The organism is Luxibacter massiliensis (assembly GCF_900604355.1).
GTDB lineage: Bacteria > Bacillota > Clostridia > Lachnospirales > Lachnospiraceae > Luxibacter > Luxibacter massiliensis.
The window spans coordinates 1610860-1841545 of sequence record NZ_UWOE01000001.1 but is presented as its reverse complement, the minus strand read 5'-3'; the positions used below and the strand labels follow the sequence as shown (position 1 = coordinate 1841545).

Below are 230686 nucleotides of genomic sequence, written 5' to 3'. Positions count from 1 at the left end.
TGAATGCACTGGTTGTGGCCCTCTGTATGAAGAAGCAGAAAGAAGTCATAAGGACTCTTGAGACTTTGGAGGAAATTTGGGGGGAGTACCAAGTATACAGTGGGGACGAACTGAATCATGTAAGTGAGGCAATGCCCATAACATCAGGAAAGGCAGAAGGAGTTAGTGATGAGTAAAGTAGCCATAATAGGCGGCGGCGCCGCAGGGATGATGGCCGGGATTTTTGCAGCCAGAAAGGGCCACGAGGTGCACATATATGAAAAGAACGAAAAACTAGGAAAAAAGCTGTTTATTACCGGGAAGGGGCGATGCAACCTGACAAATGCAGGGGATATGGATACTTTGTTCCTAGCTGTTGCAAGCAATCCTAAGTTTTTGTACAGCGGCTTTTACAGTTTCACAAATGAGCAGGCAATTGCTTTTTTTGAAGAGCTGGGGGTTAAAACAAAAATAGAAAGAGGGAACAGGGTGTTTCCGGCCTCGGATCACTCCTCGGATATTATTTCTGCTATGAAAGCTGAACTGAAAAGGCTGCATGTGGAGGTACATTTACATATGGAGGCCGTTTCAGTTGAGGCAAAGGATGGGGAGTTTTGCTGTATCCGGCTGAAAGACGGGAGAAGGATTAAGGCCCAGGCATGTATTGTGGCCACAGGAGGCATCTCTTATCCTTCCACAGGCTCCACTGGGGATGGCTACCGTTTTGCCCAGTCGTGCGGCCACCATGTGACAGAGCTTCGCCCGTCTCTGGTGCCTATGGAAGTGAAAGAGAAGTTTGTCAAGGAGCTGCAGGGGTTGTCCCTCAAAAATACAAATGTATGTATTTACGATGGCAATAAAAAGATATATGAAGAATTTGGTGAAATGTTGTTTACACATTATGGAGTAAGCGGTCCTGTGATTCTCAGTGCCAGCAGCCAGGTGGGGCCCTTGCTGGAAGAGAGGGAGCTGACTCTGTCCATAGACTTAAAGCCGGCCCTGTCCTTAGATCAGCTTGACCAGAGGATTTTAAGAGAATTTGAGGAGAATAAAAACCGGCAGTTTAAAAATGCCGTGGACAGGCTGTTTCCGGCAAAGCTTAGGCCGGTTATGGTTGAGCGCAGCGGAATCTCGCCGGATAAAAAAGTGAATGAAGTCAGCCGCAAAGAGCGGATTAAGTTTGCTGGGGCCATAAAAAAATTTGATATGACCCTCATTGGACTGAGAGGCTTTCAAGAAGCGATTATTACAAAAGGGGGCGTTGATGTCAGGCAGATAGATCCTGGCACGATGGAGTCAAAACTTGTGAAAGGACTTTATTTTGCGGGGGAGGTGCTGGACTTGGATGCCCTCACCGGAGGTTTTAATTTACAGATTGCATGGTCCACCGCATATTTGGCAGGCAATTCTATTGTTTAGGGAGGAGCTTGCCAATACAAATGAAGGGGATTTTAGAGAATTCTGGAAAGAAGGTATAGCATATGAAATTCAAAGAGTTTATAAACAGCAGAAGACTCTCATGGGTTATTACAGGGGCAGGGATGATACTTACATTGATAGTATTTTTCTTTCTGCCCGCCCAAATTCCTATGCATTTTACTGCCAGTGGAATAGCGGACGACCATTCAGGAAGAATACAAATATTTTTGTTTCCCATACTGCAGCTTTTGATTATGCTTCTTACAGGGGGTAAAAAGATAAAATACTGCCTTACGCATTCAAAGATGTTTTTAAGTGACATACAATATAATTGGATTGTAAGCGGCCTCTGCTTATTTATAATTCTAGGGGAGGCGTTGGTATTGTCCGTTGTTTTTTAACCCCTGGCCATAGTTAAAAAGCCGCCGGCTGGGGTTGGCTAAGTCAAAAAGTGAGAATTATAAGAGAGTTTTCAAATTCAGATAAAAGGAGATAGAAATGGGATATAATGTTGCGATAGATGGGCCGGCAGGCGCCGGAAAGAGTACCATAGCAAAGCTGGTTGCAAAGAAAAAGGGATATATTTATGTGGACACAGGTGCCATGTACCGTGCCATGGCACTTTACTTCCTGGACTGCGGCATTGACCCCAAAGATATAGAAAGGATTGGGGATGCCTGTAAAAAAGCGGATATCAGCATCAAGTATGAGGGAGAGAGCCAGCAGGTGTTTTTAAACGGTGAGAATGTGACTTCCCGGCTCAGAGATGAGGCTGTTGGAAATATGGCTTCAGTCACTTCGGCTATTCCCAGTGTAAGGGAAGCGCTGCTGGAGCTTCAGAGGAATCTGGCACAGACAGAGGATGTAATTATGGATGGCAGGGATATTGGCACACATATCCTTCCCAATGCGGATGTGAAAATTTACCTCACTGCAAGCATTGCCACAAGGGCCAGGAGACGTTATGAAGAGCTGTCAGAAAAAGGGGAGTCCTGCAATTATGAGGCCATAGAGAAAGATATTGAGGCACGTGATATGCGTGATATGACCAGGGATATAGCCCCCCTTAAACAGGCAGAGGACGCACATCTGATAGACAGCTCAGACATGGCCATTGAGGAGGTTGTGGAGGCAATTATCAAGTTTTGTAAATGAGGAGTATAAATTATGCATGTAGTTAGGGCTAAGACAGCTGGTTTTTGTTTTGGAGTCAGGAGGGCGGTAGAAACTGTGTACGGCCAGCTTGGCAGTGGAAAAGAGCAGGGCAGGGAAATCTACACATATGGCCCCATCATCCATAATGAAGAGGTTGTGAAAGATATGGAAAAGCAGGGCGTCCAGGTCTTAAGAACAGAGGAAGAGTTAGAGAGCCTTGCAGGAGGGACTGTGATTATCCGGTCTCATGGCGTACCAGAGCGCATTTATAAGAAAATGGAGGCCAGGGGACTTGAAATTGTTGACGCCACATGCCCTTTTGTCAAAAAGATACACAATATTGTCCGCAGAGAGAGCCAGTCAGGGAAACATATCGTGATTATCGGCGATCCATGCCATCCCGAGGTGGAGGGGATCAGGGGGTGGTCTGCTGACCGGGCGGCAGTAGTCCAAGACGCCGAAGATGCCAAAAGGCTTCCGTTAAATAAGGAGGATGCTGTCTGTATTGTCTCCCAGACGACATTTAATTACAATAAATTTAAAGAATTAGTTGAAATTATTTCTGAAAAGAGTTATGATGTAAGTGTTTTAAATACAATCTGTGGTGCCACAAAAGAGCGTCAGACTGAAGCACAGAGCATTGCAGAAGAGGTGGATGCTATGATAGTGATTGGCGACAAACATAGTTCCAACACCCAGAAGTTATTTGAAATATGCCAGAAAGCATGTAAGGATACGTACTATATACAGACACTTGACGATTTGGATTTGAATCAATTAGGGTCAGTGGAAACAGTAGGTATTACAGCAGGGGCATCCACGCCCAACAATATAATTGAGGAGGTTCAAAATAATGTCAGAATTATCTTTTGAACAAATGTTAGACGAGTCATTCAAAACTATTCATAACGGAGAGGTAGTCGAGGGGACTGTTATTGATGTGAAGCCGGATGAGATTATCCTGAATATTGGATATAAGGCAGACGGAATTGTTACAAAAAGTGAATATTCCAATGACCAGTCTGTAGATTTGACCACTGTTGTTTCCGTGGGCGATCCGATGACTGTGAAGGTTCTGAAAGTAAATGATGGAGAGGGCCAGGTGCTGCTCACATATAAGAGGCTCGCAGCAGAGAAAGGGAATGAAAGACTCAGAGAAGCTTTTGAAAATAAAGAAGTATTAAAGGCTACTGTCACACAGATTCTGGGGGGCGGCTTATGTGCCACAGTTGAAGAGGCTCGTGTATTTATTCCGGCAAGTCTTGTGTCAGACTCCTATGAGAAGGATTTAAGTAAATATGAAGGGCAGGAGATTGAGTTTGTAATCAGTGAGTTCAACCCAAGAAGGAACCGTGTGATCGGCGACAGGAGGCAGCTCCTCGTAGCGGAGAGGGCCGAAAGGCAGAAAGAGTTATTTGCGAAACTGCAGGTTGGGGATACAATTGAAGGCACTGTTAAAAACGTAACAGATTTCGGCGCTTTTGTAGACCTTGGCGGCGTAGACGGACTGCTGCATATATCTGAGATGTCCTGGGGCAGGGTTGAGAACCCGAAGAAGGTATTCCAGGTAGGGGATTCCCTGAAAGTACTTGTGAAGGACATCAATGATACAAAGGTTGCTCTTAGCCTCAAATTCCCTGAGACGAACCCATGGGCACATGCAGCAGAAGATTTTGCTGTGGGCAATGTTATAACAGGAAGAGTCGCACGTATGACAGACTTTGGCGCTTTTGTAGAGCTTGCGCCTGGAGTGGATGCACTGCTCCATGTATCCCAGATATCCAAAGCACATGTGGAGAAACCTTCTGATGTCCTCTCAATCGGCCAGGAGATTACAGCTAAGATTGTGGATCTGAACGAGGCAGACAAGAAGATCAGCCTGAGCATGAAAGCGTTGGAGCCGGAAGTACAGGATCAGGCAGATACAGAATAATCGTACTAAATAGGTTTTTAAAGAGAGGTTTTTGATTCTCTGTTATAGAATTTTGAGGCACAGGAATAATATTCCAGTGTCTCTTTTTCTCGTACCGGAAATTTAGTGTCCCAAGGACGGCGTGGCTGTGTTAAATATTCGACAAGATGTACCGATTTATATGCAAGAAAATGTTTATATTTACTAGATTTTGCATACAATTTTTAGTACAATATTAGAGTATGTTTGAGGCTGATACATGTGCCATATATGTCCTGTTTGCCGGCATTTTTCTTGTCTGTATAGAGGCCTGGCAGGCTGGGGCACTTATTTTGGCGGAAGTAATAATCAAACATATTCTAGTATTGCATAAAGAGAAAGGAAGGTAATTGAGAATGGGGCTTTTGACTTTTAAAGGCGGAATTCATCCCAATGACGGAAAAAGTCTGGCAAAAGACCAGGCCATTACTGCTATACTGCCTGAAGGCAGTCTGGTGTATCCTCTTTCGCAGCATATAGGCGCTCCTGCAAATCCTATGGTAAAAAAGGGCGACCATGTGTTAAAAGGCCAGAAGATTGCTGAGGCGGGAGGCTTTGTGTCAGCTCCTGTTTATGCGTCAGTGTCAGGTACTGTAAAGGGTTTGGAAAAGCATTTTAACCCTTCGGGGAGCAAGGTAGAATGTATAGTAGTAGAAAATGACGGGGAGTACCAGGAGGTCGCGTATGAACCGGCCAAACCTTTAGAGGAGATGACAGAGGAGGAAATTATAAATAAAATCGGGGAGGCTGGCATCGTAGGTATGGGAGGCGCCGGGTTCCCTACAAAGGTAAAACTCTCTCCTAAAGAGCCAGATAAAATAGAGTATATTATTGCAAACTGTGCGGAATGTGAGCCTTACATAACTGCAGACTACCGCAGGATGCTGGAGAATACGGAAGAACTCGTGAGTGGAATGCGGGTTGTATTATCCTTGTTCAAGAATGCCAAAGGTATCTTTGCAGTGGAGGATAATAAAAAGGATTGCATTGAAAAGCTTAAAGAGGCCGTAAAAGGGGAAACCCGCATGGAGGTTAAAGCGCTTCAGACGAAGTATCCCCAGGGTGCGGAGCGTCAGCTGATCTATGCGGTGACCAGGCGCGCCATACACGCCGCCATGCTGCCGGCTGATGCAGGATGCATTGTGGATAATGTAGAAACCCTGATAGGCATTGACCAGGCGGTGGTCAAGGGAAAGCCTTTGATGGAAAGAGTCGTGACTGTCAGCGGGGATGCTGTAGCAAAGCCTGGAAATTTCCGGGTTCTTTTAGGCACAAGCCACCAGGAGCTTATTCAGGCTGCAGGAGGCTTTAAGACAGAGCCTGAAAAGTTGATTTCGGGCGGTCCCATGATGGGGTTTGCCATGGTGGCCCTGGATGCGCCGGTTACGAAAACCTCTTCCTCCATCCTTGCGTTTAAGGAGGATATAGTGGCAAAGTCAAAACCCACCCCATGTATAAACTGCGGCCGCTGTGTGGAAGTGTGCCCCAGCCGTATTATTCCTTCTAGGCTGGCGGATTATGCAGAAAGACATGACGAAGAGACCTTTACGGCACAAAACGGCCTGGAGTGCGTGGAATGTGGTTCCTGCAGCTATGTCTGTCCTGCAAAGAGGCCGCTCAAGCAGTCCATAGGGTCAATGAGGAAAATCGCCCTGGCAAACAGAAAGAAAAAATAACAAAAGAGGTGAATTAAAAGTGAACGAGAAATTAAACATATCATCCTCACCGCACATACGGGACAAAGTAACCAGCGGCAATATTATGCTGATGGTAACTATTGCACTGCTTCCGGCCACTATTTTTGGGATTTATAATTTCAGGCATGAGAATGCATGGCTATTGGTAGTTGTTACTACTGCCTCTGCGGTGCTGGCTGAGTACATATATGAGAGGCTGATGCATAAAACCGTCACAATCAAGGATTTCAGCGCAGTTGTGACGGGACTTCTGCTTGCGCTGAACCTGCCGCCCACACTGCCTTTGTGGATGGGGGCGCTGGGTTCTGTGTTTGCCATTATTGTTGTAAAGCAGCTTTTCGGCGGACTGGGGCAGAATTTTATGAACCCAGCGCTGGGAGCAAGATGTTTTCTGTTGATTTCCTTCACAGGCCGCATGACATATTTTGTATATGACGGCGTGACAGGAGCCACCCCCCTGGCAGAAATGAGGGCGGGCAATGCCGTAAATACGATGGATATGCTGCTTGGAAATATCCGTGGTACAATCGGGGAGACATCAGTGATTGCGATTATGATAGGCGCTATGTTCCTGCTGCTGATGGGAGTGATTGATTTAAGAATCCCAGGTACATATATTGTGACATTTGTTATTTTCATCTCCATTTTTGGCGGCCATGGGTTTGACCCCTATTTTATAACAGCACACTTGTGCGGCGGCGGCCTGATGCTGGGCGCATGGTTTATGGCAACGGATTATGTCACATCGCCAATCACAAAGAGCGGCCAGATTGTTTATGGAATCTGCCTCGGACTTCTGACCGGACTTTTCAGGCTCTTTGGGGGTTCGGCAGAAGGGGTTTCCTATGCGATTATCATCAGTAACCTTTTAGTCCCACTGATTGAGAAGGTTACTCTTCCAAAACCATTTGGTAAAGGAGGAGAGAAATAATGAATAAAATAGCAAAAAACACGTTTATACTTACGGCAATCACTTTAATTGCGGGAGTTTTATTGGGGTTGGTTTATGAGGTGACGAAAAACCCTATAGCAGTGGCCAAAGAAAATACTAAGCAGGAGGCATACAGAACGGTTTTGCCAGATGCGGCATCTTTTGAAAGCTATACGGATTTCGATGGCTCAAAAGCATCCGAAGTGCTGCAAGGCGCCGGATATACAGGTGAAGATATCACGGAGGTGGCCCAGGCGGAGGATAAAAATGGCGAGCTGATCGGATATGTTATTACGGCCACTTCCCATGAGGGATATGCTGGGGATATCCAGATCTCCGTAGGGATCTTAAATGACGGGACCGTAAAGGGGATTGATATGCTTTCTATCAATGAGACAGCGGGATTAGGCATGAAAGCAGATGAACCAGAATTTAAAAATCAGTTTAAGGATAAGCAGGTAGAAAAATTCTCCTATACAAAAAGTGGAGAAGAGGGCGATGATAAGATTGACGCACTCAGCGGGGCAACAATCACTACAAGTGCGGTGACAAACGCAGTGGATTCTGCCCTTGTATATTTCCAGAACGTGTTAGGAGGTAGTGTTGATGAATAAGTACGGAGAAAGACTGTTTAACGGCCTGATTAAAGAAAACCCTACTTTTGTACTGATGCTGGGAATGTGCCCTACACTGGCAGTCACCACGTCAGCAGTCAATGGCATAGGCATGGGACTTTCCACCACAGTGGTGCTTGTACTGTCAAATATGCTGATTTCCATGCTCAGGAAGATTATCCCGGATTCAGTCAGAATGCCGGCATTTATTGTAGTAGTGGCCTCATTTGTTACTATCGTGCAGTTTCTGTTGGAAGGTTTTGTCCCAAGCTTATATGCTTCTCTGGGACTGTATATCCCTCTCATTGTGGTAAACTGCATTATTTTGGGAAGGGCAGAGAGCTATGCCTCTAAAAACCCCATACTTCCATCCATGTTTGACGGAATAGGGATGGGACTTGGATTTACGGTGGGACTTACAGCTATCGGCGTGGTCAGAGAATTGATTGGCGCCGGAAAGATATTTGACATACAAGTACTGCCTTCCTCCTATGAGCCTGTGACAATTTTTATACTGGCTCCTGGCGCATTCTTTGTTCTCGCCTGTCTGACTGCCCTGCAGAATAAGGTTAAAAACCGCTTGGCAAGAAGAGGGGATCCGGCGGCAGAGAAAATCGGATGTGGAACGGGATGTGAATCCTGTGGCCGGAAAGACTCCTGCGGAGGCGGTATTTTTCCAGCAGAAGCAGAGATTATAAAAGCAGAAGCAAAAGAGAAGGAATAGGAGGAGAGCGGGATGAAAGAATTATTTTTAATTGCAGTAGGCTCTGCCTTTGTAAACAACGTCGTGCTGAGCCAGTTCTTGGGAATCTGCCCGTTTCTCGGCGTGTCTAAAAATGTTAAGACGGCCGGGGGCATGGGCGGCGCTGTTGTATTTGTCATTACGATAGCTTCTCTTGTCACAAGCCTGATTTACCAATTTATCCTGGTGCCTGCGGGGTTTGAATATTTACAGACAATTGTATTTATTCTTGTCATTGCTGCCCTTGTACAGTTTGTGGAGATGTTCCTAAAGAAAGCCATGCCTCCTTTGTATAATGCCCTAGGGGTGTATCTGCCGCTGATCACAACAAACTGTGCTGTGCTTGGCGTGGCGCTGACCAATGTCCAGAAGTCTTATAATATTCTGGAGGGTGTGGTAAATGGCATTGCCACAGCATCTGGATTCTTGGTGGCGATTGTCTTGATGGCCGGCATCCGGGAAAAGATCGAGTATAACGATGTGACAGAGTCTTTCAAAGGAACACCTATTGTCCTGGTTACAGCTGGGTTAATGGCAATTGCATTTTTCGGATTTTCAGGATTGATTTAGGAGGAAAGAGACATGAGTATATCAGCAATTTTAATAGCTGCGGCAATCGTCGGCGGAACTGGATTATTCATCGGTATCTTCCTTGGGATATCTGGAAAGAAGTTTGCCGTGGAGGTAGATGAGAGGGAGGAGGCTATCCTTGGCGTCCTTCCGGGAAATAACTGCGGCGGCTGCGGCTACGCAGGATGTTCAGGCCTTGCAGCGGCCATTGTGGAGGGAAGCGCAGAGGTAGGGGCCTGCCCCGTGGGAGGAGCCCCTGTCGCAGCTCAGATCGGTGAGATTATGGGAATTTCGGCTGGGGAGCAAGTACGCCAGACTGCATTTGTGAAGTGTGGTGGGACCTGCGAGAAGGCCCAGGACCAATATGAATATTATGGGATCGAGGATTGTGTTATGGCAAGCATGATGCAGGATGCAGGCCCCAAAGGCTGTTCATATGGGTGCATGGGTTTCGGTACTTGTGTAAAGGCGTGCCCTTTTGACGCAATACATATTTTGGATGGAATCGCCGTTGTGGACAAGGAAAAATGTAAGGCCTGCGGAAAATGTATCGCAGCATGTCCAAAACATTTGATTGAAATGGTGCCATATAACCAGAAAACGTTTGTACAGTGTAATTCCAATGATAAGGGCAAGGCCCTCATGGATGTCTGTCTGGTGGGCTGTATCGGCTGCAGGCTGTGTGAGAAAAACTGCGAGGCGAAGGCTGTGACAGTGACAAACAGCCTGGCCCATATTGATGCTTCCAAATGTACGAACTGTGGGATATGTGCAAAGAAGTGCCCGAGGAAGATTATTATACCTAGGGAAATACCAGTAGAATAAAAAAGAATATAGAAAGCTAAACCGGGGCAGCCAATAGATTTGTGTCTGCTCCGGTTTATTTCTGTGGGCAAAGGGCCAAGGGGACAGGTTTACATGGCCATTTGGCGGCTAATGCGGGGGTATGATAAAATACACTGATGGCCCCATAGCTGCCAGTTTGACGTCCTGTTTGCATTGGGGGAATTGGCTTACCCTACATAGTGAAGCTCAAAATCATCTGTAACATAAATAGCCTGCACATGGTCGAGAGATTCTATCAGGCGGCTGCCCTCCTCCAGTCCCAGTGCGAAGCAGGAAGTGCTCAGTGCATCCCCGTCTGTAGAAGAATCTGAGATAATAGTGACCTGTAAGATATTGCTTTCATAAGGGTACCCTGTCTCAGGGTTCAGGATGTGGTGGTAAATATGCCCGTCCTTTTCAAAATATCTCTCGTAGGTTCCAGAAGATACTACAGACTTGCCGCGGATATCTACATCTGTTATGACCATATTTCTTTCTTCAAAAGGCATTTGGATCCCTATGTGGAAATCTTCTCCGTTCATCTTTCCGCCTATGGCAAGCACATTCCCGCCCAGATTAATCAGGCCGTGGCTGACCCCTTCTTTCTCCAGAAACTCTTTCAGCTTATCGGCAATGTACCCTTTCGCGATTCCGCCAAGGTCAATGGAGGCCTGGGGATCCTTAAGCTGGATTGAATTTCCTTTTACCAGGATATTCTCATATCCTACATGGCTGACCGCCTCAGAGATGGCGCTCTCATCGGGTATATTCCCTGGGTTATGGCTGATATCCCACAATTCTGTCAGGGGTGCGATTGTAATGTCAAAAAGTCCGTCTGTAAGCCTGCTATATTCCAGTGATTTCTCAATCAGCGCCGCTGTTTCCCAGGAGACGGTGACAGGATTCCCGCCTGCTGTATTGATTTTTGCCACATCGCTTGTTTCCACAGTTCTGCTTAGGAGCTGTTCATAATATTCACACAGGTCTTTACACTGGGTCAATAAGGTTTCGTCAGTGGTTCCCCATATTTCGATTGTAACTACTGTGTCAAAATACATATCTGTCATTTTCAGAGGTTCTTCAGATTGAGCAGAAGAGGCGCTGCAGCCGCTGAGTAAGAAAAGCGCAGATAACAGGATATATAAAAGAGTATGTTTCATAATGTAACCCTTTCTTTATGTAATGCCTATATTCAGCCGTATATTTATTGAACGTTAGGAGTTCAAGAAATATAATGTTTTGAATTATTATAAACACTTTCAGCCTAAATTACAATCGAACATGTGATTGCATTCTAAAGGCCTGTATGCTATGATAATGGCTGGAGGACTGTATGAGGAAAAATGATTTTGTTTTATTAGGCTTTTTTCTGGCAATTGCGCTGTTGGGAACCGTATATATTTTTATTGCGGGCAAGGAAAGCGGAGGAACTGTAAAGATCAGTGTAGATGGCAGGGCGTGGGGGAATTATGATTTGTCAGCGGACCAGACTGTGGATATAAAAGGGACAAATATATTGGAAATCCGGGATGGCAAGGCATCTATGAAGACGGCTGGCTGCCCTGACCAGATATGTGTCCACCAAAAGCCTATATCCAAAAATGGGGAGAGTATTATCTGCCTCCCAAACCGTGTGGTGGTGACAATAGATAGTGAAAATGAAGCTTCATTGGATGCCGTGAGCGGATAACAGTGGGCGGAGTTAAAAAGGAGGGTTCTGTGAAGGGCAGAGCAGCATATTTTGGAGTATTTACGGCACTGGCTCTTATTTTCAGCTATGTGGAGATGCTGATTCCGATTCAGCTCGGGGTGCCGGGCATTAAACTGGGACTTGCCAATTTGCTAGTTGTAATCATGCTTTATAGGTGCGGGGTTAAAGACGCATTTCTTCTCTCGGCAGTCAGGGTTGTGCTGTCCGGTTTTATATTTGGCAGCATGTTCAGCATTCTGTACAGCCTGGCAGGCGGGATTTTAAGCCTGGCAGCTATGGGACTTTTAAGAAAGACAGATTCTTTTAGTGTCATAGGGGTTAGTATGGCAGGCGGAGTTTTTCACAATATGGGACAGCTGCTTATGGCTATGGCGGTCACAAAAACAATAAAGATTGGCTATTATTTTCCCGTGCTTTTAGTTGCAGGGGTGGTGACAGGCATATTAATTGGGGTGGTATCGGCTGAGGTTTTAAAGAGGGTCCAAAACCTTCCGTTAAAAAGTTGAAGGAAAAGGCCCCATGCAGGCATACGGGGCATCAAAAGGGCGGCCATGCAGGCAGCGGGGCCTTAGACGCTGGCGGCAGCCATTAATTGGCCATGTGAGCATGTCAGCCTGGCTCGTTGCCGCGGGAATAAAAAGGATTGTGGGGGATAGGTATGATTTCATATGTTCGAGGTGAACTGGCCTATATTGAAAAGGAAAAGGTGATTATAGATGTGGGGGGAGTAGGGTATGGTATTTATATGCCAGGCCAGGCAATGAGCCTTCTTCCCCAGCCGGGAAATGAAGTTAAAATACATACATATTTGAATGTCCGCGAGGACGCCATGCAGCTGTTTGGCTTCCTGACACGGGATGACCTGGAAGTTTTTAAGCTTGTGATAGGGGTCAGTGGGATTGGGCCCAAAGGAGGCCTCAGTATTTTATCCCAGCTTACTCCGGATGAGCTTAGGTTTGCAGTGCTGTCGGGCGATGTGAAAGCTATCAGCGCATCTCCCGGGATTGGTAAGAAAACGGCAGAAAAGCTGATCATTGAACTGAAGGATAAGCTGGATATTGAAGATGCCCTGCACAGGGTATCCGGGGGCGGCGCTGATGAACCGGCCTATGAGCTGTCTGGAAGCGTTCAGTCTGAGGCAGTACAGGCATTGACGGCGCTGGGGTATTCCAGCGCCGACAGCCTGCGGGCCGTAAAGCAGGTAAGCCTTGAGAATCCTACAGTCGAGGATGTATTGAAAGAAGCGCTCAAAAAGATGCTTTAGCAGTATAGAGGGGACATATGGGAAAGCGAATTATAACTACAGAAAATTTAGAAGAAGATGTGAAGATCGAGAGCAGTTTGAGGCCTCAGTTTCTGGAAGATTATATTGGCCAGGAAAAGGCAAAGGAGACACTCCATATATATATCAGGGCTGCGAAAGAGCGGCAGGAAGCCCTGGACCATGTGTTGTTTTACGGCCCTCCTGGACTTGGCAAGACAACCCTGGCTGGGATCATTGCAAATGAGATGGGGGTGAATATAAAGATTACCTCTGGGCCGGCCATAGAAAAACCAGGAGAGATGGCTGCGATTCTGAATAACCTGCAGGAAAATGATGTTTTATTTGTAGATGAAATACACCGCCTCAACCGGCAGGTGGAGGAGGTCCTGTATCCGGCCATGGAGGATTACGCCATTGACATTATGATCGGTAAAGGGGCCACGGCCCGGTCTATACGCCTGGACCTGCCTAAATTTACCCTGGTGGGCGCAACCACCCGCGCAGGGATGCTGACAGCCCCCCTGCGTGACAGATTCGGCGTGGTGAACCATCTGGAGTTTTATACAGAGCATGAATTAAAAACCATTATTCTGCGTTCTGCCGCAGTCCTGGGGGTAGAGATAGACGAAAGAGGAGCCTTAGAGCTTGCAAAGCGTTCCAGGGGTACTCCCAGGCTTGCAAACCGGCTGTTGAAGAGAGTCCGGGACTTTGCACAGGTCAAATATGACGGGGTGATTTCAGAGGCTGTTGCAAATTATGCGCTGGATTTACTGGATGTGGACAGATATGGACTGGACCATATAGACAGAAATATTTTGCTCACAATGATCCAAAAGTTCCAGGGAGGCCCTGTGGGCCTTGATACGCTGGCTGCCTCTGTCTCTGAGGATGCAGGTACACTGGAAGATGTCTATGAGCCATATCTCTTGAAAAGCGGCTTTATCCAGAGAACCCCCAGAGGCCGGATCGCCACAGAGCTTGCCTATGGACATCTGGGAATCCCTAGGGAAATTACTTGAAAAAATAGTTGGTTTTTGATTTCATATAGTTTATAATAACAGGTAAGAAACGCGAGGAGGATGCTATGAGTTCAGCAAAACATTTCACGGAAGTTTTAATCGGAGGAAAAGTCTATACACTGAGCGGATTTGAGGGTGAAGAGTATCTTCAAAAAGTTTCTTCCTATCTGAACCATAAAATTACAGAATGTACCAACAGTGAAGGGTACCGAAAACAGAGTGCCGATACCCGTAATGTGCTCCTTGCTCTGAACATTGCAGACGACTATTTTAAGGCAAAAAAACAGGGTGATTCCCTGGAAAATGATATCGAACTGAAAGATAAAGAGATGTATGATCTGAAGCACGAGCTGATATCTGTGCAGATTAAGCTGGAGAATGCAGAGAAAGAACTGGCGAAGATGAAGGAAGAGAATAACGATCTTCAGATGCAGATTGTAAAACTGGAGACTGAGATGAAGAATCGCAGAAAGTAAGGACGCGCTGCCTGCAGACAGCTTTATAGCATAGAGAGGCCTTATGGCCCCTGTGCTGTAATGTGCTTTATGTGGTGGCAGCCGGGTTGCAGCAGAATAATTTTTCATACAGGATAAGGGGAGGGATAGGCTTGACTGTATTGCAGGCAGCAACATAGGGCCTGCAGATGCGCTTTGGCGCCGGCTTTAAGAGACGTATGGAGGAGCAAGGTTGATTAGGGGTAAGGCAGGAAAAAGGAAAATAGAAATATTGGCGCCGGCGGGTTCATATGAGAGCTTTAAGGCAGCCATTGCAGCAGGGGCGGATGCAGTGTATGCAGGCGGCCCTTATTTTGGTGCGAGGGCCTTTGCAGATAATTTTACAGAAGGTCAGCTCCTGGAGGCAATTGATTATGCCCACCTGCACGGCAGGAGGTTTTATCTGACAGTAAACACACTTTTAAAAGACAGGGAGCTGGATATGCTTTATGGATATCTGGAACCTTTATACCGGCAGGGCCTGGATGCCGCCATTGTGCAGGATATAGGTGTACTTGCCTATATCAGGAAGCATTTCCCAGGACTTTCCCTACATGCCAGTACCCAGATGACAATCACAAATGCAGTAGGAGCTGAGTTTTTGGAGCAGCAGGGCGTCGAGAGGGTGGTGCCGGCCAGAGAGCTTTCCCTGGGGGAGGTCCGTGAGATCTCAGAGAATACAGGACTGGAAGTTGAATGCTTCGTCCATGGGGCGCTTTGCTATTGTTATTCTGGACAGTGTCTGATGAGCAGCTTAATCGGCGGCAGGAGCGGGAACAGAGGCCAGTGTGCCCAGACATGCCGTCTGCCCTTTAAGGCGGGAGGCAGGACATCCTACTTAATGAGCCTGAAGGATATTTGTACGCTGGATATCATACCTGAGATGGCTGAGGCTGGGATTGACTCATTCAAGATTGAGGGACGCATGAAGAAGCCAGAATATGTGGCCCTTGTCACATATATGTACCGGAAATATACAGATCTGTACGTGAATGGAACAAAAGAATCTTTTTATGTAGATAGGCAGGACAGGGAGATGCTGATGGATATTTACAACCGCGGCGGGTTTAGCAGCGGGTACTACCTACAGCATAACGGGCCGGATATGATATCTTTAAAACAGCCAGGACATGCCGGGACGGCCCTTATAAAAGTGCTCTCCCAAAATGGCCGTGAAATGACAGGCATGGCCCTTAAGGAGATTCACAAAGGGGATGTAATAAACCTGGCCCTTCCCGGTTCAAAAGATCAGTCCAGGGACAATTATACTTTTGGAAAGGGCGTGCCGTCAGGCAGCCAGGTGAGGATACTCCTCCCCAAAGGGAAGATATTAAAAAAGGGCAGTGTCCTTTTCCGCATCCGCAGCCAGTATTTGTTAGACTATATAGAAAAAAGGCTTCTCGGCAAACCAATCCAGGAGCCTATAACCGGCAGGTTTACTATGGCAGTGGGAGAACCGGCCAGCCTGTCTGTCAGTACGGATACAGTGTCTGTGTCTGTCACTGCAGGGGAAGTACAGCAGGCGAAAAACAGGCCCCTGGATGAGGAGAGTATCCGCCGTGGGCTCATGAAAACTGGAAATACAGATTTTACATTTTGTGATTTAGAGATTGTGGCAGTGGGAAAGGGGTTTCTCCCTATGCAGCAGGTGAATGAGATGAGGCGGCTTGCACTGGTACGTTTGTCCGAGAAAATACAGGCACAGTTCAGAAGGGAAAAGGGAGCCATGCCTGAAGGGGAAAAGATATTCTCACCAGGGGTCATCCCAGGCATAAGCCGTGCAGAGGGCCCGGCCTATCTTTCTGTCCTTGCGGAAACCATGGACCAGCTTCTGGAGGCCGGCAAATTTCCTGCAGTCAGGAGAGTGTATGTGGACAGCAGTATGACTGAGAATTTCCTTTCAGATAAAAGCCTCAGGCACATATGCAGGGAACTGCGCGGCCAGGGCAAAGAAATTTTTTTGGCCATGCCCCATATTTTCAGGCAGGATGCAGTATCTTATTTTTCTGCGCAGTACCAGGCCCTTCTGGACTTTGGATTGGATGGGGCGTTGGTTAGAAATTATGAAAGCCTACATTTTTTGACAAAACATCGGTTTGACAAGAAACTCATATTGGACCATAATCTATATGTATTTAATAAATATGCCAAACAGTTCTGGCTTGGGCAGGGGATCACAGCTTTTACAGCTCCTGCGGAGCTGAATATGCAGGAGCTTGGAAATCTGGATATCAGCTGTGCAGAGCTGACGGTTTACGGCAGGCAGCCTGTGATGGTGTCTGCACAGTGCATTGTAAAAACAACAGAGGGATGCCGGGGAAAAACGAAAGTGACAGAGATACAGGACAGGTACCAAAAAACTTTTCCTGTACGCAGTTACTGCAGCTTTTGCTATAATGTCGTATATAATACAGTACCTTTATTCCTTCTGGATGAGAGGGAGGCTTTGACAGGACTTACGCCGGCAGGGTTCAGGATCCATCTGACTGTGGAGGACAGGCAGGAGGCAGGCCGTATCCTCGCTCTATATGAGAATATGTGGGAAGGCAAAGGTGGCACTGGCGGGCAAGACTATGGCATGGAATTTACCAGAGGGCATTTTAAACGTGGTATAACTTAGAGGCAGGTGAAGAAGTGGTTAATATAGTAGTAGAATTATCAAAATATGTTATGATTATACTGATGGCAGTATATACATTCTCATGTTTTTCCATATTTGCCCGGACTTATGAGGAGGATAAGAAATGGATCCTGATCCGGCAGAATGTGCTGATGTTCTTAATCCAGTTCACTGCATATCTTGTCATGTACCTGCAGGTGAAGGAGAAGAAGCTGATGCTGTTCTATCTGGCCCAGGTCATTCTGCTTGTTGCAGTCCTTGTTCTTTACCGGATTATATATCCGAAAGTGTCACGGCTGATTGTGAATAATATGTGCATGCTGCTGAGCATTGGTTTTATTATTATCACGAGGCTGACATATACAAAGGCTGTGAAACAATTTATTTTTGCAGTCCTGGGGACTGCCGTTGGGCTTGTGGTCCCTGTGGTCATCCGTAAGCTGCGGTGCCTGAAAGACTGGACATATATCTATGCAGGGATCGGAGTGGCGGCCCTGGGGGCCGTGGCAGTTCTGGGACAGTTTTCAGACGGGGCAAAACTGGGGTTTACTATCGCAGGATTTGGCATACAGCCATCGGAGTTTGTAAAAATTCTTTTTGTATTTTATGTGGCCGCGAGCCTGAATAAATCCACCTCGTTTAAGAATGTGGTTATTACCACGGCAGTCGCCGCACTTCATGTGCTGATTCTTGTTATTTCAACAGACCTGGGCGCGGCATTGATTATGTTTGTAGTTTATCTTGTTATGCTTTATGTGGCAACAAGGCAGCCTTTATATGCCCTGGCAGGAATTGGGGGAGGCAGTGTGGCAGCCGTGATTGCCTATCATCTGTTTTATCATATTAAAGTCAGGGTCTCAGCCTGGCAGGATCCTTTTGCATCCTACAGCGAGGGCGGATATCAGGTAGCCCAGTCCCTCTTTGCAATAGGGACAGGCAGCTGGTTTGGGATGGGACTTTATCAGGGACTGCCAGACAGTATTCCGGTGGCAGAGGAGGATTTTATTTTTTCTGCCATATCTGAAGAAATGGGACTAATTTTTGCCCTTTGCCTGATATTGGTATGTGTAAGCTGCTATGTCATGTTTCTGAATATTGCCATGGCAATCAGGAACCAGTTTTATAAGTTAATTGCCCTTGGCCTTGGGACTTGCTATATTTTCCAGGTGTTCCTTACAATCGGCGGAGTTACAAAATTCATCCCCTCCACGGGAGTGACATTGCCCCTGGTAAGCTATGGGGGCAGTTCTATGCTCAGCACGATGATTATGTTCGGGATTATACAGGGCCTGTATATTTTAAGGGAAGACGAGGAAGAAATTATTGAGAAGAGAAGAGAGAGAGAATTTCGAAGAAGTGAGCCGGCAGGGAGGCCGTCCGGCCAGCGCAGGCAAAAGAAAAAGCCAGCGTTCGAAGAAGTTCCGAAACAAAGAGTTCGCTAGGGTGACATACCTATTTGTCACACTGTTTCTTGCTTTGATGTCTTATATTGTATATTTCAACATTGTGCGGGCAAAGACTATTGTAAATAGTCCTTACAATGAACGGCAGGATGCATTTGCGGACCGGGTCATCCGGGGCAGCATTGTGGACAGAAATGGAAATGTGCTGGCCCAGACAAGCGTAGGGGAAGATGGAAGCGAGACACGCAGCTATCCGTACGGGGCAGCCTTTGCCCATGTTGTTGGCTATAGTTACCCATCTACAGGAAAAAGTGGGTTAGAATCCGTGGAAAACTTTGAACTGCTGACTTCTAATGCCTTTTTTGTGGAAAAGCTGATGAATGAGTTTAAAGATGAAAAAAATATGGGGGATACAGTGGTCACCACATTGGATGCGGATCTTCAGCAGGCTGCTTATAATGCGCTGGGAGCCAACAAAGGGGCCGTTGTTGTGATGGAAGCAGGCACTGGGAAAATCTTATCTATGGTGTCAAATCCCACCTTTGACCCTAATACTGTGGAGGCGGACTGGGCGGCCCTGAATGCTGACGATACAAACAGCCCAATGCTGAATCGGGCGACCCAGGGCCAATATGCGCCTGGGTCTACCTTTAAGGTGGTGACTGCCCTTGAATATATGAGAGAACACAGCGATTACTCAAGCTATAATTATGAATGTTTTGGTGAAATAACTGTGGATGGCACAACAATACGCTGCTTTGACAACACAGTCCACGGACTGGAAGATCTGAGAAGTTCCATGGCAAATTCATGTAATGCCTCCTTCGCGAATATAGGGCTGTCACTGAACAAAACTTCCTATAGAGAGACTGCAGAAGAGCTCCTTTTTAACAAAAAGCTTCCTTCTGTGCTGGATTATTCTAAAAGCTCGTTTAGGGTTCAGGAGGATTCCACCAGCGCAGAGATGATGATGACAGCAATGGGACAGGGGGAGACCTTGGTGAGTCCGTACCATATGGCCCTGATCACATCCGCCATTGCGAATGGGGGAACCTTGATGGAACCTTACCTGGTGGAAAAAGTGACAAATTATACGGGTTCAGAAATACGGACCAATGTACCGAAAAGTTATAGGAAACTTATGTCCTCAGATGAGGCCGCACAGCTCAAAGAATATATGAGAGCCGTAGTGGACGAGGGGACGGCCACTATGATGAGCGGCCAGTCATATACTGTGGCCGGCAAGACGGGAACCGCTGAGTATAGCTTGGATGACGGTGAAAAGACACATTCCTGGTTTATGGGATTTACAAATGTGGATAACCCTGAACTGGTTATCAGTGTAATCATAGAAGGCTATGATGGAGATGCAGGTGCAAAGTCTGTGCCTATCGCCAAACAGATATTGGATTCTTATTATTATTAATTTTGGCTGATGGTGAAAATCATGCAGATTACTTACTACTGTGATATATATATCAGTGAAGCATTGGAAAAGAAAAAAAAGAAAATTATGAAGAAACTGGCATCAAACAGCCTGCAGCCTTTTGTCTATATTATTACGCTGGCCCAGGGAGAACAGAATCATTTGGAATTTTATTCCTCGGTTCTTTTAAGACAGCATGTATATGAGAATACACCATTGTTTGTAGTAGGGATAGCAGATGGATACGATGGGGCTGTGGGCCTGGTGGAGCACATCGCAGAAGATGTCTACAGCGAAACCGGGGAAACAGATATACGGGAGTATATTCTAAAGCGCCAGAGAGAATATGAGGAAGGCAGAGTGTAAAACGGATGTTACATATAATCCTGCTAATTCTGAAAATTATAGGTTGGATGCTGCTTGCAATACTTGGCTTAATCGTATTGCTGGTTTGTGTTGTGGTTTTTGTGCCCCTCAGATATAAGGCGGAAGCCTCCTGCAAAGGGACTGTGGATTCCGTGTGCGCAGCATTTCATTTTTCCTGGCTGTTCCATCTGGTAGGCGGGCATATCCTATACAAAGAGCAAAAGACCTACTGGAATATCCGCATTGCCTGGAAAAGCTACGGTTCGGGAATGGAACAGGGAAAGAGGGCAAAGAGCGCATCAAAAGAGGATCCTGGGGAAGCAAAGGAAGAAACGGATATCTCCAGTATGCAGGAAAAAAAGGCCTCCGCTATAAAGGAGGATATTGATAGCGTAAATAGGGAGAGACAGGCCCCCGCAGCCATAGAGAGGCAGCCAGAGGCTGCAGAGGAATCCGGTGGGGGGCGGATGAACAGCCAAAAACAAGAGAGGGCAGATAGAAAAGAAAAGCCCTCCCCTGATAAAGGAAAGCCATGTGCAGCACAAAAAGGCCAGAAAGAAAAAAATGGGAACAGCCGGGACACAGGGCAGGGACGGCCTCATGGGATAAAGGCCAGGATCCGGCAGATATTTAGAAAGATAAAATATACTTTTCAAAAATTGTGTGATAATATAAAATCATTGTCCGGGAAAAAAGATAAAATAAAAGAATTCATAACTGACGAGGCGCACAGAACCGCATTTGGGGCAGTACTCATAGAACTAAAACGAATTTTGGCTTTCTTAAAACCGCGGAAATTACAGGCAAATCTCCTGTTTGGGTTTGAAGATCCCTGCCTTACCGGCAGGGTACTCGCCTTTCTCAGTATATTATACCCTTATCTAGGAGGCCGCACAGAGATCCGGCCAGATTTTGAACATAGAGTTCTCAAAGGGGAGATTCAGATATGCGGCCACATACGGGGCCTCTATGCAGTGGTTATTATATGGAATCTGGTATGGAACAGGCACGTAAGGACAACCTTTGCCCATATCAGGGCGTTCCAATGGTAAGAGTTTTATTTAGATAAATTGTACTGCCAGCAGGGCAGAGAAGCAGAGCAAAATTATACAGATGTGATATAAGGAGGATTCAGTTATGGCAGAAGCAAACAATTTTAAGTCAACCGTGGAAGCGCTCTTTCAGGGGATGGATGGTATTATTTCTTCGAAAACTGTGGTGGGGGAGGCCATCCATATTGATGATACAATTATTCTCCCCCTGGTAGATGTTTCCTTTGGGATTGGGGCAGGATCTGCATCTGCTGATAAAAAGGAAAAAGGCATGGGAGGACTTGGCGGAAAGGTGACGCCCAGTGCGGTTCTTGTTATTAAGAATGGGTCAACGAAACTAGTTAATATTAAAAACCAGGATACAATCACAAAAATCCTGGATCTGGTACCAGATATGGTTGACAAGTTCACAACAAAAAAAGAGGATAAGATAACAGAGGATGATGTCATGGATATTTTAAATTCTGAAGATTCGGAAAAAGAAAATGACGCACAGATATAAATCTTCTGCATATACTGATATAAAACCACCTGCTAAAAGAGAGAGAACATGAAAAAAGTAATAGGCTTTGCGCTGCTTTGGTTTGCAATCGGAATGTTTTTTATGTTGATACTGCCTAATGCCATGGGACTTATCATCACCCTGGTCTGCCTGGCTGTGGGTTATAAACTCTTCTGTGGGTGAAATGCAGGGGGATTTCTGGACTTCCTGAGTCCCCCAAAGCAATCCATAGGGGGATTTTCTGTTTTCAAGCACGTAGTTCTATGCCCGGGGATACCCTATAACATGAAGTGCAGGGAGGACAAGCCTGTAATCCGGCTCCCTGGTGGATGGCTGGAACCCTTTATCTTTGTGCAAATTCGTATTGGCACAGGGAGTACTTTTTTTATTCCTGCGAGCAACGAGCCAAGCGGACATATTTACATGTCCATTTGGCGACTGCCGCGAGGGTCTTTGGCCACATAGGAAATTCCGTTGAATTTACTATGTAATAAAAAAAGTACCCACTTAAGTGAGTACTCCCGTGTCAACTAAATTTTAATTAAGCACGTTCTACGCGCCCTGATTTCAAGCAAGAAGTACACACGTACATCTTTTTTGAACCACCTTCTGTTTTCACTCTAACAGACTTTATATTAGATTTCCACATTCTTGGTGTTTTTCTATGAGAGTGACTTACACTGTTGCCGAAGTGAGCACCCTTATCACAAATAGCACATTTAGCCATCACTGCACCTCCTAACGATCTGAACTAGTCCATACAGACTCACAACACTGTTATTTTAGCAGAAAGCTTTCTTTTATGCAAGTGTTTTTTGTTATTTATTTCGTGGACCTAACTTTATGTAAAGTCCGCGCCCCATTGGGGAGGGGATGGATCTGCCCCCGTACAAAATCCATGCGTGATGTATTTGGCTGGCGTGTCCAGGGAATAAAAAAAGCTATGTTGCAGGTTAGTGGTTCACAGAAACTGGAAATCATGATAAAATCAATTTAAATGGAAGTTATGTAAAAACAGTCTGTAAAACAGGCAGAAAGTGGGGAATACTATGGGCAGGCGGGTGATTACGATCGGCAGGCAGTATGGAAGCAACGGTCATAATATTGCAAAAAAACTATCTGAGAGGCTTGGAATTCATTATTATGATAAGGAATTAATAAAAATAGCCGGAGAAATGCAGAATATTTCTTATGAGGAGCTTTTAAAGGTAGATGAAAAAAGAGCGAATCCCTGGAGATATCCTGTGGAGGATGATGCCCAGATGGGCAGGCAGTTCAGATTTGAACCCATGAATGACGTGCTGTTTTATACACAGGCGGAAATTATCAGGAAGCTGGCTGATAAAGAGGATTGTATCATTGTGGGCAGGTGTGCCAATGATATTCTGCGTGGCCATGAAGGATGCCGCAGTGTATTCATACATGCGCCTTTTGAAAAACGAGTATCCGTGATTATGGAGAGGGCATCAATAGATGAAAGAGAAGCAGGGGCCCTGGTCAAAAAGATTGATAAACAGCGCAGATATTACTATAACTATTTTACAGACCAGAAGTGGGAAGACATGGACCAGTATGACATATGCCTTGACAGCAGCACTCTCTGTGAAGGGCAGATACTGGATGTTTTGGCGGCACTTTATGAATCTGTATTGTAAATTTCAGGCAAAGAGAGTATAATACGTGTGTTATTGTGCGAAAATCCATTAAGAATTGGAGGGAATATATGATGAAGGGTAGCATGAGTACAGACCTTGGGATTATAACCATTAATCCAGATGTGATTGGCAAATATGCAGGTTCTGTGGCCGTAGAATGTTTTGGGATCGTAGGGATGGCTGCGGTGAATATGAAGGACGGACTTGTACGGCTTTTGAAGAAGGAGAGCCTGACCCACGGAATACATGTGGATATTTCTGAGGATAATGTCCTGGTTTTGGATTTTCATGTGATTGTTGCATATGGGGTAAATATTCTTTCAGTTTCTGACAATCTGATGAATAATGTAAAGTATAAGGTAGAAGAATTTACGGGAATGTCTGTAGATAAAATAAACATCTTCGTCGAAGGTGTCAGAGTGATTGATTAAGGAGGATACTTGTCGTGGCAACAAAAACGATAAATACAGAGCTGCTCACAAAGATGTTTTTAGCAGGGGCGGCCAATCTGGAGGCAAAAAAGGAATTTATAAATGAGCTGAATGTATTTCCAGTCCCGGACGGTGACACAGGCACCAATATGACGCTGACAATTATGTCTGCGGCAAAGGAGGTAAGCTCCCTTGACAAACCGGATATGAAAGCCCTGGCTAAGGCAGTATCTTCCGGGTCACTGCGGGGGGCAAGGGGAAACTCCGGTGTAATCCTCTCGCAGCTTCTCAGAGGGTTCACAAAGGAAATCAGGGATTTCAAAGAAGTCGATGTGCAGGTGCTGTCCCGGGCCTGCGAGAGGGCGCGCTCAACGGCATACAAGGCAGTCATGAAACCTAAAGAAGGGACCATTTTAACAGTGGCTAAAGGCATTTCACAGAAAGCAGCAGAGATGGCGGAGATAACTGACGACTTAGAAGTATTTCTCCCCGATGTTCTGAAACATGCTGAACATGTACTTTCCAAGACGCCGGAGATGCTGCCTGTTTTGAAAGAGGCTGGAGTGGTAGATTCCGGCGGACAGGGGCTGCTGGAAGTTTTAAAGGGCGCTTATGACGCATTTCTGGGCAAGGAGATTGATTACAGCGCCATAGAGGCAAGCTCAGGCACAGTGATGGTAAAACCAGGGGCGCAGGCAGAGGCAGATATTAAATTTGGGTACTGCACGGAATTTATCATTATGGCTGAGAAAGAGTTTTCAGAAAAGGATGAGACAGAATTTAAATCTTATTTGGAATCTATCGGAGATTCCATTGTCTGCGTGGCGGACGAGGATATCGTAAAAGTGCATGTACACACCAATGACCCGGGGTTGGCTATCCAGAAAGCGCTTACTTTCGGGCAGTTGTCCAGGATGAAGATTGACAATATGCGGGAGGAGCATCAGGAGAAGCTGATCCGGGAGGCGGAGAAGCAGGCAGCGGAGGAAAAAAAAGCTAAACCTAGAAAAAGCGTAGGTTTTATCGCTGTTTCCATTGGCGAGGGGATGAATGAGATTTTCAGGGAACTGGGTGCAGATTATATTATTGAAGGCGGCCAGACTATGAACCCAAGCACCGAGGATATGCTGACGGCAATAGATGCTGTCAATGCCGACCATATTTTTATTCTTCCCAATAACAAGAATATCATATTAGCCGCGAACCAGGCCCAGTCATTGACGAAAGATAAAGATATACTTGTGATTCCAACCAGGACAGTCCCACAGGGAATCACGGCAATTATTAATTATATGCCTGAGGCCGATGTGGATACCAATGAGGAAGCCATGAATGAGGGGATTAAGCATGTCAGGACAGGACAGGTAACGTATGCTGTGAGAGATACCCACATTGATGATAAAGAGATCCACGAGGGTGATATTATGGGAATCGGCGATGCCGGGATCCTGGCCGTAGGACAGTCGGTAGAGGGAACTGCCAAAGAGATGCTGTCCCAGCTTACTGACGAGGATACGGAACTGATCAGCCTGTATTACGGCCAGGATGTCCTGGAGGAGGATGCATTGAGGTTTGCAAAGGAAGTGGAAGAACTTTATCCAGATGCAGATGTAGATACACATTTTGGAGGACAGCCGATTTACTATTACGTGTTGTCTGTCGAATAAGAAAGAAGCGGTACCCTCAGCAGTGAAAGGGACAGAAGAGATCGTTCGGGATCTACTCTGTCTGCTGAGGGTAAATTTATGTGACAGGACAGGTGTGTGGGTGGAAAATGATAGATGAGTATTCTAAAATCAGTACATTAAAAGGAATTGGGGAGAAGACGGAATCCTTGTTCCATAAGGCCGGGATACGCACAGTGGGGGAACTGCTGCGCTATTATCCGCGAGGGTATGATGTGTATGAGGATCCAGTTCCCATAAGTGAGGCGCAGGAGGGACGGACTGTCACAGTTACCGGAGCCATTTTCGGAAGAGTGCAGGTAAGCGGGAGCAGGAATATGCAGATTACAGCTATGCATATACGTGATCTGACAGGGACGCTGAAAGTGATTTGGTTTAGGATGCCCTTTTTAAGGAATACTCTGGCAAAGGGAGGCGTGATCACTCTCAGGGGCAGGATCGTCTGCAAGAGGGACGGCCTAGTAATGGAACACCCGGAAATATTTTATCCAAGCTCTAAATATGAAGAGAAACGGCATACTCTGCAGCCTGTCTACCCATTGACCGCGGGCCTGACGAATAACGCTGTGAAGAAGGCCGTCATGCAGTCTTTAGAATATTTGGACCTGAGACAGGATTTTCTTCCTCAGAGTATTCGGCTTAAGTATCATCTGGCCGAATACAATTATGCTGTCAAGGGCATTCATTTTCCTGAGAATAAAGAAGAGTTTTATAAAGCCAGGCAGAGGCTGGTGTTTGAGGAATTTCTTGTTTTTATTTTATCCATCAGAAGTTTGAAAACAAGGGAGGGCAAGGCGGCAAACCATTTTACGTTCCAGAGGCAGCCGGCTATTGGCCAGTTTTTAGAGTCCCTTCCCTATGAATTGACTGGCGCACAGAAAAGGGTATGGGATGATATAAAGAAAGATATGCTGGGCCCCCACGCCATGTCCCGGCTTGTCCAGGGGGATGTAGGCTCTGGGAAAACAATTGTGGCCCTGTTAGGCCTTATGTTTGCCGGTTTGAATGGTTTCCAGGGAGCGCTGATGGCCCCCACAGAAGTTTTGGCCAGGCAGCATTACGAGAATATACAGTCTATGCTCTCGCAATATGGGATTCCCCTTAAGGTGGAATTGCTGACTGGATCTATGGCCGCAAAAGAAAAACGCAGCGCCTACACACGTATTTCCTCGGGGGAAGTGCAGATCATTGTAGGCACTCATGCCCTGATACAGGAAAGGGTACAGTACCAAAACCTGGCTCTTGTAGTGACAGATGAGCAGCACCGTTTTGGAGTAAAGCAGAGAGAAAAACTGGCGGGAAAGGGCACGGCTCCCCATATTCTTGTCATGAGTGCCACTCCCATCCCGCGCACACTGGCAATCATCCTCTATGGGGACCTGGACATATCAGTGATTGATGAGCTTCCGCAAAATAGGCTTCCTATTAAAAATTGTGTGGTGGATACCGGATATAGAAATACAGCATATAAGTTTATGAAAAAACAGGCGGCCGCAGGCAGGCAGTGTTATGTTATCTGCCCTATGGTGGAGGACAGCGAACATCTGGAGGCGGAAAATGTCATTGGATATACAGAGTCCCTCCGGGAGGCGCTGGGAGAAGGGATTCAGGTATCCTATCTCCATGGCAGGATGAAGCAGGCTGAAAAAGACAGGATTATGGAAGCTTTCAGCCAGAATGAGATACAAGTACTTGTGTCCACTACTGTCATAGAGGTAGGTATTGATGTCCCCAACGCCACGGTTATGCTGATTGAAAATGCAGAGCGCTTTGGCCTGGCGCAGCTTCACCAGCTCAGAGGCCGTGTGGGAAGAGGAGGGCATCAGTCCTACTGTATATTTATGAGCGCCTCAAAGGCAGAAGAGACAAAAGAAAGGCTGGACATACTGAACCGCTCCAACGATGGCTTTTTTATTGCGTCGGAGGACCTGCGCCTGCGGGGACCGGGAGATCTATTTGGGATCCGGCAGAGCGGGCTTCTGGACTTCAAACTGGGGGATGTATTTCAGGATGCGAAAATATTACAGATGGCAAATGAAGCTGCAGAGCATCTGTTAGGGCATGACCCGGACATGCTTTTAGAAGAAAATAAAAAGTTAAAACAGCAGCTTGACTGTTATATATCTGAAATTATGCTGGAATCTACCCTTTAGGAATTTCCCTCTTATTTTGTTTACAAAAACCGCTAAAGGAGGCAGGAACTTCCAGTTTAAAAGATGAATTCCTCCATATACTATGGTTGTAACACGAAAGCAGTGTTGCAAAAAAATATGAAAACAAGTTACAAAAAGGAGGAAATTTATCATGGCAAATCGTTCATCTAATCGTGCAGCCGTACCAGAGGCTAAGAGTGCCCTGGACAAATTTAAATATGAGGTAGCAAGCGAGCTCGGTGTTCCGCTTACAGACGGATACAACGGTGACTTAACTTCTAAGCAGAATGGTTCTGTTGGTGGTTATATGGTTAAGAAAATGATCGAACAGCAGGAAAGACAGATGGCTGGTAAATAAGCAATTTTTGTTAGAAAAAGCACTTGGGATTGACCTGAGTGCTTTTTTCTGCTAAAATTCAGCATAGTTAGAAAATGGAAGGTGCAGCAGATGCGGGTAATTGCAGGAAGTGCAAAAAGATTACAACTAAAGACACCAGACGGCCTTGATACCAGGCCCACCACAGACCGGATCAAAGAAACATTATTCAATATGATCGCGCCGGGGATCTATGGCAGTATATTTTTAGATTTGTTCTGCGGAAGCGGCGGTATCGGTATAGAAGCGCTGAGCAGAGGTGCAAAAGAGGCTGTATTTGTAGAGAACAGTCCCAGAGTCATGGACTATGTAAGAGAAAATTTAAAATTTACGAAACTGGAACGCAAGGCCCTTACCGTGACTAAGGATGCCATGGCAGCATTGTACCATCTGGAGGGGGAGAAGGTATTCGACTTTATTTTTATGGATCCGCCCTATGGCAGGGAGCTGGAGAGAAAGGTGCTGGAATACCTGTCAGGTTCCAAAATGGTGTATGAAGATACAGTTATCATTGTGGAGGCATCCAGGGATACAGACTTTTCTTATCTGGATGATATGGGGTTCATTTTAGTAAAAGAGAAAATATACAAGACGAATAAGCATGTGTTTATTGAGAAAGCCGGAAAGGAAGAAATATGTTAAGAGCTATCTACCCGGGAAGCTTTGACCCGGTTACATACGGGCACCTTGATATTATCAGAAGATCCTGCAAAATTGTGGATGAGTTAATTGTAGGGGTGCTGAATAATAATGCGAAAATGCCGTTGTTTTCTGTAGAAGAACGTGTTAAAATGTTAAAGGAAGTGACAAAAGACTTGACAAATGTCAAAATAGTTCTTTTTAAAGGACTTTTGATTGACTTTGCCCGGCAGCAAGAAGCAGATGTGGTAATCCGGGGACTGAGGGCCATTACTGACTTTGAATATGAGCTGCAGATGTCGCAGACAAACCATAAGCTTGAACCGAGTGTTGAGACGATGTTCTTGACAACGAGTATTGAATATTCCTACTTAAGTTCCACGACCGTCAAGGAGATAGCAGCTTTTGGGGGAGATATTTCACAGTTTGTGCCGGAGGCTGTAGCGGTGGAATTGGAGAAAAAGACGAAAGCAAAAGGAGAGTGTAACTATGAGCAGCCGCATTGAGCAGATTATCGAAGAGATCGAAGAGTACATTGACAGGGACTGTAAGTTCCAGCCGCTGTCAACTACGAAGATCATCGTTAATAAAGAACATTTGGACGAGTTACTGCGTGAACTCAGGATGAAAACCCCAGATGAAATTAAAAGATACCAGAAAATTATTAATAACCGGGATGCTATTTTAGCAGATGCTCAGGCAAAGGCAGATGCCATGATCGAGGAGGCCCAGGTGCAGACAACAGAGCTGGTCAGTGAGCATGAGATTATGCAGCAGGCGTACGCCCAGGCCAATGAGATTGTGACACAGGCTACGGCCCAGGCTCAGGAGATCCTTGATAACGCCACAGAAGATGCGAATGCAATCCGCATCGGCGCTATTCAGTACACAGACGATCTTCTTGCCAATGCCGAGAGTATTATCGGGCATACTCTTGACAGCTATACGACAAAGTACGATGGATTAATCAATTCCCTGGAGGAATGTTTCAATACGGTCCGTACCAACCGTGCGGAGCTGTCTGTCACAGAGGAGGGCAGTGCAGATTATCCCTCCCAGGAAGGGTCAGAGGAAATATAAATAAAGACTGGATATCAGGCTGGCTACTGTTGCAGTAGCCAGTTTTTGTATTATGTAATGCATAAGTGGCAGGCCCGTTCCCTGTATCATGCACTGTGTCTGTGCCGCGGCACAAAATCCCCCAAAAGCTGTCAGTCCGATTATGGCGGGATACTGTATGGAAAAAGGCAGCGTGGATTTTCCCAGGATCGCAATGCCGTTGGTGACTTCCAGGGAAGGAAGCATATATGCCAGAGGCTTTGGCAGAAATGTGACAGACTGAAACAGAGTCAGTATAACGGAAAAAAGAATAATATATCCCCCCACTTTTGTGATAGTTTCAAAGCCGCCCATGATACACTTGTCAATCATCTGGAAGTTCCAGGCTTTTTTCCCATCAGCCGCTTTTTTTAAAGTGGGAAACGCATGTTCCTTTTTTAAATATAACCTTCTGAATATAAAACTCATGAGCACAGGGGTGCCCAGTAGGATTAGAAGGGAAGGCAGAAGGAGTTCCTCTTTGCCCAGGGTTTTCCACACAATAAAATTCAATATGAATACAGGACTGGTGTTATTACAGAAAGAGAGCAGATAACGTCCCTCTGACTGGGTGATGTAGCCAGAGGCAATCAGATCTGCCGTCACCTTGGCCCCCATAGGGTAGCCGCATAAGAAACCAGTGATAACTGCGAAGCTCCCGTTTTCGGAGACCCTGAATATTCTGCACAGTATTTTCCCGAAAGCGCTGGATATATAGTGGATGCTGTCTGTACATATGAGAAGATTTGTGACAAGGATGAAGGGGAAAAGAGTAGGCAGGATAATTTGGAACCAGAGGAGGAGGCCTTCGCTGGCCCCGTTGAAAACAGCTTTCGGAAAAACCAGCATGAGGGCAAAAAGTATGACAATACCGACTCCAGCCAGGGTATGTTTCATAGATAAGCTCTCCTTTGGATTTGGCCGAATAAATGTTAATAAAGATATATGAAACAGGTTGATTTTTTATGCCCGCTGTGACAAAATGATAGCAATAACTGATATAAGGAAGGGGAATGAAAGATGCCGATTTTAGAAGAGCTGGAACCAAAGGAAGTGTTTCACTATTTTGAGGAACTGACCCGGATTCCAAGGGGGACATTCAACACAAAGGCAGTCAGCGATTACTGTGTTAAATTTGCTGAGGAGAGGGGCCTAGAGGCCATCCAGGATACCCTGAATAATGTAATCATTAAAAAGCCGGGGACAGAAGGGTACGAAGAGAGTGAGCCGATTATCATTCAGGGGCATTTAGATATGGTATGCGAGAAAACCCCGGAGTCTGTACATGATTTTACAAAAGACCCTCTAAAGCTGTATATTGAAGATGGGTTTGTGAAGGCCAGGGATACCACTCTGGGGGCAGATGACGGCATCGCCGTGGCCATGGCCATGGCACTTTTGGACAGCCAGGATATCCCCCACCCCCCATTGGAAGCTATATTTACGGTGGATGAAGAAGTTGGCATGGGAGGGGCCGAGGGGATCGATTTGTCACCTCTAAACGGCAGGATGCTTTTAAACCTGGATTCAGATTGTGAGGACACAATTATTGCAGGATGCGCAGGCGGCCTGAGTTTTCGTATGAATCTGCCCGTGGGCAGAAAGACCGTGGCGGGAAGCTGCCTGGACGTAAGGATCCATGGCCTCAAGGGCGGCCACTCCGGCATTGAGATTGACCAGCAGAGAGGGAATGCCAATAAGCTGGCAGGACGGCTTTTGAACCGCCTGAACCAGAATATGGATATATTCCTCGCTGACATCAAGGGCGGGGCTAAGGACAATGTTATCCCTTCATCCTGCAGCTTTACGATTATTGTACATGACAGCATAAAAGCAGAGATGATCATCGAGAACATGCTGAATACGTGGAAAATGGAATTTGGTGCAGATGAACCCGAGTTGGATATTACAGTGGAGAAAACGGAGAATGTTGAAAAGAGTGTCCTGTCTGATGCAGATATGAGAAAGGTTGTCTTTTTTATTGCAAATTGCCCTGACGGAGTCAATGGCTTCAGCCGTTCCCTGAAGGGACTGGTGGAATCCTCAGATAATCTTGGGGTTATTACATCTGAGGAGAATATGGTTTCCTTTGTATTGCTGATCCGTAGTTCTGTGTCATCTAAGCTGGAAGAGATTAAGGAGGCTCTGAACAGCTGGACAGAATTCCTTGGGGGGACTTGTGAGCTTTCCGGAGCTTATCCGGCGTGGATGTATAAAGAAAATTCTAAAATCCGCCCTATTGTGGCAGAAGTTTTTGAAAAAGTATATGGCAAAGAGCCAAAAATCTCCACTGTACATGCAGGGTTGGAATGTGGGCTGCTTTCGGGCAAGAAGCCGGAGCTGGACTGTGTTTCCTTTGGCCCCAATATGTACGATATCCATTCAGTGAATGAGCGGCTGGATATTGCGTCTACATGGAGAACCTGGAATATGCTCAAGGAAATTCTGAAGGAATGCAAATAGGACATCCATACCGGCATATATTGTAAAAAATATTGCAGTGAAAAGGGTGTTGTCAATTTTTGAAACTAAAACAAAAGTTCTGTTATCAGAGAGGAGCCAGGCATACTTTTAGGTATAAGGCAAGAAGAGGCAGTAATAAGATACAACATTACATAGTTTTTAATCTGCTTGCAGCATTTTTCCTCACTATAGGCATACAGAATCTCCTTACAGCCGGCGGATATGCCAGGCTGAATGAGGGAACTGCCGCCACGGATGCTTTTCGCAGGCAGGCCATGGATGAGGGAATACTTAGCAGCATACAGGCGACAAAAGACCCAGGGAAAATCCTGGGTCTTTATTGGCTGGACACAGACTTCCACAGAAAAGGCCTTTCTGTCAATCTGGATGAAGAGGGGATTGAAAAGCTGGAACATAAATGGGTTTCCCGGGATGGCTGGGAATCTTATGTCTCTGCATGCAGGGGAATATGGAATGATGTCCGGTATTTTCCTGTACCCCAGTCATCAGGCCGTGAGGAAAAAGGCGTGTCCTTTGTGGACTCCTGGATGTATGAGCGGAATTATGGCGGAAAAAGAGGACATGAGGGGACAGACATCATGGCGGACAAAAATGAGAGGGGCCTGTACCCTGTTGTCAGTATGACAGACGGTGTTGTACGGCATAAAGGCTGGCTGGAGCAGGGTGGCTGGAGACTGGGCATTGTGGCGCCGGGAGGGGCGTATTTTTACTATGCCCACATGGATTCCTACGCCGATATTCAGGAAGGAGATACAGTCAGTGCAGGGGACATCCTTGGATATATGGGGGATACCGGCTATAGTAAGACCGAAGGGACCACAGGCAATTTCCCAGTGCATCTCCATGTAGGTATATATATTTTTCACAATGACCAAGAGGTCAGTGTGAATCCCTACTGGGTTCTAAAATACCTGGAAAGCAGAAAATTAAAATGTGCTTACTGATTCTACAGTGCGCTGGTCTTTTGGCGGGAATTATGCTATAATCACTTTCGTGTGGAGGAAATGAAATGAATTTACCAAAAGCATTTGAAGAGAAAATGATCGGCCTGTTGGAAGAAGAATACAAGGAATACCTCCAGTGCTTTGATGAGGCGAGGCACTATGGGCTACGCGTCAATACAAATAAAATTACAGTAGAAGACTTCTTAAAAATTGCACCCTGGCCTCTTACGCCCATTCCCTGGATTAAGAATGGATTTTATTATGACGGGGAGACGGTTCAGCCTGCAAAACATCCGTATTATTTTGCAGGATTATACTATCTTCAGGAACCAAGCGCCATGACCCCGGCTGACCGGCTTCCTGTTGAGCCGGGGGACAGGGTACTGGATGTCTGCGCGGCTCCCGGCGGGAAGGCCACGGAACTGGGCGCAAGGCTGAAGGGCCAGGGCGTGTTGGTTGCAAATGACATCAGCAATTCCAGGGCAAAAGGCTTGCTGAAAAACCTGGAATTATTTGGAATTAGCAATATGCTGGTGCTCAGTGAAGAGCCGGGGAAACTCACTGGATTTTTCCGGGAATATTTTGATAAGATATTGATAGACGCCCCCTGTTCCGGGGAAGGCATGTTCCGCAAGGACAAAAAAATGATAAGGGCCTGGGAAGAGCATGGACCTGATTTCTTTTCAAAGATACAGCAGAGTATTATCATCCAGGCAGGAGAGATGCTGAAGCCTGGAGGCATGCTTTTATATTCAACCTGTACCTTTGACCCTCTGGAAAATGAAAGGACTGTGGAATACCTTTTGTCCAAGTGCCCTTCATTTGAAATCTGCCCTATGACTCCTTTCGAAGGGTTTTCACCTGGACTGCCAGCCTGTTCTGAGGGGGGCCTAAAGGAGCTGAATCAGACTGTGCGCATATTTCCCCATAAGATGAAAGGGGAGGGACATTATCTGGCGCTGCTTAAAAAAGCTGCCGGTGAAGGCCAGGATAGCGGGGAAGGTAGAGCTGCCATCCAGGCGTCCCGGCCGGAAACTCTGGCTGGAAGGGGACACAGGAAAGGCACCCCCTGGGGCGGGGGATATAATGTAAGAAATCTCCCAGATAGCCTGAACGAATTTTTTGAAGATGTGGCCAGGATTTTTGAGGGGACACAGCTGTCTATCCAGGGGGAAAGAGTCTATTATATGCCGGAAGGACTTCCGGCGCTCAGAGGACTTAGGTTTCTTAGGTCAGGTCTTTTGATGGGGGAATTGAAAAAGAACCGTTTCGAGCCAAGCCAGGCTTTGGCCATGTGTCTGAAAAAGCAGGAGTATAAAAAAGTGTTAGACTTTCCCCTGACAGATGTAAGAGTAAAGAAATACTTAAAAGGGGAAACATTGGACGTGGGGGATCTGGTTTCTGATAAAGAAAAGGGTTGGTATCTTGTGTGTGTGGATGGATACTCCCTGGGATTCGGAAAAGTATCGGGCCAGACCTTGAAAAACAAATATCTGCCTGGCTGGCGCTGGCAGTCTTAAGAAGGCAGGGAACAGCCGCCTGAACTGACTTTTTTTGCCGGAGACACCTGTTTGCGGTAAGGGTATGTTTGCTGGGAGGCCGGGAGGTTATATGGGGAAATTAAGATTAGATAAGTGGCTGGCGGATATGGGGGTTGGTACCCGCAGCGAAGTAAAGAGGGCCATTATAAAAGGGCAGGTTTCTGTAGACGGAGTTATCATAAAACGCCCTGAAACTAAAATAGATACTGCCCAAAGTAAGGTGGAATTTATGGGGCAGGATGTGGGTTACGTCCGGTATGAGTATTATATGCTGTATAAGCCTGCCGGTGTTGTTTCCGCCACAAAAGACAAGAAGGATAAGTGTGTGGTGGAATTCATCGAGAGTCCCAGGCGCAAAGACTTATTCCCAGTGGGGAGGCTTGACAAAGATACAGAAGGCCTGCTTTTGGTCACCAATGACGGCGCCCTTGCACACAAGCTTTTAGCCCCCTCGCGGCATGTGGATAAAGTATATCATGCACAGGTATCCGGAAAGCTGACAGAAGCAGATGTAAATAGATTTGAGGAAGGCCTGGATATCGGTGATGAGAAAAGAACTATGCCAGCCAGGCTGGTTATCATAAAATCTGGTGAATTGTCGGAGGCAGAGGTGACTATCCAGGAAGGGCGGTTCCATCAAGTCAAACGGATGTTCCGCGCCGTGGGTAAGGAAGTGGTCTATCTGAAGCGTTTAAGCATGGGCAGACTTACCTTGGATCCTTCTCTTGAACCAGGATCTTACAGAGAATTGACAAAGGAAGAGATTGATAAATTATGTTAGAAAATAAGAAAGCTGTGATATTTGATTTGGACGGTTCCCTGGTGGATTCTATGTGGATTTGGCCAGAGGTGGATGTACAGTATATGGAAAAATATAATCTTACGGCGCCTGTGGATTTCCATAAGGCGATTGAAGGGATGAGCTATACGGAGACAGCACAATATTTCTTGGATACCTTTCCCACCCTTCCTTGTACATTGGATGATGTACGCAGGGAATGGCGGGATATGACTTATGAATTATATACTACCCGTGTTCCCCTAAAGCCGGGGGCCCTTGGGTTTTTAGAAGATATGCGGAAGAGGGGAATTGCCCTGGGAATTGCCACCAGCAATGCCAGGGAGCTGGTTGACGCGGCCCTGAAGGCTCTGGGGGTGGATACGTTTTTTAAATCTGTGAGGACATCCTGCGAGGTGTCAGCAGGCAAACCTGCCCCGGACGTATACCTAAAGGTTGCAAAAGATCTTCAGGTGCGCCCACAGGAATGTCTTGTATTCGAGGATGTACCCCGGGGTATTGAGGCAGGTAAAAACGCAGGCATGGAAGTATGTGCTGTGGATGACCTGTTTTCCAGGCCGGATGAGGCTGAAAAGAAAAAGTTAGCCGATTATTTTATATATGATTATTATGATATACCAAACCATACTTATGAAATTTGCAGATAGGGGGAGTGCCCCTGTCTTCTGGGAGGTAAAGGATGAATCAGGGGTTTTTGCCGTTATGTAAACAGGATATGCTCGACAGGGGATGGGACAGTGTAGACTTTGTTTACGTCATAGGAGACGCCTACGTAGACCATCCATCCTTTGGACATGCTGTTATCAGCAGGGTCCTGGAGGCACACGGCTACCGGGTGGGCATTATATCACAGCCAGACTGGAAGCAGTCTGTAAGTATTGCCGAGTACGGCGAACCCCGCCTTGCTTTTCTGGTCAGCGCGGGCAATATGGATTCTATGGTAAACCATTATTCTGTCTCTAAAAAGCGGCGCAGGCAGGATGCCTATACACCAGGAGGCGTGACTGGGAAACGTCCTGACTATGCGGCTGTTGTATATAGCAACCTGATCCGGCAGACATATAAAGAAACCCCTATTATACTGGGAGGGATTGAGGCAAGCTTAAGGCGGCTTGCACATTATGATTACTGGTCAGATAAGGTGAAACGTTCCATTCTCCTGGATGCTGGAGCTGATATGATTTCCTATGGGATGGGGGAGCGCACAATTGTGGAGATTGCCGAGGCGCTGGACGCGGGCATGGCTATAGAAGACTTGACTTATTTAGATGGGACTGTAGTAAAAACCAAAAGTCTGGACTTTGTGTATGACGCCTGTGTCCTTCCCTCCTTTGAGGAGGTAAAGGGAAGCACAAAAGCTTATGCTGAGAGCTTTTATACCCAATATAAAAATACAGACCCATTTTCAGGAAAACGTCTGGCAGAACCCTACAGCAGCCATCTTTATGTTGTGCAGAACCCTCCGGCCAAACCTTTGGACACGGTTGATATGGATGACATCTATGGACTTCCCTATATGCGTGCCTGCCATCCTTCCTATGAGAAGGCAGGAGGGGTGCCGGCAGTACAGGAAATCCAATTCAGCCTGACAAGCAGCCGGGGATGTTTTGGAGGCTGCAGCTTCTGTGCGCTGACCTTCCATCAGGGCAGGATTATCCAGTCCAGAAGCCACGAATCCCTGCAGAGGGAGGCTCAGATCCTCACCCAGGACCCGGGGTTCAAGGGGTATATCCACGATGTAGGCGGGCCTACTGCGAATTTCAGGCAGCCTTCCTGTAAAAAACAGCGTACACATGGCGCCTGTCCGGACAGGCAGTGCCTATTTCCAAAACCCTGCCCAAGCCTAAGGGCAGACCACAGGGATTATGTGGAGCTTTTGAGGAAGCTGCGCAAAATCCCAAAGGTAAAAAAAGTCTTTATCCGTTCCGGCATACGGTTTGATTATCTGCTTGCTGACCCTGACCGGACATTTTTAAGAGAGCTATGTGAATATCATGTAAGCGGGCAGCTTAAGGTGGCTCCTGAGCATGTGGCAGATGAGGTGCTGCAGATGATGGGGAAGCCTGCGCACAATGTATATAAAGAATTTGCGGGGCAGTTTAAGCACATAAATGAAAAGCTGTGCAAAAAGCAGTTTCTGATTCCGTACCTGATGTCCTCCCACCCAGGGTCAGATATGAAGGCTGCCGTTAAGCTGGCAGAATACTGCCGTGATTTGGGATATATGCCGGAACAGGTACAGGATTTTTACCCCACCCCATCCACCATTTCAACCTGTATGTATTTTACAGGACTGGATCCAAGGACAATGAAAAGGGTCTATGTGCCCAAAGATCCCCATGAGAAAGCCATGCAGAGGGCTTTGATCCAATACCGCAATCCAAAGAATTATGATTTGGTCATGGAAGCCTTAAAAAAGGCGGGCAGGATGGATCTTGTGGGATTTGACAGAAAATGTCTCATAAAGCCGCGCAAGCTTGCAGCAGAAAAAGGCGGAGGCAGAGGGACACATACAAAAACAAATACTAGTAAAAGGAAGTATGGCAAAGAAGGGCATAAGGGGCAGGGAAAGAAGAGAACAATACGGAATAATCGCGGCCGGACTGAAAAATATGCCGGGACGTATGCTGGAAAGAAGGGAATAAGATGAAAATTGCAGTTGTAACCGGCGCCTCATCAGGGTTAGGCAGAGAATTTGTAAAACAGCTTCCTTATTTTTACCACGGATTGGACCAAATATGGGTCACAGCAAGAAGAGGGAAACGCCTTACGGCGCTGGCAAAAGATGTACGCGTCCCCCTTAGGATTTTTGAAGGGGATCTTCTCAGGGAAGAAGTATTCAGTGAGCTTGAGGGAACCCTCCGCACAGAGAAGCCGGATATCCGCATACTGGTCAATGCTGCAGGATTTGGCAAGACAGGGGCCCTTACAGATATCTCTGGCCGGGAACCAAAAGCACAGTCAGAAATGATAAGCTTAAACTGTACGGCTTTGACACGAATCACAGAGATCTGTATTCCCAGGATGTCCCATGGGAGCCGGATTGTGAACCTGGCCTCGGCGGCAGCTTTTTGCCCTCAGCCATTTTTCAGCGTCTATGCAGCTACAAAAGCCTATGTGCTGAGCTTTTCCCAGGCGCTGGGGGCGGAATTAAAAAGAAGAGGAATTTTTGTGACAGCAGTCTGCCCGGGACCAGTCAATACAGAATTTTTTACTGTTTCGGGCCGCCTTACAAATCCATGGAAGAAGCTGGTTATGGCTGATCCTGTCCTGGTTGTAAAAAAGGCGCTGAAAGACGTGAGAAAAAGAAAGCCGGTATCGGTCTATGGCTGTTCCATAAAAGCAGCCAGGCTGGCCGCTGGCCTTCTGCCTGAGCAGCTCTTAGTAAAAATAGAAATGATGGGAAAAAACTGAGGAGAAAGGCAGAATGAAAAAAGTAGATAAAGGAAAGTTTGGCTATCTGGATTATAAAAAAAGAATAGAGATCATCCGCACGGCTGTTTATTTTGCGCTGGTGGCAGCTATTTTCTTCATTGGCTACAGCCAGACACATACAAGGCTGAACCTGCTGACAGTGGTGGCAGTCCTTGGCTGCCTCCCTGCATCCAAGGCGCTGGTAGGCGTGATCACACGTTTTCCATACCCGTCCATTCCTGCAGTCAGAGCAGAGGAGATCCTCTTAAGGACAGGGCATATTACGGTTATTTTTGATATGATACTCACAAGCAGGGAAAAAATTATGCCCATAGAGTGTTTTGTAATATCAGGGAAGAATGTTTTCGGGTATACAGGCAGCGACAAGGTGGACCTCAAATATGCGGCAGGGCATGTAAAAAATATATTGGGCCAGAACCAGATTGGGGATGTGTCTGTAAAACTTTTAAATAATTATACTGCATTTTTGGCAAGAGTGGAGGGACTTGACTCTATTGCCGCTGTGGAAAAAGCAGATACCCGCAGGCAGGAAGAAGAAATTGCACATATAATACTAAATATCTCTATGTGACTGAATCTGTAAATTGAAAGTTGTTTTAGAAAGGTACCCAACCATACTGGCCCTGCCAGGCAAAGGGGCGGCAGGTATGCGGGGAATGAAACGTTTAGAAAGGATGTTTCCATGCAGCAGATTACGATTGCTGAAAATGAAGCCGGGCAGCGGCTGGATAAATTGTTGGCTAAATATATGGACAAGGCTCCCAAGAGTTTTCTGTATAAGATGTTGCGGAAAAAGAATATTACCCTGAACAATAAGAAAGCAACGGGCAATGAGAGGCTTAAGAGCCAGGATGTGGTAAAACTATTCTTATCAGATGAAACCATTGCCGGGTTTTCTGGTCCTGGGATCTGCCTCACAGAGGAGAAATTGGATATTATTTATGAAGACAAAAATATCCTCCTGATCAACAAGCCAGCCGGTATGCTGTCACAAAAGGCTGCTCCGTCAGATGTATCTGTGGTGGAACACCTCATTACATATCTGGTCAAGTCAGGGCAGTTATGCGGGCAGGACCTTAAAACCTTTAAACCCTCAGTCTGTAACCGGCTGGACAGGAATACAAGCGGCCTGATTGCGGCAGGGAAGAGCCTGGACGGCCTGCGGGAGCTCAGCCGCTGTTTTAAGGAGCGGAGGCTGGAAAAGTATTACTTATGCTTAACCGCAGGGCAGGTAAAGAAACCGGCACACATCCGGGGATTTTTAGCAAAGGATCCTGGGGCAAACAAGGTACATATTACAGAGGATGGGACAGATAAATCCTCTTTTATAGAGACAAAATACAGGCCCTTGTATGCCAGGGGGGACGCCACACTTTTGGAGGTTCAGTTACTTACGGGGAAACCCCACCAGATCCGGGCCCATCTGGCCTCCCACGGACATCCGATAATCGGAGATTATAAATATGGGGAGAGGGAGCTAAATGATATGTATAAAGCTGCCTATGGGCTTAAGCACCAGCTTCTTCATGCATACCGCATAGTATTTCCAGTATCCGAAGGAATATTGTCCGGCCTTTCAGGAAAAGAATTTTGTGCAGAACCTCCCTTCATTTTCCAGAAAATTGCAGAGGACAAAGGAGTTTGGAAGAATGGCAACATGGAATTCAAGGGGCCTTAGAGGTTCTACGCTGGAAGATCTGATTAACCGCACAAATGAGAGATATGAACAAATGGGGCTGGCTCTGATACAGAAGATCCCTACCCCTATCACGCCTGTGAGGATTGATAAAGAGAGGCGGCATATTACACTGGCTTATTTTGACAAGATCAGCACAGTTGATTACATTGGGGCAGTACAGGGGATCCCAGTCTGTTTCGATGCAAAAGAGTGCAGCACCAGGACCTTCCCGCTGCAGAATATCCATGAACACCAGATGATATTTATGGAGAAATTTGAGCGCCAGAAGGGCATCTCTTTTCTGCTTATTTATTATAGCAGCAGCAACGAATTATATTATATGCGTTTTGAGGAAATACAGCATTTCTGGAAACGTGCACAGGATGGAGGCCGTAAAAGCTTTCGATATGAAGAATTAACCCCCGGTTACTTTATGGGACTTAAGAATGGCTGCTTTGTCCCATACTTGGATTATATCCAGAAGGATTTGGATGCCAGGGATTGACATTTACTGATAAACTGCGTATAATTACTGGAGAATTTAACGTATTAGCACGATAAAGTGAAAGGGTAGTAATATGGAACAGAAATTACATACTCCCGAGGGAGTCAGAGACATTTATAATACAGAGTGCAGAAGGAAAATAGCTGTCCAGGAGGGACTTCACCAGATTCTGCACACATATGGGTATCAGGATATCCAGACTCCTACTTTCGAATATTTTGATGTATTCAGGAAGGAAATTGGTACAATCTCCTCCCGGGAATTATACAAATTTTTTGACCGGGATGGAGATACTATGGCGCTCCGGCCAGACATAACACCATCCATTGCCAGGGCGGCAGCCACGCTGTTTGAGACAGAGGAATTCCCTGTACGGCTCTGCTATATTGGGAATACTTTTATAAACCATTCTAGCTACCAGGGCCGTTTAAAAGAAAATACCCAGATGGGGGCGGAGCTCATAGGCATTGACTCTGCCGAGGCCGATGCAGAGATATTGGCCATGGTTGTGGATGGCTTAAGGAAGGTTGGGTTAAAAGAGTTCCAGGTGAATATAGGACATGTGGATTTTATCAGGAGCCTGATGGAGGCGGCCGGGTTAGATGATGATTCCCGTGCAGAGATCCATGAACTCATAGCAAACCGGAATTATTTCGGCGCCCAGGAGATTTTGGACAATAAAGATGCAGAACCCAGTGTAAAAAAGGCATTTCAGATTCTGCCGGAACTGGTGGGGGATGTGGAAGTGCTTGGGCGCGCCATGGAGATAGCGCCAACGAAGGAAGCAAAGCTGGCTGTCACGCACCTTAAGCAGATATATGAACTCCTCAAGCTATATGGAGCCAGCGATTATGTGACCTTTGACTTAAGCATGAGCGGAAGCTATGGTTATTATACAGGTATTATTTTCCGGGCCTATACATATGGGACTGGGGATGCGGTTGTAAGAGGGGGACGTTATGACCATCTTTTAGAAAAGTTCGGTAAACAGACCCCGTCAGTGGGTTTTGCAGTTCTTGTGGATGAATTGCTCAGTGCGCTGGGGAGGCAGAAGATTCAGATAGAAACGAACCACACAAATATTATAGCATATACAGAAAAAACACAGAAATGGGCCATCGCCCTGGCAAAAAATTTCCGCGCAAAAGGGAAGTGGGTGGAGATGCACAGGCGCACTGGAAAGGACAGCAAAAAAGAGTATATAGATTATGGAAAACGCATTCAGTCAGTCAGTCTGCTTTATCTTCAGGATAACCTGACCATTGAGATGGTCAATCTGATAACAGGTGAAGAAAAGCTGATCAATGCGGCGAAAAAAAAATAAAGGAGCTGACATGAGATATTTGACCTTTGCCCTGACAAAAGGGCGTTTAGCGAGTGAGACACTGAATATGCTGGAAAGGCTGGGCATCCGCTGTGATGAAATGAAGGATAAGGACTCCAGGAAGCTGATATTTGTTAATGAGGACCTGAAGCTGAAGTTCTTTCTTGCCAAGGGGCCTGATGTACCTACCTATGTGGAATACGGTGCAGCTGATATTGGCGTAGCCGGACGGGATACGGTCATAGAAGAGGGGAGAAAAGTGCATGAGGTGCTGGATCTGGGATTTGGAAAGTGCAGAATGTGCGTGTGCGGCCAGGAGAAAGCAGGAGAGCTTTTAAAACACCATGAACTGATCAGGGTAGCCACTAAATATCCCAATATTGCAAAGGATTATTTCTATAATAAGAAGCATCAGACTGTTGAAATCATTAAGATGAATGGATCCATTGAGCTGGCGCCTATAGTCGGACTCTCAGAAGTGATTGTTGATATTGTGGAGACAGGTTCCACCCTGAAGGAGAATGGACTTGTTGTATTGGAGGAAGTCTGCCCGTTATCTGCGCGTATGATTGTAAATCCAGTGAGCATGAGGATGGAAAACAGCAGGATTAAGGAGCTGATTATGAATCTGAGAAAATTGTTACAGGAGGAAGCATAATGCGCATTGAAATTTTAGATGAAAGTACAAAGCAAAATCTGCTGAACGACTTGTTAAAGCGAAGTCCTAATCATTATGGTAAATATGAAGAAAGTGTACGGGTGATTCTGGATACTGTACGGGAAAAAGGGGATGAGGCGCTTTTTTCCTATACCAGGGAGTTTGACGGTGCAGAAATCAATGCCCAGAATGTCCGTGTGACAGAAGAGGAGATACAAAAGGCTTACAGCCAGGTGGATCCCTCACTTTTGTCTATTATAAGAAAGTCTCTGTATAATATTGAAGCTTACCATGCAAAGCAGAAGCAGTATAGCTGGTTTGACAGCAGGCCTGACGGGAGCCTCCTGGGCCAGAAGGTGACCCCTTTACAGAGGGTGGGCGTATATGTGCCTGGAGGAAAGGCAGTTTATCCCTCGTCAGTCTTGATGAATATTGTGCCTGCAAAGGTAGCAGGCGTAGATGAAATTATCATGGTGACTCCGCCAGGAAAGGATGGCCAGGTGAATCCTGCTACACTTGTGGCAGCCAAGGAGGCAGGGGCCTCTGCTGTGTATAAGGCGGGCGGGGCGCAGGCGGTGGCCGCTTTGGCTTTTGGGACTAGGAGCATCCCCAAGGTAGATAAAATCGTTGGTCCTGGAAATATATATGTGGCTCTGGCCAAAAAAGCTGTCTATGGCCATGTAAGCATTGATTCCATTGCCGGGCCTAGTGAAATACTGGTTTTGGCAGATGAGACGGCCAATCCCAGGTACGCGGCGGCTGACCTGCTCTCACAGGCAGAACACGATGAGCTGGCCTCCGCTATTTTAATTACAACAAGCAGGGAACTGGCGGAGAAGGTATCTGCTGAGGCAGATGTTTTTGTCAAGAGTTTGCCGAGAGGCGGGATCATTCAGAAATCTCTGGATAATTATGGCCATATTCTTGTGGCTGAAACTATGGAAGAGGCCATTGGGGCGGCCAATGAGATTGCATCAGAACATCTGGAAATTATGACAGCGGATCCTTATGCTGTTATGACTAAAATACGTAATGCCGGCGCCATATTTATTGGGGAATACAGCAGTGAGCCGTTAGGGGATTACTTCGCCGGGCCAAACCATGTGCTGCCCACAAATGGGACTGCAAAGTTCTTTTCCCCTCTCTCTGTAGATGATTTTATTAAAAAGTCAAGTATTATCTCTTACTCTAGGGAAGCCCTTGAGTCTGTACATACGGACATAGAAACGTTTGCTGAGGCGGAACAGCTTACGGCCCATGCAAATTCTATCAAGGTGCGTTTTGAGGATTGACTGCAGGCGAACTATGGGAGGTAAATTATGGCGGACAGGACAGGCAGCTGTACAAGGAAAACAAAAGAAACAGATATTACACTGACCCTTTGCCTGGATGGCAGAGGCAACAATAAAATAGACACAGGAATCCCTTTTTTTGACCATATGCTGGACGGTTTTGCCAGGCACGGCCTGTTTGACCTGGAGGTAAAGGCAAAAGGGGACCTGGAGGTGGACTGCCACCATACAGTGGAGGATACGGGGATCGTGCTTGGCCATGCCCTTGCCGACGCTTTGGGCGATAAAGCAGGTATACGCCGTTATGGGAGTTTTATGCTCCCCATGGATGAGACGCTGGCTCTGTGCGCTGTAGATTTATCCGGCCGTCCCTACTTAAATTTTTCTGCACAATTTCCCTCCCAAAGACTGGGCGGGTTGGATACAGAGATGATAAGGGAGTTCTTTTATGCAGTATCTTACAGTGCAGCCATAAACCTGCACTTAAAAATACTGGACGGCGGCAACAGCCACCACATGGCGGAGGCCCTGTTCAAGGCATTTGGGAAAGCACTGGATATGGCTGTCATGGAGGAACCCAGGATAAAAGAGGCCTGGTCCACAAAGGGCAGTTTGTAAAAGGAGAGAAAGAATGAGTTATAAAAGATTGACCCCCTGTATATTTATTGATGGGGGAAAGGCCGTCAGATGGTTTGACGACAGCACAATAATAAGTGATGATGTAGTGTCTCTGGCAAAGCATTACAGCGGGATGGGGGCTGACGAACTGATCGTCTTTGACCTTTCTAATTCAGATGAAGACCATGAAGAGTCAGTGGGCCTGATGAAGCAGATTAACCGGGTCATCAACATCCCTATGGTGGCAGGAGGCAATATCCGCAGGCAGGAGGATGTCAAAAAAGTACTCTATGCAGGGGCCAAGCGGGCAATGCTGAACTTTTCTAAGTCACTGTCTGTGGAATTGATAGAAGAAGTTTCAAGGCGGTTTGGGAAGGAGCGAATTGCTGTTTCCCTGAATGATTTTGATTCTCTGTTCAAGCATCAGCATCTGCTGGAGGAATACAGCACAGAACTTATTTTTATGCACAGGCTGGATTTGAATTCTGTCATGAATGTAACGCAGATCCCCTGTGTTGTGGTGACAGATACTTTGGAGCAGGAAGAAATATTGAAAATATTAAAGAGTGATGGCATTAAAGGTGTCTCTGGATTGTTTATCAGCCAGCAGGATATGGACTTCAATGCCTTTAAGGATATTTGCGCGCGGGAAGGGATCCGCATGACATCCTTTGAAAGTATGATGGAATTTACGGAGTTTAAACTAAATGCAGACGGACTCCTTCCGGTGATTGTCCAGGATTATAAAACTAACGAGGTCCTTATGATGGCTTACATGGATGAAGAGGCCTTTGAGCATACTGTAAAGTCTGGGCGTATGACATATTACAGCAGAAGCAGGAAGGAGCAGTGGGTAAAAGGAGAGACATCCGGGCACTATCAGTATGTCAAAACTTTGACTGCCGATTGTGATAAGGATACATTGCTTGCCAAAGTCGAACAGATAGGGGCAGCCTGCCATACAGGGAACCATACTTGTTTCTTTCAGTCTGTGGCAGGGACTGATTATAATACAAATAATCCCCTTCAGATTTTTGAATCCGTATATGCTACGATTATGGATAGAAAACAGAATCCAAGGGAGGGTTCTTATACGAACTATCTGTTTGATAAGGGGATTGACAAAATTTTAAAAAAGGTAGGGGAGGAGGCGGCAGAAATTATTATTGCTGCAAAAAATCCAAATCCTGAGGAAATCAAATATGAGTTATCAGATTTCTTGTACCATGCAATGGTATTGATGGTAGAGCGGGGAGTTACCTGGGAAGATATCACAAATGAGCTGGCGGACAGATAGCCGGGAAGTCGCCAAACGGACACGTAAACATGTCCGCTTGGCTCGTTGCTTGCGGGAATAAAGTGTTTTAAACAGGAGGCAAAGGGCCCGAAGCAGGGAATTGTCCTTCATGGTTCTAACCCATTTAGACAGGGCATATGATATGTTAGACGTATCATATGCCCTGTTCTTGCCATATTTAAAATATTGGAGGTACACAAATTATGAATGAATCGGAGGAAAGACGACGCCAGCTTCTCAGACAGACCAGAATGCTTTATGACGAGGACCGCACGCCGGCAGTACATCCGCGTTACGGACATATCTACCATGATTTATATGGAAACGACAATACGCAGCCTTCCCAAAACAGCTTTTTCTTCCGGCTGTCCATCGGTATCTTATGCTTTATCTGCTATGTATGGATGGATTATGGGAAAATTGACGTGGCTAATGTGAGCAGCAGCCAAATTGTAAATCAGATCGAAAAACAGATGAACTTAGAAGAGCTAAAAGCTGTATGGAAAAATTTATAAAACTAAGTATGGCAATAATGTAGGGGCAGGCCGGCATCTGGCAGGGGAAATGATCCAGGCATAAGAAGTTATGCCTGGCCCTGTTTTTGCCCTTTACCCCTGCTTTTATGTATGTTATACTTTGAAACAGGCCATAAGCCGATAATTACACAAATGTATGCCCCAGAGTATACATGAGAATATATTGGGAGCCATTCGTTATGAAAGTACATATGCATACATTATTTAGCGGTAATTTCCGGAAGCCTGTGAACAAAAGGCGCAATAGCAGGAGGTCCGCTGAATATCATTTGCCAGGCAGGCATAGCTGGGGAAAAACCCCCGGGCATCTGAAATATTTTTTTGGGGAGGGAAAAGCCGCCCAAGCCATACGTAAAGGCCTGATTTTTATGACACCTCTTGTTATTCTGTCTTCTATGGCCCTTGTCCTCCTTAACTTTCCTGTCAGTACCTACCAGAACTGGCTGTATAGTATACATGCCAGGCCTTATTTATCGGTCCTGAATCTGATTTATGACGCAACGATTGATTATTTTTCCCTAATCCTTTCATTTGCAGTGGCATGGTGCTATGCTGAGCAGCTGCAGATCAAAAATGGGAAAAGCTTTGTATCTTTTGGCGCAACTGCCAGTTTCCTCATACTGATCAATGCGCCCTATGGGGATTTTAATACATTATATTTAAGTACAGCCGGCATTAGTTCATCGCTGCTTGCTTCCCTGATTACAACAAGGCTCTTTTACCAGCTTAGCAGCTTTCGGTTTTTCAGGAGCAGGGATGAAGACATGGATTCTTTTCTCGGTAAAATGACCGCCTCCATATTGCCGCTGGCCTGTATCCTGATTGCGTTTGCCGTGGCCACATATGTGATTGAGGCGTCCACAGGTACTTGCTTACAGGAGCTGATTGAAGATTTTTTTACGTTTATTTTTACAAAAATACAATTTCACCGCCTGTTCACAGGGATTTACTATGTTTTGACTTTGCATTTGCTCTGGTTTTTTGGGATTCAGGGTTCACATATTTATTACGAAATTAATGAGGTCTTTCTGGCAAATTATCTGCGCAATAATATTATGGATGCGGCTATGGGGAACCAGCCAGCGGAAATTATTAACACAGTATTCATAAACAGTGTATCCGACATAGGGGGCGCAGGTTCTACCCTGGCTTTAGTACTGGCGATTTTGTTAGTAAGCAGGAATAAAAATACAAGAAGAGTTGCAAAATTTGGTTTGCTCCCTTCCTTTATGAATGTAAATGAAATTATTTTGTTCGGCCTCCCTATTGTGTTTAACCCAGTATTTTTTATCCCTTTCTTAATTGCGCCATTTGTGAATCTGTGTATCGGATATCTTGCCACATCCATTGGACTGATCCCTGTGGTGATCCAGGACATTAACTGGACAACTCCTCCTGTTCTCAGTGGTTTCCTTGCTACTGGGTCTTTGCGCGGCGCAGTCCTGCAAGTTTTGCTGCTGGCAATTGATGTGGGGATTTATATCCCCTTTGTACGCAAAATGGATAAAAAGACACTGCCGATCCCAGATCTCTACGAAGATAACTTTGAGAAAATCAAGACAATGGAGGAAAAAGATATTGAGAACAGACGGCTGATATATTCTCTTACAAACGTTTTCTCAGATGTCTATGAGCTGGATATAGAATCTGAAATGCTGCGGGTTATACGGTCCTCCAGAAAGGATCCTCTTTTTAGCGGTGGGCAGGAAATACGTTTTCAGGCATTTTGGAAGTATTTTATACAAAAAATGCCTGCCGATAAGCGTATGGAACAAGAGAATATGTTGGAGTTAGGGCACCTTTCCGCGTACATCCTGGAGGCAAAAATCATGGAGCGTGAATTCCAGCTGATGGAGGACGACGGCCAGCACTGGTTCAGAATGCAGGTTATTTTATCATATGCCCGGAGGAACAGGCCGCCCATAGTTACAATAACCATCATGAATATAGATGATTTGAAGCTTTTGCAGGCAGAACAGAATATGGCCTTGCTGGCCGCATATGAATCAGCGCGCCGGGCCAACCAGGCAAAATCGGATTTTCTTTCTAATATGTCCCATGATATACGTACGCCTATGAACGCTGTCATTGGCATGAGTACAATTGCCAGGCGCTACATCCATGATCCGGAAAGGCTTTTGGACTGTCTTGATAAGATTGATTCTTCTTCCGCCCATCTTTTAAACCTGATTAATTCTGTCCTTGACATGAGCAAAATAGAGAGCGGAAAGCTGACCCTGGCAGAACAATCGTTCCCGCTGGATGGCATGTTGGGGGATATTATAGTGATTATCCAGCCACAGGCCCAAAAAAAGCAAATTAACTTTATCTTTGGATTTGAAAATATAGAGGGGATTACAGTAATTGGGGATTCCCTGAGGATACGTCAGGTTTTGCTCAATATTTTAGGCAATGCGGTTAAATTTACACCTGAAAAGGGGACAATTACTTTTACGGGGGTTCGCCGCCCTTCCTCCTATGAGGGGTACAGCACATTTGAATTTATCTGTTCTGATACAGGGATTGGCATGAGCAGTGAATTCATTGATAAATTGTTTAAGCCGTTTGAGCGGGCATCGGATTCTGCTGTAAATAAGATTGAGGGCAGCGGCCTGGGAATGTCCATAACCAAAAGTATTATTGAAATGATGAACGGTGAAATTTATGTGGAGAGCGAGAAGAACCAGGGAAGTAAATTTACAGTTATCCTTCATTTAAAAGAAGCTGCCAGACAAGCTGTACCAAAAGAGCCTGTACTAAGTCCTGCTTCAGGGGGAGACCTGGAGGGAAGGCGGGTACTGCTTGTAGAGGATAACGACCTAAACAGGGAGATAGCCTGTGAATTTCTAAAGCCTTGTAAAGTGGAGATAGAGACTGCCGTAAATGGAAGGGAGGCTGTTGAGCTTATGAGTTCTTCTCACCCAGGCTATTATAATCTTATATTTATGGACATTCAGATGCCCAAGATGAATGGCTATGAAGCCGCTGCAGCAATACGGAAAATGGACAGGCCGGATTGTAACATTCCCATTGTCGCCATGACGGCAAATGCCTTTTCTGATGATATCCGAAATGCCATGGAAGCGGGGATGAACGAACATGTATCTAAGCCTGTCTCGGCAGACAGACTCACGGAGGTGCTTAAAAAGTGGCTGCCTGCGGATAAAGAGTAGCTGTGCAACATTCTATGGCCCGGTGAGGCCAAAGGAATAAAACAGGAAAAAACTTACACCGGTGCCTTTTATCTGACTACGGTGGATGCGGAACATATTTATAGATTACAATGGGAAACTGTGTATGAGAGAATGTGCTGTCTGCTGTCACAGTTAAAAGCGGAGAGAGGAGCCTTTGTGTTTAGAATAGACACGAAGGCTCCTTGCATGTATTCTTTTTATCAAATTTGACTGTAAAAGTGGCTCCCCCGCCGGGAGTATCTTTGACGCTTATGCCGCCTCCTAACATCTGTGCTAATTCTTTAGCAATGCTTAATCCTAATCCAAAATTAGATTTATTTGTATGGGATTTGTCGCCGCTGTAAAAGCGGTCAAAAATGTAATGTTTATCCGTATCAGAAATACCCTGGCCGTGATCTGCAACAGAAAATGCAATGCTCCTTCCGTTATACGTAAGGAGTATCTCTATCAAAGCGTTGTTCTTCGCATGTTGAATGGCATTATCCATAAATATGCATAAAATTTGAAATAACCGGTCTTTGTCAGTGAACATGGCGGGATAACTTTCATCTGATAAATTCAGCTTGAGATCAATTTTATTTTTTAAACATGTGGTTTCGTATGTTTCATACAAAGTGATAAGCAAGGTGTCTATATTTATTTCAGATGGATATAATGTCCATGATTTTGCATCAGAAGAAGCAAGAAGCAGCATATCCTTGACCAGACGGGATAACCGCATACATTCAATATCGATTGCCCAAACAGATTGTCTTGAGTGTTCGTTTAAGGAATAATCTGCCAAGAGAAGATCCGTATGTGAAATCATTACAGCAAGAGGGGATTTTAATTCATGGGAGGCCGTTGCGACAAACTCCTTTTGACTTTTCCATATCCGTTCTGTTGGAACCAATACTTTTTTAATTAAGAAGCGGGCAAAAAAAAGAACCACAATAAATGCAAAAAACCATATAAGGAGATATAGAGGTAATACCCTTTGTAAAATAGTGTTTAAGCTGTCGATTTGATAAAGGAACAGTGCCTCATATGTTGTATCGTTGGAAGTGACAATTGTAGCAGGTATTCCTAAATAAGTATCTTTCCCGGCTCCCTTTAATTCAAAGATTCCACTTTGTGAGGTGGTTCCTGTATCTGAGGGGAACAATGTGTTTTGAGCCATTTGTTTTTGTACCTTCATGAACAGTAGATCTGCAGAAGATGGCAATGAAAAATTACTCTGATAAATAGTTTCCCCGTCCATATCAGTGAGCAATGAAAAAATATGATAGCTGTCTTCATAGTTTTTAAGGGATGTATCCACAGTAGAGGAATCTCTTTCTATTTGATAAATCAGTAAGGTTGACATACGTTGAAAAAATGTACTTTCATTTATCCTCTCTGTATAGACAGTATTTACAATCACAATTAAAAGTACAAAGGTAATAATCAACATAACAGAACCCGTAAATAAAATATGAAGTTTGCGGTATAAGTTATTTAGCATCGTCTTTCTCCAATTTATATCCGGCGCCATAGACCGTTGTTATTTTACATGAACTTCTTAACTCTTTGAAGCGTTTTCGCAGAAAAGAAATGTAATTATCTACATTGCCAGTTTCTATTTCGGAAGAGCTGCCCCAGATTTTTAGTATAAGCTGTTCGCGGGAGAAAAGTGTTTCCGGGTTCTGCATAAATACAAATGTCAGTTCGCTTTCCTTCGAGGTCAGTAAAAGAGAATGGGCTGATGTGGATAATGTTCGGCTGTCCTTATCAAAGGTTAAATCACCATATTGTAATTTGGGGGACAACTGCATATGGGCAGGCCGCCTTGTTAATGCCCGGATCCGTGCCTGTAGTTCCTCTATATGAAATGGTTTTACCAAGTAATCATCGGCACCGCCGTCTAATCCTTCAACCCGGTTATCGAGGGTACTCATGGCCGTAATGATAATGATAGGAATCGATATTCCTTTTTTCCTCATGGACTTGATAATGGTTAAGCCGTCGATGATGGGCAGCATACGGTCTACAATCGCAATATCATAAGCAAAGTCTGTATTTAAAGCATACAGCATGGCAGTTTCTCCGTCCTTACAACAATCGACAGCATGATTTTCTTTTTCCAGTGAAATTTTTATATTTTTACACAGCTCTAAATCATCCTCCAGAAGAAGTATTTTCATAATGTATCAATCCCTTTCGATTAAATTATTAGATATTATAGCAGAAAAGTCTGTAAAAATCCTCTAAAAACCCATTATGATTTTCTGGCTTTCTTACAGGATTTTTAGAATAGTTTGATTCTAAAATAATGGCATATCAAAAATGGAAGGTGGAATTCAAAATGACAAAAACGGACTTGAGGAAATTAGCAGCAGCTGGATTGTGTATCTGTATATTAACGGGATGTGGTTCAAATTCAGATGTAAAACCAGAAACATCTAAGCCAGCCGTGAGTTCCGGCGCCAACGCTGAGAATACAAAGGATTCGTCCGAAACTGGAACAAATGATTTGCTGGATTTTGCACAGATGTTGGGAACTGTTTTGGAATTTACAGACAGCGGCTGTTCTGTGAGCCAGGCAAAGGAGTACGACGGCGGAGCTGGACTTATAGAGGACGCAGCGGGAGCAGAAAATAAAGACAATGGGGTGTCTGTAACATATAACTCCGGTTGTGAATTTGTCATAGCAACAGTAAATGCACAGTATGGAGTTACTAATGTAACAGCCGGTTCCATATCCGATGTGAAAAAGCAGTCAAAAGTATATCTCTATGGGGAGTTTGCAGATACACTTCATTTTAATGCATCAAAAGTTGTAATCGCTCATTGGGAATAGAGGTGTGAACTATGAAGCCTCATCAACTTGCTTTTAAAAATCTATATAGAAAAAAGGGAAAGACCATTTTGCTATGGATTGTCCTGATACTTGTAAACAGTATGATTTTAGTCACAAATATGATTTTAAGAACAACAAATGAATCTCTACAAACTATGCAGGAAAAAACAAATTCTAAAATTGTGGCTGAAATTACAAGTAAAGATAAAAAAATAACCGACAGCCAGGTACATACAATTGAAACATTGGAAGATGTTTCAGCTATAAACCGTATAGGCAGGCAAGAAGCATTTCCTGCAAACTTTGTTCCTGTTACTTCCAGTACTTCTGCCGGCGAAGATAATTTGAAAATTGCGCTGCTTTCCTATGATGATTTGGAACAGGACAGTCCTTTTTCAGAAATGCAGTACCGGTTATCTTCTGGCAATTATATCAGACAAGGGGAAAAAGGCGCTGTTATCCATACTAGCCTTGCAGATCAGAACGGACTAAAAATAGGAAATTCGATTGAATTAAGCACAAAAGATGAAACCATGGTGTCAGTAGAGATAACTGGAATTTTTAAATCTGCAGGAAATGCCGAAAAAGAGCAGCCAGCCGAAACTACGGCGGTTAATCGAATAGAAAATCAAATCTTTATTGATAACGATACCTATAAAGAACTGGTAAAAGGAACTGGGTTTGATAAACTGAGCATTTACTCAAAAAGACCGGAAAGCCTGGATGTGTTGGAAACGAGCCTGCAAAAAATATTCGGAGATGACATTGCACTTAGCACGTCTGATACACTTTATCAGCAGATGTCCGCTCCTTTGGAGCAGATCAGCAGAGCTGCATATCTTGTGCTGATACTTACTTTAATAGCCGGCACGGCTGTTGTTTCTTTATTATTGTGTATGTGGATGGGGACAAGACAAAAAGAGATGGCAGTCTTTATGAGCCTCGGAAAGAAAAAAATAGAGATTTTTACGCAGTTCTTGTTAGAAGCAGGCAGCGTATTTGCGTTTTCTGTTTTAGGAACAGCAGTAATTGGAAAGCTGTTTTCTGGTATTTTGCAAAACAGTATTAGCAGTTCTGAAGCGGCAGAAGTAAACCTTGAGGTGGCTTTACAATTACAAGATATTGGAGTTTTGTTTCTTTTAGGCGCTGTGGTTATTTTGACAGCACTGTGCTGCTCTGTTATTCCGTTATTAAGAGCAAACCCAAAGGATATATTAGTGAAAATGGAGGGATAATGTATGAACTTTTTAGGACTGGCAAGGCGTTCAGTTTTGAGAAAGCCAATAAAGAGTATTCTTTTACTCATGATTGTGTTTGTTATCAGTACCTTACTTTTAGCCGGCATGGCTGGTAAAAATGCCAGTATTCAAGTGCAGGATAAAGCAAGGCAGGCAATCGGGGCAGGATTTCTTTTGGAAAAAAATGATGTATATAGAAGTAAACGTATTGAAGAATTATCTAAAAAAATTGGTGAAAGAGAGGGGGCACTCAATGGCTACTTCCAAAAGAAAATGGTGATTAATGGTGAAGAAACATGGCAATGCTGGACAACAAATGAATTTGAAACCTTAGATATAAGGGATATTGAAAAGTTGTCAAAAACAAAAGGAGTGGCTGATTATAATGTCACAACGGCGGCAACAGCCGTAAACCCTGTGAATTTCAAAAGAATTGAAGAGAAAGATGTAGACCAGAGTGCAGATGTTGGCGGTGTATGCATGATTGGAAACAAAGATATGAAACTGGATGGAAATGTTCTATCTGGAAACCTGCATATCAAAGAGGGACGAATGATAAGGCCAGACGATAAAGATATGTGCGTGATTTCAGAAGAGCTTGCAAAGGAAAACAATCTGAAAACCGGTGATAAGATTTCTTTTAATGATTATCACGATACTGAAAATTCAAACATTTTAGAAGCCGAGGTTGTCGGAATTTACCAAGTGGATCAAAAGATGTCCCCTTTTATGCAAGGGGATACGTACCGATCAGAAAATGTGATATTTACAGATTTGGATTTTCCAGAAAAAGTGGAAGGTGAGACAAGTCCCTTATATGAGAGAGCATATTTCAAAGTTGAAGATGTAGATACCTATGATGAAGTAAAAGAAAGCCTGCAAAATACGGATATCAATTGGGAACAGTATGATTTGATTGACAATAACGGAAATTCTGAAACTATGTCCTCGAATTTTAATGATTTGGCAAAAGTTAGTGAAATACTGATGCTGGTAATTTTCATTGCAGGTTTCATTATTCTTGTTTTAGTATTTTTATTCTGGCTGAAAAACCGTGTGCAGGAAGTAGGTATTTTCTTATCCCTTGGTATCGGGAAATTTAGAATCATCGGGCAGATTTGGAGTGAAGCGGTAATGCTTGCTGTTATTTCTCTTATGCTCTCCTTTGCAGCCGCTCCCTTTGTTTCCAAAGTAACTGCAGATTATCTGGTATCACAGCAGGCCCGGCAGGTGCAGGAGAAAGAAGAAAAGAATGGGGATAAAATATCTACAGAATATGCCCCGCCGAAGCAGGACGTACAGAGTATCTGTGTAAAGGTGACTCCGGGAATGTATTTATTTGATGGGGCAAGTGTTATGTTGCTGATAACGGCTTCAGTTCTGGTTTCGTCTATTGTAATACTAAAGAGAAACCCAAAAGATATTTTAACAGAATTGAGTTAGGAGGACAGCAAAGATGTTAGAAGTAAAGAATGTGAGCTATGCTTACAAAACGAAAAAAGATAAGATGATTTTGAAAAATGTATCAGCTGCTTTCAGGAAAAGTGTCTTTTATGCAATTATGGGCCCCAGCGGCGCAGGAAAAACAACGCTGTTATCTCTCCTAGCTGGCCTAGATACAGCGGGAAGGGGCGCTGTCCTTTTCAATGGCGAGGATATCACGAAAAAAGGATTGAATGACTATAGAAAGCATACTGTCTCGCTGGTATTTCAAAATTATAATCTAATTGATTATTTAACGGTGGTTGAGAATGTTAAATTAGGTGGAAGTGTAAATGCAGAAAAACTACTAGAAGAAGTGGGGATTGGCAGGGAATATAGGAAAAGGAATGTGCTTCAGTTATCCGGCGGACAGCAACAACGTGTAGCCATTGCAAGGGCCTTGGCAAGTAACGCTCATGTGCTTTTGGCTGATGAACCGACAGGAAATCTTGACGAAACGACTGCTGATGAAATCATTACTTTACTGAAAAAAACTGCCCATGAGCATGGAAAGTGCGTCATTGTTGTTACTCACAGCAAACGGCTGGCACAAGAAGCTGATGAAATAATAGAAATAAAGGAGGGGATATTACATTACCGTCAACAATAAAGTGTACCAGCGGATGGCCAGCACCCTTTCAGGTACCAGTGCAGATGAAAAAGGTATTAATTTGGCAAAAGTGGGGATGATTTATAGTAATACTATAATAAGGAGCAAAAAAACGATGATTGAACCAGATACAATTAAACTACTCCGGGAATGTGATGCGGGAATTAAGATGGGGGTCGTATCTATTGATGAGGTATTGGACTATGTACAGGATGAAAGGCTTTGCAAGAATCTTATGGAGTGTAAGGACAAGCATGAGAAGATGAAAGATGAGATTCAGGTTCTTTTAGATCAATACCATGATGATGGGAAAGAGCCAAATCCAATGGCAAAAAGTATGTCCTGGGTCAAAACGAATATAAAATTGGTCATGGATGAGTCGGATGCGACTATTGCCAATTTGATGACAGACGGCTGTAATATGGGGGTTAAGTCTCTTAATAAATACTTGAATCAGTACGAGGCAGCGGATAAAAAGACCAAGGACATTGCCAGGAGGCTGATCAAGCTGGAAGAGACACTTGTTACTGATATCCGGGAGTTTTTGTAAGAATAGCTGCAGGGAAATTTTCCTTCCTCTCAATAAGGTAAAGTATCTGAATGAGGCATGTAACTGTGCTGATCCATATGCTGGAAGAAGTAATACGGATCACTGGGGGAGTTTATGTGTTGAACTATAGAATAGATATGGTATTAAAAAGGCGAAGGAGCAATCATCCAGGTGATCCTGGAGCCTAAGTACGGAAAAAAGAATTTGTAAACCACCCCCAATACATACAAGGGTAATATTAAAAAAATAAATGAGCAAAGTGCTGCCGTGTATCCTAAAAGATACCCGGCAGCATTTTCAATTATTACATTTTTGAAAGAAAATCATGCAGACTTTGGCCGTGAAAAGGCAGACTGGATGTTGGAATACCGGATCAGATTGCTTGAAGAAATATGGAAAGACATTTATCATGGATAGAAAAGACAATTAATATAACTGAAACAAAAGTCAAACAAATCACAAACAGTAAGATAGTATTCTTTTACCATCAAGAGAACATAAAAACAAAGTAAAGGAAAGGATGGAAAGAATATGAAAAAAAGTAGTTTTGTAGCAATGATTTTGGGGACAATCGGGGGAATCTTATTTGCACTGGGAATGTGCATGTGCCTGATACCGGAATGGAATGCAGCCCACCAGGGTATTGTGATGGGAGCATTGGGAGCAGTGGTACTGCTGATTATGGCTATTGTATGGAGAAAAATGGAGCATAAGGCGCCGATCAAGGTGTCAGGAAAAACAATCGCTGCAGCCTTAATCGGAATCATCGGAGCGCTGTTACTTGGAGTAGGCATGTGTATGACAATGGTGTGGAGTAACATGGTACCGGGAATCGGAATTGGACTTGTAGGAATTGTAGTGCTTCTTTGTCTGATTCCATTTGTTAAAGGACTGAGATAGCATGAGATCGCAATAAGGAACAGATGGAATGTGGCAGATGAGAAAAGTCTGCCGCATTTTTTGTATAGATAGGAAACTGTGTTTTCCATTACGTGAAAACGCTCTGCGGGGATATGCGCACTTGCGATAAGAGGGAGCGCAAGTGGCCGCTTTTTGCACATTCTTTCTATAGATAATCATCTGTTCACAGAAAAAACACAATTTATAAATAAAACAAAAACAAATATAGATTACACTCTCTGTATTGTGTACAATGGTAGAAAAGGCGGTGTACAGCAGATGGGCCGCAAATGGAGTATAGGATATGCAGACGCCTGTGTTTCCATCTTATCGCTGCAGACGGCCATGTTTCCATCTTTCGGAGATATAGAAATAAATAAGATGCAGACAATGATGAACAAAATTACGGGAGTGATTCTCTGTATGTTGGTGCTGGAAATGGGTATTTACGGCGTTCATAAAGCAAATAAGATGAAAACAAATTAGGGAGGAATAGAAGATGATTAAAATATTAGTGGTGGAAGACGATGTGCAGTTAAACCAGATGGTATGTACCTATCTGAATGACAGTGGGTTTGAGGCAAAAGGATGTCTGCATGTAAACGATGCCTACGATGAAATGTACAACAATATGTACCAGCTAATTATCTCTGATATTATGATGCCGGAGATCGATGGGTTTGAATTTGCACGGACAGTAAGAGATGTCAACAAAACGATTCCAATTCTGTTTATGTCCGCAAAGGACGACCTGCCGTCCAAAACAAAGGGATTCCAGATCGGAATTGATGATTATATGGTAAAGCCTGTGGAACTAAGTGAGCTTCTGCTCCGTGTAAGAGCATTGCTGCGTAGGGCAAATATCGAGATGGAACAAAAAATCACAGTGGGGAATCTGGAACTAGACGGGGACGGTATGAGCGCCACAGTGGATGGTGAGGAAGTCAGCCTTACGACAAGGGAATTTAATATTATATATAAATTGCTTTCCTATCCGAAGAAAACATTTTCCAGGGCCCAGCTTATGGATGAATTCTGGGGTGTTGACAGTAATACCAGTCTGCGTGCGGTGGACGTGTATGTGACGAAACTGCGGGATAAGCTGTCGGAGTGCGACGGTTTTCAGATTGTGACGGTCAGGGGACTTGGGTATAAGGCGGTGTTAAAATGAAATCCAATGCAGAGACAAATGAAAGCAGCATCAAACAATCTCGTTTTCCCATATCGCTTTTCTGGATGTATCTGGGTGTCTGTGCTTTGATGTCTGGAATTCATCAGGGATTGATTGTTTTTATGATGCGTTTTTATGTACCAAGCATTTTACAGACCCATATAATGATTCTTTATTGGTGTCTGATTGCGGCCGGACTTGTGCTGTACACCAGAAAAAGGATAGAAAAAACGTACGAAATTCCCCTGCAGAGGATTTCAGAGGCAACAAAGAAGGTGGCACACGGAGATTTTTCAGTGTATATTCCTACCACCAACACACCGGATAAGCTGGACTATCTGGATGTGATGATTATGGACTTAAATAAGATGATCGAGGAACTGGGAAGCATAGAGACACTGAAAACAGATTTTGTTTCCAATGTATCCCACGAAATGAAAACTCCCATAGCGGTGATTAAAAATTCGGCGCAGTTACTGCAGATGAATGGAATGTCTGAGGGGCAAAGGCTGGAATATGCCAAAAATATTGACGGCGCAGCGGGAAGGCTGTCCAATCTGATTACAAATATTTTGAAGCTGAACAAGCTGGAACATCAGAATATTGTTCCGGATGCAGAGGCTTATGATGTGTGTCGGCAGCTCTGCGACTGCGTGATCCAGTTTGAGGAACAATGGGAAGAAAAGGAAATAGAGCTGGATATAGAACTGGAAGAGAAAGCATTTGTGTGGGCGGATGAAGAGCTGATGGCGCTGGTATGGAACAATTTGCTCTCCAATGCAGTAAAATTTACGGAACCTGGAGGACGGATTGCCATTCGGCAGATATCGGGGCAGGACTGGGTGGAGGTATCTGTTTCTGATACCGGATGCGGAATGGGACAGGATACAGTGAAACGTATCTTCGACAAGTTTTATCAGGGGGATACGTCTCATTCTAAGGAGGGAAATGGTCTTGGAATGGCGTTGGTTCACCGGGTGATACAGCTTTTGGACGGGAAAATACAGGTGACAAGCGAAGTGGGAAAGGGCAGTACCTTTACCGTAAAACTGCCGCCAGGTGAAGCAGAATATGTAAAAGGAGAGTGAGAAGCATGTCAGACGAGAAAAAGTTTATGTCCTATGATTATAAAGAAGTAGAGGCAGAGCAAAACATGATCCCGTTTTTAAGGGACGGATATGAGAATTTTGGATGGGAAATACAAGAAAAATCAGTGGAGAGTAAAAACCATCCGAAACAAAGCCATAAATCCATTCTGCTGATGAGAAGAAACCGGAAGATTATGAACAAGCCGGAACTGCAGCGGCTTCAGAGCCATTATGAAGCGTGTGTGGAGGATGTAAAAGCGCTGGAGAAGTCGAAGGAAAGCAAGGCAACGATGATCTCTTTAATTGTTGGGATTTTCGGAACTGCCTTTATGGCCGGATCGGTCTTTGCCGTAACTGCAGAAGAGCCCCTCATTGCGCTATGCATCATTCTGGCAATTCCCGGATTTATGGGATGGATACTTCCGTATTTTCTTTATAAAGGAATTCGGGAAAAGCAGACACAGACCATCAAACCTCTGATCGAGAAGAAATATGATGAGATTTATGAGATCTGTGAAAAAGGGAATAAGCTTTTAAATATATAGAATTCATGCTGCCAGCCTCCGAAAAAGTGAGGACTGGCGTTCTTAAAAGGAGTTTCCCGGGTCATTTCAGGGGATATTCCTCGTAAGCAGGTGTAACAGCAGAAATACAATGAGCAGAATAAAACAAGGAGAGTGTGCATATGAAAACAATCAGACTATTATATCCAGATTATTTAAGCGGAGGGTTGGAAACCTATTATTTTGGAGCAAATCTGCTGACTCATATTCTTCCAGAGAATGAAAACCAGCCTTTGATAAAAGTAGAACTTACACCGCCGGACAACAAGGAACGTAATATTACCGAGGGGATTTACGCAAGAGGCGAGGTGATAGAAAGCATACATCTGGCAAGGCAGGCAGTCGAAAAGGCGAATCCCGGAAGAATCATTACCATAGGGGGAAATTGTATGGTTTCCCTTGTGCCGTTTGATTATCTCCATGGAATTTACGAAAATACTGGTATCGTCTGGATTGACGCTCACCCGGATGTATCTTCCCCCCAGAATCAATATCCAAATGCCCATGCCATGGTGCTTGCCTCTTTGATGGGAGACGGAGATCACGAGCTGTCAGCCCAGATGAAAAACGCTGTGTTTCAGGCAGATGAGATTTTATATGTAGGACTGCAGGAATTGCATGATTATCAGGAGGAGTTTCTAAAGAATAAGGGCGTTGATTATCAGGTACAGTCGGAGACGTTCTTGTCCAATGATAGAATTAAGAATTTTTTGCGGCAGTTTGAACATATACTGGTTCATCTTGATATTGATGTATTAGATGCAAATTATTTTCACTCTACTTATTTTGCTAATAGAGATCTGGTGGGTGACGGGAGCGGCAGCGGAAAGATGACAATGGACAAATTGTCTGACGTACTAAAGTGCATTACAGAAAATTCTGATGTAGTGGGATTTACGATTGCAGAATATCTTCCGTTTGATGAATACAATCTGCACAATTTGTTTTCCAATATTAAAATTTTTCGGGAATAAATATAATTCAAACTAAAAGAAGGCAAAAAAGCAATAATCGGATGTTAGAGTTTAAGGGACATTGCAAAAATCAGGTATGCTTTTCATGTATAAGAATGGATTCGTTTTAAGCATTTGCAATTATTCTGACATTGTGTCAGAATGTAATTGTAAAGAAAATGACACGACAGGAAAAACTGATGGCTTAAGCGATAGAAGGAGGAAGCGGCTATGAAATATACGAAACTTGGAAATTCAGAGCTGAATGTTTCCCGTATCTGCATGGGGTGCATGGGATTTGGAGACGCTGCTAATGGACAGCATACATGGACGGTGGATGAGGCACATTCCAGGGAAATTATCCGTCAGGGACTGGAGGCTGGGATTAATTTTTTCGATACAGCCATTGCATATCAGAGCGGAACAAGCGAACAGTATCTGGGAAGGGCATTGAGAGACTATGGCAGACGTGAGGATGTGGTGGTCGCTACCAAATTCCTGCCCCGCACACAGGAGGAAATTATTTCTGGAATCACTGGTCAGCAGCATATTGAAAAGATGATGGATAAAAGCCTTTCCAACCTGGGAATGGAGTATGTGGATCTGTATATTTACCACATGTGGGATTATGAAACGCCTCTCTACGATATTATGGAGGGCCTAAACCGGATTGTAAAGGCGGGAAAAGCAAGGTATATTGGGATCTCAAACTGCTATGCCTATCAGCTTGCAAAAGCAAATGCACTTGCTGAAAAGGAAGGATTTGCAAAATTTATCAGCATACAGGGACATTATAACTTGATTTTCCGGGAAGAGGAACGGGAAATGGCAGGACTTTGCAGTGAGGATCAGATTGCAATGACTCCATACAGCGCGCTTGCAGGCGGAAGGCTGTCAAAAAGATCAGGAGAACATTCCAAACGTATGGAAGAGGACAGCTATGCGAAATTAAAGTATGATGCCTCCGCCCGGCAGGACGGTGAGATTATACGTAGGGTGGCAGGACTGGCGGATCAGTACGGAGTGTCTATGACGGAGGTTTCTCTGGCATGGCTGCTTACGAAAGTGTCTGCTCCAGTAGTTGGAGCAACTAAGCCTTATCAAGTGGAGGGCGCCGTCAAGGCAGTAGATTTATGCCTGACAGAGCAGGATCTTGCTTATCTGGAGGAGCCATATGTTCCCCATAGGCTTGTGGGTGTTATGGCTCAGAATACGGTACAGGCGGCAAAAGAAAAGCACGTCTGGTCAACGGGAAATCAGACCATATAAGGGGAGGAGAAGGCTATGCCGAAAGGTTCGGAAGAATTGACGAGCGCCCGTAAAGAAGAGATTATCAATGCATGTGCAAAGCTCTATGAAACAATGAATTTTAAAGATGTCACGATAAAGGAAATCGGAAAGGCGACTTCCTTTACCAGAACATCTATTTATAACTATTTCCAGACAAAGGAAGAGATATTTTTAGCATATATGCAGCGGGAATACGAAGTATGGATCGCAGCGCTTCGGCAAATGCGGACGGCACATGAAACGATGGGCCGGAAAGAATTTGCCGAAGTGCTGGCGCATTCACTGGAAGAGCGGGGAAATCTTCTGAAATTGATGGCCATGAACCATTATGATATGGAGGAAAACAGCCGGATGGAGCGGCTGGTAGAATTTAAGGTGATATATGGAAGGGCTTTGGCTGAAATGCAGAACTGTTTGGAATATTTTTTCCCGGAAATGACAGTGCAAAAACGGCAGGAGTTTCTTTTCTCTTTCTTTCCGTTTATGTTTGGGATTTATCCGTATACCGTAGTGACAGAAAAGCAGAGGGAGGCAATGAAGCTGGCGAAGGTGGATTATATATATCGTTCTGTTTATGAACTTGTACTGGCAGAAGTGAAAAAATTATTAGATGTGTAAAATCAAAAAAGAGCGATAGGAATGAAAAAGGAAAAGTTGTTGTTTCTTGGGTTTTTCATCCATGCGATAGTTTGGTTGTTGTAATATGCTTAAAAAGCATATAAATCAATTCTATATAGGTATTAGACATTTTTCTTTCCCAGGAATAAAATAAGGTGAAAGAAAAGTGTTTCGGCATATGAAAAAGGGGATTCCCGCTGCTGAACACGTAAAGAAATAAGAGGTGATTTCATGAGACAGATGATCAGCAGGGTGATAGAGCCGAAACAGATACTGCCAAAAGAGCAGCAGATATTTACAAATCTGGATTTAAGAAAGCTGATTATCCCCTTATTTTGGGAGCAGCTTTTGGAGGTCTTTGTAGGAGTTGCGGATACGTTTATGGTCAGTCACGCCGGAGAGGCAGCCGTCTCCGGTGTTTCTCTTGTAAATATGTTTAATACCGTATTTCTCTTTTTGTTCGCAGCGCTGGCATCTGGCGGGGCAGTTGTTGTCAGTCAGTATATTGGAAATAAGGACAGAAAAAATGGAAATTTTTCGGCGGGACAGCTTGTGGCGATTTCTGCCGTTTTTTCGGTGGTGATCATGCTAATTGTCCTGCTCCTTAACCGGCAGTTGCTAAGGCTTTTGTTTGGAGAGGTGGAAAACAACGTCATGAATGCCTGCATTACTTATCTGCGGATTTCTGCGTATTCGTATCCAGCTATTGCCATTTATAATGCGGGTGCTGCCATTTACCGGAGTATGGGAAAAACCAACGTGACGATGTATCTTTCTGTGATATCCAATGTGATTAACATTGTGGGAAATGCCATCGGTGTGTTTGTGCTGCGCCAAGGAGTGGCAGGCGTAGCCTATCCATCTTTAATTGCCAGAAGTTTTTCTGCTGTTGCTATCATGAGTCTGTGTTTCCGTAAAAAGAATGAGGTGTTTCTGGAAATAAAAAATCTGATAGGATGGAATCCAACGATGATTCGTAGAATATTGGGAATCGCAGTGCCGAATGGAATTGAAAACGGACTGTTCCAGTTGGTAAAGGTGGCTTTAAGCAGCATCACTGCACTGTTTGGTACTGTTCAGATTGCGGCAAACGGCGTGGCCCAGAGTTTCTGGTCTCTGGCGGCATTGATGGGAACTGCAATGGGTCTTGCCTTTGTGACGGTTGTCGGACAGTGTATGGGAGCTGGAGATATAAAAGCGGCAGAATATTATACAAAAAAATTACTGAGAATCACTTTTTTTGCTTCGATTTTATGGAATGCCTTGATTTTGATAGCGGCGCCCATTGTTTTGAGGAGATATGCCATCTCAGATGAGGCGGCGAGGCTGGTGATCATCCTGATCTTAATTCATAACCTTTTTAACGCTTTGTTTTATCCGCTTTCCGGGGCGCTGTCTAACGGTCTGCGGGCAGCGGGAGATGTGAAGTTTACCATGTATGTCAGTATTTCTTCCACAATAGGGTGCAGGGTTATATTTTCTGTCCTATTTGCCATCTGTCTGCAAATGGGGGTTATCGGTGTGGCGCTTGCTATGTGCTTAGACTGGGGAATCAGAGCAGCTTTGTTTTGGAAACGGTTCAGAGGTGGAAAATGGAAATCTTTTCAGGTGATTTGAGGGAAGAGCTATAGTTTATACATAAAGTTTACATTCATAAAGTTTTTGAAATGGTTCTTGCGGGAAATGCAGGTATTGATTACACTAAATATTAGAACTTTAGGAGTCGTTTACGTTTTACGCATAAAGGAGGAGCAGGAATGGAAATCAGGGTGCTTCGTTACTTTTTAACGGTGGTAAGAGAAGAGAGTATTACAAAGGCCGCGGATGTACTGCACATTACCCAGCCCACACTCAGCCGACAGCTTGCACAGATGGAGGAAGGACTTGGGGTTCAGTTATTCATCCGGGGAACGAGGAAGATTGTCCTTACAAATGAAGGAATGTTGATGCGCCGCAGGGCAGAGGAGATTTTGGAGTTAGTGGACAAGACAGAGCGGGAACTGGTGGAGCAGGAAGAAGAACTGGAAGGAATTGTGGCCATTGGATGTGGCGATTTGAAGGCAGTACAGCTTCTGCCGGAACTGATCCGCAGTTTTCGTCAGCTATATCCGAAAGTAACCTTTGAATTATATACGGCAACCGCAGACCATGTGAAGGACAGAATAGACAGGGGACTTACGGATATCGGACTGCTTTTAGAACCCATTAATATGGATAAATATGATTTTATCCGACTAAAGCAAAAGGAGACATGGGTTGTGTCCATGCATCCAGACGCTCCTCTTGCCAAAAAAGACTATGTGACAGCAAAGGACTTGGAGGGACTGCCGCTGATAATGCCCCACAGGTTAAATGTACAGAGCGAATTGGCAAGCTGGTTTGGGGAGTCTTACGAAAAATTAAATGTTGTATTTAAAAGTAACCTTCCCGCAAATGGTTCCATTATGGTATATAACCGTCTGGCATATGCATTAATAGTTACGGGGTCCATTGATTTGTGGGATAAGGATAAGCTTATATACCGCCCGCTTTATCCGGAACTGACGGCGACCAGTGCGCTGGCATGGAAACGGCACCAGCCTTTTGGGAAAGCCGCAGAAAAATTTATCGAACATATCAAGTCAAATTTGTGATTCAGAAAGAAGTGATGGAAGATGGAACTGCGAGTATTGAAATATTTTCTGATTGTCGCCAGGGAGGAAAATATAACGAGAGCTGCAAATCTGCTTCATGTGACGCAGCCGACTCTCTCCAGGCAGTTAATGCAGTTGGAAGAGGAACTGGAAGTAAAATTGTTTCAAAGAGGGAAACACAGTATTAGCCTTACCGAAGATGGGCTGCGCCTGAAAAGGAGAGCACAGGAAATCATAGCATTGGCGGATAAGACAAAAGCAGAATTTTACGGCAAAGCAGAAGCGCTGTCCGGGGAGGTTGCGATTGGCTGCGGGGAAACTCAGAATATGTCTTTCCTTTCAGAGAGAATGCGTAGATTCCGAACAGTACATCCACTGGTGAGCTTTCAAATCTATAGTGCGACGGCGGACGATATAAAAGATCGAATCGAACAAGGATTGCTTGACATCGGACTTCTTATGGAACCAGTGAATATTTCTAAATATGAGTTTATCCGTATGGAAAAGAAAGAACGATGGGGAGTTTTAGTGCCAGTAAATTCACCGCTTTCTGAAAAAGAATGTGTGACGGCAATGGATTTGAAAGAGATCCCACTGTTGATACCGGGGCGCCAGAGCGTACAGCATGAACTGTCTTCCTGGTTTGGGCTGAACTTTGAAAATATAGAGATAGCGGCTGCCTATAATTTAATCGGCAATGCTGCTAATATGGTTCGCCATCAAGTAGGAACCGCACTCTGCTTTGATTTGGATTTTCGGTATGATGATTTGAAATTTATTCCGCTTTCTCCGTCTATTGAGACGGGGGCAGTTTTAGTGTGGAAGAAAAATCAGATGTTTACGAATACAGTGCATGAGTTTGTTCATTTTTTAAGAAATACAAAATAGGAGTTTATCATTATGGAAAGAAGAAAATTAAGAGATTTGGAAGTGTCCCCAATCGGCATGGGATGTATGGGATTTTCTCATGGCTACGGAAAGGTTCCGGAAAGAACATACAGCATGGAAGCGATTCACAAAGCCTTTGCGTTTGGCTGTACCTTTTTCGATACAGCTGAGAGTTACGGAACAGAAATGTTTTATCCGGGACACAATGAAGAATTGGTGGGCGAGGCCATCCGTCCGTTTCGGAAGGACGTGGTGCTTGCCACGAAGCTGCACCTAAACGTAGAGGAAGTTTCAAAGGGATATAATCTATACGATATTATGCTCCGTCATCTAAAAGCATCAATGAAAAGACTGAACACAGATTATATTGACCTTTACTATCTTCACCGGGTGAATGAACTTGTACCGGTGGAGGATATTGCAGAAGTGATGGGCAGATTTATAAAAGAAGGGTTCGTCCGCGGCTGGGGACTTTCACAGGTATCTGTAGAAACCCTTGACCGTGCCAACACGGTAACTCCAGTCTCAGCGGTACAAAGTATTTATTCTATGGTAGAGCGGGCGCTGGAAAAAGATATTTTCCCCTATTGTCTGGAACATAACATCGGAGTCGTTCCGTTTTCCCCTATTGCCAGTGGTTTTCTTTCAGGAAAGGTAACGGCGGAGACAAAATTTGAAGGAGATGATGTGCGCAAATTTGTGCCTCAGCTTGCAGAAGAGAACTTGAAAGCAAATCAGCCTATTATAGATGTGCTTTCCAGATTCTCAGAAGAAAAACAGGCGGCAAATGCACAGATTTCGCTTGCGTGGATGCTGCATAAATATCCCAATGCTGTGCCAATTCCAGGATCCAAGAATCAGGAGAGAATCCTTGAAAACCTGGGCAGTTGGAATGTACAATTAAGTGGGGATGAGTTTCAGACATTAGAAACAGCGCTGAACCAGTGTAAGGTATATGGCCACAGAGGATATGTGGAGTCAGAACAAGCCAGTTTTTCTGCAAATTGGAGAGAAAATAAGTAAATTCATGCTCAGAAGGCATTTATTAATATGAAATCCAAGTATTAGACATGACAAGGATCGAGATTTATACTGTAGGTGTAAACCCCAAAAGCAAAGCAGCAGGGATTACACCTACATTTTTTAAGGAGGATTTCTATGACAGTAATGGAAGCCAACAGTCGGTATGATATCAGTGAGCAGTTTCTTTTTCTGGCAGAAGCCGGGATGGATATGGATTCCTTGGAAAAACTGACAGCCCTGCAGCGGCAGGGAGATTCAGAAGAAAATCAGATTCGGATTTTGCGGAAGTTCCGGTTTGAAATGCTGGATGATATTCACAAGAAACAACAGTGCCTGGATTCAGTAGATTTTTTGATCCGCCGGATCAAGCAGGAGGAAGGAGGCAAACATAAATGAAAAAATTAGGCATTTCTATTTTAGCATTGTTGCTTGGAGGCGTATTGAGCGCTTGTCAGGGGCAGGCATCCGGGCAGGATACGGAAAAAAATGAAACAGCAGTACAGGAAAATACACAGACAAAGGATTTGGCACAGGAGAATCATGTGTTGATTGCGTATTTTACATTGGGCAAGAATGCAGAATATCCGGAGAATATAGATGCAACCACTTCTGCAAGTCTGGTGGAAGAGGGAACAGAGCTTTACGGGACTACAGAGTATGTGGGAAGAATGATTCAGTCTGGAGTAGGAGGAGATATGCATCTGATCGAAACGACGGAGCCGTATTCCACAGATTTTGATGCTGTAGTAGATCAGAATCATGAGGAGATGGATGCGGGGACTCTGCCGGAGCTCAAAAGCAGCGATGTTGACATTTCACAGTATGACACTGTATTTATCGGATATCCAATCTGGGCAACCAATGCCCCACAGGCGATTTTCTCTTTTTTAGAAGAATACGATCTGTCAGGGAAAACAGTCATTCCGTTCTGTACACATGACGGTTATGGCGCAGGAGGCAGCTACAGCGACATTGCGGAGACAGTACCAGGAGCAGAAGTTCTCTCAGGCCTTGCCATAGAAGCGGAGAATGTGCCGGGAGCAGAGGACACCGTTGTACAGTGGCTGAATGAAATCGGAATCAGTGGTTCTTCCGGTAATGTAAGTGAAGGCCAGAGTGGAACACCGATTCAGATTACCATCGGGGATGAGGTGTTGGAGGGCGTCATTTACGATACGGCTCTTGCACAGGAAGTCAGCGAACAGTTCCCGCTGACTGTATCTATGGGGAATTTCGGTGGCAGGGAATATTACGGGGGGATCGACTTTACACCGGAAAATGCGGGAGAAGGACAGCTCTTTTTTGAAAACGGAGACATTACCTACTGCAGCCGGAATAATACGTTGGCAATCTTTTATGCACAGACCGATAACCCGGATCTGACAATGGAAGTCATTCCCATTGGAAAAGTAACATCTGACCTGGGGGTATTTGATGAACTGTCCCAAGATGTGGAAATTACATTTGAACCAGTACAATAAGAGTTGGAGGTATAAGACCATGAAAAAAAGAAGCGTTTCTATATTACTTGCAGCAATGCTTGCACTTTCTATGACAGCATGTGGAAATGACAAAAATCAGGAAGAGGAAACAAATGTGGCAGCACAGGAAAATCAACAGGCGGAAACACGGGAAGAAGCGAATCCGACGGACGATTCTTCTGTAAGCGGTTCTTCTAATATGCTGGTAGCATACTTTACCTATGCAGAGAATGCGGACCTGCCAGAAGGGGTTGACGCATCTTCCAGTGCAAGCATTCAGACATGGAATAGTGAAATGACGGGAAATACAGGCGCGGTGGCCCACATGATCAGTGAGGCGACGGGGGCAGAATTGTTCTCTATTCAGACAACAGAGAAATACCCCTCAGACTATAATGAAACGGTAGATCAGGGGCAGGAAGAGCAGAGTGCGGATTTAAGACCTGAACTCTCTGCTCATATTGAGAATCTGGACAGCTACGACACGATCTTTTTCGGATTCCCGAATTGGTGGGGCGATATGCCAATGGCAATGTACAGCTTTCTGGATGAATATGATCTGGCAGGCAAGACCATCGTTCCGTTTGTTACATCCGGAGGAAGTGGTTTTTCTGGAAGTATCCGTGCAATTGAAAGTGCAGAACCGGGGGCAGCGGTACAGGAAGGGCTGGCGCTCAGCGACTCCAGTGCGATGGAGGCACAAAGTGATGTGGAAGAATGGCTGGCAGGACTGGGGTATCTGCAGTAGAAAGGAAGAGAAAATATTATGGCAGAGATGATGAAAGCGGGAGTACTGGTGGCTCCCAAAACAATAGAAATGAGAGAGGTTCCGGTTCCGCAGATGGAGCCGGGAATGATTGAAATAAAGGTATCCGCCTGCGGCGTCTGCGGAAGCGACATCCACATGTGGAAGTCAGGAAGCGGCTGGGGCGCAAAGGCGGGAAAGGAATTGATTATGGGCCATGAGTTCTGCGGGGGTGTGACGGACCCGGGAGACAGCCAGTTTCAAATTGGGGACAGAGTAGTCTTTTGGGCGAACCTGTACTGCGGGAAATGTGATATGTGTATGTCAGGTCATGAGCAATTATGCCGGGATGTGAACGGAACCAATTACATCGGCTTTGTTTGTAACGGCGGCTATGCAGAGAAATTTGTGGGAAAAGCATCCAACGCCTACAAGCTGCCGGACGCTGTTTCCGATGTGGCGGCGGGACTGATTGATCCCCTCATGGTGGCATACCACGCAGTGAAGCATTCTGGTATCAAACTACATGATAAGGTTCTCGTTGCAGGAAGCGGTATTATCGGACATATGATTGGAAATCTGGCGAAAAAAGCAGGGGCTTCTTATGTGGCAATGTCTAAAATTAATGATTTAAAAATTCAGAAAGCGAAAGTATCCGGTGATTTTGAAGCCTTTTATGACGGGAATGATTCTGCGCAGGTTGCAAAAATGGTGCAGGATACCAACGGTGGGTTCGATATCGCCTTTGAAGTGGTAGGGGCAGAGAGCGCTTTAAGTACTTGTGTCAATGCGGTCAGACCAGGCGGCAAAGTAGTCATGATTGGAAATTCCATACCAGATACCGTTGCATTTGAAATGAATAAAGCGGTACTGAGGGAGATCACATTAAAGGGGAGCGTTTCTTGTACTAGACAGGAATTTGAAGAAACCATTGATCTGATTGCGGCGGGTATGATTGATCCGGAACAGTATGTGACAGATATTCTGCCTTTAGAAGAACTGCAGCAGACTTTCGAGCGGCTGACAGACGAAAATGATCCAATCTTAAAAGCGGTCATAAAACCCTAAAGCATATTTTCCAGATTCATTTTGGGGCAGATTACCAGGGCGGAGACTGTATCGACTGTGGGCATTGGGATACACGTTGCCCATTCCATGTAGTACAGACAGAACGTATGCAGAAAATTCAGGCATATTTTGGACGATGAAGCGGAGAATGTGCCAAGGCACATTCTTTGTTCTATGCGCATCAAGTGGTGAAATGCCGTGATTTATACCTAATAAGCATGTAAATGGATTCAACATAAGCATTAGACATGGATAAGGGAATGGAATATACTATGGGTGTAAACAAAAGGGAAGTTTTCTGAGGAAGGAGAGATGATATAGTTGAAACCCAAAATGATACTGAAAATGTCCATAGACCTGGTGATGACGATCCTGCTGTTATTCCAAATGGCATATATGCTGGTCGGAAATACGGCGCATGAATGGATTGGATCCATCATGTTCGTACTATTTATTCTTCATCATGTTTTAAATATCAGATGGTACCGCAATCTGTTCAAAGGGAGGTATTCCGGTTTTCGTGTTCTTCAGACAGTCGTTAATTTTTCTGTACTGTTCTGTATGCTTGGATTGATGGTAAGCGGAATCATTATGTCAAGGACTGTATTTTCCTTCCTTCCCATTGACGGCGGTATGGGCTTTGCCCGGATGCTTCATATGGTAACTGCTTATTGGGGATTTCTTTTGATGAGTGTCCACCTTGGACTGCACTGGGGAATGATACTGGGGATGGTACGAAAGATCAGGAAGCAGAAGGAACCGTCAAAACCGCAGACATGGGCATTACGTGTTCTGGCGCTTCTGATCAGCGGATTCGGGGTATATGCGTTCTTAAAACATAATCTACTCTCTTATATGCTTTTAAAAAACCAGTTTGTCTTCTTTGATATGCAGCAGACTTTGATTTCATTTTTAGCGGAGTATCTTGCGATGATGGGATTGTGGGCATGTCTTTCCTACTATCTGTCGCGTGGGATACAAAGATTGTCAGCAAAGAAGAAAAAACAAGGAGAGTAGAACCGTGGTGTTTATGAGGATATGAAAACATTTGAGAAACCGGTCCTTATTTTGCATGGTGATGGGGATGGGATAGTCGTTATGTCGTACTCTGAACGTGCGTCTGAAACTTATCCAGATGCCGGATTCCATATTCTTTCCGACGGAGGCCATGCTTTCCATGGGGAGAGTTTTCAAGAGGCGGTTCATTATATTACAGCGTATTTGCAAGGATTACAATGTATAAAATAAACAAGATTCAAAAAGGAGGATTATTATTATGAGTTTTCAGATGTATGTACCAACAAGAATTTTATTTGGAGAGGGACAGCTTTCCAATCTCCATGAGCAGAAACTGCCGGGAACAAAGGCGATGATTGTGATTTCCGATGGAAAATCAACGAAAGAAAACGGAGCGCTTGACAAGACGCAGCAGGAACTAAAAATGGCAGGTGTGGAAACCGTTTTGTTTGATAAGATTATGGCAAATCCGCTGAAGTCAACTGTGATGGAAGGCGCTGCATTTGCAAGGGAGAATGGGTGTGATTTCATTATTGCCCTCGGTGGAGGCAGTGTTATAGACGCATCTAAGGCAATTGCGGCCATGGCAACAAATGGCGGAGATTTATGGGATTATATCGGTGGGGGAACTGGAAAAGGACTGACCCTTACGAAAGAACCGCTTCCCCTTGTGGCGATTACCACGACGGCGGGAACGGGAAGTGAGGTAGACCAGTGGGGTGTGGTTTCCAATGAAGAGACAAATGAAAAAATTGGATTTGGAGGATATGATTCTTTGTTCCCGCAGATTGCAGTGGTAGATCCAGGACTTATGAAATCTGTTCCGGCGAAATTTACGGCATATCAGGGGTTTGACGCTTTGTTCCACAGTGTAGAGTGTTATATTTCAGCAGCGGCAAACCTGATGTCCGATATGTATGCCCTGACTGCAATCGAAAATATCGGTGCTTATCTGGCGCGGGCCGTAAAAGACGGTTCTGATATGGAAGCAAGGGAACATGTGGCATTCGCAAACACCTTGTCCGGTGTAGTGATGACGCTCAGCGGCTGTACCAGTGAGCATTCTATGGAACACGCCATGAGTGCCTATCACCATGAACTTCCTCATGGAGCGGGGTTGATTATGATTTCCAAAGAATATTTTACGCATTTTGTTAAAAATCACGCCTGCGATGAGCGTTTTGTCCGCATGGCTCACGCTTTGGGGATGAAAGAGGCGAAAGAACCGATGGATTTTATTACAGCATTGGTGAAATTACAGGAAGAATGTGGCGTGGCAGACTTAAAAATGTCGGATTACGGAATCATGCCAGAGGAATTTATGACATTGGCAAAGAATGCGAGGACTACCATGGGCGGCCTGTTCTTCTGTGACCGGGTTCCGATGTCAGATGAAGAATGTGCAGCCATTTTTGAAAAAGCATATCGGTAAGGTAAAGAATGTTTCAGATATGAAATCAAGAAAGAGAGGGTGATTATAATGAGTAAAACGGAATTTAAGCCAGTATTTGAACTGGGAGAAGAAAATCCATTTGGACAGTTTTTTATCGGACAGAGTTATCTGAAAATGCTCTGTATGGAAGGGGTGGGCGTTGCAAACGTCACTTTTGAGCCAAGATGCCGTAACAACTGGCATATTCATCATGCGACAAGCGGAGGAGGGCAGATTTTATTGTGTACAGACGGAAAGGGCTGGTATCAGGAGTGGGGGAAACCGGCAAGAGAACTGAATCCGGGCGATGTGGTGATTATCCCACCGGAAGTCAAACACTGGCATGGAGCGGCCAAAGACAGTTGGTTTACACATCTGGCGATTGAGGTGCCGGGGGAAGAGACATCTAATGAATGGTGTGAACCGGTAGATAATGATGCATATGGAGATTTATAGACATGGAGGGATGCGGATGAAAAAAGAATCGTACCAGTTATTGTAACCTTGCTGCTGGCACTAGGGCTGACTGCATGCGGTGAATCATCTTCTGATACAAAAGAGGAAGCGCAAAATGTAGCTGTGAATCAGAACGAGAATGATACCTCAGCGGATACAGACACAACAGAACCATTGGAGGCAGATAAGGTATTAATTGTGTATTATTCCAATACAGGTACAACAGAATCCGCCGCAGAACAGATTGCAGCACTCACCGGAGGTACGCTTTCTAAGATTGAGCGTGCAGAAGAATACGGGGATCTGGAAGCAGAAGCAGAGGCAGAGATTCAGGAAGGCGAACAGCCGGAAATTATAACCGATATTGAGAATCTTGAAGCTTATGATACCATTTTTGTCGGTTATCCAATCTGGTGGGATGAAGCGCCGGCGATGATATCGACCTTCCTTGCGAACAATGATTTTGCAGGAAAGACAATCATTCCGTTTTGTACCAGCGCCAGCGATGATATTGGAAACAGCCTGCATATCTTTGAGGAACTCTGTCCGGATGCAGTGATTGCGGATGGACTTACGGTAAATGATGCGACAGATATCGAGCCTTGGCTTCAAGACCTTGGTATACTTTAAAAGAAATACGCAAAAGACAGCAGTGGAAGGAGAAGAATTTCGCTGCTGTCTGCCTTTTATATATAAAAATACAAGAAATATGAAAAAACATATAGACACTATATCAAAATAGAAAAGGGGATGCGTACTTATGAAGAAAAATATAGGTTTACTTATTGCTTTTTTAGTATCGGCTGTTATGCTTTTTTCTCTGACAGCCTGTGGGCAAAGAGAGGAGATGGAAGAAGCTGAAACTTCCGGTATTGTGGAGGAAACGGAAATGGAAGAAAACAACACAGCTTCCTTGCCTAGCGAGGCGGAGATTCCGGAAGACTTCGTCTTTGTGGAAGGTGGAACTTTCCAAATGGGAAGTCCGGAAGATGAGGCATGGCGCAGTGAGGATGAAATACAACACACGGTGACGGTCAGCGATTTTTATATGAGCCGGTACGAGTTGACACAGGCAGAATACGAAGCCGTTACCGGGAACAATCCCAGCAATTTTTCCGGGGCAGACCTGCCGGTTGAAAATATCTCCTGGCTGGATGCGGTGTCTTATTGTAACGCCAGAAGCGGGCAGGAAGGCTTAACAGAGGTTTATACTATTGATGGCGGGAATGTGAGCTGGGATCGCAGTGCAAATGGTTATCGTCTGCCTACGGAGGCTGAATGGGAATATGCCTGCCGCGCGGGAACTACAACCCCTTTTTATATGGAGATTTCTCCCAGTGCAGAGGACGCTAATTATTACGGACATTATCCTTATATGATTGAGGAAAATTATTTTTCTCAGGGGAATCTGGAGGTGCAGCCGGGTGAATACCGGCAGACCACAGTAGCGGTAGGAAGTTTTGAAGCCAATCCGCTGGGACTCTATGATATGCACGGCAATGTAGGCGAATGGACATGGGATGCCTATGGTGCTTACGAAACAGACAATCAGACGGATCCAGCCGGTTCTGAAACGGGAACCAGACGGATATATCGTGGCGGCGGCTGGAATGATTTTGCGAAAAATATGCGTTCTGCTTATCGTGCTACCATGGATCAGGAAAAAGGCAGCTTTAATATCGGCATCCGTCTGGTACGAAATGCAGTAGCCGGAAGTGGAACCGTGGCTGGTTCCAATGCACAGACAGATGAAAATACAGGTAACGGTAATGTACTGATCGCTTACTTTTCATGGGGCGGTAATACACAGGGCGTTGCCGAAGAAATTCAAGGTCAGACCGGAGCTGATTTGTTCGAGATTACGCTGGTGAACCCTTATTCCAGTGACTACAACACTGTGCTGGACGAGGCTCAGAGAGACCAAAATGAACAGGCACGACCGGAATTGGCTTCTCATGTGGAGAATATGGAGCAATACGATACGATTTTGCTTGGGTATCCGAACTGGTGGGCTTCAATTCCCATGCCCATTGCATCGTTCCTTGAAGAATACGACTTTTCCGGCAAGACGATTGTTCCATTTTGCAGTCATGGTGGTGGGCGTTTTGGCCAGAGTCTGACAGCAATTGCAAAATTGGTTCCTGATGCAACAATGGGTGAAGGACTTTCTATCCACTATTCCGGAGGAGACTCACTAGATAATGATGTGGCGGAATGGTTGGAAACAAACGGAATTGCTGTAAACTAATATAAAAGTTTGTAAATGAAATAGATGAGCCTTGAAAATATTCATAATGTAAGTCCATGTAATGCGCAAAAGACAGCAGCCGAAAGGGAAAGAGTTTCGCTACTCTCCGTCAGTCAGAGGGATAAGGATACGAATGCTGTACCGATTCCGGGATCGAAGAATCAGGAAAGAATTTTTGAGAATTTGGGCGGCTGGAATGTGCGGTTAAATAAGGAAGAATTCCGGACTCTGGAATCAGCACTCGATATAGATTCAGAACCGGAGGGCGAGGAATGAAACGATACAAAATCTTCTTGGCAGTAATGTTCTCTGCAGTGATATTTTTATTGACTGCCTGTACAGGTGTGAAGCAGAAAACAGAAGAACAAAAGGCCGAGAATAGTATGTTCGCCATGAATACATTTATGACGTTTCAGGCATACGGCGAGAATGCTAAGTCTGCGTTAGAGGAAACAAAGGATTATATAATTGATTTGGAAAATATGCGGTCTGTGACCAGAGAAGAAAGTGACATTTATACTGCAAATCACAGTAATGGTGCAGAAATTGTAATTCAGAAAGAAACAGCGGACTTGTTTCCTTTGCGCTTCAAATGGCAGAACAGACGAACGGTGCTCTCTCGACATCCTTGTATGTTATGGGAAGAAAAGAAGCTGAAAATTATTGGAGAAATCATGGCGGATTTGATATGCTGCTGATTACCAATGAAAACGAGGTTATTGTGACAGCGGCCATTGCGGAGCAGTTCGCTTTAAGTAAAGGGCGGACAGAAAAGGTAACAGTGCTGGAAAAATGAAAAAACAAAAATGGATTTTAGCTGTTTGTATTTGTATTTTTTTAACCGGAATTATAGGAACCATATGGACATTTGGAAAATCTGAACTAGACCAGATTGAAATTGTACGGGATGGGAAAGTCGTATTTCAGGCGAATCTGGCAGAGGAAGAAGATAAGGTAATGGAGTTTGCCTATGAGGGGAGCCATAACACAGTGGAAATTAAAAATCATAGAATGAGGGTAAAATCTGCGGAGTGTGCGGCTCAGACCTGACAGTTTACACTGTTTACCACTATTTGGTGAAAGAAACGGGAATGATTGCCGGAGCATTTACTGATTTATTCGCACAGCAGTTCATACAAAAGAAAGGACGGGAAAATGCAAAAGAAGAAGGAAAGAAATTTCAAAAAAATAGTAGATATTGTGGTAAGTCTGGCAGTGTTTGGGATACTTACCGGAATGTCAGGAAAGGCGGTGGAAAGTAAAACGTGTTTACAGAAGGAAGTAAAGCAGACGGCAGAATGCAAAACTAAAACAAACAATATAAACACACAGAAAAAGGCAGTGGATGCAGGGCAAGTACAAGAGACCAATCCTAAAGAAACAGAAAGAAATCCTTCGGAGACGGAAGAGGCAGCGCCAGCAGAATATTCTATCCAAGAATTTCCGGTTACACTGCAAATGCCGGAGCTGCCCACCGGATGTGAGATTACTGCACTTACGATGGCGTTAAATTATTACGGGTTTCCTGTAGATAAAACAACAATGGCATCTGAATTCTTGCCGAAGTCGGGAGCGGATTTGTACTATGGAGAAGATGGAAAGCTATATGGTGCAGATATGAATGCATTTTTTGTAGGCGATCCATTTTCTGAAAATGGGATGATATGCGGAACCCAGGCAATTATAACAGCGGCGAATACTTATCTTCAGTCACAGGGAAGCCAGCTTACAGCAAAAGATATTACGGGAAGTAAAAGTGAAGAGTTATATAGAAGAATCAGCAAAGACCAACCCGTAGTTGTATGGGTAACAATTGAGATGGAAGATCGCAGAGATGCACAAGGGTGGTATACGGAAACAGGGGAGTATGTGGACTGGAGTATTAATGACCATGGTGCAGTTCTAATCGGTTATACAGACGCAACAGTTACCATTGCGGATCCCATTTCGGGAGAAATACAATACAGCAGGGAGCAGTTTGAAAGTGTGTTTATGACGCGTGGCTCTCAATGCGTAGTAATAGAATGATTTTTAATGAAAGTGAGGGTTTTTAAAATGGACAGACCTTATATTTTATGTAATATGCTTACGGCTTTGGATGGGAAAATAACCGGACCGTATATGTTTGATGAGTATGCAAGAAAGACGATGGATGCCTATGACAGAATCCATGAGTCCTTTGGCGCAAATGCATGGATGTGCGGAAGAAAAACGATGGAAGAAAATTTTACGTTGGGAAAGGAACCGGATTTACAGAAAGTGGATTATGAAATTCCGAGAACTGATTTTCTTGCCAGGACAGATGCCAAGGTTTATTGCCTGTCCGTAGATACAAGGGGAAAATTAGGCTGGCCGGCAAATACGATTGATCCATATAACGGCAGGTCAGAGGCACATATTGTGGAGATTCTGACAGAACAAGTTTCCAATGAGTTCCTTGCATTTTTGCAGCGGATGGAGATTTCCTATCTGTTTGCGGGAAAGATGGAGCTGGATATGGAGCTTCTCCTAAAAAAAGTAAAAAATGTATTAGCGGTTGATTTGCTGCTCCTGGAGGGCGGCGGAAGCCTGAACGGTTCTTTTATGGAGAAAGGGCTGATTGATGAATTAAGTCTTGTACTTACGCCGATTGCAGACGGAGCAGTCCACACACCGACACTCTTTGAGACAAAAGCAGATCTAACTGAGTATCCAGCAATGAAATTTGAACTGAAAGCTATAGAAAGGCTGGATGGAAATGGACTTTGGATTCAGTATAAAGTCATACCTTAAAAGCATATAAAAAGATTTACTAAGATTATGATATAGCAAAAGGGGGCGTTGCAAAATAGGTGAGTAATCACCTATGGAGCAGCGCTCCTTTTTTGTACCCTAAAATAGAAAACGGACTCCGAAGAGTCCGCAATCCATGGTATAATAAGATATGTCAAGTAAATTAAAATACCATAAAAATTATACCGGATTTGGCGAACCTTATCAACTGGTTTTGCCATTAAATTTGGAAGGTTTGGTTCCTGATGATGATTCTGTTCGGTTGTTGAGCCACGAATTGGAGGATCTGGATTACAGCTTGCTGTATCAGGCTTACTCTGCCAAAGGCAGAAATCCCGCAGTCGATCCAAAGACCATGTTCAAGATCCTGACCTACGCTTATTCTCAAAATATTTATTCTTCAAGAAAAATCGAAACGGCTTGCAGGAGGGACATCAACTTTATGTGGCTGCTGGCTGGACAAAAAACTCCGGATCACAGCACCATTGCCCGCTTTCGTACCGGATTTTTGGCAGATGCCTGTGAAAACCTCTTTTATCAAATCATAAAACGATTGAAAGATTCCGGAGAACTGTCAGCGGAAACTGTGTTTATTGACGGAACAAAGTTAGAAGCCTGTGCAAACAAATATACGTTTGTCTGGAAAAAATCAGTAGGAAAATGGGAAGAAAAAATGTTTCGGAAGATACAGGAAACCATACAGCTTCTGAACAAGGAATATATACAAGATTTTTCTGTTACTTCAGAAACAAGGACGCAGGATTTAGAGAAAACAGTGCGTTTTTTAGAAGAACAGTGCCGGATAGATCATACTGTTTTTGTCCAAGGACGAGGAAAAAGGAAAAGTAAAAACCAACGATATTTAGAACTTTTCCGAAGATTTCTTGAACGACAGGGTATCTATGATTGGCATACGGCAAGTTTTCAAGGCAGAAATAATTATTGTAAGACAGATCCGGATGCGGCCTTTATGCACATGAAAGATGACCATATGAGAAATGCACAGTTAAAGCCCGGATATAATGTCCAGATTGCAGTAGACAGTGGATATATCGCATCAGCAGATATTTTTCAGGATCGGAATGACGTCTGGACCCTGGTTCCTTTTTTAAAAACAATGGAAACGAATCTGGGGTTCCGTTATCGGAGCGTGACAGCTGATTCAGGCTATGAAAGTGAAGAAGCGTATACTTATCTGAGAAGCACAAAGCAAAAACCGTACATAAAACCACAGACTTATGAGAAATGGAAGAAACGGAGCTTCAAGCAAGATATCAGCAAACGTGAAAATATGGGATATGACGAAGAAGCAGACACATACATTTGCCATGCCGGGAAATCCCTGTCTCCCCTTTTTATCAGAAAGCAAAAAAGCAAGAGCGGCTATGAATCAGAAGTAACTGTTTACGAATGCGAAAACTGTAACGGCTGCCCTTATAAAGAGAAATGTACCAAAGCAAAGGGCAATAAACGGTTATATATTTCAAAAAGCTTTCTGGAAAAGCGGCAGGAATCCTATGAAAATATCCTAAGTGAAACAGGAATCAAATATAGAAGGAACCGTTCCATCCAGGTAGAAGGAGCCTTTGGTGTATTGAAAAATGATTATGAATTTCAAAGATTTCTGCTGCGAGGGATAAGCAAGGTAAAACTGGAGATATTTTTGCTGTGTATGGGATACAACATCAATAAACTACACGCAAAAATCCAGAAGGAACGCACGGGAAGTCATCTTTATCCGGTAAAAGAATCCGCTTAAGAACAAGAAAAATAAAAAGATTATTAAAGTACGCCAAAAATCCGGAAGGATTCCCAAAACAAAAGGATTCCATCCGGATTTTTCATATATAGAGCGAGGGTGCCGCTCAATCATCTAATTTGATGATTTTGCGACACCCTCTTTTATTAACTTTGGAACGTCTTTAAAATCATAAACCTGCCAGTTCCCCCACAATTTCCAAAAAACGCAGGGTGTCCACATTAGCTTTGCAGGAATAGATGATCCCATAGGGAATGGACTCCTGCACATCTAAGGGAACCGTTACCAGGGACGGATGGATGTCCTGCCATTCACCAACTGTCAGCAAAAGCCATCCCAGTTCCTCGCAGCGGTTAAATGTCTCTACATCATAGTGGGGCGGAGCGTCTTCCAGAAGGATACTGGCGTTTTGCTCCAGCCAGATGCGGACACGGTCATTAGAAGGACTGCTGCCCCGGGCATAATCAGAAGATGCCGGCCAGATAAATCGCCGATGGACAGATGTTTCCGCTCTGCCAGCGGATGCCGGCGTGACATGGCCAGACCAAAATAATCCTGCCCAAGAGGAAGGAAGCGGCACAAATGCCTGGCCAAGTCAGAGTCATAGATACCACAGAATAAATCATAGCGCCGCCCCAGATCTGAAAACATGAGAGTAGGATCGTCCGGAAAAGGAACCATCTTTAAACGGAACATCGGCCAGGAATCACTTACCTTTCCCCACAGTTCCATCAGACGCATGCCCGGATATAAGGTTGAAGTGCCGATCCGAACCGTGCGCTGCTCAATTCCCTGAGCCTGGCGGACTCTTTGAATCGCTTCATCGGACCACTGAAAGAGAGCTTTTGCATCCTGATAAATAGAACTTCCGGCGGCAGTCAGTGAGACTCCCTGCCGTGTACGCTCCAGCAGAGGAAGACCGATGTGACTTTCCAGAAGGTTCATCTGTTTCATAACGGCAGTGGGAGAAAGATACAAACGTTCCGCTGCCTGTGTAAAGCTCCCGCAGTCTGCTACTTCGATAAAAACCTTTAGCTTTGGGTCATACATGACTTGCTCTCCTTTATATAAACTGTTAATTAATAGAATTATAAAATAACGGGAGATTCCATGTCAAGCGACAATCGGATGGAATGAAATCAGAACTGTAGGATTACAATACATGTGTTACAACTGAATAAATAAAAAGCGAGGATAGCCTCTTTGTGTTATATTTGAATCACCACAAAACAAAAAACATAAGGAGCTTCCCCGCATGGCTAGTATAACACAAGATATGAGATACCGTCTATCCTTAATCAAGTATGCTGAAAAATTTGGCGTCACCAAAGCCGCTGTCAAATATAAAACCAACAGACAGTATATCTACCGGTGGAAACGACGTTATGACGGCTCCTGGGACTCCCTCCGGGACCGGTCTCGACGCCCCCTGCACCATCCTAACCAGCATACAGAGGCTGAGATTAAGATGGTCCTCTCCATACGACGCAGAAACTCTCACGACGGACTCGTCGTCTTCTGGGTTAAGCTCCGCCAGCGCGGCTATTCCCGTTCCATTCCGGGCCTTTACCGCTTCCTTAAAAAGCAGGGCATCATGGCCGTACACCCACCGAACCCAAAGTATATTCCCAAACCTTATGAAAAGATGGACTATCCTGGACAGCGCATTCAGGTGGATGTGAAATTTGTCCCTTCCGCCTGCCTGAAAAACAGCAAGGTAATCGGAAAACATTCTTTCAGTACACCGCTATTGAGGAGTATTCCAGATGGCGTTTTGTGGAAGCTTTCGAGGAGCACAGCACCTATTCTTCCGCACAGTTTGTGGATCACCTTGTGGGGGCCTTTCCTTGTCCTATTGCGTGTATTCAGACAGACAATGGCACGGAATTTACCAATCGTTTTACTACTCACCGGGACAAATCCACGCTCTTCCAGAAACACCTGGAAATGCACGGCATTCACCACAAAGTCATCCGGCCCTTTACTCCCCGCCACAATGGGAAGGTGGAACGCAGCCACAGGAAGGACAATGAGCAGTTTTATGCAACCCACCTGTTTTATTCCTTTGAGGACTTCGCAAAACAGTTGAAGGTGTATAACCGTAAAGATTACAACAAGTTCCCCATGCGCCCCTTGGGATGGAAATCGCCGAATGAAGTGCTTCAGGATTATTTGCGGTCAGTGTAACAAATGTTTGACAAACCTACAATAATTGAAAAAAGTAAAAAGAAATTTTCTGGTAAAAAGGGTACGACAATAAGGCCCGCTAACATGCAGACCGGAACTTGGATGTAAGGAGTTACGCTTTTGGAATATAAGGCTCATTATTTTTTAGAACAGCATAGATAATGTTGCACATTTTTCTGGCAACAGCCCCCACACAAGTTAAATGATGTTTTCCTTCACTCCGTTTTTTCTGGTAATAGCCACTGAGTACAGGATCTTTGAAAGAGGCAATCAGGGCAGCCTGGAAAATTGCTTTTCTAAGATATGGTGAACCACGTTTGCTCATAACATTGTGGGTGGCTTCAAATTCACCAGATTGCGTCACAGAAGCATCAATACCCGCAAACGCTACCAGCTTTCTGGGATTGTCAAACTTTGAAATATCACCAATTTCGCTGATAATGGCAGCTCCTGTGACATTCCCGATTCCAGTAATTGTTGTAATGGGAGATTCCAACTTCCCCATGATGCCGGAGATTTCTGCTTCGGTTTCCTTCACTTGGTTCTCAATAAAGGAAATTTGTTCAACCAGCGTTTTCAGTTGAAAAGTAAAACTGTTTTTGGCAAAGGTGATCCCAAAGGAAGAAGAAGCGGCTGCCTTCAACTGCTCAGCTTTTTGGGAGCCAATTTTCTGCCTGCTGAGCTGTGCAAGCAGTTCTGCCAGGGTTTCGGATGAAACATTTTCAAAGTCGATTGGGGAAGAAAACTGAAGGAGGATTTCTTTTGAGGTTTTACCAAAAATGTTGGAAAAAATGGACTGGTATTCAGGGAAGACCTGGTCTAACACGCAGACGACCTTTCGTTTTAAATCGCTGATGGATTCCACCAAATAAGTGCGGAAACGTGTCAGGGTGCGCAGGGAGAACAAATTTTCATCTGCAGGCCGTGTTTCTATGAACTGTCCATAGCGGATCAGATCGGCAATAAGAACCGAATCAATGGCATCATTTTTCCGCTTACGGATTTCCGTCCCCCTGCGCCAGCCATCGGTTTGGATGGGATTAATGACATGGAGAAGGAACCCTTTCTCAAAGAGGAAGGAATAGACAGAGAGCCAGTAATGGCCGGTAGCCTCCATGCCAATTTCAAAACCGGAGGGGTCGGAAGAATAGGCGGAAAGTTTGGAAAACAGAGCATTTCCGCCATCCGTTGTATTAGAAAAAGAGAAAGCTTTAAATACAACTTTACCGTTTTCATCCATCATGGAAGCAACATGATTATTTTTGCCAACATCAATACCAACAAATAACATAAAGAACACCTCAAGGGAAAGATTTCAGGTTGGGAGACCACTCATCTAATAAGCGCCACTACCTTGTGCTAAATACGGAGAGAAGCCAAAGGGCAACCAACATCCAACTCATACGCGGAAAGCTTATTAGAGAGGGGGATCAGTCTTTCAAGTACGAGCAGAGGCGCTCAAGGAGCAAACGATCATCCTCTCAATCTAATAAAACAATTATCTCCTATCAGACTAGAGATGTAAAGAAGTAGGTCTAAGGGTTTATAGGTATCCCTTGGACAACCTAAATACATTATACAAGGAGCGTGATTTTATGTCGAAAATAACAAAAATCCAATCGGCGATTCCGCAGATAAAAAAACGGAAAAGGGTGGCCGGATACGCAAGGGTTTCAATGGAAACGGAGCGTATGAACCATTCCCTTTCCGCACAGATCAGCTACTACAGCAGCCTTATACAAAAGAATCCCGAGTGGGAATATGCCGGAGTGTATTCGGATGATTTTGTATCCGGCACGACCAAGACTAAAAGAGAAGGCTTCCAGAATCTCATTGCCGATTGCGATGCCGGGAAGATAGACATTGTAATCACAAAGAGCATTTCCCGATTTGCCAGAAATACAGTAGACCTTCTCGAAACGGTAAGGCACCTTAAGGAGCTGGGCATCGAGGTATGGTTCGAAAAGGAAAATATCCATTCACTTTCAACGGACGGTGAACTGATGCTGACTATCCTTGCATCTTACGCACAGGAAGAGGCAATCAGCATCTCGCAGAATGTGCAGTGGATACGGCAGAAGAATTTTGAAAAGGGAATTCCGCAAGCCAGATACCGGGTGCTGGGTTACCGCTGGGATGGCTGGAACATGATGTTCGGCTTTAAGGACGGAACAGAAATGGTTCAGAAACCGGAGTACAGCCCACAGGATCTGGACTGGGACAGGAGAAGGGAGACGGACAGGAATGCCAAAGAGAGTTAGGACGATACCGGCGACAATCAGCAAGACAACGCGGCCCCCATCAATTCTCCGGCAAAGAGGAAGGTGGCAGCATATGCCAGGGTGTCGACCGACCATGAGGAACAGCTGACAAGCTACGAGGCGCAGATCGATTACTACACCAATTACATCAAGCAGCGTGAGGACTGGGAATTTGCAGGGTTGTACGATGATGAGGGCATTACTGCTTGTAATACAAAGCGGCGTTCAGGTAAACGAAGAGGAAGCAAAGACGGTTAGGCTGATTTACGAGCTTTTCCTTGAAGGGCATACGCCTTTTTCCATAGCGAAGGAGCTGACGAAACAGGGCATCAAGACGCCGATGGGTAAAGATAAATGGGTGCAGAGCACGGTGCAGTCGATTTTACAAAATGAAAAATATCGCAGCGATGCTTTGCTCCAGAAAACCTTCACGGTGGACTTCCTGAGCAAGAAGCACAAGAAGAACGAGGGCGAGGTGCCGCAGTACTATGTTGAAGGAAGCCATGAAGCCATCGTTTCACCGCACATCTTCGAGATCGTTCAGGCGGAGATGAAGAGGCGGCTCTCCAGCAACAGCAAGTACAGCGGAGTGAACATCTTCTCCTCGAAAATCTGCTGCGGCGAGTGCGGCGGCTGGTACGGAGCCAAGGTCTGGCATTCCAATGACAAGTACCGCCGGGTGGTGTACCAGTGCAACAACAAATACAAGAACAAGAGCGGGAATCCATGTCGGACTCCCCATCTGACCGAGGCTCAGATTAGGGAAATGTTCATAAAGGCTGTCAATGAGCTTATTACGGAGAAGGACGAGCTTATCGGCAATCTTCGGATGACGCTATCAGTCATCTGCGATAACACGGAACTTGAGAAGGAGCAGAGGGAGCTTGAGGAAGAGATGACCGTTGTGGCCGAACTTACCGAGAAGTGCGTGGAGGAGAACGCCCACGTGGCCTTGGATCAGGAAGAGTACCGGAAGCGTTACAACGGGTTGGTAGCCCGATACGACAAGGCGAAGGCGAACTACGAGGCTGTCAGCGACAAAATCCGGGGCAACATGGCACGACAGCTGGAGCTGGAGCGGTTCATTGAGATTCTTGCCGAGCAGGAGCCTGTAACAGAATTTGACGGAGCCTTGTGGGCGATCCTGGTAGACCACGTGACCGTGAACAAGCCTGATGACATCGCGGTGGTCTTTCGGGATGGGACGGAGATAAAAGAATATATTGGGACAAAATAAGGGAGAGGCCACAACGGTCTCTCCCATTTTCAACTTGTACATAATTCGTAGAGTGCTTTACTCTGCGAACACTATAATTTGCAAAACTAAGGTAACAATTAATTTAATATTTTACAGTATGTCGAAAAATCTGTCAATATGTAAATCGACATTTGGGCAAAAAACTTTATAGATAACAAGAATTTTTTTCAAAAAGCCCCTACAAAAAGCCGAAGAGCATTTGTTAAGGGGTCATACCATGGGTCAAAAGGAGGAAAGCATCATGGCAAAAAGAGGCGAAAACATCAGGAAGCGAAAGGATGGACGATGGGAAGGGCGTTATCCTAAAGGTAAGAAGGATGGGCGAACAGTCATGGGTTCAGTTTTCGGAAAAACCTACCAAGAAGCCAAGGAAAAATTGATATTCGCTAAGGCGAGTCTTTCAGAGACTCTTCCTAATACTCAGACGGCAGCTGTAGTGATGGACACCTTTTCCAAAACAGCGGAGGAATGGCTGGTGGCAACAAAACCGGGATTGAAAAAGTCCAGTATATGCAAATATCGTAATGTGCTTGACAAACACCTGCTTCCCGAATTTGGAGATAATCAAGTCTCCGCTATTACAAGAGATGATGTTTCAGTATTCTCTGCAAAGCTCCTTTCCAGCAAGGAAGACGGCGGGAAAGGTCTTGCTCCAAAAACCGTGTCCAGCATAATCTCAGTAATGAAGAATGTAATGGACTACGCTAAGCATGTGAAAGGTGCGAATATAATCGATTTTGATGGACTCAGCATTAAGCAACCACTAAAACAGCTTCGTGTTTTTAGCACCTATGAGCAGGATACACTTGTAACGAAGCTTTTGGAGAATCTTGACTTTATTAGCCTTGGCATACTGCTTTGTCTATTTACCGGCTTGCGTATCGGAGAAGTCTGCGCCCTGATGTGGAGTGACATTTCTTTCGATGAACAAAAGCTGAGAGTTACACGGACGATGCAGCGTATCCAAGAGTCAGATGGCAAGGGGCATAAGACTAAAATAGAGATTGATTGTCCAAAAAGTGACTGTTCTATCAGGGACATTCCGTTACCTGACGAAGTATTCAGCATACTGGTTGAGATGAGGCAGCCGGATGGCTGCTTCTTTTTAACCGGTCTCGAAGGAACTTTCGTTGAACCCAGGCAGATGGAGAAATGTTTTTCTCGTATTGTGAAATCCTGCGGTATAGAAAAGGCTACTGTCCATACTTGCCGCCATTCCTTTGCTACCCGCTGCGTGGAAGTGGGATTTGATATCAAGACTCTATCAGAAATTCTAGGACATGCCAGTGTAGCAATCACCATGAACCGTTATGTTCACCCTTCTATGGAGCTTAAAGCCCAGAATATGAACAAGCTTTGCGGACTGCTTTCAGGGGTCAAAAACAGGGTCAACAAGAATGAAGAGTCCGCATAAATAGGGTTTTTTACTGTACAAGGCCGCAGAGTAAAGCACTCTGAGAGTAGTTCGAAACGAAAGAAGGGCAGTGGATGGGGAATAGTACAAATAATGAAATTCTAAATATTGACAAAGAGAAACTGATTGACATCCTGACGGAAGATTTGCCTGTTCTCAGAGCGAAGATTGGCCTATCGCAAGATGAACTTGCAGAATTGATAGGTGTGTCCAGGCAGACATATTCTGCTATCGAAACGAGAAAGAGAAGGATGACATGGAATACATTTCTATCGATATTGCTTGTATTCGACAATAACGAGAAAACAAATGAGATGTTGGTAGGGATGGGAGTTTTCCCAAAGGAATTGAGAGAGACATTAAATATTGACAATAGAAAGGTGTGAATTTATGAGTCAGACTATCGTTGAACTTAATTGTCCGGGGTGCGGGGCAAGGGTAAATACTGGACAAAAGGAATGTGACTGGTGTCACAAGCCAATTGTGATATCTACATTCAATAGCGTTTATTCCATGCCAATGCCAGAGGTCAACAAATATGCCAGTGCTTACAGGAAGGCACTAAGTGAGAACCCGGAGAATGGGGATATTAACAAATCCATCGCCATGTGTTACTTAAAGCTGAAAATGGTGGATAAGGCACTTCCAGCTTTTGAGAAAGCTATAGAAGAAAATTTTGATGACTCAGAATCGTACTTCTATGCTGCTGTATGTGCGTTGGGCGGGAAGAAAGCTTTTTTGAATCAGCGGCCAACCATCGACAAAGCTCTCGAATATATTGATGCTGCCTTGATGATAGAACCGAAAGGAATTTATTACTATCTGATGGCGTACATAAAATATGACTATTTTGAACGAAAGCACTTTAAAACATCTCCAGATTACCAGGAGTGCCTGCTTATGGCCAACAATGCAGGTCTTTCTGATTACGATATAGAGCAAATGTATGCGATATTAAATGTCGCTCGTCCCGAAGCAATATAGTGCAACTTTCATAGCATGCAACGCCAGCATGCCGTTAATAAAATCAAATCACCTAAAGGAGGAGAAAAATCATGGGCGTATTATTAATTATCATTATCATTGTGGCTGCCATCGTTTGGTATTCAAAGGTGTACAATTCTCCGAATGCGAGAGCAGTCCGTCAGCTGACACAAGGCAAGAACGAGGAACAGACAAAGACCATTGAGTATTTCTGCAAGGAAGGTTGTATGACTAAGACCATCACTGATGAGGAATATCTGGAGATGGTTCGCAGAAAAAGAGACTCCATGAACTTCAAGCAGAAAGCTCTTGATAAAATCGGTCTTGATGAGGAAGAAGTCAGAGAGATATCTCCTGCTATGTTTGAAGGCTTCGTTTACAAGAATGCATATGCAAAACAGAATGCTTCCGGCAAGTGGGTAAGCTCTGCGTACCAGGTTTCCTGGATTTTCTTCAGCTCTACTCAGGTATACCTTTACAGTTATACCTTTAACATGGATGAAGACAAGAAGAACGAACGTACAGATGAATTCTTCTATAAGGATGTCACATCGTTCTCCACTCTTTCCGAATCCGATACAGCGCATGGCCTTAGCGGCAATACGTTTGAGGTTACATCTGAGCAGTTTGCAATGGTCGTTCCCGGAGACAAGCTCTTCATGGCTATGGGGGACATTCAGAATGCCGACGCAATCATTCAGGGCATGAAGCAGAAATTGCGCGAAAAGAAAATGTGATGCTTAGAATAGCTTCATAAATAAAAGGAGGTTTTACAATGGCACAAGCTAATGTACAACTACTTGAACAGTACAAGCGTGGTAAAAACGCAGAACAGCAGAAGGTTATTGATTACTTCTGCAAGGAAGAAGGCTAGAAGGCTGTATGTCCAAAAACATGACCGATGATGAGTATTCGCAGATGGTCATCAGGAGACGCGACTCTCTCAATCTTAGGGCAAAAGCTCTGAGTAAGATTGGTCTTGACGAGGACGAGGTCAGCGAGATTCCACCTGCAGTATTCGAGGGTTATGTTTTCAAAAATGCCTTTGCGAAGAAACGTGCAAATGGAAACTGGGTAAGCTCTGCCTACCAGGTTGCATGGCTGTTCTTTAGCTCTACCCAGATTTATGTCTATCGTTATACGTTCAATATGGACGAAGACAAGAAGTAGGAAAGCACGGATGAATTCTTCTATAAGGATGTTACTTCCTTTTCGACCAGTTCTGAGACTGAAACTGCGCACGGACTGGGTGATGAGAAGTTTGAGGTTGAGTCCAACAAGTTCAAGATGGTTGTTCCTGGAGACAAGATTTTCGTTTTTATGGATGGTGTGGCTGATTCGGAATCGATCATTCAAGCTATGAAGCAGAAACTGCGCGAGAAGAAAATGTAAGGCTGCAAGCAGACGGTATTGCGGCATGGAATGCAGCAAAGCGACCTCTGTTTGCGTATGTGTAAGCAGAGGTCGCTCTTTTCATTATTTGTGGATGGGATTTGATGGTGAATGGAAGAGAAGAAAATACCTCACTATATAAATGACCCTGTGATAAATAGGCTTACCGCTCCTGAAAATAAATTATATCGACCGAAGATAAGTTTTATAAAAGCGGCATTGGTAGTAGTCGGAACAGTGATTGCAACATTAGGCATTTCATTCCTTTTGGCTTTGCTGTTCAGGAAAATAGGATGGTTCGAATTTGAAAACAAGAGTCAGCCACAGGCATTTTTAAGTGTTTACTGGATTGTACAACTTCTGGTGTTTGTTCTGACTTTGAAATACATAATGATTTGGTTTATTAGAGTGTATCAGCGATATGCAAAATCAGAAACACGTTTAAGATGCTGTTATACGCCGAGCTGCTCAGAATACGCTATTCTGGCGCTTAAAAAATACGGTGCGCTGATTGGTGGAATCAAAGCTGTGAAAAGGCTGTTGAGATGTGGTCCCCCAGGCGGCATAGACTACCCGTAATAAAGCAGGAGGACTCGGATGGATATTAAAACACTGGAATTGAATGATGGCGAGTTTGTAGGGATAGGAGCGATTGAAATCACCTCGATTCCTACCATGATCATCTTAAAGGATAACTATCCCCAAGGGACAGATATTGAAAACGAATATAAGCAGGGATTCAGCAACTTGCTGACAGAACTGTATCAAAGCTACAGAACGTTTACTTCTCACAACGGAAACGCCGAAGCATCCTTTGAATTTTTGTGGCTTACAGAATCAGTCGATAACCAGCCGTTTAAGGCAAAAATCAACCTGTTTATGGTATTGCGTGCTATTGCGGAAGATGAACAGACTGCTATTTCTAGGGTTGAGCGTCTGATTAACTCCTGCAGTTCGATGCTTAAGATGTATCAATATGGTGCAAGACAAGCTGATCCTGACGCCCTTGGAACACAAGTTAACAGTTTACCGATTCAGACTATAGAGGCATTGGTTAAGGACGAACGCATTGAGAATCTCCAGAATCAGATGCTTCCGAATTGTTATGCTTTCGATAGGTTTAATGGATATGCGCATGACCTTGGCGCTGTGGTAAACAGTCTGATTGACCATCCTCACAGTGCGTTCTCCGTCCAATTGATACCGACAAGACTGTCTCCGGAAGAAAACTCTGCCATTACGCAAATAACACCAATGCTGGATACTCTAAGCAAAGGCGTTATGACACAGGGTGTGGGTAATGTTAGCTTTTCCAATGCAGATACATTATCCGAGACATACAGATACTACCAGGGAAGCAAAAATAATGCGCTGTTCTCCTATAACTTTACTGTGTTTGGTAACAGATCAGCTGTCGACGATATCACATCAAAACTACACGGAACTCTGGCATATGACTCAACCAAGCCCACAGCGTTGAAACATGTGCATTTTTCAAACAACGATATCCAGCTTGCTGATAGCTTTATTCCGTTACCGTGGATAATAAACGAGCTACTTATACAGACAGATAGAAGTCCATATATCTGGTCTCAAAATACTGGATTTCAAAACTTTTACAGGATGCCGTATGTTATTACGGCAGAGGAAGCTGCAGGTGTATTTCGCCTTCCCATAGGAACTCAGCGAATCTCCGCAGGCCTTCCTATTAACGAAACGGAAAGTTCCAGTAAGACTTATGCCGGAAATCTTATTAATGCCGGCGATATTGAAATCGGTCTTTTGAAATCATCCGGCAACCGCGATACCATTGGTATTTCACTGAAAGACTTGACCAAGCATATGCTTGTCGTTGGAACACCGGGTTCCGGTAAAACAACATTTTCTGTTAGTCTTCTGGACAGACTTTGGAAGGAACATCATATTCCCTTCCTTGTTATTGAACCGGCGAAAAACGAATATAGGGCACTTATACAAAGCATTCCAGAACTGCAAGTGTTCACACCGGGAAAAAACTTTATTTCCCCGTTTGTATTTAATCCGTTTGTGCCGCCCAAGAATGTTAAGTTGGAAACTTATAAATCAACACTGAAAACTGCATTTGCTGCAGCAGTGTCAATGTCGACTCCTCTTGATAAGATTTTCGAAGAGTCAATTAATAACTGCTACTCGGATTTTAGGTGGCTCGATACATATACCGTGGATGACAAAGGGCAAACCTTCAACATCGCCGATTTCATTAAATGTTTCCAAAATACATTTGACGAAATAGGCTATACGGGAGATGCAAAGAATATAGGGCGTGCGGGTGTTGTTCGGCTAAACAGCTTAAGCAATCTGTTTGACAACTACTTCTCCATCCCCATTCAGGATTTACTGGAGAAACCGACAATCATTGAGCTTGCGGCAATAGAAAATAGTGATCAGAAAGCCTTGATTATTTCATTACTCTTGCTGTCTATCCTTGCATATGTGAATTCCAATTATGTCGGGGAAGGTGGACTAAAAAATGTAATCCTTCTGGAAGAAGCTCATGTTCTGTTAGATGCTGAATCCAATGCAAGCCAAGGAGATGCGAATCCAAGTGCCATAGCGCAAGGATTGGTAAAAAGAATGCTTGCGGAAATTCGCTCATATGGGGTTGGTATTGTCATTGCCGACCAGTCCCCGCGTAAAGTATCTACGGATGTAGTTGCGCTTACGGACATGAAGATGGTATTCCGTCTCGTTGAGGCAACAGATAAGCAGATTGTTTCTGACAGCATGAACATGAGCGAGGCGCAGGTTCAACGGATGTCCAGGTTAAAGCCCGGTGAAGCATTCTTGTTTTTTAACAGGCTTGATGAGCCGGAAGAAGTAATCACGCCGGATTATCGTTTGGAAAATAATATTAGTATTACTCTCTCGGATGAGGGAATACGTGAATTGACCACCTATTGGAACGATAAACAGGAGGCACTAAGCCCCTATCCCGAATGCGCAAGGACGAAGTATTGTACGCATTCCTGCGATTATGCCAGAAGAATTCTTGCAAGAGAAATTGCAAGGAGAATATTTGTTAAAAACTTTAGGCCGGAAACCAAGGACTTTGAACCTGTTAAAAAGGTCTTTGGACAAATAACAAACCTGGTGAAAGCAGAGCTTAACGATGAACCATTCTCAAAGGAACTACTCTCCTGTGTAAAGGTTCATCTGTGGAGAAGAATACGTTATAGCACAAAAATCCCTGTGAGAGATGTACAGATAATGAATTCACTCGAAAAATCATAAAAGGAGTAAGTGTGCCACATGGATGAAGAATACAGCGAAAGCGTAGACACTTCCTCCGATATGGATGTTTCCGATGTAGATGTATCGGACAATATACCTGCTGACATTCCAGACGATATCCCAGAGGATGATTATGCTGAAACAGATGTCTCGGACGACGTTTCTGATGATGTGATTGATGAAGCAGTGGATGATGCTGAATATGATGAAGCCGATGAATCTATCGAAGAGGATTCCATAGAGCCAGAGGTGGATGAAATGGATGAATCTATGGATGATATCGAAGAAGATACTCTTGACGAATCAGAGGATTCATCCGAGGACTACGAGGAACTTGATGATATCCCTGAAGATACGGATGGTTTTGACGAAGAACAAAGTGTCGAATTCGATGATTCTGGGGAAATTCCAGAGGACACGGATGATTCTGAGGTGACCGAACAAGAAGAAACCCTTGATGAAGATATCCCAGAGGATGTGACCGATACAGAGGCTATGGATGAAGCCTCTGATGTTGAGACCACTGATTCTTTCGACCAGCCAGAGGACGTATATGATACCGAAATTGCGGATGAAGCCTCCGATGCTGAGGGTATTGATACTTCCGACCAGCCAGAGGATGTGACCGATACTGAAACTACAGATGAAACCTCCGATGTTGAGGATGCTGATACCACAGAGCAACTGGAGGACAGATCCGATGCCGAAGCTATGGATGAATCCTCTGACGTTGAGGATATCGACACGGTGGAAAAGCCAGAAGACTTATACGATACCGAAACTACGGATGAGACCTCCGATGTCGAGGATTATGACACGGTTGACCAGCCGGAGGATATGACCGACACAGAAGCCACGGACGAAACCTCTGATGTTGAGAATAATGACATAACAGAGCAACCGGATGACGTATCCGATACCAAAATCGCAGATAAAACCTCTGACGTTGAGAATACCGACATGGGCGAACTGCCGGAAGATGTGGCCGATGCCGAGTCAACGGATGAGACTTCTGATGTCGAGGATACTGACACGGTTGAACAGGCAGAGGATATGACTGACACCGAGGCGACGGATGAAACCTCCGATGTTGCAGAAGCTGATACCTCTGACCGGTCGGAGGACGTGTCTAATACCGAAACCACAGATGAAGCACCCGATGTTGAAGCCTCTGATATTGAAGAAACCGATACTTCTGAACAGCCGGAGGACGTGTCGGATGCCATAGATGAGAATCATAGTGAGTTGGAAACCTATAATTATGAAACATCTCCTGAAACATCCGGGGAATATGTTTCTGCCGATAATCCGTATCGTGAACAGTGGGAGAAGTTTGCGGATGAGTTTTCGGACGGCAAAGACGAGTCTGAAGGTTGGGATTCGTTAAAGGATGTTCCATTCGCTGATAACGATCAGACAGATGCAGATGAAGCCACCGGCATGACTCCGACATCTGAAACAACGGAAATATCTGAGATTAACAGCATCTCGGATTACATGAATGCGCATAACTATGGACCGGATGATTTTGCAACATATTCGCAAGATCCACAATGGAAACAGTTGATGCGACAAGAGTATCCTGATTATGAATTGCCTGAGTTGACACAGGAGAATGCCAATTCGCAGCTTGTGCAGTACATGAATGATCATAATTACGGTCAGGATGATTATGCTGAGTATTCACAGGATCCGACATGGAGAGAATTGCACTCAGCTGCATATCCTGATGATGAGCTTCCACCGTTAGACAATGTTGAACAGCAGGTCATAGAAACGGAATATAATGATGAACCTCCAGTAGAAAGTCAGGAGTATGGAGAGTATAAGAAAGGATTCTTTTCAAGGAACAATATAGAAAAGGATTATCAAAACTATTGTAATGCAGATGCTTCGAACTTAGGTGAAAAGGATATTAGTGCGATAGAACATTATACAGGTAATGGGTACAGCGAAATTAATCGAAGTCTGTATGACCCTGAATTTAAACCATTCGATGATCAGGAGGGAGAACGGTTGGGAGATGAAATAGATACGCTGACTGATTGTATTGATAACAAGGAACTAGCAAGAAATGCAGAATTATATAGGGGAATTGGAAGTATTGAGGACATAGTAGGAGACGATGTGAACAATTTGACACCTGACCAGATAATTGAGAAATATACGGGAACTGAATATAGAAATCCGGCGTTTACATCAGCATCTTGTAGAAAAGATATTGCTGAGAGTTTTGCGGATAGTAGCTGGGGAGATAATTCTGGATTACTGACAATTCATGCACCAAAAGGAACTAAGGCAATGTGCGTTGGTGGCGTTGGAACCTATGGAACATCGGAGGGAGAGGTTCTGATGCAGCGAGGAACCATTTATAAAATTGATAAGATGACTTACAATAACGGAAGATACGATGTCGTGATGACGGCGAAGGGAAATGCGAGGTGATTGTTATGGCGAGAGATATGAAAGATAAGGCGTTACAGGACCAGAAAGCACGGGATAAATTCAAGACGCATAAGGGAGAGTTTATGCCTGTCACAGAGGAAAATTTAAGAGGAATGAAGATCGAGCAATATACCGAATATAAGGATGATGAGGAGACCTCTGAGGGAAGAAAAGATGAATGATGAATTTAAGGAAGAGCTTTCTGATGAAGATGAATTCTTTGAATCTGCATCTTTAGAGGGTTCGATTTTAGATAACGACTCAGATATAGATGATATCCCAGAAGATATAGAGGATGATATACCTCAAGGCGAAGTTGATGCCACGATGGATGAGATTAAAGAAGATGTTATTGAAAAAAATGAAGACGAACTGGATGTAGAAGAACGATCTGAAACAGAGGACGTTATCGAATATCAGAGCACATACGAGGAGAGGAAACAGCAGACACCAAAGGAATTTGATGAGAATGGGTTAGAAAGATGGAGTGGCGAGCGAGGGGAGTCAATGTGCCGTCTGGATGATTCTGAAGTGAATGAAATTTTAGAAAAGTGTAACATTGATGGTATAGAGTATCGTGACTGTGTACCTGATTTTACCCCTGTTTCTAAGGGGAATGTAGAAATACAATCTATGTCAGATGATAGAAACGGAAAGGATGGGAACTTTAATCAGGCCGACACTTTATTGGCTCAAGAAAAAGGTTGCGATCCCCGAGATGTACGAGATTGGCGTCGAGAGAATGGATATACATGGCACGAATGCAATGATATGAAAACGTGTCAAAAGATCCCGTCAATTATTAATTCTAAATTCGGACACTTAGGTGGTGTAAGCGAATGCCGGAAATTCAGGGAGTCCGAAGAAAATTGGGAGGATGAATTTGATGAGATATCTTGAACCAGAAAAAAATGAAATAATGGACATATGGGGTAGACAAGTACAAATTAAAGTAATTTTCGACTTATTCCAAGGTGAGGATATTTCTGAACAACAAGGTGTTGCTTATGATAAATTCTATGAAAATAAGGAAAAGATATTTGAAACTTCATATGCAAAATTAAAGGAGTATTGTCTCGAAAATTATTCGGATAAAGTAGATAAGAATTTTATTAATATTTATTCGTATGTAATTCCTAAATCTCTCTATATTAAGCGTGAAAAAAACGACAAAAGAACAATTGGCTTTTTTTGTAAGTTTCGATTTGATAAAGAAAATGATTTGGTAGTTTTGATAGAAAATGAAGAGATTGTAAAAATAGGTACTCAAGATATTATTTTATAATCTGAGCCATAGGAAAAGGAGGAAATAATAATGGCACTTTTCGGAAAAAATCCAAATGAAGTTGCTTACACAGGTGGAAAGAAGCACTGGGCTGATGTCATAAAGAATACAGGTCCGGGAGAACTTTTGATATGGAGACAGCCGGAGGAGGATTTTAATACCAACTCTACTCTTGTCGTTATGCCGGGAGAGGAAGCAATCTTTATCAAAGGAGGCAACATTGAGCAGGTCTTTGATAATGGTACCTATAAGTTGTCAACGGAGAATTATCCATTTATCAGCAGGCTTCGTAATGCATTTACAGGGGGAGTGAGCACGTTCAACTGTGTTGTCTATTTTGTTCGGAAAGCAGACAGCCAGGAAATTAGATGGGGAACAGAGACACCTATCCAAGTGCGTGACAAGGTATGGGGAATTCGAACCGATGCACGAGTACGCGGAGCATACAAGGTAAGGATTGAGAATCCGGCAAAGCTCCTCGAAAAACTCATCGGCAATAATGTGCCGTACCAATTTCAGGAAGAACTGAACAAATATTTTGAGAGTGAATTCCAGGGTAAGATAAAATCTGCAATTTCGAAGTTCCTGAATGGATTGGAACAGGAACTTATAGGAATTGATGCCTATATGGACGAACTCTCAGAACAGATTGAACCATACATCGATGAGGTTGTACAGGACTATGGCCTGAAATGCGTTAAGTTCTCCCTTGCGGGGTTTGATATCGACAACAGCAAGTACGATGCGATTGATGAGTCGCAGATTGCTTCAATCAGCAAAGTTAAGCTGGCACAGGGTGATAAAGGCGTTATGGATGTCCTCGGTGAAGATTGGGGACGCCAGCAGGCTGCTAGTATTCTTGGCGATCTGGCAAGAAACCCCGGTGCCGGTGGTGTCGGTGCTATGGGCGCAGGAATGGGCATGGGAGTTGCCGCTGGAAGTGTATTCGGAAATATGGCGAATCAAATGTTTGCACCTATGAGCCAGCAAACGCCACAGCAGCCAGCACAGCCGAGTCAGCCCACACCTTCTGGCAGATTTGCACCTAAAGGTGCAGGAACAGCTCAGGGCGGGACTCAGGCACCTGCGGAGGATCCTATGGAAACGCTCGGCAAACTCAAAAAAATGCTTGATGCAGGATTGATTGAGCAGGCAGAATACGATGCAAAGAAGGCAGAAGTTCTGGGCAGAATGTAGGAGGCGATACCAATGAATAAAAAACGTGTACTGTGGATACTCATAGATTTGATTTTCCTGATAGTATTCAATGTAGTCTTTTTCGTTGCAGGTGGAACCAATCATCCCGCATCAGTTTGGATTTCATACGGATTTATCCATTTTGCTTACATTATGCTATTGGTTACGCCGTTGTTAGTGAGAAAATCCACGAATACAGCTGTACTTGGTTTTTCACTGTACTCTATCTCATCCACATACTTTATTGTGGCATTTGTTGTGGGCTTGATTTTTGTATTTACAAAACCAGAGTCTTATAAGCTGGCTTTGATTATACAGGTGATTATTGCGGGTATTTATGCTATTATGCTGATATCTCATATGATTGCCAATGAAAGCACTGCTGATAGTGTGGCACGCCACGAGATGGAATTAAGGTATGTAAAAGATGCCTCTGCACATTTAAAAGGAATTATGGATTCTATTCCTGAAAAGAAACTCAGAAAAAAAGTGGAGAGTCTTTATGACCTTTTACATTCGAGTCCTGCGAAATCTAATAATTCAGTTCGTGAATATGAACTTTCCGTGCTGGATCTGATAGATACTCTGGAAGGTAATCTTGATAAAAATGACATTGCTGCAGCGGAAGAAACCATAAAGAAAATAGAGCGTGCCGCAAGTGAGAGAAACAGGAGATTGATGTATTGAGATAGTTTTTGGAGGTGACGATATGTATGGAGCGATAATTGGCGACATGGTTGGAGCTCCTTATGAGTTTGACAGGGGGAATAAAACAAAGGATTTCCCAATGTTTATTGAGGAGTCACAGTTCACAGATGATTCAGTTATGTCCATAGCAGTGGCAGAGGCATTATTGGATTCTATTGGTAAGTCTGAAGAAGTGACAAAAGCCAATATTATTTGTTCTATGCAAAAGTGGGGAAGGCGTTATCCCGACGCAGGTTACGGAGGAATGTTCTCGTCTTGGCTTGTTGAAAAGAATCCAGAACCATATGGTAGTTTCGGTAACGGAGCAGCTATGAGGGTTTCAGCTGTAGGATGGTTGTATGACTCTATAGAAAAAACAAGAGATGTAGCCAGATGGACAGCCGAGGTATCACATAATCATCCAGAAGGGGTAAAAGGTGCTGAAGCGGTAGCAAGTGCTATATTTTTAGCAAGGACAGGAGCAGATAAAAAATTCATTAAAAACTATGTGGTGGATGAGTTCGGATATGATCTTTCCAGATCGTGTGATGAAATTAGACCATTATATTTTCATGATGAAACTTGTCAAAAGACTGTTCCGGAAGCAATTACATCTTTTCTGGAGGCACAGGATTTTGAAGATGTAATTCGTACAGCAGTTTCTCTCGGTGGAGATTGCGACACATTGACATGTATAGCTGGGAGTATAGGCGAAGCCTATTATGACATACCGAAACATTGCTTGAAAGAATGCCGCAAAAGACTAAATGATGACTTGTTGATTGTCTTAGATCAATTCCTGGGGTGTATCAGGAAGTTATGAGCCTTTAACTATGAACAATGTGACGAGGTGGGGGGCGTTGCAAAATAGGTGAGTAATCACCTATGGAGCAGCGCTCCTTTTTTGTACCCTAAAATAGAAAACGGACTCCGAAGAGTCCGCAATCCATGGTATAATAAGATATGTCAAGTAAATTAAAATACCATAAAAATTATACCGAATTTGGCGAACCTTATCAACTGGTTTTGCCATTAAATTTGGAAGGTTTGGTTCCTGATGATGATTCTGTTCGACTGCTCAGCCACGAATTGGAGGATTTAGATTACAGCTTGCTGTATCAGGCTTACTCTGCAAAAGGCAGAAATCCCGCAGTCGACCCAAAGACCATGTTCAAGATCCTGACCTACGCTTATTCTCAAAACATTTATTCTTCAAGAAAAATGGAAACAGCTTGCAAAAGGGATATCAACTTTATGTGGCTGTTAGCTGGACAAAAGGCTCCTGATCACAGCACGATTGCCCGCTTTCGTACCGGATTTTTGGCAGATGCCTGTGAAAATCTCTTTTACCAGATGGTAAAACGTTTGGGGGATTCCGGGGAACTGTTAAAGGAGACTGTATTTATTGACGGGACAAAGTTAGAGGCCTGTGCAAACAAATATACGTTTGTCTGGAAAAAATCCGTAGGAAAGTGGGAAGAAAAAATGTTTCGGAAGATACAGGAAACCATACAGCTTCTGAACAAGGAATACCTGCAGGATTTTTCTGTCACTTCAGAATCAAGGACCCAGGATTTACAGAACATAGTCCGGTTTTTAGAAAACCGATGCCAGAGAGACAACACCGTTTTTGTCCACGGACGAGGAAAAAAGAAAAGCAAAAACCAACGGTATTTAGAGCTTTTTCGCAGATTTCTTGAACGACAAAGCGTTTATGACTGGCATACGGCAAGTTTTCAGGGAAGAAATAATTATTGTAAAACAGATCCGGATGCAGCCTTTATGCATATGGAAGATGACCATATGAGAAATGCACAGTTAAAGCCCGGGTATAATGTACAGATTGCAGTAGACAGTGAATATATCGTAGCAGCAGATATTTTTCAGGATCGAAATGATGTCTGGACATTGGTTCCTTTTTTAAAGACAATGGAAACGAATCTGGGTTTCCGTTATCCGAGTGTAACGGCTGATTCAGGATATGAAAGTGAAGAAGCGTATACTTATCTGAGAAGTGCAGAGCAAAAACCATACATAAAACCACAGACTTATGAGAAATGGAAGAAACGGAGCTTCAAGCAGGATATCAGCAAACGTGAAAATATGGGATATGACCAAGAAGCAGATATATACATTTGTCATGCAGGGAAATCCCTGTCCCCACTTTTTATCAAAAAGCAGAAAAGCAAGAGCGGGTATGAATCGGAAGTAACCGTTTACGAATGTGAAGACTGCAACGGATGTGCTTATAAAGAAAAATGTACTAAAGCAAAAGGAAATAAGCGGTTATACATTTCAAAAAGCTTTCTGGAAAAACGACAGGAATCCTATGAAAATATCCTAAGTGAAACGGGAATCAAATATCGGATGAACCGTTCCGTCCAGGCAGAGGGAGCCTTTGGTGTTTTGAAAAATGATTACGAATTTCAAAGATTTCTGCTGCGAGGGAAAACCAAGGTAAAACTGGAGATTATTTTGCTGTGTATGGGATACAACATCAATAAACTGCATGCAAAAATCCAGAGGGAACGCACTGGAAGTCATCTTTTTCCAGTAAAAGAGACCGCTTAAAAAACAAGAAAAACAAAGCATTATTAAAGTACGCCAAAAATCCGGAAGGATTCCTGAAACAAAAGGATTCCATCCGGATTTTTCCTATATAGAGCGAGGGTGCCGCTCAATCATCTAATTTGATGATTTTGCGACACCCTCTTCCCATGTATTTCTCTATTACAACGTCTGACAAGCCTTTTTACTTTCCAAATTTTCCTGTTTTTCAGAATATCGTTTCTTTGCCCCGGCAATCCCTTTTGCGACATACCCTTTCCGCATAATTACGCTTAAAATAGAGCAGAAAGAGGTTTGTACCCGGTGTGTTCATCGTTAACAGGGTATCGAGAATGTACCGTTAGATTGTATCAAGATAGTCGTGCAGGGGGATACGGCCCAGGCTTACGGGAATGAAGAAGCTGTAGGTGCGGCAATTCGAAACTGCGGTGTACCAAGGGAAGAGCTGTTTATTACCACCAAGGTCTGGTTCCATAATTATGAAAGTGGGGACTGCCGTCAGAGTGTGTTGGACTCCATGGAAAAGCTGGGCATAAATTATCTGGATATGGTGCTGCTGCATTGGCTATACGGAAATACCTATACAGCATGGAGAGATTTGGAGGCCTTGTATCAGGAAGGGATAATCAGGGCAATCGGCGTATCTAATTTTGAACCAGACCGTCTGATAGACCTGATTCATTTTCACAATATCTGCCCTGCAGTCAACCAGATTGAAACCCACCTCTACTGTCAGAGAAAGGCGGAGTATGAGTGGCTGGGAAAATACGGCGTCGCGCATCAGGCATATGCACCGCTGGGTCAGGGAAAGGCAAATGAAATGTTTGCAGAAGAAACTGTACAAAAGATTGCAAAAACCCATGGAAAGACTCCCGCACAGACGGTTCTTCGTTTCTTAATCCAAAGCGGTGTAGCAGTAATTCCGAAATCTGTTCACGTGGAGAGGATTTGTGAAAATTTCAACTTATTTAATTTTACGCTGGCGCAGGAGGAGATGGAGCAGTTGAAGGCCTTGGATACGGCAAAGACTATGATTAGCAATGCCTCAGATCCAAAACTGGCGGAATTTGCCATGACCTGGTAAGGTTCTCTCAGATAAAACGCCAATGAGATGGCAGCGGAAAATCAGGTAAACCGGATTATTCTTGGAAAGGAATCAGTTGTAGAAAAGGTGCTTCTGGCTTTTCTGGTGAATGGCCACGTGTTATTAGAAGATATTCCGGGAGTTGGAAAAATAACACTGGCTTTAGCTTTTGCGAAAACGATGGGATTAGAAAGCAAACGGGTACAGTTTACACTGGATATTATGCCGACGGATCTGACTGGATTTTCCATTTATAGCAGGAAAAGAGAAAAAATAGATTTTCATAACCTCCTAGCTGCTGTGCAGCTTATCAGGCGGAGCCTGAACTCCGAGAGAGTTTCAAATTTTGTGTAAACAGAAAAAACTGATATAAGATATGTTATTAGTTTCTAAGGGGCAAAGCCATTTCTTAGGCTTTGTCCCTTTCCTGTATTATAATCCAGATTACATGCATGTCAAGCAGGGCTGCCGCAGCAGCCCTATGATATTAAGACTCTGGTTATAATCCTGACAGGCGTTCTTCAAAGAAGATCTCCAACTGGGAGTGGATCTGGCCCCAGTCCTGGCGGTGCCCTGTCCATTTTTTCGTGATATCCATCATTGCCAGATACAGCATTTTTAGAAGGCTGTCATCTGATGGAAAGATCGTCTTGGATTTTGTGACTTTCCGAAGTTGGCGGTTGAAACCTTCGATAGCATTTGTAGTATAAATAAGGCGTCTGACTGCTTCCGGGTACTTGAAATAAGTCGACAGGTTCGCCCAGTTATCCCTCCAGGATTTCGCTATCTTAGGCTATTTCCCACTCCATTTCTCATCAAAACTGTCCAGTTCAGATAAAGCGATTTCTTCCGTTGGTGCAGCGTATACGCGTTTCAAGTCAGCCATTAATGGTTTGATTTCCTTGTAAGAGACAAACTTTGTGGTATTCCGGATCTGATGAATGATACACTGCTGAACCTCTGTTTCCGGGTAGACAGCTTCGATTGCCTGTGGAAATCCGGTAAGACCATCTACGCAGGCGATCAGGATATCCTGTACGCCACGGTTTTTTAAACCGTTTAAAATTGACAGCCAGAATTTCGCGCTTTCATTCTGCCCCACATACATACCAAGCACATCCTTATGTCCGTCCATATCAATCCCTATCGCGATATAGACCGCTCTTTTTACGATCCGTCCCTCATTTCGTACATGATAATGGACCGCATCCATAAAGACAACGGCATAAATATCTTCCAGTGGACGTTCCTGCCACTCCTTTACGATAGGAAGTATCTTATCTGTGATCCGGCTGATGGTACTGTCTGAGATACCGATATCGTATAAGCCCTTCATATGACTTTCTATATCCGCAGTGGTCATTCCCTTTGCATACATAGAGATGATCTTTTCCTCCATGTACTGCGTCACTGTATTCTGGTATTTCTTGATTGCCTGTGGTTCAAAATCCCCTTTACGGTCACGGGGAATATCTAACTCCATGTCTCCGTAACTGGTGTGAACCGTCTTCTGGGAGTATCCATTCCGGCTGTTATCCGTCTCTTTATTTCTGTAGTCATATTTGGAATAGCCGAGTTCTTCATTCAGTTCTTCATCCAGGGCACCTTCAAAAATGACAGACATCATATCCCGCATGATGGAATTTACATCCGTACCATCTTTGACTTTTACATTGTTTTCCTTTAGGTAAGCTCCCATCACCTCTCTGAGTGTTGCCTTTTGTGGTGAATCTTTTTTTCTTGCCATAAAATAAACCTCCAAACTGAGTAATTTTATCTTACATCAGTTTGAAGGTTTACACAATCTTTGGGATACTCTCCTTGATCAAGCGAGTCCCCGCCCACTGCTTATGTCTCTTAGACATCGAAGCAGGGTGCTTTCTTGATGAGGTTAAATTGGAAGTGAAATTTCAAAAACCGTACCATTCCCGCTGCCTTCCGCAAGTTGTATATTACCATGGTGTAATTCCACAATGCGTTTTACGATTGCAAGACCTAAGCCGTTTCCTTTTTCCGTGTGTGAAGTATCTCCCTGATAGAATTTATCAAAAATGTGGGCAGAAAGATTTTCACTGATGGGGGAACCGTCATTCCCTATGGTTACGGTTGTGGAGTGTACTCTCTGAATAATGGATATCTTAACAGTGGAGTGATTCGGAGAGAATTTCACTGCATTATCCAGCATATTCATCCAGATTTGTTTTAAAAGCTCCTCATTCCCGTTTACATACCGTTCCCCGCATTCGAAATCGAAAGTAATATCTTTCTGTGACCATTTACTGTACATCATTGCAATCACAAGCCGAATCTGTTCGGCAATATTACACTGTCTGGTATCTGTCAAAATAGACTGCTGCTCCAGTTTTGTCAGGCTCAGTACATTAGAGGCTAATTCAGTCAGGCGTTCTGATTCTTCTATAATAATGTTTAGATATTCATTTCGTTCATCTGCTGTCAAATCTTCTCTTTTGAGCATTTTTGCAAATCCACGGATAGATACAATGGGCGTTTTAAACTCATGGGAGAAGTTATTGACAAAATCCGTGCGGAGCATTTCCACACTGTTTAGTTCTTCTGCCATATGGTTAAAGCTATTGCTCAGTTGTGTAAATTCATCCGGCCCCTTCAGATGGATTCTTACCTTATAGTTGCCTCTAGCAATCTCATCCGCCGCCTGCCCCACGATTCGTATGGGTTTTAAAGGATATTTGCTTGATAATAGTGCCAGGATTGTTCCTACACCAAGACTGACAATGGCAAACAGAAATAGAGGAATACGGGAAGATTTATCAACCATATGAATACCGAATTTTTGCAAAATAAAAATTCCGGTAAATATAAGAAACATGGTCAGCAATAAAATAAAAAATACAATACCGGCAAATAAGAGGGTAAGCTGAAATTTTTTTGCCTTTTGTTTCAAATTAATCATGGCATATCACCGCCTTATATCCGATTCCTCTGATTGCAACCAGCTCAAATTCTGGCCAAGCTTCAAAACGCTTCCGAAGCCGGTTTATATGAACAGTTACAGTGACATCGGAACTTTCTGATTCCATTCCCCAGATTTCATCCATAAGCTGCAGCCGGGTAAAAATCTTGTCCGGGCAGGAGAGCAGCTTGTATAAAAGATAAAATTCCTTTTGGGGAAGTGTCTGGCTGGTTTTACAGCGGGTAACAGTGAGGGCATCGTAATCAAGCGTGACCTTTCCAATCTGCAGCTTATGTTCATTGGCGATTTTGGAACGGCGAAGCAGAGCTTTTATGCGCAAAAGCATTTCTTCTTCATTGACAGGTTTCACCATATAATCATCCGTTCCCACCAAAAAACCTTTGCACTTCTCCTCCGGCAGTTGTTTGGCAGTTACCATTAAAATTGGTGTGGTGTCACCGGCATCCCGTAAATATTCTGTGAATTCATAGCCATTCATTTTGGGGAGCATAATATCAAGCACGATCAGGTCAATATGCTGTTTATCAGTCAGTGCAAGGGCGTCTTCCCCGTTTTGTGCAGAATGGACTACATATCCGGCATGTTCTAATACTGCCTTCATCAGTTTCAATGTGTGATTGTCATCTTCTAACACCATAATCTGAAACATAGGATGAGCCTCCTTTTTTCTATTTTTTTTATTATACCATGGAAGATAAACTGAAAATAAACAGGATATGGTTTTTATAAAAAGTTTATCAAATCAGCAGTTATTGTTTATTTTCGGTTTTTCAAATTCTTGTATAGTAGCTTATGAAAAAATGAAAGAAAAATAGCTACAAGGAGGATTGCAAATGCTTCAGCTAAAGCAGTTAAGGAAACGATATAAAACAGGAGATTTGATACAGACAGCGCTGGATGATGTCAGTCTGAATCTGAGAGATAATGAATTTGTTGCTATTTTAGGGCCAAGTGGTTCTGGAAAAACAACGCTTTTAAATATTATTGGTGGCCTGGACCGCTATGACAGCGGAGACTTGATTATCAATTCTATCTCTACCAAAAAGTATAGGGACAGAGATTGGGATTCCTATCGGAACCATACGATTGGATTTGTATTTCAAAGCTATAACCTGATTCCCCACCAAACGGTGCTGTCCAACGTAGAACTGGCGCTGACTATCTCAGGAATCTCAAGGGAAGAACGGCGCAGGCGTGCCAGACAGGCGTTGGATGAGGTGGGACTTGGAGAGCAGCTTCATAAGAAACCAAACCAGATGTCAGGCGGGCAGATGCAGCGTGTTGCCATTGCAAGGGCCCTTGTGAACAACCCAGATATTTTACTGGCGGATGAGCCAACCGGGGCGCTGGATACAGAAACAAGCGTACAGGTCATGGAACTTTTAAAAGAAGTGGCAAAGGACCGTCTGGTTGTGATGGTCACACACAACCCGGAATTGGCTGAGGAATATGCGACCCGTATCGTAAAGCTAAAAGACGGAAGAATTGTGGATGACTCAGACCCATATGAGATTGATGCTTGTGAAGTCAGGGAGCCGGAACATAAAAATATGGGTAAATCATCCATGTCTTTTTGGACTGCATTGTCTTTATCATTCAATAACCTGCGGACAAAAAGGGCGAGGACACTGCTGACTTCCTTTGCAGGTTCTATAGGAATCATAGGGATTGCATTAATTCTGTCATTATCCACCGGAATTAATACTTATATAGAAAATCTTCAGAAAAGTACTATGACATCTTATCCAATTAGCATAGAAGCGCAGTCCATGGATTTATCTAGTATGCTTGCTGCAGGAAAGGAGAGTACGGACAGCGCTTCCGATGAGGCGGATCACAAACTGGACGGTGTATATTCAGATTCAACCAGTCTGGAAATGGCCTCCAGTATGAGCACCAGTATCACGGAGAACAATCTGACGGAATTTAAAAAATATCTGGAAGATTCAGACAGTGAAATTCATAACTATATTGGGGAAAATGGTATCACATATACCTATGACACCATATTTTCTGTTTACACCCATGATTCGGAAGGGACGCTGGTGAATACAGATGGCAGTACTCTGGAGGAGGACGGCTCCTCTGAAAGCGGCGGTATGATGTCAGGCATGAGTGGTATGGTGGAAACAGGTTCCACTAATTTTGAAGAATTAATGCCTGGAACAGAGGGGCAGACAATCAGTCCCGCGCTTTCAGACAGCTATGAGGTTCTGTATGGTGCGTGGCCGGAAGCATATGATGAGGTCGTACTTATCCTTGATAAAAACAATGAAATTTCTGCCAGCACTTTATATGAACTTGGCGCGCTCCCTTCCTCAGAGTACAAGGAATTGATGGAACAGATAGAAGAAGGAGAGGAGGTAGCACTAAAAACCCAGAAGTGGAGCTATGAGGAAATCTGCAACCAGGATTTTTATCTGATTCCGGCCTGTGACATGTATGAAGAAAACGAACATGGATTATTTGATTATATCGGCGACAGTGATACCAAGATAGAAGGCCTTATGGACAATGCCGTTCATTTGAAGGTGACGGGAGTAGTACGGCCGGCAGAAGACGCGGATAATGCGTCTGTCAGTGGGACGGTCGGTTATACCAGCGCGTTAACAGAATATTTGATTGATTATACGAATGAAAGTCCGGTTGTACAGGCACAGCAGGCATCTGAAAATAAAAATGTGTTAAACGGTGCAGAGTTTTCTCCGGCAGATGACGCTGCAAAGGCTGCAGATGCCAAAGCATATATTTCAAATATGAATGAGTCAGAAAAAGCAGAAATGTGTCGGGAGATTCTGGAATCTGTCTATTCAGATGACCCGGATATGGCGCAGACAATGCTGGACATGACGGACGAAGAATTGGCAGCAACACTGGACCAATATGTTTTAGGAGCCGGGGATGGCGAGGATGAAAAACTGCTGATGATTTATGACACCTATATTTCTGCAGGTTCTTATGAGGATAATATGGCTGCTTTTGGATATGTAAATCCAGATGCACCATCCGGTATCAATATCTATGCAGATAGTTTTGAGGATAAAGAAGCCATTACAGACAGTATTGACACATATAACAAAACTGTGGATGAGGAAGATCAGATTAGCTATACGGATTATGTAGGCCTTTTGATGTCCTCTGTTACAACGATAGTAAATGTAATTTCCTATGTATTGATTGCATTCGTAGCGGTATCCTTGATTGTGTCTTCCATTATGATTGGGATTATTACTTATATCTCTGTTTTGGAGCGGACAAAAGAAATCGGTATTCTTCGGGCAATGGGAGCGTCAAAACGGAATGTTTCCCAGGTATTTAATGCAGAAACCTTCATTATCGGACTTTGCTCCGGATTAATTGGTATCGGGATTACTCTGCTTCTTTTGATTCCTGGAAATGTGGCCATCCATAGGCTGACCGGTTCGGCAGATATAAATGCTTCGCTTTCGGCAGTCAGCGCTGTACTGTTAGTAGCGCTCAGTGTGATACTTACGTTGCTTGGCGGCCTGATTCCTTCGAAAAAAGCGGCGAAAAAAGATCCGGTGACTGCATTGCGGACAGAGTAGGATATGATGGTACGCAGATATGATGTTTCTTTCAACTCAGTAATTCACCCAGCAATTTGAATTGTTTTTAGATTTACCGGGAAAATGCAAAAGAGATTTTAGCAAATCTGGGGCAGAGATTATCTCTGCTCCTTTTTGTATTGCAAGGGTGTTATGCCGGCTTGCTTTTTGAAAATTTTCTGAAAATATTGCTGACTGGAAAATGCTAGTTTTTCAGAAATTTCAGAAAGTGAAAGGTTGGTAGATTCTAATAAATGTTTTGCTTCTTTTACTTTTTGTATATTGATATAGTCAGAAATTGAACATCCAGTTTTTTCTTTAAAATGATGACTGATATAGGAAGCGTTCAAGGAGACAGCGCCGCTGATTTCGGCTACCGTTATTTTATTGGAAATATGAGCGTTGATGTAACGGCAAATAGAATTCACTGTAGCTGAATCGGAATGAAACGATTGTATAATGGAAACCCGTTTGGCATAGTCAAGGAGCATATTTTCAATCGTTTGTTTGATATCTGTATAAATCGATAGTTTTTCGGCCTGAGCAATATAATAGTCGGACAGGGAGATTGCAGTATCATAAGAGAGTCCGCCCTGAATTGCATTCCGGCATGCAACGGCAGTGGCGCTGATTAATGCATTTTTTAAAGAACGGATAGCAGAAGGGGCGAGTTCTGGAGAAATAACTTCATTAAAATCTTTGCGGATCATGGACTCTAATTTGTCGTAAAGGCCATGCCTGATGCATGAAGCGGACAAGTTCTCCAGATTATGAAAGGAGTGGCCTGTTATTGAAAAATCTTCTGCATGAAAAACAGTAGTCATTTTAGTGGCGTGATAGGAAATTCTTAGAGGTTCTTCTGAGTTCCCGGTTAAAATATAGTATAAGAATTCTAAGAGATTGCGAAATCTGGGCGTATCCATAACAAGAATATGGTGAAACCAACCTGCTGCATCAGCGCCATTCTGTCTGGGAATTTTATAAGTGGACAAAAAGGTGTTTATCTGATTTAATGTTGGTTCATATGGGGAGGCGGGACCTAAAACTAGGAAACTGTTGTTTTCTTCCAGACGAATAAATCCAAATTGCAGGTATTCCGGAGTAATGAGAAAGCGAAGATTGTTTCCATCAGGAGGATACTCTTTTGCAATCTGTTCTGAAAGTATGTTTGAAAGAGCCTGCCCGTTGTGGATTTTTTTCAGCCTGCCTTCTTGGTAAAAGGCACTCGTCAGGGGGACAGATTTTACGAATTTTTCCAACATCAATTCTATATCCATATTTTTTCCAGTCCTTTCGTATAAATATTTCTAAGTGATATAAAATTTACATAATAAAGATAAGAATATTATAATACATTATTGTGGACAAGTGTTATAAATTAAGAAAAGTTATAAAAAATCTTAAGGAACAGAGGAGAAAAGCTATGAAACAAAAGAAAAGAAAAATCCTGCAAGTGGGGGTTGCATGGTTTGCAGCCATTATAACGATAGTGGCACTTGTAGCAGGGAACATCTATGCAGATCGTTATTCCAACCTCATTTCAGTTTACTTGAATATGTCCAACCAAAAGGTTATTTCTTCTGAGGATGAGGTGACAGAGCATTTCTCATCTGATTATGACGATGATCAGGAAAGGGAAAACTATCTGCGTTCTGTCAGTACACAGATTGAAGCAGAAGGGGCGGTTCTCTTGGAAAATGACGGGACACTGCCTTTAAAAACAGGCTCGCATATCTCGGTATTCGGACAGGACAGCGTGGATCCGGTTTACGGGGGGAGCGGTGCAGGATCGGTAGACACATCGAAAGCGAAAGATTTATATACCGGACTAAAAGAGGCTGGATTTGCCACAAATGAAACACTGCAGAATTTTTATACAGAAGGGGACGGGGCTAAATACAGAAAAACAGTGCCGGATGCTATGGGAAACGGTGAGTTTGCCGTCAATGAAGCCCCAGTTTCCAACTTTACGGACGAGGTGAAAAACAGTCTTACAGAATATCAGGATGCGGCAATTGTTGTAATTGGGAGAAGCGGCGGTGAGAGTTCAGATATACAGAGCACACCACTTGAAAACGGCAGCTATTATCTTCAGATTGATGAGCAGGAGAGAGAGGTATTGAATTACGCATGCCAGAATTTTGAAAAAGTGGTTGTACTTTTGAATACACAGAATCCAATGGAACTTGGCGTGTTAAAGTCTATGGGAATTAATGCGGTACTGTGGATTGGGGGACTTGGAGAAAACGGGGCGTCTGCAGTGGGGGAACTTCTGAACGGAGAAGTCTCTCCTTCCGGAAGACTGACAGACACCTATGCGTATGACAGTCAAAGTGCACCTGCGATGCAGAACCTGGGAGCCTATCACATTGTGAATAGTCAGGAAAGTTTCGGGAATACTTATATGGTTTACAGTGAAGGTATCTATGTGGGATACCGGTATTATGAGACGCGATATGAAGACGTTGTATTGGGGAACGAAAAGGCGGAAAATTATAACTATACGGAAGAGGTGCAATATCCCTTTGGCTACGGTCTGTCTTACTCGGAATTCACCTATTCTGACTTTATATTAGAGGAAGCAGAAGAGCAGTATCTTGCGAAACTGACGGTAAAGAATACAGGAGATGTGGAGGCAAAACATACAGTAGAAGTCTATATGCAGTCTCCTTACACAGAATATGACAGACAGAACCAGATTGAAAAATCTGCAGTGGAATTGGCCGGTTATACAAAAACAGGAATGCTGAAACCGGGAGCATCGGAGACAGTAACTGTAGAGATCCCAAAAGAAATTATGAAAACCTATGATGCGAAGGGATATAGTACTTATATTATGGAGGCAGGGGATTATTATTTTGCAGTAGGCACAGATGTCCATAATGCCCTGAATAACATTCTTGCGAAAAAAGGATATACGACAACAAACCAGATGGATGCCGAAGGAAATATGGAGTTGGCGGCACAAGTAACAATAGAAAGTCTGGACAGTACAACTTATGCGGTATCGAAAGAAACGGAATCTGCCATTGGCAATCAGTTTAAAGATGCGGATATCGCCAGGTATGATGAAAATTTCCGATACTTAAGCAGAAGTGACTGGGAAGGGACATGGCCATCTACCTATGCTGGCGGGAATTTCACAGCTCCGGAGACATTTGTGGAAGCATTGAAGATACCAGTAGTGGAAGATACAGTTGAGGAAAAGGCAGTCACAGAGACGTATGATGAAGAGTTTGGAAAACTGACAACCGCTATGTTGATGGAAACAGAGTACGATGATCCGCTATGGGATTCATTGATTTCACAGATGAGCGCAGAAGAACTGGATAAGCTTGTACGTGTCGGAGGATATGCGACCATGGGAATTGATTCCACACAGCTTCCGTCCACACAGGATAAAGACGGCCCAGCAGGAATCTCCAGCACTCTGGTAGGCGGCGAGAACGGCACATCCTATCCGCCGGAAATCGTACTAGGCTCCACATGGAATGACAAACTGGCGGAAGAGTTTGGTAAATGTATCGGTGAAGACAGCCTTGAACTTGAGGTGACCGGATGGTATGCTCCTGCAATGAATATTCACCGGACACCATACAGCGGAAGGAATTTTGAGTACTTTTCAGAAGACAACTATCTGTCCGGGAAAATGGGAGCTTCGGTTGTAAAAGGCGCACAGAGTAAAGGTGTGCTTGTCTATATGAAGCATTTTGCATTGAACGATCAGGAAACTAACCGGATGGGTGTCTCGATTATGGCAAATGAGCAGAGTATCCGGGAATTATATCTTGAACCTTTTGAGATAACGGTCCGTGAAGGAAATGCACATGGAGTGATGGTCGGCATGAACCGGGTTGGAACAAAATGGGCGGGCGCTCATTACGGGCTCATGACAGAAATACTTCGGAACGAATGGGGATTTGAGGGAGTGGCAATCACTGACCAGGCCTCTTTCGAAGTATTTGCATATGAAGATTTGAGGGCCGGACTGGCTGCGGGTACAGATTTGTGGCTGAACACCGACTCAGAACTGTGGGTTCTCTCCGATGAGGATATGAACAATACGGTGATTACATCTATGCAGCGGGCAGCAAAAAATATTACATTTGCAATCTCAAGATCGAACACAATGAATGGGTTGTCCAGCAGCAGCCAAATAGTCAAGATTATACCATTATGGCAGAAGGGTTTGTATGTACTAGACGTAGTTTTTGCGGGGATAGCAGTCCTTGCAGCGGTTTTGGCGACATGGAATTTAAAGAACGATACAGAGAAGCGCAGGAAACTCAGTTCTATTCTATCTGGAATATGCGGTGTACTTATCTTTGGTGCAGGAATGGCGGTATGTATTCTTGCCGGAGATGATTACATAAAACAGGGATTGGCTCTAGGAATTACTGGTGCGATTGCTTGTGTGTTAAATATAGTGGTTAATGGGAAGCGTACAATGAGAAAAGAAAAAGTTCAGGGGGAACAGTAGGAAAGGAAGAGTTTCGTGAAATATCAAGCATTAATCAATCAGATGACACTGGAGGAAAAGGCAGCTTTTTTAAGTGGAAAAAACACATGGCAGACGAGGGATTTTTCACGTCTGGAAATTCCATCTGTTTTTTGTTCTGACGGTCCTCATGGATTACGGAAACAGGCGGGGGCAGGAGATCATCTTGGCCTTAATGCCTCTCTTCCTGCGACCTGCTTTCCAACAGCGGCGACCATAGCAAACAGTTGGGACTGTTATCTTGGGGAAGAAATTGGCAGAGCTCTTGGGACAGAAGCAGTGTTCCAGAAGGTACATATTTTATTGGGACCCGGATTGAATATCAAGCGGAGTCCACTGTGCGGACGCAATTTTGAATATTTTTCAGAGGATCCTTATTTGTCAGGGAAAATGGCGGCTGCCTATGTAAGAGGAATACAAAGTGAGGGAGTATATGCTTGCCCGAAGCATTTTGCAGTGAATAGTCAGGAACTCCGAAGAATGGCGATGAATGCGGTAGTGGATGAGCGGACACTGCGGGAAATCTACCTGACAGGATTTGAGATTGCCATAAAAGAGGGACAAGCAAAGGCAATCATGTCAAGCTACAATGAGGTCAATGGTGTATATGCAAATGAGAACAAACATCTTCTTCAGGATATTCTCCGTAAAGATTGGAAGTTTGACGGAATTGTGATTACTGACTGGGGCGCGTCCAATGACCATGCTGCCGGAGTTGCAGCAGGCTCAAATCTGGAGATGCCGGCTCCCGGATTTGATTCTGCGCGGGAAATTATTTCTGCGGTGCAAACCGGAAAATTAAGTATGAAAGAATTGGACTGCTGTGTCGGGCCGCTTCTTGATGCGGTGATGGAACTGTCTGAGGCGGAAAAAACATGGGAAGAGAAACAGGCTGGTAAGGAACTGGCTGATGAACACCATGTGCTTGCAAGGAAAGCGTCTGTGGAAAGCACGGTATTGTTAAAAAATGAAGACTACATATTGCCGCTTCCCAGAAAATGCCGGGTGGGGATTGTCGGAGACTTTGCCGGAGAGCCAAGATATCAGGGGGCCGGCTCTTCGATGGTAAATCCCACAAAGATAGAAAATATAAAGGACATGGCAGAAACGTACTTCCCGGATTTTACCGGTTACGCAAAAGGTTACAGAAGAGATGGCAAGAAAGACAACGGCCTCCAATCTGCAGCAATTACACTTGCAAAGTGTTCTGATGTGATTATTTATTGTTTTGGTTTGGATGAAATCAGTGAATCGGAGGGAATGGACCGGGAACATATGAGGATTCCTGATAACCAGATTGAGTTGTTAAAGGAACTAAAAGAGGTAAACCCCAATATCATTGGTGTGCTGAGTGCAGGATCAGTGATAGAAATGTCATGGGAAATGTACTGTAAAGGAATTCTTCATGGTTATCTGGGAGGTCAGGCAGGTGCAGGAGCAATGTTAGAGCTGATTTCAGGAGAGAAAAATCCTTCCGGGAAATTAGCCGAAACCTATCCACTTTGCTATAAAGATACCCCGGCATTTCAGTTCTTTCCAAGCAAGGAGCGAAATTCTGAATATAGGGAAAGTATCTTTGTGGGCTACCGCTATTATGACACGTGTAGAATCCAGGTGCAATATCCGTTCGGCTTTGGGTTGTCCTATACAACATTTTCTTATTCTGAGCTAGCTGTGAAAGAAAACGGTGTAAGTTTTACTTTGACGAATACAGGAAAAAAGGACGGGGCAGAAATCGCACAATTATATGTGGGACTTTTGGAGGCGGAAATTTTTCGTCCCGCGAAAGAACTAAAAGGATTTACAAAAGTGTTTTTGAAAACAGGAGAAAGCAGAAGAGTAGAATTGCCTTTCGATGATAAAACGTTCCGGTACTGGAATGTCAGTACAAATGATTGGGAGACTGAAGGGGGAACCTATCAGATTATGATTGGGGCCAGCAGCGCTGACATCAGACTGTCAGGAATATTAGAGGTTACAGGAACAACGGAAAAACAGCCGTATAAGAAAGAGGAAATGCCCGCTTATTATTCCGGACAGATACAAAATGTAAGTAAGGAAGAGTTTGAACGGCTTCTCGGGGAAGAAATACCAGATGGAGTATGGTCAGGGGAACTGCAATTAAATGATGCGGTCTGCCAGCTTTATTACGCAAAAAGCAGGATTGGCAGAACTATCTATAAAATACTGACTCATATGAAGGAAAAAAGTGAAAAGAAAGGCAGACCAAATTTGAATATACTTTTTATCTATAATATGCCGTTTCGGGGAATTGCAAAAATGACAGGCGGGATGGTCAGTATGGAGATGGCAGACGGGTTGGTAACGATGGTAAACGGATATTTTTTCAAAGGATTGAAAAAACTGATCGCTGGATATTTTCGAAATTTGCGGGAGAACAAAAAATATAGGAAGAAACTGGAGGGCGAATAGATAAAATGGCAGTGCTAAAGAAATGGATTTATAAACATCCGGATCTATGGGAATTTATTTTATTCAATATTCTGTCAAACTGTGCAACAGTTGTCAATTTTATCGTAATGTGGATATGTACCGGATTTATATTTACAAAATATTCTAGTACACCATTTCAGTTTCTTTTTTTTAACTATACAAATGTAGAAAGTGATTTGGGGTTAGGAGGTTTTCTCAGCTTCCTTGCCGCAACAGCAGTAGCCCAGACGGTCAATTTCTTCGTGCAGAAGAATTTAGTATTTCGCTCCAATGCCGCATTCGGGAAGGCGGTGCCAAAGTACATTATCCTAGCCGTAGTGCTGGTCATAATATCTGCTGCACTTCCGGCCTACAGTCAGGCTTTTTTGGTGAATTTGGGTGTGACGCAGGGGGCGGCGCCTACACTTGCAAATATTATAAATATTATTGTTCAAGTTGTAGTGAGTTATCCCGCTATGAAATTCTGGATAATGCCGGCTGGACATACAGAAGTATAAGGTGATTTAAAGTTTGAAAATAAAATTATGAGGGATAAGTGCTGTCAGGTATCAGAGAGATATCCGGCAGCATTTTTAATCATACAGAAATAGGAAACAAACAGAACAGAAACAATCGTATGGGATAATCACATCAGAAAGTGAGGAGACCATAGATGAATGAGTCTGTAATTATAGTGATTGCTATTGTAGGCGCAGTTTTTGCCCAGATACAACGAAATAAGATTGAGAGGAAGAGAAGATGCTGCAAGTAATAAAAGGTGAGGGAAAAGGAGCATGGAGAACATTAAAACGCCATTACTTTGTTTTGGTGTGCATTATCGGGACTCATTACCGGTTCTGCGCAGGAGTAAATTTATAACGGAAATGAAATTAACATTTCAGAAACAAGATACAAACGGTTCATAAATACAGTCACTGTAAGATACAGACATAAGATAAATCAAAAATATTTATGTTATAAACTGCTATACAGAAAGCAGAAACAACAAAACACAATTAGGAATGGTCCGAATATTGAGGACAGAAAGTGAGGAAATGTATGAAAACATTTTTAAAGGCAGTGGCAGGAATTTCTATAATAGGATTGGTAATCTTCGGGATTAAGGCGCTGTGGGACAGACAACAGGAGTCCTATTAAGAAAAAATTCTAATTAGAAACAGCCGGAATTAATAATTCAGAAACAAAAGTCAAACAAAACACAAACAGTAAGGGTGTATGCTTTTACTATCAACAGAAAACAAACAATAAAACTAAAGGCAATGAGAGGATGTCTTGTATGGTGAAAGATGGAGCATAAGGCACCGATTAAAATATCCAGGAAGACAATCGGGGCATTCCTGATTGGAATTATCGGTGCGCTGCTGCTTGGCGTAGGGATGTGTCTGACGATGGTATGGAGCAATATGGTGCTGGGGATTGTCATTGGACTGATTGATTGGTATCGTTGTATTTCTCTGTCTGATACCTTTCGCAAAAGGGCTGAAATAAAACAACCGGAAATAGACAGTATCAATCAGGAGATGCGGCAGATAAAAAAGGTCTGCTGCATTTTTAGCAAAGCGAAGATAACTTATATCTTATAAGCACCTTATTGAGGAAAATTGTGTAAAAGGCGGTGACAAAACGGATGTGGGATAAATTAAAAAACAGAAAATGGAGGCCGCCCGTCTTAAAGGCATGGATTCGGATGCTTCTATATATTGCAGCCATTCTATTTGCGGCACTTTCATTTTGGCAGATAGAAACAGGGCGGTTTTCAAAAGAGGAGGAATTTGTCCTCTACGTGTGCACTGCCGGAACCACGTTTCCTTCATGTCTGTATATTGTGATGGATATGAAGGCAGTAAGAAACATGCTTACTTATATAGTTGATCGGCTGGCTAAGAGATACAAAGGGATAAAATATTTTTTGGAGGATTACCGTTTCCGCACCTTTACAACGGCAGCGGCAGGCCTGCTTCTGAACATCGCCTTTGCTGCGTTTCATGGAATCATCGGGTTTATGAGCCGTTCACCCTGGTACATTACTCTTGCTGTCTATTATCTTTTTCTAAGTATTATGAGGGCATGGACCGTTCGTAATGAACGAAAACTGCCAGGAAGTAGAAGCCATCCGTTATCGCGGCAAAAAGAAATTCAGATTTATAAGGTTTGTAGTATAAATATTATTCTGTTGACAGTTGTACTTGGCGGAATGGTAATCCTGATGGTACACTCGGAAGGAGGCAGGAGTTATCCTGGGATGACGATTTACATGATAGCGCTTTACACCTTTATCAAAGTACCTTTAGCAGTGCGAAATTTGATGAAGACAAGAAAGATGAATACACCGCTTTTAGTTGCAGTCCGAAGTATCGGCTATGCAGATGCCTGTGTGTCTGTACTGTCGCTTCAGACGGCAATGTTTGCCTCCTTTGGAAATATGGAGGTTCAGGGAAGTAAGGCGCTTATGAATGGAATTACAGGCGTCATCGTCTGCCTGATGGTGTCGGGCATGGGAATCTATGGTGTATGTATGGCGAACAAAATGAAAATGCAAAACAGGAAGGCGTAATAAAGATGATTAAGATATTAGTAGTAGGAGGAGAGAATAGAAAATACATGAAAATAGCAATGAAAAATAAACAGATTCAAGGCAATTAAGATTAAAAAATTAAGGAGGATAACAATTCAATTATGAAGATTATAATCCAGAAGTAACATTGGCAGATGAAGCTTCCGTATATGATCTGCAGACCGGGAAACATTACCCGGAAGGGCAGATGACAATCACCCATGAGGACTGGTCGTTTATGAGAGAGTTAGACGGATTTATTCCTACGCTGTACCGGATAAGAATCGAGGTGGAGGACGGCGTTTATGAAATCAAAACCCATGTGGGAAATGCCACTATATGGGGCGTCACATTCCAAGTCCCAGACAATCCGGTGGCAACACTGATTTTTGATAACGTGGAAGGGATATTTACGTTTGCTGATGGAACGGTAAAGGAACTGACCGGAGGCAGCGATGCGCTGTCAATCCGGCAGTGGCACGCATATCCCAATATCCTGCCGCGGGAATTGTATATAGATGAACAGAAGCATGGTGAGAAATTCGATACCTTGTAGAGAGCAGAACCGGCTTTTAGCGGAGCTGCTTAAAATATTTACGCCGCTTTTTTAAAAACAGTAGAGAGGATAACTGTCAGTGACCTGAAAATGGATACTGGCAGTTTTTTTACGTTATAGCCATAGATACAGGAAAATTAATCATACAAAAACAATTCTCCAACAATATGGAAATAAAGAAAAGGTATCATACTATCATCAAATCAATGAAGAATACAAAAGAAAGAGGTAAAAACATATGACATTCAAAGAAAATATAAGCGCGTTTGCAATCAGACAGGCACTTTCATACATGGACAAAAAGCCGGAGAAGAATCTCCCGAAACTGTTAGACTGGTTTGACAGATTTGACCGGAAAAATACATTAAAGACACAAAGGGATGCCATCCGCCAGGTTGCCATGGACAAGGACAACAACTGGCACCAGCTTGTCATAAGCCTGTGGACGGATATTGATCCAGGTGTAAGGAACCGTCTGTTTGAAAATCTGATCATCAACGGCTGTCTGCTCGGGTATCAGCGGCAGAAAGAAAATAAGGCAAAATATAATTGTAACGTACCCTGGGCAATTCTCTTAGATCCCACCAGCGTCTGCAACTTAAAATGTACCGGATGCTGGGCTGCGGAATACGGTAATCAAATGAATTTAAGCTACGAGGAGATGGATTCTATTGTCACCCAGGGCGTGGAGCTTGGAACGTATGTATATCTCTTTACCGGCGGGGAGCCACTTGTGAGAAAGAAGGATATCATCCGGCTGTGTGACGCCCATCCAGACTGCGTATTCTCTGCCTTTACAAACGGAACCCTGATTGATGAGGCGTTTGCCAAGGAAATACTCCGGGTTCAGAATTTTGTTCCGGCCATCAGCATTGAGGGCTTTGAGGAGGCAACCGATTCCAGGAGAGGCGAGGGAACCTATCAGAAGATTGTACGGGCGATGAGTATCTTGAGAGAAAAGAAACTGCCTTTTGGTATTTCATGCTGTTATACATCCGCAAATGCAAAAATCATTGGCAGCGAGGCGTACTTTGACCAGATGATTGACATGGGAGCGAAGTTTGCATGGTTCTTTACTTATATGCCGGTTGGAAAAGGCGCGGTCAAGGAATTGATCGCCACTGCCAAGCAGAGAGAGATGATGTACCATAAAATCCGGGAATACCGTCAGACAAAACCACTGTTTACCGTAGACTTTTGGAATGACGGAGAGTATGTGGGCGGCTGCATTGCAGGAGGACGCTGTTACTGCCATATCAATGCCAACGGCGACATTGAGCCATGTGCATTTATCCATTATTCTGACTCCAATATCCGGGAAAAAACCTTGCTGGAGTCGTACCGCTCCCCGTTATTTATGGGTTACCATGATAACCAGCCATGGAATGATAATATGCTCCGTCCATGCCCGGTACTGGATAATCCGGGAAGACTGACAGAACTGGTGGAGAAGAGTCAGGCGAAAAGTACAGACTATCAGAATCTGGAAACAGCAAAAGAATTTTCTGATAAATGCGTGGAGGCGGCAGAAAAATGGGCGCCGGTGGCTGACAGACTGTGGGTTAAGTCTCACAGTGGCTGTGCTTCCTGCGGCAGATGTAAGAGGGCAGTGAACGAGTAAATAACAGGGTATGTCGCAAAAGGGATTGCCGGGGCAAAGAAACGATATTCTGAAAAACAGGAAAATTTGGAAAGTAAAAAGGCTTGTCAGACGTTGTAATAGAGAAATACATGGGAAGAGGGTGTCGCAAAATCATCAAATTAGATGATTGAGCGGCACCCTCGCTCTATATAGGAAAAATCCGGATGGAATCCTTTTGTTTCAGGAATCCTTCCGGATTTTTGGCGTACTTTAATAATGCTTTGTTTTTCTTGTTTTTTAAGCGGTCTCTTTTACTGGAAAAAGATGACTTCCAGTGCGTTCCCTCTGGATTTTTGCATGCAGTTTATTGATGTTGTATCCCATACACAGCAAAATAATCTCCAGTTTTACCTTGGTTTTCCCTCGCAGCAGAAATCTTTGAAATTCGTAATCATTTTTCAAAACACCAAAGGCTCCCTCTGCCTGGACGGAACGGTTCATCCGATATTTGATTCCCGTTTCACTTAGGATATTTTCATAGGATTCCTGTCGTTTTTCCAGAAAGCTTTTTGAAATGTATAACCGCTTATTTCCTTTTGCTTTAGTACATTTTTCTTTATAAGCACATCCGTTGCAGTCTTCACATTCGTAAACGGTTACTTCCGATTCATACCCGCTCTTGCTTTTCTGCTTTTTGATAAAAAGTGGGGACAGGGATTTCCCTGCATGACAAATGTATATATCTGCTTCTTGGTCATATCCCATATTTTCACGTTTGCTGATATCCTGCTTGAAGCTCCGTTTCTTCCATTTCTCATAAGTCTGTGGTTTTATGTATGGTTTTTGCTCTGCACTTCTCAGATAAGTATACGCTTCTTCACTTTCATATCCTGAATCAGCCGTTACACTCGGATAACGGAAACCCAGATTCGTTTCCATTGTCTTTAAAAAAGGAACCAATGTCCAGACATCATTTCGATCCTGAAAAATATCTGCTGCTACGATATATTCACTGTCTACTGCAATCTGTACATTATACCCGGGCTTTAACTGTGCATTTCTCATATGGTCATCTTCCATATGCATAAAGGCTGCATCCGGATCTGTTTTACAATAATTATTTCTTCCCTGAAAACTTGCCGTATGCCAGTCATAAACGCTTTGTCGTTCAAGAAATCTGCGAAAAAGCTCTAAATACCGTTGGTTTTTGCTTTTCTTTTTTCCTCGTCCGTGGACAAAAACGGTGTTGTCTCTCTGGCATCGGTTTTCTAAAAACCGGACTATGTTCTGTAAATCCTGGGTCCTTGATTCTGAAGTGACAGAAAAATCCTGCAGGTATTCCTTGTTCAGAAGCTGTATGGTTTCCTGTATCTTCCGAAACATTTTTTCTTCCCACTTTCCTACGGATTTTTTCCAGACAAACGTATATTTGTTTGCACAGGCCTCTAACTTTGTCCCGTCAATAAATACAGTCTCCTTTAACAGTTCCCCGGAATCCCCCAAACGTTTTACCATCTGGTAAAAGAGATTTTCACAGGCATCTGCCAAAAATCCGGTACGAAAGCGGGCAATCGTGCTGTGATCAGGAGCCTTTTGTCCAGCTAACAGCCACATAAAGTTGATATCCCTTTTGCAAGCTGTTTCCATTTTTCTTGAAGAATAAATGTTTTGAGAATAAGCGTAGGTCAGGATCTTGAACATGGTCTTTGGGTCGACTGCGGGATTTCTGCCTTTTGCAGAGTAAGCCTGATACAGCAAGCTGTAATCTAAATCCTCCAATTCGTGGCTGAGCAGTCGAACAGAATCATCATCAGGAACCAAACCTTCCAAATTTAATGGCAAAACCAGTTGATAAGGTTCGCCAAATTCGGTATAATTTTTATGGTATTTTAATTTACTTGACATATCTTATTATACCATGGATTGCGGACTCTTCGGAGTCCGTTTTCTATTTTAGGGTACAAAAAAGGAGCGCTGCTCCATAGGTGATTACTCACCTATTTTGCAACGCCCCCTTTCTAATAAACCATTTATTCAGTTGTGACAGCAGAAAGGGAGGATTCACGTATGGGAAATATTTTGTCTTATTTAAAATGGCGGGGAGATCTGGATTTTACGGAGCGCAGCTTTTGTGATGCGGATAATCTGGTGCTTTCCTGCCTTGTTTATCTGGATTTTAAAGGGATTGTAACAGAAAACCAGGACGGAATCACCGTCAGAGAGGCCTCTGAAATCTATTTTGCTATGAAAGCGGCCGGGAAACGCCAGGACAGGGCAGACGACCAGATTCTATATGCCATGGCAGGCTCGAAGAGATATGGAAACGGGGTGCTGCGTGGTTATGTGGAAAAGTGGGAAACAGAGGAAGAGGTACAGTTTGCAGCCATGCAGATTGCCTTGGATGACGGAACCTGTTATCTGGCATTTCGTGGAACGGATGAGTCAATTGTGGGTTGGCGGGAAGATTTCTCTATCAGCTATAAAGTCGTTTTGGCACAGCAGATGGCAGTGGAATATTTGGAGAAAAGAATGGAAGAAAAAGGTCAGATTTATCGTGTGGGCGGTCATTCCAAAGGAGGGAATCTGGCGGTCTATGCGGCAATGAGGTGCGGAAAGGACCTTCAGGAGCGGCTTATTCAAATCTACAACAATGACGGTCCGGGAATCTGCAAAGAGATGATAGATGAGGAGGGGTATGAGAATATCCGCAATAAAATCACGAGAATCATTCCCGGATTCAGTGTCATTGGGATGCTGTTTGCGCCAAAGGAGGAACCAATCATTGTAAAAAGCAGCGGACATGGGTTGATGCAGCACGACCTGATGACATGGGGCGTAGAGGGGGACAAACTCTGCACCCTTGCCAGTCTGGAAGAAAAAAGCCGCTTTTATAACCAGATTTTTGATACATGGATTGAATCTGCAGATATGGAGCAGAGGGAGATTTTCACGAAGGATTTTTTTGACGCATTACAGGCCAACGGGGCAAAAACAATTTCCGAAATCGCGGAGGGAGGGTTGGACGGCTTTGGTACCATTCTTATTTCCATTGCGGAATCCGAGAGCAGGACGAAAATTGTCATGGGAAAATTGATCAAGTCCTTTTGGGCGAATGTAAAAAGAACCAACATCAGAGAAAGCCTCAAATCCAAAGAAGGCATCCGGGGCGGTCTGATCATCTTAGCAGGTTTGATTTTCCTGCTTGCTCCCAGACTTGCAATTCAAAGTATAGGAACCGTACTTTCTCTGGCAGGATTGGTGTGGAGTGTCAAAAAGACGGTGGACTGTGCCATGGCAGAGAACCACGACAGGAGAATAAAACAAAAAAAGCTGATGACTTACATGGGAACCTTCGCGTTGACCGTATTTTTTGTCACGCACCACAGTGTCCTTCTCGTTTCGGGGAGCCTTCTGCTTGGTCTGTTATTTCTGTTTTTCTCTCTGTATCTTTTAAAGAGAGCAGTCCAGTGGCAGAGTGGAAGGATAAGAAAGTATGGGGCGGCAGTCATAAGTGTACTAATATTTTTCATGGGATGTGTATCACTGGTGACGCCGGAGGCGGCATCCTGGCAGAAAATGATGAGTATGGGCTCGGTTCTGATTCTCTATGGGTTTGGAACGGTGGTTGTAAAAATCTATCACAGCGGAAAGGAAATCTGAAAAGACCTTTTTTGTAAAAAAGGTGATGGACAGACAGGGTGCAGAAGCTGCTGGGATGGATTGTTGCGGAACCGGAGATGAATCTGAGACGATTCCCGGAACATTTGAAACAATATACGGTGTTTTAATATTTCAAAAACAAAAGGGAAACGAAAGAGAAACAATCTTACGATAAGATTTAGACATACAAAAGAAAACAGAGAGGAGAAGAGATATGTTGGTAAAAGTCATTATTGTAGCTGTAGTTGTAGTAATTGTGGGTATCGCGGCCAAAATTGTGAAGAAAAACAAATAGGGAAAAGGAAGGGATTTTTATGGCAAAATCAAAATTAGTAAAAGCAAATGAAAAAATTGCAAAAGAGGTAGTAGGCGGATACAAAAAGATCGAACATGGTGTTGTTGGAGGCTATAAGAAGATTGAAGAAGGCGCAGTAGGCGGGTTCAATAAGATGGTAGATACCTTCGTCGACCAGTTCCTTACAAAAGACGGTGAGACCGTTGAAGAGGCGAGAAAAAGGCTTGCCGAGGAAAGTGCTGCCAGAGAGAATGGAAAGAAACATTAACATAATTAAGAAATATCACCAGATAAAGGAGGATGTACATATGTTAGCAAAAGTAGTTATTGTCGTATTAGTAGTCGTGGTTGTTGGAGTAATTGCTGTAGCTGTAAAAAGAAAAAAATAAGAAAAATGCAGCTAGAAACAGCAGCAGCACATGGGCAGTCCTATCCGAGAAGATAGGCTGCTTTTTTTAATAGAATTCAAACAAAAAGCAGACAAAAGTCAAATAATACAGTGGTAAAGTTCTTTCATGTAAATCAGAGAGGAGCATCCTGTATGGGTAAAAAATCAAAAAACGGCGAAAGAAATGCAGTCTACATTTTACTGACAAAGTATTCCGATTGTATATCCTCTTTTCTCTATTATATAGGTGGAAGGGGATATACGCACGCTTCCATATCTTTAGATGGAGGGAAAACCTATTACAGCTTTAATTACAGAGGATTCTGTACGGAAACACTTGAAAAGCACAGACACCGGGGAGTGGTGAAAAGTGTATCCTATGAAATCAATGTTTCAGAATCAGACTATGAACGGATGAGAGAGCAGCTTATTTATTTTATAGAACATAAAGAGCAGTTTCATTATACAAGACTGGGCGTGGCGTTCTGCCTACTGCATATTCCGTTCAACTGGAAAAATCATTTTTTCTGTTCCCAGTTTGTGGCGTATCTTTTGACAGTGACAGAAGAGATTACAATTTGCAGACCGGCAGTACTGTGTCTGCCAAACCATTTTCAAAGGGAGCTGGAAAAGAGTCCATTTTTAAAAGAAATCAGATATAGCGTGGTCTGAAGGCTGTGAATTAATAAATTGTAAATGGAACTCTGATAAAATAGCAATAGTAGTGGGATATATTAAGGCAAGATAAAAATTTGATTTGGAACAAGGAGGCATAGTGTGGAGGCGGCATATCAGATGAGAAGAGCGGAACAATCTTTTATTTCCGCATTATATCAGGGACTTGCCCGTATCAGGATGGAAGTAAAAGGACAAAAGATTCGGACCCTTGTAGTCTCAGTGAGGGAAAAGAAGTGTGTTCAGGTGAACAAGAGCCGATGTATTGTTGAGATTCGGGATGGATTCAACGAAAACCTGATTGTGCAGTATTATGGTGGAAAGAAAGTGGTTATTTATATTCCTGCAAAGTGGGAGGAGGAAATAGAGGTTAAGATAAACAAAGGCATGATTTATTGTCTTCAAAAGAATCAGCACAAGAAACTAAAATTAACGGTAAGAAACGGAAAGATATTTGCTTGAAGTTCTTCCTTAAAATGTATATAATAGTGTAGATTGAAAAATATCAATCGCATATCAGGCGGTGATATAGTTTTAAACATATTTAGTAAATATATACAAAATCAGGAGAGGAAGTTGTGGAACGGTTACGCTATAACAAAGTAAATAATCAGGTTTCGTTTCATACAGCAGATGCCTTAAAATATTTAACCCTTGCGAATCGGAAGGGGGTAGGCTGATGCTTACAGGAAAATATTTTTTCAATGGTAAGGATATTACTATGAATATGTGTATTCAGATTAGGGATGTGATAGATATTATTAAAGAAAAGAAAAATTTGTCTTTTCAGGATGCAGCCTGGGAATTTTATCATTCACAAACTTATGAAGTACTGCAAAATACAGAAAATGCTTTTTGGGCAGAGTCTGCGGGATATATAGCAGACCGCTTTTTTGAAGAGAAGGTAGAAAGTGTGCCGGTTCTTCCATAGAAAACCATTTGGCATATTTTATTGAAAGCATTAGACAAAAGTCTGTCGGAAATTTTACCGGCAGACTTTTGTGCGTTTTCTATGGATGTTCAATATTGATGATTCGCTGTACCCAGTTCCGGTAAAAAGCCTCCTCATGGGAGACGAGTAAGACGGTTCCCGGAAATTCGGATAATGCAGTTTTTAAAGCCTCCTTTGCCTGAACATCTAAGTGATTGGTCGGTTCATCCATGATCAGGAAATTACAGGGCTTTTGTGTCAGCAGGCATATTTTTACTTTTGCCTGTTCACCTCCGCTTAAGGTGCCGATTGCCTGCATGGCATGTTTACTTGATACGCCACATTGTGCCAGATGCTTACGGATTTCCTTTGTGACAAGTTCCGGAAAGGCATCTGACATGATTTGAATTGACGTAAGTTTTGGGGCATCCCAGTTCAGGTCCTGCTGGAAATATCCGATGCTTACTTGGTCTGACAGCTTGAAATATCCATGGATAGCCGGCAGTGCTCCGGTCAGAGTCTTTAACAAGGTAGATTTGCCGATGCCGTTGAAGCCGGTTATGACAACCTTCTGTCCGCCCTGAATATGAAAATCCAGATTGGACAACAGTGGATAGTGATATCCGATGGCTAACTGCTTTACGATTAAATGCATGGTATTTGTCAGCGGAAGTGAGGGAAAATGGAAGGCTGGCTTGATTTCTTTTAAGTCTAAAGCCTCCATCTTTTCCATACGGTCAAGCTGCTTTTGACGGCCGCGGGCCATGCGTGACTTTCTGCCGGCGATATTTTTTCGGATAAATTCTTCTGTTTTCCTGATTTCTTTCTGCTGTGCGGCGTACTGGCGTACATAATCTTCACGCAGAAGTGTCTTTTTCCTCAAAAATTCCTTATAGTTTCCGTAATATTTGGTAATGGTTTTATTGTCAATATCAAAAATACGGTTTGTAACCTTGCTTAGAAATTCATAGTCATGAGACACGACCATAAATGCATGATCCAGCGTGGACAAATAGTCAGACAGCCATGTTACATGGTTTTTGTCTAAAAAATTGGTGGGTTCGTCAAGAAGCAGTACATCCGGTTTTTCTAAAAGCAGCTTGGCTAAAATCACCTTGGCACGTTGTCCGCCGCTCATTTCGCTGATCGGGCGATGAAGTCCAATGGCAGATAAGCCTAGTCCCACTGCTACCCGGTCAATCATCGTGTCAATGGAATAAAAGTCGGCCTGTTCAAGCTGTTCCTGATATCGGGCAGCAAGATTCAAAGCGGCGGAATCCCCGGCGGCAGCCAGACAGTAAAGTCGTTCCATTTTAGATTCTATTTCATAGAGATTGGAAAATGCTGATTTCAGGAACTGTCCCATAGTCATGTTGTAATCAATTTCCGCATATTGATCCAGATAACCGGTATGGATGCCGGTCTGCCATACGAGCCGCCCTTCATCCGGTATCAGATGTCCGGTACAGATTTTAATGAATGTGGATTTCCCGGTTCCGTTTTGACCTACAATACCGATGTGTTCTCCTTTGTTCAGGAAGAGTGAAACATTTTGGTAAAGCAGATTCTCTCCAAAAGAGTGTGTTAAATGTTCGATTTCTAATAAGCTCATTTTTGATTCATCCTTTCTTAAAGTTGTTTTCGACAAGAACAAAGAATGTGCCTTGGCACATTCTCCGCGCGAGCGTTGCTGAGCGCCTGTGACGCTCGTTTAGCAACGACGGAAGTGGAACGTAGACGCGTGAACCGCTAAATTCCACTCCGCGAGCTGCGCATCGTCACACGAAGTGTGTTTTTATGATATAGGAAGTTCGGAGAACTTTCCTATATCATAAAAAACGGCAGAAGACCAATACATTTGACATGTATCCGCCTTCTGCCGTTTCGAGTAGCTATGTAAAACAAAAGGCTATGGACAAAACATTGCCCATAGCCTCATCACACATCCTGTTTCATACGGAAAACCAGAGAGTCGTTCCCGAAAAAAGGCAGACTCCCCCTTTGGCTTTCCGATGAAATCAAAATGCGTTTTTATACGCTATACTCTGTACAATGTTTCATCGGTATGAATTGTACAGAGATGGTTTTCCTTTTCAATTGACTTGTAAAAAAGTAATTCATGGTCATTCTCCTCGTGGTAAAATTCCTCAGAGCTATGATACTACAGAATGGAACACCTGTCAATTCTGCAAATAGTTCCCTACAGCCTCCATACAGTTGTCGTATGGATTCAGAGTTGCTTTGAATGTCTGTCATATTTAAGATATACCAATAGAAGAAGGGAGCTTATACATTACTCGCCATCATCCTATTGAGAAAAGGATCAAAAGAATGTATAATGAGATAGCCGTTTGGAAGCGAGGTGACCGGCGATGTATAGAATACTGATTGTTGAAGATGATCTGGAAATCAATGGGTTACTGGCAGAGTTCTTAAAGGATAATGGATATGAAGTTTTTTGCCAATATGATGGACTTCATGTATTAGACTGTTTGCAAGAGAAGAAAATTGATTTGCTTTTGTTGGATATTATGATCCCCTATCGGAGCGGTGATATTGTCCTTTCAGATCTACGCAGGCATTTCACCATTCCAGTGATCATTATTTCCGCTAAGGAAACAACACAGAATAAGATTGATTTATTGCGTTTAGGAGCAGATGATTATATTACCAAGCCATTTGATATGGAAGAAGTTCTTGCCAGGATCGAAAGCAATCTTCGCAGAGTGAAATTTCAAAGCGGCACACAAGAGATTTTGCAGTATGAAGATTTGATTTTAGATTATGAGAAAAATGTGGCTTCCGTACAGGGAATGGAGCTTTCTTTAACTGCAAAAGAATTTGCTATATTGGAGTTATTGATGAAATATCCTGATAAGATTTTCTCCAAGTCCAATCTGTTTCAAAGTGTTTGGGGAACGGAGTATATCAACGAAGATAATACGCTGAATGTCCACATCAGTAATCTGCGGAATAAATTGAAAACTATCTGCCCTGAGAAAGAGTTTATAGATACTGTTTGGGGGATTGGTTATCGTTTGCATAGAGCTAAGGGGTAATCCCTTGGCTTTATGCTTTCTTTATGCTTTTTTGCTGCTATTTAAGAAATTCTTTAGGAATAGATTTTATACTGTTTAAAATAAAGGAGGTCTGACACATGGGATCCATTATTTTAGAAGCACAGTCATTAACAAAAGAATACAAGCACACAATGGCATTAGATCACATTCACTTACAGATCGAAAAGGGAAAAATCTATGGTTTTATCGGCAAAAACGGGGCAGGCAAGACCACATTTTTAAGGTTAATTACCGGTCTTGCGTTTCCAACGAGCGGTACACTGACGATGTGGGGAAAATCAGGAACAACAGCGCTGCAAGAACAGCGGAAGCGAATTGGGTGCATGATCGAGACACCGGCGCTATTCCCTACAATGACCGCATATCAAAATATGGAGGTACAGCGTATCCAACGTGGTATTCCTGATAAAGCTGTTATCGGAAAAACATTAGAGGCGGTAGGCTTAAAGGATACCGGACGAAAAATTGTCCGTAACTTTTCTTTGGGTATGCGGCAGCGTCTAGGCATTGCAATCGCACTTTTGAATACGCCGGAATTTTTGATTTTGGATGAACCGATCAATGGGCTTGATCCTGCTGGTATTGTAGAGATTAGAAATTTGTTGAAATCTTTGAACAGAGACTATGGGATGACAATTTTGGTTTCCAGCCATATTTTAGAGGAATTATATCAGACAGCAACAGAATTTATCCTGATTGATAACGGAAAAATCATAGAAGAAATTTCCGAGAATGAGTTGAATGAGCGATGCAAGCGGCATATTGCAATTCAAACAACAGATGTGCAGAAAGCGCTGTTGGTTTTGGAAGAAAAACTCCATACAGATAATTTTAAGCTGATGCCTGATCATACCATTCGGTTATATACTTACCTGAACGATATGGAAAAGGTTGCCACTGTTTTAGCGGATGCTCATATTCTTGTCACAGGATTCTCCATATCCGGTGATACCTTGGAAGATTACTTTTTAGGAAAAATAGGAGGGGCAAAAAATGTCAAATCTCCTCAGAGCTGAATTTTATAAGTTATCCCATAGCTGGTACTTTTGGGGGATCGGGTTATTCAATTTATTTTTGAGCAGCCTATTGCTGCTGGACAGCAACGGAAAGACTCCGAATTTGTTCTTTGCCTCATTATATAATACGCCATTACTTTATTTTTTGATGATTGTTTTTGCGGTACTGTTTGCAGGGAACGATTTCGAACAAAAGACTATGTACTTATCGATCAGTGCCGGTCACAAAAGAAGTTCTGTAATTTTGGCGAAAACCATTGTATATGAGACTGCTTGTGCTGCAATATTATTTTTTCCACTTTTTATTCATGGATTGGCAGGCACCTTGTTTCACCAAACACTTTTTACAACGATTGACAGTGTATTTATTACAATGGCTGCCATTCTGTTTTCCACATTGGCAATGTGCATGTTACCATTATTCTTTTCTCTTATCTTTCGTGATATAGGAAAAACATTAGCAGTTCCAATGATTCTATTTTTCTTGATGATTTTTTTAATGAACGGAGACCAGGAGCAGGTCATTACAGGCATATTACCAATGGGGCAGCTTCGCCTTATATCCTTACAGCAGCTGTCCTTAACCAATCCTTGCCCTATCCTAATAGATTTTCTTTGGATTTTTGTGTTATATTTCGGTGCATCCATGACCTTTGCCCGTTCGGATTTGAAATAGTGAGGGAGGTGTTGAAATGAGTAATTTACTGAAAATGGAACGCTACCAGTTGTTCCACAATTTCTTCTATTGGTGTGGGTTGCTCCTGGTATTTTCTATGGGATTTTTGACAGCAGATACTTATATTTTGGAAGTCCTGGGGCCGGATGGCGGCGCAGCGGCTTCCCTTGCAGATATTTTCAATGGAATGGTATATGACAGCACATTCCTTCTTGTCATTATCTCCAGTATACTGGCTTTGGTTTTAGGACAAGAATTTTCTTGCCGGACACTTGATTTGGAAGTCAGTGCGGGGCATCCCCGAAAAGAAATCTTTGCAAGTCAACTAATCGTATATTTGCTTGCGTTTAATATCATAGCCTTAGCCTATCCAATCGCAGGATGCATCAGAGAATTTGGAAGATTTGGGATGGAAGATATTGGCGCATTTTTTAATAATATATTGAAAGCATCTGTGTACTCTTTTCTTATGAACAGCGCAATGTTCTTATTGGCAATGCTTATTTGTTATTGTCTGCAACATGCATTAAAGTCTGTTGCTGCTACGGCAGTTCTTATGTTTGTGCTTAGTTTGTATTTGGGTTATGGTATGATGTTACATTTTCCGGTGGCTTTTTTGCCTACCTATCAAATAAGAGAATCTGTCAGTTCCGGTGGATTTTTTCATTCAGCAGCTCTTTTGGTTGGTGTAATATGGGTGATCCTATTGATATGTTTATCTTGGATGAGGTTTCGTAAATGTGACTTGAAATAGAAAACAGGGAGGTGTCCAATATAAAATCATTGTTATTCATTGTGTCAGGGCTTTTTCTGATAGTATTATTTAAACATATACAGTTAAAAAAGCAAATTCGTAATCTTTCCGAACAAATGAAAAGATTAACTTGTGGTGATACAGAAAAGATGTTGGATATTTCCCTTATCGACCAGGATTTGGAACGGTTGGCTGGAACGCTGAATCAGTATCATGATAAGCAGAGACAGTCCGTTTCAAGTGCATTACTGCACGAAGAACGTCTGAAAGAATCCATTGCTAATATCTCACACGATTTACGCACTCCGTTAACCGTCATATTGGGGCACCTACAATTATTAAAAAAAGAAAAGATGCAAATGGAGCAGAAAAGACGGATAGAAACGGTTCTGAACAAAGCCGAAAGAATGAAAGATCTGGTAGAAACTTTTTATGATCTTTCCGTATTAGATGCAGAGCAGACAACGCCGCAAAAAGAGAATTTCAATTTTTCAAATCTGTTGATGAATCTTATCACAGAAAATTCTCCGGCTTTAGAGCATGAAAAGATTCATCTTGAAATAAGTCTTCCTGACCATTCTGTTTTTCTATGCTCTGACCAAAGTATGATTGAGCGAATTTTGCAAAATTTGTTAACAAATGCTATACGCTATTCGACCGGAACAATAGAAATTGTCTTAGTACAGGAAACAAAGAACAACATAATGTTCTCTATCAAAAATTCAGTCCAAAATGCGGCAGAAATAGATGCTTCCCGGCTATTTGAACGCTTTTATACAGCGGACAAATCAAGGCATAATGGCGGAACCGGGTTAGGACTTGCAGTCGTAAAACTACTTACTGAAAAATTAGATGGGAGTATCAGCGCTAATTTGCAAAACGACACACTGATTGTCACATTTGAACTCTGAAATAAGCGGCAAACAGTTATTTTTCTCTGCAACGCTTCTTTCTTAAAATCAGCAAAGGCAGCCTGTATTTTCTCCAGCTGGTCAGTCGGAAAGCCGGTGTTATTCTTTGCCCGGTTAATTTTGAGCTTGTGCTACATAAGGATGGGAATCGGAAAATTGTAGGTTAAATGGTGATAAGCGTGTATTTCTGCACAGATTTACACGCTTTCCTGTAAGGCGTAAATATAAGTTCCACACAAAAAGTAAGAATTTTGTATGGACTTTTTAGTTCCAGAAATAAGTTCTGCCTCATTTTTTTCAATTCTCACATTCATACTTTTACTCCGAACTATCGCAAAAGCGGTATATTGCCTGTAAGTTTATTTACTTTCTTTTTTGCTCCGCAAATGGCAATTCCAAAATAGTTTAAATCAGTTTCTGCAGCAGTCCCCATTTTCCCGATGAATTCATCATAGGTTTTGCAGCTCTGTGCCAAATCAGAAAAATCGACAACGGTCAGATCGGAAAAGTCCGGCTCATATAATTTCTCTCTGATTGCCTTAATGCTATCCATGCTTCCTTTCAAAATTGGAACGGGAAATTCAATAATACCTAAATGTTCGTTTCCTGTTTTGTCAACTACATCACTACCGACAACTCCCGGCATTTTCTTCCCCAGTGTAATTCCCATAATAGCTGCTGTATTTGCAATAATTCCTAATGGTAAATTTTCGTCAATTACCATTACACATTTTTTATTTTGTAAATCCATTGCGATCTCCACCTTTCTTTCCGATTTTGCTTTCTGACAGAAATAATCCTATCAATGTTAAAAATGCTCCTACGCCGGATAATACGGTTATCTGTTCATGTAAAATAACAACCGAAGTTACAACGGTAATTACGGGAACCATATAAATATAAACGCTTGTCTTGACTGCCCCTAAAACCTTTACGGCAAAATTCCATGTTACAAAGCACAGTGCGGACGCTCCCAATCCCAAATAAAGAATATTCAACAGGTATGTGATATTTGTAAAGCGTGAGAGTTCCATATGAAAGTCAAAGAAAAACAGTGTCGGTATCATAAACAGAATCCCGTAGAAAAAAGTCCTGCGTGTTGTCAGGATAATGGAATAGCCGTAGCTGCTGATTTTCTTTGTCAAAATGGAATAGTACGCCCACACAAAAGCAGCAATGACAGCAAGTATATCGCCTTTGGGATTCAGTTCCAACTTTGAACCACTAAAGCTGATAAAAATAATTCCTGCCATAGCAACAGCAAATCCGATGAAAAAATTTAACCGCAGTTTTTCTTCTGACTTCATAGACAAATGCGTCAGTATTGCGGTAAGGAATGGAGCAACCGATATAATCACCCCCACATTGGAAGCCATTGTATAAGTCAAGGCAATATTCTCTAATAAATAATACAGGCATATCCCACATAATCCGGCAGCCATAAAGGTAACTTCCTGTTTCCGTTCTACACCTTTCAAGCGTCGGGGGCAGATCATCAGCAATGCCGCATATCCCATGATAAAGCGAAAGAACAGGATTTCGACAGGCTTAAAATCTACTAACAAAACCTTGGTTGAAATAAAGGTTGTTCCCCATATGATAATTGTAAGTAACGCCGCTAAATGTCCGATTGATTTTTTGTTTTTCATAGTCTTATTCATTGTCCTTCTCTCTCAAAAAATATTTCCCGATACACCCCCGGAGCAAGCCCGATAAAACTGCTGAAATAATTTGTAAAATGGCTTTGGTCGGAAAAGCCTGTCTGTATGGCGGCTTCTAACGGCGGCACACCCTGTTGCAGTAACTTTTTTGCTTCATTGATACGGACGGTTTCTAAATAGCGATATGGTGTCACACCCTTTGCTTTTGTAAATGCCCGAAGCAAGGTAGATTTACTAAGTCCTGCGTGGCGGCAGATTTGGTCTAAGTAAATTCGTTCTGTAAAGTGTTTCGCTATAAATTCACACGCTTTTTCAATCTCTTGTCTGCACTCTGGTATACAATTTTCAAATGGCTGCCCGTAGTTTTGAATAAGCGCAGAAATTAAAAACAGCAAGCTTTCTTCTTTTCCAAATTCTCCGACACCGTTCATAACCATTTCATGCAGAGGACGAAGATAACAGATTGCTTCTTCATCATAAACAACATTTCTCGAAAATCCCGGAAGCTGTCTTTTTCCCGTCACTTCCGCTGATAAATCTAACATGACTTCCTTTGAGATATTAAGACCACGATAATCCAGAGTGCCATTGTCACTCTGCACACAGGCGTGATTATCACCCGGATTGAACAAAAGTACGCTTCCTTGTTCAATTGTATATTCTTTATTCCGGCATGATAAGCAGCGTTCCCCATTTTCAACAAATCCGATTACATAATGTTCATGAAAATGGTTGGGAAAAGGCTGCACAATGCCTTCAAAACGATAGGCTTCTATTCTTAATTCATCGTCATAGACAACGGTTCGTATTTCTTTTTTCATGTGTCTGCCCTCCTTGCTTTAACTATTGTACTTCCTGATTTTCAAAAAGTCTTGTAAAATATCTTCATTTTCACGAAATAGCAGCGTTGGACTTGCATGGAAAGACCGTATTAAAGAGACTGAAACAATAGAATATATGCCCGCAGATAGATTTATGCTATGGATTTACACATCACATAAAAATTTGCTTGAACTAATGTCCCAAAAAATATATAATATTGTGGGTTAACATAACATTTAAAAATATATAGTGCTGTTGTGTATCGATTCATATCATAGAATGATACACTCTGTTCAATGGTACAAAAAACAGTGCTAAATTTGAGAGATTTTGAGCAGAAAACCAGTGTTTTTGAGTATCAGATTGTGATATTCATTGTTATGTATTTTTATACAGCACCGCGAAATGGTGTATAATTATGCAAAATATCGCACAGTCGAAAAAAGGGCAATTTGTTACGCAAGGGCAAAAATGAAGAAAAAAGTGCTCATTTTACACCCGAAAGCGCAGCGAAAAATCAACAAAAAAGCAGCCGTTTTTTTCAAAAACACAGGAAAATAGGAAAGCACATTTTTGGTTAATATTAGACAAAAATGAAAGGAAAATTATGAGAAAACTCGCTTTAAACGATGAAATATTACTAAAAATCGAGAAACCAGCCCGGTACATCGGGAATGAGGTCAACTCGGTGATGAAAGACAAGGAAAAGGTGGCTATCCGATTTGCAATGTGCTTCCCGGACGTATACGAAATTGGCATGTCCCATCTTGGAATTCAAATACTTTATGATATGTTCAACCGCCGGAAAGATGTATGGTGTGAACGTGTATATTCTCCCTGGATTGATTTAGACAAGGTAATGAGGGACAGGCATATTCCGCTGTTTGCACTGGAATCCCAAGATCCGGTCAGAGATTTTGATTTCCTCGGAATCACACTTCAATATGAAATGTGCTATACAAATATTCTGCAGGTTCTCGATCTAAGCCAGATTCCCCTGCACAGCCAGGAACGCTCCTGGGAACATCCCATTGTAATCGGGGGAGGCCCCTGTGCCTATAACCCGGAGCCTCTTGCAGAATTCTTTGATTTATTTTATATCGGCGAGGGGGAAACAGTGTATGATGAGCTCTTGGATCTTTATAAAGCCTGCCGTGGATCTGATGTATCCAGGGAAGAATTTCTGGAAAAAGCCGCCTGCATAGAAGGGATTTATGTGCCCTCCCTTTATGATGTTTCATACGATGAGCAGGGTTTGTTGGCAGCTTTTGTGCCGAACCGTCCAGGTATCCCGGCTACTATAAAGAAGCAGCTTGTCAGGGATGTCACAGAAGCGCCTTACCCAGAGGCGCCTGTAGTGCCATTTATTAAAGCCACACAGGACAGAGTTGTACTGGAAATCCAACGGGGGTGTATCCGTGGCTGCCGTTTCTGCCAGGCGGGAATGCTCTATCGGCCTACAAGGGAGAGAGATGTTGATACTCTCAAAGAATATGCCCGGACTTTATTAAGAAACACAGGGCATGAAGAAATTTCCCTGAGTTCTTTAAGTTCCAGTGATTATTCACAATTAAAAGAATTGGTGAGTTTTTTAATAGAAGAATTCAAGGATCAAGGCATCAACATTTCCCTTCCTTCTCTGAGAATTGACGCTTTTTCACTGGATGTCATGAGTCAGGTGCAGGATATCCGCAAGAGCAGCCTGACTTTTGCCCCAGAGGCAGGATCCCAGAGGCTTCGAGACGTGATCAACAAAGGACTCACAGAAGAAATGATATTAGATGGGGCCGGACAGGCCTTTGAGGGCGGCTGGACAAAGGTAAAGCTGTATTTTATGCTGGGACTGCCAACAGAGACAGAAGAAGATATGAAGGAGATTGCCAGCCTTTCAGACAGAATCGCAAGAAGGTACTACGAGATCCCAAAAGAAAACCGTCATGGGAAATGCCAGATAACAGCCAGCTCCTCTTTTTTTGTGCCCAAACCCTTCACGCCCTTTCAATGGGCGCCTATGTGTACAGGCGAAGAATATGTCCGGCGGGCCTCAATTGTCAAACATGCTTTCCAAGAACAGCTAAACAAGAAAAGTTTGAAATATAATTGGCATGAAGCAGATGTCACAGTACTGGAGGGGGTATTTGCCAGAGGAGACCGCAGGGTTGGCAGGGTGATAGAAGAGGCATACCGTCTTGGGTGCCTGTATGATTCCTGGACAGAGACTTTCCGCAATGACCTATGGATGAAGGCTTTCGACAATACAGACACAGATATTGCTTTTTATACTACCCGTATCCGGGAGGCCCAGGAACTGCTCCCCTGGGATTTCATAGACATTGGAGTGAGCAAGGATTTTCTTTTGAGAGAGTGGGAGAGGGCAGCGTGCGGGACAATCACCCCAAATTGCAGGGCACAGTGCTCTGGCTGCGGGGCATCAATATTTGGAGGAGGTGTCTGTTATGAAAGCAAGAATTAAATTCAGAAAATATGGCGCCCTTAAATTTATTGGGCATCTGGATGTTATGCGATTCTTCCAGAAAGCTATGCGCCGCGCGCAGATCCCCATCGCATTTACAGGGGGGTATAGCCCCCATATGATTATGTCCTTTGCAAGCCCTCTGGGGATAGGACTTACCAGCGAGGGAGAATATTTTGACATTGAATTAAAAGAGCCTGTCTCAGGGACTAAAGCCGTGGAGCAGCTAAACCGGGTTATGATAGAAGGTATAGACGTACTGAGTTTCCGCAGAATTCCTGATGAGAAAAAAATGACGGCCATGGCAATTGTGGCTGCTGCTGATTACCGCAGTTATCCGGTAAAGGGCCCATTTGACATAAATTTAAAAGAAAAAACAACAGCTTTTATGGCGCAGCCGGAAATACGTATCCTCAAAGCCACTAAGCGCAGTGAGAGAGAAGTAGATATACGCCCCTTGATTTACCATTTTGCTCCAGATGGAGATGGGGTTATTATGCAGGTTGCAGCCGGAAGCGTTGAGAATTTAAAGCCTGGCCTTGTCATGGAAGCTTTTTTAGCTTTTTTAGGCAGAAGTAAGGAGAAGATTGAATTTGCCCATCAGCGTCTGGAAATGTATGCAGATATGGGGACGAAAGAGGAGCCATGCCTGGTAACGCTGGAGTCGCTGGGAGAAGAAATGGAGATTGATAAATGACGATATCACGGAAAATTCTCATGGAGGAATCGGAAAATAAAATATGGATGTTCCTGCTGGAGAACGAAGAGATTGTTGAGATACACTGCGACCAGAAAGGCGACAGTGTAAGGTGCAGGCATACTCTGGGCAATATTTATGTGGGAAAAGTGAAGAACATCGTTTCAAATATAGGGGCAGCTTTTATTGAAATCGAAAGCAGCATAGAATGTTATTATGACATGAGCCAGGCGGAAAATGCATTTTTCTTAAAAAAGTCTGGGAAAAAGCCGCTTTGCATAGGAGACGAGCTTGTTGTCCAAATCAGCAGGGAGGCAATGAAGACAAAGGTACCTACAGTCAGCAGCAACATTAATTTTACGGGGAAATATGCCATATTGACATCTGGGAATACCCGGATTGGCATATCAGGCAAGCTGCCAAAAACTCTGCGGGAGGAATTAAAGGAAAAGCTTGGCCCCCTGAAAAATGAAGAGTATGGATTAATTATCCGCACCAATGCCAAAGACGTAGAATTCTCTGCTATCTTGGAAGAAGTTAAAAAGCTTAGAGATAATTTCTATAAATTAAAACAAACTGCCGCCATGCGCACCTGCTTTTCATGTCTTGTACAGGCACCTCCTTCTTATATTACTGATTTGAAGAATGTCTACACAGAAGGACTGACTGAAATTGTGATCCAGGGGGAGGGACTGTATAGGCAGGTCAGGGAGTATTATGAAAAAGAGTATCCAGATGAACTTGGCAAGCTCAGGCTTTATGAAGATCCTAAATTGCCTCTGTCCAGCTTGTACAATACCAGATCCGCTGTGGAAAAAGCGTTAGGGCAGCGCGTCTGGTTAAAAGACGGGGCCTATCTTGTGATCCAATATACAGAAGCTCTTACTGTGATAGATGTAAACTCCGGGAAATATATATCCCGCAAAAATCCAGCCGAGAGTTATCTGAAGATCAATCTTGCCGCTGCAAAAGAGACTGCCAGGCAGCTAAGGCTGCGTAATCTGTCAGGTATTGTTATTGTTGATTTTATTAATTTAGATAATAAAAATGACGAGCAGGAGCTTTTAAAAGCACTTAGACAGTATTTATCCCAGGATCCCATCCAAAGTACTGTTGTAGATGTGACGGAGCTGCAGCTTGTAGAGATCACAAGAAAAAAGGTACGCCGTCCCCTCCATGAAAGTATTCGTACCTAATGCTTATAGAGTATTTTATGCATTGGCCAGAAAATTCTAAATTTCAAATAGACTTATTATATCAGTAGGCGTTTTTACTGGGTTTACTGATATAATTTTGTCTGCTTTTTAGATTGTATAATTGTATACTATAATTTTTGCATTTATATATACTTTTGGCCATGACGGAGAGCTGGACTTATTTTATGGTATACTTGTATACAACCAGGTTTTGCTGAGAAAGAGAGGCTGCAATGAGCAAAAAGGAATTAAAGACAAACGCTATGCGTATTTTGGATAGAAAACATATCTCTTATGAATACCAAATTTATGAATGTGAGCATTTTATAGATGGGATCAGTACGGCTAATAAAGCCGGACTTCCACATGAATGCGTATATAAGACACTGGTTACTTTAGGAAAAACAGGGAATTATTATGTATTTGTAATTCCTGTGGCAGCAGAGTTGGATTTAAAGAAAGCAGCCCGGGCAGTGCACGAAAAGTCTATTGAGATGCTCCCGGTTAAAGACATTACTTCTGTTACGGGATATGTCAGGGGCGGCTGTACTGCTGTGGGAATGAAAAAGTCCTTCCCTACTATCATTGATGAAAGAGCTGTATACCAGGAGGCAATCTATGTCAGTGGAGGGAGAATTGGAATGCAGCTAAAACTCTCGCCAGATGACCTGAAAAAGGCTACTAATGGGGATTACGCAGATGTTATCTATTAAAATTGCGGAAAACGCCCCAAATATGTGTGGATAACTCCCCAAAATGCAGGAGGTTCTGTGGAAAAATGCAGAAAAAACGGGAAAGAATAGATTTACAAGCTGGTTTTGCTGCGTTATAATTATGTACCGAAAGCAGAGTTGGCGCGTCATATTGCCAATTCTTTGCGTAAATTTAAGGAGCTCTTTTTGAAATAGACCAGTGAAAGGAAAGAGAAAATGAAAAAAGTAGTTAAATTTGGCGGAAGTTCTCTGGCAAGTGCGGAGCAATTTAAAAAGGCCGGTAGCATTATACGCGCAGATGAATCCAGGAGATTTGTGGTTCCATCTGCACCAGGCAAGCGGTTTTCAGGGGACACAAAGGTCACTGACATGCTTTACAGCTGCTATGGCGCGGCAATCAAAGAAAAGAAATTTACAGACTCCCTTGCTGTAATCCATGAACGATATAAAGAAATTATTAGTGGGTTGGGGCTGGCTCTTTCCCTGGATAAAGATTTTGAGATTATACGGGAGAATTTTGGGAAAAAGATTGGTAGAGACTACGCCGCTTCCAGGGGCGAATATCTGAATGGTAAAATTATGGCCTCTTATCTTGGATTTGATTTTATTGATGCGGCCGAGGTTGTCCGGTTCGATGAGGATGGCTCTTTCTTGGGAGATGTCACGAACGAACTTTTGGCAGCGCGCCTTGAGGGAACCAAGGGAGCCGTAGTACCAGGCTTTTACGGGGCCAAGGATTCCGGGAAAATTGTAACTTTCTCCCGGGGAGGTTCTGACATTACGGGTTCGCTGGTGGCCCTCGCCGTGGGGGCGGATCTGTATGAAAACTGGACGGATGTGTCTGGCTTTCTGATTGCCGACCCGAGGATTGTGAAGAATCCCAAATCTATTGAAACCATTACCTATAGGGAGTTAAGGGAACTTTCCTACATGGGTGCCAGTGTTCTCCATGAAGATGCAATTTTTCCAGTGCGGAAAGCCGGAATCCCCATTAATATCCGTAATACAAATGCACCTGAAGATAAAGGCACATTGATTGTAGAGGGTACCTGCCGACAGCCTAAATATACAATTACAGGGATTGCGGGGACTGACGGTTTTGCGGCCGTTACCATTGAAAAGGCAATGATGAATTCAGAGATTGGTTTTTGCCGTAAGGCACTGCATATTTTTGAAGAAAATAATATTTCTATAGAACATATGCCTTCTGGAATTGATACAATGACAATTTTTGTGCATAAAGATGAGTTTGAAGAAAAGGAACAAAGGGTTCTGGCCGGCATACACAAGGTACTGCAGCCAGATCATATAGAGCTGGAGTCTGATCTTGCGCTTATTGCCATTGTGGGCCGGGGCATGAAAGCCACCCGGGGTACAGCCGGCAGAATTTTTTCCGCCCTTGCCCATGCCCATATCAATGTGAAGATGATCGACCAGGGTTCCAGCGAGTTGAATATTATTGTAGGTGTCAGACACGACGACTTCAAAAACGCCATCCGTGCATTATATGAAATCTTTGTGGTTACACAGATATAATTTGTGTTTAGAACGTCAAAGTCCCCCGACGCAAGCATACGGGGCATCAAACTAGCAGCGATGCAGGCATCGGGGGTTTTGACCCTCGCGGCTGCCGCCAAATGGACATGTTTACCTGTCCGCTTGGATCGTTGCCCACGTGAATACAAATAGAAAACTGAATTTTTTATACGAAAGAAGGTATCCTGTTATTATGAATATCCTGTTCTTTTTAAAGCCTAAAAGTGATGTTGCTTACATTTATAATGACTGCACGCTTCGCCAGGTTCTTGAGACTATGGAGTACCATAAGTATTCTGCTATCCCAATGCTAAACAGAGATGGGGAATTTGCCGGTACGGTTACTGAAGGGGATTTGCTCTGGGGAATCAAGGACTATAATAATCTGGATATTAAAGGTGCAGAAAATGTTTTTATAAGAGATTTCCCACGCAAGGCTCATTTCGATGTAGTAGCTGCAGATGCAGACATGGAGGATCTTGTAAAAAAAGCGATGAACCAAAATTTTGTCCCGGTGGTGGATGACCAGAATAAATTTATTGGCATCATAACCAGGAGGAGTATTATTGAATATTGTTATGATAAATTAGGGGATTGTGATAAATAATAGAGAATATGCAGGCTTTTATCCCAGATTACAGATGGCCTCTGGTTTTAGAAGAAAATACTGTAAATCTCTTGACTTTATAAAATTATATATGATATACTACAACGGTATGCCGCACAATAAGGTTTTAAAGTTCTGCCATTGACAGACACCGAAGTTGGCGAGTAATGATAATAGGAGGTGCCATATGTACGCGATTATAGCAACAGGTGGTAAACAGTACAAAGTAGCTGAAGGCGATATCATTAAAGTAGAAAAACTTGGGGTAGAAGCTGGAGAGACTTATACGTTTGACCAGGTTCTTGCAGTAAACAATGACAAGCTTGTTGTCGGGAATCCGACTGTAGCAGGTGCAACAGTTACGGCTTCTGTCCTTGAGAACGGAAAAGGCAAAAAAATCATTGTCTACAAGTATAAGAGAAAAACCGGATACCATAAAAAGAATGGACACAGACAACAGTATACAGCGGTTAAGATCGAAAAGATTAACGCTTAACCCGGTGGTTATATGATCCAGGTAACCATTTACAAAACTGATAAGCACGAGTATGTTGGATTTGACGCAAAGGGACATGCGGGTTATGCCGATGCGGGTATGGATATTGTATGTGCGGCAGCGTCTGTTCTGATAATCAATACTATGAATGCCATTGAGAAGTACACTTCCGATGAGACATCTCTTGTGACTGATGATGCAGATGAAAGCGGGGGATTCATTGAGTTCCGCTTCACTAAAAAACCGACACACGAAGCTGAACTGCTGTTAAAAACTATGATCCTGGGTTTAGAGGAGATAGAGGACGACGGCAGTTATGAACCATATATTGATATTATTTTCAAGGAGGTGTAATACCATGATGAAATTGAACCTTCAGTATTTTGCTCATAAAAAGGGAGTTGGTTCTTCCAAGAACGGACGTGATTCTGAGTCCAAAAGATTGGGCGCCAAAAGAGCTGACGGACAGTTCGTGAAAGCAGGCAACATTCTTTACAGACAGCGCGGAACAAGGATTCATCCGGGTGTGAATGTAGGGCGTGGCAGAGATGACACTTTGTTTGCACTGGTAGACGGTGTCGTAAGATACGAGAGAAAGGGAAGAGATAAGAAACAGGTTTCTATCTACCCGGTAGCTGAATAATCATCGTACATTACACAAGGCCTCAGACGGATAGTCTGAGGTTTCTTTTTGTAATATTAAAATGTCAATGGGCGCGTCCAAATTTTATGGCCTAAGGGTTTATAAAAAGATGAATCGGACTCTTTCCATAGTAAAAGAATAACCAGTGTGGTATAATGAAACAATATATGTTGGAAAATATAGTAAACAGGAGAGATTGCACATATGTTTGCAGACAGAGCAAAAATACTAATACGCTCCGGTAAGGGAGGAGACGGCCACATGAGTTTCCGCCGGGAACTGTATGTCCCCAACGGCGGACCAGACGGCGGCGACGGCGGCAGAGGCGGAGATCTGATTTTCCAGGTGGACAAGGGTTTAAATACTCTGGCCGATTTCAGGCACCGGAGAAAATACACTGCCGGTGACGGTGAACAGGGCGGAAAACGGCGCTGCCATGGAAAGGACGGGAAGGACCTGGTTATTATGGTCCCAGAAGGGACAGTTGTTAAGGAGTCCCGCTCAGGAAAAGTAATTGCCGATATGTCAGGCGATAACCAGCGTCAGGTTGTCCTAAAAGGAGGCAAGGGCGGATTGGGAAACCAGCATTTCGCCACATCAACCATGCAGGTTCCTAAATACGCACAGCCAGGCCAGCCATCTATGGAATTGGAAGTGAATTTAGAGTTAAAAGTCATTGCAGACGTAGGGCTGATAGGCTTTCCGAATGTGGGGAAATCCACCCTTTTGTCCAGAGTAACAAATGCAGATCCCAAGATTGCAAATTATCATTTCACTACGATTAACCCCAATTTGGGTGTTGTAGACCTGGAGGGAGGGAAGGGGTTTGTTATGGCAGATATACCAGGACTTATAGAAGGCGCCTCAGAAGGTGTAGGCCTGGGACATGAATTTCTGCGCCATATTGAGCGCACGAAAATGATGATACATGTAGTAGATGCTGCTGGGACAGAAGGCCGTGACCCGGTAGAGGATATTCATAAAATCAATGCTGAGTTAAAGTCTTATAATCCAGAGATTGCAGAACGCCCTCAGGTAATTGCTGCTAATAAAATCGATTTGATTTACCATGAGGATGAGGATCCCGTAGAAAGGCTCAAGAAAAGATTTGAACCCCAAGGCATCCGGGTATTTCCAATCTCAGGCGTATCTGGGCAGGGAATAGATAAGCTTCTCTATTATGTCAGCAGCAGACTTGCTGAACTGGACAGTCCCCCTGTCATATTTGAGCAGGAATATTTTCCTGAGGAGGAGCTGATGTATGAGGATCTACCTTATACTGTAGTAAAAGAAAATGATGTATACGTTGTGGAAGGACCTAAAATCGAAAAAATGCTTGGTTATACGAATCTGGATTCAGAGAAAGGATTTGCATTCTTCCAGAAATTCCTGAAAGAATCTGGGATACTGGATGACCTGGAAAAAGCAGGAATCCAGGAGGGGGACACTGTAAAAATGTATGGCCTCCAGTTTGACTACTATAAATAGCCGTCAGGCTTTTGGTTCCACAGATAAGGCGGCTGGCCTCCATCCAAATAGATCTACGTATTGAACATAAGTAGTTCAATACGGTATACTTATTGAATTGAATTCCTAAAGTTCAATAAGGCATGCCCAGAGGGCGTCCCTGAATGTATGACCTTTAGATGGAAGGTTCTGCCCAATAAAGTTTAGGCCGTAAGAGAATAATATTTTTGAGTATCAAGAAGCAGGAGATAAAAGAATGACAACAAAACAGAGAGCTTATTTAAAGAGCCTTGCCATGACTATGGATCCCATTTTACAGATAGGCAAGTCTAGCATGACCCCCAGCCTGACAGAGGCGGTATCTGAGGCATTAAATGCCAGAGAGTTAATAAAAATCAATGTGCTGCAGAACTGCTCTGACGACCCCAAAAAGCTGGCTGAGATTATTGCCGAGAGGACACATTCACAGGTCGTACAGGTGATAGGCAAAAAGATTGTATTATACAAGGAGGGGAAGGATGATAAGAAAAAAATCATGCTTCCATAACAGATTATGAAAATAGGTATTATGGGGGGGACATTTGACCCAATTCATATCGGGCATCTTCTGCTGGGGGAGTTTGCCTTTGAACAGTTTAACCTTGACGAAATATGGTTTCTTCCTAATGGGAATCCCCCGCATAAAGACGCAGGCGATATGGATACTATTCTGGAGCACAGGGTTTCGATGGTAGAAAAGGCCATTCACGGCGCACCTCATTTCAGGCTGTCCCTACATGAGGCACAGCAGGGAATCCACTATACGTACCAGACAATGCTGGACTTTCATAAAATGTATCCAGATAACCAATTTTATTTTATTCTTGGCGCTGATTCCTTATTTGCTATAGAAGAATGGAAATATTTCCGGGAAATATTCCCCACTTGCACTATACTGGCTGCCATGCGCGACGACAAAGATGTGCGGGATATGGAGAGGCAGATCGCATATCTGCACAAGACATATAATGCAGATATCAAACTTCTGAGGGCGCCGCTGTTGGAAATATCTTCTACTACAATAAGGGAACGTGCTTCTAAAGGCCTGACTGTCCATTATATGGTCCCGGATGCGGTGGCAGAATATATTAAAAAGCATAAGCTTTACCTAAATACAGATGAGTCCAACAGCACACAAAATAAGACACCTACAAAAAGTAAAGAGGAATAATATTATGCCAGACCCACAAGCAATTCAAACAAAATTGGAGAAGAAGTTAAAACCAGGCCGGTATCAGCACACGCTGGGTGTTATGTATACAGCAGCCGCACTGGCGATGTGCCATGGCACAGATCTGCAGGAAGCAATATTATCTGGATTGCTGCATGACTGCGGGAAATATGGCTCTGTACAAGAACAGATGAACTTTTGCAAGGAGCATGAGATTAAACTGATACAGGCAGAGTTAAATATTCCTGCATTAATCCACGCAAAGATTGGCGCATATCTGGCAGAATATGAATATAAAATAAAGAACCCCAGGATTTTAAACGCAATTCTTTACCACACCACAGGGAAACCTGATATGAATCTTTTGGAAAAGATTGTATACCTGGCTGATTTTATGGAGCCAGGGCGGAAGATGATCCCTGCACTGCCTGAGGTGCGCAGCCTTGCTTTCCATGAGATTGATAGGGCCGTATGCCTATGTGCAGAATCAACATTAAAGTACTTAGATTATACAGGGGCCCAGGTAGACCCTCTGACCAGAATGACTTATGAATTTTATAAAAATCAGGGGTGCCTGCCCATATAAAAGGCATATGCCTGAAATACTCTTTAGGCATAAAAACTCTCAAATAACGAAAAGGGAAGGAGATAAATAGATTGGATTATTCAAAAAATATGGCACTTATTGCATACCGTGCCCTGGATGACAAAAAAGGTGAGGATATCAGAATTATAGATATTTCCAGTGTTTCTGTACTTGCAGACTATTTTATTATTGCAAACGGCATGAATGACAGCCAGGTTCGTGCACTGGTAGACAATGTAGAAGAAGAGTTGGGAAAAGCCGGATATTATGTAAAGCAGAGAGAAGGATACGGTACAGGAAACTGGGTACTGCTTGACTTTGGCGATATTATTGTACATGTATTCGATAAGGACAACCGCCTTTTTTATGATTTGGAAAGAATATGGCGGGACGGAAATGTAATTGACCCAGAAACATTAACAGAACTTCCATAATCGTTTATCTGGGCATCGAGAAGCCTTTAGATAAAGTTCTTTTCTATTTTAGATCGGGTGAGAAATCTTTTTCAGGAACTCTCACCCGATTTAATTCTAAATATCAAGCTATTTAAAAAAGCGGAATACTCCAATTACTTTCCCCAAAATAACCACCTCTTTTACAATGATAGGCTCCATAGAGTCATTCTCAGGCTGGAGACGGATGGTATCCTTCTCCTTGTAAAAGGTTTTGACAGTTGCTCCATCCTCCACAAGAGCAACAATTATATCACCGTCTGATGCTGTCTGCATCTGTTGGACAAGAACCATGTCGCCGTCCAAAATTCCTACATTGATCATACTTTCTCCCCTCACAGAGAGCATAAATGTCTTTTCGTTTGGCATAAATTCCATGGGGACAGGAAAGTAGTTCTCTATATTCTCCTGGGCCAGCAATGGTTCGCCTGCAGCCACCCGGCCGATTAAAGGCACATTTACTACCTCCCGCCTTGTCAAGTTAAATGTATCATCCAAAATCTCGATGGCTCTTGGCTTAGTCGGGTCTCTTCTTATGTAGCCGTTTTTTTCCAGTGTCTCAAGATGAGAGTGGACAGAAGAAGTGGATTTAAGACTTACAGCTTCACAAATTTCGCGGACCGCAGGTGGAAAACCCCTCTCCAATATCTGTGATTTTATGTATTCCAAAATTTCCTGTTGCTTTTTACTAATCTTACCCTGTGACATATATAGGCCCTCCTCAATTCAATTAATAGATCAATACATTTTCGTACAGAAAAATACGGTTTCATAATATTATTAAATAGGTTATTTATATACTATCACATAAAGTCCCAAATGGCAAACACTTGTTGCGAAAATATGTTCGAAAAATATCCCGTAATGTATTGACAAACATTTGTTCCCGTAATATAATATACCCATAAAAGAACAAATGTTTGATATATTGATTTTAGCAGGGAAGTATACAAAAGAGGGGGACGTTAGCTATGAATAAACAATATTATTATACACTTGGACACAGCAGGATACAGAGATATAAAGTGAAAAGACTGATTATTTTATGCATTGCCTCCATCTGCCTGATTTTTGTTGCCTGTACTATATTTGGGAATCTTCTGAGTTTTGCACACGGAAGTCCAGAAGAGGACCCAGTAGATTTTAAATATTACAAAAGTATCCAGATCCAGCCAGGAGATAATCTGTGGGACATTGCATCACTTTATATAACAGAAGATTATGATTCTGTTTCATCATATATAGAAGAAATAAAGGAAATTAATTCTTTGAGCACGGATGAACTCCATGCAGGGGAATATTTAGTAATTGTATACAATAATACCATTTATCTAGGGTGATTTGAAGGAGATTGTATTTTTTTAAAACACATTCGAATTATAACTTTATAATAGTATACATGCATACTTCTTCATATTTTTGTATTATTTTGATAATTATTTTTTGCTTAAAGCTATCGATCTTACAATCACCGGACTCCCTTCCGGGAATTTCAAGTACCGGGTACATTTGGATAACACGGTTGGACAAACTGGGCCGGTAACGGAAACGTCACGGGGACGACCGGGATAAAATGCACCATCCAGGCCATACAGATTGTTATAGAATAGGGAGGGTATGACCCTCCCCATTAACTTAATTTCCTGCCGCCCACTCAGGGGTTGGCTCATTCGCGTGCGTAAGTCCCGCACCCTCTAGCGTGTCCCACAAACCTTGAATCTGGGTTTCAATGCTGGTCAGCCTATCCTGCATATCGGGAATCTGCCCGCACTTATCGGTCAGGCTCTCATTGGTGCTGTCATACAAATAGGTCATTTCAGCATATAATTCCCTGAGTCCCTGTATTTCTGTATCAATTCGGGAAATCTCACCGCTGTAGTCTGCCCCGCCCGATGGGGCAGTAGAGTTCTCTGCAAGTTGGCTTTGCAATTCCTTTATTTGTTTCTCCAGCTTTTGGGTTTCCACGTCCTGGTAATACTTGCTGTATGCGCTTGCTCCTACGGCAAGTATCAGCAAAAATATCATCACGCCGTACAGTATGTTTAATTTTGACTTCATTTTATCACCTCCTAACTATTAGTATTGTCATAGTCATTCTTTACCTTTTAGACTATGCTATTTTAAGATACTGTGGACTGGTTCATTCCTCCTACCACTTGTGATGGTTCATACGAGGCTCCAACCACTGTCTCTTTGTTCATTTGTTAATCAGTTAGTTACCGTATGACGGTTGATCAGGAAGTAGGTTGCTTTGTGTACAGCATTTAACTTCTTATATTATTATAACCCAAATCTTTACAGATTTCAGCAATACTTTGATATGCAGATGATTCGAATCCGGTATCAGGTTATATATAATTACCTTTCTACAATAGCTTATTGTGTATTTAGATATATGGCCTTTTAGCTTTTCTGCCAAATAAAAAGACGGCTGGGTTAAATACGATAACGTAGAACACAATACGTTCATCGGGACAAGAGACCAGGCCAATTTGATTATCTGAAAAAATTATGAGGGTTACATGGATACCGGAGTAATAGGGGTATAAATATATCTATACGACAAATACCGATTTTTCCAAAAGATATAGACATAAAAAGCTAGTTATGATATAATCAATCCTGTTAAATAGGTTTCTTTTGTATTTCAGGGGGTATCTTATGCCAAATCAAAATCTAAAAACATATCATGAGCAGGCCTACATAGACAATACATTGCGCCTAAGGGAGATTTTAAAATCACTGCCTGATTTTGCCAGGGATTATTTCCGTGCCGTAGAACCTAAAACTTCTGCCAGGACCCGGATTTCGTATGCCTATGATATTCGGGTTTTCTTTCATTTTTTAATGGAGAATAATCCAGCTTACAAGAATTATACGATGAATATGTTTACTCTGCAGGATCTGGAGCGTATTGAACCAGTGGATATTGAAGAATATCAAGAATACTTGAAGGTATATCTGAATCCTGAAGATAAACAGATGACCAATACGGAAAAAGGTCTTTCGAGAAAGATGTCGGCCCTGAGGAGCTTTTATGCCTATTTTTTTAAACGTCAGGTTATCAAAAAAAATCCTACTTTGCTTGTTGATATGCCGAAACTTCATGAAAAAGCCATTATCCGCCTGGATACAGACGAGGTGGCTTCCCTGCTTGATTATATTGAGCATGGCGGCGACGAACTGACCGGTCAGCGTAAAGTATATTATGAGAAAACTAAAAATAGAGATTTAGCTATTATCACCTTACTTTTAGGCACTGGCATACGTGTATCTGAATGTGTTGGACTAGATATACAAGATATTGATTTTAAAAATAATGGCATCAAAGTAACCCGAAAAGGCGGAAATGAGATGGTCGTATATTTTGGTGAGGAGGTGGCAGATGCATTAAAAATGTACCTATACACTTCCAGAAAATCTGCTGCTCCCCTGCCTGGCCATGAGAATGCCCTTTTCCTCTCCACCCAGAGGCGCAGGATGGGGGTACAGGCCGTAGAAAATATGGTAAAAAAATACGCCCGTGAAGTTACGCCAAATAAAAAAATTACTCCCCACAAACTGCGGAGTACTTATGGAACCACACTCTACAAAGAGACAGGCGATATCTATCTTGTGGCGGATGTACTTGGACATAAGGATGTCAATACAACGAAAAAGCATTATGCTGCAATAGATGAAAACCGGCGCCGTCAGGCAGCCAAGGCCGTCAGGCTCAGGGAACCCTGACAAGGATCTGTTTTATTATAAGGCAAAAATCCTGACGCAAGCGGCGGGACTTAATCTTGTCTTTATTTACAAAACGACTTAGAATATGATTATGCAGCAATGGAAAGGACTTTAAAAATATGCAGTTACAGAGATTACTTAGTTTTACGAGAAAAGCAGTGGATGAATTCGGCATGATACAGGAGGGAGACCATATTGCTGTAGGGATATCCGGGGGTAAGGACAGTCTGACCCTGCTCTATGCCCTCCATGGCCTGAAACGGTTTTACCCCAAACAATTCAGTCTCAGCGCCATTACAGTAGACCTGGGATTCCAGGATTTTGATTTAAGTCCGGTTAAGGAACTATGCCGTGAGATGGACATCCCCTACCGTATAGTGCCTTCCGATATTTACCATATTCTTTTTGATGTGCGTAAGGAGTCAAATCCCTGTTCGCTGTGTGCGAAAATGAGAAAAGGCGCGCTCAATGAAGCGGTCAGGGAAATGGGATGCAATAAAGTGGCCTATGCCCACCACAAGGACGATATAATTGAGACCATGCTCCTCTCCCTCATATTTGAGGGACGGTTCTATTCTTTTTCTCCTATGCTGTATCTTGACCGGATGGATCTGACAGTAATACGTCCCCTGATGTTTATCGATGAAGCGGATATTGTTGGGTTTAAAAATAAGTATGATCTTCCAGTTGTAAAAAGTAGATGTCCCATAGACGGATATACTAAGCGCCAGTATGCCAAGGATCTGGTTAAAAGGCTTAATCTGGAACATACCGGGACACGGGAGCGGATGTTCCATGCAATACTAAACGGTAATATACAAGGATGGCCTAAGCGCATCCTGCGCGAGAGATAAACATACTTATCTCATATTGCATTTGCATGTCCTTCGGACGCATGGACTCCGTCCAGCAAGGTATACCCACAGGGCATCCCTTAACACATGTCCTTCGGACGGATGGACTCCGTCCAGCAAGGTATACCCACAGGGCATCCCCACAGGGCATCCCTTAACATATGTCCTTCGGACGGATGGACTTCGTCCAGCAAGGTATACCCAAATATCTGCCTTTTACATGGAAAAAGACAGGGATTTAACTTCTGCAGAAACCATTCATTCTGCTGTTAAAATCCCTGCCTGCACTTCTGCCCTGTGTAAGTACTAACCCACTGGGAATATTCTAAAGTTTTTTCTCTCTGCCTGCCAATTCTTCTTTTAAAGTGACATATTGTTCAATAACCCGGGCGGTACCCTCTACCCCAAGTTCTGCACTATTAAGGCAGAGTTCATAGCTCTCCGAATCAGACCATTTTTTATTTGTATAATAATTATAGTAACTGGCTCTCTTCTTATCTGTCTTGATAATCATGTCCTTAGCCTTGGCATCTGTCAAATCATAAATCCTTGCAATGCGGCGGATACGTGCATCTAAATCTGCATGTATAAATACACTGACTACATTGTCATAAGACTCCAGTGCATAATCAGCACACCGTCCTACAAGGATACAGGGCCCTTCATCCGCAATCTTTTTGATCGCATCAAACTGCGCAAGAAAAACCTTGTGGTTGATTGGCATGTCAGAATACGTATTGCCTGAATATCCCATAGAATAGGTATCCATCACTAATGAATACAAGAAGCTGTTGGTAGGCCTCTCATCATGTGACTCAAAAATCTCCTCACAAATCCCGCTCTCCTTTGCGGCTCTTGCAAGCATCTCTTTATCATAAAGTTTAATCCCAAAGTGATCTGCAACCTTATAGCCGATCTCACGTCCTGCGCTGCCGAACTGTCTGCCGATTGTAATAATTGTGTTTGTTTTCATACCAGTCACTCTCCTTTTACGTCAACCAGGCTTTGCTGTCCATCTACCAGGTAACTTTTATATTAGTTATTATATAAGATGAAAAAGAAATTTACAATAAAAAACATGCTTTTTGTTTATCTTCTTCGTAATTGTGCTAGTATTTTCAGAAAATATTCGGGTATAGGCGCATCAAATTCCATATATTCCCCTGTAGAGGGATGTATGATACCCAGTATCTTTGCGTGGAGAGTCTGGCCAGTCAGGTTAAAGGGACATTTTTGTGGGCCATAAACAGTATCACCGAGAATGGGATGCCCTATGCTGGACATATGCACACGGATTTGGTGTGTCCGCCCGGTTTCCAGCTCACATTCAATATAAGAATAATTTCCAAAGCGCTCAAGCACACGGTAATGTGTGACGGCATGGCGCCCATTGCGGGAATGGACACTCATACGCTTTCTGTCAATGGGATGGCGACCTATGGAAGCATCGACTGTTCCCTTGTCTGCTTTCAGGTTCCCGACAATAATGGCATGATATTTTCTTGTAATCTTATGCTCCTTAAGCTGCAGGGCCAGAGCCTGGTGTGCGGCGTCATTCTTACAGACTACCAGGGAGCCTGTAGTATCCATGTCTATCCTGTGGACAATCCCGGGCCGTAAAACCCCATTAATGCCAGAAAGTTCATTTTGGCAGTGATACATGACTGCATTGACTATTGTACCGCTATAGTGGCCGGGGGCCGGATGGACAACCATGCCTTTAGGTTTATTGAGGATCAAAATATCATTGTCCTCATATAAAATATCCAGAGGTATATCCTCTGGGAGAATATCGGGCATCTCTGGCTCAGGCAGAAAGACTCTCACTACTTCCCCGGCATCTAGCTTATAGTTAGGCTTTACCGTTTTTCCGTCAGATGTGGCCGCCCCCTCTCTAATCAGCTTCTGGATATAGGAGCGCGAAACTTCAGGCATTGTTTCTGATAGGAATTTATCTATACGTATTCCCTGTTCTGTGGCAGTAAAATATAATTCTTCCATCTGTCAACCTGACCTCTTCCGGAGCGAAAAACAATTCAGCTCTTCCTCCTTATAGTAAAATAGAATAGAGTATGCAAATAAAATGCAGGCGGCCACAACATAGCAATCAGCTACATTAAAGATAGGAAAATCTATTAATTCAAAATAAAAGAAATCGACCACATAATTTAAGCGTACTCTGTCTATCAGATTTCCCACGGCCCCTGAACTAAGAAGCACAAAACAGAGTCTCAGAAGATAATATCTTCGTGTATGTGGCATTTTCCGGTAAATAACCCCCACTAGGGCCACAATCAATACAGCCCCAACAGCAAACAGGATCTGCCTGTTCTGCATGAGCCCAAAGGCCGCCCCTCTGTTTTCCAAATATTCAAGCTTAAATATTCCCTCCCAGATTATAAAAGGAGGCTGATCTTTCAAATACACAACTGCCATCCATTTTGTTGCCTGATCCAAAACAATCAATACAGCGCAGCTTACAACAGCCAGCAAATAACTCCAGGCTGTCTTGGTACTTCTATTGTCCATAATTCACTTTCCTTTACAGCTAATATAGAATTTACACATATTTATGTATAATAACAAAAATTCTATTCTTTTTTGTCTTGGATAAAGTGCCTATATACTGAAACTTGCCCATACCTCTGACTGAGATCACATCGTTTTCTTTGGGCTGGAAGCCATTGCTTGTAATGAGCCGCCCATTGACATACACTTTACCCCCCTCTGTCAGTCCAGAGAGTTTCGTACGTGAAGAAGAAAACGCCAGAGATAACAAGCTGTCTAAGCGGACAGAGGCAACAGTCCCTTTTATCTCCTCAATCCTTGGAGTATATGTAAAAGTATCCATATCTGCCAGGGAAACAGATACATCTGTATGGCGGACACGCCGAAGTCCCTCTGTCAGGTACTCCTTAAGCGAGCTGCAGATAAAGAGTATGGCCCCTTTCCCAACAATGAGTATGTCCCCTAAGCGTGAACGCTCAATTCCCAAATTCAGTACTGCTCCCAGGTAGTCACGGTGGGTTAAGTCCTCTGCATATTTTTCATGGGCGGGCTTAACATAAACTGCACAAAAAGGGAAGTTCTGATGAAGCACAGTCTCATCTTCCCCAAAAATGCCGCACAAATAAAGAGCATCAGGTAGGAAAGCTGCCATCTGACGCTCTGCTGGGACATATCCGCCGAAAGTGATATATCTTGTATACAGCTTATCTTTCGGCAGAGAATAAAGAATATTTAATTCATTCAGATTTAAAAAATCTGAATATGTAACAATATTACGGTGGTATGCGGTCTTTGACAGTTCAGCAAGCCGCCTTTCCAATAGCTGTTCTTCCTTTGTCATACTAATCTTAAAATCTTCCTTTTACGTTGGCCGTCTCCATAGATCCGCTCAGCAAGTCCTGTAAATCGCCGGAAATGTCTACATTAGTCGGCGTCACAAGAAAGATATAATTAGATATCTTCTGAAGGTTCCCGCTGATGGCAAATGCAGCGCCAGATATAAAGTCAATAATCCGCTGTGCAATCTCCAGATCCATCCCCTCCAGGTTCAATATAACTGTGCGGCCGGCCAGAAGTGTCTCCGTAATTTCCCTGGAATCATCCACAGAAGAAGGCTTCACCACACAGACCTCCATATTGCCATTTTTTCTGGATGCAGGCTGGCGCATAGGAGTTACCTTGCCGCTGCCTGATGCAGCGGATTTTTTATTTTCCTGAATGTCAAAATCATCGTAGTCATCCCTGCTCTTTTTGGTAAACAGAGAGTGACGTGATTTATCGTCAAAATCATCATCATCGAACTCATCATCATAGAAATCGTCGTCATCATAATCATCGTCGTTCAACTTCATGATGTCCAAAAATTTATCAAACACACCCATATTTACACTCCTATCTTATGCTCTCCTAACATAATCTTATTTCGCAAACATCTCCGCTACCAATGAACCCGTTTAATTGGCATAATTCCTGGCGCCAAATATACCAGTGCCTACACGGATCATAGTTGCGCCCTCTTCAATCGCAACTTCATAGTCATTGGTCATCCCCATCGAGAGTATGCTCACATTAACATTATCAATGTTTTTCTTCCTAATGTCAACAGATAATTTCTGTAAATCAGCGAAAACCGGACGATTTTCCTCTGGATCTTCTACAAAGGGAGCTATAGTCATAAGTCCGCATACCTTTATATTAGGCAGGAGAGCTGCTTTTTCAATAAATGGAACCACTTCATCAACTTTTAGGCCAAATTTGCTTTCCTCCCCCGCCACATTTACCTCAACCAGTACCTTTGCAATACAGTTTTTCTTTGCGGCCTCCTTGTCAATGGCCTGGGCAAGCTTCATGGAATCCACTGAATGGATCAAGCATGTCCTGCTCACTATGTATTTTACTTTATTTGTCTGCAGATGCCCTATCATATGCCAGTTAATATCTTCAGGAAGTACGTCAATCTTATCCATCAGCTCCTGGACTTTATTTTCCCCGAATTCCCTGGCTCCTGCATCATATGCCTCCTTAAGGAGATCCACGGGTTTTGTCTTGCTCACTGCAATCAATGTAACTTCTGAGCGTTCTCTGCCTGCCCTTCTGCAGGCTGCCTGTATCTTCTGCTCTACTACTTCCAACTGCTCTTTGATCATCACTGTAACTCCTAACATTAAAAATAAATTTTCTGTCTATTGAAAAACAACTTCGTCTTCTTCTACCGAACTTCCGTCCTGTACTATATGGTCATAATTATACAATCCATAGGAATCACCCTCCTGCACTATATAATACTCGTCACTTTCACATAAAACAGTAATCTGCTTGAATACGGCATATCCTTTATTGATATTGTACACTCCCTTCAAGGGCTGAGTTTCCTTCAATTCCAAGGTCTCGGAAGATTCTGGCCTGACAAGCACAGTTCCCTGGCCAAATTGAGACGGATTCAAATAAACGTCCCCTTCTTCCGTTGTTTTGTAAATATCCACTGTCTGAAAAGAAACACCGCTCCCCTTTTGTACATTCACGCCTGGAGATGAACTATTTCCGCCATATGTAATATATTCCTCGGGTATCACATAAAAATCTTTCTCTATCACTGAGCTTTTAGGAATCTTTAAACCGCTCTCATCCTCCAGGATCAATTCTATATTCAAAAATCTGTCATTTGCATAGCGTATCATGGAGTTGTCATAGTCCAGCTTGCCATAATAGGCTCCATCCCTGCTCATAATAGAAAAGTTGGCCCATATAGTTTCACTGTCCTTATCGATCCTGGTTTTTACATACGTCACATCTGCCAATTCTCTGGCGGCGCTTTCATCTAATTCTACGATAACAGACCAATTTTCACTTGTCACTAATTTATATGCCGGATCCCCCGCCTTTACCTGCATATTATCCTCCAGCCCAACACTCTCATAGGTACTGCGGTCAAAATCGTCTTTTTTAAAGGAATCTTCAGTGAGGGACTCACATCCGTCAAAACTCAGGACCACAAGGCCGTCCCGGGAGGTAGAATATATATCTGCCGTCCCGCCATTTTGGGAGATTACAGAATCCATCCGGGCAGTCTTAGTCTGGTTGGATGCAGTCTGCATAGTGTTAGTAATCTCATTCTTCAAAGAATACACAGAAGAAAATTTCTGCGGGTTAAAATTTTCATTAAAATTTTGTGTTTTTACGACCAGCGCTGACTGCTCCTCAGGACTCAGAGTGACGGCAGATTCCCCGCCCTCATCGCCGTATGATAATTTTCCGGCAGAAATGGCATAGATATTCGTCCCTGCCTTGACCTTACTGTTTTCATTCTGAAAATAATTAATATATCCCGACTTCTCTGCATTAATGAGCTGTTCCTCCCTCAATACAAGCCCTGTATATGAGTTGTCCTTTAATATACTCCCCTCTCTCACTTCATATGTGGAAATCCGTTTGGTTGTCGCATACATAACTATCGTTACGATCAGGTAAATTAATACAATGGCAAAAATAAAAATGCCAACGTTCATGTCACGTGTTCTTTTATACTTTTTTATATTAATAGAATTGTCCTTTCGACTTGCCAATCCCGTATACCTCCGGAAGGGTAAATATGCAGGATGTATATGAAAATTCATCTTAAGAGTATATACACTCCCTCTGGAAAGTGATTTTCAGTACATCCCATAAATCTTCACTTTTTGTTGATAACTTTTATAGTATAACATTTTTATGTGTATATTTCCAGTTTTTGCGGTAATAATAAAATCATTGATATTGAAAAGGAGGAAATAATATGAAGTGGTTTGATAACACTGCTCTTACACTAGTGATAATCGGGGCAGTCAACTGGCTTCTGGTCGGCATCTTTCGTTTTGATTTAGTAGCCTTTCTCTTTGGAAATTTAAGCTGGCTTTCCAGAATTGTGTATACGATAGTCGGTCTTTGCGGACTCTATCTCATCAGTCTCTTTGGAAGAATAAACCGGATGGAGTAGGAGAAAAACCTTAGGTTTAAGCAAACATAATGAACTTATGAGCCGCGTATTATGGATATTCCACGATACGCGGCTCATAAGCATTTACTGAAAATCCCTTATCTAGGAATTCCGTTTAATGGCCTTTCGTACTGGCAGTAAGTCCAGCTGAAAGAAGTGCAGTCATATCCACATACAGGGTATCTTTGTCCGGGGCACCCATGATAACCGAAATATAAGGGCGGTTTTCCAGATCCTGGCTGTAGAGTATCACACAGGAGCCAGCTTGGTCAGTGGTACCTGTTTTCCCGCCAAATACACGGATTCCTTCTGGGGGTGCGGACAGGCCCAGTGAATAGTAGTTTGTTGGCTCCCACACCTCTGTGCGGACTGCACCGGCCTGGTCCGTCAGCTCTGCGGTATAGGAATCCATTGAAATAATGTCTATAAATCTCTGATCCTTCACACAGGCATTAAACATAAGATATAAATCATACGCTGTTGTATAATGATTCTCATCGTGCAGTCCATGTGCATTCACGAAATGTGTATTTGTTGCGCCCAGGCTGGCAGCCTCCTGGTTCATCATATCAGCAAAGGCTTCCATGCTTCCGGCCATGTATTCAGCAATGGCCGCAGCACAGTCATTTCCTGATGCAAGGGTCAGGCCGCACAGGAGGTCATACAGGGTCAGCGTATCCCCTGGATTCAGGCCGCACACTTGTTCATCGGGTGCGAACTGTGTGGCACTCTCACTGACCGTCACAACATCATCCAGATTCCCATATCTCAGGGCAAGGTAAGCCGTCATAACTTTGGTAGTGCTGGCCGGATACAGCCTCTCATGGATCCTGTCTGCACAGAGAACCTTCTCGTCCTTTATATCAAACAGTCCAGAGGCATGCAGGCTGCCGTCTGCCTGATATCCTTCAAGCGGCACATCCGTGTCTGTCACACATAAATCTTCGGCAAAAAAGGTGCCCTGATACATATTCCTATCATAATTGGCTTTCTCATACTCCGCTGCCTGGTCATAAGAAGGCTCCGTTTTGCTGCACCCAGTTCCAAACACTATGATTAAAAAAAAGATTCCTGAAAGGAGCACTCTATTTATACATTTCACGCCAGTCTAAATCTCCTCTGTCTAATGCTAGAATTAGAGCCTCTGCAGTGGCTATATTTGTAGCGATAGGAATATTGTACATGTCGCACAGCTTTACAATATCATTGACATCTGGTTCATGGGAGTGGGGGGAGAGGGGATCCCTGAAAAATATTAACAGATCCATCTCATTATGCTCTATCTGTGCGCCAAGCTGCTGTTTCCCTCCCAAATGCCCTGCAAGATATTTATGGACAACTAAATTTGTAACATTTTCTATCAGATTGCCCGTTGTCCCCGTGGCATACAGCTCATGCTTACTCAAAATTCCTCTGTAAGCAATACAAAAATTCTGCATTAATTTCTTTTTTGCATCATGTGCTACTAACCCTATATTCATATTGCTATCTCCTCTACTGATATTTATTAGGCTGCAAACCGACATTCAATACAAAGCCAATTCCCATGTACAGGCACACGATAGAGGTCATGCCATAACTGACAAATGGCAGGGAAATACCTGTGTTTGGAAAAATCTGTGTGGCCACACTGATATTGATAAAACTCTGTACACCTATCAGTGTGGCGACTCCTCCGCAAATCAGCCGGCCTCCAGTATCCTTGGCCCTTAAACCTATTAGAATACATTCTATTACAATCAATAATAACAAAATTATGACCACACAACAACCCACAAATCCCAATTCTTCCCCGATTATGGCAAAGATAAAATCTGTCTGGGGTTCAGAAATAAAATTGCCATTTTTTACAGAGGTTGTCGTATTGCTGTTATACCCTTTCCCTGTCAGCATTCCTGAACCAATGGCCATGACTGAATTTATCTGCTGGTATGCCTCATCTGACGCATATTTCTCAGGCTCTAGCCATGCCAGTATCCTCTTCTGCTGATAATCTTTTAAAAAGGGCTGGTTAGGCTGCACCACAATACTGAGGAAAAGGGCTCCTGTAGGTATAACAATGGCCAGTACAGTCCCAATAAATTTATAGCTGAGGCCGCCTAAATACAACATAATACAGAACAATGCCGCCAGGCAGATTGTATTAGACAGGTTGGGCTGTTTATATATAAGAATCAGGGACGGCAGTATAAGGGCCGCGGCCTGAATAATAGTCTTTTTATTATTAACTGCCTCCTCACGTTCCATCAGGAATTTTGCAAAGAATAAAATTGTGATCAGTTTTGTTAAATCAGACGGCTGAAACTGTACAAAACCAAGATTCAGCCATCTTGTAGCGCCATTGATATTCTCACCAAAAAATAACACTGCGAGGAGCAGTACAATATTGATCCCATACATAAGCCAGTACAGATTCAGTACCCACTTATAATCGATCAGGGAAATGACAACCATCGCCAGCGTGCCAAGTATGACACCGGCCAGCTGCCGTCCCTGTGAGGATGCCTGTGCACTTCCTACCACAAATACACCTATGACCGAAATTGCAGTTACAAGCGCAACCAGGCTGAATTTATAGTCTTTTAAATGGTATCTCTGCTTAATATTCAAAAAATGAAGTTGAAGTTTCAATAGCTCTCTCCTGTTATCTTAATATGTATATCTGCATGGGTTATCTTCATGTGAAAATTTTCCGGCCGGATTTCCAAATATTTCGAGACTGTGTGATACATATCTGTAGAAAATCTTTCCGCTGTTTCAGGTGTACACTGCATTCTGTCTGCTATAAGCAGAGTTTTCAGTCTTTCTTTTGCAACATGGACAGATTGCACACTCATATAGTTTCCTCCTAGTTTTTCTTAAACAGGCTGGAGAATTTGGCCAGGAAACCTTCTGGCTTGCTGAAATCTGTGATAGGTATATCCTCGCCAAGTATGCGGCGGCACACGTTAGAATAGGCCTGTCCAGAAATACAGTCTGTGCCGATAATAGGCTCTCCCTGGTTTGTGGCAATCACAACCTGTTCATCATCAGGGATGACGCCGAGCAGATGGATGGCAAGAATTTCTGTCACATCGTCTACAGACATCATGTCCCCCCGTTTTACCATATCCACACGGAGGCGGTTTATAATCAAGTCGTTTTTCTTAATGCCGTGAGTCTCCAGAAGGCCGATAATCCGGTCTGCGTCACGTATGGCTGATACTTCCGGCGTAGTGACAATAATTGCCCTGTCAGCTCCGGCAACAGCATTCTCAAACCCCTGCTCAATACCCGCCGGGCAATCCAGAAGTATGTAATCAAACTCGTCCCTCAGATCAGCAATCAGCTTGCGCATCTGCTCCGGAGAGACGGAGGACTTATCCTTTGTCTGGGCTGAAGGAAGCAAATACAGTTCCTCGAAACGCTTGTCCTTAATCAGTGCCTGTTTCAGGCGGCAGCTTCCCTCGATGACATCCACCAGGTTATATACTATCCTGTTTTCCAGTCCCATAACAACATCCAGGTTCCTAAGCCCTAGATCTGTATCAATGACAATAACCTTTTTATGAAGCCGGGACAACCCAATACCTATATTTGCTGTCGTAGTCGTTTTTCCAACTCCGCCTTTTCCTGATGTAATGACAATAACTTCTCCCATTGTTTTCTTCCTCCTACAACTTCTTATTCCTATGATTAGTCTACAAGCGGATCCACATATATCCGGCGCCCGTCGGCCACCGCTACCTTTGGGCCTCCACTCATCAGGCTCTCCTGGTGAATGGCCTGACGTCTTGCTTCAATATCGCCAATTCGAAGTTGTTTAGGCTGCATGGACAAAGCTGCTATAAACGCCCCCCTGTCTCCTGATGCCCCCGCATGGACAGAGCCTGTGAGAGAACCAACAATCACAACATTTCCCTTGGCAATAACTTTAGCGCCAAACTCCACATCACCCAGTATGATGATGCTTGTATCAGATTCCAGCACTTGTTTTCGGCTTAAAGTACCTCTGTAGAACTGCCCTTCCCGCCTGGAAATATTAGTGAGCGTATTTTCTACAATGCTTTTGTATGTCATTTCATTGGTTTCATCCCGGTCAACGATACACACAATATCAAGTCCGGTTGTCTCGGCAATCAAATCCAGTATGATCTGTTCCTCTCTGTCCGAAAGTTTCCGGTCCAGAAATGATACTGCCATCTTCGCCCCCTCAAAAAATTTGGCAGAGTCCTTTAATTTAGTAAAAAGGCTCTCCAGCAGTGTATCAAAAGATACCTGGGGGTCTAAATGGACTTCGATCCCGTAGCGGTTACTCTTAATCGTTACCAGCCTGTCCACGTATTTCACATCCTTTTCTAGTCGCCTGCGATGGCTGTGCCCAGCTCTGCGGCGGAGCCGGTAATTAGTTCCTCTTTATCGGCAAGTTTATAATTTGCCCTGACAATATCCCTGCCTATTTCAGCAGCATAGGATGAGCTGTAACCGTTTGCAATACGGACCGCAATGGCAATCTCCGGCGTCTCCGCAGGGGCAAATCCTACAAATAAGCCGTGGTCCGGATGGACTGCACTCTGCTGTGCCGTACCGGTTTTTCCTGCCATGGATATGCCAAGTCCCGAAAAACTAGAGGTATCCTGGATCATGGCGATCATGCCCTGATGGACCAAGTTCCACGTATTGCTGCTTACATCCTCCATTTGGTTTGCAATGACTGGCTCATATTCCTTGATAATCTTTCCGTTCACATCAGTGGTTTTATCCAAAAGGGTAAGATTATATACAGTTCCTTTGTTTGCCACTGTGGCAACATATCTGTTTAACTGGCTTACTGTATAGTTATTGTTGCCTTGCCCGATCGCTGTCTGTACAGAATATTCATCAGAAATCTGAGGCTCTGATTCTGGTATCTCAAGTCCCGACTTTTCCCCCAGGCCAAATTCTTCTGCATACTTACCAAGAACCTCCACACCTTTGTCGCTGTCATAATTCCCCTGGGAATCCAATCCCAGGTTATATCCCACATCGTAATAAAATACATTGCAGGAAACCTCCAGTGCGCCGACCACGTTGAGGCCGCCATGGGAACCAGGGTAAGCCCAGCATCTTGGGCTGGGGGTAACTTTGTCAAATTCACCGGTACAGTTGATATACGTTTCCCCGGTAATCAGGCCTTCGGTAAGCGCAGCTACAGAGGAAAGCATTTTATAAGTGGAACCTGGAGCAGTCCTCTCCTGTGTGGCATTATTGTAAAACGGACGGGACAGTCCGGTTACAAGCTGGTTATAATATTTTGAATCCATCGTGTTTGCCAGCCGGTTATTGTCATATCCCGGATAGGAGACACAGGCCAGCACTTCGCCTGTGTTTGGATCGCTGACAACAGCAGAACCTGTACATGGCTCCAGCGCCAGCTGCCCGGGGGTGATCTCCAGGCTCTGTATCTTCTGATACAGCCACGTATAGGAATCCACACTGCCGCTTACCAGTCCGTTATATGTCCCTTCATCCATAGGCAGGACACCCTGCTCATATACCATGGCACAAATTTGTGCGCCAGTGATACTACCTGATTTTATAAGATATTTGTAGAGAAGTTTGTCGAAATTAACATCTGAATTCAAATAATCTTGTAAAAATGTTAAAATCCCCTGATAAATTTCTGCCGAATCGGAATATTTCTCTGCCGAAACATAGTCTGACAGCTTGGAGGTATCAATCCAGTTCTTGGAAATTGCATAGTTCAGATATCTGTTCAGGCTGATTGACTCGTCAGTGGTCCACTGCCTGTAGACCTCATCTGATGTATCAATGTCATCTGACACAAGTATCTGTGCATCATTCTGCAGGACATCAATAGAAATATAATCCATATATGCCTTCATCTCTGCTGACAGATCTTTATAGGCAGCCGCACTGCTATTGTTCATCTCATTGATGATTTCCGTTATGGCCGCTTCCTTTCGCTGCTCAAATATAGAATATACTTGTTTTTCAACTGTCTTTGCATCCTCGGCCCCGAAATGTGTCTCATCGATGATCTCATTCCCAATAAAAGCATTGTAAGCATCATCCACAGGAATGATGATCTCGCTTGCATCTGAGGTTGTGCTGGGATCGTAGTTCATCACATTGCGCAGCTTAGAAAGCACAATACCAGCCAGCTTCTCCTCTATTAACTGGTAGGTCTGTATCTGCAGATCCTTATCGATGGTGAGATAGACGTCATTGCCCGCCTCAGGGTCTTTGTTGCTGACAGTCTCAGTTACCTTGCCTACGCTGTCTACATAGAACTCAGTCTCACCTTTCACACCCTGCAGCACCTCGTCCATTGTCTGCTCCAGGCCTGATTTCCCCACAATATCTGTCTGGGAATACTTTTTCTTCTGTTCCTTGTCCAGGGCATTGTATTCTTCCTGGGATATTTTGCCAGTGTACCCGATGATAGAGGCAAAATACTGGCTGTCCGTATAGTGGCGCATGGAATCCTCCGCCACATCCACTCCGTCCAATTGATCCAGGTTCTCCATAACTGCGGCCACTGTCTCGTCACTGACATTTGTGGCAAGGGTAGTGGGAATAAATTTCTGGAAACTGTTCAGGTTCATGGCGTAGCGGAGGTTTACCATTTTAAGTATATGGGACTTGTCCGTATTTTTTATGTCCAGCCCATATCCATAGGTCTCATCTGTGCAGAGATATTCTATTATATCTTCTGCCGTTGCATTCCTCTGCTCCTCATCCAGCTTATCAATTGTATCAAGGCCATAGACATCCGCAATAAAACGCAGCTTCAATGTCTCATTCGTCTGTGAGTACTCATAATTTCCAGCAGAGTCCAGGACTACCCCAAAATCACTGATCACAGAATCTTTGTTAGATTCTACAATCTGTATAACCTTTTCAAGAATCTCATTGAGGATTTTGTTCTTCTCCGCCCGTGTATCAGCAGTAATATTATCTTCTATTGTCACGGAATAGGCCAGCTCATTGTAGGCAAGAAGATTTCCATTCCTGTCATAGATGTTGCCCCTTGTCCCCATGATTTCTCTTGTTTTGAGGATCTGCAGCTTATAATTGTCCAGATAATCCTGTCCTTTTACTATCTGCAGATAAAATACTCTGTTAATAAGTATGGCAAACAGTACGCAAAAGGCCAGAATTAAGACAAACAGCCGTGACTTTATGATCCGATAAACTGCATCTTTAATACGTTCAAACAAATTTACTTGCACTCCTTTTTTCTTCTGCCTCTAGTTTACGGTTCACGTATAAAATCAGCGGGTATAAAATAAGAGCAGTCACAATAGTATATATGAGCTCAGGCACAATATTATGACTAAGATAGTAAATAAAATGAAATTCACTTCTCAGCATAAACATCAAAAGATAAATGACCAGCCCATATAAAAATTCACTGGCTGCTATCAGTACCAGCGGAAGCTTGATGTCCTCATCATAATATACCTGCTGGAACAGACTGTTGGTAAACCCGATCAGCAAATATATCAAGGCATAGAATCCCAAAATATTGCCGAACTGTATATCCATTAGCAGTCCTGAAAAAAAGCCGGTTAGCATCCCTTCCTTTGGCCCCCGCATAAAGCCAAAGGCTGCGGTTAAGACAATCATAAGATTAGGTTTAATAGATGCCAGCGCCAGATTTGGAAACACAGTACACTGCAGCAAATAGCATACGAGCAGAATCAGGGCAGTCACAGCCACTCTTTTTGCTTTCATTTTTTTCATCCCTTATCTACTCCTTTCCTGCCGATGGTAAGACATATGGCTCCATGTAGCCTTTATTCGGCTTTCTTGCCTGTCAGGTCTGCTTTAGTCGTTGTGATGACTAGAACCTCCTGCAGGTTTTTGAAATCCACCACTGGCGTAATGTAGCCAGACCGTGTCAGATTATTTGAGTCCACATTGATCTCACTGATATATCCTACCAGGATCCCCTGGAGATATTTATCACTGATGTGGGAGGTGACTATCTGATCCCCCACCTGTACCTTATTTTCGTTATTCTCCATCTGCTCAAACCGGATCTTCCCATCATTGATCAGGGTCAGGTCCCCCCGGACCATGCACTTATCTGATGTGGTCAATGCCATGCCGCTTACATTGCTGGAATCATCAATAATAGAACGCACGGTGGCCCAGGTCGGGCCTACCTTCGTGACAATCCCCACCAGGCCGCTTCCAGCCATAACATTCATATCTACCTCGATTCCATCCATGCTTCCCTTATCGATTGTAAACGTGCTGAACCAGTTGCCCGAATCCTTTCCAATGACATGGGCCCCTGTCTTTTCATAATCTGCATAATTTTGATCTAGTTTGTACAATTCCTGCAGACGTTCCAGTTCATACCTCTCTTCCTGCAGATTATTATTCTCCGTAATCAGCTCATCTACTTTGCTCTGCAACTTTTCATTTTCTTTTCTGACCTGCTGGAGAGTCTCAAAATTCTCACTGACATCTGCAAGCCATGTACCAATCTGATTGATCCCTTTCTCCATGGGTATGACTGTCACACTTGCTATCCCTTTAAAAGGCCCGGCAGCCTTATCCGAAAATACGGACAGGACCATCAGCAGGATACAGAATACAGACAGGCCAGCCAGCCAATATTTACTTGTGGAAGAGGTTTGATTTTTCTTTTTCATTCTATCTAAGCCACCTATAATCTTCATCTAACATGGAATATGTCAGCTTTCTATATTCTTTATTCAAAATAATCTTCTTCAGTCCGGCCACAGCACAGAGTTCTGGATTTTTTACTGTCTTTACCGGCAGGCCAATAATTTCCTCCAGATATGTAGACAGTCCCCTCAAATTGGCCAGCCCTCCTGTCAGGCAGATGCCATTTATGTCAATGGCCCTGCGCACATCAGGGGGAGAACGGTCCAGCATAGTTTTTATAGAGCGGACACACTCTTCAAGAGGTTCCTTCATGGCTGCCCTGACAATCCCAATGGGAATACTTCTCTGCTGGGGCACGCCTGTGATCAGGTCCCTCCCTGCAGCTATCATGGAGGTGTCTGCTTTCTGTTCAAAGACTCCAAACTCACGCCTGAGCGTCTCTGCCGTCAAACGTCCAATGAGAAAGTCCTTATTGTGCCTGACAAGGTTGGCAATGGCAGTGTCAAAATGGACGCCCCCTATTTTGACAAGGCGGTTTAATACCATACCGCCTGATGCCAGGATTGAGAGCTCTGTAGTCTCCCCTCCAAAGTTGGCAATAAAAACCCCCTTCTCTTTCCAGATATCCAGGCCCATGCCAACAGCATCTGCAATTCCCCGCTCCACTATACGGACAGATTTTGCCTTTGCCGTAGAATGGAAAACCAGGTCATAAAACGCCTTCTTCTCTACCTCCGTGACATCGGTAGGCACGGCGATCACATACTCTGCCCCCCTGGAAAACTGTTTATCCATTTTCAGAAGGCTCTGCAGCAGATACTGCATATCGTCAAAATGTGCGATTACGCCATTCTGCATAGGAAACACAACCTGAATGTTGCCAGGTGCTTTCTCGTACATTTCATAGGCTTTATCGCCTACAGAGAAAATATACTTTTTATCCTGCATGGCAATGACATTTTTTTCTTTCCAGACTGTATCCTTCTTCTTGTCATATACCTTTATTTCATATGTCCCCAGATCTAACCCATACACATTTCTGGCCATATTAAAAACCTTCCCCTATCTTATAAATCCCTTTTCCCTCAAGCTGATATAGCAGTTATTTCCTATAATAATATGGTCCAAAAGTTCGATGCCTATCAAGTCTCCTGCATCCCTGATTCTTTTAGTAATTAGAACATCTTCCTTGCTGGGGGTAGGATCCCCGCTGGGATGATTGTGGAGCAGGATAATAGAAACCGCATTTTTCTGCAGGGCCTCCACAAATAACTCTCTCGGTGAGATAACTGCTGCATTGACAGTCCCTTTGGATATATTTGTCTCTCCAATTAATCTTGTCTTTGTATTTAGAAGCAAAAGCTTCATGGCCTCCTGCCGTTGGTGCCTCATATCTTCCATATAATACCGGGCAATAGAGGCTGGTGTACTGAAACTAAGCCCCGCCTGCGCGGTTGCCTTGGACAGCCTTTTGGAAAGCTCCGATAGGCAGAGGATCTGGACTGCCTTTACCTTTCCGATCCCTTTTACCTGGAGCAGCTGTTCCATAGTCCAGTGATGTATATTTAGTATGCCTTCCTGTGAAAATATGGGATATAGAATCTTCTCCGCCAGTTTAAGGGAACTCTCCCCCCTTGTTCCTGTACGCAACAAAACAGCCAGTAATTCAATATTCGTCAAATTACTCGCCCCAAACCTCTCACATTTTTCATAAGGCCTCTCTTCCTCAAGCAGTTCCTTGATCGTATTTTGTTTTTCTTTCAACTTCATACAGGGACTGCCGATAACACAATACAATGATTTATTTTAGCATAAATTAAAAATCATGTATAGGGTCTGCATTCTTAATTTTTTGTGAAGTCACTTTCTAAGGCCTGTATTTCTGGATAACTGCCTCTGCTGTTTTCATCCCGTCCATTGCCGCCGAGGTAATCCCGCCAGCATATCCTGCCCCCTCGCCGCAAGGATAAATCCCTCTTATGTTACTTTCAAATTCCTGGTTTCTAGGCAGCCGGACAGGGGAAGAAGTCCTGCTCTCTACCCCGGACAGTACTGCGTCTGCCCTTGCAAAACCTGGTATTTTTTTGTCCATGGCCAAAATCCCCTGCTCCAGGGACTCTGCAATATTATCTGGAAAAATGTCCCTGACATTCGCCAGTGCATAGGTTCCCTTCATCTGTGGCAAAATCCCTCCCAGGCTTTTCATTGGCTCATTGCGGCAGAAATCACCGAAGCACTGCACAGGGATACGTCCCCCTCCCTGCCTGAAGGCCCGCTCTTCCAAATCCTGCTGGAACTTAACCCCAGCAAGGGGATGCCCCTCTCCGTAATCTTTTGGAGTGACCGTGACAATCACTGCACTGTTGGCATTGACGCCGTCCCTTGCATGATAACTCATGCCGTTGACGGCAAGGCGGCCTTTCTCGGAGGATGCATTGACTACATATCCGCCGGGACACATGCAGAATGTATAGGCTCCCCTCCCATTGGCCAGCTGCTTTGCCAGCTTGTAGGATGCAGCTGGAAGTCCCGGATATTCCTCTCTGCCATATTGGCACTTTGTTATCATGGACTGTGGATGCTCTATCCTCACTCCCACGGCAAAGGATTTAGCCTGCATTTCAAGGGCCCTTTTGGAAAGCATTTCAAAAGTATCCCTGGCGCTGTGCCCAATTGCAAGGACTAACAGGCCGGCGGGGATTTCCTCCTGCCCATTTACTATGACAGAGCGCAGGGAGCATGTATCCTCTGACAGTCCGATATCTGTCACCTGGCTCATGAACCGGACCTCCCCGCCCATACCCTGGATACTTTGGCGCATATTTCTGACTACGTCTGATAAAACATCTGTCCCGATATGTGGTTTCTGTTCATACAGGATACTCTCCGGCGCCCCATGGCGCACAAATGTCTCCAATACAAAACGGCTCCTTCCAGCAGGATCTTTGACCAGTGTATTGAGCTTGCCGTCGGAAAAAGTTCCCGCTCCGCCCTCACCAAACTGTACATTAGAATCTGGGTCCAGAGACCCCTCCCTCCAAAAGGCTTCCACATCCTGCCGCCTCTGCTCTACGCATTTTCCCCGCTCTAAAACAAGGGGCCTGAACCCTCTTTCTGCAAGCAGGTAAGCGCAGAATAAACCAGCCGGCCCACTGCCTGCGATGATGGCCCTGCCCGGCATTCTCTGCCCTCCACAACGCACAAGATGGTATTTTTTTTCTTCTGCCTTCTGAACCTGTTTTTTCATTCTTCTAAAAACAGCCTCTTCCTGCTTTATTTTTACATCGATAACGTATGATAAAAAAACCTCCGGTTTTTTACGTGCATCCACAGATTGTTTTATAATCCGATAACTCTGCAGGCTTTCTCTTTTTATATGGAGAAAGGTACAAATCTTGTGCTCCATCTCTTCTGATGTATGGCCGGGATGAAGTTTTAATTGGTTAATTCTAAGCATAATTGTGACTAAGGGGACATCCCCTATCCTTTCCGGGGAACCTCCCCCTTGTATCATAAGCGCCGGCAGCCATCAGGAACCTGCGGCGGCCTTTCCTGCTACATATCCGCTGGACCAGGCCCACTGAAGGTTATATCCTCCGCAGAGTCCATCCACATCCAGGATTTCACCTGCAAAATATAGTCCCGGGATACGCAGGGACTCTAATGTTTCAGGGCAGACCTCCTCTGTGGCAACACCGCCTCTGCAAACCTGTGCTTTTTCAAAAGGATTGGCTGCCTGTATCTTTGTTTCAAGGGAACAGATAGCCTTAGCCATCCCTTCTATTTCTTGATCTGAACAGGCTCCCGCCTGCTTTTTCCCATCCACATGGGCGATATGCAGCCACAAGGCAGAAAGCTTCTGGTGAAAAAGTCCGGTGAAAAAATCCTCCATTTTTTTCTCTGGCCTCTCCTCTATGCGCCTCTTTAAAAATGCAGTAAACTGTTCTTTTGTAAAGTCAGGCATGAAATTTAAAACAGCCGTAACCTGTTTTTTTTGAAAAAGGCCGATGGATGCATATCTGCTTACCTGAAATACAGGGATCCCTGAAATCCCATAGTCTGTCAGCTGAATCTCGCCCTGATCCCTTGCCTGGAGGGCCCCGTCTATATAGACAGATACGCTTCCATTTGCCCTGACTCCTGCGATTTTTTTATAAAATGTCTCTCTGCACCTTAACTGTACCAGTGCCGGAAGCACGGGGACAAGCGTATGCCCCAGGCGCCTGGCCATAGTATAGCCGCTTCCATCTGATCCCAGGGCAGGCGCGGCCTTGGATCCCGCAGATAAGACTACTTTGCCGGCCCGGACAGTCCCTCTGTCTGTATAGATTTGAAATCCCTTTTTAGAAGGAAGGATTTCTGTACACCTGACAGATGTCTGTATCTTAACACCCAGCCTTTCAGCCTCCAGCCGAAGCACCTCTAAAACAGCGCTGGCCTGGTCTGACTGGGGATATAAATATCCGTTCCTGTTGCGGGAATAGACACCGAGGCTGAGAAAAAAAGAGACAGTCTGCTGTACATTAAATTTTTCTACAATTCTCCATGGGAATGTCGTGTCCTCACAATGGTAGCAGATTGGTTCCTGGTGCAGGTTGGTAAAATTACATCTCCCATTACCTGTTGAGAGCAGCTTTTTACCCAACTTTTCCTTCTGTTCCAGGATCAATACCTCTGCGCCTGCCTGGGCAGCCGTTATAGCTGCCATCATTCCCGATGGCCCTCCTCCTATCACTGCAATTTTCTGCATACTTTTTCTTACCTCCTCTATCTTTACCGGGCGGACAGCATATCAAGGGAAACCACCCCTGCGTCAGCCATGCTCTGCAAAGATTTTAAGATTCCCAGTTTTCCATGGGGCCAGGTCAGTCCGCCCTGAAAGTATACGGCATAAGGAGGTTTGATGGGGCCGTCTGCACTCAGCTCTATGGAGGAACCTTGGACGAAAGCCCCGGCTGCCATGATCACATCGCTGTCGTAACCTGGCATGGCCCATGGTTCTGGACTTACATAGCTGTCCACCGGGGCGGCAGACTGGATTCCTTTACAAAAAGCAATGACTCCCTCCGCAGATCCAAGCTCCACCGCCTGGATAATGTCGTGCCTGGATTCATGCCCCCCAGGGATTACGCCAAACCCCAGGCGTTCATATATATTTGCTGCAAACACGGCGCTTTTTAATGCACTGCACACCACCGTGGGCGCCAGGAAAAAACCCTGGTAAAAGGACTGCATTACCCCCAGGGAGGCCCCTACTTCCTTTCCCAGCCCTGGTGAAGTCAGGCGGTATGCGCAGTTTTCTATTAAATCCTGGCGCCCGGCAATATAGCCGCCAATGGGAGCCAACCCGCCGCCTGGGTTTTTGATCAGGGAGCCTACAACCATATCTGCCCCTACGTCGCTTGGTTCATATATTTCCACAAATTCTCCATAACAGTTGTCCACCATACAAATAATATCTGGTTTTATGCCTTTGATAAACGCAATGAGCTCCCCGATCTTTTCCACGGAATAGCTGGGGCGTGTCTGATATCCTTTAGAGCGCTGGATAGTCACAAGCTTTGTTTTTTCATGGATCGCCCCGGCAATAGCCGGATAGTTAAAATATCCATCCTCCAGAAGCTCCACCTGCCTGTATGTGATCCCGTATTCCGCCAGTGAACCCTTTGACTGGCGGATGCCGATGACCTCCTCTAAAGTATCATATGGCCTGCCTACAGGGGACAAAAGTTCATCCCCGGGGCGCAGGTTCGCTGACAGGGCCAGGGCCAGGGCATGTGTGCCGCATGTAATCTGCGGCCGCACAAGAGCTGCCTCTGTGTGGAATGTACTTGCATAGACCGCCTCCAGAGTATCCCTTCCAGGGTCATTGTAACCATAGCCGCTGGCATACTGGAAACACCCTTCACTGACGCGGTTCTTTTGCATGGCATGGATTACCTTCAGCTGGTTGTACTCAGCTGTCTCATCAAATTTCTTAAAACGGGGGGCCAGTTCGGCTTCCACCTGTCGGCCAAGCAAAAGCACTTCCTCCTTAATACCCAGTTTTTCATATATCTGATTCATCTCAAGCTCCATATATTTCTCCATTCTCTCCTATAATTCTGCGGTCTTTGAGCTCTGAGAGCATTCTCTCTAACAGCTCTTCCTCATGATAGCCAAAGTCTCCCTGGTTCAGCCAGATCACGTCCCTCTCCCGTCTAAACCAAGTAAGCTGCCTTTTGGCAAAGTGCCGCGTGTCTCTCTTCAGAATATAGACAGCTTCATCCAGGCTCATCTCCCCGTCCAGGAAAGCCAGGATTTCCTTATATCCCAATCCCTGCATGGAAACCATATTCCTCCCAAGGCCTCTGTCCTTCAACGCCCTTACCTCCTCTACCAGCCCTTCTGAGAGCATCTTGTCCACCCTTAAGCCTATCCTCTGATACAGCCTGTCTCTGTCGTCACTAAGTACAAAATAAGCGAAGTTATAGGGAGACTCCTTTTTCTTCTCTTCCTCGTTATGCTGAGAGATTCTCTTCCCCGTCAGTTGGTAAAATTCCAATGCCCTGATGACACGTTTTATATTATTTTCATGGATGTCCTCTGCCGCTTTGGGATCCACCTGATAAAGCATTTGGTGCAGGGCAGCCGCGCCTTCTTTTGCCGCCAGCGCTGCCAGACGCTCCCTGCAGGCCCGGCCTTCTTCATTTTCCGTAAAATCAATGTCATATAGAAGGGCCTGAATATAAAATCCTGTCCCTCCTACAACAATCGGGATTTTCCCTCTGCTTAAAATCTCCCGGGCAGCCTGTTTTGCCATCTGCTGGAACCGTACTACATGAAATTCCTCTTCTGGGTCCAGCACATCTATAAGATGGTGGGGGATCCCCTCCATCTCCCTAGGGCGGATCTTGGCCGATCCAATATCCATATGCCTATACACCTGCATAGAATCAGCAGAAATTATCTCCCCTCCCACAGCCCTGGCAAGGCTGATAGATGTTTTTGTTTTGCCGGCTGCAGTAGGCCCGGCCAAAATAATCAGCGGTTTTTTCATTTATACAATCCTCTTAAATTTCTTTTCCATTTCCCGCCTGGTCATGGCGATAATCGTAGGCCTTCCGTGTGGGCAATGGTAAGGGTTCTCCAATGTAAGCAGTTCCCCAATCAGGCTGTCCACCTCCATAGCCGACAGCCTGCTATTTCCCTTTACGGCCGCCTTACATGAGAGGGAGGCTATTTTCTCATCCACCAGCTCTGGGGCCATAGAGGTGGAAATGCCGTCTGCAAGGCCGTCCAGCATTTCCATAAGAAGTTCTTTTTTGGCAATGCAAAACAAATTATCCGGCACGGCCCGCACCGCGTACTCTCCGCCCCCAAAAGGTTCTATCTCGAATCCGATCCTGTCAAAACTCTCCTTGTTTTCTCTGAGAATCTCAGCCTCCTGCATGGAAAGGCTTAATATAATAGGGGGACTTAAATATTGGGAGGTAAAGTCCCTGGTTTTCATTTCTTCCAAGGTCCTCTCATACAGTACACGCTCATGGGCGGCATGTTGGTCTATAATATACAGGCTTTCCTCATATTCCACAAGCCAGTATGTATCAAATACCTGCCCAATTAATTTGTATTCTGCCCTGGTGTCCCGCCTGAGAAGATTATCCTGAAACAGGTTTATCTGGGCAGGCTCTGGCATTTTTGCCTCATAACTGCCTGTCTCCCGCACAATTTGCTGTGCTTCTGCCTGTATCTCTTTAGATTTATACTTCTCAGCCGCCTGCCGGATTTTGTCCACCTGTATCCCAGGGCGGCCAATCTTGCCTGTGTCGGACACCTCTGCGGCAGAAGTACGGTTGTGGTAAGCCAGTACCCGTTCTTTCATCTTTTCCAGAAAATATTCCTCGTCCCTCTCTTTAGGTTCAGATGCTTCTGCCACCCCTTTTGCCCCTTTCTCTTGATCGCTGGGCAAAAGTGCATCTGTCCTGGGTTTTAGCAAAAAAGGACTCTGCCGGGCCTGTATATTGAGGGGAGGGTCAGGCACATCCACCACGGGAATCAGCTCCGGCTCCTGCAATGTCCTGTGTACACCTTCAAAAACTGTATTGTATACTTCCTGCTGTCTCTTAAAGCGCAGCTCCATCTTAGTGGGATGTACGTTAATATCGATATCCTCCCCATCCATCTGGAAATGCAGTACGACAAAAGGGAATTTATGCTGCATGACGAAATCCCTGTAGCCATCTTCCACCGCTTTTGACAGCATAGCGCTTTTCACATATCTGCCATTCACAAAAAAATTCTCAAAATTTCTATTGCCCCGGCTGATTGCAGGTTTTCCCAGATACCCTGTAATTCTCATACCCCCTGCCTCATAATCTATTTCAATTAAGCTGGCTGCCGCCTCTCTTCCATATATATTATAAATAACGTCCTTAAGCCTTCCGTTTCCGGATGTCCGCAGCTTCTCCTGCCCATTGTTTATCAATTGGAAAGATACCTCAGGGTGAGAAAGGGCAAGCCTCATGAGAAGATCCTGTATATGCCCTGCCTCTGTCATGGGAGTTTTCAAAAACTTCCTTCTTGCAGGCACATTATAAAAAAGCTGCCTAATCAAAAAAGTCGTCCCGTCAGGCGTTCCGGCCTCGTCTATAGACAATTCCTGCCCGCCTTCTATTACATAACGTGTCCCCATATCCTCGTCCCTTGTTTTTGTCATCAGCTCAGCCTTTGTCACCGCTGCAATACTGGAGAGCGCCTCCCCGCGAAACCCCAGGGAACCTACATGCACCAGATCATCCACACTACGGATTTTGCTGGTGGAATGGCGCAGGAAGGCATAGGGGACGTCCTCTCTGGGAATCCCGCTCCCATTGTCCGTGATCCGGATAAAAGAAATACCTCCCTCTTTGATTTCCACCACCACAGAGGTGGCTTTTGCGTCAACGGCGTTTTCTGCCAGCTCCTTTACAATAGACGCCGGACGTTCAATGACCTCCCCGGCAGCAATTTTATCAATTGTAATTTGATCCAACACCTGAATATGCGGCATAAAAATCTCTCCTTCTATCACAGGGCCTGGCCATTCCTGAGAAAGGACAGGCTTTATCAGCAGGGATCTGATCCCCTGCCCTACCATCGGTTTTTCAGCTTATTCTGAAGCCGGTATACCATATTAAGGGCATCCACCGGCGTTAAGTTTGCTACATCTATATTTTTCAGCTCTTCAAGTACATCGTCATCCTTCACTGTGTCAAACAAAGACATCTGTGCAATATCCACTTCATCATATTTTTTAGGCCTGTTTTTTTTCCTGCCCGCCTGTTCCTTCGCGGCAATTTCACTGACCCTGGTTGTTATATCCTCATTGCTCAGCTCTTCTACGATTTCTTTTGCACGGCCAATGACAAGGTCCGGGACTCCGGCCAGCTTGGCCACCTGAATCCCGTAGCTTTTATCTGCGCCGCCTTTCACGATTTTACGGAGGAAAACAATATCATCTCCCTTTTCCTTGACCGCAATACAATAATTATTTACATTCTCAATTTTGCCCTCCAGTTCTGTCAGCTCATGATAATGGGTGGCAAACAATGTCTTTGCCCCCAAAAGTTTTGTATCAGAAATATATTCTACCACAGCCCAGGCGATAGAGAGCCCGTCAAATGTGCTGGTACCCCTCCCGATTTCATCCAGAATTAAAAGGCTTCTATTTGTGGCATTGCGCAGAATATTGGCCACCTCTGTCATTTCCACCATAAATGTACTCTGCCCTGACGCCAGGTCGTCGGAAGCCCCTACTCTTGTAAAAATCCGGTCCGCCAGTCCTATGTTGGCCTCGGCGGCGGGGACAAATGATCCCATCTGTGCCATCAGCACAATTAAGGCCGCCTGTCTCATATAAGTAGATTTCCCGGCCATATTAGGCCCTGTTATAATAGAAACACGGTGTTTTTTGTCATCCAAGTATGTATCATTCGGAATAAACATATCATGAGGGATCATCTTTTCCACCACCGGATGACGACCGTCTTTAATATCCATAACCCCCTGGGTATTTATTTGGGGCCGCACATAGCGGTTGCGCTCCGCCACCAGGGCCAAAGAAGCAAAAACATCCAGGGAGGCTATGGCCCTGGCTGTTTTTTGGATTCTCTCCACCTGGGAAGCTATCGTATTCCTCACTGTACTGTACAGCTCATATTCCAGAGCATAGAGCTTGTCCTCGGCTCCCAGAATCGTGTCCTCCAGTTCTTTTAATTCTGGAGTTATGTATCTCTCAGCGTTGGCCAGTGTCTGTTTTCTTGTATAATAATCAGGCACCATATTTTTATAAGAGTTTGTAACCTCCAGATAGTAGCCAAATACTTTATTGTATTTGATTTTCAGATTCTTAATGCCTGTGGTCTCCCGCTCTTTCTCCTCCAGCTTCGCCAGCCAGTCCTTGCCGTCAGCCTTGGCATTTCTCAGGGTATCTACCTCCTCATTGTAGCCATTGCGGATAATGCCTCCCTCTTTCATAGCCAGCGGAGGGTCGTCAATAATTGCATTATGTACAAGTGTATATAGGTCCTCCAGGGGATCCAGCTGGCCTCGGATATCTGTAAGCAGAGGACTTTCCAGCTCTTCCAGTATACAGTGAATATGGGGGAGCATTTCTAAGGAGGTCTTGAAAGCCGTCAGATCCCTCGGATTGGCCGAGCCGTATGTAATCCTGGTTATCAGCCGCTCCAAGTCGTAAACCGGGGACAGGTACTCCCTGATTTCCTCCCGTAGGATAGCTCCGTCCTTCAACTCCTCCACCGCATCCAGGCGGCTCTCTATTTCATCTTTTTCAATAAGCGGCTGTTCTACAAATTTGCGGAGCATCCTGGCTCCCATTGCAGTCTTTGTTTTATCCAGGACCCACAGAAGTGATCCTCTCTTTTGTTTCTCCCGAAGAGTCTCACACAGCTCCAGGTTCCTTCTCGTGGAGCTGTCCAGCATCATATATTTTCCAGTTGTATAGGGTGTAATGTGGGTCAGATGTGAGAGGGAATTCTTCTGGGTTTCCAGCAGATACGCCAGAAGTGCGCCTGCACTGATGATCCCGCAGTCATAATCCTGCAGTCCCAGCCCTGCAAAGGCAGATACATGAAAATGCTCCAGCAGCTTCTTTTTACATATGGCATCGTCAAAATACCATGGTTCCAGAGTATAGACCGTAATTCCCAGCCGCCCCCTCAGATCCTCTAAGTCCAGTCCGCTCATATAAAAAGATTCATTGCATATAATCTCGGACGGCATAAACCTATATATTTCGTCCAGCAGTCCTGTCCCGTCAGACAGCTCTGTCACAAAGTAATCCCCAGTCGTAATATCTGCCACAGAAACCCCATATCTGTCAGCTATGTAGACAATGCACATCAAATAGTTATTTTTTGACTCATCCAGCGATTTGGTATCCAGGTTTGTCCCTGGTGTCACGATGCGGACTACATCCCTTTTGACCAAACCTTTTGTCAGCTTTGGATCTTCCATCTGCTCACAGATAGCCACTTTATACCCCTTTTTGACAAGCCTGTTCAGATAACTCTCCACGGCGTGGTAGGGAACGCCGCACATGGGGGCGCGCTCATCAAGGCCGCAGCTCTTTCCTGTCAATGTAATTTCCAGTTCTTTGGATGCTGTTATGGCATCCTCAAAAAACATCTCATAAAAATCGCCTAGTCTATAAAATAAAATACAGTCCGGGTATTGGGACTTTGTATCCACATACTGCTGCATCATTGGAGTTAATTCTGCCACGCTTTTTCTTCCTTTCGTATTCCAAATTTCCTCATATAGTATAGCATTTTTTGAAAAGTTGTGAAAGAGAATTTTTCCGTCCCTTCCCGGGATCCCTTATAATACATGGAAACGAGGTTTTTCTTCTCCATATAGCCAGTAAAGCAGATAGGCAGATAAAAACAGGCCAAGGACGCACAGTCCTGAAAATATGACTGCAAAAGGCGCGCATATCTGTCCAAACAGCTGCAAAGGCTGGTCTGAGTAATCCCACACATTCCAGCCAAGCCATTTGTTGACAATGATGCCTGTGATAAATTCTCCTGCTGTCACGAAAAGAACACACCGTACCACCTGTATCCAAAGGGGATCCTCCCACTTTACCCACAGGCCCTGCTGTGCAAAAAACACAAGGCAGAACCCGCCCAGCAAAAACATAGACCAGTGGGAAAATCCCCTAAACACAACTTCAAATGTATAATAAATCGTACCTCCCAGGGCCCAGAGAAGCAGATATTCACTCAATTTTTTCACAGATAAAGCGCCCTCCTATATAGATGTTATATATAGTCTGGACGCTTTTACATAAAATATAGCTGGTATTTATTTGTTATTTTATTCTCCCGGGCAGCGGGCCAAGCGGACATGTCCAGTTGGCGGCTGCCGCGGGGTCAAATACTGCGAGGCAAGCATCAGGGTATCGGACTTCCACAGATGTCCCAGCCACACTTTGGCCTCTATGTTGTAATATTCCAGAAAAATGGCCGTCACCACAAAAATGAAGCGTCAGGCTTTTTTGAGCTGGAAATGGCCTACCAATCCTTTTAAAATCTGTGCCTGGCCAGATACTTCCTCGCCAGAAGCCGCACTTTCTTCGGTGGTGGCGCTGTTTGACTGTACCACCCCTGTAATCTTCCGGATGCCTTCCATCACATCTTCAATAGATCTGGACTGTTCTGCTGTTGCCCCTGTAATAGAATCAACGGCGCCTGTAACTTCCTGTGCCATGGTTACAACCTCTTTTAAAAGTTCCGCGGTCTGCCCGGCTGTTTCTGTCCCGTTTTTCACTGCTGTCATAGTTTCCCGAACCAAGGCTTCTGTACTTTTAACAGATTCCCCGCTCTTATTTGCCAGTTCCCGCACTTCATCTGCCACGATTGCAAAACCTTTCCCCGCTTCTCCGGCACGGGCGGCCTCCACTGCCGCATTTAAAGCCAGGATATTGGTCTGGAAAGATATATCCTGGATAGTTTTTGTAATCTTTTCAATGCCCTCTGAACTTTTGGAGATATGCTCCATGGCCGTCACCATATGCTGCATCTCCGCCCCACAGCGCTCGATCTGCTCACATACATTCTGTACCATATTTCCTGCGTGGGCAGCATTGTCCGCTGTATGGCCAACCTGGTTGGAAATATCCGTGATTGTGTACGTAAGTTTTTCCATGGACTGGGCCTCTTCGGCAGACCCTTCTGCGGTCAGCTGGATACTGGATGCAAGCTGGGCGGAGCTTGCCGCCACCTGTTCCGCACTTTCCCCAATTCCATTCATTGTTTCATTCAATGATGTTATAATCCGTTCCATGGATTCTTCAATTGTAACGAAATCTCCCTGGAAATCTGAATTTACCTCCAGGTTTAAATTTCCCTTGGAAAGCTCCTGAAGCTTAAACTGGATATCCTGGATATACTGGCGCAGATTCTGAATCATATGGCGCATGCTCTCTGCCAGGGCGCCTAATTCATCTTTCGATTCATACTCGATCTGGGCGGATAAGTCTCCCTGGGATACCTGGGCCACTCCTCTCTCCAGATATCTAAGGGGACGCAGAATCTTCCGGCTGATAATCACTCCAATAATCACGATACATACCAGATTTACTAAAAATGTAATGACTGCCGCCACTTTCATGCGGTTAATTCCCTGTACAGAAGATGCCTCTGCCGCATCTACCGCCACGTTTGTCAGCTCAAAAAACTGTTCACTTTTTTCAAACAGGCTCTGAAGATTATGCTCTCCCTCCGCATGGATCATCTCCTGCTTCAGTTCGTCCTCCCAATATGTACGGACTGCCTCCATGGCTTCACGGAATTCCTGATCCTTTGCCTCCGGAAGCCCTAATTCTTCATTCCCTTCAATCAGGCCCTCTATATTCTTTTCCAGGCCTGCAATGGCATCATCCACTGGCTCATTCAAAAGATGAAGTTTCGCAATCCTCTGTGCCCCGCCGCGGACCATGCCGCTGTAATTTACAACACGTCCATGGACTCTGTTAGAATCCAGCATCATAAACATGGTTAATGCCCCTGCCAGGCCCAATACCAGAAGCCATGCTAAGATGCTGTAGACTACTTTCCTTATCTGCATGTCGCATTTCCTCCTTATTTTTTAGTAACAATTACTGTTATTATAATCCCAAAGGTATTTTTTGTCAATCTGACTTCTAATTTCCTGCAGCTAAATTCTGTTTTTACCTATGGTATGCCGCGCCCTGCACAATTAAACCCTCTCTCCAAGATAATAAAACCCGCGGCATTCCAGAAGCTTCACTTTTACAAACTGGCCAATCAAATTGCCTCCCCCTGGGAAATGTACAAGCAGATTGTTGCTCATCCTGCCAGTCACCAGGGAACTGTCATGGTCATTCACTGCTTCCACAAGCACTTTTTGTATTGTATACGTGTGTACACCGCAGACTTCGCTGGAAATATCCTGGACTTCACCCAGCAGCCGATGAAACCTTTCCTTGACCACTTTATCGGGAACCTGCTCTTCCATGGCTGCTGCAGGGGTACCGCTGCGTTTTGAATAAATAAAGGTAAATGCGCTGTCATAGCGCACCTTTCGCACTACATCCAATGTGTCTAAGAAGTCCTCCTCAGTCTCCCCAGGGAACCCAACTATAATATCAGTAGTCAATGAAATATCTGGGATGGCCTTTTTAATCTTATCTACCAGGTTCAGATACTGCTCCTTTGTATATCTGCGGTTCATTTTTTCCAGTATCCGTGTGCTTCCTGACTGTACTGGAAGATGGAGGTGCCTGCATATTTTGCTGGAATGTTTCATGACTTTTATCAGTTCATCCGACAGGTCTTTTGGATGTGATGTCATAAAACGGATCCTTTCAATGCCGTCTATTTTTTCAACTTCCTGTAAAAGCTGCGCGAAATTTATGGGATGGTCCAATGTCTTTCCGTAGGAATTGACATTTTGCCCAAGCAGCATGACCTCCACTACGCCGTCGCCGGCAAGATGCCTGATTTCTTTAAGAATATCTCCCGGGTTCCGGCTCCTCTCTCTCCCCCGGACATAGGGAACAATACAGTAACTGCAGAAATTATTGCAGCCAAACATAATATTTACACCAGATTTAAAAGAATACTTCCGCTCACTGGGGAGATCTTCCACAATCTTATCTGTATCCTTCCATATATCGATTACCATGCGCCCTGATTCCATCCGTGTGGCTATTAACTCCGCAAATTTATAGATATTGTGGGTTCCAAAAATCAAATCCACAAAGCGGTAGCTTTTTTTGAGTTTTTCAACTACCGCAGATTCCTGCATCATGCAGCCGCACAGTCCAATACGCATATGGGGATTGGATTTTTTGGCTTTCCCCAGCTGCCCCAGCCTGCCATACACTCTTTGGTTTGCATTTTCCCGCACAGTACAAGTATTGTATATGACAAAATCTGCTTTCTCTTCGTCTGGCTCTTCCACATAGCCGACCTGCTCCAGGATTCCTGTCAGTTTTTCCGAATCCCTGGCATTCATCTGGCATCCAAATGTAGTAACGCAGAAAGTTAACGGCCTTCCCGCCTCTTCTGACTCTTTTTTCAAGTATTCCCTTGCCTTTGCCATAAAGTAGTACTGCCTGTCCGGTTCCCGGGCAGGCGCTTCTTCTGTCAGATCCATTTTAGTATAATCAAATTCTTTCATCACTATGTATTTTTCTCCATCTTCTGCTTTCATATATTTCTTTTGCTTAATTTTCCGTCCCTTATCCTACAGGCATATTGAATCTCTTCGTATTGTCCATGGATTCAATATGCCTGAATGGGTATGTAAAAGAGAACCCGCTGCAAACATACTGGGCGTCAAACTAGCAGCGACGCAGGCCCCAGAGTATCAGGCCCTCGCGGCAGCCGCCAGCCGGACATATACATGTCTGCCTAGCTGGTTGCCTGCGGGAATAAAAGTCAGATAAATTGGTTTGCCTGACTATCATACTCATATCCAATGCTGCCAAGCTTTAAGACTAGCTCCTCTTTTGCCACATCCATATCTTCACACAATGCATTTAGTGTATCATAGTAATCTCTGAGCTTCGTATTTACTACACTCAATAAAATAACCGGGTCAGCCGGAAGTCCTGTCAGCATATGTATGTCTCCTTTTCTGTGATAATCCATTCAGGCCTTATATCCCAAGGTTCCTGGAAAACCTCAGGGAAACACTGTGCAGAATATGCCAGTGCCATCCGCCTGTAATGAGGATGGCGCCGCAAGTAGGCATCATAAAAACCGCCGCCATACCCGATTCTGCCCCCATGGGGGTCAAAAGCCAAACCTGGCATGATGACGAGGACATGATTTCCCTCCGCCGGATGCCGGGTATCTCTTGGCTCCAGAATGCCGTTATACCCGCCTGACAGCTCCTCCATACGGTTTATATAATAGAATTCCATGGAAGGCTGCACCTTTAATTTGGCCTCCGTCCCTGGTCTAAGTAAGTGATCAGTGCCAGCCTGGTGGGATCGGGATGGTTTATCCACAAAAACTTTGGGCACCGCCACCTTTTTCCCCATTTCCCATGAAGTTTCCAACAAAAAAGAGGTGGAAACCTCATCCCTAAAAGCAACATAACAGTAAATTTCTTCTGCCTCAAGGTAAAAAGGGTGTTCTGCCACTTTTTTCTGTATCTCAAGACTAAAAGCTTGTCTCTTTTCAGGGGGTATCCCCGCCCTGCTGCGCATCCCCAGCTGTCTAATTTCCTTTTTTGTTCCCAAATTTCTCACCCAGATTCACAATTGACCCATCCTTTTCCTCGATATCAATTCTGTCAAGCTGGCTGCGCAGGTTACGCCTGAAAGAATCTATATATTCCTGGCGCAAGATTTTTTGCTCTGTACGCTCGTCCTCCGTCAGTCCCTCAGCCTTTGATTTCCTATATAACTCATTGATTCTTTTAATCTTTTGTCCGTCCATATTCCCTCCGCGCTGTTTGTAATCTGCACCACCTATCTTACACCATTTGTCAAGTTTCGTCCACTTTCAGTTTTAAGAAACTGGCAGGCCAGTGTACTCTCAAATCGTATACCCATCCGGGCACCCCGCAATACACGCCCTTCGGGTGGGTGGACTTTGTCCAATAAGGTATACCCTAACTGGAATAATTTTCCAGAAAAGCATATAATTCTTCTTCCTTCTCCACATACTTTCCGTTCCTAAGTTCATCTTGTACTTCCTGGGGCAGGTCAGATACAGGAATATTTGTCACCTCATAGATTGTAGTTTTATCATTCAAATATACCACTACATATCCATGGAGCTCACAGATATAATATCCTTCATTTTTCGTTGCACTGCCCTTTGTCGTAACGCTTTTGTTTTCCTGTTCCGCAGTCTTTGCCTGAGCCGCCTGCTTCTCCATCACATGCTGATAACTTATCTGATAGCCAATGCCCAGTGCCGATACAACTAAAAAAACACCAACAAAAAAGCCAATACAGTATTTTGCCTTCATAAGGATCCAACTCCTTTTTTCATACAGTATTGGCTATTTTTAGCATTTTATACATTATATTGTAGCGTAGCTACAATACCGCCCTTCGGGCATGCATTGGGGGATGCCCTTTGGGTATACATTATATTGTAGTGCAGCTGCAATCCCGCCCTTTGGGCATGTATTAGGGGATGCCCTTTGGGTATACATTATATTGTAGCGTAGCTACAATACCGCCCTTCGGGCATGCATTAGGGGATGCCCTATTCCTCGCTGCGCGGCAAAAGGTGGAACCTTCTGCACAGGCGGAGAATCTTCCTTCCCTGGGGCAGGTCCATAATATCTCTATCCGAAAGTGTCCCCAGCTTTAGTACGCTGACTCCATATACTACCACAGCGAATAAGATTGAAATTGCTGTGGCGGCAAACCGTCCGCCGATGACTAAGTCCATGACCAGATGGACGGCATAGGTCACAACTCCCATAATCCCTGCAGCTATCAGCGGCCGGATGAAAGTTTTCCCGATCTCAAGCCTGTATCCGCTGGCTTTCTGTATATCCCTCACATTCAGCACGCACATACAAAGGGCAAATACAATATTGCTGCCTACCAAAGCATAAATATTCCATTTAAACACGACCAGCATGATCAAAAGCGCGGCAATATGTATTACCAAAGAGATTCCCGCATTTTTAGCCGGACTTGATATCTTGTCCAGTCCCTGAAGTATGGAGTTGGACACTGTAGCCCAGCAGTAGAACACTAAGGTAACAGCGCCGGTGGCCAGAAGCATTGCCGGCGTACGGCTGGAATCATTGTAAAGCAGCACCATCAGTGGTGAGGCTAATACCACAAACCCTACAAAACAGGGGATTGCAATCAGCATAGTAAAACGCACTGACTGGTTGATCTTGTCATGTATCTGCTGTCTGTTGTTGACTGCTACCGCCGCTGTCAGGCTGGGTATGACAGATGCGGCCAACCCATTTGCCATGGCCATGGGAACATTAATCAATGTATTATATTTTCCGGTGTAGATTCCCAGAAGAGCCATATACTCTTCCTCAGCCAGTCCCTGGGCAGCCATAATTTTATTAAAAATAGTCATGTCCAAAATTTGATTGATATTATAGATAGCTGTACTGAAAATAACCGGGACAATGGTCAGAAGAAGGATTTTCAGCAGCCTCCCATAACTCTCCTGCCGCCGCGTATGGTCTGAACGTATCTGCCGGCGTATGGTGCCTCTGTAGGCCCAGAATGAAAACAAAAGGAAAATTAAGGCAAACAAAGCGCCTGCCACAGTCCCCAGTGTTCCCCCTGCTGCGCCATAGGCAGGCCCAAGGAGATCTATTTTTTTAGATTCAGCCGCCTTCACACCAATGCCAAATAAAATGCTGGCCCCAATCAGGCTTACTGCTGCATTTATGATCTGTTCAATGACCTGGGACACGGCTGTGGGCACCATGGTGCCTAATCCTTGGAAGTAACCTCTGAGTACCCCCAAAAGGGAGACAATAAACAACCCCGGCGCAAGCACCTTCAGCGCATAGGCGCTCAGCGGAGATTCCATCAAATGTGTGGAAATGCCATCCGCCCCAAAAAAGATAATCAGGGCAAACACAGCACCAGTTATAAGAGAAAAAAACAGGGAACATACAAAGACCCTGAATGCATTTCTTCTCTGCCGCATGGCCATCCTAGCTGATACCAGCTTAGATACGGCCGTTGGAAGGCTCAAAGAGGATAGGATCAAGGCTGTCGCATATACCTCAAAAGCATAGCCATAAAACCCATTCCCTTCATCTCCCAGAATATTCGTGAGCGGGATTCTGTAAACCACGCCGATAATCTTGGTAATGACTCCTGCGATAGCCAGAATTGCCCCCTGCATCAGGAAATCATCTTTTGGTTTTCTTCTTCTATTCCTATGTGTCTCAGCCATAAGTTTCCTCCGTCTGCCAAGCTACCGCAGTATCTGAATGTTTTCCAGGATTTCTCTCTGTTTTTGTTCCATCACTATACGCTCGTCCTCATCCATATGGTCATAACCAAACAAATGCAGCATACTGTGGGCAATCAAAAAAGCATACTCCCTTAACGGGGAATGGCCATACGCTTCTGCCTGTGCCAGGACTTTCTCTTTCGAAATCACGATATCACCCAGCATGAGTTCCCCTGACTCAGGATTAAAACTGTCCTGTTCCTGCTCTTTAGTAAAAGCAAAGTCCCCAGGCTGCCCAAATTCCAGCAAAGGAAAAGAAAGTACATCTGTGGCTTTATCTATCTGCCTGAACATCTGGTTCATCTCCCGGATATCTTCATTTGTCGTAAGCAGCAAATTAATCTCAGCCTCATATGGGCATCCCTCATATTCCAGGGATGCTTCTATTACCAGCTCCGCTGTCTCCTCCACATCAAAGGGCAGTTTTACTGCTCCTTCTTCTTCCATATAAAGACTCATGATCTTCTCCTCTTACTGTTACCTTTCGTTTTTGTAGTTTTTTTCTCGTATTCGTCATACGCTTTGACAATCTTCTGCACCAAAGGATGTCTCACAACATCTTTGCTGGTCAGAGTACAGATACTGATATCCTCTATATTTTTCACCACATTTACCGCTACATCCAGTCCCGACACTGCCCCTGAGGGCAAATCCTTCTGGGTGGAATCGCCTGTTATGACTACCTTGGACCCAAAGCCGATACGAGTCAGAAACATTTTCATCTGGGCAGGGGTCGTATTCTGTGCCTCATCCAGTATAATAAAGGCATTGTCCAGAGTACGCCCTCTCATATATGCCAGGGGCGCCACTTCAATCAGTCCCTTCTCAGTATTTTTGATAAAACTTTCAGCCCCCATGATCTGATACAGGGCGTCGTACAGCGGGCGCAGATATGGATCGATCTTGCTCTGCAGATCCCCCGGCAGAAATCCCAGCTTCTCCCCGGCCTCTATTGCCGGGCGGGTCAGGATGATCCGGCCTACCTCATTATTTTTAAATGCGGTGATGGCCATAGCCATGGCAAGATATGTCTTCCCCGTCCCTGCAGGGCCAAGGCCAAACGTAATCATCTGTTTCCTGATAGCATCCACATACCGTTTCTGCCCGAAGGTCTTTGGTTTGATTGGCTTACCCTGGAGAGTATGGCAGATCAATTCTTTGTCAATCTCCACAATTCCTTCTTCCTGTCCATCAAAAACAAGGGAGATCGCATAGTCCACATTCTGCTCTGTGATGGCATTGCCGCGCCTGGAAAGCTCTGTCAGCTGCTCCAGTACGCGCCGCGCCTTGTTTGCAGCTTCGCCCTCCCCCAGTATCTTAGTCGCCCCGTCACGGGCCAGCAGAGTTACCCTGAACGTTCGTTCCAGCTTTTTTGCATATGCGTCAAACTGGCCAAATACATTTTTTTCGTGCTCGGCCGGTATGTCAATCATCAGTTCTGACAGACTCATCCTGTTCGTTCCTTTCTATCTCAATTATTTCAGTGTCCGCTTCCTTCGTGATCCGCTCATTCAAATATAATATGCCTTTTGCAGAAGCCGAATTTTGGTCTATGTGTATTTTAACACTATTTTCCTGAATTTGAATACCTTTTTCCTGTAATTCCTGAGAAAATTGTTTAAAGTTTTCACTCAATTCTGTCTGAAGTTCTTTTTTTGTATGCTTTTTTTCTTCTGATGTATAAGATTTCACAATTTTACTCCCATAGGAAAGCGGAAGATACAGGCTCTCCCCCAGCTTCAGCTGCCTTTCACTTGTATACATTTCCCATTCTTTATATTCATTTTTAAGAGTGCCTGCTGAAATTGTCCAAGCGCCTATTTTCACATAGTACACTCTTCTTTGGGACTTCTGATAATGCTTCTCCTTATATTTTGTACTGATTGTATCCTCGTAATTCATCTGGGTATCCGCAAAAATATCTGCATCTGATTTCTGGTATTGGTATCCAGTCACCTCCCCTGCATCGTTGAGCACCTCGATTCTGCCCGAAACCAGAATGTCGCCTTTTGAAACTGTATCTCCCTCATGTACCAGTGGGACGCCGCTTCGTGTAATTATACTTGTAATCACGCCATCCTTCTCTGCAACCAAGTCTGTGGGATGTATTTCCTGGGCGGTTTCTTTATCCGGCTCAGAATCGGCTGTCTGGCCTTTGGCCTTCTCCTCCTGCCCTTCATCGCGGAAAGTATCCTCATTTTCTTTGATCTGAATCCGCAGCCTGCTCCCATCTATGGAAGCGGACACCCATACAATATCGTCATATTCTTTCCGGATATCTTTTACGATCTGCCCACAATCCACCTGCCGTTTCTGCATATGGGCAGTCACGCCTTTTGTCTCCAAAAATTCCAGCAGCGTCTCATTCGTCCACTTTTCGTTTCCCTCGAAATGAATGTCCCATATAAAACTGGAATACAGGTAAAGCAGGCACAGGCACAAAATAAAGCTGATAAAAAACAGCTTCCGCCTTCTGTACTTTTGTATAAAAAAAGGTAGGCCTTCACGCTCTATCAGCAGAACCTTGGTATGTGTCTTCCTGACAATAGGCCTCAGTCTCCTGAAACCTTTCAGGCTCATATACATCTCATACGCGTTGCCACAGGGAGTCAGCCCCCAGATGTAAATTTGATGGTGTCTGCATAGATTCAGAAACCGCTCGGGAGAGTATCCCTCTACCCGGACTTTTACATATCCATGTATGTACCGGATGATTGAATGAATCAAAGCCCTTTTACCTCACTTACAATATTCTAGTGAACAAATTCTGCCTGTTATCTTCATCTCATCATTGGTATAATATTCTATCTGAAGGTTTTTTCCCTGTAACTTAATCTGGCATTCTTTGGTCTGTACACGGATCAGGACATCCGTATATTCTATAATCCCACGGTAATTTTCTATACACATTTCCCCTGTACCGATAATCGTGACCACGGCTGCTCCGAGAACCACATCTTTTGGCATACTCGCGGCAGATGCCAGCTTTTCCTTTAGTCTTTCATTTTCTAATGCTCTGTTCATATAGAAATGCCACACATACGCCCTTTATTTATAGTATATGTGCAGCATTTTTGTCCTATGTTTTTTATGCCCTAAAAAGAGCACAGCCCACCCCTCCTCTGGACTTTGAATTTACAACGCCCTTATAATTTCCAGAAGTTCCTCCCCGGTTTTCCCTGTGTACAGCTTTCCATCAATGAAAACATTGGGGCCTGTCTGGCAATGTTTTAAGCAGCACCGGGTCCTTAAAAATATTTTCTTATCCTGTGATAGCCCACTCCTTTGAATTTTAAGCCTTTTCTTCAAATACGCAAGTGTTCCCTGGGCCCCTCTGTCCATACAGCTCTTACCAGTACACAGTATGATTTCATGCTGGTAAGGGGCGGCCTTTAATGTAGGATACATGCGGACCAGCACCTGGATAACAGTTACTTTTACTCCGGCAGCTGAGGCTGCCCTTTCCTGCAGTTCTGCAGTAAGATATCCCTGTTCATCCTGGAGCTTTCTTAGCATTTCCACAATAGCCTCCTGATTGGCTCTGTCACTTTTTTCTCTGTGGGCTGCAAAAATTTCTTCTATTCGTTCTGTTTTTCCCTGTTCTTCCATCTTATATGCTGTCTCCCTATTTCTATTATTTATTCCCGCGGGCAACGGCCCAGAGGATATGCTTACATATCCAGATGGCGGCTGCCGCGGGGATTAATCCCCCGATGCGTGCATGTCTGCTAGTTTGATGCCCCGCATAACCTTATACCAGGTCCTTCACTTCTACGGCTGGAGGATATTTATATATAATCGTATATTTAGTATGTTCAATTTTTAAAAATAACTTACTCTGGAAAGCATACATGGAAAACTGATTCTTGACAAGGGGAAAATTCCCTGATATAGTTTCATATAGTTCACATTGTAAACTATATTAGGAGAGAACTATGACAGACAAATCAGATGAAAACTGGATTCAGACAATGAAAACAGCCGAAGAAATCCGCCTTTTTTCCAGCTTGTACATAAAGAAGGCTAAAAAAGGCGCCCCCTACTCTGCCCAGGAAATCAGTGCCTTATTTTGTATGGCGCTAAGCCAGGATATCAGTCCGCTTCATTTAAGCCAAAATATGGGCATCAGTAAATCCGCAGTGAGCCGCCTTGTAGACCACATGTCTCAGAAAGGCGTCATTGAAAAAGTGCCCTGTCCGGAAGACGGGCGCAGCTACTGCCTGCGCCTTACGCCAAAAGGGGCGGATATCTTAAAATCTGTATATTTCTATTATGCAGAGCCAGTAAAACTGCTTGAGGAAGCACTTGGGAAGGAGCAGTCCCAAGAGTTGCTCAGGCTGATTTCCCTGGCAAATGCCAATTTTAAAGGGAGGGAAAGCAAATGACAATATATCAGGCAATGCAGCTAAACGCAGCGGGTTCCAAAAGTTTAATTAAAAACAGCCATTCCCGCAGAGAATCCGTGAAATGGGGTTTTGTCTATCTCCTAAAGGTCATTCTCACAGTCGCCTTCTGCTTTGTATTTGTAACTTGCTTCAGCTTGTTGTTTGGCAGCGAAAACAGCATCGCTGGAGTTGTGGTGCTTCTTATCCTACTACTTGTAAGGCAGTCTGACTTTGGAATGAATATGCCTGGAAGCATGCTGGCCCTGTTCCTGCTTTTTGCCATTCTATGTGTCAGTCCTATGGCAGCCAGCCTTTTGTCTCCTTTCCCCGCATTTTTAGTACACCTTCTCTCCATTTTCGCCATCACATTACTTGGATGCCATAATATTATTATGTGCAACCATTTCACTTTTGTACTGGGATATCTCCTTCTCTTTGGCTACCCTGTCACAGGCAATTCTTATATCTGCCGTCTGAAAGCGCTGCTGTTGGGATACATGATCTGTGCCGCAGTCTACTGGATCAGGCACAGAAATCATCATTTCAGAAGAGGTTTTTTCCATTTACTAGAGGAATTCCATCTACATTCTTCCAGATCCCAATGGCAGCTTAGAATCAGCCTGGCCACCTCATCCGCCATGCTGCTCACCACATGCATGGGACTTCCAAGGGCCATGTGGGTTGGGATTGCCTGTATGTCCATTATGGCTCCCTTTATCACAGACTGTACATACAGGGAGCTGAGGCGTGCTCCTTTTAATATAGCAGGGTGCCTGTTGTTTATCCTCCTGTACCATGCCCTTCCTAAAAACCTGCATCCCTTCCTGGGGATCCTGGGTGGTATTGGAGTCGGGTTTTCCGCCAAATATTCTTTTCAGAATATATTCAATGTCCTGGGGGCGCTTATCATTGCCACAGACCTTTTCGGCCTGTATCCAGCCGTTTTGATACGTATTGCGGCAAATCTTATGGCTACCTTTTACTGTATTGGTTTTAATATTCTCTGGGAACATGTCCGCCATAAACTGCAGTCTGTACGCCAACCGGCCTGATCCCCTGGCAAAGAGAGTTCGTTGCCTATGTATAAACCAAAGATAGGAAAAAAGGCTTTACACCCCAGATTCAAGGGGTGTAAAGCCTTTGTAGTTTCTATTCCTGCCTCAGCCTGAATTTATTCACAAGATTTCTCATGATCTGGGACTGGCTGGAAAGCTCCTCGCTGGCAGCAGCACTCTCCTCCGCTGTAGCTGAGTTTGTCTGGACAACAGAGGAAATCTGATCCACTCCCATTGTCACCTGTTCAATAGCGCCTGCCTGCACCTGGGAAGCCTCCGCAATCTTATTGACGATGCCTACGACTTCATTCGCACCTTCTACAGCCTGTACAAGAGCCTGGGCCGTATCATCTGCAATCTCCGTGCCATTTTTGACAGCCGTGATAGAGCGTTCTATCAGGGCGGATGTATTCTTAGAAGCTTCAGCTGATTTACTTGCCAGGTTTCTTACTTCATCAGCTACCACGGCAAATCCCTTGCCGGCCTCCCCTGCCCTGGCAGCTTCAACGGCTGCATTCAGAGCAAGTATATTGGTCTGGAATGCAATGTCCTCAATAGTCTTGATAATCTTCCCAATTTCGTCGGATGTATCCCTAATCTCACCCATGGCCCCTACCATTTCCTGCATCTTCAGATTAGTCTGGCTCATGTTCTCACCTACTTCACTGGCTTTATCACGGGCCTGGCCAGCGTTTTGGGCACTTTCCTGAACCTGATTAGAGATATCCCCGATGGTAGCGGCCAGCTCCTGGACAGAACTTGCCTGCTCCGTAGCTCCCTGGGAAAGAGCCTGGGACCCGGAGGAAACCTGCTCCGCACCGCTGGCTACCTGCTCAGATGACTGGTTAATCTGTGCCAGCGTATCGTTCAGAGAGCTGCTGATGGTGCGCATAGAAGTCTTGATGGATGCGAAGTCACCTGCATAGCTGCCTTCTATCACTTCACTGAAATTGCCATTTGCCATCTCGTTGAGATTGTGGTCAATATCCCCAACCAAATTATCCAGGCGCCCTACAAGGCGCTCCAGGCTTCCCAGCAGGACAGATGTCTCGTCCTGGCTGTCTGTGGTGGGAACTGGACTTTTCAAATCCCCCTGCTCAAACAGCTGCATACGCTCTGCACATTCTCTGATAGGCTTTGCAATAGCTCTGGACAGCATAATTGCAATCAGGGCAGCTCCGCCGATGATCAGTACAGCAAAAATAACAGTCACCAGAATACTGGTTCTTACTGCCGCTGTAAATTCGGATTCATTGGCCTCGATCCCAATACTCCAGTTCTGGTTTCCATTAATCGGAGAGTAGCCAAAGATCTTCTGTTCACCTTCATACTCATATGTACCAAACCCTTCCTCCCTGGCCAGCATCTTCTCATGGAGCGCAGCCAATTCTTTCATTGATGGGTCAGACTCAGCCTGATTAATAATATTGACTTCATCCGTTACATAAGAGCTGTCCGGGTGGGCGATAATTGTTCCATTCTCATCCAATACATAGGCCTTCCCACTGTCCCCCATCTGCAGGGAGCTGATAATATCACTTAAAAATGCCGCGTCCACGGTTCCATATACGATTCCATCAAAGTTCCCATTTGTTGTGATAGGTACTCCAAATGCAAAAATCTGGCTGCCGTCGATGGTGGAAATCATCAGGTTAGAAATGGATGGAGACATATTTTCTTTTGTCCATTGGAAAATGTCTTCATTAGAAATATTTTCTCCTGTGGAAGCATTCCCAGCAGCATCTGCTTTGCCTATGCGGATAAAGCCGTTTCTTGACGCGATGCCCTCACATCTTGTGATAAGCGCAGGGTCCAAAGGAACGGAACTATGCATAACATCCAGCGCTGCCGCTTCCGACAACACGGCCCAATATTTATCCAGTTCCTTCTCAATGGCCAGAGAAGCCAGATTGGCTGACGGCGCCATTGTATCACTGAGTACGGTCATAGTCCCTTTGGAGTTGAGCACTGCTGTCACAACACCTAAGAGAATCGTACAAATCATCACAAATGGTATGATTGTCATCATAATTTTCGTTTGAATCTTCTTAAATCTTTTCATTTGTCCCTTCCTCACATTCTTTATCATACCTATTATTATACAAAATCTCCGGTAAAAAACAATAATAAACCGTACATAAATTTCACAAAATCTATTTTTAGAAAATGTTTTCCAGGAGTTTTAGTGCATGGCAAAGGATATGTCATCTCATTCATTATAAAACATAGAAAACTATATTGCCTCTGATAATCTGGAATATGCCTCTTTTGTAAACCGGTGGTATTCCAGTCCGAAATCATCCTCTTCCATATAATATACATAGGGATCAATCCCGGGGTCAGTAAAGGAAACCGCCCATTCATGTTCCTTTATTTTTTCTATCTCCACATCCTCTGAAAATTTTTTGAATACTGCCAAAGCATCCTCCAGTTTTTTTCCTGGCGTGGTAATGACTGTAAGCAGTGTTTTTAAAAAAACATTTTCGGGGATATTCTTATGGATATATTCTACGACCTCCGAAGAGACTTTGATACAATATCTCCCCTTTTCTTCCGTTTCTTCAATCTCCACCCTTCCCAGATTTTTGTACATTTCATGGCAAAACCTGTCTATCTCTTCCTGAAGTCCCATGGTTTCTGTGCCAAGCAGTTCCAAAAGGGATTCCTCCGGATAGTAAAGCCGGATATCTTCTCTCCGATAACCAATTTTTAACTCCCACTCTTTTACAGTATCAAAAATATTTTTTTCTAAATTCATACATGGACCACCTCATTTACATTGCGAAATATCATGATTCCTATTTACATCCGACACTATTATACTCCCCATCTATCCATAAGACAATCTGTTTTTTGTGATCCGCCTGCCCTGCATTACATTCGACTTTTCCACCAGAAAAACATCTTATAAACAGTGTGCATTAACCTTTCTTGAAAATAGTAGGGATGACAGCAATAACCTTTCCAATTAAATACCTATCCTTCGGGCGGACTTCGTCCGATAAGGTATACCCAAAGGGCATCCCGCAATACATGCCCTTCGGACGGGCGGACTTCGTCCGATAAGGTATACCCAAAGGGCATCCCGCAATACATGCCCTTCGGGCGGGCGGACTTTGTCCGATAAGGTATACCCAAAGGGCATCCCGCAATGCATGCCCTTCGGGCGGGCGGACTTCGTCCGATAAGGTATATTTATTGAACTACTAATGTTCAATAAGGTATATTATTCCTTTCCTTCATTACTCCTCTGCTTTTAATAATCTCCCATAATATGCATTTGCCTGATATAAGGCAGCAGCCGGATTATGGCCGAGTACGCGGTCTTTAGTGACCAGAGTAGTGGCAAGGGCATCGGAATATTTATAAAACATACTATCATGTCCTACACAAAGTCCTATCACTACATTAAAATCCGTCTTCGCCTCATTTAGTATCTTTGCCTGCAAGATTGGATTACACATATTCACTCCAATATCTTCACATACTTTATCTATTCCAACGCTTGTTTTTGTCTGGGCACCTGCCTTACACCCGATTCCATAAACTTCAAATCCATGTGCCCGAAATATTTTTGCAGCTATTCTGGCCTCTGAGATTAACCCGACACAAGTCGCAATTCCCAGCTTTTTATATCCCATCTTATTCGAAAATTCCATAATTTCTTCGATTCTTGTCATCCTGCAGTAATTTTCAAACTCTACTTCTGCAGCAGCAATAGTTGCCTTTTTATTTTCTTCCTCCTCATAGAGTTCCATTGCTTTGTGCAGTATTTCTTCATCCATATGCTTAGTCAGACAAAACTCTGGATATTTTTTATCCATAAAATTACAATTTGTTGTTGCACAATCCACACAGCTAAGTTTCATTGAGTCCTTCCCCCATCTAAAAAATATATATCCATTATTCTACACTGCTATTCCAAGCATCCGGCTTATAAATTATACCTTATCGGACGAAGTCCGCCCGAAGGGCATGTATTGCGGGATGCCCTTTGGGTATTAACACCTGGAATTTCATTACATCGACGGTTTTATATTTATTATCATAGAACTTGTACAACTAATTTTTATATGTTGTCTTTTTCCCCTTGATTAATTTCCTTTTAAGGTTATCTGTTCATTGATTTCTCCACAAAATAATAGCTGGAACTAATTCACCGTTCACAAAGCTTTCAATCATTGCGCAGACTTTATTGGGATCCCTTTCATTTGTTTCTCTTTGGAAAATTGGTTTACGTAGAACTGAAAAGAAAAAAGAATCATATTTTAAATCTTCTATTGATAATTGATAATGTAGTTTTATTTCTAGTATTTTGGCTACTTCCTGCTGCAGAAATAATATCAAAATCTTCTCTTGGTACTAGTGCATCTAAAGTATCTGAATCCCTCCATTCGAAGCATACTTATAAAACAAGTGTGCATTGCTGTATAAAAGTTGTTCCAATACATTGATTTCTTCATCAGAATAGCAATCTTTAAAGAGCCATATCTTTTCTGGTATAAATACATTCCTTTTCATTTGATATGCCTGCCACAACATATCTACCTGCGAAAAAACCTCCGTTATTTATGATATGGTTCTCCTTGTATAATTCTATAGCTCCTATAAATCTGTTCAAGCAGAATAACCCTCATCAATTGATGGGGGAATGTCATAGGCGAGAAACTGAGTGCAAAATCCGACCGTTTCAGCACTTCACTTCCCAAGCCAATGGAACCTCCAATGATAAAAGTAATATGGCTTACACCAGATACACCCAGCTTTTCAATCCTGTCAGCCAGTTTTTCTGACGAAAGCATATTCCCCCCAATTTCCAGTGTTATCACAAAAGCATCCTCTTTGATATACTTTAGCAGCCGTTCCCCTTCTTTTTTCCGTATGCCTTCCTCTGTTATGCCCGATGCCTGCTCAGGAGTCTTTTCATCTGCGGTCTCTATCATTTCAAGTTTACAGTATCTGCCCAGCCGTTTACTGTACTCAGCGATGGCCTCCCTTAGATACTTCTCCTTAATTTTGCCAACTGCCAATATTGTTATTTTCATTTCCACTCCTTTTTCTCTAAGCCTTATTTCCCATCCTCCTGTGAGGGCATACTTTATACTGCACTTTTATATTTTATTCCCGCCAGCAACGAGCCAAGCGGACATGTTTACATGTCATTTGGCCACTGCAGCGAGGGTCTAATATCCCGATACTTGCATTGGGTTTTTGACTCCCTCAAGCATAAATATAACTTTCCATCCGTTTTGGCAGAAAAATGCTCCCCACATCCTCAGAAAGCCACTGTAGATATGGGGAGCAAGATCTAACTATTTTACTTTTTGCTCAAATATTCATCAATACCTTTCGCGCCGGCTTTCCCTGCCCCCATGGCCAGAATTACCGTAGCAGCACCTGTCACAGCATCACCGCCTGCATATACTCCTGCTTTAGAAGTCTGTCCATTCTCCTCCTCAGCGACAATACATTTTCTTCTATTTACATCCAGTCCTTTTGTGGTAGAAGAAATCAGCGGATTCGGTGAAGTTCCCAGTGACATAATCACTGTATCCAGCTCAATCTCATATTCAGAGCCTTCAATTTCTACCGGGCGTCTTCTGCCGGATGCATCCGGCTCACCCAGTTCCATTTTTACGACCTTCATTCCTTTTACATTTCCATTCTCATCTACAAGAATCTCTTTCGGGTTGGTGAGAAGATCAAAGATAACGCCTTCCTCCTTTGCATGGTGAACTTCCTCTACTCTGGCCGGAAGCTCTGCCTCGCTTCTTCTATATACGATATGTACTTCTGCTCCCAGCCGCAGTGCCGTCCTCGCTGCGTCCATAGCCACATTTCCGCCGCCTACCACTGCAACTTTTTTGCCCGCCACAATAGGAGTGTCATAGGAATCGTCAAATGCTTTCATAAGGTTACTTCTTGTCAGGTACTCATTCGCAGAAAATACACCGTTTGCATTTTCTCCAGGAATACCCATGAACATCGGCAGTCCGGCCCCGGATCCTATGAATACGGCCTCAAAGCCTTCATCCTCTATCAATTGGTCGATGGTGGTAGATTTACCGATTACCACATTCGCCTCAAATTTTACGCCCAGTTCTTTTACTTTCTCAATCTCTTTTGCAACTACCTTATGCTTTGGAAGACGGAATTCAGGGATACCATAGACAAGGACGCCGCCCAGCTCATGGAGTGCCTCGAACACAGTGACGTCGTATCCCATTTTCGCCAAATCTCCCGCACAGGTAAGCCCTGACGGGCCTGAACCGATAACCGCCACTTTATGACCATTCTTAGACTCGGGGCATGCAGGTTTAATGTCATTTTCCAGAGCATAATCAGCCACAAATCTCTCCAGTTTACCAATAGATACGGGTTCCCCCTTTATCCCCCGGATACATTTCCCTTCGCATTGGGACTCCTGAGGGCACACACGTCCACAGATAGCCGGAAGTGCGGATGACTTTCCGATCACCTTATATGCTTCCTCTATATTCCCCTCTTTCACTTGCTGGATAAAGCCAGGTATGTCAATAGCAACGGGACATCCGTCTATACATTTCGCATTTTTACAGTTCAGGCACCTGGTGGCCTCATCCATCGCCTCTTCTTTATTATATCCAAGACAAACCTCTTCAAAGTTCGTTGCGCGTACTTTCGCATCCTGCTCTCTTACAGGAACTTTTTTTAATACATCTGCCATTAGTTGTCACCTCCGCAGTTTCCGCAGCCACCATGGTGGGTGTCTCCTTCTTGTAATTTCAGCATTGCACGTCCTTCCTCTGACTTATACATCTGGCTCCTTTTCATAGCCTGGTCAAAATCTACCAGATGCCCGTCAAACTCCGGCCCGTCAACACAGGCAAACTTCACCTCATCCCCTACCTGAAGACGACAGGCGCCGCACATACCAGTACCATCTACCATAATCGGATTCATGCTGACAATCGTAGGGAGATCCAGCTTCTTCGTGAGAAGGCAAACAAATTTCATCATAATCATAGGGCCTATGGCCACACATACATCGTACTTTTTCCCCTCATTCTGCACCAAATCCTCAATGACAGCCGTAACCATGCCAGAACGTCCATAAGATCCGTCATCTGTGGTAACATAGAGATTTCCAGCCACAGCTTCCATCTCCTTCTCCAAAATCAGCATATCCTTAGTCTTAGAACCAATGATAACATCTGCTTCTATGCCATGCTCATGCAGCCATTTAACCTGTGGGTATACGGGGGCAGCGCCGACGCCGCCTGCTACAAACAGCATTTTTTTCTTCTTTAATCCTTCTAAGTCCTCATTGACAAATTCAGACGCACATCCAAGAGGCCCGACAAAATCCCGGAAACTATCCCCTTCCTTTAATTCTGCCATCTTAACTGTAGAGGCCCCTACTTCTTGAAATACAATTGTAATTGTCCCAGCTTCTCTGTCATAGTCGCAAATTGTAAGCGGAATTCTCTCACCCCTGTCATCCATTTTTACAATAACAAACTGTCCTGGCTGGCAATGGCTGGCAACACGCGGTGCATGTACATCCATAAGATAAATTTTATCAGCCAGTTTTTCTGCTTTCAATATCTTGTACATCTTCTTCCTCCTTGTAAAAAATCACCCTTTTTTTATAATACGCCATAACGAAAGGATTAGCAAGCATTCTTTCACGAAATGGAACGGAAAATAAAGCCTGCCTATTCTATTCACCTTTCCCATATATCTTTGCCACGTCTGCTGGCACTTCCAGCAGTTTTTGAACCTCTAAGCCTAACCCGGGCGGGGAGGCCTAAAAATGGGGACAGATCACATATGTGTCTGTCCCCATCCAATATGTACCAGCGGGTAAATGATTTAGAAGTCTACTTCTGTTCCATAATAAATACAATTAAACAGTTTTTCCATCTCTGCCGGAGTAATGCTTCTCGGATTAGAACCTGTACATGCGTCGCCTACAGCCAATTCAGAAATACGGGCAATCTTTTCCTTAAATTCATCTTCCTTTATACCAAACTCTTTTAATGTTTTTGGAATAGAAAGCTGAACGTTAAAGTCATCAATCTTCTCACAGAGACTGTTAATCAATGCTTTTTCAGATGCACCAGGAAGGCCGACCTTACGTGCAATTTCTGCATAACGTTTAGCCGCCACAGGATCCTTTGCATTGTACTGAATTACATAGGGAAGGTACATTGCATTTGCACAGCCGTGGGTAATATGTCCTGTAGAAAATGCGGCTCCTGTCTTGTGCGCCATAGAATGTACGATGCCAAGCAGCGCATTAGAAAATGCCATTCCTGCCAGGCACTGTGCTGTATGCATCTCTGCCCTTGCATCCATGTTCCCTCTGTAAGAAGCAGGCAGATAATCAAATACCATCTCGATTGCCTGGATTGCCAGAGGATCTGTAAATGCACAGTTCAATGTAGAAACATAGGCCTCAATCGCATGTGTCAATGCGTCCATGCCTGTATAAGCAACCTGTTTTGCGGGAAGGCCTTCAACCAGATCTGGGTCAACAATTGCAACATCCGGTGTAATATTAAAGTCAGCAAGAGGATATTTAACCCCTGTTTTATAATCTGTAATAACTGAAAATGCAGTAACTTCAGTGGCTGTCCCTGATGTAGAAGGGATAGCTGCGAATTTCGCTTTCTGTCTCAATTCTGGGAAATTAAAAGGAATACATAAGTCTTCAAATGTTACATCCGGATATTCATAAAAGGCCCACATAGCTTTCGCGGCATCAATCGGAGACCCACCGCCCATAGATACGATCCAGTCTGGCTCAAATGCCCTCATAGCCTCTGCGCCCTTCATAACAGTCTCTACAGACGGGTCAGGCTCAACACCTTCAAAAAGCTGTACTTCCATGCCTGCCTCTTTCAGATAATCTACTGCCTTATCCAGGAAACCCTGACGTTTCATAGAGCCGCCGCCCACAACAAGAATCGCTTTCTTGCCTTTTAAGTTTTTCAGCTCTTCTAAACATCCTTTTCCATGATAAATGTCTCTTGGTAATGTGAATCTGCTCATTTTACTGCATCTCCTTTATTTGTGTGTTAGTGTGATATTTTTAACATGTACATTATAGCACTGTTAAACTTTTAACGCAACTTATATGCAGAGAAAACTTGGTTGAATTTTGCATAAAAATACCGCCGTATTTTTGTATAAAATTTATACGGCGGCACTCCCTTTATTCAGATAATTCCAATACATAATTACGCTTTGTCACCTGTGTCGCTTTCCCCTGCTTATTGATCAGCACTGCACTGAACATAGTCTGCCCTTCAGGCATATCAATAGGCCCTGTATAAAGAGTGGAGGACGCAGAAGGTTCCGTGTTATCCAATGTGTAGTACGCCGTGTAACCTTCCGGGACACTGATCGTTATCTGTGCCGGCGTATCATATTGGCCTGTGGAAGGAGTAACTGCAGGCGCATCTTCAATGGGAATTTCAATTGTGTAGGATTTTGCAACCATCAGGCTGGGTATGCCCTTCTTATTGACAGAGATGGCCTTGATGATATTCTCCCCCTCGTTGAGAAGGACCGGCTCTGTATATTCAGTGCTGGAAGTATCTGGTTCTGAGCCGTCAGTTGTATAGTAAATGGTCCCTCCGTCTGCAGTCAGGGACACCTCCTGCACTTCGCCGTATGTTCCCTCCTCCAGGCTGAATTCCGGCGCCTGGGACACATATTCCTTCACCCCCAGGAGCACATCACTGTCCTCACAGTTGTCCAGAAGCTCAGATATTTTTTCAAGTTGATTTGAATCCATATAAAAATTTATAGCAGCTTTATACAAATCCACATTAGAAGGCTGGTCTGCAATAGCAGTCAGAAAAACAGATTCTGCCCCTTCCATATCTTCCTGGCTGCTGTAAACGGAAGAAAGGCCGGTATAGGCTTCCGCTTTCTTACTATTTTTGGAGATGGCCCTATTAAAATAATTCTCTGCCTGTGCATACTCCCCTGCCTGCAGGGCAAGGTTCCCTTTCCTAACCTGCCCAGGATAAGAATTCTGGTACAAGACATAGGCCAGGACTCCTGTAAAGACTAAAAAGAGAAAAAGAAAAATAAGGATCCTCTGCCTTCTTTTTCTGGCTGCCCGTTTCTTCCTGGCAATTTGCTGCCGCCTTTTCTCCTCAGCATCCCGCATAACTCCTGTGCTCTGCCGGGACTGGCGCAGTGCACCAGTATTCTGCCTCATGCTCCCTGTAGTCTGGCGCTGCTGGCGCATGGCTCCAGTTGTCTGCCTGGACCGCGGGGCGCCAGTCCTAGAGGAGGGGCGTCCCTGCCTTGCCATAGCGCTTCTTCTGGCCCGAATCTCGTCCAGCTCGCCCTGGCTGAGCACTCGCGTAGAATTGCTGTATTCCCTTTGTTCTTCACGACGGTACCTTCTGATATCGTCTGTCTTAATCTGTCTTGTGGCATCTTCAACAGATCCTCTGACTTCCCGCACAAGGACGTCTTCCAGAGGATTATAATCTGGCACAATCTGAACTTCCATTCCGCATTCCGGACAGTATATCAATTCGTCCGGTATCATGGCGCCACAATGCGTACATCTCATATTGCTTCCTCCTACCTGCGCACAGTTTCCACACAGTTGTTCATCAGCATCGCGATTGTCATAGGCCCAACTCCGCCTGGAACTGGAGTGATAGCTGACACTTTATCCTTTACATCCTCAAAATCAACATCACCGCATAATCTGCCATTTTCATCCCGGTGCATGCCCACATCAATCACTACAGCACCATCCTTGATATATTCTGATTGAATAAACTTCTTCTTCCCTATTGCAACAATCAGAATATCTGCGCGGCGGGCCACCTCCTTGAGGTTTTCTGTCCTGGAATGGGCCACAGTTACAGTCCCATGCTCTCTGAGCAAAAGAGCTGCCATAGGTTTTCCTACAATATTGCTCCTTCCAATTATGACACACTCTTTTCCGGCAATTTCTATGCCAGACCGCTTCAAAAGCTGTACAATCCCCGCCGGAGTACAGGATAAAAACCCCTGCTCTCCAATCCAGAGCCTTCCCACATTCACAGGATGGAAGCCGTCCACATCCTTATCAGGCGATATGGCCCTTATAATTTTATCCTCATTTATGTGGGGCGGCAATGGCAGCTGTACAAGGATGCCATTAACGCTTGGATCTGTATTTAGCTGCTCTACCAAGTTTAAAAGTTCTATTTCAGCGGCGGACTCAGGCAGCTCAAACGCCCTGGATTCTATTCCAACAAAGGCACAGGCCTTTTTCTTATTGTTGACATAGACAGTGGAAGCAGGGTCATTGCCCACCTGAACAACGGCCAGGCATATATCTATACCAGCAGCTTTCAGCCTGGCTGTCTCTTCTCTTAACTCTTCCTTTATTTGACTGGATACCAGTTTTCCATCAATAATCTGCACTATTTTTATCTCCTTTAAAACAATCCGGTAATTCTGCCATCCTCTTGTACATCGATTTGGTTTGCAGCGGGCACTTTCGGGAGTCCTGGCATAGTCATAATGGCTCCGGTCAGTGCTACAACAAAGCCTGCCCCTGCGCTTACATACACCTCTCGTATGTGGATGTCAAAATCCTCCGGGCGTCCCAGCCTCTTCGCATCATCAGAAAGAGAATATTGGTTCTTTGCCATACAAACCGGAAATTCACCGAACCCAAGCTCCTCAATCTTCGCAAGCTGTTTCTTGGCCCCAGGTTCATAAACCACGCCTCTGGCTCCATATATTTCCCGTGCGATTGTCTCGATTTTTTCAGTAAGGGACAATTCATCCGCATATAGAGGCATAAAATGACTCTCTTTCTTTTCCAGTGTTTCCAGTACCTTCTCAGCTAAGGCAATGCCGCCCTCTCCGCCCTTTTCCCACACTTCTGAAAGGGCAAACTCACACCCTCTCTCTTCACAGAACTTTCGGATAAATTCATTCTCTGCCTCAGTATCTGTCACAAAGGAGTTCAGGGTGACAACAACAGGCACATTATATTTTTGAATGTTCTCGATATGCTTTTCCAGATTTACTATTCCTTTTTCCAGCGCTGCCAAGTTCTCTATATTCAGGTCACTTTTGGCAACCCCCCCATTATACTTCAAAGCCCGGACTGTTGCAACTAAAACTACTGCATCCGGTTTGAGGCCTGCCTTGCGGCACTTGATATCTAAAAACTTTTCTGCGCCTAAATCCGCCCCAAAGCCTGCTTCCGTAATTGTAATGTCACTAATCTTCAAAGCCATTTTCGTGGCCCGGACACTGTTGCAGCCATGGGCTATATTGGCAAACGGGCCCCCATGGACAAGTGCGGGCGTATGTTCCAGTGTCTGTATCAGATTTGGCTTAATTGCATCTTTTAACAGCGCTGCCATGGCCCCCGTTGCCTGCAGGTCATCTGCAGTCACCGGATCCCCGTCAAAATTATAGGCAGCAATAATCCTGCCCAGCCGTCTGCGCAGGTCAGCCAGATCATCAGCCAGGCACAAAATCGCCATAATCTCAGAAGCCACGGTAATGACGAAATGATCCTCTCTCACCATTCCGTCCATCTTATTTCCCAGGCCCACGACAATATTGCGCAGTACTCTGTCGTTCATATCCAGACAGCGTTTCCAGACAACCTGGCGGGGATCGATTCTCAGGCTGTTCCCCTGTTGAATATGATTATCCAGCATAGCTGCCAGCAGATTATTGGCAGAAGTAATCGCATGAAAATCTCCTGTAAAATGCAGGTTCAGATCCTCCATTGGGACTACCTGGGCATAGCCGCCCCCGGCTGCCCCGCCTTTTATGCCAAAGCAGGGCCCCAGAGATGGCTCACGCAGGGCAATCAGTGCATTTTTATTTAGTTTTGCCATTGCCTGCCCAAGCCCGACTGTGGTGGTGGTTTTCCCCTCTCCCGCAGGCGTGGGGTTGATGGCAGTCACAAGAACCAATTTCCCATCCTGGTTATCTTTTACTCTCTCCCATAAATCGTCAGATAACTTTGCTTTATATTTGCCATAAAATTCAAGTTCATCCTCCTGGATGCCTACACTGGCCGCAACCTCTTTAATATGCTGCATCTTAGCTTCCTGGGCGATCTGAATGTCAGTTTTCATCTGAAATACCTCCTGCGTGATTATTTTTCTTCTATATACTGTTCAAATTCTTCTTTAGACATCAGTACTTTCCTGGGTTTCGTCCCTTCTTCCTCTCCCACGACCCCTGCTTTGGCAAGCTGATCCATAATACGGGCCGCTCGGTTAAAACCTATCTTAAACATCCTCTGGAGCATACCGATAGACGCTTTCTCCTTGTCGATAATCAGATTCCCTGCATCCACAAAATAGGCATCCCTGTCGCTTCCGCCCTCGGCTGCTGTGCCCGGCATACCAAGGTCTGCGCCGCCTGTGCTGGAGTTGACATGCTCTTCTATCTCTTCACTATATGCAGTATTTCCATTATTCTCAATTAAATAATCTACTACCTTCTGCACCTCTTTGTCTGATACAAAAGAACCTTGGACTCTGACTGGTTTTGGGTACCCTGTAGGGTAAAAGAGCATATCCCCCTTACCCAACAGCTTCTCCGCTCCATTCATATCAATAATTGTCCGGGAATCTACGCCAGATGAAACTGAAAAAGCAATCCTGGACGGCATATTTGCCTTAATCAGTCCTGTAATGACATTGACAGACGGCCGCTGTGTGGCGAGTATCAGGTGCAGGCCCGCTGCTCTTGCCAGCTGCGCTAGGCGGCAGATGGCCCCTTCCACCTCACCGGGAGCTACCATCATAAGGTCGGCAAGCTCATCTACAATGATCACAATCTGTGGCATCTTTTTGGGAATACCTTCCCCAGGTTCAAGCTGGCTTACTTTTTCATTGAAGCCTTTCAGGTCCCTGACATTATACTCGGCAAACAGCTGATACCTCTTTTCCATCTCTGCAACTGCCCAGTTCAATGCACCTGCAGCCTTCTTCGGGTCTGTCACGACCGGAATCAACAGATGGGGTATCCCGTTGTACACACTGAGTTCAACTACTTTTGGATCCACCATGATCAGTTTCACATCTTCTGGATCCGCCTTATATATGATACTCATAATCAATGTGTTAATACAGACAGATTTTCCAGAACCAGTGGCTCCCGCCACAAGCAGATGGGGCATTTTTGCAATATCTGCCACCATTACCTTGCCTGATATGTCTTTGCCCACTGCAAAGGATATGCCTGATTTACTCTTTTTAAATTCCCCGGACTCCAGCAGGTCCCGCAGCATTACTGCCGTATTCTCCTTATTAGGAACCTCGATTCCCACCGCAGCCTTTCCTGGTATGGGAGCCTCAATCCTGAGATCAGCCACAGCCAGGTTTAATTTTATATCATCTGCCAACCCCACAATTTTACTGACCTTCACTCCTTGTTCCGGCTGCAGCTCATAACGTGTGACAGAAGGGCCGCAGCTGGCATTCATTACATGGACCCTGACCCCAAAATTTTGCAGAGTCTGCTCAAGCTTTAGGGCTGTGGCCCGCAAATGGGCATCAGAGTCTCCCCCTGTTTTCTTCCCTTTATTCAAAAGCGTCAGCGGAGGGATCTTATAAATCCTCTGTGGCTGTTCCTCCTGGATCCTCACAGTCTCCTCCACCTGTGCTGCCTCCCCGGCAACGGCCAGGGCGTCGGAGGAATTTCTTTTCTTCCTGGAAGTTTCCAAACTCTTATCCGGTTCTCCCAAGCTGACCTCCTCCATGCCGCCCTGCTGGGCCTGGGGACGGTTAATGACCAACTCCTGTTCCTCGAAAGGAGAAGGAAGAGAAGGTTCAGCATCTATCTGCAGGTCTGCCGCCTTGAGTTCTTTTACTTCTGGCGATTTTTTGTTTACAGGCTTGTCCGTCAAGGTGGTGGCAAAAGAAACACCTGACACCTTATTGTCCCGCCTTCTCAATTTACCCTCAGCTTTTTCAGCCTCCTTTTCTTTCATCCGCTCTGCCCGCCTCTGGGCAGACGCCTCTTTCCTGCGCCTTGCATCTTCGTAAGCCTTCCGGCTGCCCTTTCCCAGAGGGGCCAAAAGTGACCTCTCTGTAATCAATATAAGGCTGATTACAATCAGGACGGTCAGGACAACATAGGTTCCCACAACGCCTATCAGCGGGCAGAGAAGCTTGACCAGGCATCCCCCTGCCAGGCCCCCTGCATTCCTGCGGCTGCTGGAGAGCCTGTAATAAGATAAAAGTCCCGCCTCCGGGTCATAGGGGTTCAAGACCAATTCCAAAAATGCTGCAATAAACAGGCACAGGGCAATTACAGCGCCTGTCTTTATGTACGCATGGGCGCTGCCTTTATTAGAAATTATAAAGGCAACTGCACCAAACAGGACAAATGGCAGAAAATATGCCATAAACCCAAACAACCCAAACATAACTGACGAAACCGCCTCCCCCACGATCCCGCCCAGGCCAAAGTTGCTTATGACAAGCAGTATACAAACAGCCAGAACGGCCAAAACTATAATTTCTGACTTAAGAGCCATATTCCCCTGTGATTTTTTTGGCCTGCTTTTGGTGTTTTTTTTATTTTTAGTAGACTTCGCAGCCATAATATTTCCCCCTTGGTATTTACACATACTACGTTTAGTATACCATTATTTGAAATACATGTCATTATTAAATTTTACAGAAGTATCTTAGGGCAAGGGGGCGCCTCCATATAGGAACATGTCCTCTATGCTTTTTTATCTATCATCTCATGTAGTTTTCTCAGGGCCTGGCTGATGCCCCCCACTTCATCGATCAGTCCTTCGCGCACTGCGTCCTTCCCTTCCAGCAGCGTCCCCACATCCTTTACAAGCTGGGTAGAGTCCAGCATAAGCTCTTCTAGCCTTGCCTGTGTTATATTGGAGTGGTCAGCAATAAATTTTGTGATTCTGTCCTGCGTTTTTTCCATATTCCTGTAGCTTTGGATCACGCCAATAAACATCCCTGTGGAGCGTACCGGGTGCACAATCATTGTCCCGCTTGGGACAATAAAGGAGTAATCCGCAGATACAGCCAACGGCCCCCCAATAGAGTGGCTGCCTCCAAGCACAAGGGAAACTGTAGGTTTACTGACAGAGGCAATCATTTCAGCGATCGCGAGCCCAGCCTCTACATCCCCGCCCAGTGTGTTCAGCAGAATTAAAATCCCTTCTATTTCATCGTTATCCTCCACCTCAGCCAGCCTGGGGATCAAATGCTCATATTTCGTCGCCTTTGTGTTTCCAGATACAGCCTCGTGGCCCTCTATCTCCCCAATGATTGTCATAAGCTGAATATTATGTCTGCCGTCTTCCTTGCCAAGGCGCAATGTCCCTGTATCTTTAATCTCCTCGTTTTCCCCAGCCTGATTCTTCTGGATCTGTTCCTCTTTTTCACCATTCATAGCTCATTCCGCCTTTCCATAACTGTTATTGCTTTATTATTTGAAGGAAAAGCAGAATTATACACGAACAGCCAAAATGAAGCCATCACACGAACCAACACAAGAAAAATGGTATGAATGCAAATTGTATACATCCATACCATCCATATTATTGAAGCGCCTGCTCCAAATCGGCGATAATATCTTCTATATTTTCAATGCCTACACTGAAGCGGATTAAATCTGGCTGCACGCCTGCCTCAAGAAGCTCTTTCTCATTCATCTGGCGGTGTGTATGGCTTGCCGGATGGAGCACGCAGCTCCTGGCATCTGCCACATGGGTGACTATGGCAATCATTTTTAGCTTATCCATCATCTTAACCGCGGCCTCTCTTCCTCCTTTGAGTCCAAAGGTCAGTACCCCGCATGTACCATCAGGCATATATTTTGAAGCCAATCCATAATATTTGTCCCCGGGAAGTGACGGACAGCTTACCCAGGCCACCTTTTCGTGGCCTTTAAGGTACTCTGCCGCAGCCAAAGCATTCTCGCAGTGGCGCGGAACACGCAGATGTAATGTTTCCAACCCAATGTTTAATAAAAATGCATTTTGTGGGGACTGGATAGATCCCAAGTCACGCATCAGCTGTGCCGTGGCCTTTGTAATAAAAGCCGCTTTTCCAAACTTCTCTGCATACACAATACCATGGTATGTTTCATCCGGAGCGGTAAGGCCAGGAAATTTATTCCCATATGCCATCCAGTCAAAGTTCCCACTGTCTACAATAGCCCCTCCTACACATGCAGCATGGCCGTCCATATATTTTGTGGTAGAATGGGTCACAATATCAGCCCCCCATTCAAAGGGACGGCAGTTAACTGGTGTGGCAAAGGTATTATCTACGATAAAAGGCACATTGTGGGCATGGGCAGCAGAAGCAAACTTTTCCAGATCCAGCACGACCAGGGCCGGGTTGGCGATTGTCTCTCCAAAAACTGCCTTTGTATTGTCTCTAAAAACCCCATTTAACTCTTCCTCTGTACAATCTGGATCCACAAATGTGGCCTCGATCCCCATTTTCTTGATCGTATGTGCATATAAATTATAAGTGCCTCCATAGAGTGCAGATGCACATACAATGTGATCCCCAGCCTCCGCAATGTTCATGATGGCATAAAAATTGGCTGCCTGGCCGGAGGATGTAAGCATCCCTGCGGCCCCTCCCTCCAAATCACAGATCTTGGCCGCAACTATGTCATTGGTGGGATTCTGAAGCCTCGTATAAAAATATCCAGATTCCTCTAAATCGAACAAACGTCCCATCTGCTCACTGCTGGTATAGCGGAAGGTTGTACTCTGATATATAGGAACGATCCTTGGTTCTCCATTACCTGGCTCATAACCTGACTGTATGCATTTTGTCTCTATCTTGTAGCTGCTCATATTCCTTTCCTCCTTTGAATAGCGCTTTCCTCTGCAATGAAAATATGGTTAATCCAGAATGTGCCCTGTAGATGAGTGCAAGTATTCCCACTCAAGCCTGCGCACCATCTCACGGTAAAGCTTTCCGCACTCTTCTCGTTTTTCCTCCTCGATCAAGTGAACGCAAGGATCCAGGTATTCCCGCCAGATATCAGCGTAAATCTGTGCCGCGTCCTCCCGGCGGTCAATTCTTTTTACAATTGTAGGGGCAATATTATAATATTCCTGCACTGTCTGGGCCCCCTCTTCTGAGTTCAGAAGATACGTATCCCTGTAATCCCTCAAAAGACCCAGCTCATAGCAGTCGTCAGACTTATCCAGGCTCCTGCACACAGCTGTAGTGATGTAGCACAATCCCTTTTTAAATCCTCCCTGTATACTTTCCCTTGTAGAGTGCCCTATTTTATTCTCGGGCATTTTCTGGTTCCACAATTCCACAATCTTCTCTGTAAAGGCCCTGGCCCTCAGGCTCTGTGTCTCGCCCAGAAGGGGAATAAAATAAGATACCATATTCATGTTATGATCCAGGCATACTATATCTCTTTTTCTCTTGGAGGGAATCTTCGCAAGCTGCTCCGCCACATAGTCAGGCACATAAGAGGCAAGCTGCTCCAGCCTCTCATCTGATTCCTCAAATTCATCTTTAAACTGCTCCAGGAGAGGTCCATATTTACTCTTCAGGCTTTCCATTTGTGAATCATATGTTTTTTTATGAAACTTCATGGCATACTGAGATGTCTCCTCAAACAGAGAAATCATCTCTGCTTTTAAATTTTCCTGATTCATTTTATCTCCTCTATAAGTATCCATATTTCTTTTGGCTATTCATCCCAATTGTGGTACACATCCTGGACATCATCATCCTCTTCAAGCAGATCCAGAGTTTTATGTATATTTTTAATATCCTCCTCACTGCTCAACTCCACATAGGTCTGAGGAATCATGGTGACTTCCGCGGCCGCCATGGCAACGCCTTCCTCCTCCAGCTTCAGCCTCACTGCGCTAAAGTCCTCAGGCGCAGTCAGGACTTCAAAACTTTCCTCTTCCTCCGTGAAATCTTCTGCCCCGGCATCCAAAGCCAGCATCATCAGCTCATCCGCGTCCATGCTGCAGTCCTCTTTTGCCACTAGGATCTGCCCCTTTTCGTCAAACATGAAGGAAACACAGCCTGGGGTACCTACATTGCCGCTCCCTTTTGTAAATGCATTCCTTACATTGGACGCTGTACGGTTCTTATTATCTGTCAGGGTCTTGACAATAATGGCCGTCCCGTTAGGGCCATACCCTTCATATGTAATATGCTCATAGTTATCTCCTGCCCCTTCTCCGGCAGCTTTCTTAATATTCCTGTCGATGGTATCATTTGGCATATTATTTGATTTTGCCTTGGCAATCACATCCCTCAGCCTGCTGTTATTGTTGGGATCCGGGCCGCCGCCCTCCTTGACGGCAACGGCAAGCTCCCTTCCCAGTTTCGTAAATATTTTTCCCTTTGCAGCATCATTCTTTTCTTTCTTATGTTTAATATTCGCAAATTTAGAATGTCCTGACATTTCTAATCTCCTCTTGTCTATTTTCTTTTCGTATTCTTAATCACTGAACTCGCCTTACAATTCTACCACTCTTTTGGGGATATTTCAATTCTTTATTCTGTCCCCTTCTATGTAGGAAGCTCCAGGCTGATTTTGACCGCTTCGTTTACTTTATTCATCAGGCTGCTGTCCACATGGCACACGAACTCCTTCAGCCTCTGTTTATCAATTGTCCGGATCTGCTCCAGCAGGATCACAGAGTTTTTCACAATATGGTACTTTTGTGCACTGATCTCAATGTGGGTAGGCAGCTTTGCCTTATTCATCCTGGACGTAATTGCTGCGCAGATTACAGTAGGGCTGTGTTTATTTCCCACGTCATTCTGTATGACCAATACCGGCCGGATGCCTCCCTGCTCTGATCCCACCACCGGACTTAAATCTGCATAATATATATCTCCTCGCTTAATTACCAAACCACTTCACACTCCGATTCTCATTCTTTGCCATAGGGCATATTTGAGTATTCCCAGTTTTTTCGGATGTATGCAAGTGCCTAAAAATTTGGAACAGCTGTCTTGCCAGGCCTCTATGCCTGCCCTGTCAGGACAGATAGTCTATCTGCTCCACAACCTCTCCTCCTCTGATATAAACCCGGGGGATCCGTTTGCCCAGGCAGCAGACAAATTCATAATTAAATCTCCCAGTAATTCCACTTAACTCTTCTACCAAAATCTCTTCCTTTTGGTCCCTGCCGATCAGGACTACTTGATCCATAAAACGGACATCTGGGATATCTGTCACATCTGCCATAAACTGGTCCATACAGACGCGCCCCAAAATCCGCGCCCTTTTACCATGGATCAGCACATGGCCTCTGTTAGAAAGTCCTCTGGAATAGCCGTCCCCATACCCCACCGGGATCGTAGCTATTTTCATTTTATTTGGCGCTGTAAAAGTCCCGCCATAACTGATACACGTACCGGCCTCAACTTCCTTGACATATGTCACATGGCTGACCAGCTCAAGGGCCGGCTTTAAATGGACTGCCTCACGGCACACTTCGTCTGACGGGTACATGCCGTATATGGCAATACCTGCGCGCACCAGATCATGCTTCATATCTGGATGGTCAATAATACCTGCACTGTTATTACAGTGGTAATATGTAATATGTACGCCTATTTTTTCAAGGGCCTCCTTCATCCGGGCAAACTGCTCATGCTGCCGCAGAGTATATGTTTTATCTATTTCATCTGCCTTGGCAAAATGGGTATACATTCCCTCCACCTCAATACCAGGGAGGGTACTGATCCTATGGATGGACCCTACGCACTCCTCCCCCGGCAAAAAGCCAAGCCGTCCCATGCCTGTATCTACTTTAATATGTATGTGCGCGGTTTTTCCATATTTAATAGCTGCCTCTGACAGCTCTTTCGCAGTCTCTTCCATATATACAGTTGCCCGGATATCGTATTTGAGCATTTCTTCGTATTGCTCAGGAAATATACATCCCAGTACAAGCACAGGTTTCTGTATTCCCCCATGGCGCAAGGCAACAGCCTCCTCCAGGCTGGCAGTGGCAAATCCCCATATATAGCTGTACTCTTTTTCCTCGAACATCCTGGCAACAGGGACTGCGCCGTGCCCATATCCATCCATCTTAATCACCGCGATGATCTGTGCCCCTCCCCCAATCCTTCTCTTCAACTGCCCCATATTATAGGCAACTGCATCTAAGTCAATCCTGGCATATACCCTGCTGTATTGTTTCATCTTCCATACTCTCCTCTGTCTCTTTGATACAAGCCTGTATGCCGGCAATCAGATCCTGTGCCAGCACACTGTAGGATCCCTTTGCCTTCCTGGCCGCATCTCCGCCGCAGGCATGTAAAAATACCCCGCAGGACGCAGCCTCAAATGTCTCCATGCCCTGGGCCAGTAAAGCTGTAATAACGCCGGCAAGAACATCTCCTGACCCCGCCTTAGCCATGGCGTTATTCCCTGTCGTATTTACAAAGGGATGTTCTCCTGCCTTCATGACGAATGTGCGTGCATCTTTCAGCGCGCAGACAATATCATACCGGCCTGTAAACTCTCTTATTCTGGTAAGACGCTGATCCTTTAGTTCTCTGACCGGACAGTCCAGCAAACGGGCCATTTCTTTCATGTGGGGAGTCAATACCAGGGGACATTCTTTCTTTTCTAAAAGTTCCAGATGTCTGCTCAAAAGATTCAGTCCATCTGCATCGACAACACAGGGCACTTTTGCTTCCCTCAGCGTCTGGGCCAATAATTTCTCTGCTGTTTTACTCTGCCCAAGGCCGCATCCGATACAGACAACATCTGCCCAGGAAAGCAGGCTTTTAAACCGCTCCTCTTCATACTCCCTGTATGTGGCCAAAATCGCCTCAGGGAGCTGCTGCTGGAGGATCACCCGGTTATCCTCAGAAGTATAGATCTGTACAAGTCCCGCCCCACACGTGTAGGCAGCCATAGCACTTAAATAAGCTGCCCCTGACATACCTGGACTCCCGGTAACCATCAGGACTCTTCCGTATGTACCCTTGTGTGAATCCGCCTTTCTCCGGGGCAGAAGCCTTTGCAAGTCTGCCTTATGGTATCGGAAACACACTCCTGTCTCTTGTTCAAATATATGCCCGCTAATACCAATATCCTTTGTCACAACCTTGCCTGCAGACAAATATCCGGGGTACAGGATGCATCCCAGCTTTGCACATGCGAAAGCAACTGTCAGATCTGCTTTAAAAGCAATGCCCAGTACCTGCCCCGTGGCAGAACAGATCCCGGATGGAATATCCACTGCTGTCTTGTGTCCCTGCAAGGCATTCATTGCCTCTATTATGCTGCGGTACCTGCCTGATACTTCCCGGTTGAGCCCCACGCCAAAAACAGCGTCTACAATACTAGTATATTCTCCGGCCTCTATTGTTGTGACTATAGGGACTTCTGACTTATCTGCTATCCGCATCTGCAGCCGGCATTCTTCACTCATAGATTCTTCCCGGCCCACAAAAACGGCTGTGACCTGACAGCCTTTTCCCTTCAGAAGCCTTGCAACTGCAAACCCGTCACCACCATTATTTCCTGATCCACAGACCACAAGGGTCTTTGTCAAGTCTGCCCCATCCTGTTCCATGGCCTCCACAACGGAGAGCGCCGCCCGCTCCATCAGCACCAGGGATGGGATGCCTATCTCATGGATGGTATAACTGTCTGCCCTCTGCATCCATTCTCCTGTAGGCAAATATTCCATATTCCAGCCTCCTTTATATTTTGTGGGAACAAAGAAAGTCCCCTCTGAAATGAAACAACGTGTAAAAAAGACAAGCTGTCCTTAATACACGTCTGATACCCTTCTTTATTTTCCGTGGTCTTCCTGATAGCGGCTGATTGTATATGACAAGCGCATCAGGCTGTCAGACAAATGCACATTCTCCACAATAATGTCTTCCGGCAGGTTCAAATCTGTATGTGCAAAATTCCAGATAGCCCTGATTCCATTTTCTATAAGCATCTCAGCTACTTCAATGGCTTTTGACTTAGGGATAGTCAGCGCGGCAATCTCAATATCTGACTGACTTACAAAATCCTTCAGCTCGTCCATCATCCGGATAGGGACTCCCCGGATAGCCACCCCTTCCAACCGGGAATTCACATCAAAAAGTCCTTTAAGAATAAACCCATTCTTCTCAAATGACGCATAATTGGCCAACGCCTGCCCTAGATTTCCGGCTCCTATGATAATCATATTGTGAGGCCTGTTAAGTCCCAGAATCTTTCCGATCTCCGTATAGAGGTACTTTACATTATAGCCATATCCCTGCTGGCCGAACCCACCGAAGTTATTTAAATCCTGCCTGATCTGGGAAGCAGTCACATGCATCTTTTTACTCAAATCATTCGAAGAAATGCGTTCTACCCCTGCATCTAAAAGCTCACCCAAATATCTATAGTATCTGGGCAGCCTCCCTATCACTGCCCGTGATATCTCTCTGTCTTCCACAGTTATCGCCTCCAAATTTGTTCTGGGATGCATTCAGTAACCTGCAGGTACTTAAAAACCTGGATTATCAAACACATCTTTGCCTTATTATATAGAATTGTAAGAACAAAGTCAAATTTTTGTTGTATTTCGGTTTATTTCCGCTATAATAAAATGGGTATTGAACAAGGAACGTATAAATCCTGTATACGCCGGGAAGGCCTGGGGCAGGCCCTATCCGGCCTGCAGGATCTTGCATCATATTAAATTTATTTGGATTACAGGAGGCTGTCTATGGTATTGGCATGTCACAATCTTACTAAATCTTTCGGGGAACAGCTCATTGTACAGAATGGAGCTTTTCATATAGAAGACAGAGAAAAAACTGCACTGGTAGGCGTAAATGGCGCCGGGAAATCCACAATCCTTAAAATGATCGTGGGCGAAGAGCCGGCAGACGGGGGAGAGATTATTCTGACAAAAGGTAAAACTTTAGGGTATCTGGCCCAACAGCAGCATCTGCAGAGCGGACTCTCTATTTACGAGGAGGTAAAAACAGCAAAAGCTGATATCCTTGCATTAGAAGCGCAGATACGGCTTGCTGAACAGGAACTTAAGACATTAAGCGGCGATGCCCTTCATAATAAACTGGAATCTTATCACAGGATGGTATCTAGATTTGAGTCTGAAAATGGTTATGCATGTGAGAGCGAGCTGGCCGGTGTATTGAAAGGCCTTGGTTTTTTGGAGGAGGACTTTTCAAAAATGACTGACACTCTGTCAGGGGGGCAGAAAACCCGCGTATCCCTTGGCAAGCTGCTGCTCACCAGACCAGATATCCTCCTGCTGGACGAGCCTACCAACCATTTGGATTTAAATTCCATCACATGGCTGGAAACCTACCTCATGAATTATCCAGGTGCTGTTTTTATCGTTTCCCATGACCGATTCTTCCTGAATCGGGTTGTCACAAAAGTTGTGGAGATAGAAAACGGCGAAATACGGATGTACCTGGGCAATTATAAGGCATATGCAGAGAAGAAACAGCAAATCAGGGATGCCCTGCTCAAAGAATATTTAAACCAGCAGAAGGAGATACAGCACCAAGAAGCCGTGATTGAAAAACTGCGCTCTTTTAACCGGGAAAAGTCTGTCCGCCGCGCGGAAAGCCGCGAAAAAATGCTGGATAAGATGACACGTATTGAAAAACCCAAAGAGGCCGCAAAGGACATGCATTTTTCCCTGGAGCCATCCTGCCTCAGCGGGAATGACGTCTTAACTGTCAAAGGACTTTCCAAAAGTTTTGGCAGCCAGACCTTATTTAAGGACATAGACTTTGAGATTAAGCGCGGGGAGCATGTAGCCGTCATCGGCGACAACGGCACAGGCAAAACGACTCTGCTGAAAATCCTGAACCAGGTCATCCCTCCGGATGCCGGAGCCTTTACCCTTGGCTCCAAGGTGACTATCGGATATTATGACCAGGAACACCATGTCCTGCATGAGGACAAAAATATCTTCGAAGAGATTTCCGACGCTTACCCATCCCTTACGAATACTGAGATACGAAGCACCCTGGCTGCATTTCAGTTTACAGGAGATGAAGTATATAAACTGATCCGGGATCTTAGCGGAGGCGAAAAAGGAAGGGTCTCTCTGGCAAAACTCATGTTATCTGAGGCCAATTTCCTTATTCTGGATGAACCTACGAACCATTTGGATATTACCTCCAGGGAAATTCTGGAAAAGGCTTTGAATGAGTATACCGGCACTGTGCTCTACGTATCTCATGACCGGTATTTTATTAACCAGACGGCAAAACGGATTTTGGAACTGGTAAACCAGACATTTATAAACTATATTGGGGATTATGATTATTATCTTGAAAAGCGGGATGACCTCACTTCACTATATGCCCCCCAATTGTTACATACATCCCCTGAAGGCCAGGCTGCCCACGGTAATAAAGAGAGCGATTCCCGGATCAGCTGGCAGGAGCAAAAGGAGCAGAAGGCCCTGAAGAGAAAACGGATGAATGATTTAAAGCGCACAGAGGAGCGCATTTCCATCCTGGAGGAAAGAAACTTAGAGATTGATCAGCTTATGTCCCAGGAAGAGATTTATTCCAGTTCCGTAAAGTGCCAGGAACTGGCTCTTGAGAAAACCGCCAATGATGAAGAACTGGAAAATTTATATGAAAAATGGGAGGAACTGGCCGAGTAGGCCGTCCTCCCATTCTGCTATAAGCAGATCCTTTTATTCCCACGAGCAAGGAGCCCAAGCGGACATGTTTATATGTCTGTTTGGCGGCTGCCGCGAGGGTCTCATACCCCGATGCTTGCATCGCTGCTAGTTTGATGCCCCGTATGCTTGCATCGGGGTCTTTGACTTATAAGCGTTTTGCTATTTCTTTAATAAACTCCTCGCTGTTTAGCACAACAGGATTCTCAATGGTTGTAATCAACGCTAAATCCTTTGTCATGCTTCCTGATTCGATGGTATCAATGGTGGCCTTCTCCAGCCTGTCCGCAAATTTCATCAGTTCACTGTTCCCATCCAGTTCCCCCCTCTTTCTGAGGGCGCCTGTCCAGGCAAAAATAGTAGCTACGGAATTGGTGGAAGTCTCCTCTCCTTTTAAATGTTTATAGTAGTGCCTCTGCACTGTCCCATGGGCAGCCTCATACTCATAATACCCCTCTGGTGACACCAGGACAGAAGTCATCATAGCAAGGGATCCAAAAGCTGAAGAAACCATATCGCTCATCACATCTCCGTCATAATTCTTGCAGGCCCAGATATAGCCTCCCTCAGATTTCATAACCCGCGCCACTGCATCGTCAATCAAGGTATAAAAATACTCAATACCCGCCGCCTTAAATCTTTCGTCAAACTCAGTATCATATATCTCCTGGAAAATATCTTTGAAGGTATGGTCATACTTCTTAGAAATTGTATCTTTTGTGGCAAACCATAGATCCTGCTTTGTATCCAGAGCATAGGAGAAACAGCTTCTGGCAAAACTCTCAATAGAACCGCAGAGGTTATGCATACCCTGAATAATCCCAGGCCCCTCAAAATTATGTATAAGCTCTTTTGTCTGCGTGCCGTCTTCGGCTGTGTATACAAGCTCCGCTTTCCCGGCTCCCGGTATTTTCATCTCAGAACCTTTATACACATCCCCGTAAGCATGTCTGGCAATGGTTATCGGCTTCTTCCAATTTTTTACGCAGGGTTCGATTCCCTTTACCACAATGGGCGCCCTAAAAACAGTGCCGTCTAAAATCGCACGGATGGTGCCATTGGGGCTTTTCCACATTTCCTTCAGGTCATATTCCTCCATGCGGGCGGCGTTGGGTGTGATTGTCGCACATTTTACAGCCACTTTATATTTCTTTGTGGCATTGGCAGAGTCAATTGTCACCTGGTCATCTGTCTCATTTCTATATTCCAGTCCCAAGTCATAATATTCTGTGTTAAGCTCAATGTGAGGCTTGAGAAGGTTATCCTTGATCATCTTCCACAAAATACGTGTCATCTCGTCCCCGTCCATCTCCACAATAGGTGTGGCCATCTTAATCTTTTCCATCTTATCTGTCTCCTTCTGCTAATTCTTCATAACCTTGTCTCTTCAAGTTCTGTATGACATGCAGGATATGCTCGTTGGCAAGCTGTTCTGCAAGATCCTTATCCTTATCCTGGATGGCGCGCAATATTTGCCTGTGTTCACGCACAGACTTGCGGGCGCGCTCCTCCGACACCACAGAATATTTACGGGCAGCCTGGACATACTTATGGAAATCCATCAGCAAATGGCCAAGAATCCTACTGTTGGAAGCCGCATACAAAATTGTATGAAACCTGTTGTCAAGCTCAGCTATCTGATCCGCGCTGCCTCCTCCCTCCCTCTTCATATGGAATTCAGAGAGCATCATAATCTCCTCCAGCTCATCCAACTGCTCCTCTGTAATATTTTCCGTGGCCCATCTGGCGCACAATCCTTCCAGCATAGAGCGCATAATATAAATATCTCCGATATCTTTGGCCGAAATCCCGGTAACATATGCCCCTTTATTGGGAATAATAGTCACCAGGCCCTCCAGCTCCAGCTGCCGCAATGCTTCCCGCACAGGAGTGCGGCTGACTCCCAGCTCCTTCCCGATTGTATTCTCCCGCAGTTCCTCGTGTTCTTTATATTTACCTTCCAAAATGCCGTCCCGGATTTTTTGAAAAACACGGCTGCCCAGGGAATTGTCCTGATATTCATCCATATTCTGCCTTATGCCTCCCAGGTTAAAGTGTTATATGCCTGTCTTGGCATATAATATCTATTTTGGCAACTAATTCTTCATCTGTCAAGACCGTAACCCTGCCGCCCTCATATTCATGATCCACCCAGGCCTTTATTTCCTTTACAAGCTCAGAATCTTTATCCATCTGCCTTTCCTTAGGAAGTTTATAATACCCATTTATCCAGTAAGCAATCCCTGCAGTGCCTGAAGTATTGGATACAGACACCATAGCCGGCCTGTTTAAAAATTTTTCCGTATCAAAAATATTATAGATTTCCTGATTTTTCAGCATTCCGTCAGCATGGATCCCGGCCCGGGTCACATTAAAATTCTGGCCGGCAAACGGCGTCATGGCAGGAATATGGTACCCAATTTCCTTTTCATAATATTCCGCCAGCTCCGTGATGGCAGTTGTATCCATGCCGTCCAATGTGCCCCTAAGCTGTGCATATTCAAATACCATGGCTTCCAGAGGTGTATTCCCTGTCCGCTCCCCAATGCCAAAAATAGAACAATTAACACCGCTTGCGCCATAGAGCCACGCTGTTGTAGAATTATTCACTGCCTTATAAAAATCATTATGCCCGTGGAACTCAATCAGCTCGCTGGGAACCCCGGCATGGATCATAAGGCCATAAATAATCCCCGGTATGGATCTGGGTATCACTGCCCCTGGGAAATTCACTCCATATCCCATTGTATCACAGACACGGATTTTCACAGGAATCTTGTACTCCTCCTTCAGCTTCATCAATTCCAAGCAGAAGGGGATGACAAAGCCGTATATGTCAGACCTGGTGATATCCTCCAAGTGGCATCTTGGCCTGACTCCAGTCTCCATACATTCTCTGACCACAGACAGATAATGGCTCAGGGCCTCCCTTCTGGTCATTTTCAGTTTATAAAATATATGGTAATCCGAACAGCTTACAAGTATTCCTGTTTCTTTGAGCCCGATTTGCTTAACCAGCTCAAAGTCTTTTTTATTTGCCCTGATCCAACTGGTTATTTCAGGAAATTCATATCCTTTCTCCAGGCACTTATAAACCCCGTCTCTGTCTTTTTTGCTGTACAGAAAAAATTCACTCTGCCTGATTTTCCCTTGGGGCCCTCCCAGTCTATGTAAATAGTCGTAAATCGTGACGATCTGTTCCGTTGTATAAGGAGCCCGTGACTGCTGTCCGTCGCGGAAAGTTGTGTCTGTTATCCAAATTTCATCGGGCATATTGTGTGGGACGATTCTGTCATTAAAGGCAATCTTAGGTATTTCCCCATACTGAAATAGATTCCTGAACGTATTCGGGGTTTCCACATCAACAAGAGGATACATATGCTCCTCTAGCTCTAAAAGGTTCGTGTGCTGGTTTAAAAATACTTTTCTGTTCTCCAATTTCTAGCTCCTCCTGTATTTTCCAGTTTGGTTTACAAGTCAAAGGCCCCGATGCAGGCATTGGGGTATTAGACCCTCGCGGCAGTGGCCAAATGGACATGTAAACATGTCCCCTTGGCTCGTTGCCCGCAGGAATAAATTTGTATCCTCGTATAATTGTATACACTTATACATTTTTTGTCAATCATGTTTAGCATAAGCAGGGCCTGACAGCCAATGACAGCCTGCTATCTCCCGCCCTATATCTGGGGCAGCCAAATACCTGGGGCAGCAAACCCGCTTATGCTCGCAGTCCGCAGAAATAAAGGGTATTCCCCGCAAACAAAAATGACAAACCTGGCTGTGGTTTATGCATTCCTGCCCGGAGAATACCCCTAACTTCTTAACATCGTATTTCTTATATAATCACTCTGACCTTTAACACGCCTTCGATCTGAGCCAATGCTTCTTCTACATCCCTGCTCACTTCCCCGTCAATATCTATCATTGTATAGGCATACTCTTTTTTACTTTTATTCGCCATCAGGGAAATATTCATATTAGCCTTTGCCAGAAGTCCGGTGAACTGGCCAAGCATATTCGGTATATTATGATGCAGTATTGTAATCCTGGATCCGCCTGTCTTTATTCCCATATCACAGTCAGGGTAATTGACTGAATGCGTAATGTTTCCGTTTTCCAGATAATCTTTTGCCTCTTTCACCGCCATTCTCGCGCAGTTATCCTCAGATTCCTCCGTGGAAGCCCCAAGATGCGGGATTACAATAGCGCCCTTCACGCCTGTTATCTCTGGTGTGGGGAAATCTGTCACATACCCCTTTACTTTTCCTGCCACAAGGGCGTCTACCATATCCTCTGTATTGACAAGGACGTCTCTTGCAAAATTTAAGATAACTATGTTCTCTTTCATCAGGCTGATGGCATCTTTATTGATCATCCCCTTTGTATCTTCAAGGGCAGGGACATGGATGGTAATGTAATCGCATTCCTTGTACAGCTCATCGACAGTCTTTGCGTGATGGATGCTGCGGGACAGCTTCCAGGCAGCGTCCACAGATACATAGGGGTCATACCCATACACATCCATCCCCAGATGGGTGGCTGCATTGGCCACCAGCACGCCGATGGCACCAAGGCCGATTACTCCCAGTTTCTTCCCCTCCAGCTCTGTGCCTGCAAATACCTTTTTCTTCTTCTCAGTGATTTTGGCTATGTCGCCATCTTCCTCATTTTCCTGCACCCAGTTGATTCCTCCGATAATATCACGGGCAGCCAGAAGCATTCCTGCGATTACCAGTTCCTTTACACCGTTTGCATTGGCCCCCGGTGTATTAAACACAACAATCCCTTTCTCTGCACATTTTTCCAAAGGGATATTATTGACTCCTGCGCCGGCACGTGCAATCAACTTTAAATTGTCGTCAAACTCTATATCATGCATTCCGGCGCTTCTTACGAGTACTGCATCCGCCTCCTGCATATCCTCAACTTTCACATATTGGCCGTCAAACTTTTCCAAGCCTACCTGGGCAATGGGATTTAAACAATGATATTTAAACATTTTACAGATTCTCCTTCTCAAATTTCTCCATAAAGGCCACCAGGGCCTCCACTCCTTCATAAGGCATCGCATTATAAATACTTGCCCGCATCCCGCCTACACTTCTGTGCCCTTTCAGATTTTCCAGGCCTGCCTCGTGGGCTGCCTTCACAAAGCGGGCATCCAGCTCTTCATCTCCTGTTATAAAGGGGACATTCATAAGAGAGCGGTCTTTGTGCTCCACAGTGCCCTTAAAGAGTTTGCTTTGATCGAGAAAACTATATAAAAGCTCTGCCTTCTTCTCATTGCGTACCTTCATGGCATCCAATCCCCCCAGGGATTTCAGCCACTGGAATACTTTTCCGCATATATAAATCCCATATGCAGGCGGTGTATTATAAAGAGACTTTGCATCTGCATGGATCTTATAAGTGAGCATGGCCGGAGTCTTAGGAAGTACATCCTCCGTAATCAGATCCTCCCGTATAATCACAATCACGACACCTGCCGGGCCGATATTTTTCTGTGCCCCTCCATATAAAAGTCCATATTTAGACACGTCGGCCGGTTCAGACAAAAAACAGGAGGAGACATCTGCCACCAGTGTTTTTCCTTTTGTATCCGGCAGCTGATGGAACTTTGTGCCGTAAATCGTGTTGTTCTCACAGATATATACGTAATCTGCATCCTCGGATATATTGAGGTCAGAACAATCTGGGATGTAAGAAAATGTTTTATCCTCCGATGAAGCAATTTTATTTACTTTCCCATATTTCCCCGCTTCCGCTGCGGCCTTCTTGGCCCACTGGCCTGTGACTATATAATCAGCTACTTTGTTCTTCATAAGGTTCATAGGAATCATGGCAAACTGCTGGGACGCCCCTCCCTGAAGGAAAAGCACCCTATAATTGTCTGGAATCCCCATGAGTTCCCTCAGGTCAGCCTCTGCCCTATGGATGATTTCTTCAAAGGCTTTTGAGCGGTGACTCATTTCCATAACCGACATGCCGGTTCCTCTGTAATCTAACATTTCTGCTGCTGCTGCTTTTAGGACCTCCTCCGGCAACACTGCCGGCCCTGCTGAAAAATTGTACACTCTGCCCATTTCATTTCCTCCCGAAATTATTTAAATTCACATTCCTTATTTCTGTTCCATATCCTTTTCGTCAAATGCATCACTGATTGCCGCCCCCGGCGCCACCATAGGCCATACTTTGTCATCACTGTCTATCTGGCAGTCAATCACAACCGGCTGGTTCATCTTAAGCGCCCTGGCAAAGGCCTCCTTAAATTCTTCCCTGGTAAAAGCCCTGATTCCCACTGCACCCATGGCCTCTGCCAGCTTCACAAAATCCACAGCATCGTTTAAAACAGTAGCCGAATAGCGCTGCTCATAGAAAAAGTTCTGCCACTGTCGGACCATCCCCAGCACATGGTTGTTAATGACTACCTGAATTATGGGGATATGATGCCTGACAGCAGTGGCAATCTCATTCATATTCATGCGAAAGCACCCGTCCCCTGCAATATTGACCACTGTCTCTTTTGGGCAGCCAGTTTTAGCGCCCAATGACGCGCCTAAGCCGTATCCCATAGTTCCCAGGCCGCCTGATGTCAGCAATGTGCGGGGCCTTGTATATTTGTAATACTGTGCTGCCCACATCTGATGCTGCCCCACCTCTGTCACCACAAGGGCATCCCCTCCGGTCTGCCTGTAAATCTCTTCTATTACAAAGGGACCTGTCAGAATTCCAGGGTGATATTTCAGAGGATATTTTTCTTTATATCCCTGAATCTTATCCATCCACTCCTGATGGGACTGCTGCTTAAGCCTGCCGTTGATACTCTCTAAAATTTCTTTAATATCCCCCACCACGCCTGCTGTGATAATCACATTTTTGTTCATTTCAGCCGCATCAATATCAAACTGGAGTATCTTTGCATTCTTGGCAAATTTCTTTGTGTTGCCTGTCACCCGGTCGCTGAACCTGGCTCCCACTACAATCAGCAGGTCACACTCGCTGACCCCAAAATTGGAGGTCTTTGTGCCATGCATGCCGAGCATGCCTGTATAGCGTGGATCAGTGCCTGGAAATGCACCCTTTCCCATAAGTGAGTCTGTAACTGGCGCATCTACTTTTTCTACAAATTCCCTGAGCTCCCTGCTGGCTCCAGACAGGACCGCTCCGCCGCCCACAAAGACATACGGCCTTTTAGCCTTATTGATCATCTGGATGGCCGTTTCAATTTCTTTATCACAAATACTGCCGGGTTCCGTCGGGGATACGGGAATGATTTCTTCTGGGCAATACTCAGCCATCTCAGCAGTCACATCTTTGGGAATATCAATCAGCACAGGGCCCGGGCGCCCTGTCTGGGCAATGCGAAAAGCCCTGCGTATTGTCTCTGCCAGCTTATTGACATCCTTTACGATATAGTTATGCTTTGTGATAGGCATTGTAATGCCTGCAATATCTATTTCCTGGAAGCTGTCTTTTCCAAGGAGAGATACGCCTACATTGCAGGTGATTGCCACAATAGGAATGGAATCCATACAGGCAGTGGCAATCCCTGTCACCAAATTGGTGGCCCCAGGGCCGCTGGTGGCGAAGCAGACGCCTACCTTCCCCGTGGCACGGGCATAACCGTCAGCCGCATGTGCCGCGCCCTGTTCATGAGATGTAAGAATATGCCGGATCTCATCGCTGTGCTTAAATAAAGCATCATATACATTCAGAATAGCGCCCCCTGGATACCCAAATACAGTATCCACTCCCTGCTCTTTCAAACATTCTATTACAATTTCTGCTCCATTTAACTGCATGTTCAGGAACCTCCTAATCGTTCTTTGGTACTTCAAGAATGGCCCCCCGGTTACCAGATGTAACCATGGCAGCATACCGGGCCAGGTATCCAGATGTAATTTTCGGCTCCTTAGGCTGCCATTTGGCCTTCCTGTCTCTTAATTCCTCGTCGGATACATCTAGCTCTAACTTCAGTTCAGGAATATTGATTTTAATGATATCCCCTTCTTCCACTAGGGCAATAGGGCCTCCCACTGCAGCCTCCGGCGATACATGGCCGATGGATGCGCCTCTGGAAGCGCCGCTGAAACGCCCGTCTGTGATCAATGCTACTGTGGATCCTAACCCGTATCCGGCAATCGCTGATGTGGGGTTGAGCATCTCTCTCATGCCCGGCCCCCCCTTTGGCCCTTCGTAACGAATCACAATCACGTCTCCTGGATGTATCTTTCCAGTCTTAATAGCCTCGGTGGCCTCCTCATCGCTCTCAAATATTCTGGCAGGCCCTTCGTGCACCAACATCTCAGGAACTACGGCAGAACGTTTCACCACACTGCCGTCTGGCGCCAGATTCCCTTTAAGTACGGCTATCCCCCCTGTCTCACTGTATGGGTTCTCCACAGGGCGGATTACTTCCGGGTCACGGTTGACGCATCCCTGGATATTCTCTCCCACAGTCTTCGTTGTAACTGTCATACAATCTGTATTGAGCAGTCCTTTCTTATTCAATTCATTCATGACAGCATACACGCCGCCGGCTTCATTCAGATCTTCAATATATGTATGGCCTGCCGGGGCAAGGTGGCAGAGGTTGGGAGTTTTTTGGCTGATAGAATTTGCAAAATCAATCTCAAAATCCATCCCAATTTCATGGGCGATTGCCGGCAGATGCAGCATACTATTGGTAGAACATCCAAGGGCCATATCTACTGTAAGGGCATTCAGTATGGCCTCCTTTGTCATAATGTCTCTCGGACGGATATTCTTCCTGACCAACTCCATAACCTGCATGCCGGCATGTTTGGCCAGCTTAATTCTGGCAGAATAGACTGCCGGAATTGTACCGTTCCCCTTAAGTCCCATTCCAAGGGCCTCTGTCAGGCAGTTCATGCTGTTGGCAGTATACATCCCGGAACATGACCCACATGTGGGACACGCTTTATTTTCAAATTCACATAAGTCTTCCTCTGTAATTGTGCCTGCCGCATAGGAGCCTACAGCCTCAAACATACTAGATAAGCTGGTCTTTCCACCCTTTACATGTCCTGCAAGCATGGGGCCGCCGCTGACAAAAATAGTAGGCACATTGATTCTGGCCGCCGCCATCAAAAGTCCAGGGACATTCTTATCACAGTTTGGAATCATAACAAGTGCATCAAACTGGTGTGCCATGGCCAGAGCCTCTGTGGAATCAGCAATCAAGTCTCTCGTAACCAGAGAATATTTCATTCCCACATGCCCCATGGCTATCCCATCACAGACTGCAATGGCAGGCACCATGATTGGAGTTCCCCCAGCCATAGCAACGCCCATTTTTACCGCCTCTGTAATCTTATCCAGGTTCATATGCCCCGGAACGATCTCATTGTAGGAACTCACTACCCCTACAAGGGGCCTGTCAAGTTCCTCCTGTGTCATCCCCAGCGCATTGAACAATGAGCGGTGGGGGGCCTGCTGGCTGCCCTTTGTTACTGTATCACTTCTCATATTTATTTAACCTCACTTTCTTCTTATGCCGCAGCCGTCCATGTTATGACGGCATTCTGTTTCCCAGGCGCTCTCCTTATCTGCCTCTGCCCGGTGACAGGCCTTATTCCCGCGAGCAACGAACCAAGGGGACATGTTTACATGTCCATTTGGCGACTGCCGCCAGGGTCTGATACCCCGATGCCTGCATCAAGGCCTTTGGCTTTCATCCAATATAGGAACAGATCCTGTCGCCCATCTCTGCAGTGCCAACCTGCTTCTTCCCATCTGACATGATATCCATAGTGCGGAATCCGTCCTCAAGCACCCTGGAAACAGCTTTTTCCACAGCTTCCGCCTCCCGGTCCAGGTCAAATGTAAAACGGAGCATCATGGCTGCAGATAAGACTGTGGCAATAGGATTGGCAATCCCTTTCCCCGCAATATCAGGCGCTGAACCGCCGCTTGGCTCATAAAGGCCAAATTTTGTCTCATTTAGGCTGGCTGAAGCCAGCATCCCGATAGATCCTGTCACCATACTGGCCTCATCTGACAAGATATCGCCAAACATATTCTCTGTCAAAATAACATCAAACTGACGGGGATTCCTGACAAGCTGCATGGCGCAATTGTCTACCAGCATATGCTCAAGCTCCACGTCTGGATAGCCGGCTGCGACTTCTTCCACAACCTTCCTCCATAGCCGTGAAGAATCCAGCACATTCGCCTTATCCACACTGGTCACTTTCTGCCTCCTCTTCCTGGCAATGTCAAAACCCCGCTTTGCAATCCGGCGGATTTCATTTTCATTATATGTAAGCTCATCACAGGCAGTCAGGACCCCGTCAACCTGGACTGTCTTACGCCTGCCAAAATACAGTCCCCCGGTCAGTTCGCGCATAATCATCATATCAAAGCCGCCTTCTGTGATCTCTTCTTTCAAGGGGCATGCCCCCTTAAGTTCATCATAGAGCACTGCAGGCCTTAAGTTTGCAAACAAATTCAATTCTTTTCTGATCTTTAAAAGTCCTGCCTCCGGCCTTTTAGATGGCTCCAGCTGATACCAGGGCGAGGTCTTTGCATCCCCTCCAATGGATCCCATCAGGACAGCGTCGCTGGCCTTTGCCTGGGCAACCGTCTCTTCAGTCAGCGGCACGCCGTTTACATCGATGGAGGCTCCGCCCATCAGAAGCTGTGTATATATGCACTCGTGGCCGTACACCTCCCCAACTTTATCCAGGACTTTCATGGCCTCAGCCACTATCTCCGGGCCGATGCCGTCCCCCTTAATCACTCCAATGTTCAGTTTCATAACCATACTTCCTTCCAAATTAGAATTAAAAATACTATTTTTTATGATACCGTATTTTTTGACACGTTTCAACCCTTTAATACGCAAAAGTGCAAGGAGCAGCTGATTCCCATGGAAAGATGTCCCATCAACGGATACCGTGCTTTCTGGCATATACATACCAGGGCCGCACATCCAGGCTTCTCTCCACAATCAGCTGCTCCTTATTATTCATCGTATTCCACGCTCAGAAACTTAGTATTACTCTGCACTTGGTTTCTCAATCTGCGCAATCGCCGCCTTCTGCATCGGTATGCGGCAGTTCTTGTTATTTCCGAATTCTACGATTACATCGTCATCCGTAATGTCAATAATCACCCCGTAAAAGCCACTTGTCGTCAGCGCCGTATCCCCCACTTCCATTGTGGAAAGCATTGCCTGCAGTCTCTTTTGCTCCTTCTTCTGGGGGCGCATCAGGAAAAACCACATACCGCCGATCACCACTACATAAATCAGGATGATGGGACCCATCCCCGCCGCTCCGCTTGAAGCTAATAAACCATTCATTTTATTTCCTCCTAACTCCTATCTTTAAGCAATAAAATAACTATACACAAAAAAGCAAAATTCTTCAAGTACTTTTCACATATCTACATCTCTTTTACAGACTGCATACCTTTAAGCTTCTTCTTTTTATATGCTTTATATTCACCTGCCTCAATGGCCGCTCTGATTTCTTCCATCATTGTATTATAGAAATAAAGATTGTGGAGCACGCAGAGGCGCATCCCCAGCATCTCTTTTGCTTTCAGAAGATGGCGTATATATGCCCTGCTGAAACTTCTGCATGCGGGACAGGCACATCCTTCCTCAATAGGGCGGGCGTCTGTCTCAAATTTTGCATTAAAAAGATTCAGCTTTCCATGGTTTGTATAGACATGGCCGTGCCGTCCGTTCCTGGTTGGATATACGCAGTCAAAAAAGTCCACCCCTCGGTCTACGCCTTCCAGTATATTGGCCGGAGTTCCTACCCCCATCAAATAGGTTGGCTTTTCGTCAGGCAGCCATGGGACAACTGCATCCAGTATCCGGTACATATCCTCGTGGCTCTCTCCCACCGCCAACCCTCCCACGGCATATCCATCCAAATCAAGTTCCGTGATCTGCTGTGCATGTTCTATGCGGATATCCTCATATATACCGCCCTGGTTAATCCCAAACAGCATCTGGTGAGGGTTGATTGTACCTGGAAGTGCGTTCAGCCGGTTCATCTCTGTTTTGCAGCGCTTCAGCCACCGCGTTGTCCTCTCCACAGAATTTTTTATATACCCCTTGTCTGCCACACTAGACGGGCACTCGTCAAAAGCCATGGCAATCGTAGAAGCAAGGTTGGACTGGATACCCATACTCTCCTCAGGCCCCATAAAAATTTTACGCCCGTCTATATGGGAGTGGAAATGTACCCCTTCTTCTTTAATTTTCCTCAACCCGGCCAGTGAAAACACCTGGAACCCTCCTGAATCAGTAAGGATGGGCCTGTCCCAGTTCATAAATCGGTGAAGGCCGCCCATTTTTTTGACAACTGTATCTCCGGGACGCACATGGAGATGATATGTGTTGGAAAGCTCCACCTGTGTCTTA

226 protein-coding genes and 3 pseudogenes (2 of these 229 running past the window's edge) are annotated in these 230686 nt (G+C 44.3%); 143 read left to right on the top strand and 86 right to left on the bottom strand.

Features of this window, described 5'->3' with window-relative positions; genetic code table 11:
• The 12 genes from EFA47_RS08510 to EFA47_RS08455 all read left to right on the top strand — a co-directional run.
• Nucleotides 1-176 carry the end of a MurR/RpiR family transcriptional regulator gene (locus EFA47_RS08510; protein ID WP_206215522.1) on the top strand. It extends 781 nt beyond the left edge of the window, so 176 of the gene's 957 nt are visible here — the last part of the coding sequence; the start codon falls outside the window, past its left edge; it ends in the stop codon at nucleotides 174-176.
• Entirely contained in the window at nucleotides 169-1398 is a 1230-nt protein-coding gene (locus tag EFA47_RS08505; RefSeq protein ID WP_122642884.1) for a BaiN/RdsA family NAD(P)/FAD-dependent oxidoreductase, read from the top strand. The genes EFA47_RS08510 and EFA47_RS08505 overlap by 8 nt, the downstream gene beginning before the upstream one ends.
• Nucleotides 1399-1460: 62 nt before the next feature.
• Nucleotides 1461-1799 (top strand): DUF1648 domain-containing protein, encoded by a 339-nt coding sequence (locus EFA47_RS08500; RefSeq protein WP_122642883.1) that lies wholly within the window; start codon nucleotides 1461-1463, stop codon nucleotides 1797-1799.
• A gap of 97 nt (nucleotides 1800-1896) precedes the next feature.
• Nucleotides 1897-2553, top strand: coding sequence for a (d)CMP kinase (cmk, locus tag EFA47_RS08495; protein ID WP_122642882.1), 657 nt, complete (start codon nucleotides 1897-1899; stop codon nucleotides 2551-2553).
• 12 nt (nucleotides 2554-2565) lie between these two features.
• Nucleotides 2566-3426: a 4-hydroxy-3-methylbut-2-enyl diphosphate reductase gene (gene ispH, locus EFA47_RS08490; RefSeq protein ID WP_122642881.1), complete on the top strand. Its 861-nt coding sequence runs from the start codon at nucleotides 2566-2568 to the stop codon at nucleotides 3424-3426.
• Entirely contained in the window at nucleotides 3407-4486 is a 1080-nt protein-coding gene (gene rpsA / locus EFA47_RS08485) for a 30S ribosomal protein S1 (RefSeq protein ID WP_122642880.1), read from the top strand. The genes ispH and rpsA overlap by 20 nt, the downstream gene beginning before the upstream one ends.
• Before the next feature lie 374 nt (nucleotides 4487-4860).
• Complete coding sequence (gene rsxC / locus EFA47_RS08480; protein ID WP_122642879.1) at nucleotides 4861-6180, top strand: electron transport complex subunit RsxC; 1320 nt, start codon at nucleotides 4861-4863, stop codon at nucleotides 6178-6180.
• A gap of 19 nt (nucleotides 6181-6199) precedes the next feature.
• Nucleotides 6200-7132, top strand: coding sequence for an RnfABCDGE type electron transport complex subunit D (locus tag EFA47_RS08475; RefSeq protein WP_122642878.1), 933 nt, complete (start codon nucleotides 6200-6202; stop codon nucleotides 7130-7132).
• Complete coding sequence (locus EFA47_RS08470; RefSeq protein ID WP_122642877.1) at nucleotides 7132-7746, top strand: RnfABCDGE type electron transport complex subunit G; 615 nt, start codon at nucleotides 7132-7134, stop codon at nucleotides 7744-7746. Before EFA47_RS08475 ends, EFA47_RS08470 begins: the two co-directional genes overlap by 1 nt.
• Nucleotides 7739-8470: an electron transport complex subunit RsxE gene (rsxE, locus tag EFA47_RS08465; protein WP_122642876.1), complete on the top strand. Its 732-nt coding sequence runs from the start codon at nucleotides 7739-7741 to the stop codon at nucleotides 8468-8470. The genes EFA47_RS08470 and rsxE overlap by 8 nt, the downstream gene beginning before the upstream one ends.
• Nucleotides 8471-8482: 12 nt before the next feature.
• On the top strand, nucleotides 8483-9058 hold the full coding sequence (locus EFA47_RS08460; RefSeq protein ID WP_122642875.1) for an electron transport complex protein RnfA: 576 nt from the start codon (nucleotides 8483-8485) through the stop codon (nucleotides 9056-9058).
• Between the two features lie 12 nt (nucleotides 9059-9070).
• Nucleotides 9071-9883 (top strand): RnfABCDGE type electron transport complex subunit B, encoded by an 813-nt coding sequence (locus EFA47_RS08455; protein WP_122642874.1) that lies wholly within the window; start codon nucleotides 9071-9073, stop codon nucleotides 9881-9883.
• A 188-nt stretch (nucleotides 9884-10071) separates the two neighbouring features.
• Here EFA47_RS08455 and EFA47_RS08450 read toward each other — a convergent pair whose 3' ends face one another.
• Entirely contained in the window at nucleotides 10072-11043 is a 972-nt protein-coding gene (locus tag EFA47_RS08450; RefSeq protein ID WP_122642873.1) for an FAD:protein FMN transferase, read from the bottom strand.
• Nucleotides 11044-11216: 173 nt separating this feature from the next.
• Here EFA47_RS08450 and EFA47_RS08445 point away from each other — a divergent pair, with 173 nt between their 5' ends.
• From EFA47_RS08445 to EFA47_RS20270, 12 genes are all read left to right on the top strand, one after another.
• Entirely contained in the window at nucleotides 11217-11573 is a 357-nt protein-coding gene (locus EFA47_RS08445; RefSeq protein ID WP_122642872.1) for a NusG domain II-containing protein, read from the top strand.
• Nucleotides 11574-11602: 29 nt separating this feature from the next.
• Nucleotides 11603-12100: a Gx transporter family protein gene (locus tag EFA47_RS08440; protein WP_122642871.1), complete on the top strand. Its 498-nt coding sequence runs from the start codon at nucleotides 11603-11605 to the stop codon at nucleotides 12098-12100.
• Between the two features lie 152 nt (nucleotides 12101-12252).
• Nucleotides 12253-12858, top strand: coding sequence for a Holliday junction branch migration protein RuvA (gene ruvA / locus EFA47_RS08435; protein WP_122642870.1), 606 nt, complete (start codon nucleotides 12253-12255; stop codon nucleotides 12856-12858).
• Nucleotides 12859-12875: 17 nt separating this feature from the next.
• Nucleotides 12876-13877: a Holliday junction branch migration DNA helicase RuvB gene (gene ruvB / locus EFA47_RS08430; protein ID WP_122642869.1), complete on the top strand. Its 1002-nt coding sequence runs from the start codon at nucleotides 12876-12878 to the stop codon at nucleotides 13875-13877.
• Nucleotides 13878-13942: 65 nt separating this feature from the next.
• Nucleotides 13943-14353: a cell division protein ZapA gene (gene zapA / locus EFA47_RS08425; RefSeq protein WP_122642868.1), complete on the top strand. Its 411-nt coding sequence runs from the start codon at nucleotides 13943-13945 to the stop codon at nucleotides 14351-14353.
• Between the two features lie 211 nt (nucleotides 14354-14564).
• Nucleotides 14565-16991, top strand: coding sequence for a U32 family peptidase (locus EFA47_RS08420; protein ID WP_122642867.1), 2427 nt, complete (start codon nucleotides 14565-14567; stop codon nucleotides 16989-16991).
• Nucleotides 16992-17005: 14 nt separating this feature from the next.
• Complete coding sequence (locus EFA47_RS08415) at nucleotides 17006-18433, top strand: FtsW/RodA/SpoVE family cell cycle protein (RefSeq protein ID WP_122642866.1); 1428 nt, start codon at nucleotides 17006-17008, stop codon at nucleotides 18431-18433.
• 37 nt (nucleotides 18434-18470) lie between these two features.
• Nucleotides 18471-19820, top strand: coding sequence for a peptidoglycan D,D-transpeptidase FtsI family protein (locus EFA47_RS08410; protein WP_164690058.1), 1350 nt, complete (start codon nucleotides 18471-18473; stop codon nucleotides 19818-19820).
• 21 nt (nucleotides 19821-19841) lie between these two features.
• Nucleotides 19842-20186 (top strand): hypothetical protein, encoded by a 345-nt coding sequence (locus tag EFA47_RS08405; RefSeq protein WP_178043443.1) that lies wholly within the window; start codon nucleotides 19842-19844, stop codon nucleotides 20184-20186.
• A gap of 5 nt (nucleotides 20187-20191) precedes the next feature.
• Nucleotides 20192-21238 carry a DUF2953 domain-containing protein gene (locus EFA47_RS08400; RefSeq protein ID WP_122642863.1) on the top strand — a complete coding sequence of 349 codons (1047 nt, stop codon included), beginning with the start codon at nucleotides 20192-20194 and terminating at the stop codon, nucleotides 21236-21238.
• 85 nt (nucleotides 21239-21323) lie between these two features.
• Nucleotides 21324-21740: a GerW family sporulation protein gene (locus tag EFA47_RS08395; RefSeq protein ID WP_122642862.1), complete on the top strand. Its 417-nt coding sequence runs from the start codon at nucleotides 21324-21326 to the stop codon at nucleotides 21738-21740.
• Nucleotides 21741-21788: 48 nt separating this feature from the next.
• On the top strand, nucleotides 21789-21923 hold the full coding sequence (locus tag EFA47_RS20270) for a hypothetical protein (protein WP_268888465.1): 135 nt from the start codon (nucleotides 21789-21791) through the stop codon (nucleotides 21921-21923).
• Nucleotides 21924-22281: 358 nt separating this feature from the next.
• On the opposite strand, the gene rpmB is transcribed toward EFA47_RS20270, so the two are convergent.
• Entirely contained in the window at nucleotides 22282-22467 is a 186-nt protein-coding gene (gene rpmB, locus EFA47_RS08390; protein ID WP_122642861.1) for a 50S ribosomal protein L28, read from the bottom strand.
• A 310-nt stretch (nucleotides 22468-22777) separates the two neighbouring features.
• Between rpmB and EFA47_RS08380 the strand changes: the two genes are divergently transcribed.
• From EFA47_RS08380 to EFA47_RS08345, 8 genes are all read left to right on the top strand, one after another.
• A complete protein-coding gene (locus EFA47_RS08380; RefSeq protein WP_330512135.1) occupies nucleotides 22778-23395 on the top strand; it encodes a cytidylate kinase-like family protein in 618 nt (205 codons plus the stop codon).
• Nucleotides 23396-23466: 71 nt separating this feature from the next.
• Entirely contained in the window at nucleotides 23467-23826 is a 360-nt protein-coding gene (locus EFA47_RS08375; RefSeq protein WP_178043459.1) for an Asp23/Gls24 family envelope stress response protein, read from the top strand.
• 14 nt (nucleotides 23827-23840) lie between these two features.
• Nucleotides 23841-25493 (top strand): DAK2 domain-containing protein, encoded by a 1653-nt coding sequence (locus EFA47_RS08370; RefSeq protein ID WP_122642857.1) that lies wholly within the window; start codon nucleotides 23841-23843, stop codon nucleotides 25491-25493.
• A 107-nt stretch (nucleotides 25494-25600) separates the two neighbouring features.
• A complete protein-coding gene (gene recG / locus EFA47_RS08365; RefSeq protein ID WP_178043440.1) occupies nucleotides 25601-27664 on the top strand; it encodes an ATP-dependent DNA helicase RecG in 2064 nt (687 codons plus the stop codon).
• A 151-nt stretch (nucleotides 27665-27815) separates the two neighbouring features.
• Nucleotides 27816-28022 (top strand): alpha/beta-type small acid-soluble spore protein, encoded by a 207-nt coding sequence (locus tag EFA47_RS08360; protein ID WP_122642856.1) that lies wholly within the window; start codon nucleotides 27816-27818, stop codon nucleotides 28020-28022.
• A 90-nt stretch (nucleotides 28023-28112) separates the two neighbouring features.
• Entirely contained in the window at nucleotides 28113-28682 is a 570-nt protein-coding gene (gene rsmD, locus EFA47_RS08355; protein WP_122642855.1) for a 16S rRNA (guanine(966)-N(2))-methyltransferase RsmD, read from the top strand.
• Nucleotides 28676-29185 carry a pantetheine-phosphate adenylyltransferase gene (coaD, locus tag EFA47_RS08350; protein ID WP_122642854.1) on the top strand — a complete coding sequence of 170 codons (510 nt, stop codon included), beginning with the start codon at nucleotides 28676-28678 and terminating at the stop codon, nucleotides 29183-29185. The genes rsmD and coaD overlap by 7 nt, the downstream gene beginning before the upstream one ends.
• Nucleotides 29169-29759 carry an ATP synthase subunit B family protein gene (locus tag EFA47_RS08345; RefSeq protein WP_122642853.1) on the top strand — a complete coding sequence of 197 codons (591 nt, stop codon included), beginning with the start codon at nucleotides 29169-29171 and terminating at the stop codon, nucleotides 29757-29759. The genes coaD and EFA47_RS08345 overlap by 17 nt, the downstream gene beginning before the upstream one ends.
• On the opposite strand, the gene EFA47_RS08340 is transcribed toward EFA47_RS08345, so the two are convergent.
• Entirely contained in the window at nucleotides 29745-30674 is a 930-nt protein-coding gene (locus EFA47_RS08340) for a transporter (protein ID WP_122642852.1), read from the bottom strand. The genes EFA47_RS08345 and EFA47_RS08340 overlap by 15 nt on opposite strands.
• 123 nt (nucleotides 30675-30797) lie before the next feature.
• Here EFA47_RS08340 and EFA47_RS08335 point away from each other — a divergent pair, with 123 nt between their 5' ends.
• The 17 genes from EFA47_RS08335 (at nucleotide 30798) to EFA47_RS08255 (ending at nucleotide 50061) form a co-directional block, all read left to right on the top strand.
• Nucleotides 30798-32240: an aminoacyl-histidine dipeptidase gene (locus EFA47_RS08335; protein WP_122642851.1), complete on the top strand. Its 1443-nt coding sequence runs from the start codon at nucleotides 30798-30800 to the stop codon at nucleotides 32238-32240.
• Nucleotides 32241-32299: 59 nt separating this feature from the next.
• The gene (locus tag EFA47_RS08330) at nucleotides 32300-33205 is read left to right on the top strand and encodes a M23 family metallopeptidase (RefSeq protein WP_235853238.1); all 906 of its coding nucleotides are present in this window, start codon (nucleotides 32300-32302) and stop codon (nucleotides 33203-33205) included.
• A 65-nt stretch (nucleotides 33206-33270) separates the two neighbouring features.
• Entirely contained in the window at nucleotides 33271-34725 is a 1455-nt protein-coding gene (locus EFA47_RS08325) for an RsmB/NOP family class I SAM-dependent RNA methyltransferase (RefSeq protein WP_122642850.1), read from the top strand.
• Between the two features lie 91 nt (nucleotides 34726-34816).
• Nucleotides 34817-35527: a pseudouridine synthase gene (locus EFA47_RS08320; RefSeq protein ID WP_122642849.1), complete on the top strand. Its 711-nt coding sequence runs from the start codon at nucleotides 34817-34819 to the stop codon at nucleotides 35525-35527.
• A complete protein-coding gene (locus EFA47_RS08315) occupies nucleotides 35521-36192 on the top strand; it encodes an HAD family hydrolase (RefSeq protein WP_122642848.1) in 672 nt (223 codons plus the stop codon). The genes EFA47_RS08320 and EFA47_RS08315 overlap by 7 nt, the downstream gene beginning before the upstream one ends.
• Nucleotides 36193-36224: 32 nt before the next feature.
• A complete protein-coding gene (locus EFA47_RS08310; RefSeq protein ID WP_122642847.1) occupies nucleotides 36225-38195 on the top strand; it encodes a YgiQ family radical SAM protein in 1971 nt (656 codons plus the stop codon).
• The gene (locus EFA47_RS08305; RefSeq protein WP_122642846.1) at nucleotides 38192-38959 is read left to right on the top strand and encodes an SDR family NAD(P)-dependent oxidoreductase; all 768 of its coding nucleotides are present in this window, start codon (nucleotides 38192-38194) and stop codon (nucleotides 38957-38959) included. The genes EFA47_RS08310 and EFA47_RS08305 overlap by 4 nt, the downstream gene beginning before the upstream one ends.
• A 13-nt stretch (nucleotides 38960-38972) precedes the next feature.
• Complete coding sequence (locus tag EFA47_RS08300) at nucleotides 38973-39551, top strand: hypothetical protein (RefSeq protein ID WP_122642845.1); 579 nt, start codon at nucleotides 38973-38975, stop codon at nucleotides 39549-39551.
• A gap of 111 nt (nucleotides 39552-39662) precedes the next feature.
• Nucleotides 39663-40658, top strand: a complete 996-nt coding sequence (locus tag EFA47_RS08295) for an RluA family pseudouridine synthase (protein ID WP_122642844.1) — start codon at nucleotides 39663-39665, stop codon at nucleotides 40656-40658.
• Nucleotides 40630-41163 (top strand): Holliday junction resolvase RecU, encoded by a 534-nt coding sequence (locus EFA47_RS08290; RefSeq protein WP_122642843.1) that lies wholly within the window; start codon nucleotides 40630-40632, stop codon nucleotides 41161-41163. Before EFA47_RS08295 ends, EFA47_RS08290 begins: the two co-directional genes overlap by 29 nt.
• A gap of 73 nt (nucleotides 41164-41236) precedes the next feature.
• Nucleotides 41237-42487, top strand: a complete 1251-nt coding sequence (hisZ, locus tag EFA47_RS08285; RefSeq protein ID WP_122642842.1) for an ATP phosphoribosyltransferase regulatory subunit — start codon at nucleotides 41237-41239, stop codon at nucleotides 42485-42487.
• 10 nt (nucleotides 42488-42497) lie between these two features.
• The gene (gene hisG, locus EFA47_RS08280; protein ID WP_122644468.1) at nucleotides 42498-43145 is read left to right on the top strand and encodes an ATP phosphoribosyltransferase; all 648 of its coding nucleotides are present in this window, start codon (nucleotides 42498-42500) and stop codon (nucleotides 43143-43145) included.
• The gene (gene hisD / locus EFA47_RS08275; protein ID WP_122642841.1) at nucleotides 43145-44437 is read left to right on the top strand and encodes a histidinol dehydrogenase; all 1293 of its coding nucleotides are present in this window, start codon (nucleotides 43145-43147) and stop codon (nucleotides 44435-44437) included. Before hisG ends, hisD begins: the two co-directional genes overlap by 1 nt.
• Nucleotides 44438-44464: 27 nt before the next feature.
• On the top strand, nucleotides 44465-45055 hold the full coding sequence (hisB, locus tag EFA47_RS08270) for an imidazoleglycerol-phosphate dehydratase HisB (protein WP_122642840.1): 591 nt from the start codon (nucleotides 44465-44467) through the stop codon (nucleotides 45053-45055).
• A 13-nt stretch (nucleotides 45056-45068) separates the two neighbouring features.
• Nucleotides 45069-46352: a bifunctional phosphoribosyl-AMP cyclohydrolase/phosphoribosyl-ATP diphosphatase HisIE gene (gene hisIE, locus EFA47_RS08265; RefSeq protein ID WP_122642839.1), complete on the top strand. Its 1284-nt coding sequence runs from the start codon at nucleotides 45069-45071 to the stop codon at nucleotides 46350-46352.
• Nucleotides 46353-46555: 203 nt separating this feature from the next.
• Nucleotides 46556-46867, top strand: a complete 312-nt coding sequence (locus EFA47_RS08260) for a hypothetical protein (RefSeq protein ID WP_122642838.1) — start codon at nucleotides 46556-46558, stop codon at nucleotides 46865-46867.
• Between the two features lie 200 nt (nucleotides 46868-47067).
• Entirely contained in the window at nucleotides 47068-50061 is a 2994-nt protein-coding gene (locus tag EFA47_RS08255) for a PTS transporter subunit EIIC (RefSeq protein WP_164689956.1), read from the top strand.
• Nucleotides 50062-50242: 181 nt separating this feature from the next.
• Here the strand turns inward: EFA47_RS08255 and EFA47_RS08250 are convergent, their stop codons facing one another.
• Both EFA47_RS08250 and EFA47_RS08245 read right to left on the bottom strand, forming a co-directional pair.
• Nucleotides 50243-51565 (bottom strand): sensor histidine kinase, encoded by a 1323-nt coding sequence (locus tag EFA47_RS08250; protein WP_122642836.1) that lies wholly within the window; start codon nucleotides 51563-51565, stop codon nucleotides 50243-50245.
• Complete coding sequence (locus EFA47_RS08245) at nucleotides 51555-52244, bottom strand: response regulator transcription factor (protein ID WP_122642835.1); 690 nt, start codon at nucleotides 52242-52244, stop codon at nucleotides 51555-51557. Before EFA47_RS08245 ends, EFA47_RS08250 begins: the two co-directional genes overlap by 11 nt.
• Nucleotides 52245-52405: 161 nt before the next feature.
• On the opposite strand from EFA47_RS08245, the gene EFA47_RS08240 reads away from it, so the two are divergent.
• The 32 genes from EFA47_RS08240 (at nucleotide 52406) to EFA47_RS08080 (ending at nucleotide 80885) form a co-directional block, all read left to right on the top strand.
• On the top strand, nucleotides 52406-52900 hold the full coding sequence (locus EFA47_RS08240) for a chitinase (protein WP_122642834.1): 495 nt from the start codon (nucleotides 52406-52408) through the stop codon (nucleotides 52898-52900).
• Nucleotides 52901-52911: 11 nt separating this feature from the next.
• Nucleotides 52912-54135: an ABC transporter permease gene (locus EFA47_RS08235; protein WP_122642833.1), complete on the top strand. Its 1224-nt coding sequence runs from the start codon at nucleotides 52912-52914 to the stop codon at nucleotides 54133-54135.
• A 3-nt stretch (nucleotides 54136-54138) separates the two neighbouring features.
• Nucleotides 54139-55581 carry an ABC transporter permease gene (locus tag EFA47_RS08230; protein ID WP_122642832.1) on the top strand — a complete coding sequence of 481 codons (1443 nt, stop codon included), beginning with the start codon at nucleotides 54139-54141 and terminating at the stop codon, nucleotides 55579-55581.
• Between the two features lie 13 nt (nucleotides 55582-55594).
• Complete coding sequence (locus EFA47_RS08225; protein ID WP_122642831.1) at nucleotides 55595-56230, top strand: ABC transporter ATP-binding protein; 636 nt, start codon at nucleotides 55595-55597, stop codon at nucleotides 56228-56230.
• 115 nt (nucleotides 56231-56345) lie between these two features.
• A complete protein-coding gene (locus EFA47_RS08220; RefSeq protein ID WP_122644467.1) occupies nucleotides 56346-56780 on the top strand; it encodes a hypothetical protein in 435 nt (144 codons plus the stop codon).
• Between the two features lie 267 nt (nucleotides 56781-57047).
• The gene (locus EFA47_RS19855) at nucleotides 57048-57197 is read left to right on the top strand and encodes a hypothetical protein (RefSeq protein ID WP_164689955.1); all 150 of its coding nucleotides are present in this window, start codon (nucleotides 57048-57050) and stop codon (nucleotides 57195-57197) included.
• A 114-nt stretch (nucleotides 57198-57311) separates the two neighbouring features.
• Nucleotides 57312-57680 carry a hypothetical protein gene (locus EFA47_RS08215; RefSeq protein ID WP_122642830.1) on the top strand — a complete coding sequence of 123 codons (369 nt, stop codon included), beginning with the start codon at nucleotides 57312-57314 and terminating at the stop codon, nucleotides 57678-57680.
• A 279-nt stretch (nucleotides 57681-57959) separates the two neighbouring features.
• Nucleotides 57960-58166: a hypothetical protein gene (locus tag EFA47_RS19850; protein WP_164689954.1), complete on the top strand. Its 207-nt coding sequence runs from the start codon at nucleotides 57960-57962 to the stop codon at nucleotides 58164-58166.
• Nucleotides 58167-58179: 13 nt separating this feature from the next.
• Nucleotides 58180-58851, top strand: coding sequence for a response regulator transcription factor (locus EFA47_RS08205; protein ID WP_122642828.1), 672 nt, complete (start codon nucleotides 58180-58182; stop codon nucleotides 58849-58851).
• The gene (locus tag EFA47_RS08200; protein WP_122642827.1) at nucleotides 58848-59939 is read left to right on the top strand and encodes a sensor histidine kinase; all 1092 of its coding nucleotides are present in this window, start codon (nucleotides 58848-58850) and stop codon (nucleotides 59937-59939) included. The genes EFA47_RS08205 and EFA47_RS08200 overlap by 4 nt, the downstream gene beginning before the upstream one ends.
• Nucleotides 59940-59944: 5 nt before the next feature.
• The gene (locus EFA47_RS08195) at nucleotides 59945-60484 is read left to right on the top strand and encodes a hypothetical protein (RefSeq protein ID WP_122642826.1); all 540 of its coding nucleotides are present in this window, start codon (nucleotides 59945-59947) and stop codon (nucleotides 60482-60484) included.
• A 140-nt stretch (nucleotides 60485-60624) separates the two neighbouring features.
• Entirely contained in the window at nucleotides 60625-61476 is an 852-nt protein-coding gene (locus EFA47_RS08190; RefSeq protein ID WP_122642825.1) for an arginase family protein, read from the top strand.
• A 210-nt stretch (nucleotides 61477-61686) separates the two neighbouring features.
• A complete protein-coding gene (locus EFA47_RS08185; RefSeq protein WP_122642824.1) occupies nucleotides 61687-62724 on the top strand; it encodes an aldo/keto reductase in 1038 nt (345 codons plus the stop codon).
• A gap of 15 nt (nucleotides 62725-62739) precedes the next feature.
• Nucleotides 62740-63363 (top strand): TetR family transcriptional regulator, encoded by a 624-nt coding sequence (locus EFA47_RS08180; protein ID WP_122642823.1) that lies wholly within the window; start codon nucleotides 62740-62742, stop codon nucleotides 63361-63363.
• Between the two features lie 231 nt (nucleotides 63364-63594).
• Complete coding sequence (locus tag EFA47_RS08175) at nucleotides 63595-64980, top strand: MATE family efflux transporter (RefSeq protein ID WP_235853237.1); 1386 nt, start codon at nucleotides 63595-63597, stop codon at nucleotides 64978-64980.
• Between the two features lie 140 nt (nucleotides 64981-65120).
• Nucleotides 65121-65996 carry a LysR family transcriptional regulator gene (locus tag EFA47_RS08170; RefSeq protein WP_122642822.1) on the top strand — a complete coding sequence of 292 codons (876 nt, stop codon included), beginning with the start codon at nucleotides 65121-65123 and terminating at the stop codon, nucleotides 65994-65996.
• 21 nt (nucleotides 65997-66017) lie between these two features.
• Complete coding sequence (locus EFA47_RS08165; RefSeq protein ID WP_122642821.1) at nucleotides 66018-66884, top strand: LysR family transcriptional regulator; 867 nt, start codon at nucleotides 66018-66020, stop codon at nucleotides 66882-66884.
• A gap of 12 nt (nucleotides 66885-66896) precedes the next feature.
• The gene (locus tag EFA47_RS08160) at nucleotides 66897-67907 is read left to right on the top strand and encodes an aldo/keto reductase (RefSeq protein WP_122642820.1); all 1011 of its coding nucleotides are present in this window, start codon (nucleotides 66897-66899) and stop codon (nucleotides 67905-67907) included.
• A 135-nt stretch (nucleotides 67908-68042) separates the two neighbouring features.
• The gene (locus tag EFA47_RS08155) at nucleotides 68043-68303 is read left to right on the top strand and encodes a hypothetical protein (RefSeq protein ID WP_122642819.1); all 261 of its coding nucleotides are present in this window, start codon (nucleotides 68043-68045) and stop codon (nucleotides 68301-68303) included.
• On the top strand, nucleotides 68300-69388 hold the full coding sequence (locus tag EFA47_RS08150) for a flavodoxin (protein WP_122642818.1): 1089 nt from the start codon (nucleotides 68300-68302) through the stop codon (nucleotides 69386-69388). Before EFA47_RS08155 ends, EFA47_RS08150 begins: the two co-directional genes overlap by 4 nt.
• A 19-nt stretch (nucleotides 69389-69407) precedes the next feature.
• On the top strand, nucleotides 69408-70136 hold the full coding sequence (locus EFA47_RS08145; protein ID WP_122642817.1) for a flavodoxin: 729 nt from the start codon (nucleotides 69408-69410) through the stop codon (nucleotides 70134-70136).
• 18 nt (nucleotides 70137-70154) lie between these two features.
• Nucleotides 70155-71201: a zinc-dependent alcohol dehydrogenase gene (locus tag EFA47_RS08140; protein WP_206215521.1), complete on the top strand. Its 1047-nt coding sequence runs from the start codon at nucleotides 70155-70157 to the stop codon at nucleotides 71199-71201.
• 321 nt (nucleotides 71202-71522) lie between these two features.
• Nucleotides 71523-72218, top strand: coding sequence for a DUF4405 domain-containing protein (locus EFA47_RS08135; RefSeq protein ID WP_122642816.1), 696 nt, complete (start codon nucleotides 71523-71525; stop codon nucleotides 72216-72218).
• A gap of 259 nt (nucleotides 72219-72477) precedes the next feature.
• Nucleotides 72478-73650 carry an iron-containing alcohol dehydrogenase gene (locus tag EFA47_RS08125; RefSeq protein ID WP_122642814.1) on the top strand — a complete coding sequence of 391 codons (1173 nt, stop codon included), beginning with the start codon at nucleotides 72478-72480 and terminating at the stop codon, nucleotides 73648-73650.
• A gap of 48 nt (nucleotides 73651-73698) precedes the next feature.
• Entirely contained in the window at nucleotides 73699-74106 is a 408-nt protein-coding gene (locus EFA47_RS08120) for a cupin domain-containing protein (protein ID WP_122642813.1), read from the top strand.
• A 123-nt stretch (nucleotides 74107-74229) separates the two neighbouring features.
• Nucleotides 74230-74736: a flavodoxin gene (locus EFA47_RS08115; RefSeq protein ID WP_164689953.1), complete on the top strand. Its 507-nt coding sequence runs from the start codon at nucleotides 74230-74232 to the stop codon at nucleotides 74734-74736.
• Between the two features lie 130 nt (nucleotides 74737-74866).
• Nucleotides 74867-76354 carry a flavodoxin gene (locus EFA47_RS08110; protein WP_122642811.1) on the top strand — a complete coding sequence of 496 codons (1488 nt, stop codon included), beginning with the start codon at nucleotides 74867-74869 and terminating at the stop codon, nucleotides 76352-76354.
• A 272-nt stretch (nucleotides 76355-76626) separates the two neighbouring features.
• Entirely contained in the window at nucleotides 76627-77052 is a 426-nt protein-coding gene (locus EFA47_RS08100) for a hypothetical protein (RefSeq protein WP_122642809.1), read from the top strand.
• A 94-nt stretch (nucleotides 77053-77146) separates the two neighbouring features.
• Nucleotides 77147-77404: a NusG domain II-containing protein gene (locus EFA47_RS08095; RefSeq protein WP_122642808.1), complete on the top strand. Its 258-nt coding sequence runs from the start codon at nucleotides 77147-77149 to the stop codon at nucleotides 77402-77404.
• A gap of 105 nt (nucleotides 77405-77509) precedes the next feature.
• Nucleotides 77510-78382: a C39 family peptidase gene (locus EFA47_RS08090; RefSeq protein WP_235853236.1), complete on the top strand. Its 873-nt coding sequence runs from the start codon at nucleotides 77510-77512 to the stop codon at nucleotides 78380-78382.
• A 27-nt stretch (nucleotides 78383-78409) separates the two neighbouring features.
• The gene (locus EFA47_RS08085) at nucleotides 78410-79126 is read left to right on the top strand and encodes a dihydrofolate reductase family protein (protein ID WP_164689952.1); all 717 of its coding nucleotides are present in this window, start codon (nucleotides 78410-78412) and stop codon (nucleotides 79124-79126) included.
• A 151-nt stretch (nucleotides 79127-79277) separates the two neighbouring features.
• Nucleotides 79278-80885: an IS1182 family transposase gene (locus tag EFA47_RS08080; protein ID WP_122642806.1), complete on the top strand. Its 1608-nt coding sequence runs from the start codon at nucleotides 79278-79280 to the stop codon at nucleotides 80883-80885.
• 169 nt (nucleotides 80886-81054) lie between these two features.
• Here EFA47_RS08080 and EFA47_RS19845 read toward each other — a convergent pair whose 3' ends face one another.
• Both EFA47_RS19845 and EFA47_RS08075 read right to left on the bottom strand, forming a co-directional pair.
• The gene (locus EFA47_RS19845; RefSeq protein WP_164689951.1) at nucleotides 81055-81213 is read right to left on the bottom strand and encodes a hypothetical protein; all 159 of its coding nucleotides are present in this window, start codon (nucleotides 81211-81213) and stop codon (nucleotides 81055-81057) included.
• Between the two features lie 35 nt (nucleotides 81214-81248).
• Nucleotides 81249-81935, bottom strand: coding sequence for a LysR family transcriptional regulator (locus tag EFA47_RS08075; protein WP_122642805.1), 687 nt, complete (start codon nucleotides 81933-81935; stop codon nucleotides 81249-81251).
• Nucleotides 81936-82140: 205 nt separating this feature from the next.
• Between EFA47_RS08075 and EFA47_RS20165 the strand changes: the two are divergent.
• Together EFA47_RS20165 and EFA47_RS20160 are read left to right on the top strand one after the other, a co-directional pair.
• Nucleotides 82141-82254 (top strand): annotated as a pseudogene (locus EFA47_RS20165) (IS481 family transposase); the annotation flags it as partial.
• A 407-nt stretch (nucleotides 82255-82661) separates the two neighbouring features.
• Complete coding sequence (locus EFA47_RS20160; RefSeq protein WP_408631201.1) at nucleotides 82662-83072, top strand: integrase core domain-containing protein; 411 nt, start codon at nucleotides 82662-82664, stop codon at nucleotides 83070-83072.
• Between the two features lie 112 nt (nucleotides 83073-83184).
• Here the strand turns inward: EFA47_RS20160 and EFA47_RS08065 are convergent, their stop codons facing one another.
• Nucleotides 83185-84363 carry an IS110 family RNA-guided transposase gene (locus EFA47_RS08065; protein WP_122642804.1) on the bottom strand — a complete coding sequence of 393 codons (1179 nt, stop codon included), beginning with the start codon at nucleotides 84361-84363 and terminating at the stop codon, nucleotides 83185-83187.
• Nucleotides 84364-84667: 304 nt separating this feature from the next.
• Here EFA47_RS08065 and EFA47_RS08060 point away from each other — a divergent pair, with 304 nt between their 5' ends.
• The 20 genes from EFA47_RS08060 (at nucleotide 84668) to EFA47_RS07975 (ending at nucleotide 103271) form a co-directional block, all read left to right on the top strand.
• Entirely contained in the window at nucleotides 84668-85333 is a 666-nt protein-coding gene (locus EFA47_RS08060) for a recombinase family protein (protein ID WP_122642803.1), read from the top strand.
• An 81-nt stretch (nucleotides 85334-85414) separates the two neighbouring features.
• Nucleotides 85415-85591: a recombinase family protein gene (locus tag EFA47_RS20325; protein WP_306438864.1), complete on the top strand. Its 177-nt coding sequence runs from the start codon at nucleotides 85415-85417 to the stop codon at nucleotides 85589-85591.
• Entirely contained in the window at nucleotides 85521-86570 is a 1050-nt protein-coding gene (locus tag EFA47_RS08055) for a recombinase family protein (RefSeq protein WP_306438863.1), read from the top strand. The genes EFA47_RS20325 and EFA47_RS08055 overlap by 71 nt, the downstream gene beginning before the upstream one ends.
• A 262-nt stretch (nucleotides 86571-86832) precedes the next feature.
• Nucleotides 86833-88005 (top strand): tyrosine-type recombinase/integrase, encoded by a 1173-nt coding sequence (locus EFA47_RS08050; protein ID WP_164689950.1) that lies wholly within the window; start codon nucleotides 86833-86835, stop codon nucleotides 88003-88005.
• A gap of 74 nt (nucleotides 88006-88079) precedes the next feature.
• Nucleotides 88080-88391, top strand: coding sequence for a helix-turn-helix transcriptional regulator (locus EFA47_RS08045; RefSeq protein ID WP_122642801.1), 312 nt, complete (start codon nucleotides 88080-88082; stop codon nucleotides 88389-88391).
• 4 nt (nucleotides 88392-88395) lie between these two features.
• Nucleotides 88396-88989, top strand: a complete 594-nt coding sequence (locus EFA47_RS08040; protein WP_122642800.1) for a tetratricopeptide repeat protein — start codon at nucleotides 88396-88398, stop codon at nucleotides 88987-88989.
• A 71-nt stretch (nucleotides 88990-89060) separates the two neighbouring features.
• Entirely contained in the window at nucleotides 89061-89726 is a 666-nt protein-coding gene (locus EFA47_RS08035; protein ID WP_122642799.1) for a hypothetical protein, read from the top strand.
• A gap of 145 nt (nucleotides 89727-89871) precedes the next feature.
• The gene (locus EFA47_RS08030; protein ID WP_122642798.1) at nucleotides 89872-90159 is read left to right on the top strand and encodes a hypothetical protein; all 288 of its coding nucleotides are present in this window, start codon (nucleotides 89872-89874) and stop codon (nucleotides 90157-90159) included.
• Nucleotides 90160-90492: 333 nt separating this feature from the next.
• Nucleotides 90493-90960: a membrane protein insertion efficiency factor YidD gene (gene yidD, locus EFA47_RS20155; RefSeq protein WP_235853235.1), complete on the top strand. Its 468-nt coding sequence runs from the start codon at nucleotides 90493-90495 to the stop codon at nucleotides 90958-90960.
• A gap of 18 nt (nucleotides 90961-90978) precedes the next feature.
• Nucleotides 90979-93651: an ATP-binding protein gene (locus EFA47_RS08020; protein WP_122642797.1), complete on the top strand. Its 2673-nt coding sequence runs from the start codon at nucleotides 90979-90981 to the stop codon at nucleotides 93649-93651.
• An 18-nt stretch (nucleotides 93652-93669) separates the two neighbouring features.
• Complete coding sequence (locus tag EFA47_RS08015; protein WP_122642796.1) at nucleotides 93670-96096, top strand: ADP-ribosyltransferase; 2427 nt, start codon at nucleotides 93670-93672, stop codon at nucleotides 96094-96096.
• 5 nt (nucleotides 96097-96101) lie between these two features.
• The gene (locus EFA47_RS19840; RefSeq protein ID WP_164689949.1) at nucleotides 96102-96278 is read left to right on the top strand and encodes a hypothetical protein; all 177 of its coding nucleotides are present in this window, start codon (nucleotides 96102-96104) and stop codon (nucleotides 96276-96278) included.
• Nucleotides 96271-96996: an HNH endonuclease gene (locus tag EFA47_RS08010; protein WP_164689948.1), complete on the top strand. Its 726-nt coding sequence runs from the start codon at nucleotides 96271-96273 to the stop codon at nucleotides 96994-96996. Before EFA47_RS19840 ends, EFA47_RS08010 begins: the two co-directional genes overlap by 8 nt.
• Nucleotides 96983-97381: a DUF6985 domain-containing protein gene (locus tag EFA47_RS08005; protein WP_122642794.1), complete on the top strand. Its 399-nt coding sequence runs from the start codon at nucleotides 96983-96985 to the stop codon at nucleotides 97379-97381. The genes EFA47_RS08010 and EFA47_RS08005 overlap by 14 nt, the downstream gene beginning before the upstream one ends.
• A gap of 30 nt (nucleotides 97382-97411) precedes the next feature.
• Nucleotides 97412-98578, top strand: coding sequence for an SPFH domain-containing protein (locus EFA47_RS08000; RefSeq protein ID WP_122644462.1), 1167 nt, complete (start codon nucleotides 97412-97414; stop codon nucleotides 98576-98578).
• A gap of 12 nt (nucleotides 98579-98590) precedes the next feature.
• On the top strand, nucleotides 98591-99265 hold the full coding sequence (locus EFA47_RS07995; RefSeq protein ID WP_122642793.1) for a hypothetical protein: 675 nt from the start codon (nucleotides 98591-98593) through the stop codon (nucleotides 99263-99265).
• 22 nt (nucleotides 99266-99287) lie between these two features.
• The gene (locus EFA47_RS07990) at nucleotides 99288-100088 is read left to right on the top strand and encodes an ADP-ribosylglycohydrolase family protein (protein WP_122642792.1); all 801 of its coding nucleotides are present in this window, start codon (nucleotides 99288-99290) and stop codon (nucleotides 100086-100088) included.
• A gap of 140 nt (nucleotides 100089-100228) precedes the next feature.
• The gene (locus tag EFA47_RS07985; protein WP_122642779.1) at nucleotides 100229-101836 is read left to right on the top strand and encodes an IS1182 family transposase; all 1608 of its coding nucleotides are present in this window, start codon (nucleotides 100229-100231) and stop codon (nucleotides 101834-101836) included.
• Nucleotides 101837-102194: 358 nt separating this feature from the next.
• Nucleotides 102195-102917: an aldo/keto reductase gene (locus EFA47_RS07980; protein ID WP_235853234.1), complete on the top strand. Its 723-nt coding sequence runs from the start codon at nucleotides 102195-102197 to the stop codon at nucleotides 102915-102917.
• 27 nt (nucleotides 102918-102944) lie between these two features.
• Nucleotides 102945-103271 carry an AAA family ATPase gene (locus EFA47_RS07975; RefSeq protein WP_122642790.1) on the top strand — a complete coding sequence of 109 codons (327 nt, stop codon included), beginning with the start codon at nucleotides 102945-102947 and terminating at the stop codon, nucleotides 103269-103271.
• A 145-nt stretch (nucleotides 103272-103416) separates the two neighbouring features.
• Here the strand turns inward: EFA47_RS07975 and EFA47_RS07970 are convergent.
• From EFA47_RS07970 to EFA47_RS07960, 3 genes and pseudogenes are all read right to left on the bottom strand, one after another.
• Nucleotides 103417-104616: pseudogene (locus EFA47_RS07970) on the bottom strand (IS256 family transposase).
• Between the two features lie 192 nt (nucleotides 104617-104808).
• Entirely contained in the window at nucleotides 104809-105849 is a 1041-nt protein-coding gene (locus EFA47_RS07965; RefSeq protein WP_122642789.1) for a HAMP domain-containing sensor histidine kinase, read from the bottom strand.
• A complete protein-coding gene (locus tag EFA47_RS07960) occupies nucleotides 105842-106519 on the bottom strand; it encodes a response regulator transcription factor (RefSeq protein WP_122642788.1) in 678 nt (225 codons plus the stop codon). Before EFA47_RS07960 ends, EFA47_RS07965 begins: the two co-directional genes overlap by 8 nt.
• Nucleotides 106520-106703: 184 nt before the next feature.
• Here EFA47_RS07960 and EFA47_RS07955 point away from each other — a divergent pair, with 184 nt between their 5' ends.
• On the top strand, nucleotides 106704-109436 hold the full coding sequence (locus EFA47_RS07955; protein WP_122642787.1) for an ABC transporter ATP-binding protein/permease: 2733 nt from the start codon (nucleotides 106704-106706) through the stop codon (nucleotides 109434-109436).
• A gap of 119 nt (nucleotides 109437-109555) precedes the next feature.
• Here EFA47_RS07955 and EFA47_RS07950 read toward each other — a convergent pair whose 3' ends face one another.
• Nucleotides 109556-110713 carry an AraC family transcriptional regulator gene (locus tag EFA47_RS07950; RefSeq protein WP_122642786.1) on the bottom strand — a complete coding sequence of 386 codons (1158 nt, stop codon included), beginning with the start codon at nucleotides 110711-110713 and terminating at the stop codon, nucleotides 109556-109558.
• Nucleotides 110714-110859: 146 nt separating this feature from the next.
• Between EFA47_RS07950 and EFA47_RS07945 the strand changes: the two genes are divergently transcribed.
• The 7 genes from EFA47_RS07945 (at nucleotide 110860) to EFA47_RS07915 (ending at nucleotide 121119) form a co-directional block, all read left to right on the top strand.
• Nucleotides 110860-113916: a glycoside hydrolase family 3 protein gene (locus tag EFA47_RS07945; protein ID WP_122642785.1), complete on the top strand. Its 3057-nt coding sequence runs from the start codon at nucleotides 110860-110862 to the stop codon at nucleotides 113914-113916.
• Nucleotides 113917-113931: 15 nt separating this feature from the next.
• Complete coding sequence (locus tag EFA47_RS07940) at nucleotides 113932-116367, top strand: beta-glucosidase (RefSeq protein ID WP_122642784.1); 2436 nt, start codon at nucleotides 113932-113934, stop codon at nucleotides 116365-116367.
• 5 nt (nucleotides 116368-116372) lie between these two features.
• On the top strand, nucleotides 116373-116885 hold the full coding sequence (locus tag EFA47_RS07935; protein WP_122642783.1) for a GtrA family protein: 513 nt from the start codon (nucleotides 116373-116375) through the stop codon (nucleotides 116883-116885).
• 789 nt (nucleotides 116886-117674) lie between these two features.
• Nucleotides 117675-117971, top strand: coding sequence for a hypothetical protein (locus EFA47_RS07930; RefSeq protein ID WP_206215520.1), 297 nt, complete (start codon nucleotides 117675-117677; stop codon nucleotides 117969-117971).
• Between the two features lie 44 nt (nucleotides 117972-118015).
• The gene (locus EFA47_RS07925; RefSeq protein WP_122642782.1) at nucleotides 118016-118942 is read left to right on the top strand and encodes a hypothetical protein; all 927 of its coding nucleotides are present in this window, start codon (nucleotides 118016-118018) and stop codon (nucleotides 118940-118942) included.
• A 148-nt stretch (nucleotides 118943-119090) separates the two neighbouring features.
• Entirely contained in the window at nucleotides 119091-119498 is a 408-nt protein-coding gene (locus EFA47_RS07920; RefSeq protein ID WP_122642781.1) for a hypothetical protein, read from the top strand.
• 238 nt (nucleotides 119499-119736) lie between these two features.
• A complete protein-coding gene (locus tag EFA47_RS07915; RefSeq protein WP_122642780.1) occupies nucleotides 119737-121119 on the top strand; it encodes a radical SAM protein in 1383 nt (460 codons plus the stop codon).
• Between the two features lie 258 nt (nucleotides 121120-121377).
• On the opposite strand, the gene EFA47_RS07910 is transcribed toward EFA47_RS07915, so the two are convergent.
• A complete protein-coding gene (locus EFA47_RS07910) occupies nucleotides 121378-122985 on the bottom strand; it encodes an IS1182 family transposase (protein ID WP_122642779.1) in 1608 nt (535 codons plus the stop codon).
• Between the two features lie 162 nt (nucleotides 122986-123147).
• Between EFA47_RS07910 and EFA47_RS07905 the strand changes: the two genes are divergently transcribed.
• From EFA47_RS07905 to EFA47_RS07885, 5 genes are all read left to right on the top strand, one after another.
• On the top strand, nucleotides 123148-124740 hold the full coding sequence (locus EFA47_RS07905; RefSeq protein WP_122642778.1) for an Mbeg1-like protein: 1593 nt from the start codon (nucleotides 123148-123150) through the stop codon (nucleotides 124738-124740).
• 314 nt (nucleotides 124741-125054) lie between these two features.
• A complete protein-coding gene (locus EFA47_RS07900) occupies nucleotides 125055-125303 on the top strand; it encodes a hypothetical protein (RefSeq protein WP_122642777.1) in 249 nt (82 codons plus the stop codon).
• Between the two features lie 273 nt (nucleotides 125304-125576).
• Entirely contained in the window at nucleotides 125577-126095 is a 519-nt protein-coding gene (locus tag EFA47_RS07895) for a hypothetical protein (protein WP_122642776.1), read from the top strand.
• A 105-nt stretch (nucleotides 126096-126200) separates the two neighbouring features.
• Complete coding sequence (locus EFA47_RS07890; protein ID WP_122642775.1) at nucleotides 126201-126560, top strand: hypothetical protein; 360 nt, start codon at nucleotides 126201-126203, stop codon at nucleotides 126558-126560.
• Nucleotides 126561-126777: 217 nt separating this feature from the next.
• Nucleotides 126778-127029 (top strand): hypothetical protein, encoded by a 252-nt coding sequence (locus tag EFA47_RS07885; RefSeq protein WP_122642774.1) that lies wholly within the window; start codon nucleotides 126778-126780, stop codon nucleotides 127027-127029.
• Nucleotides 127030-127108: 79 nt separating this feature from the next.
• Here the strand turns inward: EFA47_RS07885 and EFA47_RS07880 are convergent, their stop codons facing one another.
• Nucleotides 127109-128641: an ABC-F family ATP-binding cassette domain-containing protein gene (locus EFA47_RS07880; protein ID WP_122642773.1), complete on the bottom strand. Its 1533-nt coding sequence runs from the start codon at nucleotides 128639-128641 to the stop codon at nucleotides 127109-127111.
• 760 nt (nucleotides 128642-129401) lie between these two features.
• Here EFA47_RS07880 and EFA47_RS07875 point away from each other — a divergent pair.
• From EFA47_RS07875 to EFA47_RS07855, 5 genes are all read left to right on the top strand, one after another.
• Entirely contained in the window at nucleotides 129402-130088 is a 687-nt protein-coding gene (locus tag EFA47_RS07875) for a response regulator transcription factor (RefSeq protein WP_122642772.1), read from the top strand.
• Nucleotides 130089-130186: 98 nt separating this feature from the next.
• A complete protein-coding gene (locus EFA47_RS07870; RefSeq protein WP_122642771.1) occupies nucleotides 130187-131125 on the top strand; it encodes an ATP-binding cassette domain-containing protein in 939 nt (312 codons plus the stop codon).
• Entirely contained in the window at nucleotides 131103-131801 is a 699-nt protein-coding gene (locus EFA47_RS07865) for an ABC transporter permease (RefSeq protein ID WP_122642770.1), read from the top strand. The genes EFA47_RS07870 and EFA47_RS07865 overlap by 23 nt, the downstream gene beginning before the upstream one ends.
• A gap of 16 nt (nucleotides 131802-131817) precedes the next feature.
• Nucleotides 131818-132555, top strand: coding sequence for an ABC transporter permease (locus tag EFA47_RS07860; protein WP_122642769.1), 738 nt, complete (start codon nucleotides 131818-131820; stop codon nucleotides 132553-132555).
• Nucleotides 132556-132566: 11 nt separating this feature from the next.
• Nucleotides 132567-133466, top strand: coding sequence for a sensor histidine kinase (locus EFA47_RS07855; protein WP_206215519.1), 900 nt, complete (start codon nucleotides 132567-132569; stop codon nucleotides 133464-133466).
• A gap of 328 nt (nucleotides 133467-133794) precedes the next feature.
• On the opposite strand, the gene EFA47_RS07850 is transcribed toward EFA47_RS07855, so the two are convergent.
• Genes EFA47_RS07850 through EFA47_RS07840 form a run of 3 tightly spaced genes read right to left on the bottom strand, consistent with a single transcriptional unit; the run spans nucleotide 133795 to nucleotide 135948 of the window.
• Nucleotides 133795-134217 (bottom strand): DUF2000 domain-containing protein, encoded by a 423-nt coding sequence (locus EFA47_RS07850; RefSeq protein ID WP_122642768.1) that lies wholly within the window; start codon nucleotides 134215-134217, stop codon nucleotides 133795-133797.
• Nucleotides 134201-135115: a DMT family transporter gene (locus tag EFA47_RS07845; RefSeq protein ID WP_122644460.1), complete on the bottom strand. Its 915-nt coding sequence runs from the start codon at nucleotides 135113-135115 to the stop codon at nucleotides 134201-134203. The genes EFA47_RS07850 and EFA47_RS07845 overlap by 17 nt, the downstream gene beginning before the upstream one ends.
• A gap of 8 nt (nucleotides 135116-135123) precedes the next feature.
• On the bottom strand, nucleotides 135124-135948 hold the full coding sequence (locus EFA47_RS07840) for a helix-turn-helix domain-containing protein (RefSeq protein WP_122642767.1): 825 nt from the start codon (nucleotides 135946-135948) through the stop codon (nucleotides 135124-135126).
• A 608-nt stretch (nucleotides 135949-136556) separates the two neighbouring features.
• On the opposite strand from EFA47_RS07840, the gene EFA47_RS07835 reads away from it, so the two are divergent.
• The 14 genes from EFA47_RS07835 (at nucleotide 136557) to rsfS (ending at nucleotide 148007) form a co-directional block, all read left to right on the top strand.
• Nucleotides 136557-138422 (top strand): TIGR03960 family B12-binding radical SAM protein, encoded by a 1866-nt coding sequence (locus EFA47_RS07835; protein WP_122642766.1) that lies wholly within the window; start codon nucleotides 136557-136559, stop codon nucleotides 138420-138422.
• On the top strand, nucleotides 138406-139119 hold the full coding sequence (locus tag EFA47_RS07830) for a TIGR03936 family radical SAM-associated protein (protein WP_122642765.1): 714 nt from the start codon (nucleotides 138406-138408) through the stop codon (nucleotides 139117-139119). Before EFA47_RS07835 ends, EFA47_RS07830 begins: the two co-directional genes overlap by 17 nt.
• 2 nt (nucleotides 139120-139121) lie before the next feature.
• Nucleotides 139122-140315 carry a ribonuclease E/G gene (locus tag EFA47_RS07825; protein ID WP_122644459.1) on the top strand — a complete coding sequence of 398 codons (1194 nt, stop codon included), beginning with the start codon at nucleotides 139122-139124 and terminating at the stop codon, nucleotides 140313-140315.
• 233 nt (nucleotides 140316-140548) lie between these two features.
• Complete coding sequence (gene ybaK, locus EFA47_RS07820; RefSeq protein ID WP_122642764.1) at nucleotides 140549-141028, top strand: Cys-tRNA(Pro) deacylase; 480 nt, start codon at nucleotides 140549-140551, stop codon at nucleotides 141026-141028.
• Nucleotides 141029-141244: 216 nt separating this feature from the next.
• Entirely contained in the window at nucleotides 141245-142564 is a 1320-nt protein-coding gene (locus tag EFA47_RS07815) for an aspartate kinase (RefSeq protein WP_122642763.1), read from the top strand.
• 193 nt (nucleotides 142565-142757) lie between these two features.
• Entirely contained in the window at nucleotides 142758-143171 is a 414-nt protein-coding gene (locus EFA47_RS07810) for a CBS domain-containing protein (protein WP_122642762.1), read from the top strand.
• A gap of 187 nt (nucleotides 143172-143358) precedes the next feature.
• Nucleotides 143359-143667: a 50S ribosomal protein L21 gene (gene rplU, locus EFA47_RS07805; protein ID WP_122642761.1), complete on the top strand. Its 309-nt coding sequence runs from the start codon at nucleotides 143359-143361 to the stop codon at nucleotides 143665-143667.
• A 12-nt stretch (nucleotides 143668-143679) separates the two neighbouring features.
• On the top strand, nucleotides 143680-144021 hold the full coding sequence (locus tag EFA47_RS07800; protein ID WP_122642760.1) for a ribosomal-processing cysteine protease Prp: 342 nt from the start codon (nucleotides 143680-143682) through the stop codon (nucleotides 144019-144021).
• 4 nt (nucleotides 144022-144025) lie between these two features.
• Nucleotides 144026-144310: a 50S ribosomal protein L27 gene (gene rpmA, locus EFA47_RS07795; protein WP_122642759.1), complete on the top strand. Its 285-nt coding sequence runs from the start codon at nucleotides 144026-144028 to the stop codon at nucleotides 144308-144310.
• 204 nt (nucleotides 144311-144514) lie between these two features.
• Nucleotides 144515-145798 (top strand): GTPase ObgE, encoded by a 1284-nt coding sequence (obgE, locus tag EFA47_RS07790; RefSeq protein WP_122642758.1) that lies wholly within the window; start codon nucleotides 144515-144517, stop codon nucleotides 145796-145798.
• Between the two features lie 235 nt (nucleotides 145799-146033).
• Nucleotides 146034-146324: a ribosome assembly RNA-binding protein YhbY gene (yhbY, locus tag EFA47_RS07785; protein ID WP_122642757.1), complete on the top strand. Its 291-nt coding sequence runs from the start codon at nucleotides 146034-146036 to the stop codon at nucleotides 146322-146324.
• 6 nt (nucleotides 146325-146330) lie between these two features.
• The gene (nadD, locus tag EFA47_RS07780; RefSeq protein WP_122642756.1) at nucleotides 146331-146987 is read left to right on the top strand and encodes a nicotinate-nucleotide adenylyltransferase; all 657 of its coding nucleotides are present in this window, start codon (nucleotides 146331-146333) and stop codon (nucleotides 146985-146987) included.
• 4 nt (nucleotides 146988-146991) lie between these two features.
• Complete coding sequence (gene yqeK, locus EFA47_RS07775) at nucleotides 146992-147573, top strand: bis(5'-nucleosyl)-tetraphosphatase (symmetrical) YqeK (protein WP_122642755.1); 582 nt, start codon at nucleotides 146992-146994, stop codon at nucleotides 147571-147573.
• Between the two features lie 71 nt (nucleotides 147574-147644).
• A complete protein-coding gene (rsfS, locus tag EFA47_RS07770) occupies nucleotides 147645-148007 on the top strand; it encodes a ribosome silencing factor (RefSeq protein WP_122642754.1) in 363 nt (120 codons plus the stop codon).
• Between the two features lie 108 nt (nucleotides 148008-148115).
• Here the strand turns inward: rsfS and lexA are convergent, their stop codons facing one another.
• A complete protein-coding gene (gene lexA / locus EFA47_RS07765; protein WP_122642753.1) occupies nucleotides 148116-148733 on the bottom strand; it encodes a transcriptional repressor LexA in 618 nt (205 codons plus the stop codon).
• A 263-nt stretch (nucleotides 148734-148996) separates the two neighbouring features.
• Between lexA and EFA47_RS07760 the strand changes: the two genes are divergently transcribed.
• Nucleotides 148997-149365, top strand: coding sequence for a LysM peptidoglycan-binding domain-containing protein (locus EFA47_RS07760; RefSeq protein ID WP_122642752.1), 369 nt, complete (start codon nucleotides 148997-148999; stop codon nucleotides 149363-149365).
• Between the two features lie 192 nt (nucleotides 149366-149557).
• Nucleotides 149558-149635 (top strand): annotated as a pseudogene (locus EFA47_RS20580) (hypothetical protein); the annotation flags it as partial.
• Between the two features lie 25 nt (nucleotides 149636-149660).
• Here the strand turns inward: EFA47_RS20580 and EFA47_RS07750 are convergent.
• Nucleotides 149661-150083 (bottom strand): hypothetical protein, encoded by a 423-nt coding sequence (locus EFA47_RS07750; protein WP_122642751.1) that lies wholly within the window; start codon nucleotides 150081-150083, stop codon nucleotides 149661-149663.
• Nucleotides 150084-150686: 603 nt separating this feature from the next.
• On the opposite strand from EFA47_RS07750, the gene EFA47_RS07745 reads away from it, so the two are divergent.
• Both EFA47_RS07745 and EFA47_RS07740 read left to right on the top strand, forming a co-directional pair.
• Entirely contained in the window at nucleotides 150687-151754 is a 1068-nt protein-coding gene (locus EFA47_RS07745; protein ID WP_122642750.1) for a tyrosine-type recombinase/integrase, read from the top strand.
• Between the two features lie 119 nt (nucleotides 151755-151873).
• Nucleotides 151874-152608 (top strand): tRNA 2-thiocytidine biosynthesis TtcA family protein, encoded by a 735-nt coding sequence (locus EFA47_RS07740; protein ID WP_122642749.1) that lies wholly within the window; start codon nucleotides 151874-151876, stop codon nucleotides 152606-152608.
• A 325-nt stretch (nucleotides 152609-152933) separates the two neighbouring features.
• Here the strand turns inward: EFA47_RS07740 and EFA47_RS07735 are convergent, their stop codons facing one another.
• The 7 genes from EFA47_RS07735 to EFA47_RS07705 all read right to left on the bottom strand — a co-directional run bounded on the left by EFA47_RS07735 (nucleotide 152934) and on the right by EFA47_RS07705 (nucleotide 158679).
• Nucleotides 152934-153581 carry a cytidylate kinase-like family protein gene (locus tag EFA47_RS07735; protein WP_122642748.1) on the bottom strand — a complete coding sequence of 216 codons (648 nt, stop codon included), beginning with the start codon at nucleotides 153579-153581 and terminating at the stop codon, nucleotides 152934-152936.
• Nucleotides 153582-153697: 116 nt separating this feature from the next.
• Nucleotides 153698-154609 carry an RluA family pseudouridine synthase gene (locus tag EFA47_RS07730; protein WP_122642747.1) on the bottom strand — a complete coding sequence of 304 codons (912 nt, stop codon included), beginning with the start codon at nucleotides 154607-154609 and terminating at the stop codon, nucleotides 153698-153700.
• A 3-nt stretch (nucleotides 154610-154612) separates the two neighbouring features.
• Complete coding sequence (gene lspA / locus EFA47_RS07725) at nucleotides 154613-155137, bottom strand: signal peptidase II (RefSeq protein WP_122642746.1); 525 nt, start codon at nucleotides 155135-155137, stop codon at nucleotides 154613-154615.
• Between the two features lie 31 nt (nucleotides 155138-155168).
• Nucleotides 155169-155957, bottom strand: a complete 789-nt coding sequence (locus EFA47_RS07720) for a YlmH/Sll1252 family protein (protein ID WP_122642745.1) — start codon at nucleotides 155955-155957, stop codon at nucleotides 155169-155171.
• A gap of 7 nt (nucleotides 155958-155964) precedes the next feature.
• A complete protein-coding gene (locus tag EFA47_RS07715) occupies nucleotides 155965-156498 on the bottom strand; it encodes a cell division protein SepF (RefSeq protein WP_122642744.1) in 534 nt (177 codons plus the stop codon).
• A 72-nt stretch (nucleotides 156499-156570) separates the two neighbouring features.
• Nucleotides 156571-157263 carry a YggS family pyridoxal phosphate-dependent enzyme gene (locus EFA47_RS07710; protein WP_122642743.1) on the bottom strand — a complete coding sequence of 231 codons (693 nt, stop codon included), beginning with the start codon at nucleotides 157261-157263 and terminating at the stop codon, nucleotides 156571-156573.
• A gap of 36 nt (nucleotides 157264-157299) precedes the next feature.
• Entirely contained in the window at nucleotides 157300-158679 is a 1380-nt protein-coding gene (locus tag EFA47_RS07705) for an HlyD family efflux transporter periplasmic adaptor subunit (RefSeq protein WP_206215517.1), read from the bottom strand.
• Nucleotides 158680-158888: 209 nt separating this feature from the next.
• Between EFA47_RS07705 and EFA47_RS07700 the strand changes: the two genes are divergently transcribed.
• Nucleotides 158889-159089, top strand: a complete 201-nt coding sequence (locus EFA47_RS07700) for a DUF378 domain-containing protein (RefSeq protein WP_122642741.1) — start codon at nucleotides 158889-158891, stop codon at nucleotides 159087-159089.
• Nucleotides 159090-159204: 115 nt separating this feature from the next.
• Here the strand turns inward: EFA47_RS07700 and EFA47_RS07695 are convergent, their stop codons facing one another.
• The 30 genes from EFA47_RS07695 to EFA47_RS07550 form a co-directional block, all read right to left on the bottom strand.
• A complete protein-coding gene (locus EFA47_RS07695; protein ID WP_235853233.1) occupies nucleotides 159205-160191 on the bottom strand; it encodes a D-alanyl-D-alanine carboxypeptidase family protein in 987 nt (328 codons plus the stop codon).
• Nucleotides 160175-160570 (bottom strand): methylglyoxal synthase, encoded by a 396-nt coding sequence (locus EFA47_RS07690; RefSeq protein ID WP_122642740.1) that lies wholly within the window; start codon nucleotides 160568-160570, stop codon nucleotides 160175-160177. Before EFA47_RS07690 ends, EFA47_RS07695 begins: the two co-directional genes overlap by 17 nt.
• 13 nt (nucleotides 160571-160583) lie before the next feature.
• Nucleotides 160584-161720 carry an FtsW/RodA/SpoVE family cell cycle protein gene (locus EFA47_RS07685; protein ID WP_330512107.1) on the bottom strand — a complete coding sequence of 379 codons (1137 nt, stop codon included), beginning with the start codon at nucleotides 161718-161720 and terminating at the stop codon, nucleotides 160584-160586.
• A complete protein-coding gene (locus EFA47_RS07680; RefSeq protein ID WP_122642739.1) occupies nucleotides 161717-161926 on the bottom strand; it encodes a cell division topological specificity factor MinE in 210 nt (69 codons plus the stop codon). Before EFA47_RS07680 ends, EFA47_RS07685 begins: the two co-directional genes overlap by 4 nt.
• 11 nt (nucleotides 161927-161937) lie before the next feature.
• Nucleotides 161938-162729 (bottom strand): septum site-determining protein MinD, encoded by a 792-nt coding sequence (gene minD, locus EFA47_RS07675; protein ID WP_122642738.1) that lies wholly within the window; start codon nucleotides 162727-162729, stop codon nucleotides 161938-161940.
• Nucleotides 162730-162764: 35 nt separating this feature from the next.
• Nucleotides 162765-163409, bottom strand: coding sequence for a septum site-determining protein MinC (locus tag EFA47_RS07670; RefSeq protein WP_122642737.1), 645 nt, complete (start codon nucleotides 163407-163409; stop codon nucleotides 162765-162767).
• Between the two features lie 17 nt (nucleotides 163410-163426).
• Nucleotides 163427-166291, bottom strand: coding sequence for a penicillin-binding transpeptidase domain-containing protein (locus tag EFA47_RS07665; RefSeq protein ID WP_122642736.1), 2865 nt, complete (start codon nucleotides 166289-166291; stop codon nucleotides 163427-163429).
• Nucleotides 166284-166817 (bottom strand): rod shape-determining protein MreD, encoded by a 534-nt coding sequence (gene mreD, locus EFA47_RS07660; protein ID WP_122642735.1) that lies wholly within the window; start codon nucleotides 166815-166817, stop codon nucleotides 166284-166286. The genes EFA47_RS07665 and mreD overlap by 8 nt, the downstream gene beginning before the upstream one ends.
• A gap of 53 nt (nucleotides 166818-166870) precedes the next feature.
• Nucleotides 166871-167737 (bottom strand): rod shape-determining protein MreC, encoded by an 867-nt coding sequence (gene mreC, locus EFA47_RS07655; RefSeq protein WP_122642734.1) that lies wholly within the window; start codon nucleotides 167735-167737, stop codon nucleotides 166871-166873.
• Between the two features lies 1 nt (nucleotide 167738).
• Nucleotides 167739-168761, bottom strand: a complete 1023-nt coding sequence (locus tag EFA47_RS07650) for a rod shape-determining protein (protein WP_122642733.1) — start codon at nucleotides 168759-168761, stop codon at nucleotides 167739-167741.
• 15 nt (nucleotides 168762-168776) lie between these two features.
• Nucleotides 168777-169484, bottom strand: coding sequence for a RadC family protein (gene radC / locus EFA47_RS07645; RefSeq protein WP_122642732.1), 708 nt, complete (start codon nucleotides 169482-169484; stop codon nucleotides 168777-168779).
• Nucleotides 169485-169581: 97 nt separating this feature from the next.
• Nucleotides 169582-171171 (bottom strand): NAD(P)/FAD-dependent oxidoreductase, encoded by a 1590-nt coding sequence (locus EFA47_RS07640; protein ID WP_122644456.1) that lies wholly within the window; start codon nucleotides 171169-171171, stop codon nucleotides 169582-169584.
• A 72-nt stretch (nucleotides 171172-171243) separates the two neighbouring features.
• Entirely contained in the window at nucleotides 171244-172464 is a 1221-nt protein-coding gene (locus EFA47_RS07635; RefSeq protein ID WP_122642731.1) for a BaiN/RdsA family NAD(P)/FAD-dependent oxidoreductase, read from the bottom strand.
• Nucleotides 172465-172487: 23 nt separating this feature from the next.
• Complete coding sequence (locus EFA47_RS07630) at nucleotides 172488-173804, bottom strand: methionine gamma-lyase family protein (protein ID WP_330512104.1); 1317 nt, start codon at nucleotides 173802-173804, stop codon at nucleotides 172488-172490.
• A complete protein-coding gene (miaA, locus tag EFA47_RS07625; protein ID WP_122642730.1) occupies nucleotides 173782-174753 on the bottom strand; it encodes a tRNA (adenosine(37)-N6)-dimethylallyltransferase MiaA in 972 nt (323 codons plus the stop codon). The genes EFA47_RS07630 and miaA overlap by 23 nt, the downstream gene beginning before the upstream one ends.
• Nucleotides 174754-176745: a DNA mismatch repair endonuclease MutL gene (mutL, locus tag EFA47_RS07620; protein WP_122644454.1), complete on the bottom strand. Its 1992-nt coding sequence runs from the start codon at nucleotides 176743-176745 to the stop codon at nucleotides 174754-174756.
• An 80-nt stretch (nucleotides 176746-176825) separates the two neighbouring features.
• Nucleotides 176826-179477, bottom strand: coding sequence for a DNA mismatch repair protein MutS (gene mutS / locus EFA47_RS07615; protein ID WP_330512103.1), 2652 nt, complete (start codon nucleotides 179475-179477; stop codon nucleotides 176826-176828).
• Nucleotides 179478-179573: 96 nt separating this feature from the next.
• Nucleotides 179574-179990: a putative ABC transporter permease gene (locus EFA47_RS07610; protein ID WP_122642729.1), complete on the bottom strand. Its 417-nt coding sequence runs from the start codon at nucleotides 179988-179990 to the stop codon at nucleotides 179574-179576.
• 252 nt (nucleotides 179991-180242) lie between these two features.
• Nucleotides 180243-181823, bottom strand: a complete 1581-nt coding sequence (locus tag EFA47_RS07605) for a methyl-accepting chemotaxis protein (RefSeq protein ID WP_122642728.1) — start codon at nucleotides 181821-181823, stop codon at nucleotides 180243-180245.
• A 132-nt stretch (nucleotides 181824-181955) separates the two neighbouring features.
• A complete protein-coding gene (gene miaB, locus EFA47_RS07600; protein WP_235853324.1) occupies nucleotides 181956-183401 on the bottom strand; it encodes a tRNA (N6-isopentenyl adenosine(37)-C2)-methylthiotransferase MiaB in 1446 nt (481 codons plus the stop codon).
• Between the two features lie 260 nt (nucleotides 183402-183661).
• Nucleotides 183662-183844 carry a DUF4250 domain-containing protein gene (locus EFA47_RS07595; RefSeq protein ID WP_122642726.1) on the bottom strand — a complete coding sequence of 61 codons (183 nt, stop codon included), beginning with the start codon at nucleotides 183842-183844 and terminating at the stop codon, nucleotides 183662-183664.
• Nucleotides 183838-184479, bottom strand: a complete 642-nt coding sequence (locus EFA47_RS07590) for a 5-formyltetrahydrofolate cyclo-ligase (protein WP_235853232.1) — start codon at nucleotides 184477-184479, stop codon at nucleotides 183838-183840. The genes EFA47_RS07595 and EFA47_RS07590 overlap by 7 nt, the downstream gene beginning before the upstream one ends.
• Nucleotides 184448-184669 (bottom strand): DUF896 domain-containing protein, encoded by a 222-nt coding sequence (locus tag EFA47_RS07585; RefSeq protein ID WP_122642725.1) that lies wholly within the window; start codon nucleotides 184667-184669, stop codon nucleotides 184448-184450. The genes EFA47_RS07590 and EFA47_RS07585 overlap by 32 nt, the downstream gene beginning before the upstream one ends.
• 175 nt (nucleotides 184670-184844) lie before the next feature.
• Nucleotides 184845-185207 (bottom strand): hypothetical protein, encoded by a 363-nt coding sequence (locus tag EFA47_RS07580; RefSeq protein ID WP_122642724.1) that lies wholly within the window; start codon nucleotides 185205-185207, stop codon nucleotides 184845-184847.
• A 242-nt stretch (nucleotides 185208-185449) separates the two neighbouring features.
• Nucleotides 185450-187132: a putative polysaccharide biosynthesis protein gene (locus EFA47_RS07575; protein ID WP_122642723.1), complete on the bottom strand. Its 1683-nt coding sequence runs from the start codon at nucleotides 187130-187132 to the stop codon at nucleotides 185450-185452.
• Between the two features lie 21 nt (nucleotides 187133-187153).
• The gene (gene ybeY / locus EFA47_RS07570) at nucleotides 187154-187651 is read right to left on the bottom strand and encodes an rRNA maturation RNase YbeY (protein ID WP_122642722.1); all 498 of its coding nucleotides are present in this window, start codon (nucleotides 187649-187651) and stop codon (nucleotides 187154-187156) included.
• On the bottom strand, nucleotides 187648-188643 hold the full coding sequence (locus EFA47_RS07565) for a PhoH family protein (RefSeq protein WP_122642721.1): 996 nt from the start codon (nucleotides 188641-188643) through the stop codon (nucleotides 187648-187650). The genes ybeY and EFA47_RS07565 overlap by 4 nt, the downstream gene beginning before the upstream one ends.
• Nucleotides 188618-189919, bottom strand: coding sequence for a sporulation protein YqfD (locus tag EFA47_RS07560; protein WP_206215516.1), 1302 nt, complete (start codon nucleotides 189917-189919; stop codon nucleotides 188618-188620). The genes EFA47_RS07565 and EFA47_RS07560 overlap by 26 nt, the downstream gene beginning before the upstream one ends.
• Nucleotides 189920-189931: 12 nt before the next feature.
• Nucleotides 189932-190216, bottom strand: coding sequence for a YabP/YqfC family sporulation protein (locus EFA47_RS07555; protein WP_122642720.1), 285 nt, complete (start codon nucleotides 190214-190216; stop codon nucleotides 189932-189934).
• Nucleotides 190217-190327: 111 nt separating this feature from the next.
• Nucleotides 190328-190801, bottom strand: a complete 474-nt coding sequence (locus tag EFA47_RS07550) for an NADH-quinone oxidoreductase subunit NuoE family protein (RefSeq protein ID WP_122642719.1) — start codon at nucleotides 190799-190801, stop codon at nucleotides 190328-190330.
• A 326-nt stretch (nucleotides 190802-191127) separates the two neighbouring features.
• Between EFA47_RS07550 and EFA47_RS07545 the strand changes: the two genes are divergently transcribed.
• Both EFA47_RS07545 and EFA47_RS07540 read left to right on the top strand, forming a co-directional pair.
• Complete coding sequence (locus EFA47_RS07545) at nucleotides 191128-191577, top strand: MarR family winged helix-turn-helix transcriptional regulator (RefSeq protein WP_122642718.1); 450 nt, start codon at nucleotides 191128-191130, stop codon at nucleotides 191575-191577.
• Complete coding sequence (locus EFA47_RS07540) at nucleotides 191574-192629, top strand: FUSC family protein (RefSeq protein WP_122642717.1); 1056 nt, start codon at nucleotides 191574-191576, stop codon at nucleotides 192627-192629. Before EFA47_RS07545 ends, EFA47_RS07540 begins: the two co-directional genes overlap by 4 nt.
• A gap of 97 nt (nucleotides 192630-192726) precedes the next feature.
• Here EFA47_RS07540 and EFA47_RS07535 read toward each other — a convergent pair whose 3' ends face one another.
• The 20 genes from EFA47_RS07535 to EFA47_RS07440 form a co-directional block, all read right to left on the bottom strand.
• Nucleotides 192727-194694: a methyl-accepting chemotaxis protein gene (locus tag EFA47_RS07535; RefSeq protein WP_164689947.1), complete on the bottom strand. Its 1968-nt coding sequence runs from the start codon at nucleotides 194692-194694 to the stop codon at nucleotides 192727-192729.
• A 171-nt stretch (nucleotides 194695-194865) separates the two neighbouring features.
• On the bottom strand, nucleotides 194866-195390 hold the full coding sequence (locus EFA47_RS07530; protein WP_122642715.1) for a DUF3877 family protein: 525 nt from the start codon (nucleotides 195388-195390) through the stop codon (nucleotides 194866-194868).
• A 484-nt stretch (nucleotides 195391-195874) separates the two neighbouring features.
• Complete coding sequence (locus EFA47_RS07525) at nucleotides 195875-196501, bottom strand: DUF1847 domain-containing protein (RefSeq protein WP_122642714.1); 627 nt, start codon at nucleotides 196499-196501, stop codon at nucleotides 195875-195877.
• 502 nt (nucleotides 196502-197003) lie between these two features.
• Nucleotides 197004-197153 carry a hypothetical protein gene (locus EFA47_RS19835; protein ID WP_164689878.1) on the bottom strand — a complete coding sequence of 50 codons (150 nt, stop codon included), beginning with the start codon at nucleotides 197151-197153 and terminating at the stop codon, nucleotides 197004-197006.
• A gap of 44 nt (nucleotides 197154-197197) precedes the next feature.
• Nucleotides 197198-197677, bottom strand: a complete 480-nt coding sequence (rlmH, locus tag EFA47_RS07515; protein WP_122642712.1) for a 23S rRNA (pseudouridine(1915)-N(3))-methyltransferase RlmH — start codon at nucleotides 197675-197677, stop codon at nucleotides 197198-197200.
• Nucleotides 197678-197949: 272 nt separating this feature from the next.
• Nucleotides 197950-199338 (bottom strand): NADPH-dependent glutamate synthase, encoded by a 1389-nt coding sequence (gltA, locus tag EFA47_RS07510; RefSeq protein ID WP_122642711.1) that lies wholly within the window; start codon nucleotides 199336-199338, stop codon nucleotides 197950-197952.
• Nucleotides 199338-200228 (bottom strand): sulfide/dihydroorotate dehydrogenase-like FAD/NAD-binding protein, encoded by an 891-nt coding sequence (locus EFA47_RS07505; protein ID WP_122642710.1) that lies wholly within the window; start codon nucleotides 200226-200228, stop codon nucleotides 199338-199340. Before EFA47_RS07505 ends, gltA begins: the two co-directional genes overlap by 1 nt.
• Before the next feature lie 258 nt (nucleotides 200229-200486).
• Entirely contained in the window at nucleotides 200487-201668 is a 1182-nt protein-coding gene (locus EFA47_RS07500; protein WP_122642709.1) for an iron-containing alcohol dehydrogenase, read from the bottom strand.
• A 163-nt stretch (nucleotides 201669-201831) separates the two neighbouring features.
• Nucleotides 201832-203211, bottom strand: coding sequence for a chitobiase/beta-hexosaminidase C-terminal domain-containing protein (locus EFA47_RS07495; protein WP_122642708.1), 1380 nt, complete (start codon nucleotides 203209-203211; stop codon nucleotides 201832-201834).
• A gap of 11 nt (nucleotides 203212-203222) precedes the next feature.
• Nucleotides 203223-204062, bottom strand: a complete 840-nt coding sequence (gene folD, locus EFA47_RS07490) for a bifunctional methylenetetrahydrofolate dehydrogenase/methenyltetrahydrofolate cyclohydrolase FolD (protein WP_122642707.1) — start codon at nucleotides 204060-204062, stop codon at nucleotides 203223-203225.
• 11 nt (nucleotides 204063-204073) lie between these two features.
• Nucleotides 204074-205744, bottom strand: coding sequence for a formate--tetrahydrofolate ligase (locus EFA47_RS07485; RefSeq protein WP_122642706.1), 1671 nt, complete (start codon nucleotides 205742-205744; stop codon nucleotides 204074-204076).
• A 20-nt stretch (nucleotides 205745-205764) separates the two neighbouring features.
• Nucleotides 205765-208224, bottom strand: a complete 2460-nt coding sequence (locus EFA47_RS07480) for a DNA translocase FtsK (RefSeq protein WP_122642705.1) — start codon at nucleotides 208222-208224, stop codon at nucleotides 205765-205767.
• A 125-nt stretch (nucleotides 208225-208349) separates the two neighbouring features.
• Nucleotides 208350-209045 (bottom strand): ClpP family protease, encoded by a 696-nt coding sequence (locus EFA47_RS07475; protein WP_122642704.1) that lies wholly within the window; start codon nucleotides 209043-209045, stop codon nucleotides 208350-208352.
• A 148-nt stretch (nucleotides 209046-209193) separates the two neighbouring features.
• Nucleotides 209194-210468, bottom strand: coding sequence for an O-acetylhomoserine aminocarboxypropyltransferase/cysteine synthase family protein (locus EFA47_RS07470; RefSeq protein WP_122642703.1), 1275 nt, complete (start codon nucleotides 210466-210468; stop codon nucleotides 209194-209196).
• 48 nt (nucleotides 210469-210516) lie between these two features.
• The gene (locus EFA47_RS07465; RefSeq protein WP_122642702.1) at nucleotides 210517-211293 is read right to left on the bottom strand and encodes a CFI-box-CTERM domain-containing protein; all 777 of its coding nucleotides are present in this window, start codon (nucleotides 211291-211293) and stop codon (nucleotides 210517-210519) included.
• Between the two features lie 35 nt (nucleotides 211294-211328).
• Nucleotides 211329-212060 (bottom strand): YebC/PmpR family DNA-binding transcriptional regulator, encoded by a 732-nt coding sequence (locus EFA47_RS07460; protein ID WP_122642701.1) that lies wholly within the window; start codon nucleotides 212058-212060, stop codon nucleotides 211329-211331.
• Between the two features lie 107 nt (nucleotides 212061-212167).
• Nucleotides 212168-212515, bottom strand: coding sequence for a type II toxin-antitoxin system PemK/MazF family toxin (locus EFA47_RS07455; RefSeq protein ID WP_122642700.1), 348 nt, complete (start codon nucleotides 212513-212515; stop codon nucleotides 212168-212170).
• 127 nt (nucleotides 212516-212642) lie between these two features.
• Nucleotides 212643-213815, bottom strand: a complete 1173-nt coding sequence (gene alr / locus EFA47_RS07450; RefSeq protein ID WP_122642699.1) for an alanine racemase — start codon at nucleotides 213813-213815, stop codon at nucleotides 212643-212645.
• Complete coding sequence (locus EFA47_RS07445) at nucleotides 213781-215316, bottom strand: NAD(P)H-hydrate dehydratase (RefSeq protein WP_122642698.1); 1536 nt, start codon at nucleotides 215314-215316, stop codon at nucleotides 213781-213783. Before EFA47_RS07445 ends, alr begins: the two co-directional genes overlap by 35 nt.
• Nucleotides 215317-215421: 105 nt before the next feature.
• Complete coding sequence (locus EFA47_RS07440; protein WP_122644450.1) at nucleotides 215422-216066, bottom strand: redox-sensing transcriptional repressor Rex; 645 nt, start codon at nucleotides 216064-216066, stop codon at nucleotides 215422-215424.
• A gap of 273 nt (nucleotides 216067-216339) precedes the next feature.
• On the opposite strand from EFA47_RS07440, the gene abc-f reads away from it, so the two are divergent.
• Nucleotides 216340-218268: a ribosomal protection-like ABC-F family protein gene (gene abc-f, locus EFA47_RS07435; RefSeq protein ID WP_122642697.1), complete on the top strand. Its 1929-nt coding sequence runs from the start codon at nucleotides 216340-216342 to the stop codon at nucleotides 218266-218268.
• A 166-nt stretch (nucleotides 218269-218434) separates the two neighbouring features.
• Here the strand turns inward: abc-f and EFA47_RS07430 are convergent, their stop codons facing one another.
• The 10 genes from EFA47_RS07430 to tgt all read right to left on the bottom strand — a co-directional run.
• Nucleotides 218435-219631 (bottom strand): NADP-dependent isocitrate dehydrogenase, encoded by a 1197-nt coding sequence (locus tag EFA47_RS07430; protein ID WP_122642696.1) that lies wholly within the window; start codon nucleotides 219629-219631, stop codon nucleotides 218435-218437.
• 1 nt (nucleotide 219632) lies between these two features.
• Nucleotides 219633-220313, bottom strand: a complete 681-nt coding sequence (locus tag EFA47_RS07425; protein WP_122642695.1) for a GntR family transcriptional regulator — start codon at nucleotides 220311-220313, stop codon at nucleotides 219633-219635.
• A gap of 22 nt (nucleotides 220314-220335) precedes the next feature.
• The gene (locus EFA47_RS07420; protein ID WP_122642694.1) at nucleotides 220336-221724 is read right to left on the bottom strand and encodes a 2-isopropylmalate synthase; all 1389 of its coding nucleotides are present in this window, start codon (nucleotides 221722-221724) and stop codon (nucleotides 220336-220338) included.
• A 397-nt stretch (nucleotides 221725-222121) separates the two neighbouring features.
• Complete coding sequence (locus tag EFA47_RS07415; protein ID WP_122642693.1) at nucleotides 222122-223285, bottom strand: phosphoglycerate dehydrogenase; 1164 nt, start codon at nucleotides 223283-223285, stop codon at nucleotides 222122-222124.
• Between the two features lies 1 nt (nucleotide 223286).
• Nucleotides 223287-224369 carry a 3-phosphoserine/phosphohydroxythreonine transaminase gene (serC, locus tag EFA47_RS07410; protein ID WP_122642692.1) on the bottom strand — a complete coding sequence of 361 codons (1083 nt, stop codon included), beginning with the start codon at nucleotides 224367-224369 and terminating at the stop codon, nucleotides 223287-223289.
• Nucleotides 224370-224405: 36 nt separating this feature from the next.
• Nucleotides 224406-226088 carry a biosynthetic-type acetolactate synthase large subunit gene (ilvB, locus tag EFA47_RS07405; protein WP_122642691.1) on the bottom strand — a complete coding sequence of 561 codons (1683 nt, stop codon included), beginning with the start codon at nucleotides 226086-226088 and terminating at the stop codon, nucleotides 224406-224408.
• Between the two features lie 13 nt (nucleotides 226089-226101).
• Nucleotides 226102-227775 (bottom strand): dihydroxy-acid dehydratase, encoded by a 1674-nt coding sequence (gene ilvD / locus EFA47_RS07400; RefSeq protein WP_122642690.1) that lies wholly within the window; start codon nucleotides 227773-227775, stop codon nucleotides 226102-226104.
• 205 nt (nucleotides 227776-227980) lie between these two features.
• Nucleotides 227981-229066: a 3-isopropylmalate dehydrogenase gene (gene leuB / locus EFA47_RS07395; RefSeq protein WP_122644449.1), complete on the bottom strand. Its 1086-nt coding sequence runs from the start codon at nucleotides 229064-229066 to the stop codon at nucleotides 227981-227983.
• A 240-nt stretch (nucleotides 229067-229306) separates the two neighbouring features.
• Complete coding sequence (gene yajC, locus EFA47_RS07390) at nucleotides 229307-229612, bottom strand: preprotein translocase subunit YajC (RefSeq protein ID WP_122642689.1); 306 nt, start codon at nucleotides 229610-229612, stop codon at nucleotides 229307-229309.
• A gap of 83 nt (nucleotides 229613-229695) precedes the next feature.
• Nucleotides 229696-230686 carry the 3' portion of a tRNA guanosine(34) transglycosylase Tgt gene (gene tgt, locus EFA47_RS07385; RefSeq protein WP_122642688.1) on the bottom strand. It continues 146 nt past the right edge of the window, so only the last 991 of its 1137 coding nucleotides appear in the window; the start codon falls outside the window, past its right edge — the gene reads right to left on this strand; its stop codon occupies nucleotides 229696-229698.

Bases quoted from the DNA above. Each gene is read 5' to 3' on its own strand.
- EFA47_RS08505 (WP_122642884.1), top strand. From the start codon at position 169: ATGAGTAAAGTAGCCATAATAGGCGGCGGCGCCGCAGGGATGATGGCC.
- EFA47_RS08500 (WP_122642883.1), top strand. From the start codon at position 1,461: ATGAAATTCAAAGAGTTTATAAACAGCAGAAGACTCTCATGGGTTATT.
- cmk (WP_122642882.1), top strand. From the start codon at position 1,897: ATGGGATATAATGTTGCGATAGATGGGCCGGCAGGCGCCGGAAAGAGT.
- ispH (WP_122642881.1), top strand. From the start codon at position 2,566: ATGCATGTAGTTAGGGCTAAGACAGCTGGTTTTTGTTTTGGAGTCAGG.
- rpsA (WP_122642880.1), top strand. From the start codon at position 3,407: ATGTCAGAATTATCTTTTGAACAAATGTTAGACGAGTCATTCAAAACT.
- rsxC (WP_122642879.1), top strand. From the start codon at position 4,861: ATGGGGCTTTTGACTTTTAAAGGCGGAATTCATCCCAATGACGGAAAA.
- EFA47_RS08470 (WP_122642877.1), top strand. From the start codon at position 7,132: ATGAATAAAATAGCAAAAAACACGTTTATACTTACGGCAATCACTTTA.
- rsxE (WP_122642876.1), top strand. From the start codon at position 7,739: ATGAATAAGTACGGAGAAAGACTGTTTAACGGCCTGATTAAAGAAAAC.
- EFA47_RS08460 (WP_122642875.1), top strand. From the start codon at position 8,483: ATGAAAGAATTATTTTTAATTGCAGTAGGCTCTGCCTTTGTAAACAAC.
- EFA47_RS08455 (WP_122642874.1), top strand. From the start codon at position 9,071: ATGAGTATATCAGCAATTTTAATAGCTGCGGCAATCGTCGGCGGAACT.
- EFA47_RS08450 (WP_122642873.1), bottom strand. From the start codon at position 11,043: ATGAAACATACTCTTTTATATATCCTGTTATCTGCGCTTTTCTTACTC.
- EFA47_RS08445 (WP_122642872.1), top strand. From the start codon at position 11,217: ATGAGGAAAAATGATTTTGTTTTATTAGGCTTTTTTCTGGCAATTGCG.
- ruvA (WP_122642870.1), top strand. From the start codon at position 12,253: ATGATTTCATATGTTCGAGGTGAACTGGCCTATATTGAAAAGGAAAAG.
- ruvB (WP_122642869.1), top strand. From the start codon at position 12,876: ATGGGAAAGCGAATTATAACTACAGAAAATTTAGAAGAAGATGTGAAG.
- zapA (WP_122642868.1), top strand. From the start codon at position 13,943: ATGAGTTCAGCAAAACATTTCACGGAAGTTTTAATCGGAGGAAAAGTC.
- EFA47_RS08410 (WP_164690058.1), top strand. From the start codon at position 18,471: ATGTCTTATATTGTATATTTCAACATTGTGCGGGCAAAGACTATTGTA.
- EFA47_RS08405 (WP_178043443.1), top strand. From the start codon at position 19,842: ATGCAGATTACTTACTACTGTGATATATATATCAGTGAAGCATTGGAA.
- EFA47_RS08400 (WP_122642863.1), top strand. From the start codon at position 20,192: ATGTTACATATAATCCTGCTAATTCTGAAAATTATAGGTTGGATGCTG.
- EFA47_RS08395 (WP_122642862.1), top strand. From the start codon at position 21,324: ATGGCAGAAGCAAACAATTTTAAGTCAACCGTGGAAGCGCTCTTTCAG.
- EFA47_RS20270 (WP_268888465.1), top strand. From the start codon at position 21,789: ATGAAAAAAGTAATAGGCTTTGCGCTGCTTTGGTTTGCAATCGGAATG.
- rpmB (WP_122642861.1), bottom strand. From the start codon at position 22,467: ATGGCTAAATGTGCTATTTGTGATAAGGGTGCTCACTTCGGCAACAGT.
- EFA47_RS08375 (WP_178043459.1), top strand. From the start codon at position 23,467: ATGAAGGGTAGCATGAGTACAGACCTTGGGATTATAACCATTAATCCA.
- recG (WP_178043440.1), top strand. From the start codon at position 25,601: ATGATAGATGAGTATTCTAAAATCAGTACATTAAAAGGAATTGGGGAG.
- EFA47_RS08360 (WP_122642856.1), top strand. From the start codon at position 27,816: ATGGCAAATCGTTCATCTAATCGTGCAGCCGTACCAGAGGCTAAGAGT.
- rsmD (WP_122642855.1), top strand. From the start codon at position 28,113: ATGCGGGTAATTGCAGGAAGTGCAAAAAGATTACAACTAAAGACACCA.
- coaD (WP_122642854.1), top strand. From the start codon at position 28,676: ATGTTAAGAGCTATCTACCCGGGAAGCTTTGACCCGGTTACATACGGG.
- EFA47_RS08345 (WP_122642853.1), top strand. From the start codon at position 29,169: ATGAGCAGCCGCATTGAGCAGATTATCGAAGAGATCGAAGAGTACATT.
- EFA47_RS08340 (WP_122642852.1), bottom strand. From the start codon at position 30,674: ATGAAACATACCCTGGCTGGAGTCGGTATTGTCATACTTTTTGCCCTC.
- EFA47_RS08335 (WP_122642851.1), top strand. From the start codon at position 30,798: ATGCCGATTTTAGAAGAGCTGGAACCAAAGGAAGTGTTTCACTATTTT.
- EFA47_RS08325 (WP_122642850.1), top strand. From the start codon at position 33,271: ATGAATTTACCAAAAGCATTTGAAGAGAAAATGATCGGCCTGTTGGAA.
- EFA47_RS08320 (WP_122642849.1), top strand. From the start codon at position 34,817: ATGGGGAAATTAAGATTAGATAAGTGGCTGGCGGATATGGGGGTTGGT.
- EFA47_RS08315 (WP_122642848.1), top strand. From the start codon at position 35,521: ATGTTAGAAAATAAGAAAGCTGTGATATTTGATTTGGACGGTTCCCTG.
- EFA47_RS08310 (WP_122642847.1), top strand. From the start codon at position 36,225: ATGAATCAGGGGTTTTTGCCGTTATGTAAACAGGATATGCTCGACAGG.
- EFA47_RS08305 (WP_122642846.1), top strand. From the start codon at position 38,192: ATGAAAATTGCAGTTGTAACCGGCGCCTCATCAGGGTTAGGCAGAGAA.
- EFA47_RS08300 (WP_122642845.1), top strand. From the start codon at position 38,973: ATGAAAAAAGTAGATAAAGGAAAGTTTGGCTATCTGGATTATAAAAAA.
- EFA47_RS08295 (WP_122642844.1), top strand. From the start codon at position 39,663: ATGCAGCAGATTACGATTGCTGAAAATGAAGCCGGGCAGCGGCTGGAT.
- EFA47_RS08290 (WP_122642843.1), top strand. From the start codon at position 40,630: ATGGCAACATGGAATTCAAGGGGCCTTAGAGGTTCTACGCTGGAAGAT.
- hisZ (WP_122642842.1), top strand. From the start codon at position 41,237: ATGGAACAGAAATTACATACTCCCGAGGGAGTCAGAGACATTTATAAT.
- hisG (WP_122644468.1), top strand. From the start codon at position 42,498: ATGAGATATTTGACCTTTGCCCTGACAAAAGGGCGTTTAGCGAGTGAG.
- hisD (WP_122642841.1), top strand. From the start codon at position 43,145: ATGCGCATTGAAATTTTAGATGAAAGTACAAAGCAAAATCTGCTGAAC.
- hisB (WP_122642840.1), top strand. From the start codon at position 44,465: ATGGCGGACAGGACAGGCAGCTGTACAAGGAAAACAAAAGAAACAGAT.
- hisIE (WP_122642839.1), top strand. From the start codon at position 45,069: ATGAGTTATAAAAGATTGACCCCCTGTATATTTATTGATGGGGGAAAG.
- EFA47_RS08260 (WP_122642838.1), top strand. From the start codon at position 46,556: ATGAATGAATCGGAGGAAAGACGACGCCAGCTTCTCAGACAGACCAGA.
- EFA47_RS08255 (WP_164689956.1), top strand. From the start codon at position 47,068: ATGAAAGTACATATGCATACATTATTTAGCGGTAATTTCCGGAAGCCT.
- EFA47_RS08250 (WP_122642836.1), bottom strand. From the start codon at position 51,565: ATGCTAAATAACTTATACCGCAAACTTCATATTTTATTTACGGGTTCT.
- EFA47_RS08245 (WP_122642835.1), bottom strand. From the start codon at position 52,244: ATGAAAATACTTCTTCTGGAGGATGATTTAGAGCTGTGTAAAAATATA.
- EFA47_RS08240 (WP_122642834.1), top strand. From the start codon at position 52,406: ATGACAAAAACGGACTTGAGGAAATTAGCAGCAGCTGGATTGTGTATC.
- EFA47_RS08235 (WP_122642833.1), top strand. From the start codon at position 52,912: ATGAAGCCTCATCAACTTGCTTTTAAAAATCTATATAGAAAAAAGGGA.
- EFA47_RS08230 (WP_122642832.1), top strand. From the start codon at position 54,139: ATGAACTTTTTAGGACTGGCAAGGCGTTCAGTTTTGAGAAAGCCAATA.
- EFA47_RS08225 (WP_122642831.1), top strand. From the start codon at position 55,595: ATGTTAGAAGTAAAGAATGTGAGCTATGCTTACAAAACGAAAAAAGAT.
- EFA47_RS08220 (WP_122644467.1), top strand. From the start codon at position 56,346: ATGATTGAACCAGATACAATTAAACTACTCCGGGAATGTGATGCGGGA.
- EFA47_RS08215 (WP_122642830.1), top strand. From the start codon at position 57,312: ATGAAAAAAAGTAGTTTTGTAGCAATGATTTTGGGGACAATCGGGGGA.
- EFA47_RS19850 (WP_164689954.1), top strand. From the start codon at position 57,960: ATGGGCCGCAAATGGAGTATAGGATATGCAGACGCCTGTGTTTCCATC.
- EFA47_RS08205 (WP_122642828.1), top strand. From the start codon at position 58,180: ATGATTAAAATATTAGTGGTGGAAGACGATGTGCAGTTAAACCAGATG.
- EFA47_RS08200 (WP_122642827.1), top strand. From the start codon at position 58,848: ATGAAATCCAATGCAGAGACAAATGAAAGCAGCATCAAACAATCTCGT.
- EFA47_RS08195 (WP_122642826.1), top strand. From the start codon at position 59,945: ATGTCAGACGAGAAAAAGTTTATGTCCTATGATTATAAAGAAGTAGAG.
- EFA47_RS08190 (WP_122642825.1), top strand. From the start codon at position 60,625: ATGAAAACAATCAGACTATTATATCCAGATTATTTAAGCGGAGGGTTG.
- EFA47_RS08185 (WP_122642824.1), top strand. From the start codon at position 61,687: ATGAAATATACGAAACTTGGAAATTCAGAGCTGAATGTTTCCCGTATC.
- EFA47_RS08180 (WP_122642823.1), top strand. From the start codon at position 62,740: ATGCCGAAAGGTTCGGAAGAATTGACGAGCGCCCGTAAAGAAGAGATT.
- EFA47_RS08175 (WP_235853237.1), top strand. From the start codon at position 63,595: ATGAGACAGATGATCAGCAGGGTGATAGAGCCGAAACAGATACTGCCA.
- EFA47_RS08170 (WP_122642822.1), top strand. From the start codon at position 65,121: ATGGAAATCAGGGTGCTTCGTTACTTTTTAACGGTGGTAAGAGAAGAG.
- EFA47_RS08165 (WP_122642821.1), top strand. From the start codon at position 66,018: ATGGAACTGCGAGTATTGAAATATTTTCTGATTGTCGCCAGGGAGGAA.
- EFA47_RS08160 (WP_122642820.1), top strand. From the start codon at position 66,897: ATGGAAAGAAGAAAATTAAGAGATTTGGAAGTGTCCCCAATCGGCATG.
- EFA47_RS08155 (WP_122642819.1), top strand. From the start codon at position 68,043: ATGACAGTAATGGAAGCCAACAGTCGGTATGATATCAGTGAGCAGTTT.
- EFA47_RS08150 (WP_122642818.1), top strand. From the start codon at position 68,300: ATGAAAAAATTAGGCATTTCTATTTTAGCATTGTTGCTTGGAGGCGTA.
- EFA47_RS08145 (WP_122642817.1), top strand. From the start codon at position 69,408: ATGAAAAAAAGAAGCGTTTCTATATTACTTGCAGCAATGCTTGCACTT.
- EFA47_RS08140 (WP_206215521.1), top strand. From the start codon at position 70,155: ATGGCAGAGATGATGAAAGCGGGAGTACTGGTGGCTCCCAAAACAATA.
- EFA47_RS08125 (WP_122642814.1), top strand. From the start codon at position 72,478: ATGAGTTTTCAGATGTATGTACCAACAAGAATTTTATTTGGAGAGGGA.
- EFA47_RS08120 (WP_122642813.1), top strand. From the start codon at position 73,699: ATGAGTAAAACGGAATTTAAGCCAGTATTTGAACTGGGAGAAGAAAAT.
- EFA47_RS08110 (WP_122642811.1), top strand. From the start codon at position 74,867: ATGAAGAAAAATATAGGTTTACTTATTGCTTTTTTAGTATCGGCTGTT.
- EFA47_RS08100 (WP_122642809.1), top strand. From the start codon at position 76,627: ATGAAACGATACAAAATCTTCTTGGCAGTAATGTTCTCTGCAGTGATA.
- EFA47_RS08095 (WP_122642808.1), top strand. From the start codon at position 77,147: ATGAAAAAACAAAAATGGATTTTAGCTGTTTGTATTTGTATTTTTTTA.
- EFA47_RS08090 (WP_235853236.1), top strand. From the start codon at position 77,510: ATGCAAAAGAAGAAGGAAAGAAATTTCAAAAAAATAGTAGATATTGTG.
- EFA47_RS08085 (WP_164689952.1), top strand. From the start codon at position 78,410: ATGGACAGACCTTATATTTTATGTAATATGCTTACGGCTTTGGATGGG.
- EFA47_RS08080 (WP_122642806.1), top strand. From the start codon at position 79,278: ATGTCAAGTAAATTAAAATACCATAAAAATTATACCGGATTTGGCGAA.
- EFA47_RS08075 (WP_122642805.1), bottom strand. From the start codon at position 81,935: ATGTATGACCCAAAGCTAAAGGTTTTTATCGAAGTAGCAGACTGCGGG.
- EFA47_RS08065 (WP_122642804.1), bottom strand. From the start codon at position 84,363: ATGTTATTTGTTGGTATTGATGTTGGCAAAAATAATCATGTTGCTTCC.
- EFA47_RS08060 (WP_122642803.1), top strand. From the start codon at position 84,668: ATGTCGAAAATAACAAAAATCCAATCGGCGATTCCGCAGATAAAAAAA.
- EFA47_RS08055 (WP_306438863.1), top strand. From the start codon at position 85,521: ATGATGAGGGCATTACTGCTTGTAATACAAAGCGGCGTTCAGGTAAAC.
- EFA47_RS08050 (WP_164689950.1), top strand. From the start codon at position 86,833: ATGGCAAAAAGAGGCGAAAACATCAGGAAGCGAAAGGATGGACGATGG.
- EFA47_RS08045 (WP_122642801.1), top strand. From the start codon at position 88,080: ATGGGGAATAGTACAAATAATGAAATTCTAAATATTGACAAAGAGAAA.
- EFA47_RS08040 (WP_122642800.1), top strand. From the start codon at position 88,396: ATGAGTCAGACTATCGTTGAACTTAATTGTCCGGGGTGCGGGGCAAGG.
- EFA47_RS08035 (WP_122642799.1), top strand. From the start codon at position 89,061: ATGGGCGTATTATTAATTATCATTATCATTGTGGCTGCCATCGTTTGG.
- EFA47_RS08030 (WP_122642798.1), top strand. From the start codon at position 89,872: ATGTCCAAAAACATGACCGATGATGAGTATTCGCAGATGGTCATCAGG.
- yidD (WP_235853235.1), top strand. From the start codon at position 90,493: ATGGAAGAGAAGAAAATACCTCACTATATAAATGACCCTGTGATAAAT.
- EFA47_RS08020 (WP_122642797.1), top strand. From the start codon at position 90,979: ATGGATATTAAAACACTGGAATTGAATGATGGCGAGTTTGTAGGGATA.
- EFA47_RS08015 (WP_122642796.1), top strand. From the start codon at position 93,670: ATGGATGAAGAATACAGCGAAAGCGTAGACACTTCCTCCGATATGGAT.
- EFA47_RS19840 (WP_164689949.1), top strand. From the start codon at position 96,102: ATGGCGAGAGATATGAAAGATAAGGCGTTACAGGACCAGAAAGCACGG.
- EFA47_RS08010 (WP_164689948.1), top strand. From the start codon at position 96,271: ATGAATGATGAATTTAAGGAAGAGCTTTCTGATGAAGATGAATTCTTT.
- EFA47_RS08005 (WP_122642794.1), top strand. From the start codon at position 96,983: ATGAGATATCTTGAACCAGAAAAAAATGAAATAATGGACATATGGGGT.
- EFA47_RS08000 (WP_122644462.1), top strand. From the start codon at position 97,412: ATGGCACTTTTCGGAAAAAATCCAAATGAAGTTGCTTACACAGGTGGA.
- EFA47_RS07995 (WP_122642793.1), top strand. From the start codon at position 98,591: ATGAATAAAAAACGTGTACTGTGGATACTCATAGATTTGATTTTCCTG.
- EFA47_RS07990 (WP_122642792.1), top strand. From the start codon at position 99,288: ATGTATGGAGCGATAATTGGCGACATGGTTGGAGCTCCTTATGAGTTT.
- EFA47_RS07985 (WP_122642779.1), top strand. From the start codon at position 100,229: ATGTCAAGTAAATTAAAATACCATAAAAATTATACCGAATTTGGCGAA.
- EFA47_RS07975 (WP_122642790.1), top strand. From the start codon at position 102,945: ATGGCAGCGGAAAATCAGGTAAACCGGATTATTCTTGGAAAGGAATCA.
- EFA47_RS07965 (WP_122642789.1), bottom strand. From the start codon at position 105,849: ATGATTAATTTGAAACAAAAGGCAAAAAAATTTCAGCTTACCCTCTTA.
- EFA47_RS07960 (WP_122642788.1), bottom strand. From the start codon at position 106,519: ATGTTTCAGATTATGGTGTTAGAAGATGACAATCACACATTGAAACTG.
- EFA47_RS07955 (WP_122642787.1), top strand. From the start codon at position 106,704: ATGCTTCAGCTAAAGCAGTTAAGGAAACGATATAAAACAGGAGATTTG.
- EFA47_RS07950 (WP_122642786.1), bottom strand. From the start codon at position 110,713: ATGGATATAGAATTGATGTTGGAAAAATTCGTAAAATCTGTCCCCCTG.
- EFA47_RS07945 (WP_122642785.1), top strand. From the start codon at position 110,860: ATGAAACAAAAGAAAAGAAAAATCCTGCAAGTGGGGGTTGCATGGTTT.
- EFA47_RS07935 (WP_122642783.1), top strand. From the start codon at position 116,373: ATGGCAGTGCTAAAGAAATGGATTTATAAACATCCGGATCTATGGGAA.
- EFA47_RS07930 (WP_206215520.1), top strand. From the start codon at position 117,675: ATGGAGCATAAGGCACCGATTAAAATATCCAGGAAGACAATCGGGGCA.
- EFA47_RS07925 (WP_122642782.1), top strand. From the start codon at position 118,016: ATGTGGGATAAATTAAAAAACAGAAAATGGAGGCCGCCCGTCTTAAAG.
- EFA47_RS07915 (WP_122642780.1), top strand. From the start codon at position 119,737: ATGACATTCAAAGAAAATATAAGCGCGTTTGCAATCAGACAGGCACTT.
- EFA47_RS07910 (WP_122642779.1), bottom strand. From the start codon at position 122,985: ATGTCAAGTAAATTAAAATACCATAAAAATTATACCGAATTTGGCGAA.
- EFA47_RS07905 (WP_122642778.1), top strand. From the start codon at position 123,148: ATGGGAAATATTTTGTCTTATTTAAAATGGCGGGGAGATCTGGATTTT.
- EFA47_RS07900 (WP_122642777.1), top strand. From the start codon at position 125,055: ATGGCAAAATCAAAATTAGTAAAAGCAAATGAAAAAATTGCAAAAGAG.
- EFA47_RS07895 (WP_122642776.1), top strand. From the start codon at position 125,577: ATGGGTAAAAAATCAAAAAACGGCGAAAGAAATGCAGTCTACATTTTA.
- EFA47_RS07885 (WP_122642774.1), top strand. From the start codon at position 126,778: ATGCTTACAGGAAAATATTTTTTCAATGGTAAGGATATTACTATGAAT.
- EFA47_RS07880 (WP_122642773.1), bottom strand. From the start codon at position 128,641: ATGAGCTTATTAGAAATCGAACATTTAACACACTCTTTTGGAGAGAAT.
- EFA47_RS07875 (WP_122642772.1), top strand. From the start codon at position 129,402: ATGTATAGAATACTGATTGTTGAAGATGATCTGGAAATCAATGGGTTA.
- EFA47_RS07870 (WP_122642771.1), top strand. From the start codon at position 130,187: ATGGGATCCATTATTTTAGAAGCACAGTCATTAACAAAAGAATACAAG.
- EFA47_RS07865 (WP_122642770.1), top strand. From the start codon at position 131,103: ATGTCAAATCTCCTCAGAGCTGAATTTTATAAGTTATCCCATAGCTGG.
- EFA47_RS07860 (WP_122642769.1), top strand. From the start codon at position 131,818: ATGAGTAATTTACTGAAAATGGAACGCTACCAGTTGTTCCACAATTTC.
- EFA47_RS07850 (WP_122642768.1), bottom strand. From the start codon at position 134,217: ATGGATTTACAAAATAAAAAATGTGTAATGGTAATTGACGAAAATTTA.
- EFA47_RS07845 (WP_122644460.1), bottom strand. From the start codon at position 135,115: ATGAAAAACAAAAAATCAATCGGACATTTAGCGGCGTTACTTACAATT.
- EFA47_RS07840 (WP_122642767.1), bottom strand. From the start codon at position 135,948: ATGAAAAAAGAAATACGAACCGTTGTCTATGACGATGAATTAAGAATA.
- EFA47_RS07835 (WP_122642766.1), top strand. From the start codon at position 136,557: ATGAGAAAACTCGCTTTAAACGATGAAATATTACTAAAAATCGAGAAA.
- EFA47_RS07830 (WP_122642765.1), top strand. From the start codon at position 138,406: ATGAAAGCAAGAATTAAATTCAGAAAATATGGCGCCCTTAAATTTATT.
- ybaK (WP_122642764.1), top strand. From the start codon at position 140,549: ATGAGCAAAAAGGAATTAAAGACAAACGCTATGCGTATTTTGGATAGA.
- EFA47_RS07815 (WP_122642763.1), top strand. From the start codon at position 141,245: ATGAAAAAAGTAGTTAAATTTGGCGGAAGTTCTCTGGCAAGTGCGGAG.
- EFA47_RS07810 (WP_122642762.1), top strand. From the start codon at position 142,758: ATGAATATCCTGTTCTTTTTAAAGCCTAAAAGTGATGTTGCTTACATT.
- rplU (WP_122642761.1), top strand. From the start codon at position 143,359: ATGTACGCGATTATAGCAACAGGTGGTAAACAGTACAAAGTAGCTGAA.
- EFA47_RS07800 (WP_122642760.1), top strand. From the start codon at position 143,680: ATGATCCAGGTAACCATTTACAAAACTGATAAGCACGAGTATGTTGGA.
- rpmA (WP_122642759.1), top strand. From the start codon at position 144,026: ATGATGAAATTGAACCTTCAGTATTTTGCTCATAAAAAGGGAGTTGGT.
- obgE (WP_122642758.1), top strand. From the start codon at position 144,515: ATGTTTGCAGACAGAGCAAAAATACTAATACGCTCCGGTAAGGGAGGA.
- yhbY (WP_122642757.1), top strand. From the start codon at position 146,034: ATGACAACAAAACAGAGAGCTTATTTAAAGAGCCTTGCCATGACTATG.
- nadD (WP_122642756.1), top strand. From the start codon at position 146,331: ATGAAAATAGGTATTATGGGGGGGACATTTGACCCAATTCATATCGGG.
- yqeK (WP_122642755.1), top strand. From the start codon at position 146,992: ATGCCAGACCCACAAGCAATTCAAACAAAATTGGAGAAGAAGTTAAAA.
- lexA (WP_122642753.1), bottom strand. From the start codon at position 148,733: ATGTCACAGGGTAAGATTAGTAAAAAGCAACAGGAAATTTTGGAATAC.
- EFA47_RS07760 (WP_122642752.1), top strand. From the start codon at position 148,997: ATGAATAAACAATATTATTATACACTTGGACACAGCAGGATACAGAGA.
- EFA47_RS07750 (WP_122642751.1), bottom strand. From the start codon at position 150,083: ATGAAGTCAAAATTAAACATACTGTACGGCGTGATGATATTTTTGCTG.
- EFA47_RS07745 (WP_122642750.1), top strand. From the start codon at position 150,687: ATGCCAAATCAAAATCTAAAAACATATCATGAGCAGGCCTACATAGAC.
- EFA47_RS07740 (WP_122642749.1), top strand. From the start codon at position 151,874: ATGCAGTTACAGAGATTACTTAGTTTTACGAGAAAAGCAGTGGATGAA.
- EFA47_RS07735 (WP_122642748.1), bottom strand. From the start codon at position 153,581: ATGAAAACAAACACAATTATTACAATCGGCAGACAGTTCGGCAGCGCA.
- EFA47_RS07730 (WP_122642747.1), bottom strand. From the start codon at position 154,609: ATGGAAGAATTATATTTTACTGCCACAGAACAGGGAATACGTATAGAT.
- lspA (WP_122642746.1), bottom strand. From the start codon at position 155,137: ATGGACAATAGAAGTACCAAGACAGCCTGGAGTTATTTGCTGGCTGTT.
- EFA47_RS07720 (WP_122642745.1), bottom strand. From the start codon at position 155,957: ATGACAAAGGAAGAACAGCTATTGGAAAGGCGGCTTGCTGAACTGTCA.
- EFA47_RS07715 (WP_122642744.1), bottom strand. From the start codon at position 156,498: ATGGGTGTGTTTGATAAATTTTTGGACATCATGAAGTTGAACGACGAT.
- EFA47_RS07710 (WP_122642743.1), bottom strand. From the start codon at position 157,263: ATGATCAAAGAGCAGTTGGAAGTAGTAGAGCAGAAGATACAGGCAGCC.
- EFA47_RS07700 (WP_122642741.1), top strand. From the start codon at position 158,889: ATGAAGTGGTTTGATAACACTGCTCTTACACTAGTGATAATCGGGGCA.
- EFA47_RS07690 (WP_122642740.1), bottom strand. From the start codon at position 160,570: ATGAATATAGGGTTAGTAGCACATGATGCAAAAAAGAAATTAATGCAG.
- EFA47_RS07680 (WP_122642739.1), bottom strand. From the start codon at position 161,926: ATGAGTGTGCAATCTGTCCATGTTGCAAAAGAAAGACTGAAAACTCTG.
- minD (WP_122642738.1), bottom strand. From the start codon at position 162,729: ATGGGAGAAGTTATTGTCATTACATCAGGAAAAGGCGGAGTTGGAAAA.
- mreD (WP_122642735.1), bottom strand. From the start codon at position 166,817: ATGAAAAAAATGAAAGCAAAAAGAGTGGCTGTGACTGCCCTGATTCTG.
- mreC (WP_122642734.1), bottom strand. From the start codon at position 167,737: ATGAAAAAGAAAAATCAAACCTCTTCCACAAGTAAATATTGGCTGGCT.
- EFA47_RS07650 (WP_122642733.1), bottom strand. From the start codon at position 168,761: ATGGCCAGAAATGTGTATGGGTTAGATCTGGGGACATATGAAATAAAG.
- radC (WP_122642732.1), bottom strand. From the start codon at position 169,484: ATGAAGTTGAAAGAAAAACAAAATACGATCAAGGAACTGCTTGAGGAA.
- EFA47_RS07640 (WP_122644456.1), bottom strand. From the start codon at position 171,171: ATGCTTAGAATTAACCAATTAAAACTTCATCCCGGCCATACATCAGAA.
- EFA47_RS07635 (WP_122642731.1), bottom strand. From the start codon at position 172,464: ATGCAGAAAATTGCAGTGATAGGAGGAGGGCCATCGGGAATGATGGCA.
- EFA47_RS07630 (WP_330512104.1), bottom strand. From the start codon at position 173,804: ATGGAGAAATATATGGAGCTTGAGATGAATCAGATATATGAAAAACTG.
- miaA (WP_122642730.1), bottom strand. From the start codon at position 174,753: ATGAAAAAACCGCTGATTATTTTGGCCGGGCCTACTGCAGCCGGCAAA.
- mutL (WP_122644454.1), bottom strand. From the start codon at position 176,745: ATGCCGCATATTCAGGTGTTGGATCAAATTACAATTGATAAAATTGCT.
- EFA47_RS07605 (WP_122642728.1), bottom strand. From the start codon at position 181,823: ATGCAGATAAGGAAAGTAGTCTACAGCATCTTAGCATGGCTTCTGGTA.
- miaB (WP_235853324.1), bottom strand. From the start codon at position 183,401: ATGAAAGAATTTGATTATACTAAAATGGATCTGACAGAAGAAGCGCCT.
- EFA47_RS07595 (WP_122642726.1), bottom strand. From the start codon at position 183,844: ATGCTGACAGGACTTCCGGCTGACCCGGTTATTTTATTGAGTGTAGTA.
- EFA47_RS07585 (WP_122642725.1), bottom strand. From the start codon at position 184,669: ATGGACGGACAAAAGATTAAAAGAATCAATGAGTTATATAGGAAATCA.
- EFA47_RS07580 (WP_122642724.1), bottom strand. From the start codon at position 185,207: ATGAAGGCAAAATACTGTATTGGCTTTTTTGTTGGTGTTTTTTTAGTT.
- EFA47_RS07575 (WP_122642723.1), bottom strand. From the start codon at position 187,132: ATGGCTGAGACACATAGGAATAGAAGAAGAAAACCAAAAGATGATTTC.
- ybeY (WP_122642722.1), bottom strand. From the start codon at position 187,651: ATGAGTCTTTATATGGAAGAAGAAGGAGCAGTAAAACTGCCCTTTGAT.
- EFA47_RS07565 (WP_122642721.1), bottom strand. From the start codon at position 188,643: ATGAGTCTGTCAGAACTGATGATTGACATACCGGCCGAGCACGAAAAA.
- EFA47_RS07555 (WP_122642720.1), bottom strand. From the start codon at position 190,216: ATGAACAGAGCATTAGAAAATGAAAGACTAAAGGAAAAGCTGGCATCT.
- EFA47_RS07550 (WP_122642719.1), bottom strand. From the start codon at position 190,801: ATGGAAGAACAGGGAAAAACAGAACGAATAGAAGAAATTTTTGCAGCC.
- EFA47_RS07545 (WP_122642718.1), top strand. From the start codon at position 191,128: ATGACAGACAAATCAGATGAAAACTGGATTCAGACAATGAAAACAGCC.
- EFA47_RS07540 (WP_122642717.1), top strand. From the start codon at position 191,574: ATGACAATATATCAGGCAATGCAGCTAAACGCAGCGGGTTCCAAAAGT.
- EFA47_RS07535 (WP_164689947.1), bottom strand. From the start codon at position 194,694: ATGAAAAGATTTAAGAAGATTCAAACGAAAATTATGATGACAATCATA.
- EFA47_RS07530 (WP_122642715.1), bottom strand. From the start codon at position 195,390: ATGAATTTAGAAAAAAATATTTTTGATACTGTAAAAGAGTGGGAGTTA.
- EFA47_RS07525 (WP_122642714.1), bottom strand. From the start codon at position 196,501: ATGAAACTTAGCTGTGTGGATTGTGCAACAACAAATTGTAATTTTATG.
- EFA47_RS19835 (WP_164689878.1), bottom strand. From the start codon at position 197,153: ATGAAAAGGAATGTATTTATACCAGAAAAGATATGGCTCTTTAAAGAT.
- rlmH (WP_122642712.1), bottom strand. From the start codon at position 197,677: ATGAAAATAACAATATTGGCAGTTGGCAAAATTAAGGAGAAGTATCTA.
- gltA (WP_122642711.1), bottom strand. From the start codon at position 199,338: ATGGCAGATGTATTAAAAAAAGTTCCTGTAAGAGAGCAGGATGCGAAA.
- EFA47_RS07505 (WP_122642710.1), bottom strand. From the start codon at position 200,228: ATGTACAAGATATTGAAAGCAGAAAAACTGGCTGATAAAATTTATCTT.
- EFA47_RS07500 (WP_122642709.1), bottom strand. From the start codon at position 201,668: ATGAGCAGATTCACATTACCAAGAGACATTTATCATGGAAAAGGATGT.
- EFA47_RS07495 (WP_122642708.1), bottom strand. From the start codon at position 203,211: ATGAGATGTACGCATTGTGGCGCCATGATACCGGACGAATTGATATAC.
- EFA47_RS07485 (WP_122642706.1), bottom strand. From the start codon at position 205,744: ATGAAAACTGACATTCAGATCGCCCAGGAAGCTAAGATGCAGCATATT.
- EFA47_RS07480 (WP_122642705.1), bottom strand. From the start codon at position 208,224: ATGGCTGCGAAGTCTACTAAAAATAAAAAAAACACCAAAAGCAGGCCA.
- EFA47_RS07475 (WP_122642704.1), bottom strand. From the start codon at position 209,045: ATGAATGGTGAAAAAGAGGAACAGATCCAGAAGAATCAGGCTGGGGAA.
- EFA47_RS07470 (WP_122642703.1), bottom strand. From the start codon at position 210,468: ATGAGCAGCTACAAGATAGAGACAAAATGCATACAGTCAGGTTATGAG.
- EFA47_RS07465 (WP_122642702.1), bottom strand. From the start codon at position 211,293: ATGAATCAGGAAAATTTAAAAGCAGAGATGATTTCTCTGTTTGAGGAG.
- EFA47_RS07460 (WP_122642701.1), bottom strand. From the start codon at position 212,060: ATGTCAGGACATTCTAAATTTGCGAATATTAAACATAAGAAAGAAAAG.
- alr (WP_122642699.1), bottom strand. From the start codon at position 213,815: ATGAAACAATACAGCAGGGTATATGCCAGGATTGACTTAGATGCAGTT.
- EFA47_RS07445 (WP_122642698.1), bottom strand. From the start codon at position 215,316: ATGGAATATTTGCCTACAGGAGAATGGATGCAGAGGGCAGACAGTTAT.
- abc-f (WP_122642697.1), top strand. From the start codon at position 216,340: ATGGTATTGGCATGTCACAATCTTACTAAATCTTTCGGGGAACAGCTC.
- EFA47_RS07430 (WP_122642696.1), bottom strand. From the start codon at position 219,631: ATGGAAAAGATTAAGATGGCCACACCTATTGTGGAGATGGACGGGGAC.
- EFA47_RS07425 (WP_122642695.1), bottom strand. From the start codon at position 220,313: ATGGATGAATATCAGGACAATTCCCTGGGCAGCCGTGTTTTTCAAAAA.
- EFA47_RS07415 (WP_122642693.1), bottom strand. From the start codon at position 223,285: ATGTTTAAATATCATTGTTTAAATCCCATTGCCCAGGTAGGCTTGGAA.
- serC (WP_122642692.1), bottom strand. From the start codon at position 224,369: ATGGGCAGAGTGTACAATTTTTCAGCAGGGCCGGCAGTGTTGCCGGAG.
- ilvB (WP_122642691.1), bottom strand. From the start codon at position 226,088: ATGCAGTTAAATGGAGCAGAAATTGTAATAGAATGTTTGAAAGAGCAG.
- ilvD (WP_122642690.1), bottom strand. From the start codon at position 227,775: ATGAGAAGTGATACAGTAACAAAGGGCAGCCAGCAGGCCCCCCACCGC.
- leuB (WP_122644449.1), bottom strand. From the start codon at position 229,066: ATGAAACTGAACATTGGAGTGATTAAGGGGGACGGCATCGGCCCGGAG.
- yajC (WP_122642689.1), bottom strand. From the start codon at position 229,612: ATGAATGGTTTATTAGCTTCAAGCGGAGCGGCGGGGATGGGTCCCATC.